Raw genomic sequence first — 230,686 nt, forward strand, 5'->3', positions numbered from 1 at the left:
TTTACAACCTTGAGAGCGCCAGTAGGCAAGGCCTACTGGCGTTGCTACCTTTGCTATTGTAATTGAGCGCGTTGCTTTCTGTTTTTAAACGGTTTTTGAACTTTGCTCAATGGGTAGCAGCGTTTTTTATTTATTTTAATATAGAGGGGTGTATGAGCGCTATTTCGAAAAAGTTTGTAGTGGATATTTGCTCTGATTTCGTCTGTCCTTGGTGTTGGGTCGCCAAGCGTCGTTTTGAGAATGCGCTTGAGGACTTTCCGTACAAAGACGATGTTCAGGTAAACGTGAGAGCGTATCGTCTTGCCCCTAACCATACTGCTGAGTCTATGGTGAGAGCCCTTAAAGTCAAATTAGGTAGTTCAACCGCTGCTTTGAATATGATGAGTGCGGTAAAGCAATATGGCCAATCTTTAGGGCTTGATTACCGTTTTGAAACCATGATGTTTGGTGACACCGCGGATGCGCATGTCCTCGTCAAAGCGATTGACGATGAAGTATTGAAGACGCACTTGGTGGAGGCGCTCTATGAGCAAAGTACTACCCAGGGTAAGTCACTATTTGACCGAGGTAGTTTAGAGTCGATTGCAAAATCTGTAGGTGTTTCTGATGAGTCGATTCGACTCGCGTGGTCATCTAATGAATTGTTTCACCGGATGCAGGAAGACGAGCGTGCTATGGGGCAATTTCACTCGGGCGTCCCGTTTTTTGTTTTCAATAGTTCATTTTCTATTTCGGGGGCTCAGCCTCAAGAGATCTTTTCTCAAGCACTCAATCAAATGTATTTCGAACCAAGTGACGAACATGAGTCGTCCAGCAGTCAAGTTTGCGGGCTTGATGGATGTAATTAATACCAGAGATGCTTCGGCACTGTTGGTGCCGCAATTTCTGGGTTTGGAATGATGTTGTGGGTGAAGTGCAGATGAGCCGTATTGTAGACGTGAAAGCCGGAGAGTTCGCCCGATTCGTTGCAAAAGGTAACTGCGCTGTGCTGTTTTCGGCGTCCTAGTGCAAGCCCTGTCAAGAAATGAAACCGGTTTTTAATGAGCTGGCAGAAAAGCTGCAGTCGCGCGCCGCATTCGGGAAGATTGATGTGGCTGTTTCGCCCACGATCTCCCAGATGCATGGTGTCCGGTCGGTTCCATCCTTGGCGATTTTCTACGAAGGGCGATTACGTTTGGTTTTGGCTGGCTCTCGATCGGCTGCCGCGTTGAAGAAAGCAGTCTTAGCTGACTTAAAGGATGTTCTGTAGGTCGGACTAAAATTTCGATGCGCTCTCAAATTGACTGTCCGAATGAGTGTAGGAAGCGCGTCAGGATGTTGCTGGGCTAAGTGTCCGACTGGCGTATAGGCAAGCTAAGCTCCGCTTTGCGACCGGCCAGGCCATGTTTAGCCCAGCGTAGCCTTTGCTTGAATACAGTTACGCTTCAGCCGGAGTATCAGCGATAACGAAGTTCGGATAATGTAAAGACTTTGATTTCATCGGCAGGCCATCAGCACAACGACGTGGTTGGCTAATGGCATGCAGAACAGCTTATAGGGCTTTAGCGACTTCTCAGATTTAACTGGCGACGGGGGTAGCTAAGCCTCTACTATTATTGATCCTTCCGCACTGCTGGGTATCAAGATTTATCGAATGCATCCAAAACGTGAGTGCTGTAAACCAATGCAGCGCCAGCGTTCATATTAATCGCAACGCCCAAAGCTTCTGAGACCTCTTCAGTCGTTACGCCGAGCTTTTTGGCCTCAGCTGCGTGGAAAGCGATGCAGCCGTCGCAACGGGTGGTGACGGCAACTGCGAGTGAGATCAGTTCACGAGTCTTAGCGTCGAGGTGGTTTGTTCTTTCGCCGGCGCTCCCTAAAGAAGCCAAACCTTTCATGGTCTCTGGGGATAGGCCATTCAGTTGCACTAGGCGGGCGCTGACGTCTTTTCGAGTTTGCTTCCAATCTTGCATGGGATATTCCACTTTGGGCGCGGTGCCCTGTAGGTGTAGGGGAGGTGTGAAACTGATCAAAACATACCATCCAGTTGGTAGGCATGCAAGTGTGTCTTACAAATGCTTGATCGTGCGGTCGACGTAGAAGGGGTGAGCTGGTGTGATGAGAGGGCATTGACGTTAATGCCTTATTTGTAGTGATGAGCTCTCCCGGCTCAGAACCAGGAGGTACTTGAGCGGAGTTCGCGTGATCAGGGAATGCTGCTGGTATCAGAATTTTGAGCGCATAAGGAGCCTTAGGGGTGTAATGCTGTTGTCAAGCTAATTTTCCCGCGCACTTACATAAGACTATTACTGGGAAGCAATAAAAAGCTCCACAGCCAAAACGAGAATCTATCGTCATAGCTGTGGAGCAAAAAACTGCCTGGGCATTTAACGCGTACGGGACTATCAGCTAGAATAACTCACGCGATCATGGCGGATATCATCTATCAGATGCTGGGCAACAATGTGTTCAATACCAAGTCGTTCAAGCAGCCGGAAGCCAATAATTCACTGGCCGCATTGATATCCGGCGCGAAGAAGCGATCCTTCTCGTAATAGGCCACTTTGCTTCGCAGACTCTTCCTGGCCAGTTCCAGCTTGGGCGACGTCTTCAAGCCGTCACGCAAGTCCAGACCTTGGCAGGCCGCTAGCCACTCCACAGCCAGGATTCCACGGGTGTTTTCAGCCATTTCCCACAACCGTTTGCCGGCGGCGGGTGCCATCGACACGTGATCTTCCTGATTGGCGGATGTGGGCAGGCTGTCTACGGAATGGGGGTGAGCTAGCGCCTTGTTCTCGCTGGCCAGCGCTGCTGCTGTCACCTGAGAAATCATGAAGCCCGAGTTCACGCCGCCATTGGCTACCAGGAACGGCGGCAGTTGTGACATGTGTTTGTCCATCATCAACGAAATGCGGCGCTCGCTCAGCGAGCCGATTTCAGCAATGGCCAATGCCATATTGTCTGCGGCCATGGCCACTGGCTCGGCGTGGAAGTTGCCGCCAGAGATCACGTCACCTTCAACGGCAAAGACCAGTGGGTTATCGGATACGGCATTCGCTTCGACGACTAATACTTCCGCGGCCTGACGGAGCTGGGTCAGGCATGCGCCCATGACTTGAGGTTGGCAGCGTAGAGAGTAGGGATCTTGGACCTTGCCGCAGTCTTTGTGCGAATCGGCGACCTCACTGCTTTGGCCCAGCAGGTCGCGATAAGCAGTAGCTGTATCAATCTGGGCCTTCTGGCCGCGAGCGGCATGGATACGTGCGTCAAACGGCGAGCGGGAGCCCAAGACAGCTTCGACCGTCAACGCACCGATGGCCAAGGCGCCTGCAAACAGGTCTTCGCCCTCGAACAAACCGCGCAGAGCATAAGCAGTGGACACCTGGGTACCGTTGAGCAACGCCAAACCCTCTTTGGCAGCCAGCGTCAACGGCGCCAAACCGGCCACCTTCAGTGCTTCGGTGGCTTCCAGCCATTCGCCCTTATGACGGGCTTTGCCTTCTCCCAGCAGCACGAGGGACATGTGCGCCAAAGGTGCCAAGTCACCAGATGCGCCGACCGAACCTTTTAACGGAATATGCGGATACACCTCGGCGTTGATCAATGCTATCAGAGCATCGATCACCACGCGGCGTATGCCGGAGAAACCACGGCTGAGGCTATTGACCTTGAGCACCATGATCAACCGCACCAGCGCATCGCTGATCGGCTCACCCACACCAGCGGCGTGGGACAGTACTAGCGAACGTTGCAGATTTTCCAGATCTTCACTGGCGATACGGGTCGAGGCCAGCAGGCCGAAACCGGTATTGATACCGTAGGCGGTGCGATTCTCGGCGAGGATCTGCTCCACGCAAGCGACACTGGCTTCAATTTGCGCAGAGGCACTGTGGTCGAGGGTGATTTTTACTGGGTGCTGGTAAACGGCACGCAGTTGGGCAAGGCTCAATTGGCCTGGGATAACGTTAAGTGTTTTCATGCTTTGGCTCCTTTAACAAGAGTGATCATTGGCAGGTTCAAGCCTTGCTCATTCGCGCAATCAATGGCGATCTGGTAACCGGCATCGGCATGGCGCATCACGCCGGTCGCCGGATCGTTGTGCAGCACGCGGGCAATCCGCTCGGCCGCTTCATCGGTACCATCGCAGACGATCACCATGCCCGAGTGCTGGGAGAAGCCCATGCCGACGCCGCCACCGTGGTGCAGCGATACCCAAGTCGCGCCACTGGCGGTGTTGAGCAAGGCATTGAGCAGCGGCCAGTCGGAAACGGCGTCGGAGCCGTCCTGCATGGATTCTGTTTCACGGTTCGGGCTGGCCACGGAACCGGAGTCGAGGTGGTCACGGCCGATGACGATCGGCGCCGACAGCTCACCGCTGCGCACCATCTCGTTGAACGCCAGGCCCAACTTGGCGCGCTGGCCCAGGCCAACCCAGCAGATCCGTGCCGGCAAGCCCTGGAAACTGATGCGCTCGCGGGCCATGTCCAGCCAGTTGTGCAGGTGGGCGTCGTCGGGGATCAGTTCCTTGACCTTGGCATCGGTCTTGTAGATGTCCTGCGGGTCACCCGACAGCGCCGCCCAGCGGAACGGGCCGATGCCGCGGCAAAACAGCGGACGGATGTAGGCCGGGACGAAACCCGGGAAGTCGAAGGCATTTTCGACGCCCTCTTCCTGGGCCATCTGGCGGATGTTGTTGCCGTAATCGAAGGTCGGCACGCCCATTTTCTGGAAGGCCAGCATGGCTTTGACGTGGACGGCCATCGATTGCTTGGCGGCCTTCACCACGGCGGCGGGCTCGGTCTTGGCGCGGGCACGGTATTCGTCCCAGGTCCAGCCGGCCGGCAGATAGCCGTTGAGGGGATCGTGGGCGCTGGTCTGGTCGGTGACCATGTCCGGACGCACACCACGACGGACCATTTCCGGCAGGATTTCCGCCGCGTTCCCACACAGTGCAATGGAAATCGCCTTGCCTTCGGCGATGTATTTCTCGATGCGCGCCAGGGCGTCGTCGAGGTCTTTGGCCTGCTCGTCGACGTAGCGGGTTTTCAGGCGGAAATCGATGCTCACCTGCTGGCACTCGATGTTAAGCGAGCATGCGCCGGCCAAGGTCGCGGCCAACGGTTGCGCACCGCCCATGCCGCCCAGGCCGGCGGTCAGCACCCAACGGCCCTTGAGGTTGGAATCGTAATGCTGGCGACCAGCCTCGACGAAGGTTTCATACGTGCCCTGCACGATGCCCTGGCTGCCGATGTAGATCCAGCTGCCGGCTGTCATCTGGCCGTACATGGCCAGGCCCTTGGCGTCGAGTTCGTTGAAGTGCTCCCAACTGGCCCAGTGCGGCACCAGGTTGGAGTTGGCGATCAGTACGCGAGGGGCGTTGCTGTGGGTCTTGAACACGCCCACCGGCTTGCCGGATTGCACCAGCAGGGTTTCGTCGTCGTTCAGGTTGGTGAGGCTTTCGACGATCTTGTCGTAGCACTCCCAGTTGCGCGCCGCGCGGCCGATGCCACCGTAGACCACCAACTCCTTGGGGTTCTCGGCCACTTCCGGATCGAGGTTGTTCATCAACATCCGCAGCGGCGCTTCGGTCAGCCAGCTCTTGGCGGTCAGCGTGTTACCGCGAGGGGCGCGGATTTCGATATTGCGGAAATGGAGTGGTTTGCTCACCGGTAATCCTCTCGAAATGACTTGCAGCTTATTGTTGGTTTTCGCTACATCGGGCGAGTAAATATAATCATGTATATACAAGCCTAATCAAGCAGATTTTTGACCGCTATTGTTGTCGGCATGATTATCTTCACGTGATTAGTTTTTTTCGTTCGAATGGCATTGATGCAGGTTTTGCCATCAAGCTTTGCGCACTGGGCGCGCCGTGACAGTTTCAGCCAGGGATCATGAGCTGAGCCATAGCAAGACGCTGGGATTGCTCTCGCACGGGGCTCTTCTAGTCAACAGAACGGCGAACCATTCCGGCCGCAATCGCGCGCCTGAAAACATTTTTCAGGCGCGGTAAGTGTCCAGTCGGCTTAAGGCACTTCGGTTATTTCAGATTGCCGCTGAGAAATTGCTGCAAACGCTCGCTCTTAGGGTTCCCCAGCACTTCCTCAGGCGGCCCTTGCTCTTCTACGAGCCCTTGGTGCAAGAACAACACCTGGTTCGATACCTTACGAGCGAAGCTCATTTCGTGCGTCACCATGATCATGGTTCTGCCTTCTTCGGCGAGGCCCTGAATGACTTTCAGCACTTCTCCCACGAGTTCAGGATCCAGGGCAGAAGTGGGTTCATCGAACAGCATGATTTCCGGTTCCATGGCCAGCGCCCGGGCTATCGCGACGCGCTGCTGCTGGCCGCCCGAGAGAAAGGCCGGGTATTGATCGGCAACTCGCGATGGTAAACCAACCTTGTCCAGGTAACGCCGAGCCAGCTCCTCTGCATCCTTCTTGCTGACCCCCAACACTCGGCGAGGGGCCATTGTGATGTTGTCGAGCACGGTCATGTGGCTCCACAGATTGAAATGCTGGAATACCATCGCCAGTCGCGTGCGCAGCCGCTGCAGTTCATCTGCATTTGCAACGCGCATGCCGTGGTGGTCATGGATCATGCGTATGGGCTGATTGTCGAGGCTCATGGCGCCGTTGCTAGGGATTTCCAGAAAGTTGATACAGCGCAAAAAGGTGCTTTTGCCCGACCCGCTGGCACCGATCAGGCTAATGACGTCGCCGGCCTTTGCGTTCAGTGAAACACCCTTGAGGACTTCGTGGTCGCCATAACTTTTATGCAGGTTTTCTACGGTCAGTTTGTACATATTCAAGCACCCTGAATTAATGAGCTGGGCCGAGGAATGACAGCCAACGGCGCTCAGCCAGACGGAACAGACCGACCAGAGAGAAAGTGATAACGAGGTAAATCGCTGCGGCGATGCCGAACGATTGGAAGGTCAGAAATGTTGCTGAATTGGCATCTCTGGCAACCTTGAGGATGTCCGGTACCGTGGCGGTGAAAGCGACCGTGGTGGAATGCAGCATCAGTATCACTTCGTTGCTGTAGTTCGGCAGTGAGCGACGCAATGCAGACGGCATGATGATATAGGTGTAAAGCTTCCATCCTCGAAGCCCAAAGGCCTTCGCTGCTTCGACTTCACCATGATTCATGTTGCGAATCGCCCCGGAGAAGATCTCCGTAGTGTAGGCGCAAGTGTTCAAGGCAAAGGCCAGAATGGTGCAGTTCAACGCATCGCGAAAGAATGCATCAAGAAGCGGTTGGGAGCGCACCGCAGCGAGGCTGTAGATGCCGGTGTAGCAGATCAGTAGCTGTATATACAGAGGTGTGCCACGGAACAAATAGGTATAGAACTGCACGGGCCAGCGCACGAAAAGGTTGCTTGATACCCTGGCAATCGACAGCGGGACCGCCATCAAGAAGCCGAAGAAGAGCGAGGCACTGAGCAGCCATAATGTCATCGCCAAGCCCGTGATGTGATAACCATCGTGGTACAGGAAGGGTTTCCAATATTCTTGCAATAGCTCGATCATCGCACGGCCTCCCGAGTGCCTGCGGCGTAAAAACTTTCCAGCCTGCGCAAGACATAGTTTGATGCGGTGGTGATAACCAAATAGATCAACGCTGCAAGGACCAGGAAGAAGAACAGTTGATAGGAACTCTTTCCTGCATCCTGGGCAACCTTGACCAGGTCAGCCAGACCAATGATCGAGACCAGTGCGGTCGCTTTCAGGATCACCATCCAGTTGTTGCCAATGCCCGGTAATGCAAAGCGCATCATTTGCGGGAAAAGCACCAGGCGGAATCGTTGGGCGCGGGTCAGGCCATAGGCCGTGGCTGCTTCTAATTGCCCCTTTGGAACGGCGAGAATCGCTCCGCGGAAGGTTTCGGTGAAATACGCACCGTAGATGAAGCCCAGGGTGATGACCCCTGCGCTGAACGGATTGATTTCGATATATTCCCAGCCAAAGGCATCGGTCAGATTCGTCAGCCACGTCTGAAGGCTATAGAAGATCAGCAGCATCAAGACCAGGTCGGGCACGCCGCGGATAAGCGTGGTGTAGGCTTGCGCAGGGATGCGTAGCAAGGCTGACTTCGAGAGTTTCGCGCTGGCACCGATCAAGCCCAGGCCCACGCTCAGCAACAAGCACAGTGCGGATAATTTGACAGTCATCCAGGAGCCTTGCAGCAACAGCGGGCCGAAACCCTTTAGGCTGAAGCCTAGAGTCTGCAATAGGTTTTCTAGCATTGGACAGCCCTTCGTCAATCAAGAAAAAACGCCCATCCGAAAATGGGCGCAGCGTGTTATTTACCGCTGTAGATATTCTGATCACCAAAGTGTTTTTTCTGGATGGCTACATAGCTGCCATCCTCATGCAGTGCCTTGATGCCTTTGTTTATCAGGGCCTTGAGATCGGCGTTGCCTTGGGCGAGACCTACCGCGGTTTTCGCGGGCAACAGTTCATGCTCGACTGCTTTACTTACCTCAAAATTCGCCCCTTGCGGCGACTTCAAGAAGCCCATTTCGGCTTGCAACATATTCTGGATCGAGGCATCGAGACGGCCAGTCACTAAGTCCGAATAGACCTGATCCTGGTTGGCATAGGCTTGGGTTTTGACCCCGGCCTTGTTCAGTACGGCTTTTGCATAAGCTTCCTCTGTGGTGCCTTGCTCATAACCAACCGTCTTGCCGACGAGCGTCTTGATATCTTCGGTCAGGCCGGAGCCTTTCTTGAAAACGAAGGAGGTAGGAACGGAGAACAGCTCATCGGAGAAGTCGATGACCTTTTCGCGCGAGGATGTCACGGTCATGGCGGAGATCACGCCGTCGAATTTGTTGGCTTTCAGGCCGGGAATCATGCCGTCAAAATCACTCTCGACCCATTTGCACTTCACTTTCAATTCAGCACAAATCGCATTGCCTAAGTCGATGTCAAAGCCCACCAGGCTACCGTCGGCAGCTTTGGACTCGAAAGGGGCATAAGAGGGGTCAACGCCGAACCGCAACTCCTTGTACTCCTTGGCCGAGGCAAAGCTGCCAGCCACACACAACGCCAGTACGGAGAGGGTCAAAATAGATTTTTTCATTGTTTTTATTCCTAAGGACCAAAGAGCGCTTGAGCGCACGGATGCGGTACGGAGCTCGTGTGTGTCGCTATGGGAGTGGTACACAGAGCCCATTTTTTGGTTTAAGCGTGTCGAGGTGACGGATCGACTTTACCGCGTAAATACATACTTGTACATACAGGCATAGCCAATCAAGCAGCCATTTATCTGCTCGGATGTGCATGGGTGGAAGAAGGGCTGGAAACGCTGAGGGGAGGGGGGTGATCAGTTTCGTTTTTCCGGTCACTACGGGCGTAGGGCCTGGGTCTATTGTGATGTATGAATCAGAAAGCGACCGACGCCCTTTGGAAGCGGCGCTGGTCAAGTTTTACGGCAGATGTGTCGAAGAGTCAGACGTCTCTGTGAGCTGCATTCATGGGTAAGCGACTACCCAGTCGATAGCGGGAGGAGGGGTGGACGAGCCGCACAAAGGTGACAATTTTGTTTTGGCTCCAAGTCCGGCGTATGAGGGCCAGGCAAGGTTCAGTTGCATCGATTTGCAGATGTTTGCTCTCCTCTGCGCTGGGGTGGCAGGCCTCTACGATATGTTCCATTTCGTCGGGCTTGATGACTTGCAAAAGGTATTTGGCCGGTTGCAGGTGTTCGCCGAATTTTTGTTTCAGGAACTCTGGCACCAGCTCGGGATTGACGTAACGATCCTCAAGCTGCACTGGCACGTCTTCTTCGCTGTGCGCACAAACCAGATGAAAAACCGAAGAGCCCGTGGGCAGGCCCAGGGCGGAAGCGACTGACATCGATGCGGATTCGCGTCCCAGGTGCAGGACGCGACAGCCGTAACTATGACCCCGAGCGAGAATCTCGTCAGCGATGTTGGTGATGCGCAACAGGTTCGATTGCGGCTTGCTTTCGGCTACGAATGTTCCAACACCTGAAATCCGCACCAATAGACCTTCTTCGGTCAGCTCGCGCAGGGCTCGATTGACGGTCATGCGCGAGATGCCCAGCTCTTGCACCAACTGGTTCTCTGAGTAGATCAGGTCGCCAGGTTTCCAAACGCCCGCTCGAAGTTGGTCCAGCACAAATTCCTTCGCGCGTCGGTAGAGCGCTTGTGGTGCATTTTTGATCATCAGTCGGTCCGTGTCTCTTGTGCGGCAAGGACTCTTGCCAAGGAATGGAGGAAAAGATCGTTATCCTCACAGCTTCCTATAGATACCCGCAAGTACTGAGTATATCCCGCTTCGCGCCAAGGCTTGATGATGACCCCTTCGCGCAGCAATGCCTGGTTGATGACTTCGGCAGGATAAGGGGTGCTGAAAAAAAGGAAGTTAGCCATGGAGGGGGCAGTTGTGATGCCTTGCTCTTGCAGTGCGATCTCCAGTCGTCGGCGTTCGCTGGCGACGTGGGAGAGGCCAGCATTCAGATGATTTTCATCGGCCAGCGCGGCGACCGCAGCGGCTTGGGCCACTCGGTTTACGTTGAAGGGGGTGCGCAGGCGATTGATCAAATCGGCCAGTAGCGGGTCGCTGACAATGCCATAGCCGATGCGTAAACCTGCCAATGAATAGGCCTTGGAGAAGGTTCGAAGCAGGATAAACGGCTTGCCGCTGGCCTGGATCAAGCCGAGGCAGTCTGGGTACTCAGGCTCCCATTGGGCGTATTCGTAATAGGCTTCGTCAAACACCAGCAAGCACTTCGGAGGTAATGCATCGAGCAATTGCTTCAATTCGATTGCGCTCAAGGTGCAGCCAACCGGATTGGAGGGGCAGGAAAACATCAGCACATGGGTATGCGGTGTAAGGGCGGAAATCATGGCCGCCACGTCAAAAGTGCCTTGGTCGGTCATGGGGACACCGATTACCCGAGCGCCGGCTGCCACTGGAAAAATAAAATGCAAGCCGAAGGAGGGCACTACGGTAACCACTTCATCATCATGGTCCAGAAACACTCGGCTGATGACACTCAGCAAATCCTCAGAACCGTTGCCGAACACGAAGCGATCTTCCGGAACATCAAGTTTTTCCGAGAGTGCGGAGCGTAGTGCCTGGCAGCCAGAGTCGGGGTACAGCGCAATCTCATGGCAGGCTTGGGTGGTCGCGGCGTTGACAGCGGGGGCGGTGCCCATTGGGTTTTCATTGCTGCCCAATTTAGCGACGCGTGTCAGACCGAAGCGTTTGCGCACTGCATCAGCGGCGAGGCCGGCGTTGTAACTGGCCAATTCGCGTACTTCAGCGCGAGCAAGCAGGGTCAGGTCGTTGGCGTTCATACAAGGCTAACCTCTCGGGAATTTTGCTGGAAGGTATTGCGATCTGGATGGTGCCGCAGGGGACGCTGCGGGCTCGGCTGTTCAGCGCTTTGAAGGATTTCGTGCGGGAGGCTGTAGTGGAAGAGTGTCGCCAATTCGGCGATCCGGTCTGCGAGGCTCATCCCTTCGGTAGTCGCGGCAGTCATCTGGTGCAGTTTTTTCATTGATTACCTCTTAGGTGCAGGGCCACAAGGAAGTGGTGCTGTATGATCCTGTATATATAGGTAACGCAATGTTCAGGCCAAGCCTTATCTTTTCTGTTGATCGCTGCTCGTAAACGCCTTCCAGGCCAGGGGGGGCTCACATGAATATTTTTTCAGGTGTAACTGAAGGTTGCATCGGAGTGTTTCCGGTATCTCATTGATGAGTCGAAAGGAAGCGCATGGTAAGGCTTTCTGCGGACAGTATTTTGGACAGAAGCAGTGCTCGATCCACTTCGGATCAGGGGTCTGAAGGGGGTCCTTGTCTAACAGGCACGTTAAATGCTTAGTCCTGTATATACTTATCCATCGATAAAGCTTGTAGACCGATTTCCGATCTGCTGTGACACGCTCGGTCGAGTCGATGGCTAAAAATGGCGCCTGTTATAGGCGCGTTCATAAGTCCGCTTAGAGAGAATCACCACAATGACGGTTAGCAATCTGCCCTTTTCAAAAGTCCGCCACAGCCAAGGTCTCGTGTTTTTGTCTGGAGAGTTGCCGTTCAATGAGGATGGCAGCTTCCCGGAGGGTATCGAGGCACAAACGCGCCTGACCTTGATGCGCATTGCTCAAACACTGGAAGCTGAGTCACTGTCGTTGGATGACGTTGTGAGCGTCACGGTGTACTTGACCGAGCGGAGTAACTTCGCCGAGTTCAACAGGATTTATGCTTCGTTTTTCACGGCCAATTTGCCTGTTCGCGCTACCGTCTGTGCCGGCCTCGTGGTGGATGCGTTGGTTGAAATCAGTGTCATCGCGCAGCAGCGTGCTTGAGTTGGAGGCAGCGTGAACGACAAACAAGTAGTAGTACTGGGTGCCGGCATCGTTGGTATAAGCACGGCCCTGCATCTGCAACGCCGGGGCTGTGCGGTGACCTTGGTAGACAAGGGGGCGCCCGGGCGCGAGACGTCATACGGTAATGCCGGGATCATCCAGCGCGAGGCCGTTGAACCGTACGGGTTCCCAAGGGACCTGGCGAGCCTGATGAGAGTGGTGACCAAGCGCGATATCGGCGTCAATTATCATCTGCGTGCGCTGCCGGAGTACATGCCTACGCTGACCAGGTATTGGGCCAACTCAGCGCCAAGGCATTACCAAGCTATTGCGGACGCCTTTCGGACCTTGGTCGAGCATTCAATCAGCGAGCACTCCGAGTTGATCGAGCAAAGCGAGGCCCAACACCTGATCGTGCGCAAAGGTTGGATTCAAGCTTTTCGAACCCCGGAAAAATATGAAAAGGCGATGGAGAGCGCCCAGCGTGTGAGTGCGCACGGTGTATTGTCGCAAGCGTTGGACGGCGCCGGGCTCAGGCTCGCAGAACCCGCTTTGGGTGAAGCTCTCGTTGGGGGGATTCACTGGCTTCAACCTTGGACCTGTGTTGATCCGGGAGAGCTGGTGCAACGCTATGCCGAGCTCTTCTTGCGTGAGGGCGGACAGTTTGAACGCGGCGATGCCCGTTCATTGCGCCAAGCGGGAGCTGGCTGGCGAGTCTCCACCGAGTCCGGGCCGGTCGAAGCATCACAGGTCGTCGTGGCGCTTGGTCCTTGGGCCCAAGAGTTGCTGAGGCCCATGGGTTACCGCATCCCGTTGTTTATCAAGCGTGGTTATCACGCCCATTTCGCCGACGGGGCAAACTTGAGTCGCCCCGTGCTTGATACCGAGCAAGGCTACATGTTGGCGCCGATGAAGCGTGGTGTGCGTCTATCAACGGGGGCCGAATTCGCCCGTCTCGATGCGCCTCTGACCCCAGTGCAGCTAGGGAAGGCCGAAAGCGCGGCCCGACAACTCTTGGCATTGGGATCTCAGGTTGAGCGGACGCCATGGAGCGGTGCGCGACCTTGTACCGTTGATATGAAACCGGTCATTGGTGCCGCGCCGTCGCATAAGGGGCTCTGGTTCAACTTCGGCCATGCTCATCAAGGTTTTACGCTAGGTCCGGTCAGTGGCCGGCTGCTTGCGGAATTAATGATGGGAGAAACACCAGTGGTAGAGCCGGCACCCTTCGCTCCTGGGCGTTTCTGAATTGACGATGCGTCGGCCTTCTCGTCCCTCCTCTTGAGAGGAGGGCAGGCATTATCTGAAAGAAAAATGACGACCGAGTTGTCTCGTTTCCACGTCGTGTGAGCAACGTTTACGGCACTCGCCGCGGGCGCTTTTACCCATGGGCGCCCACGTTCCATCTGCCTGCCCAGGAATACTCATGAACATCAAACAGAAACTCACGTGGGCGTTTGCCGCTATCGCCTGCGCGCCAGTCATATTGGTCGCAATGGTTGTCGTACTGAACTTGCGTAGCGCAGCGCAAGCCAGTTTCCTGGATAGCAGTGGCCGCGAAATCAGGCAGATTGACCGCGGGATGCGGCAGTTTTTCGACAGCATCCGCCAAAACGTCGAATACCTTGCCAAAGACCCTCGGATCGCCAACGTTCAGGGATTGAAGAACTATACGGCCGCTGACGCCCCGAAAACGCCTGTGACGAAGGTCGATCGACAGATCCAGGTGGTATTCGACAGTTTCGCAGAAACCCACCCAACCACGGCTTCCATTTCCCTTGGACTCAATGACGGAGGTTTTGCAGGTTGGCCCGATGACCAGACAATGGCCAGCTACGACCCACGGGTGCGACCTTGGTACAAGGCTGCCATGGAAGCCGCACGAGGCTCAACCGTAAGGACGGGCGCGTATTACTGGGCACCCGATGACATGGTGCTGGTCAGCACGGTCCGCACGATCAATGACGCGAGCGGTGCCGCGGTGGGCGTCGTTGGCGTGGACGTATCGCTCAAGCAACTGACTGAATTGGTCAAAGCCATCAAGTTGGGCAAGAGTGGTTACCTGATGTTGGTCGAGGCCAATGGCAATGTCTTGGTCGATCCCGCAAATGCCAAAAACAATTTCAAGCCGTTAGGTGAGCTAGGACCCGGCTATGCCGAATTGGCCAAAAGCGCTGATGGGGTGACTCAAGTCGAGATCGATGGTGTGCCATACATGGTCAACGTCCTGAGTTCCGATGGCCTGGGATGGCGTTTTATTGGCCTGATCAAGCGTGATGAAGTGATGGCCGACGCCATGAGCCTGACCTGGTTGATTGCAGCCATCGCTGTTGCATTGGCCGTGGTGTTCGCCATCGTTGGTGCTGGTTTTGCCAGCGTGATCGTGCGCCCGATTCGTGGCGTGGCTGATGGGTTGCAAGAGATTGCCGAAGGTGAAGGTGACCTTACACGTCAACTCCAAGTACGGGGCAAGGACGAAACTGCCAACCTGGCCGGTTGGTTCAATCAGTTTCTAAGCATGATCGCTCAGTTGGTGAAGCGTATTGGCAATGCGTCGTCCGATCTGCAAGTCGCTGCCGCTGACACCAACGAAGTCGCCAATAACATGAACCTGGCTGCCGGCCGCCAACGTGAGGCGGTGGAATTGGTAAGCACCGCTTTCAATGAAATGCTCGCCACTGCCAATGAGGTCGCACGTTCCTGCAGTGCCGCGGCGTCGAGTGCTGACGAAGGCTACCGCGACGTGCACGATGGCCAGAAGCAAATCAGCGAAGCCACCGGCAGCGTGCTCAAGCTCAGTGAGGAGCTGCAGGTATCGACCCAGACCATGCAGCTGCTCGAGCAAGACAGCAATAACATCAATGCGATTCTCGACACCATTCGCTCGATTGCCGAGCAGACCAACTTGCTGGCGCTCAACGCCGCCATCGAAGCCGCCCGTGCGGGTGATCAAGGGCGTGGCTTTGCAGTGGTCGCGGATGAAGTTCGCGCCCTGGCTCGTCGCACCTCCGACTCTACCGGCGAAATAGACAGCCTACTGGGTAACCTCGCTCGCCGCACCCAGGAAGTCACCCAGCAGATGCAAGGCAGCCTGCAAGCGTCCCAGGCTAGCGTGCAGCGGATCCAGCGGGCCCGCGACAGCTTCGACAAGATCCGCGCTTCAGTGGACTCGATTCGCGACCAGAACACCCAGATCGCCACGGCGGCAGAGGAGCAGCATCAAGTGGCGGAGGAGATCAATCGGCACATCGCACAGATCCACGCCGATGCGCAGATGGTAGAGGAGTTCGCGCATTCAGCCCATGCCGGATCGGGGCGAATGACGGCCATTTCTGGCCAACTTCAAGGATTGGTCGGGCGCTTCAAGTTTTAGTCCGTACGAACAATGGACGCTCAATTGCCGATTAGAGGGTAAGCCCCATGAGCGTTGAGCCCAGAGAAAAAACAGTGAAAGCCGCCGTCCCTGGCGGTCCCGTCCAGCGGGCCATTCAAACAGGCTGATCAACGCGGGAAGGACTGCGCTCCGAATCATGATTAGACCTGTCAGGTCGCCAGACCGTGTGCTGCATTCCGTTCGGGGGCGTCAGTACTTCCACTGCACAGCGATTTCCAGACTGCGCGGCTCGCCCACGTAATACTGGGTGTTGCTCTGGTGGATGAAACGGGCATAGACCTCGTCGGTCAGGTTGCGCAGGCGCGCGCTGACCTGTACGTGTTTGTCCAGATCGTGGGTCATGGACAAACCATAGACAGTGTACGAGGGCACCCAGGTCGTATTGGCGGTGTTGGCGTAGACCGACGACACATAGCGCACGTCAGCCCCGAGCTGCCAGTCAGGAGCCACGTCATAGGTCAGCCAGAGATTGGCTACGCGGTCGGGAATATTCACCGGATTCTTGCCTTTGCGCGAGAACACAACACCGGCGATGGTTTCATTGAACTCGTCGTACTCAGCCCTTACCCAACTGAAGTTACCGGCCGCCAATAGCTTGGGCGTGATCTTGAATGACGCGGCCAGCTCTATGCCGGTGGAGGTTTGTTGACCCGCTTGTTCGGTGGTGTTGGGCACCGTCGAGGAGGGGACGGAGATGTTCTTGCGCACGATGCGGTAGGCCGCGGCGGTGGCCGAGCCGCGACCGTCAAGAAAATCGAACTTGCTGCCCACCTCGAATTGGCGACCGGTGCTCAAGTCGAAGTCGCCCACCTGGGCAATGGAGGCGCTGGTAAGCGTCCCTCCCGGCGGCTCGGCCGACGTACTATATTGGGTATAAAGGCTGACATTCGACGTCAGGTCGTACACCAGGCCCAGGCGTCCCGTGATTGCATCCCAACGCTTGTCGAGCCTGGCCTGCGCCGCATGATCGACCACCTCGAAATCGATATGGTCATAGCGCAGCGCAGTGATCAGTGCCAGTTGCTCGGTCAGGCGCGTGCGGTTCTCGACGAACGCCGAAGAAGTATCAGTCCAAGTGCTGCGACCTTTACTGCGCGGTGCATCCATCCCCGGAATGTCCAGGAAGTGGCCCGGCTCGAAGCCATCTGGATCGATGGTGTCGAAGGCGCCTTTGGACAACGGGTAGTTGGTTTGCTGGTTGGTGTTGTAATCCACGCCCAGCGCCCAATCGCTGGCCAGGCCGAACAGTTGAGCCTGGTGAGTCAGCTCGATGCGGTCACCGTTGACCTCCTGGTCGTGCCGCTGGCGGTAACCGCCGGAGCGGGCGATGGCGCTGTTGTCGCTGTTGTAGCGGTAGACCTCAAGGTTGCGGTAATCGCGCTGGCCATCGTAGTGGTAGAAGGTATTGCGCAATTGGGTGTTGTCGTCCAGCTGGTAGTCGGTGATCGAGCGTATCCAGCGGGTGCTCTGCTCGTAGCGACCGTCCTCGACGTTGTAGTTGTTGAAGCGGTTGCGCTTGTCGATCTGCAGCTTGCCGGTCAGCGGTTGCAGCACCGGCGTGCCCCAGTAGGGACTGTCTTCCTTCTCCTCCAGGTACTCGATCGCCAGCGTATGGGAGAGTCGGTCGTTGATGTCGCTGAGCAGCGAGAAGGCCAGGTTGCCCGCACCGTTCTCCTGGCGGTCGATGTAGCCGTTGCTGTTGGTGCGGCTGTAGTCGAGGCGCGCGTAGTGGCGTGGGCCATCGCCACTGTTGAGCGCTTTATTGAAGCCGACCGCGGTTTCCCAGGTGTCGTAGCGACCGTAGCTCATCCGGCCTTCGAAGGTATCTTCGTCGCGGTTGGCAAGCTTGGTGATCACGTTCAGGCTGCCACCCACGGCACCGCTGCCGTTGAGGAACGAGGAGGGGCCGCCGAGCAATTCCACCCGGTCATAAATCCAGGCGGCGACCGGACGTGCTGCGCCGCCGTATTGCAGATTGATGCCGTTGAACAACTGGCTGATCTGGGCACCGTTGAAACCACGGTACGACACATAGCCACCCCAGCCGGGCGGCGCGGAAGCGTTCACCCCAGGCAGGGCGTTCGCCGCGTCCTGAAAGTTGCGTGCCCCGATGCGTTCCATTGTCTTGCGATCGGCCACGCTCACAGAGGCGGGATTTTCCCGAGCACTGAGGTTCAGGCGCGAGCCGCTTTCGATGGGGGTGTCCAGGTCCAGGCTGGTGGCCGGTTTCGGCTGGTCGGCCGAGGCGTTGATGTAGCTGGTGGGTAAGTTCAGTGTCGTGTCTTGCGCCCACGCGCAGGTGCTGCCCGCGAGCAGCGCTAAAGTAGTCAAGCGAAACATGAAAAGCTTCCTGGCTTAATTCGATGAGCACACACCGACCGCGCGTCATGCAGCGGCAAGTGGTGATGATGTCAAGGCGAGGGAAGCAGGGCGGGGGAGGCGCGAGGATTGATCAAGGGCCATCGCTGCCTGGGTAGGCAACGGGTCGGTTGTGCGGGCAAGGGCTTGGTTGGCTCGCCGGCAAGCAGGGCGAGCAGCCCGAAAAACGCCGCCAGCAGGATCGCACCGAACAGGCTCGCAATGACGCAATCAGCGACGACGGGCAGCGAAGGGGCGGGCACATCCTGCAGGCCCTCGAATATTGCCCCGCCGTCAGTAGAGCAAAACAGTCCGCCGTCCAAACCGCTCAATCGCAAGCCGGCCATTTGTCCATGGCCCATCGCGCACAGCAACGAACCGAACAGGATGCTGAAGTACAGCACCCAGGCAATCATCGATTTTTCGCGGCTGGCCAGCTTCATCAGCAAAGCTCGTTGAGAAGGAACGGTTTATCGGCGAGCGGATTTTACATTTTTTGATCCGTCAGTGAGCTTTTAAACAGTTCGACATACAGGCAACCGCCTTGCTGTCCGGTCTGTCGTCGGTATAAAAACCGTCTCGATTCGGCATCTTTACATCCGCCAAGGTCGATGCATCCACGGTCGCGTTGGCGTCCAGCAGCTTGTTCATGTGCAGGATGTAGCCGGTCACCGCATAGACTTGTTCGTTGGACAATGACTGTGGCGCCTGGAAGGGCATGGCTCTGCGGATGTAGTCGAAAAGCGTCGTTGCATAGGGCCAATAGCTGCCGACTGTCTTGAGCGGTTTGTCAGTCGTCAGCGTTCCAGCGCCCCCCGCCAACGCGGGGCCGATGCCACCTTCGAGCTTCACGCCATGGCAGCTGACGCAGCTGCTCATGTAGACCTTTTCCCCATCAGCCACCGTTGCGCGCCCTGGAGGCAAGGCCTTGCCGTCGGGCGCCACGTCGATGTTCCAACTGGCGATCTGCGCTTCGGTAGCCTTGGTGCCCAAACCGTATTGGGATTGTGCCGAGGCATGAGTCAGCGCACAGGCGCACAGCAAACCGATGAGAAACGATCCACCTTTAAGCCCGTCCATTGGTCACCTCCCCATTGCTGGAAACACGCCACGGTTGCACCGAATTGTTGTGGTAGAAAGAGACCTTGCCACGTTCATCAATCAACTGTTCCAGCATCGGCTGAACATAGCCGGTCTCGTCGATGGCGCGGCTCATGATCATCAATTCCTGGCCGTTCCATTCGAAAGGCGCCCTGAAGACAGTCAGCGCCTTGGTCAGAATGGGTTCTTGTAATTTGGCTTGCGTCCAGTTATTGCCGCCATCGACGGAAACGTCAACGCGGGTGATTTTGCCGTGGCCGCTCCAGGCGATGCCACGCATCTCATGCAGGCCCTTGCGTGTCAGTTTCTGGGTGCCGGAAGGGTAGGTCACCAGCGATTTGCACTCCATGACGAAGGAAAACTTCCGAGCTTTGCCGTCCGCCATCAAGTCGGTGTATTTGGCGGTTTCTTCCCGGCTGTAGGCGGGCGCATCGGTGACATGAAGTCGGCGTAGCCATTTGATGTGGGTATTGCCCTCGTAGCCGGGGACAAACAGGCGCAGCGGGTAGCCCTGTTCCGGCCTTAGACGCTCGCCGTTCTGGCTGTAGACAACCATCACATCGTCCAGGCATTTCTCGATGGGAATGCTGCGTGTCATTGCCGCGCCGTCCGCCCCTTCGGCGATGATCCACTTGGCTTGCGGCTTGAGCCCTGCTTCATCCAGCAGGGTCTTCAGGGGAACGCCCGTCCATTCAGCGCAACTCACCAGGCCACTGACTTCGGCGGCGGTTTTGCCCCAGGGAGGTAGAAACGATGGATTGCCCGAACACTCCATGAAGTGCACGCGTGACACGGCGGGGAACTGGCGTATCTCGTCCACGGTAAAGATCAAGGCGTTTTCGGTGAGGCCGTGGATCACCAGCCGGTGTTGCGCCGGATCGATTTGCGGGACGCCCGCGTGATGGCGCTCATAGAACAGGCCGTTCGGGGTAATGATGCCGTCCAACTCTTGAAGTGGCGAGGTGCTGTAGGCGGACATCGTGTCCTTCAGGCCGGGATATAAATTCCTGACCGCTTTGGTTTCGAACGTTGAAGGTTTGCCATAAGGGCTTGCAGTGGGAGCGCCAAGGCTACGGGTCCATTGCGGGACTTCAAGGGGCAGGTTCGGATCAAGAGGGGCGACGTTGGTCGTCTCTGCGCTGACCAGGTCGCTATCGCCCAGAGCAAAGGCAGCAGTACCGATAACGGCCCCGCTTTTAATCAAGAAATCCCTGCGAGCCAAAGATGTTTGAGGCATGTCTTGCTTGGCGGGGACCATGGATTTTTTTGTCATTGTTGTTCCCTCTGATTCCTTTGTCGGGCTGGACCCAACGGCGATTCTACAGACCGATCGGTCGGTCTGTAGGTAAGCCTAGAACGAAAAACGCGCGTGGTCCAGTCGCAAGGACGACCATCGGTGATGGCACGTGAATGAGGGGAGCGAGGAAAGCGGCGCACTTGAAGCGCCGCTGATAACAGTCAAGCCGGGCGCGGCTCAACCTTCAGTCCGGGCAGAAGGGTGTCGCAAAAGAACGTCGCGATGGATTCCGGAGAGCGCGGGCCACCGGGCTTGATCCACAAGTAGCTGTAGTGGTGGATACCAAGAATAGCCTTCACGGCTAACGAGTCAGATGTGCGGAAGGTCCCCTCGCTCACGCCAGCCTTGAGGATATTCGACCAGAGCTTTTCATACTGCCGGTGCAGGTCGAGCAATTCAGTCTGGCGCTCGCCAATGACCGAATACACTTCTCGAAAACACACCGTCATTTCGGCCAGGTGGGTGACAATCGTGCGCATCACGATGGCCGAGAATTGGCGAAATTTATCTTCTGCAGGCTGGTCGCTCTCGCACAGGGGCGTACCTTCTGCGATGAGCACTCGCAAATACCGGCTGGTGATTTCGAACAGCAACTCTTCCTTGCTGCCGATGTGGTAATACAGCGCGCCTCGAGCCAGGCCAGTGGCTTTTTCCAACTCAGCCATGCCGGTTGCGTGAAACCCGCGCGTCGAGAACAGCTGCGCAGCGATCTTCAGTATCCGCTCCTTAGTGCTTGTTTCAGCAGGTTCGGCAGCGACGACGGCGTTCTTTTTTCCCATGGGTCAATTCCAACCGGTTGAGCGCCAATCATACCCATGCGTGCGCGGTGAAGGATACAAACGGGCGAAGCTCATCCCATGGTTGCAGGAAGATAGTTGTATTGACCGATCGGTACAGAGGCGTTTAACGTGTTTTTAAGGGCGCGGTGGCGTCAAGAGTTCTGAGAGCCTGCCTAGGCATTGGGATCGACCATGACAATAAGCAACCCCGTAACGAAGGCGTCCAGCTCGTCAGCTTCGGCAAGATTGATCGCGATGATCTGTTTCGCCATGCTCGCCTTTGCCGCGAACTCGCTGCTGTGCCGCCTGGCGCTTAAGCACACCAACATCGATGCCGCGAGTTTCAGCGTGGTCCGGCTGGCCAGCGGGGCATCGGTTTTATGGCTGTTGTGTGCCTTGAGGCGGACCTCAACCATAGGCAAAGGCAGTTGGCAGGGCGCCGCAGCCTTGTTCGTTTACGTCTTTGCTTTTTCTTTCGCGTACCGTCATTTGGAGACCGGGACGGGGGCGCTGCTGTTGTTTGGCGCGGTTCAACTGAGCATGGTTCTGTACGGCGTGTTCAAAGGCGAGCGGATGCACACGTTGGCAGTCGTTGGGTTTGTGCTGGCGATTGTTGGCTTGGTTAGCCTGCTGCTTCCAGGTGCCGCAGCACCTGACCCCGTTAGCGCACTCACGATGCTGTTATCGGGGGTGGCATGGGGGATCTACTCACTGCTTGGCAAAACTGTCGCCGATCCGCTGGCCACCACAACCGACAACTTCTTGCGCTCGATTCCCCTGGTCTTGATGGCAAGCTTGCCGTTTCTCTCTGCGCTGCGTTGGGATCCGCAGGGGATACTTTATGCGGTTCTTTCCGGCGCGCTGGCGTCAGGCGTCGGCTACGCGGTCTGGTACGTCGCGGTGCGTCATTTGGCAGCGTTTCAAGCCGCGACGGTGCAGCTGAGCGTGCCCATCCTGGCTTCGCTGGCGGGCATCGTTTTTCTGGGGGAAAGCCTGAGCGTAAGGATGGTGTTGGCATCCATTGCTGTACTGGGCGGCGTTGCGTTGGTGCTGGGTGGCAAGCATGGCAGAGCCACAGGCAGCTAGAGGCTCCGCTCGCTCAATCATGTGCGCCTGGGCGTGCCTGAGTTTGTTCGCTCAACCACTCAAGGACTAGACTGGTGCCGCCCAGTCATAAGGCCCGTCAACCCATGCTCCTCGTCCCGTCAGATACCGCCGAACAGACGAAGCTCACCCTCGAGGTGGTGCTGCGCTATCACATGGCCTGGAAGCACCGCGACCTGGAGGCGATACTCGCGCTCTATCACCCGCATGTGCAGTACAACGATTTTTTCCAGAATCGCAGCATGGGCCTGACCGAGCTGCGCGCCTACATCACTGGCACATTGCCGCGCCATCCCGATGAATATCTTGAGCACAATGACCGCATCCGCGCTGACGGCTGCACGGCATTCATCCAGTACCAGACCGCTCTGAAGGGCAGTGGCGAGCGGGTGGTCTTTCGCACCAGCGAAGCGATCATCGTATGTGAGGGTCAGATCCTGCGTGTCAACGAATACGCGTCACTCGTGCGCGACGGCGAGCCGCACGCCGGGCGTCGCGCCCCCGCCATCAGTAAGCTAGGGCTATCGGCGCGCCAGTTGAGCTTCATGGCGCGAGACTTGGCTGATTACTTTACCCGCCAGCAGCCATTCCTGGACCCTGACCTGGATCTTGCACGGATCGCCAGCGCCACCGGGTACAGCCGTAATCAGTTGTCTTACTTATTGAATCAAGTGCTCGGGCAAAGCTTCTATCGCTACGTGACTCAGGCTCGCTTGGCCTACCTCCTTGAACGCCTCGCCAGTTACGACGAAAACGCACCCATCGATGCCCTCGCAGTGGCTGCCGGATTCAATTCCACCTCTGCGTTCTACAAGGCTTTCCGCTGCCATACCGGCTGCACACCAAAAGCCTGGTTGAAGGCCAATTGCGCGCGTACCCGCAGATAACACAGGCCCCTTCGCTGCGCATTAAGCTCTGTCGGCAATCAAACGATGGAGCAGGTAATGGCTGGTTGGGGTGGTGTGAGTTTGTGGATGGAGCAAGTCGACGAGGCGCTGACGCCGCGTCCGACGTTGCATCAGGATCTGCGAGCCGATGTGGTGATCATCGGTGCCGGCTACAGCGGCCTTTGGACGGCCTATTACCTCAAGCAGCAAGCACCGCACCTGGATATCGTCATAGTTGAAGCACAGATTGCCGGTTTCGGCGCCTCCGGCCGCAATGGCGGCTGGTTGATGGGGAATCTGCTCGGCGAAGACCGACTCCTGGGGCCCTTGCCCGCCGCCCAACGTCATGCAGGATATCAACTGCTGCACGGAATCCCCGATGAAGTGGCGCGGGTGTGCCACGTCGAAAGCATCGATTGCGAACTGCGTAAAGGTGGCGTGCTGTACTGCGCGGCGCGGTATCCCGAGCAAGAACGGCGCCTGCGCGAACAACTCGCTGCCGCCCGTGCCCAAGGCCTGGGTGAGGACGATTATCGCTGGTTGAGCGCTCAGGCCTTGTGCGAACAATTGAATGTGGCCCAGGCGTACGGCGCCCTGTATTCACCTCACTGCGCGACCCTTCAACCTGCCCGGTTGGTACGGGGGCTAGCCGATGTCGTGGAACGCATGGGTGTGCGGATTTTCGAGCAAAGCGCTGTGCTCGACTGGACGGCAGGCCAAGTTCGAACCGAGCACGGTCGGGTGAGCGCCGATTGGGTGGTGCCGGCAGTCGAGGGATATGCCAGTGCCTTGCCCCCGTTAAACAAATATCAACTGGCCGCCCAGAGCCTGATCGTTGCAACTGAGCCGCTCCCGGCCGATGTGTGGGCCGAAATTGGACTTAGCCGTGGCCAGGCTTTCAGCGAAAACAGCCGACAGGTCACCTACGGTCAGCGCAGCCGCGATGACCGCTTGGTATTTGGTGCCCGCGGTGGCTATCGCTTTGGAGGTCGCCTGCGCAGTGACTTCAACCTCAGTCAGGCCGAACGTGAGTTGCGTCAGTACTTGTTTAGCGAACTATTCCCGATTTTGCGCAATGTTCGTCTGACTCATGCCTGGGGCGGCAACTTGGGCGTCGCGCGGCGCTTTCACCCGCACATGCTGGCCGACCGCCGCCAGAAAATTGCACTCGCCGGTGGCTATGGCGGCGAAGGCGTAGGCGCCAGCAACCTGGGTGGTCGCACCGTGGCCGCGCTGATTCTTGGTCAGGACAACGAACTGACCCGCCAGCCTTGGGTGTGGTCCGACCGTCCGCTGGCCTCGTTGCCGCGCTGGGAGCCAGAGCCCCTGCGCTGGCTGGGTTACAACGCCATTATCCAGAGCTTTGTTCACGAGGATCGGATACTGGCCAACCTCCATGTACCGCGCTGGCGTCGCCGGATGGCCGAGGGCCTGGCGGGTTGCATGGAACGTCTGATGAAGTCCAAGGAGCCGTTCCCATGAAGATCGATCATTTTCGCGACACCCCACGCTTGTCTCTCGTGGAATCGGGCGCTGTCGGTATACCGCTGGGTGAGCCGGTTTCACAGGTTGCCACGACAAGCGTTGAGCGCGATGACGGCGTCGAAGCCGGGGTGTGGGAATGCACCCCCGGCCGCTGGCGGCGCCAGATCGTGCAACAGGAGTTCTGCCATTTCATCCAGGGGCGCTGCACCTTCACCCCGGATGGCGGTGAGATCCTTCATATCCAGGCCGGCGACGCATTGATGTTGCCTGCGAACACCACGGGAGTCTGGGATATACAAGAAACCGTTCGCAAAAGCTACGTGCTGATTTTCTGAACTGCCTTCACCCATAACGTAAAGAACAAAGGTTGAGGTCTCGTATGTTGAAGTCGATCGTTCCGCTACTGTTGATCGCGTCCACCGCTCAGGCGGCAGACACCGTCAGGATCTACAACTGGAGCAGTTACATTGCCCCAGATACCCTGCAAAACTTTACCAGCCATACCGGGCACCCGACTCAGTATGATGTGTACGACAGCAACGAGGTCCTCGACGCCAAACTGATGGCCGGCCGTTCCGGGTATGACGTGGTGTTTCCCTCCAACCACTTCATGGCCCGGCAGATCAAGGCCGGTGCGCTGAAACCGCTGGACCGCAGCAAACTGCCGAACTGGCAGAGCCTCAACCCGACGCTGATGAAGGTTCTGGAGGCCAACGATCCGGGCAACCGATACGGTTTTCCCTACCTATGGGGCAGCACCGGCATCGGCTACAACGTGGCCAAGGTCAAGGCAGTCCTGGGCGATGTACCGATAGACTCATGGGACATCGTGTTCAAGCCGGAGAACATGAAAAAACTCGCCCGATGCGGCGTAGCCATGCTCGACAACGGCCCCGAGATCCTTCCCATCGCCTTGAACTACCTGGGGCTTGCGCATCACAGCAAGGACAAGGCCGACTACGAGAAGGCCCAGGCCCTGCTACTCAAAGTGCGGCCCTATGTGAATTACTTCCACAACTCCAAGTACACAAGCGATCTTGCAACGGGTGACGTATGCCTGGTCGTGGGGTTTTCTGGCGACGTGATGCAGGCAGCCGCCAGAGCCAATGAGGCCGGCAATGGCCAGCAGATTGCTTACGCCATCCCCAAGGAAGGCTCACCGATGTGGTTCGACATGGTCGCCATGCCCGCCGATGCTCCGAATGAAGCGGCCGGTTACGCGTTTCTGAACTACCTGCTGGACCCCCACGTCATGGCTGACATCAGCAACCACGTGCACTATGCCAACGGCAACGCTGCCGCTGAGGGCATGGTCGACAAGGCCATTCTCAACGACCCAATGGTGTACCCGCCTGAAAGCGTGATGAAGAAACTCTTCGTGCTGGAAGCGATGCCGCTGGAGACCGACCGGCTGCGCACGCGTGTTTGGAGTCGGGTTAAAAACGGACAATAAAAGCCAATCGCCGGTGATGCGGACAACCCGGATCATCGGCGACATAGCCCGTGCCTCATGTCGATTTCAACTGTAAATAGGACTAGCGTTATGCGAACCTCAAAGCGCTTCGATTAAATGGGTTGCAGCGACCATCGCCTACCTCAATGCTTCTGCCAGTGGAGTTCGCCGCAAGGCCAAAATCGGGCTACGCGCGGCCATGGCAACGATCAAAGGTGTTTGTCATACAGCCTGGGCCTCCAACATCTTCAGAGCGAGCAAAGCCGGCGTCGAAGATATCTTCGCGCAAATCTCTTAATCGCTCAGGCAGCGAGACCTCAAATAGCCGTATTTACACCTCTGGCTCTTCCTCTCAGCAACGCGCTAAAACGGCGCTGAATCGTTGAGGGAGAAACTCCGTCAGACGTAAAGCAAAGACGAGTGACTTGAAGTGCTTTCTTTGTACCTTGCTGAGTTGTACTTCTAGGTTGTGCAGGAGCTTGCCTCGGCTTTCATGGACGAGCGCCTATCGATGCGCGCCACGGTGTAGGCGCACACGGCAAGCACCGCCGGACACAGAGCCAATACCGCGAAGCTCTTCACGACAGGCATGCCGCTGTTGAGCACATGAGCACCGAGCAGCGGCCCGCATACCGAGCCAAACTTGCCCATGGAGGCTGCCCATCCGGCGCCGTTGCCGCGAATGGCACTGGGGTAGAAAATCCCGGCGATGCTGGTGATGCCGTAGTGACTGCCCTTGACGAAAATGGCGCCGACCATGCTCAGCGCAATGAAGGCGTTACCCTGCAGGTCGCCAATGCCCAGCGCCAGCAGGAAGGGTAATGAGAGCAGGGGGTAGATCATCACCGCATAGGGCCCCCGGGTGTCGACCACTCGCATCAGCACCAGCCCGGCCATGGCGCCGCTGAAGGACGCGAAGGAGCTTACCCAGGACGCAGTAGCCCGGTCGAAGCCCGCATACTGATACACCAGAGGGCTCCATGACGCGAGGAAATACATGGCCATGGAGCTTGCGCCAAAGCCGATCCAGATCATGGGCGTGATCCATTTCAGTTTGCCGATGAACAGTTGCCCGACCCGAAATGGCTGGCGGCCAATGTCGATTTCATCGGCGAGAAAATAGCGGTCCCCGGCGCGCACATCGATGCCGGGATCCAGGAGCTTGAGGATGCCCACCACGGTTTGCGGTTGTTTCTGTTTGCTCACCAGGAACCGTACCGACTCCGGCAGGGTGAAAAACAACAGGACGCTGGAGAGCAGCGTGGCGATGCCGCCCAGCACGAACACACTGGCCCAGCCGTACTGCGGGGCGAGCCATACGGTCAGTGGACCGGCTGCCGCGCCCCCCAGGCTGAAGCCGACCATGATGATAGTGATCACGCTGGCACGGTAGCGCTTGGGCACGAATTCGATATTCAGTGCCCAGCACAGCGGCAGCATGGCACCCAAGGCAAAACCGTTGAGGAAACGCAGTACCAGCAGCGAGGCGTAGCTGTCGGCAAAGGTGAACAGCAGCGTCAGCACACCAAAGGCGCTGGTGGACAGAATGATGGTCGGACGGCGGCCGATCCGGTCGCCGAGATAACCGAAAAAGAACCCGCCCAGCATCATGCCGAACAATCCGATGGAAAAAATGTTGCCCAGTTGCAGTTTGTCCAGGCCGATTTCCTCGGCCATATAGGCGGCGGTATGGGACAGCATCAACAAGTCGAAACCATCGAGGAAGGTTATCAACACCGACACGCAGATGATCAGATAGTTGAAGCCCGACAGCTTGCGCCCCTCGATCAGGGCGGCGACATCAATGGCGCGTGACGACGTCATAAGTGTTCTCCCGGTAAGACGTATGCGAGCGGGTTCCGGTGGGCGGGGCTCACCACAGTTTCCAGGTGTAAGCCACGATCAGGCGGTTCTCATCGAGTCGCTGGGTCAGGCCATTCCCGGAGCGGAAGGTGAGGTTACGCCAACGCACGTTCAGGCCTTCCAAGGCACCGCTTTGGAAGACGTAAGCCAGGTCGGTGTCACGCTCCCACTCACTGCCGTCGCTGACCGTGCGCGTATGGATATCGCTGCCTTTCACGTAACGGGTCATGAACGTCAGGCCGGGCACGCCGAGCGCAGCGAAGTCATATTCGTAGCGCAACTGCCAGGACTTTTCGTTGGCTTTGGTGAACGAGTTGTAGGTGACCAGGTTCGCCACATAGGGCGTACCGGTATCGATGACTGGAAACACGCTCTCGCCCGACAGGCGCTGGAACGCCGCAGAGAAGCGCTGGGCCCCGACGGTCAGGGTGAACATGCCGTTGAAGTTGCGGTTATCGATCCTCCCGGCTTTTCCAACACCGACATCGTCGCTGTCGACGTAGCGCAGGTCGGAGCGCAGGCTCACGCCTTCCCCCAAGGGCAATACATGGATCAGGCCGGCGAACTGCTGACGGTAGATGTCTTGCAGCTCACCGTAGTGGTAACGCAGGGTCAACTGCTTGCCGACGGTGTAATCGCCGCCGAGCAGGTCCAAGTGATCGCTGCTTTGGCCGGCATAACTGACGTCGTCGTTGCTGGATGAGTCGCGGCCATTGGCTTTGGTCAGTCTGGCTGCGGTGACGGTCAAGTTGTCGAGCTCGCCGGACGTCAGGTAGGCACCGGTGAAGGTGGAGGGCAGCAGTCGGGTATCGCTGTAATACGCCAGCGGATGAATCGGCATCAGCGTGCCGACCTTGAGCTGGGTCTTGGACAGGCGCATTTTTGCGGTCAGCCCCAGTTCGCTGTAGTCGTCCACCGGTTGATGGCTGTCGGGGCCATAAGGCAATAGCCCACTGCCACGACGGCCCGCGCCGGAGTCGAGCTTGATACCCAGTTCACCCAGGGCATCGAGGCCGAAGCCCACCGTGCCGTCGGTGTAGCCGGATTGAAATTCGGCGATAAAGCCTTGGGTCCATTCCTCGGCCTTGGCCTGAGGCGCGTCGCTCTGGCGGAAGTCGCGATTCAAGTAAAAGTTGCGCGTCGTCAGGGTCGCGCTGCTGTCTTTGATGAAGTCCGCATGGGCGCAGGTGACTGGGCCACAGAGCGTCAGGGCGGTGGCAAGGAGAAGGTTCCTGTTCATTTTTATTGGTCTCAGGATCAGTAGGATTATTCAGGACGAGTTTTGCCTGACCGCGTCGATAGCGACGCGACACGGGGTGCCTGGGTCAGGCGCTGTAAGCCGGCAGGAAGGTGCTCAGGTTTGAGACGGGGCGGGCAACGGGTCTGCCGCAGGAGGGCGGCGAGTCAGGTGGCCGATGACGAAGGCGCAGGCCGCCAGCATGGCCGGGCAGATCGCCAGGACCAGGAAACTCTTGACCACCGGAAGGCCGCTGTTGAGTACATAGGCGCCGAGCAATGGGCCGAGGATCGAGCCGATCTTGGCGATGGAGGTGGCCCAGCCGGCGCCATTGGCGCGAATGGCACTGGGGTAGAACACCCCGGCGATGCTGAGGATTCCATAGTGAGAGCCTTTGACGAACACGCCGCCGACCAGGCTCAACATCAGGAACGCGGTGCCTTGCATGCCGGTGATGCCCAGTACCAGCAGGAAAGGCAAGGCCAGCAACGGATAGATCATCACCATGTACGGCCCACGGGTATCGACGAAACGCATCATCGCCAGGCCCGCCATCGCACCGCTGAACGATGCGAGCGAGCTGACCCACGACGCTGTCGCGCGATCAAATCCGGCGTATTGGTAGACCAGCGGGCTCCAGGAAGCGAGGAAATACATGGCCATGGAGCTGGCGGAGTAGCCCAGCCAGATCATGGGCGTGATCCATTTCAAGCGACCGATGAACAGCTGGCTGACCCGAAATGCCTGGCGACCGATGTCCGGCTCGTCCAACAGGACGAATTGGTCAGTGCTGCGTACGTCCAGGTTCGGGTCCATGCGCTTGAGAATCGCAGCGATTTTCTCCGGAGCCTTACGCTTGCTGGCCAGGAAACGCACCGATTCGGGCAGGGTGAACAACAACAGCACCCAGGCGAACAGCGTGACCACGCCGCCGAACACGAACACGCCCTGCCAACCGATATGCGGCGCCAGCCACACCGTCAGCGGGCCGGCCATCGCGCTGCCGAGGCTGAACCCGACCATGATGATGGTCACCACCGTGGAGCGGTAACGCTTGGGGACGAACTCGATGTTCAAGGCCCAGCACAACGGCAACATGGCGCCCAGGGCGAAGCCGTTGAAAAAACGCAGGACCATCAGCGATGCGTAGCTGTCGGCCATGACAAACAGCAACGTCAACAGGCCGAACGAGCAAGTAGAGAACAGAATGGTGGGACGCCGTCCGATGCGATCACCCAGGTAGCCGAAGAAGAACCCGCCCAGCATCATGCCCAGCAGGCCGATGGAGAAAATTTCGCCCAGTTGGATCTTGTCCAGACCGACCTCATCGGCGATGTAGGAGGCGGTATGGGAAAGCACCAGCAAGTCGAAGCCATCGAGGAAGGTGATCAATACCGAAACCAGAATCACCACGTAGTTGAACCGTGACAGTTTGCGCGCCTCTATAAGCGCCGCGACATCCAGGGTACGGGACTGTGACATGTGCGTTCTCCACTGTATTTCTTATTGTTGTCGGAGTGGCGCCCCCCGTTCACGCGGCGGGCGCATCGAACTGCTTGAAAACCTATTCCAGATTGAAGGCCAGCCGTTCGCGCAAGACTTGCGCGGGTATATCACTCAGGCGGCCGTCCGGGCCAGCCAGATCCAGCGCGTGGGCGGCGGCGGCCCCCATGGCGATACACGGTCCCATCACGCGCACACTCGACAGCGCGGCCGCGTCGGCGTCGATGCAGCGGCCCGCGACCACCAGATTATCGCTGCCTTCGGGGAGCATGCTGCGCAGCGGCACACTGTGGACATGATCGTCGCCAAAGGGCTCCCACTGATAACCGGTGCTGTTGCCGTGCAATTCCACCGGCCAGGACGTGCGCGCCACCGCATCCGGGAACATCGTCGCGGCTCGTACTTCATCGGCGGTCAGGTGATGTTGGCCGACGATCCAGCGGGTCTGGCGAATGCCTGGCAGTGCATACGCCCGTACCCTGGCCTTGCCGTAGGCCTGGGGGTACTCCGCTTTGAGAAAGTTGATCACCTGGTCCACCTGTTGGCGCCCGGCGATGGCGACGTGAGACGCGGCGATCGGATCCAGGGGCGTTTCGATGTGCGTCATGTTGAACGCCGCCGTGCCGCGTCCAGGGAACTGGAAGAACAAGCCGTCGTCGCGCTCGATGCCGTAGTGCCTGGCTTTTTCCTTGACCCGTTCGGTGAATTGCGCGCGAGTCGGCAGGTGCGCTTCATTGATATGCTCGAGGACGAACATCTGGGTGCCATAGATGGGCGTATCCGGCTCGCGACAGGCGAGCCCGGCGTTCCAGACCAGTGCCGCATCGCCACTGGCATCGATAAAGCCATTGGCCGCCACGCGGACGTCGCCATAACGGGTGGCCAACTCCACTTCCTGGACCCGCGTGCCTTCGCGCACCACGTCACGCAACACCGCACCGAGCACCACGGTGATGCCAGCGTCGAGCACCTTTTGCCCCATCCAGCGACCGAGGGCCACCTCGTCATAGTAAACCACGGTGGTCAAGGGGCCGATGGATTGGTGCAAATCGCCCGAGGCGCCCAGGTCGCGAAGGATGCCGTCGGCGATGCCATGGGTCAGCAACTGGCGGTTCGGACCGTTGGAGAACAATCCGCAAAAAGTCCCGATGATCGAACCGACCGCCTGGCCGCCGAGCATGGGCAGGGCATCGAACAGCACGACCCGCTTGCCGAGCGCGGCGGCCTCCAGGGCGGCGGAAATACCGGAAATACCCGCGCCGGCAATGCACACGTCAGCCTGCAGGTGTTGAGGGGTGGGGGCGCTGGTACGGCGTACCGTGCGAATGACATGAGCCATAAAACTTCCTTTGAGGTGTAAAAAAGGCAGCCGAGCCCGAACCCGTTGGCCGGTGGCCACGGGGAGCGGTTGTGTTCAGCAGGTATCTTCGGGTTATGACGGCGCCGGCGTTCGTTGCGGACCGTTGGGCTGTTGCGGTATGGGCGGGTCACTGCGCGATAGGCGCGGGGTCACTTCGACGATCCCGGCGTCGGCATCGACGCGCACCCAGTCCCCGGTACGGATCCGCTCCAGCGGGTCCTCGGTAAAACCGGTCATGGCGGGTGCGTGTACGACCACCGCGCCCAGGCCCATTTTTGCAGTCATTTCATTGAACAGCATGGCGCCAGGGGCCACGCCGGCGAGACGCGCGATATGGAACTGCGAGGACCAGCCGGAGGAGCCCTTGGCGCCCGGAAACACCAGGACCTTGCCAGCAAAACTGATGCCCTTGAGTTCGTGGCGGGTCTCAATGACCGTGCCGCTGCGTGGGTCGATGCCGCCCCAGCCAGAGATGCGGTCACGGGTCACCAAGGCTTCACCTTCGAAGCAGCCGCCAACGACCTTGCGGCCTCGCAGCGTAAAGGTCGCGCTCATTTCAGTACTCCTTTCCAACGACCGTCGATGGCCGCCTGGATGCATTCGGCGGTGGTGCCGAACCACGCCTGGATACCCATGATCGCCGGCAGGTAATGGGCCTGTTTGGCCGAGTCCACGGCCGCCACCCGCGTGCCCTTGGGCAGCACCTTGCCGATTGCCGAGCAGGTATCGGTCATCACATGACCACCGGCCTGCTCAATGATGCGGGTGTAGCCGGCCACGTCAGCCAGTTGCTTGATCGACGCCGCGGTAAATATCCAGAGCTCGGTGTTTGCATTCAGGCGCTGGCCTTCCAGCAGTTGGCAGATTTCCCAGATTTGTTCGAGGCTGTAATGCGGGCAGCCCAGCATGACGAAATCGACTTGCGCATCGTGCCCCGTGACGTTGACTTGCTCGTAGGCCCAGCGTCGTTCGGCTTCACCAAAGCGCAAGGTGGCTGAAGGCCGGGTAGCGCCGAACGCTTGCTCGCGGGTGGGTGCTTCAGGCGTGACCCCGACCAGGTGATACATCTCCACGCCACCGCTGGAAGCTGCCGCCGCGCCGAAGTGCTTGAGGCGAGCCAGGTTGGGCTGGTGGCTCACACCCTCGATGACCGGGATGCAATCCTGCACCTGTTCACCGACCCAGTAGCCGAGCAGTCCCCAGTCGGCGGTGGTGTTCACGTCTATATCCAACTGGATCAGGTGGGTGCCGCGACGGTTCTCGTCCAAGTGCAGGCCCCAATAGGGGATCTTGCCGGTCAGCATCGCCGCGCCAGTGCTTTCCCGGCCCTCGGCATTGGTTCGGGCGCCGAGGACCGAGTTGATATAGATCACCGCTGAGGATTCCATCCAGGCGCAGTGCTCGCCTTTCACCGGTACGTTGCCGACTTGATAAGGCGTGCAGGTATTCAACGGCTGTACGCCCAGGCCGCTGCTGTAGGCCTGGCCGGTTTCATAAATGCGCACCACGTCTTCGCCAATGCCTTGGCGGCTGGCGTGCCTGGGGTCGATGCCTTGCTGCAGGTGACTGCTGAATACCTTGACCTTGGGGATTTGGACCACCTCGGCGCTGTCGAGGTTGAACTCGCTGAACACCGCGTCCATGCCACCCTCACGCTCGGCGTACTGACGCAGGAAAGGGGTGGTGGCACCGATGGTTCCGGCCACATTCCGGGTATCCACCAAGCACTGTGCATCCAGGGCCTCACCATAACGCACCAGCAGATCCATGGCTTTCTGCACCGCCGGGCCTTGATCGCCGGCGAGCATGGCTTTCTCGTCGTCGCGCAATCTCATTGCGGTTGCTCTCCGGCGTGGGTGATGTCGCGCGGCTTGATCAGTACCGCACCGCGTTCCATGGAGGACACGTTATGGCGGTAGATATCCAGCCAGCCGCCGCCGAACTGCGGTGCCAGAGGCTGCCAACGGGCGCGCCGCGCCTGCATGTCGATTTCGCTGATATGGGCGTCGAGGCGGTTGTGGTCCAGATCGATGGTGATGATGTCGCCGTCCTCGACCAGCGCCAACGGACCACCGACGGCCGCTTCAGGGGCGACTTCGGCCACCACCAGGCCCTTGCACACCAACCCTGAAAGGTGGCCGTCTGTCAGCATGGCCACGTGGTCGCCGAGCCCGGCGCCGTCGATGGCGAACACCACTTTCGAAGCGCCGCCGCCCATGGCCGGGCCGCCGCGCACACCGGCACCGCGCATGACCACCACGTGGCCAGGCTGTATGCGCCCATCCTGCAAGGCTTCGATGGCATCGGCGGAGCGCTCGAAACAGATCGCAGGGCCTTCGAAGCGGCGCATCTTGTTCGGGTCGATGCCGTATTTGACGATGCCCGCCTGGGGCGCGATGTTACCGCTCAGCATCACGATGGCGGGCTGGGTGGCGAAGGGGTTGTCCAACGGGCGGATCACCGCGTCATCACTGACGGTCACCCCTTGCAGGTTTTGCTTGAGGGTTTTTCCGGTGACCGTCAGCACGTCTCCATGCAACAGCGGTTCCAGGCGCTTGAGCAGCCCACGCCCACCGCCCGCGGCCTCCATTTGCTCGATGCTGTGTTCTCCCACCGGCCGTACACCGACCAGCACCGGCACCTTGTTTCCCAGGTCCCTGAAGAGTTGGTAGACGTCGACCTCAACGCCGCCTTCGGCGGCCACCGCCTGCATATGTTTGATGGTGTTGACGGAGCCGCCCGCGGCGAGAATGGTCGCGACGGCGTTGGCGAAGGCATGGGGGGTCAGGATATCCCGGGGTTTGAGGTCTTCCTCGATCATTTCCACAATACGTTGGCCGGCCTGGCGCACGAAGTCGAACATCTGCGGGCTGTTGGCGGCAATTGGCGTGCTGCCAGGCAGGGCCATGCCCAGGGCTTCGCACACCAGGTGCATCGAGTTGGCGGTGCCCATCCCCGAGCAGACCCCGGGGCCCTTGATGGCATTGCGGGCCATGCCGGCCAGCTCCTCGACCGGCAATTTGCCAGTCACCACATGCATGGAACTGATGAACACGTCTTCGATATCGACATGCTTGCCGTTGTATTCGCCGCTTGGCTGGTACCCGCACACCACCACCAGGGTCGGGATATTCAGGCGGGCGGCCGCCATCAGTTGGCCGGGTACCGTTTTATCGCAAGAGGCCAGGCAGATCATGCCGTCGAGCTGCGCTCCTTCGACCGCGACTTCGATGTCGTTGGTGATGAGGTCGCGGGCGGCGAGCATGTAGGCGCCCCCGGCACCGGCGCCGGTGATGAAGTCGCTGGGCGCGGCGGTGCGAATTTCGAAGGGCAGGGCACCGGCCTCGCGTATTGACTGCTTGAGGACCTCCGCGATGCCATCCAGGTGACTGAAGCAGATCGCCAGGTTGGACGATGAGTTCACGATAGCGATCTTGGGTTTCTCCAACTCGCTTTCGTCAATGCCCAAGGCACGCCACTGGGCGGCGCGCACAGCCCATAAATAGGAGCCATAGGGGAAATTGCTGCGCAGTTTCTTGGGCATGGTGTGCTCCGTTATTGTTATGAGGATGCCAATTCGGTTAATCGAGTTAACGATCTTGTGCCGAGTCTAGGCTTCGACCTAGAATCCGAAAACCTTATTTCACTTATAGATAAAATCCAAAATATGGATATCAAGGACGTCGATCTCAACCTGCTGAAGGTCTTCGATGCGCTGCGCAAAAAGCAAAGCGTGACCCTGGCCGGTGATCTCATGGGCCTCAGCCAGCCTGCCATGAGTTTCGCCCTAGCCAAGCTACGCACGTTGTTCGACGATCCTTTGTTCATCCGGACCTCCCGCGGCATGCAGCCTACCGCCAGGGCCCTGCAGATCGCCGAGCCGGTGCAACGCATCCTGGAGATGGTCAGCAGCGAAGTGTTGCCGTCCACGGGGTTCGTCCCCGAACACTCCGACCGACAACTGGTGCTGTGCATGTCGGACATTGGTGAAATGGTGTTCCTGCCCCGACTGATGCGCATGCTCGACAAAACCGCGCCAAATTTGCGAATTCGCACCCAGGCCTTGTCGTCGGAGCAATTGGAGGAGGGGTTGGACGCCGGGGAGGTGGACGCGGCCATCGGCTATTTCCCGCGCTTGCTCAACACCTCGATCCGGCACCGGGCGCTGTACAGTCACTCATTCGTGTGCATCGTGCGTAACGATCATCCCACTATCGGCGACAGCATAAGCGCCGAACAGTACCAGGGGGCCGTGCACGTCGCGGTCCAGGCCGAAGAGCGTGGCATGAGTGTGCTGGACCGTGAACTGGCCGCCCATGGCGTCACGCGCCGGGTGCGTTTCAGCCTGCCACGGTTCATGGGCGTGCCGTTTCTGGTGGCCGAGTCCGACATGATCGCCACCGTGCCTCTGGCGGTCGGCCGCCGTTTCGCCGAAATCACCGATGTGCGCCTGGTCCGCCTGCCTTGGGACATTTGCGGTTACGACATCCACCTGTACTGGCATACGCGGTTCCACCATGACCCGGCGAATCGTTGGTTGCGTCAGTCCTTCATTGAGCTGCTTGGCGCCTTCTATCCCAGCGAGCAGGTGATAATTTAATTTCATTAACTATCCGTCGGCACAATCCTTTGGCGTCGTACAAATCTACGAGCCACTCAGCAAAACTCACGTGTAGCATTTAAAAGATGACTCCGAGTACGCGATGTAGGGCCGAATCAGCGCTAGCGTCCGCCCTTCAAGGTCGAGACGACGCGCAGGAACTAAAGTGTGCTGCGGCCATGAACATCGAGTGCCTGCTACGACCCATACATGCAAGCGCAGTAGGGATGGTCTGAGCGTGATGCCATACGGTTGGCCATGCATAGCCCATACGAAGCGGTCCTTCGGCGTTGATGTCATGCAATCTTTCAGTGGTGTAATGGAGTGTTAGCACGCGAGGTTCTGGTGCGCTGAGAGCACCAAGCAGATCGCGTAAGCCTCCTTCGCCTCGCCTGCTCAAGGAAGCAGCAATGCTGGTTCAAGCCCGCAAAGCGGTGTTGGAAAGCGGTGATTGGCTGACCGCCGCGGACATCGGCCAGGTGGCACAATTAAGTACCCGAAACCCGAGTGCCCAGCCCAACAAATGGAAAAAGCAGGGGCAGATCTTTGCCATAAGTCACGGTGGGGTCGACTATTTCCCTGGTTATGGCTTGGATCCGGATGCAGGCTATCGGCCATTCAAGGCACTAGCCAAAGTCATTGAGGCTTTCGCTGGCCACAAGGACGGCTGGGGTATGGCGTACTGGTTCCGCTCAGATAACAGTTTTCTGGGCGGCAAAAGGCCCCAGGACTTGCTGGCACCGGCGCCTGATCGGGTGATTGCTGCCGCACTGGATGAGATCCAGAGCATTGTCCATGGCTAAGCAGCGTATCGAGTTCAGTGAGGGTAGGGCGACGCCTGCCACGGATTTGGCGGCGTCCGTCACTCCGGTGCCTGCGGCTACGCTGCACGTGACTCTCACGGTGCTTGTCAAGGGCGACGTGCTCCATCGTGTGCATCAGGATAAATATCAGTCAGATCAATTCAATCCCGGTGTACGCGGCAACGCACGCTTCAGCCCGATCCAGGATGATCAGGGCAGAGCGATTCCCACCTTGTATGGCGGCACGACAGTCGATTGCGCCTTGATGGAGACCGTTTTCCACGACGTTCCCCACACGGCTGGCTTCAAGAGTTTCGACAAAGGCAAGCTGGCTGGGCAGGTGCATTCTGCTGTTCAAATCAGCCAGCCGCTGCACCTGGTTGATCTGTCCAGCGTGGCGCTGCGTAAGTTGGGCGTCACGCGCAAGCAATTGATCGACACTGAGAAAGATCAGTACCCCGCGACACGCAAATGGGCTGAGACAATCCACCGTCAATGGTCTGATGTGCAAGGACTGTCATAGTGTCACGACAAGATGATTCGGCACGTGCGGTGGTGCTCTTTGGGTGATCGGATTCCTGACGGTGCGCTCCATCCGCAGGGGGCGTCACGAAGCTTGACCGGCGACTCGACTGTGTTCGACACGGTGCTCAATCTGGCTGACCGTATTGGGGCCGCCGTCATTGCGGGAAAAAGCTGAATCAAATGGACCGAACAGCACATGGTCGAAGCGGCGGCCATACTGACGATAGTCGGGCGCGCTAAGAAAGAAGACTTGCTGCGTTTGATAACGGACGGACTGAGCCTAGTTAGGGAGCCCTGTTCTGATGAAGGACATACAAGCTCTAATTCGGAGCTGGATCAACGGCGGGCCATGTCCGCCTCAGATCCTCTGTCCATACTCTTTATCACTGTGCTAGCAATAGCGTTTCCCTGAGCCAAATTGCGTACATCTTCGTTGGGGCGACAACCCTCAAGTGTTCGAATCCTCGAAGCTGAAGGTCCATTACCCAACGAGTTGCAGCCATGAGTATATTGCTCAACCCATCACGCGAGCATGTCCGGTAAATGTGTTGGGTTGTCACCTAATGTGCGCTCAATGGTTTGACCCCAGGCAACGATGGCCATGGCTTTGCTGCCGGTTAGTAAGGCTGCTTGGGTATTGGTTGCTTGTTCATACCGTCCTGCATTGGCGTCATCGTTTATGGACGTGGGCAAGGCGATGATTGCTGTCCGCTGCTGATGAAATAGCTGTTGAGTTGGATTTGATCCTTAAGAATCGTCGAGACATGGCTGAGGCTTAAAACCGGTAGGCAATTCATACCCATCTCCAGCATTTTTGGCATAAGCGTGTTCTATGGCGATCCCTGGATGGTCCAGAGAAAACTGACGCACCTTCTCGCCTGAACGCTCTGCGCGGTCTAGGCGCGCGGCGGCTTGCTGAATAAGCTGTTGATCGAGTATGACAAGGATCTCTTAGTGAGGGTTGACGATGGCTGCCTGGGTGCGCAGCACCAGCACGCCACCGAGTGCAATGAGCAGCGCCAGGGCGTAGAGGGCCAGGCTGGCGCTGTGGGTGGTGTCGCGCATCCAGCCGATCAGGTAGGGCGCGAAGAACGAAGCGATGCTGCCGAAAGAGCTGATCAAGGCAATGCCGGCGGCCTGGGTGTGGTTGGACAGGAACGCCGGCGGCAGTTGCCAGAACATCGGCAACGCCGCACTGGCGCCCATGCCGGCGATGATCAGGCCGCCCAGCACCAGGGTTGGATTGGCAGGGGCGAGCCCGGCGAGGGCAATGCCGCCCGCCGCCATCAGCAACGGCATGCACAGGTGCCAGCGGCGTTCGCGGTGCCGATCAGACGAGCGCCCGCAGCCGATCATGAAAAAGCACCCGGCCAGGTACGGCACCGCACTGAGCAGGCCGACCTTGCCGTCGCTGCCGACCCCGGCACCGTGGATCAGCGTCGGCATCCAGAACGCCAGGGTGTTGACCGCCAGCATCACCGCGAAATACACCGCCACCAGCAACCACACCTGCCGGTTGTGCAGAATCGCGGAAAACGAGGTGATGGATTTGCGTTGTTCTTCGCTGTGCAGTTGTTCGCGCAGTTGGAGTTTTTGCGCAGGTGTCAGCCAAGTGACGCTCTCGAAACTGTCCGGTAGGCATTTGAGCACCACCAGCCCGAGCAGGATGACCGGTGCGCCCTCGATCACGAACATCCACTGCCAGCCGCGCAGGCCGCCCAGGTCATGAAAGTGTTCGAGGATGCCGCCCGAGAGCGGCCCGCCGATCACCCCGGCCATCGGCACCGCTATCGCAAACAAGGCAGTGATTTGTGCGCGCCGACCGGCCGGGTACCAGCGGTTCAGGAATACCAGGATGCCCGGAAAGAAACCCGCCTCGGCCACGCCGAGCAAAAAGCGCAGTACATAAAAGCCGCTCGCGCTGTCGACCAGGAACATGCAGGTCGACAGCGCGCCCCACACCACCATCAGCGTGGCGATCCAGCGCCGTGGGCCGACGCGGTCCAGGGCCATGTTGCTTGGCACGCCGAACAGCGCGTAGGCGATGAAGAACAGGCCGGCTCCGAACCCGTAGACGGTGTCGCTGAAGTTGAGGTCGGCGCTCATCTGCATCTTGGCGAAGCCGATGTTGATGCGGTCTAGGTGGGCGAACAGGTAGCAGATCAGCAACAGCGGCATCAGCCGCCAGGTGATGGCGCTGTGGGTGCGGTCGCGGGCGATGGTCGCAAGAGTGTCGGCGGTGTTGGCTGTGCTCATGGTTTTATACTTTTTGTTTGAGAGGCCGATGGGACGAACGGGCTGGGGCGGGTTAACTCACCTGTGCCTTGAGGAAGGCGCCACATTGTTTTGCTTGAAGTTGAGCTGCTCGTGCAATTCGACCATTTCAAACGACAAGGCCAGCAGGCGTTGGGCTCGCAGGTCGGCGAAGTGCGCGGTGATGACATCGAACGGGCGTTGGGCGACGGCCTGTCGTGTCGCCAAGTCGCGGCCATGGCCGACTTTGAGGGTCATGTGTACGAAGGCGTAGTCGTGTTTGCCGTCGGCCATGCGCCAGGTGTCCAGCCGCACGCCACGGCTGCGGATGTCGCCCAGCGGGAACACGCCGCTATCGCCCAGGGTGGCGTGGACTTGTTCGAACAGGCCGGGCAGGTCCACGTGTTGCTCGATGTTGTCGGTGTACTCAGCAATGAAGTGGGGCATGGTGGCTCCTTCAGGCCGCGCGGGATGCCGGGCGGCCATGCGCTCAAACAGGGAAAATGGCGTTGATCTGCCCGGTGCCCGAGCTGCCAAAGGGTTCGGTGATGATCTCGGCGGGCTTGGTGTAATCCGGCCCGCCGAGCAACCCCAGCAGCATCGCGGTGTCATGCATCTTGCCTTCGCCAAAGCAGTGTTCGGCATAGTCCGGGAGCATCGCGCAGAACTCTTTCCAGCGGCCCTGGCGCCACATTTCGACGACGTGCAGGTCGACCTGTTTGTCGAATTCCCGCGTCCAGTTGTGGATGTTGGTTTCGGCGTTGCGATCATCGGAGAAACGGTGGGACAGCGAGCCGGACGCCAGCACCAGCACCTTGCGATCGCTTTTTTCGATGGCCCGGCGCACGGCGGCGCCGAAGGCGAAGCTGTCTTGCAGGCGATGCCAGGCGCACCAGGCGGCAATCGACACAACGTTGAGTTTCTGGTCTTGCGGGACATCCATGTGCATGTAGCGCATGGGCACCAGCGTGCCGTATTCCAGTTCCAGGCTTGGTATGTTGTGCGTCAGGGTGCGCACGTCGACGGCATTGGCTTCGGCGGCGATCAGTTCGCCCAGTTCCGGGGCGCCTGAGTATTCGTACTCCATGTTCTTGATGAAGTGCGGCAGCTCGTTGCTGGTGTAGACACCCTTGAAGTGCTCGCCGCTGTTGACGTGATAGGCGCTGTTGACCAGCCAGTGCACGTCGAACACCACGGCGGTGTCGGCGCCCAGTTCACGGGCACGCCGGCCGATTTCCTTGTGGCCGGCAATCGCCGCCTCACGGCAGCCATGGTGTTTGCCGGGCAGCTCCGACAAATACATCGAGGGGACGTGGCAGATTTTCGCGGCCAGGACGACTTCGCCCATGATAATTCTCCTGAAATCGTTGTTGTTTTAGGGGGATTCCGGTATTGCTCAATCCCCCAGCGTGGAAGGTGATGACCGCCCATCGAAATACATGCGTTTTTGATCTCGGCGAACACCTCGAAGCTGTACTGGCCGCCTCTATGACTGGTGCCGGAACCTTGATTATTTGTTCGAGGAGTTGAGTGAGAGTAGAGATGGTGAGTTATCGTCCCGGGCGTAGCGCGGCGCTGGATAGTTTGACGCGACTGACCATGGTGAATTTGTTGTGCCTGTTTTCCAACTCGTTGGAAGCAAGGCCGGCTTGGCACGAGGATATGAAAATTTTCCACCGGTTCAATGAATCGATTGAAGCTCATTCCCTGCAACATTGACCCTTGTCGCGTTACGCTGACGGTATCGGAGTGGTGGAAGCACGGCTCAATGACGTGTGTCGGAGGATGGCCGCCCTGCCGCCCAAACGGTCTATGATGGAACGTCTGATGCAGGAAGCTAAGCGTCTGCTGCTGTTCACAGACAGTTCCGCCAATGAAACCTGCTATCAGCTTTGGTTCAAGGATCCGGCTTACTTCTGTCGGTTCTTCCAGCGCTACGCGCAGATCATTCCAGGGGAGTATCGCCAGCGGTAGCCGGGGTTGCGTTGAGCAGAGCATAGGTGAATTGGCTGTTGTCTTATTGATCTTGTGCTGATGATCATGGCCGCCGATTGGGTACGTAAAAATGGCTTTTACGGTGAATTAATTGCACTTTTCAGAGCGCTTCGGCAGCAGATGCATTGATCTTGACCGAGGGAGGGATGGGCAAGCGGGCGCTGGGCCGGTAGGCTGGCGATACTAAGCTACCGAATCGCCCATTCAAGTATTTCGATATGGCTCCCCCAGACTTTCCCTGACACTGGCGTTATTGCAAGCCCGCGAAGCCGCAATGGCTTTTTTTCGACCGGCACTTAACAAGCACAATCGGACGGAACAGCAATGGCGGATCATTCGGATATCGCGTCAGCAGGGGGCGCCTGAGAGCCATCAGCTTGCTCACCATGCTTGCATTCTCGTGCCAAGCATGACCGGGGTTCTCAGTCGGCTGGAGCGCGATGGTCTCGTGCGTCGGCAGAAATCCGGTCATGGTGTGCATCATTGTGCTGTTTATGCGCAAGCCTTTAAAAAAAATAACCGGGTTTAAGTTGACGCGCGCGGTTAGTGACCGGACTGAATCAGTGCTTTTACCCAGGGGCGAGTTGATGTTCAGTTTGCCCATGCATTGCGGCAGTTCGTCCATGATTGGATTGAGCTGGAAGCGATGGACAGAGGAAAGCTTGCTGGTAGCGCAGATTTTCTAGGATGCAGGAATTCGGCTTCGATAATGCCGCTTATAGCCCTGACCAGCGCGACATCACGCAGGAAGCGTGCGGAGTTTTCGCCCAGTTCAAGCGTGGTACGGGTCAGTCTGGCCCCATGGCACTCTCGCCGATAGCGATACCGGTCGGTATCGAGCCGGTGAACGAAAAACCTTGTCTGTGCCCGTGGGGTCGACCAAACCTCTGCCTACTAGAGCCGCCACCGATCAAAATGTTCAGCGCACCCGCGGGAATATTGGCTTCAATTGCCAATTTTGGGGTTCTGCGGAATGGCAAGATTTCCTTAAGCAAGGCCTGGGGCCAGATGCTCCATGTGCTGATGGGCCAGCTTCGCTGGGACGGTCTGGACAGCCAAGACTCCATTGACGAGGGCAAGGCTGTGCAGTAGGCCTTTGTCTGGTTGTTGGCGTTAGCGTTCGACGTCAGTGGCTCAGCGGGAGATGGTCAGGCAATCTATTGATCATGGCTATGTTGCGTCGTCGTTAAGTGAAGTCGCAGTGCCAAGAACGTTACTTATCGAAGCTACATATCGTTTGGGGAGAATATTCGACTCACCTAAAAAGGGAGAAAACTGTGTCAATCAGCAGTGCTATAGGAACCATTTTCTAACCGGCTGAAAATCGCAGCGAGATAAGTGCAAGAGCCCTACGCTAGTGAAATCACGACCGATATCACGATTTTTTGAGGCTCTTGGCATTACCAGACAACGCAATCAGGCCCAGAAATTGCTCGGACGTCCGGGTTAATTACAGAGGCATGCCATGCAAATCAACCAAATGACTATGACGAGTTATGAGCTTGACTTATTCGCTCAAGTCGTCTGGCGACTCCGCACAGGTGGCGCGGGTGACGACGTGCGTCAGCAGGTGCTTGGTGATGTTACGCTGTTACTGCGGTCAGACTTTGGAGCTTCGTACCTTTGGGATAGCGGACTGAGTCGATCGACCCGTTGCGCGGCGGTCAATATTGATGCGCAAATGCTTAGGGAGTATGACAAGCGAATTCACGTGAACGATATCTTAACACCGGCGTTGAGATCCAGGCGCCAAGCTATCTGTGTCGACGACGTGATCAGCCGGCGAAGCTTAGAGCAAAGTGAGCTCTACGCCGAATTCCTCAAGCCGTGCTGGATGCACCATGGAGTGAACATTTTCTTCTTCAACCAAGGTCGGGATGTGGGTGATTTGCGCATATGGCGTAGCGTCGATCAACCTGCGTTTGGAATTAGAGAGCTTTCACTGCTTAACGCGCTAACACCCTATTTTCAGAAAGCACTTGCAGCTGAAATGCCTCCTAAGGGTGCTTTGAGTCCACGAGAACGGGCTGTTGTAGAGCACGTTGCGGCAGGTAGGAGCGATAAAGAGATCGCCCGTATAATGTCCATAGGTTTCACCACGGTTCGAACTCATTTGAAGAACGCGATGATCAAGACAAACTCTGGTAATCGAACCGAGCTTGCCATGCGTATGGGCGCGCACTGACACCTCCTCATTAATGAGGATGTTTGACGGATATTTCCATGTGCGTAAATGAATAATCGAGACCTGCAGTGGGGATCGAATGATTCGCAAGGAATATCCGTGAAGACCAGACTCTCTTGCTTAGCGATCGGCCTTATGGCAGCAAGCGCTGGCGTATCGGCGTCGGACATACCGAAAGACTTCTACTTGATGAGCGCTGAGCAGACGGCACAAGCCATCTGCGCGAAGAAGGTTTCCAGTCAATCGGTTGTCAGCTACTGGCTGGGCCGCATTGGCGCGCATCCCGAGCTCAACGCTTTCATTTCTTTAAACCCAAAGAGAGCCTTGAGCGAGGCCCGTGCTGCTGATGCGCGACTCGCTAAGGGTGAGCAGTGCCTTCCCTTGGGTGGCGTCCCTATAGCGATAAAGGACAACATTCAGGTCATTGGTTTTACGAACACAGCCGGTACTCCAGCTCTCGTTAATTTCTTTCCGAAGGTAAATGCGCCGATTATCGATAAGCTTCAGGCCGCAGGCGCCATTGTGATCGGCAAGACCAATATGCATGAGCTCTCGTTTGGCGCTACCGGTTACAACACTGCCTTTCATCTTCCACGGCTGATCGGTGTACGCAATGCGTTTGATAACTCTCGCATTGCCGGTGGTTCGTCATCGGGGAGTGCCGCCGCCCTGGGGGCTCGGTTGATTCCGATCGCAATGGGAACGGACACAGGTGGCTCAAGCCGTGCGCCCTGCGCGTTGAATGGCTGTGTTGGATTTCGCCCAACGGTTGGGCGATACAGCAGTGTAGGCATCACACCTATTTCGACCAGTCGCGATACGGCAGGTCCAATGGCCAACAGCGTCGGAGATATCATACTGCTGGATTCGATTCTCAGCGGTGCCTCTCTTCTGAAGCCAATACCTGCCCATCATATTCGACTGGGCATTCCAGATTTTTTCTGGGCTGATCTAGAACCGGAAGTCTCGGCACAAGCTAACGCCGCTGTAGAGAAGCTCCGCAGTTCGGGAGTAGAGATCGTCTCAGTCAGCATGCCGGGTATGGGGCAATTGGCATCAGCTGTGGCAACGCCAGTTGCGATAATGGAAGCGCGTAAGGCCCTGACTGACTACCTGAAATCACAATCCACCGGAGTGTCATTCGAAACCCTGGCCACCAAAATTTCGAGTCCCGACGTCCAAGGTATTTTCTCGGCTATGGTGGTGCCTGGTAATGTCGTTGGGTCTGATGGAAAGATGATTCCTGGCGGCCCGGCTTATGCGCAAGCGATCAAGACGGGTATCCCAGCCTTGCTAGCTCTCTATAAAAAGACATTCGAGGAGAACAAGCTCGATGCTCTTCTGTTCCCCACGGTTCCAGAGGTGGCAATCAAGGCCGGCCCTGACGCCGGAACGCCTCAAAAATTTGGTCGGATTATTCGAAATACCGACCCGAGCAGCAACGTGAAGATGCCTGGTCTTAGTATTCCCGTAGGTGTTGGGAAAGAGTCCGGACTTCCAGTAGGAATGGAGATTGACGGATTGCCTGGAACGGATGCCCAACTTCTGGCAATCGGTCGCACGCTTGAGTCGATCTGGGGGCCTGGCCCACTTTCGCCCATCGCACACTGATCGGCTGGTCTTACCTTAAGCGCAACTGCACTGGCTGCGCGACCAAAAACCTTTCTCGGATTAAATGAATGAACGCGATCTCACTCGTCGCAGGTACTTCTGCGCGCCGATTTTGTGTAACCGCTGGTTTGGCTTTGGGTAGTATGGCGAACTCGGCATGGGCCGATTCGTCGACCACAGACAGTAGTCCAGTCAAGGCACACCTGATCGTTATCGATCTGATGCTGGAGAACCTTAACACTGGACCTCGTCCCCATACATTCGCCAACGCTGGTGCAGTTTTCGCTGGCGCCGATTTTGACATGTCAAAAATCATGGGGTTGACAGGCGGCACGTTCCAGTTTGAATACACATTCTTTCCGTGGATGCGCAATGAAGGTCAGCCGACTGCTAACGCTTGGCAAGGAGCCACAGGTAGTGCACTAGGTGGCGCAGCTATGCGTAACGACATCGACAAGGGATATCTGTCGAAGTTTGAATACCAACAAATGCTGTTGGATAACCATCTTGAGATCGACGTTGGTCGTAGCAATCCTAAGCGGCATTTTTACATCATAAATTGCGAAAACTGGGTTACTTGTAATGACCCAATCATTGAAAACACCACCGGAATATTACCTTACCCATACGGTAGCTGGGGCGGTTACTCGCGTTACTCATTCGACAATGGTCAGTACATACATGCTGGCGCTTTCGAGTCCAACCCTACTCATTACATCAAACGCACCAAGGGGTGGAACTGGGACCCGGGCGACGCGAGTGGTATCACTTGGTTGGCAGGCATCGGTGCTCAAAAAAACTTCGCGCAGACTCCCTTGGCCTATCACTACGAGCTTAATAGTTTTTACAATACCTCCGAACAGACCGACATATTGGATGGCTCGACCCGTCGTGGAAGCAGCGGCTTAATTTACCGCTTTATGCAAACGCTATCTCGCGAAGGCGGTTCTTCTGCCGGAAACCCAGACAAAGCGTGGCAAGTATTCGGCGCATGGACTTGGAGTGCTGACGATCTACAGCCTTTCGAACACTTCGTGGAGGCAGGTGTAACCCGTGTTGGCCCATTCGGGCGCCCTCAAGATTCAGTCAGCTTGAAAGCGAGCTATCTACGTTTGGGAGACAAGCAAGTTCAATATCAGCATGACCAGCGACTTCTGGCCACCGGTGTTGACCAAGGAGTGTCGAAAGGAGAGTCGCGAGTAGAGCTCAACATGGTGTGGCAGGCGACACCTTATCTAGCACTCCAGCCAAGCGTGCAGTACGTGTTCAACCCCAGCAACTTCTACAATCCACAGGCCGAGGCTAGCAGCAATGGAGCCGTCGTCGGATTGCAGATAGTTTATAATTTGGGATCTCAAATTGGCCTTTAAATCCCAGTTCTGATCACTGATCAGGCCTCAGCCGCTCTGCGTAGGATATCAACATAATCTTTCTCCTGGTTTGTGTTAGGTGGCAGGGATGCCGAAAAGATTACCGGGGCCGCAAGAAAATTATGCCCCAGGCAGTAAAGTTCGTGTACATGGTGGTGACATCGCCAGAACAGTTACGGGTATAGCGTAGGTTGGCGTAGCGGACAACTAATTTGGTGGTGTGGATGCTCTCATCAATAACGCAGGTATCTTCAATTACAAGTTTCCGTGCTGCTAGTTTTTCCGTAATTCTTTGTCTTAAAATAAAATTTTCTTATTTTCAGGCTTCGAGAAATAAATCGCAGTGTCGCACCTTGTTCACGCCCAGCAGGCTAACGGAATAATTGAGAGAGGAGAGTTTGGCAATAACGGTGTTAGTCTTCTGGTCAGCGAGCAGATATTGACTATCCGGAGCGGGCTTACAGTTCATCAGCGAACAAATGCTATTAAGGACATTTGTAGAGTGATAGTCAGAAATTTGCTTTTTGAATGCTGATAACAAAGGCTTGCGTATCCGATACGGATACGCAAGCCTTTGATGGCTAGGAGTAAATTAGACGGATAATGTCCTTTGTGGTCTCGATGTAGCCGTCGACGTCCTCGTCAGTCATCGGAAGTGTGAGTCCTACCTGGCCACGGTGGACAGGATAGTAGCCGCGAGTCGCCATTTCCAATGCGTAGATGCCCATGCTGTTTTCGTCGATTTTATGCCAGTAGTCACGATGCGTGTTGATGGTCTGACCTAGCTCTCTAGTGAATGCATAGGCGAATACCGAAAAGGAGCCGAAAACGGTAAACGGATATTTGGATTCTTTCGCCCAAGTATTCAGCTCGAATTTGATCTTAGCCGCCATTTCGTTGAGTCGTGCATAAGCCTTCTCATCCATGGCCTTAAGGCAGGCAATGCCCGCTGCGCATGCCAATGGGTGGCCATGGTGGGTGCCCGAGATCATGACCTGGTTTTCCTCGATGACTCGAAAAACCTCTTTGCTACCGCCCACCGCCCCGATAGGTAGGCCCCCACCGATCATTTTGCCGAGGACTGTCAAATCTGGCTTGATTTGATACTCGCTTTGCAGACCCTTTATATTCGCTCGAAGTGTGATGGTCTCATCAGCGATTAAAAGGATTCCCAGTTCCTTTGTAAGAGTTCGAAGCTTTTGCACGAAATCTTTATCGAGCTCTACGATACCTCCCGCGCAGGTCTGTAACTCCATGATCAGACACGCGATTTCTTCCGCATTGCCCCGGAGAATTTTTTCGCAAGACTCGAAGTCGTTTTGAGTTAAAACGATGACGTTGTCGCTTTTATACGCAGGGATCCCATCGGAATCTGGAAGTGCCTTAGGATTAGTATCCGGGCCGGGGAAATTGTTCGGGTTAGGGTGAGCCGAGATCGCTAGGTCGTCGGAAAAACCGTGGTAACCACCTTCAAATTTCGCAATTTTTTTACGCGCAGTATAGCCTCGTGCGATCCGCACGGCACTCAAGCATGCCTCACTGGCAGAGCAAAAGAATTTAACCTGCTCAACGGAGTCAATGCGCTCGCAAATCAGCTTGGCAAGATCGAGCTCGTGATTCGTAGGGTTTCCAAATGAGAATCCATTTGGCAGCGTTTCGTGAATTGCCGTTATGATCGCTGGATGATTGTGGCCCAATACATTAGTAGCGAAATTATTATTGAGGTCGAGTAGCTTTTTTCCTTCGATAGTATGAAGATATTGAGCCTCGCCCTTATCGATGAAAATCGCATGTGGGCCATAGCCAAATGTTCGTCTGCTAAAACCTCCTGGAATGTATTCCTTTCCTTTCGAGGTTTCTTTCTTTGAAAGGTGAAAGGCTTCAGAGAAATTATTTAGCGACTGCTGGTAATTAAGCTTCATGGCTATTTCCAAAGTTACTTAAATTATGGTTGTTTTGAAAGTCTCAGACTTGCCAATGGTTTATGCATATTTCTATCTTGGGATTCGACGCCGAAATTAAAATTCATGAGCTGCCGGATTGTTCCGGATTATAATCACTAGTACAGCTTCTGTTCCTGTGCACTTGACTAAAGCTTAGGCCATAGTATTTTTCCTGTTAGTATCAGAGCAATGGTCATTTGTAGATCGTTTGATCAGGTTTCGTGATCGCTGGTATTTTCAAGAAGCCTCCATAGACTGAAAGCTATATCGTTAAAAATAATGCGTAGCCTCTTCAATTTCCTGAATCGAAAGGACTCAAACTGAAGGGCTTGAATTGGGAAGTAATGCTGCTTCGGCGCAGCCGAGGCTGGGGCGCCGGTGTGTTACCGTGGGAAAAGGCTTTGTTACCGACTGCTTCCTACCTGCCCATGATGCGTACTGGCTAGTAACGTTTCTGAGGGGGCGCGAAGGTACTACGGGTTCTTGATCGGCATTTTGAACCTAGAGCTCATTGCGCAAGAGTGTCAAACGTCATAGATATGCTACGCGAGTGCGTTTTTTTTGCGATTTGCTCGATTGGGGAGCGGTGTCGGCCTAGGTAAAGGCCCCCGGCTAACCCACAGATCGATAGCCATCGCTATTCACCAGTGAAGTCAAAAATTAGCATGAATCTTGCTAGATGTTAGGTTCATACACGCTCCGTGAATAGAGGGTACCCCTCAATGGACACTAGACAGCTTCTCTTGGCAACCAGGCTTGCTGAGACCCTTCATTTCGGCAAGGCAGCCGAAATCGAGAACATTGCTCAATCTGGCCTGAGCGCTCAAATTGCCAAACTTGAAAGCGAGCTAGGCTTCAAATTGTTTGAACGCACCAGTCATCGTGTTTCTTTGACGGAGGCAGGCCAGCGATTCGTAGAGCAAGCTCGAACGCTTTTGGGAAACATGAACAATACGATCCTGGAATGCCGTGCCCTTGCTGAAAACAGCCGGGGTGTATTGAAGTTAGGCTTCTTTGGCGATGCAGCGGGCGAACTTACTCACCTTATTTTTACGTTATTCCAGCAGAGTAATCCTGACATTCGGCTAGTGTTTACTGAGCTGTCCATGACAAACCAAGTGCAGGCGCTGATCTCGGGCAAAGTGGATGCCGCCCTCGTCAGGCTACCGATCAGCGACCCGCGTCTTGAACTCGATGTGATGTTTGACGAGCCGCGAGTGGCTGCCGTACCGGCCAGCCACGAAATGGCGCAGGCCTCGATCCTTACAATCTCAGATCTGATCGAGCAACCGTTTGCAGTAGCGGGAGAGGGAGCCCCGACTGAATGGGCCGCTTACTGGAGTTTGGGCTCAGAGCGGCAGGAGGCTAGCCGGATTGGCGCGTATGTCCAATCGATTCCAGAGAGTTTGGCTGCGGTCGCCTATGGTGGCGCGTTTGATACCTTCCCACTTACCGCCACACGCTTGTTCAGTCACCCGGGCGTGCGGTATGTGCCATTGGCTGACGCGCCAAGGAGCTCGTTGGCTTTGGCGACACTTGCTGGCAACAGGTCGCCAGCTGTTAGATCGCTGCGACGCTGTGTGACAGAAACCCTTGAAAACTCTCTTTCATGTATTCCTGAGGCTCGTCGCTTCGAAGTTGCTTAGCCGCTCGCGCCCCCCAGGAGTGTGTTGTTCTGGCCCTCCAGTCAATCAACTGGAGGGGATTCTCAGAAGGGGTAATGGCGTGGTTTCCGCTGGACAGACACCCATTGAGTGGTGGTGAACTCATCGATTGCCCAGTCGCCATTGAATCTTCCGAGGCCTGAGTTCTTTTCCCCACCAAATGGGACGTTAGGGGCATCTGCCACAGGCATGTCGTTCACATGGGCCATGCCAGAATGGATTTGCCTCGCGAAATGGACGCCGCGGTCAATGTCACCTGAGAAGACCGCAGCGGAAAGTCCAAAACGAGTAGCGTTAGCCAGTTCTAATGCGTGATCGGCATCCCTCGCGCGCATTATTCCTGCAATAGGCCCGAAAATTTCTTCGTAGGCCAGCTCCATATCGGATGTCACCTCAGTGAAAACGTGCGGCGCAAATACCAGTCCTGCAGATTCGCCAGCGTAAGCCAACGTTGCGCCTTCTGACTTCGCTTGTTCGATCTTGCGTACCAATCCGTCAAACTGTTTCCGGTTGATGACGGGCCCAACCGAGGTTGCCGAATTTTTAGGATCACCGATTACCAAATGGCTCACGCGCTGGATAAACAGGGAAACGAATGAGTCGTAAATCGGCTCCTCCACGATAATCCTATTGATGGCCATGCAGATTTGACCCTGATGCAGAAATTTGCCAACAACAGCCGCATGAACTGCTTGCTGGAGATCCGCATCAGCGAGCACCACAAAGGGGTTGTTACCGCCTAGTTCCAACGCGACATGTTTCAAGTAGTCGCCGCTGCTTGCCTGGCGGGCTATATTCTGGCCAATCGGCGTGGACCCAGTGAAGGATATAAAGCTCGGTATTGGATGTAGCACGAAGTCGTCTCCAATCTCCGAGCCCGCCCCTACCACTACACTGAGCACACCCTCTGGCAACCCGGCCTCTTCAAAGATGCGTGCAAGCAGCAAGCCTCCGGTTACTGGAGTATCGCTGGCAGGTTTCACAACTACGGCGTTACCGAGTGCCAATGCCGGGGCGAGCGATCGCTGGGTGAGATGGAATGGAAAGTTCCATGGACTAATCACGCCAACTACGCCGAGCGGGCGTCGATATACTCGGCTTTCCTTGTTCGGCACATCGGACTCCACGATGCGACCATGAACCCGGCTTGGAAAGGAAGCAGCTTCCAAAGTGATAGCTTTCGCTGACGCCCATTCAATCTCGGCTTTTATGCGCGTACTTCCTGATTCCGAAATGATCCAATTAACCAACTCGTCGTGGCGCTTATCAAAAATCTGAGCTGCTCTTAGCAGCACTCCGGCTCGCGCGGACGGCCCCATGGCCGCCCAAGCAGGCTGGGCTGTTTTAGCTCTTGCATAAGCTTCGTTCAAGTCTTCCTTGTTGGCCAAAGGGATTTCGAGCAGAGTCTGCTGGGTGAAAGGATCGCTAACAGTCATAGATCGTCCTGTCCGACCTTCCCGCCAAACGCCTCCTATTAGCTGCAGATTGAAGTCGCTATAAGGTTGATGATTGTTCAAGTTATTCTCCGAATTTATTGGCGACGTGGAATTAATTTTGCGTCGCAGCCTTCACGAGATGACTCCGCGAGTAAGGAATCATCTGTAACTGTTGTTCAATTTAAATAGTTGGAAGGTTGCCGTTCTACGAAACTACTGGTGTGACAGGAAATTTCTCTTTGGCCCTAAGTCCGTTAATAACTCCTGCCAATGCCGCTATCACAACGAGCCAAGGCAGCAGAGTTGCGATACCTTCCTTAGCGCCAGTCAGCTCGTCAAAATTCGCCACGGCGAGAAAAACAGCAGTTGCCAATCCGCATCCACCTAGCGTTGGGGCGATTATCCCTTGCCACCTGCTGCACTTTTGAGTCTTGAGAGTGAATCCGACGACTGCGGCAGCACCTAGGGTTTGTAGGGCGAGAACGGCGAGGGTGCCAAGCCCAACCATCCACAGATAGAGATGCTGGATTGGGTCGGCATTGGTGACCATAAATAATCCCACTGCAACAAGGGTTGTGATTGAAAGCACAACGCTAGCGACGTGCGGACTTGCGTGTTTGGGATGTACTCGGCTGAGCTGTCGAGGTACGAAATGGTTGCGAGCCAGTGCGAAAAGGTAGCGACTGAGAGCGTTGTGGAAGGAGAGCAAGACCGCAAACACGCTCGTGACTACCAGAATTTTCATGACTTCTGTGGAAAGGGGGCCTACGTACTGTGTGTTGGCATTAAACACAAAATTGATCATGTCTGCGCCGGCAACACTTTGGACGTCACTATTTGCATAAGCCAGGCCGAGGCACCAAGTTGTAAGCGTGTAAAAGATACCGATAATGGCGATAGCTACATACGTAGCAAGGGGAACGGTGCGACTTGGGTTCTTAGCTTCTTCTCCGTAAATGGTTGTGGACTCGAACCCTACAAAGCAACAAAACGCGAACATCAATGCCACCCCGAGACCAGGAGTGAATATCTGAGAGGGCATGAAGCCATTCCAAGTGAAGCTCTCTGCATTCGTTTGGGCTATGACCGCGACGTCAAAGACAAGCAAGATCAGGATCTCGAAGATCATCAGCACGCCTAACACCTTGGCTGACACCTTAACGTCCATGTAGCCGAAGATTCCTACCAGTCCGATGATAAGGAGAGCTACGACGCGCCAGTCCACCTGCAATCCCGCAATCGACATAGCAAGGTCTGCCCCAAAGGCAGCGAATTGTCCGTAAATGCCAGTCAACATGGTGATATACGCAAGCAGCGCAATTCCACCAGCTGCGTTGCCAGCCGCTCGCCCTAATCCGTGAGTCACTAGCTCGGCGAAGCCTCCTGCACTGATCACATGGCGACTCATCGCTGCAAATCCAATTGCAAACAGCAGCAATACGAGCGAGGCGATCAGATAGATGCCGGGAGCGCCTGTGCCTCCCATGGCGAAAACCACAGGGCCAGCACCAAGCGTAGCGCCGAGCGGCGCCGCAGCTGCAATTACAAAAAAGACGATGTCGGAGACACCTAAAGACTTGGGCTTGAGCCCAGGCTGTGTTGGCTCACTTTGCATACAGGCCTCCCCTGAACACGGGATTTGAATTGTTATTGGTAACCCCGATTTTTCTCCCAGCGGTTCAGGCTGGCAATCCTCAAACGCTGATCGTTCGATCATAGCCGGTGATTGAACCGACGTTTGCTCGATGGCACGTAGTCACGCGCGAATTAGGCACAGCTCATGAGATACGTATGCTTAATCTGCATCTGCGCGTGTGCGCGACTTAATCTTAACTGGCGATCATTCGATCAGCAAAACGCCATTGCCAAGAAGACCGCTACGCCCAAAAAATCAGTCTGCCCGAAGGTGAATTTATGGCTGACTGTGTGGGAAAAAGTATCGAGTCGTACTGTGGGAATATTTGTTTTTGAATGTTGCAGTAATTCTCTAGCGTAAAATCCAATAATAAATATAAGATAAGGGGTTCGTTATGTCGTTTAAATATGAAGCTAAGAAATGTGGATATGCCTCGGTCGCTTTAGCCGTAGGTGCATTGGCTCTTCCGCTAGAGTCCCGGGCTTACGAACTCTACAATCAGGGCGGCCAGGTACTTAATGCTAAGGTCGAGGCCGTATTTGCCGCGATGCACAGTGACGAAAATTACGCCACGACTGGGACGCGGGATTCTGACTCTTCGAACTGGCGAGAAGGCTTTGTCAAGTATGGGCTAAATGGAAGCAGCGAACTTGAGGGCAAAGCAAGTGTGTATGGCGCTTTTAGCCTTCTGAGTTCAGGGACGTGGGGTGACGGCGATGCAGCAGGCTTCACGGAAGGCACTGAGCGGCGGACCGCGGTTGAAGATGCCTATCTTGGTTGGCGCTCAGGAAGCATTTTTCCTAGCCTTGGCGAAAATGGTATTGAGATTTCCACCGGTCGCCAGGAAGTGATTGTTGGGGACGGATTCTTAATTAAAGGTGATGCACTTAGCCTGGGCGATGTCGATCTCGGTGATAACTATGATCGGGGCGGCGCTTATTATTTAGCTGCTCGTAAGGCGTTTGATAAGACAGCTGTGCTTCGTGTGGGTGGGGAAAAGGGGTGGAGGGGAGACCTCATGTGGCTGGGCTCAAATAATCGAGCCCAAGCAGAAACCAAGTTAGCTGTGGCTACTTTAGAGCATGTGGCCGATGAGGGAGCTTTGGGTCTCACGTACATCAAAGGTCTCGATGTCAATGAGCGTTTTGCAACCCCGTTCCAATCAGAGCGTGACGGTATGCAAACCGTCAGTCTACGGGGAGCAGGCTCTCTAGGAGTCCAGAATTTAAATCTTGCGGTCGAATATGCCACTCAATCCCGAGACAGTGGTCGAGAGAACGCCTGGTATCTTGAGGGCAGTTGGACTTTTGCAGCTATCCCATGGTCGCCCATATCCACTTATCGTTATAGTCGCTTCTCTGAATCATTCGACCCATTGTTCTATGGCAATAGCCGTGGGTATGGCACATGGTTTCAGGGTGAAGTGGCCTCTAACTATGCAGGCCCTTTCAACAGTAATACGCGCGTCCATCATGTCGGTTTGAAGGTCACTCCACGTGAAAACCTTACGTTAGGAGCGCTTTACTTCGATTTTGATCCGGTTGATCGTAGCCTAGCGAACCTCGGCGGAAGGGAGTTCGACATATATGCCGAGGTAGCGATAACTGATCATATTTTCGTCAGTCCGGTGTTGGGATTGTATAAGCCGGAGAAAGCTGCCAGCCAAGGAGGTTCGCAGTTAGGTGGTGATGACATCAATACGTACGTACAGCTCATCGTAGGAACTTCCTTCTAGATCCCTTCGCCAATAATCGCATGCGTGGGTTAGTAGTTTGGCTTTGTGTCAGTTGCGGCATAAAGCATTCGACTTAGCTGAAAATTACAAAGAATCGCCATGGTGGCATTCACCCGTTTAGGACGAAAACGATGAGAACAAAAGTTGCAATTATCGGCGCTGGCCCTTCTGGTCTACTGCTTGGTCAACTGCTCCTAAAGGCTGGTATTGATAATGTCATCATCGAACGGCAGAGCCCTAATTATGTACTGGGGCGTATCCGTGCCGGCGTGCTTGAGCAAGGGACTGTAGATTTGCTGCGACAGGCGGGTGTTGCTGAGCGAATGGATCGCGAAGGTCTTGTTCATGACGGATTTGACTTGGCGTTCGATGGGCGTTGTGAGCATATAGACTTGAGAGGTTTGACCAACGGTAAAACGGTAATGGTTTACGGTCAGACCGAAGTCACTCGCGATCTAATGGAGGCTAGAAGCTCCAGCGGAGGTATTACTTACTACAGCGCCACGAACGTACAACCGCAAGATATGAAATCACTGGCGCCTTACATTACCTTTGATCATGATGGATCGACTGTTCGCTTGGACTGTGACTACATCGCAGGCTGTGATGGGTTTCATGGCGTGTCGCGCAAGACAATCCCGGAAGGGGTTCTCAAGGAGTTTGAACGTGTCTACCCATTCGGTTGGTTGGGGGTGTTAGCGGATACACCTCCTGTGAGTGAGGAACTCATCTATGCCAGCCATGAGCGCGGTTTCGCTTTATGCAGCATGCGGTCGCCTACGCGTACCCGCTATTACATTCAGGTATCTACCGATGAGAAAGTCGAAGCATGGTCTGATGATCGTTTCTGGCAGGAACTGAAAAAACGGCTCCCTACAGAAATAGCTCACCGGCTCACGACTGGCCCATCCATTGAAAAGAGTATTGCTCCACTTCGGAGTTTCGTTGTCGAGCCTATGCAGTACGGGAGCCTTTTTCTACTGGGTGATGCGGCGCATATTGTGCCTCCAACCGGTGCAAAAGGCCTTAACCTTGCGGCCAGCGATGTGAGCACACTCAGTCGCATTCTTGTTAAGGTTTACCAAGAGGGGCGTACGGATCTTCTCGAACGCTATTCTGAAGTTTGTCTGCGCCGAATCTGGAAGGCCGTGCGCTTCTCGTGGTGGATGACTTCAATACTGCATCGTTTCCCTGGTAATGATGATTTTGGGCAGCGAATAAAGCAGGCCGAGCTCGACTACTTTGTCCGTTCTGAGGCTGGACGCCGGACGATTGCAGAAAATTACGTGGGGCTTCCTTACGAGCCTATTGAGTAGGTACCGCAGGCCTTGAGGGTTTTCAAGTCACTCAGGGCCTATCCATGTAGCTTGCTAATGTTCTTGACTGAATAAAGTTTAGGAAGATTTAGAGCGTTGAGGACTTCATGATTCGTTGGGAGCAAACTCTTGTTCTCTTGGCCATGAGGTCTTTTCGTATTGCTCACTGAAAAATAATGGAAGCGATCAGCGCGGATCGACTTTGCATCTCTTGATGTGGTCTCCGTACTAATTTCGAGGATATGCGATGATCTTGCTCAGGGATTCAATTAAGTTTCGCATGCTTGTAATGGTGGGTGCATGTCTCGGCTTGATAGTGCTTTTATTAGTTTCTATATCTATATACAGAACCAACAAAAATACGGATTTGGCCAGTGCTGAGGCTCAGGAACTTCTCAAAAGTTCTGCTAATAAATTGCTCCTGGCCGAAGGCGCGCTGCAAAGTGGCTTAGTGCAAAAATACTTTCAAGCAGGCTACCAGAGTGGGGTTGATCTAGCAGGAAGTGCAGTTCAATTTCGAAGAATGGTACTTGGCGGTGATTTGCCGGTAGGTAGATATTCGTTTTGTAGGTCAACCACTACAAGACCTCGTTTCATGAACGGTCTCCCGTCGATTGTCCAATAATTTGGAGATTAAGCTGGGATCGGGAGTAAAGAACTATTACCCCGCCCCTGGAAGGTTTAAGTCAAAATTCCAGCGAAGCACCGTCTTCTGGAATGTCGACGCGACTTTCGATACCTTGCTTCTTGACGTAAATGCGCAGCGCTTCACGTGTTAGCGAGGTGTGGTTAATAGCATTCATATGCACGGCGACTATCTTCGCGTTTTTTGCCGCTTGGGATGCGTGTAGGACGTCGTCCTCACCCATGATGATTGCGCTATCGAACCCATTCACCTTCGCCTTCCCGGTATTAAGTACGATAACTTCGGGCTGATATTTTTGAATGGTCTGATCTACTTCCTTTCGCCAGATGGTGTCGCCGGCAAGGTAAAGAGTTTTGTAGCCTGGGGCTTGAAACACAACGCCCATTGCCTCGCCCAGAAGTTTCGCGAGGGGAGGCACGGCATACATCTCATCGGTGCCGTGCTGACCACCTGCCTTAGTGATTTTGACTCCGCCAAACTCAGCTTCGCCAGTCAGTACGTGCACATTTTTAAAGCCTTGGGAACGAACCAGTTTCGCATCGTCCTCATCTTGAGTGAATAGAGGGATTTCCTTAGGCAGCGCTTTCTGTGCGGCATCGTCCCAATGGTCAAGATGCGTGTGTGTGAGGATGACAGCATCCACGCCAGTGATTACTTCGGTAGGTGATTCGGTGAGATCGACCATTGGGTTGCGGAGATCGCTTCGGTACGTATTTTCAAAACCAGGATAGGTTCCCTTTTTCGCGAGCATCGGATCGATCAGAAACGTTGTGTCGCCGTAGGTGATTTTCACTGTTGCGTTACGAATTTGCTGAAAATCCACTTTTTGGGTCGTGATCGGTGCGGGCGAGATATCTGTATTGGCGAATGCCCATGTGCTGGCAGTAGCGCAAGCGAAGCTGAGTGCCAGGGGCAGTTTTCTGAAAATCATTGGATTTGATCCTATTAATCTGTAGAGAACCGCATTCTTGCCTACTGCGTCGTATCACAATAGTGGCCTGAAGGACATATTTCGATATAATCGGGCCAGTCGATCGGCGCAACTGTCAGACAGCACGAGAGAAGCATTCAATCACCGAAAACGCTCTTGTTTAAGCGGTCGACTGTCAACGTGAAGGTTGGAGGGTGTGGGGCCGCACTTTTTTCGGCGGTATGTAGCTCCGAGCCAATCCAGCGAAATAGAGGTCATTGGTTGAATGACTGCTCCCCCCGATTGGCTGTCGATAGATCTCGACAGCTTGGCTTGGAATTGCGACTACTTTTGCTCTTGATACAGTTTAAAAACAAGTCCAGAATCAAGTCTTCTCCTGCCCAGCAAAGAAAAGAAACCCCTTATATTTCAACGAGTCGGACACCAGATACGAGTCTCGTTTCCCGCTCCAATTATTTTTCTATAGACTTCCATTGAAGTATTTAGAAGTCAAAGAAAGAGGCCTCGGCCTCTTTCTTCGTTCCAGTAAAGTCTACTCTGATACATTAGTATCCACGATTTTTTAGTACATTTTTTAGTACATCAACTCGACGCTTGGTAAATCAGTTTTTTGAGCAGCTTGGTACTCTGAAAACTGTACAACACACCTTCATTTCATATGAGGGAGTTAGTACGATGGTCCTTACCAATACGGCGATCCGGCACGCCAAACCTCGCGCCAAAAACTATACCCTTCCTGACTTTGATGGCCTCGCACTTTTCGTGAATACGAAAGGCACCAAGAGCTGGCACTTCCGCTTTTCCTGGGCGGGCAAGCAGCCTCGTATTTCGCTCGGTACTTATCCTGAAATAGGTCTGCGCAATGCTCGCGCTCTGCGTGATATCGCCAGGGCGCAGGTCGCGAAGGGTATCGATCCCCGCGACCAGCGACGGCTTGAGCGCAATGCCAAACTGTTGGCGGAGAGAACACCTTCTTAGATCGATGTGGTACAAATTTTCGGCCCTTAGGGGAGCGGGACCGCCCGGGAATTCAAGCGGTGCTGAATTGGGTTATGCCGACTCTTTCGATCCACCATTGCTGGTCTTTAGCTCGCTCGCCACACCTGAAAGCCAAGATCGTATCCTTAGACTTTTCGTCCCAGAGTCACCGTGCTGATCGACGGCATGGCGTGCTCCCCTCAATCCTACCTATGTATCCGGATGAATGGAGGCTAGGCCAGGGCTGGGGTTATCAAAGATATGCTAGTATTTGATAGCGCAGATAACTGGTGAGGAGATTTCCATGAGCGTTACAGAGCAGTCGGGCGTCTCCACTTTGGTCGGTACGCCTAAGGAGGCTCGGGCCAGCTTGAGCCGCTCGCATGCGGACCGAGTGCTGGTCGTGTCTTTTGATCAGGTCAACCTCAGCGTATTTGAGGCGTTGGCGGAAAACTTCGCCAATGTGGCTTCTTCGATGTACGAGGTGCTGCAGGAGCGTCAGGACCCGAAGTCGCTGGAGCGACTGGCCGAGGTGTTTGTGACGCGTAAGCCGCCTTCGCCTCGCTTGCTCAAGGAAGCGGCAATGCTGGTACAGGCCCGCAAAGCGGTGTTGGAAAGCGGTGACTGGCTGACCGCCGCAGACATCGCCCAGGTGGCCCAGTTGAGTACTCGAAACCCCAGTGCTCAGCCTAATAAGTGGAAGAAGCAAGGGCAGATCTTTGCGATCAGCCACGGTGGGGTCGATTATTTCCCTGGTTACGGCTTGGACCCGGACGCGGGCTATCGGCCGTTCAAGGCACTGGCCAAAATCATTGAGGCTTTCGCTGGTCACAAGGACGGCTGGGGGATGGCTTACTGGTTTCGGTCCGATAATAGTTTTCTGGGAGGCAAAAGACCTCAGGACCTGTTGGCATCGGCGCCTGATCGGGTGATTGCTGCCGCACAGGATGAGATCCAGGGCATTGTCCATGGCTAAGCAGCGTACCGAGTCCAGTGAGGGTAGGGCGACGCCTCCCACGGATTTGGCGGCGTCCGTTACCCCAGTGCCTGCGGCTACGTTGCACGTCACTTTCACCGTGATCGCCAAAGGCGATGTGCTTCATCGTGTGCATCAAGATAAGTATCAGCCAGGTCAATTCAATCCCGGTGTGCACGGCAATGCACGCTTCAGCCCGATCCAGGATGATCAGGGGCGGGCGATTCCCACCTTGTATGGCGGCACGACAGTCGATTGCGCCTTGATGGAGACCGTCTTCCACGACGTTCCCCATACGGCTGGGTTTAAGAGCTTCGACAAAGGCAAGCTGACTGGACAGGTGCATTCTGCCGTCCAGGTTAGCCAACCGCTGCACCTGGTTGATCTGTCCAGCGTGCCACTGCGGAAACTAGGCATCACGCGCAAACAATTGATCGACACTGAGAAAGATCAATATCCTGCGACGCGCAAATGGGCCGAGGCAATCCACCGTCAGTGTCCAGATGCCCAAGGGCTGTCTTGGGTGTCGCGACAAGATGATTCGGCACGTGCGGTGGTGCTCTTCGGTGACCGGATTCCTGACGGCGCACTCCATCCGCAGGGGGCGTCACGCAGCTTGACCGGCGACCCGACTGTGTTCGACACGGTGCTCAATCTGGCAGAGCGGATTGGGGTCGTTATCATCGCGGGAAAAAGCTGAGTCAAAATGACCGAACAGTGGCCCCTGGAATCCGCTCTCTGAGGCTGGAATTGCCATTCCTCAGTCATTAGATCTTGCTGAAGACGGCGGGCTTTGATGGGGGCATTGATGGATTCTTCCGTACAGGCTTGCGTAGCATCGACGGTCAACAAATAGGTCTTCTGTGCGTTCTAGGAACGGACGGTGCTTGTCCCGGAACACGCAGCAATAACATGATGGCTGGCTCCGTGCTGGCCTAAAATGCGGAGCTCGGTATGGACGTCAACCAGATGTTAAATGATGAACTGGTGAGCCGGCTGGAAGAGAAAATTCCAGCCATGGCGAAAGGCGCGATTAATGCGGCCTATATCAATACGCTGGCGGCCGGACTCAGTGTGATGGAAATCAGGAATGGCATGCTCGTTGAAACAATGGCCGATGGTCAGCACAAGGTTATTCGAGCGGCCAAGCCCAAGCATAAGGTAGCTTCGGACATGATTATCAAGGTGCGCCGCTTTTCATAACGAAAGGTTGAGGGCGCCTGTATCTTCACGCTGTCGCCGCGCAGCGCGCGGGAGTTCTGACACTTCGGCGAGTCCAGCCTTTATGCTGTGCAGGATAACCGCCAAGCTCGCCATCGCATGGGCCGTTAAATCAGTGACCCTGGGTTCTCAGCTTAGCCAAGCCCTGCTTGATGTGTCCGGCATTTTCTCCGATGGTGTGAAGTGCACCTCGGACGTTGGCACCTATCTCCGCTGCACCTTGGTCTTCTACCTTCAAGGTCAGCTCCATCACCGCGGCCTCCAAGGCGAGCTGATTTTGGTACAGCCGCTCGAGAACATCAGAAAGTGAATATTCGGTGGGCATTGTTTCGACTCCAATCGAGGACTCAAGAGCGTAGCAGCGGAAGGGACGGAAACCAAAGGGCGGTAGGCCGAGAGAGTACTTGCCGAGACTCAGTGGCAGCAATCGGCCAAAAGCGGCCTGTCGTTAAGGGCTGCCATCGACCCAAAGCTGCCTTTCGCGAGGTGTAGCTAACGGCCAATAGCGGAGGTCACATCAGTCTGCTTTCGACCAGAGCGCCTCTCGGGAACGGCAGCAATCTTCCTGTGGCTTTCAAAAAATGGATCACCATTTCTAGGATTGCTGGCGCGCAGCCTGATTTAAACACTGGCTCTTGTGGGCCTAGATTTAGCCTGTCACTTTTGGCGCCAGGGCCATGCTATTCTCGATTCGGTAGACAGGGTAATGGCAAATTGGTAGTTTTCTGGTGCGATCGTTCCACCAGTCAGGTCTAGCATTGCGTCGCGAGAAAGGAATCTGTGTTATGAGCTTAATGTTTTTAGAGAGCCACTTCGACAAGATTAGCTATTTGCAAAATCTTCTGGCCGCACGTGCTACTGGAAATGCAGCGGACTCAACAGAATATCTTCAACTAAGACATCAACTCCTAAACGACTCAGAAATTGGGCATCGACTTCCGCCGCTTGTTAAACAACATGGAAGCTTGGATTCGTTCTGGACTTGGATTAAGCAAAGATTTCCAACCTATGCTGAGCGCAGAACCTATCTATCTGAACAGTTTACTCCCCTGCTAGATTCTCTGGAGCTACCAACTTACGAAGCAGTTCCTCAAATGAAAACCGCGACGCCCGTGCCCCCCACTGCGAAAATTTCATGGCCATCGTCAACCTCTGTCGTTGCAAGGAACAAACGCAAAGTTTTCATCGTGCATGGAAGAGATGATCTTGCTAAATACGAAGTAAGTCGGTTTATCGAACATCTCGGCTTAGAGGCAATAATCCTGCATGAGCAGGCCAACGCCGGCCTGACAATCATAGAAAAAATTGAGCGCTATACCAACGATGCGGACTTTGCTCTTGTGCTGTACACGCCCTGCGATCAGGGGCGAGGATACCACGAGCAGCAGGATAAGCCGAAAGACCGAGCTCGGCAAAATGTCGTCTTTGAGCATGGCTATCTAATGGCTAAGCTCGGCAGGAAAAACGTATGCGCTTTGGTCAAAGGCACAGTCGAGACACCGAACGACATTAGTGGTGTGGTTTATATACATCTGGACCAGGCGGGGGCGTGGCAAAAAGAGATAGTCAAAGAGCTTAGGGCTTGTGGTTATACGATCCAGAATTGGTAGCTACGAGCTCTTATGGTTTAGTGATAGCTTGATCAGTTGCTCAGCAATTGTGAACTATGCTGAAGAAACGCCTGATGCAGACCTGCCGAAGCTATCGATGGATTTTCTAGAATTAGAAATGCAATAACCCTTAACTTTTGCATTTAAAATGTTGGTAAAGCTCTCATGCACAATACTCACATCATGATTCCGTCAAACCTAGATGACAAGTCGCTTCTAAATTTTTTTCAGGGTTGGAAGTGGATTGACAAGCCTGTCGGCCCGGTAAAACTTGATTTTACTCAAGTAAATTTTATCGCCCCTTACGCAGTTACATTATTCGCCGCTTATTATTTTTACCTGAAGGAAGTCAAGAGAAAGCATGCTCAGATATTGTTCTCTCCATCATCCGTCGCAGGCTCTTATCTTGTTAACTCCGGATTTCTGGAGTTAACGAAGCAAGGTAATGAAACTCCTAACTTCATCAGCGGTGACCGCATTGTCAAACTGAGTCGAATTAAAAAAAGCTCCGAAATACCGGCGTTTGCAAATAACGTTATGCAAGTATTGAGTATTGAGGATGAGGAAGTCTCAGGCGCGGTTAAATACTCGCTGATCGAGCTACTTCGAAATGTAGTTCAGCATTCATTCAGTGACATTGGGGCGGTAGCAATGGCCCAGTACTACCCTAACACCGGGCTTGTTGAAATATGTGTTGCGGATTGTGGGTTAGGCATCGCCAAAACCCTAAGTGAAGCTTACCCGGAGATTGACAGCGACATGAAGGCTGTTAAGTTTGCAACTCAGCCTCATGTTTCAAGAACCTTCGTTCCCGCCATGTACAACTCAATGCAAGACAACGCTGGGCTCGGGTTGTTTTTTATTAAGCAAATTGCCGCACGGGCGAGTGGCAGTCTATTCTTGGGAAGCGGCTCGGCGCTGGTTGATATCTGGGGTGACAAAAAAGGTGAAGAGCAAAAGATATATAAAATTGCTAAAAAAGATGGATGGCCAGGCACGTTTGCCTATCTTCAGCTGAGAAAAGACTCAATTGCTGAGTTTGACCAGATTTTACAGGGCTGCCGACATCTTGCCGCTGAGGCCAGGAAATACCCTAACGAACTAGCGTTGGATTTTATTACTGAGATCCCAGAAATAGATGGCCTTTATGTAGTCAAAGTTACGGAATTTGAAGAAGATGTTGAGCGGGCAAGTCACATACGTGAGGTTGAAATAATTCCCAGAATTAATGGCGGCGTAATGGTAGTTATAGATTTTCAAGGTGTCAGCTTTGCTACACAATCGTTTGTGCACGCCTTGATGTATAAGGTTGTGCGCGATGGCCAAACCTTAGGTTCATCGCTATCTATTGCAAATTGTTCTAATTCAACTCGAGAGGCTGTCCTGGCTGTAGCTGCATACGCCAAATTAACGCCAAGCTGATCATTTCGTACAGACTGTGTCTTTCTATTATCTAGAAACAGTTGAATATGGTTGAGAGATGCATGAGGCAATCTTCGTTTTGAGTCAATAGCGGTCAGCCGCGAGCGGCCGCATTCGACCGACTCTGTTGAAAACAGTCGGCGAGAGTTCCCACGGCAGAAAAGTAAGCGCCTGAGATTGAAATCTGTCCTTTTTGCAGAGCGCTCACATACAGATTTTACGTAGCCGTGCGTAAGAATGACGTTCTCACCGCTCAATGCACGGGCGAGGTGGTTAGGTCGACTTTTCAACACAACCGATCCAAAGCGGCCGGTGAGCGTCAACAAAAATTTGAATCCGCTCACTTTCATAGGCGGCTACTAAACCAAAGACTGTGTCACCCCTCCCCCTTACTTCAATGCTCTTCCAGCTTGGAGATGCATTCAGATTTTAGTGTGTCGGCTGCTTATGGCTTGCAACTGCTTACTCTGTTGAATGTTCGTTACTAGCTTTCCAGAGTGATAAGCGCCTTTGCCGAAGGTTTTCTCTAGCAAGTTCGAATATTTTTCTACGAACAGCAGCAACTAATAATTGATTCGAAGGATCAAACTTTTGGAAATAATCTGTAAGGCCAAAGTTCATAATGCATACTCTGTCCGCCGAACCAGATAGTGCTGAAGGGATGGATTTACAATAAGGGTCGTAGATATTGATCGATACGTTAGGCGCCTCCAGCCATTGCTGAAGAACCTCATTGACATGGTGATCTCCAAAGCCGTAACCGATAACATCAAGCTCAGTAATTGCTTCCATCCTATTCTTAAATTCTTCGAAGAAAGCAATTGGAGCTATTTGGTCAAAATCTCCTTTAAACTTATGCGCCCCGGACAGCAATGATCGCCTTAGGAATTGAATCTCGCCATCCTTATCAGTAACGTCTAGCTCCCCAACGGTCCTGATTTTCAACCGCTGACTTAATTCAAGACTGTGGTCCTCTATCCGTCGAATTTCTTGCACGTGGCCGCCAATAGGCGCTTCCACAGGTGGCACACATTTGAGATAAAGATTTTTGTCCTCAACCGCAAACATGTCAAGAGATCCGTGAAGCTTTATTAGATTTACACCTACACCTGCTGAGTCAAAAAAATTTAGAACCCCGTTGTTAAGCTGCTCTTTCGTCAGTGATTTGAATTTTGCGATGTTGGAGTAGCGCTCAACTGCTTGATCAAAAAAGCCATCTCTACACTGAATCTCGTGAAACTTACAGATCTCCTCGAAATTAATATCGTGATTCAATGAGAAAACATGAAGGCAAGGATGCTTGGCAAGCAGCCCCTTTATGCCTGAATAGTCCTTTGCTTTTTCAGCAAGCAACTTGGTTGTGAGCACCTGATCTTCGAGTAGGAGAATTTGCACGCAATCAATAAGTTGGAGTGCCGTAGTGCGTGCAATCTCCGAACTAGGGCCCCGATCAAGCTGGAGAGCTTCCAGCTTACCAATCATTTGTTCGTAATGAAGGTCTGGATCAGAAAGAATGGCCTCAAAACTAGTGCGAAAATGCGGATCTTTTTGAAAGTCGAAGAGCTTTGAATTCAGCCTTTTTAGGACGTTCGCTCTGAGCCCATTTGTAAACTCCCATACAAGCGGCATACCGCATTCATAGGAGGCGCCTGCACCCAAAAAAAGAGCTTTCATGTAGTCCCTCTACCCAATCATGTTTCGACTGTGCCTATTGTAGGTCTTGAAGGGTGAATGGCCCGCTTTTCTGTAGATAGTTTTGAGTGCCTGCTTCTGGCCGGTAGCCGTCTTCCGCTCCGACAATGGCGCGTCCTGTTCTACTCTCCGATCAGACCTCATGCCCTCCAGCTCAAGGGCATTTCGAACACTTTGGCAAGCCGAGCCAGCTTCTCGGCAGATCTGGCAGAGATAGCGAGAGGAGGCTCTTTGATCATGTAGAACAGATGATCGAGTGCGACACCCGCTTCGCCATGCGCGATGTAGTCCAGAACGATCTCTGCCCCATTCTCAAGACCTGACTGTGCCAGTGGATGATCATCAGGTAAGGGGCCAAGCTGCGCATATTCAGCGGACATCAGTGTAGAGACCTCATCCAGCACTTCGAGGAGGTCTTCACGCAGATCGGGACTCAGCTGATTCATTTCGCCTCTATCCATGTCGTCATATGCTCAGTTTGTACCACCATTTGCCGAAGAGTTGCAGCGCTGACTCCACGACGGACAGCTTTCGACCCAAAGCGGACATTGCCTGTAGCTGAAGTTGACCGACCATGAATCCGTATTGCAGCATGGAACTGACGTGTGGCAGCGCTGTGCGGCTACTCTGTAAGCGCTATCTTCGCACCTAACCGGAAGAAGCTCATGATCATGGTGTTACCGAAGATCGAACTCAAGGAACTGTCGGTGAAAGCGGAAGCAGACGGTTTAACGCTGAGTGATCTTGTCCCCATTTGCGAAAGGTTCGCCGTTACACCGTATGATGTGCTGAACGAGCTGTCCGTCGCGGTTGCGGAAGGCTATCTACAAGGATCTTTGCTCTATGAATTTTGCAACGGCGTTATGAACGGGATCATAAATGCTGTGGTTGAAGGAGGTATGACTAACGACATGCCTCAGCCTGCTTTCTCGCTTTACCAAGCATTCGATCAAGGTGAATGGTTCCGCAGTAACGACCCACCGGAAACTGACCCCAGTGAGAAATACACGAAGCCGGTGGTCGAGGAAATAATGCGTAACCTTAGAGACTAGCTTTCACTGATCGAGAGGTTTTCGCTCTTCGGCTGGAAGGTCGTGGATCGAACGCCGCTTTTGGCCGATTGCTGTCTATTGGGGCGGGCAAAAACCCAAAGCGGATATTGGCAAGTGGTGAGTGTTGGCCGGCACTGGCTCGGTTCCTAGTGGAGACACATTCAGCGCATCCAAGCACGAAGAGCTTCGAACTCGGTTGGGTTCGGATGGCGTAGTCGGACGGCTAACGATTCCTCTTCTTCTTGAGAGATGAAGGCTTTGACAATTCTCGAGATGCCTCGAGGGCCAGCCTGGTAATTCATGGCGACACACTGTCGACTAAACAGGGCCTCAAGAAGCGCATAATCTGCGGGTAGTAAAGCCGTTTCGATCAATGCCACTTCACTTTTCAGTGCGATACTGAAGTCCGTTTGAGGCGGTATCCAAGATAAGTCCGTAGCGACACGCACGTATTCCCTTGTCACGAACGACGAGATATCGGCATGGGCAAGTGGAGATGGCTGAGCAAAATGAAGTACCTGAGCGATCCCCGAAGTCCCGTTTTCCAATCGAACCAGGCAGTAGGGCTCACCGCCGCCTGTAGCCGCAAAGGGAAGAAAGGTTCGACCTTGCTGGTCATCAGGGTTAAGCCACTCATTGATTTCTCGTTCTGCTTCTTCGGCATCGAGCCAGTGAAAATCTACAAGGCTACTCAGTGCAGCCTTTGAAGGGGGTGTATGCGCTATTCCCATGAGTGCTGCGAGGCGTTCTGGAAATTCAATGTCAATTCTGTGTGCAAGATCTTGAAAGGCTTCGACGACTGCAACAGCTTGTCCATAATTCAAAGTAGGAGAATCTCCATATCTGATAGCAGCGCAATCGAAGTCTGGATTTTAAAGCAACGCCCTCGATTTCCAGCCTTGACCTGCTGTTCATGTGAACCGCTATTGTCGGGCGCTCGCAGGATCCTACAAAGCTACAGCTAGAGGCGCAAGCCCCCTAAATTCACTGGCCGCTTTTGGCCGTTTTGTAGTGGTCAACTAATCCCGGACACGACGTTAAGTTTTTCCTCGGCCCGCGCTGGTGCCAACCCATCGTTGAATTGATGAGGCCGAATCCAGTTGTAGCGATGCATCAAAAAATGGCTGATATCGCGCTGTGCTTCCTGCGCAGTTCGATAACCCACGGTCGGTATCCATTCTGTTTTCAAGCTGCGAAATACGCGCTCCATCGGTGCGTTATCCCAGCAGTTTCCTCGTCGACTCATGCTCTGGCGCATGCGGTATCGCCGTAAGCGTCCCGCAATCACACCTTGCGGCATCGCGCTTAGCGCACCCTACTCACCGGTCAGTAGGCGTTCAGCGAGCATTGATACGGCTTGAGCTGGTAAAGTCACAGCCGTGTCTATCGTAAACGGTGCTTCAGCCCACGCTTCATATTCGTGATTTAACACAGATTGCCAGGTTGGTGGAGTCAGCCCAGGAATATCGCCCAGCCTCGTTTCTACACGTCGCTGATGTTCATTTTTATCCGAGCAAATCACTTCAATATTCATCAACCTAACGCCAGCCCTTGAGGCGATTTCGCTCCAGGCCAGTCGGCTATCGATCACTGGATTTACACAGTCAACGACGACGGTGCGCCCTAGATCAAGATTACTCAGTGCAAGCTCATTAGCGACCATGTAACCGCTGCGCCCTACGCCTTGGGCAAGTACACCAGAGTTTCGTATCGCTTGCTCAATAGTATCGATCCGCAGGTAGAACGCGCCCATCGTATCTACCAGCCCTTTGGCAATAGTAGTTTTTCCGGTTCCTGGAAGGCCGCTGAATACGATAAGCATTATCTGTCCTTCGTCGTGAGTTAACTCAATACTGGCCTTGGCCAGTTATGCGGTAGTAGTTGCCCAATTTCACTCGCCCGCTGTGTCGGTAACCGCGTCAGCACGTCCTTGAGATAGGCATACGGATCATGCCCATTGATGCGTGCAGACTGGATCAGACTCATGATTGCCGCAGCCCGTTTCCCGCTGCGCAAAGATCCGGCGAACAACCAGTTGGAACGACCAAGCGCCCATGGCCTAATTGTGTTTTCGACCGGGTTGTTGTCGATAGGCACGGCACCATCATCCAAGTAGCGCATCAGTGCTACCCAGCGTTTCAAGCTGTAGTCCAAAGCTTTGGCCGTAGCCGATCCTTCGGGCACAAGCTCGCGCTGAGCCAACATCCACTCATGCAGTTTATTTGCGATTGGCACAGCCATTTTCTGGCGCAACTGCCTGCGGTCTTCATCGCTCATTTCCTTGGCTTGTCGCTCGACCTCGTACAAGCCACCGATTGAGTGCAGTGCCTGCTCTGCCAGCTGACTTTTGTTCGCCACATGCAGGTCGAAAAACTTGCGGCGCGCGTGGGCCATGCAGCCGATTTCGGTGATGCCCAGCTCGAAGCTGGCCTTGTAACCCGCGAAGTCATCGCAGACCAGTTTGCCACTCCAAGTGCCAAGGAAGGTACGCGCATGTTCGCCTGCACGACTAGGGCTGAAGTCGTAGACCACTGCTTTCAGTGCTGAGAACGGCGCTGTGCAGTAAGCCCAGACATAGGCGCGGTGCGTTTTCTTCTCGCCCGGCGCCAACATCTGTACGGGCGTTTCATCGGCATGCACGACTCGCTGGGCTAGCACCGCTTCGCGCAGTGCATCTACCAACGGCTGGAGCTGCACGCCAGTTTGTCCGACCCACTGAGCCAGCGTTGAGCGCGGGATGGCCAAGCCTGCTCGGCCAAAGATCTTTTCTTGGCGGTACAGCGGCAGATGATCGGAGAACTTGGCCACCATCACATGGGCCAGCAGACCGGCAGTGGGGATGCCCTTGTCGATGACTTGCGCGGGCACCGGCGCCTGGATCAGTGTTTCGCACTGACGGCAGGCCCACTTTCCACGCACGTGCTGCTCGACAGTGAACACGCCTGGTGTGTAATCCAGTTTCTCGCTGATATCTTCGCCGATACGCTGAAGCTGGCAGCCGCAAGCGCACTGGGTGTTCTCTGGCTCGTGACGAATGACGGTACGTGGGAATTGCGGCGGCAACGGCACACGCTTGGGCTTTTGACGGGTTTCGTCCGGCGTTGGGGCAGGACGAAGTGCGTTTAGCTCAGCCTCAATGGCTTCAAGGTCAGTGTTGAGCAGGTCATCCAGCAAGTTGCCTTGCGCTGGGCTGATTTGCTCACTGCGCTTGGCGAACTTGTGGCGCTTGAGGATGGCAATCTCGTGAGAGAGCTGCTCGATGGTCGTCTCGTCACGGTTGATCTTTCTGCCCATGGTGTCGACCTTCGACAGCAACTGCGCAGCGAGAGCGCGCAGTTGATCGGGCGTCATTTGGTCGAGATTAGGCGAAGAAGTCATGCCGTGGATTTTACCAAAGCGACTCATCCGCCACAGCTGAAAGAAAGGGCTAAATCATTGTAATCGCGCCGTTAGCGCCGACCCGTTGCCACGGCAGGCCGAGCACCAGCGCTTGCAGTTGTTCGGCATCAAGTTCGACTTCCAGACCACGATGAATACCAGGCCAGTGGAACTTCCCTTGGTTTAGCCGTCGTGCAGCAAGCCAGATGCCGACGCCATCGTGCACGAGCACCTTCATTCGATTGGCGCGGCGATTGGCGAATAGATAAGCGGAGTGCGGCTTCGCCGCACCGAATACGGCGACCACGCGGGCCAACGCTGTATCTGTGCCCGCGCGCATGTCCATGGGTTCGGTGGCGAGCCAAATGGCATCGATGCGAATCACCGCAATAGCTCTCGAATAAAGCTTGCGCAGGCGACGGTACTGTCCACCGGCCAAGTCATTTTGACGGGTATGCGTGGATGCTGAATTTCAAGGCAGATGCTGGAAGGCTGATCAAGTGATCCACCACTCAGCGCCTGCGTATGCAGCGGGATGAACGCGGGCTGGATCGATTTGGCTTCTTGATTATGCAACCGAATCCACTTGTGAAGGAGGTTGGCGTTGAGGCTGTAGCCCAAGGCGATATTTGCGATGGAGGCGCCAGGTTCGGCGCACTCCTGAATGATCTGGGCTTTGAAGGACTTACTGTAGGTACGGCGCTGAGGGGGCATGAGAAATCCGCTTGATGGGCCAGAACTGGTGTCCACTTAAATTAGGTGGACACCATGGCCTTCGGCGATAGCTTCAGGAAGATGTGTTTGCCGGACGGTTACGTATCGCCACAACCGCTGGCGAAAGAGTCGGCTTGCATATTGCGATCCCTGGTCCGAGTGGAATAGCAGATCCGAAGGCCTGCCACGCTGCTCGTAAGCCATATCCAGCGCTTTGATCACCAGCTCAGCGTCTGGCTTTTCCGACAGCGCCCAGCCCACGATCCGACGCGTACAAAGATCCAGGACGACAGCCAGGTAATGCCACTTTCCTTGCGCCCAAATGTAGGTGATATCGCCGCACCAGACTTGATTGGGCGCTGGCACGTCGAACTCGCGGTTCAATGTGTTCGGGATATCGAGTCTTTCTACTGTTGCTCGTTTGTAGGCATGGGAGCCGGGTTGTTTGCTGACTAAATCAAGCTCGCGCATCAAGCTACGCACTTTGAATCGACCGAGTTGCTCACCGTCTTCACGCATCAGCGACAGGATGCTGCGACTGCCCGCAGAGCTGCGACTTTGCGAGAACAGCTCACTGACGCGACTACGCAATCGAAGCCGTTCAACATCGGGCGTGCGGCGCCGCAGGCGCTGGGCGTAGTAACACGAGCGAGTGACGTCAAACACCTTGCACAGCCAATCAACCGGCTCATGGGCGCTCAACTGGTCAATCAGCGCGAACGCTCGTGATCTTCCGACATCAAGAGCGCGGTAGCCTTTTTTAGTATTGATTTCTCTCGCTCAAGCCGAGCAATCCGGGCTTCCAGCTCCTGAATTTTTTGCTGTTCCGGAGTCAGTGCCTTGCTCTGCGGGGTGACGCCTTTATGTTCTTTCTGAATCTGGTCAACCCAGCGGCGCAATGCCGACTCACCAATGCCGAGTGAACGGCTGGCTTCGATGTAGCTGTAGTTTTGTTTGAGCACAAGGTCGGCAGCCTCGCGCTTGAATTCAGGAGTAAAGGAGCGGCGTTGTTTGGTCATCTGACACCTCGATCTGGCGAGCATTCTCGCCTAAATGGGTGTCCGGTTTCATTAGACCACTACAATGCTTGCTTGCTGGGAAAATGGTTATACAGTGAACCAGGAGCGAGGCCCACATGGCGAGCCAGTTCCCGCATGCTAACTTGACCGAATCTCTTGTTGCCGAAAAGCTCTAAAGCTTGAGCACGTATAGTGTCATAACCCCTATAAGCTTCAGCCGTAGACATAAAAGCCTCGTCCCGACTTTTTGCCTAAGAAGCCCGCAGCGACAAACTCCCTAAGTAAAGATGCGGCACGGTATTTCGGGTCACCAAAACCAGTTTGCAAGCTTTCCAGAATGGCTAGCACGGTATCCAATCCAATCAGATCGGCCAGCGCCAAAGGCCCGATCGGCTGATTGCACCCCAAGCGCATGCTGGCGTCGATTGCTTGAGCATCGCCATTTTCCTGAAGGACGAAGATGGCTTCGTTGATCATCGGAATTAGGATTCGATTGACAATGAATCCCGGGCGATTTTGAGAATGTATCGCGGTTTTTCCCAGCTGTTCGACCAATGCCTGGGCGATGAAGCAGGTAGTGTCGCTGGTCTGCAAACCGCGGATCAACTCCACCAGGCCCATGATCGGCACCGGGTTGAAGAAGTGAATCCCCATGAAGCGTTCCGGGTGCTTGATGCTCGCCGCCAGTTCTGTAATCGATAGCGATGACGTGTTGCTGGCGATCAGGCAATCCAGGCGAGCGTGGGCGTCAATCTGCTGAAGAATCTTGCGTTTGAGTGCCAAGTCCTCAGTGGCCGCTTCGATCACCATGTCCATTCCATTCAAGTTGGTGTAGTGAGTCGAGGTATGGATACGTTGCAGGGTCTCAGAGGCCTGCGCGTGGGTGAATGTTCCTTTTTCAACCTGCCGGTCGAGATTTTTTTGCACGGTTTGCAGGCCCCGGCTGAGCACCTGTTCATTGATATCGATGAGCAATAACGTGTGGCCGGCTGTCGCACAGGTTTGGGCAATTCCACTGCCCATCGTGCCGGCGCCAATCACAGCAATGCGATGCAGCGTCATATTGACCACCTGAGTTCAGGGTTGGGGAGTGTTGGCTAGTCGCGCTTCGTGCCGATCATCACGAACAATGCGCGGGCGATTTGATCGCTCTTGTTACGCCAGGCATGGCGGGTCCCATGCTGGATGACGACCTCGCCGGGCCGGATCAGTTTTTGTTCGCCATTATCCAGCTCCAGCCAGAGTTCGCCCTGGAGCAGGATGCCGTAGTCGATGGTCGGAGTCGTGTGCATACCTGGGTGGTCCGGCTCGAAGCACTCGAACAAGCCGGGCAGGGCACGACCCAGTTCCTCGATCATCTGTCCGACATCCGTCGGGTTCTGCATCACGGTGTCTGGCGGAAAATCATAGATTGCCAGACTGGTTTCGCCCGGCCCGGGCACCAGGAAAGGGTGCCCCAGGGTGGGGTCCTGCTGTGCGACGGACGTTCCGGCCGTTGATCCGGTGGACCACAGGTGCGCCATGGCATGACCGGGAATGGATTCAAAGGAGCACGCGCGTGGAGCAGCGTCATCGCTGATGAATACGGATTGGCCTGCGGCATCCAGGCCCGTGACGACTCTTCGGATTTTCATAGCATTCCCCTGGGGTGTGGGCGGGCATTACAGTGCCCGCCGTTGTGGTGAACGGGTTTCGTTAATGTCAGGGGCAGATGACGTAATTGCTGAAGCCGCCATGTCGATTTTCGATACCGGTAATCGCGTCGTTCACTTTTTCCAGGCTGAAAGCGGTGTTTTCAAAGAATGAAAGATCCAGCGTGCCAGATTCCACCATGTCCGCCATGGCTTGTCCTTGACCTGTGGTAAACCAGGCCGAACCGCTGATCTGGATGTCGTTGTCCATGATCCAGTGCAGATCGATCGGGACGTCACCGGCGATGGCGCCGATGTTGACCAGATGCCCGCCGCGGTGGATGGACTTTAGGGCTTGGATCAGGGTCTCGTGTGGCGCACCTGGACCCAGGGCATCGATCACCACATCGACTCCTTCGCCATGGGTGATTTCACTGACCCACTCGTTGGTCGGCAGCGTGCCCAGGGTGTGGATTTCAATCCGACCTGGCGCGGCGAGGTCTTTCACCCGCTGGAAGAGCTCCTGGTTGCGGGCCGTGCCGAGAATCTTACGCACGCCCATCGCCAGCGCCAGTGCCACGGCGCCCAAGCCGAGCGTGCCACTGATGCCATTGATCAGCAGGGTGGTGCCAGGCCCGACATTGGCCTTGAGCATTGCTTTGTAGGCGGTACCCAGGTAACCCAGTCGCGCGGCCGTCTCGAAGCTGAGGTTATCGGGCAGTTTCACCAGACTGTATTGCGGCGCAGGGATGTACTCGCAAAGACCACCGTAGGGATAGTCTTCGAACATGCGCGGGCTTTTGGGCGTGAAACCGAAATAGCCATTGAAGGTGTACGCCGTGCAGGCGATGGTATTGCCCGCACGACAAGACCGGCAGGAACCGCAGTGGCGGCCTGGATTGACGTAGACCCGGTCACCAACCTTGAAGTCGTAGACCTGTTCGCCTACTGCCTCGATGACTCCCGTTGGGTCAAGGCCGAAGGTCGCCGGCAGTTTCGGCAGAGGATTTTGGGGGAACCATTTAACCCAGTTGGTCAGGATGTTATGGAGGTTGGGGACGATTCCGCAGGCCTTGATCTTGACGAGCACTTCAGTTGGACGAATGCCCGGTACGGGCAACTGCTCGATGACCATGGGTTTGCCGCCTTCATACAGGCGTGCGGCGCGCATCGTTTTTGCAGTCATGATGTTCTCCGATACTCATATTATTTTTGTCGTAGTACGTAATCCGTGGAGCGACACTTCAAAACCCTGGCATCAACGTAACCCGTCTTCGCCCTTTACTTCGGCAGCACTCAGGCCGCCCAGCCGCGCATGAATCCTGCCGCCGGTGGCCATGGCCAGGCCAAAAGCGATTTCGCCACGGCGAGGACCATCCCACACGGTCATTTCCGCCACACCGAAATGACTGCGGACATAAGCTGCCTGGATATGCCCCAGCGGAATCATCACCCGGCAACCAAGGCCACCGATAGTCTTGCCCGCTGGAACGATTGCCTTGGGATTGCCCAATGCTTCACGCATCGCCCAGCCGCCGGCTTCGTGCCAGACCGCACCGTGCTCCAGTTCGCCGTCTTCACCAACAATTGCACCCTTGCCATAAGCCTGAACCTGCGAAGCACCGCCCAACGCCTGGATCAACTGCTCCGACAGTTGTGCGCCTAACCTCCTGAGCTCCTGCATGAAGGGCAGCAGATCATCTTCATACCTGCCGGCGTAGGGATTGGCGACCACGGCGGTGGCAACCGCAATGCGCAACGGAGCTGACGCACGCGGGCCTCCCTCGTGAAAGATTTCTTCAACGTCCAGTTTGATCTTACGAACCATCACCAGCGACATGCTTGCCTCCAGAACCAAGAGCCTTATCGGACTCATTATTTTTTTTTCGCTACCTTTCGCATTATGCATTTAATGATGTATGGTGCAAGAAATTAGTTTTTGTGCATAAAAATAGGAGAGTAACATGAAGCTGATTTCGTACCGCAAAGAAGGGAAGGCCCATTTTGGCGCCGTGTCAGGTGACGGGGTGATCGAGCTGACCCGTCGTTTTGCGCAGGTTCCGGACCTCGCCTCCTTTCTGGCCAATCGATTGCTGGTACAGGAGGCACACAAGATCGTCGAGACCGCCCAGGCCGATTATTCGTTTTCCAGCATTCAACTGGAGGCCGTCGTCCCTAATCCCGGCAAGGTGATCTGCGTGGGCATCAACTATGTGGCTCACGCCGAAGAGGCCGGCAGGAAGGTCGGGGAGTTTCCGGTGATATTCCAACGATTTGCCGAAACGCTACTGCCTCACGGCGAACCTCTGGTCAGGCCAAAAGTGTCGGAGCAGTTCGACTTCGAAGCGGAACTGGCCGTCGTCATTGGAAAGGGTGGCGCGCACATCGATCCGGCCGATGCCATGGACCATGTGGCGGGCTATACGTGTTTCAACGATGCCAGCGTGCGGGATTGGCAGTTCCATACGCACCAGTACGGCATGGGCAAGACATTCAGAAAAACTGGCGCACTGGGCCCCTGGATCATTCCAGCGTCGGAAATTTCCGATTACCGTAAGCTGGTGGTGCGGGGGGTTCTCAACGGCGAACAACTGCAGGAAGGCAGCCTTTCGGAGTTGGCTTTCGACATTCCTCATTTGATTTCCTACGTGTCCAAGGCACTGCCGTGGAACCCGGGCGACATCTTGGCAACCGGTACCCCGAGCGGGATTGGCTTCAAGCGTAAACCGCCGATTTTCCTGAAACCCGGCGATGTCTTCGAAGTGGTCATCACTGAAATCGGGACCCTTTCGAACGGCGTTATTGACGAAGCCTGAGCGTTGTCCTCTACACAATCATAAAAACTGGAGGTTCCACATGCCCGCATTACCTACCATCAATTTCACCCATTCCGGCGTGTTCTGCTCAGACCTGGATCGGATGGTCGATTTCTACTGCCGCATCCTGGGTTTCATCGTCAGCGACAAAGGCGTGGCCTCGACCGGGCATCGTCTGTTCTTCATGACACAGAATCCCGAACTGCACCATCAGGTCGTGCTCTTTGACGGCAAGCCCGTTGATTTGCCCTTCAACCCGATCAATCAATTGTCGTTCCTGCTCAATTCGTTGGATGACCTGAAGGCGTACTATCAATTCGCCAAAAAAAGCGGCATTGAGGGCATCGCCCAAGTGGACCACGGGAATGCCTGGTCGATTTATTTCAAGGACCCTGAAGGCAACCCCGTCGAGATGTATGTCGATACACCGTTCTATACCGCTCAGCCGTGCAAGGAACCTCTGGATCTCGAGCTACCGACCGAGGTCATTCTGGCCCAGACCGAGGCAATGTGCAGGCGCCGTCCAGAGTTCCAGACGCGCGCGCAATGGATGGACTCCATTCGCACAAAGATTGTGGAGCAGCGGGTCCGAATCGCCTGATCGTTCTGTTCGGTAAAGACGATATCTGGTTGATGAACAGGCGTCGTGATTGCATCAACCAGCACTCGCAATCGACAACTACAAGAAGCGGAGTAGACGATGGACTACGATGTCATCATTGTTGGAATGGGACCGGTGGGCGCCTTGTGCGCCAATCTGGCCGGTCTGTGGGGGCTCAATGCCCTGGTGGTGGAGAAGTCCGAGACGGTCTATGCCAACCCTCGAGCCATGGGCTTTGACCATGAAGTGATGCGCGTCTTCGGAAATATCGGCTTGGCAGACAGCATTGCCGAACACGTCATGCCTTACCGCCCCTCGGAATACCGAACAACCGGTTCACAATTGATCAAGCGCATTGACGCTGCCCAGCCGCCTTTTCCACTGGGTTGGGCGCCGAACTATGTGTTTTCCCAGCCGCCGGTGGAGCGCGCACTTCGTGAAAAAATCACCGGTTTTAAGTCGGTAACCGTTGAGCTTGGCGCTGAGGTGTTGTCGGTCGACTCTGCTGAGTCCCAGGCGAATGTCCGTATCCAGGCGAAGGATGGGACCGAGCGCACGGTCACTGCCGCCCATGTGCTGGCGTGTGATGGCGGCACCAGCCCGATCCGCACCCGCCTGGGGTTGAAGATGGACGACCTGGCGTTCGACGAGCCGTGGCTGGTGGTCGATGTGATCCTTAACGAAGGGGCGGGGGAAGATCTGCCGAAGACCAACGTTCAGTTCTGCGAGTCGGCGAGGCCGTGCACCTTTGTCGTCGGCCCCGGGCGACATCGTCGCTGGGAGTTCATGATCAATCCGGATGAGCAACCTTCGGAAATCTCACAGCCTGAAATGATCAAGAAGCTGATTGCCCGTTGGCTGCCGGAGCAGGACTATCAGTTATGGCGGGCTTCGGCATACCGATTCCATGCATTGATCCTCGAGCAGTGGAAAGCCGACCGGGTCTTCTTCCTTGGAGACGCGGCCCATATGACGCCGCCATTCCTGGCACAAGGCATGTGCCAGGGGATTCGCGATGCCTTGAATCTGGTCTGGAAAATCGCTCTGGTGAAAGAGGGACTGGCCGCTCCGGATTTTCTGGAGACGTATCAGACCGAGCGGATCCCTCATGTGCGCCAGACTACCCTGGCGGCCAAGGAGTTCGGTGGTGTGATCTGCGAGCGCGACAGTGAAAGGGCCGCGAAGCGGGACGCACGGCTGATCGAACATATGAAGGAGAACCCGGGCGGGACCATCCGGCAATCGCTGATCCCCGGTCTGTCCCAAGGGTTTATCGCGCAGGTGTCTCCAGCCGGAGAGCTGTTTCCCCAGCCAATGGTGATCAACCATGCCGGCAAGCAAGCCTTGCTCGATGAATTTACCGGTCAGGCGTTTCGCGTGGTCGTTGCCCCCGGTTTCGATGCCAGCGCATTGTTGAGGTGCCTGCGTAGCAGCCAGTCGCTTAAAGGCTTGCCTATCCACGTCGTACGGTTGGTTAACCCTGAGCAATCAGGGGCTCGTGCTGTCGATGAGTACCAGGAAGTCGATGGGTTGCTAGCACAATGGCTGGAACAGCGAGGCTGTAATGTGGTGATCGTGCGGCCCGATCACTACGTGTATGGCGGGGCGGTCACGGTGGCCTGGGCGATGGAATTGCTCGAGGGCATGGAGCTTGCGCTGTGGTGCAAGCCGCCGCAGAAGCCCGCGCCGGCCCAAGGCGGTATTTGCGATAAGACGATCAGGTTCGCACAGGCTTAGCGCCTGAAAGGCAACACGCCCTTCGCCTGGCACTGTCCACAAAACAGTGCCAGGCGAAGGGTTTTTTACATGAGGCTTATTGAAACGTGGCTTGTCGGCGCTCTATGGCTTCTACGATCCGGCCCAGGGTTTCCTGGATGTGATTGCGCAGTAAGGTGACGGCTTTCTCGGAGTCGCGAGCCAGGGCCGCTTCCATCAACTTCTGATGCTCGTTGCCCTTGTGCCGCTGGGTAATGCGCTGCTGGGCGGAAAAGCGTCGGTAGCGTTCGGCCCGATCAAACAGCGAGTCGATCATCTTCAACAGCAGGGGCGATGGACACGCCGCAAACAAGGCGAAGTGAAAGGCCTTGTGTCGGGTCGACCATTCATCATCGAGTACCAGCACACCGCTGCCGAGTTTTTTCTCGACCAGATTCAGGCGATGAAATGCCCCGAGCACATCGGCTTCCCAGGCGTCGTCGCCCTGTTGGATGGCATCGGCCAACGCCTCGCATTCCAACAGGCAGCGCATGCGCGTGATGTCGCGAAAATCAGTGACGGAAATCGGGGCAACTCTGAAGCCTTTGTTATCGCTGGCCTCAACCACACCGTCCTGGGTCAGTCGATTGAGGGCTTCACGAATCGGCGAGCTGCTGAGTCCGTAGGTCTTGGACAACTCTGCGACCTTGAGCTTTTCACCGGGGGCCAGCTCACAACAGACGATCGCTTTTTTCATCTTCGTCAACGCGACATCGATCAGCGGAACGCTGGGAGAGGGAATCATGGTCGGAGTTGTCCTTAAATTTGCACTAAACGCATTTTATGCGCAAAACAGAGTTTAGTGCAAAGACTGATTAGGCGCCTGCTGTCGATGGGGTTTTCTGCCAGGTCTTTCGGGCCACTGCCTGCTCTCCCTCCTTCTATCAACCCTCAACGCGCGGTGCCCGCTTGAATCCGCTTGACTTTGATTTTGCGCAGGGATAGTTTTTGTGCACAAAGTGATGATAAGTGCAATAAAAGCGTTTTTACGCATTGTGGCGACGCCAGCGGTATTCGCGGCCAATGCTGCGAGTGGATGACCTTTTACAAAAACAAAAAAACAGGAACATCTTCATGAAAACAGCCAACCAGCGGTTCTGCCCGTTGCCGGTCTCCAGCCTTGCTTGCGCAGTCAGCGCAACGGTACTGCTGGGCCTTTCAACCCAGGCGCAAGCGTTCCAGATCAATACCGGTAATCCCGACCTTTCGGCGACCTGGGACAACACCATCAAGTACAGCAACGCCTGGCGCGTGAACAAACTCGATCACAAGGTGGCGGTGGGCCCTGGGACCTCCAACAGCAATCCCAACCTGGACGACGGCGATCGAAATTTCGATCGCGGGCTGATTTCCAATCGTCTGGACATCCTTTCCGAATTCGACATCAAGTACAAAGACGTCGGTGCACGCCTCAGCGCGGCGTCCTGGTACGACAACGTCTACAGCCAGGACAATGACAACGATTCACCGGGCACCGCCAACTCGGTGAGTGTCGACCACGATGAATTCACCAGCGACACCCGCCGTATCCATGGCCAACGGACTGAAATCCTCGACGCGTTTATCTATGGTTCGACGGAAATCGGCACGACCTCGTTGTCCGGGCGGCTCGGGCAGTTCACCCAGATTTACGGTGAAAGCCTGTTCTTCGGCGCCAACGGCATTGCCAACGCCCAGTCCACCGTGGACCTGGTGAAGCTTCAATCAGTCCCCGGTTCCCAATTCAAAGAAATCCTGATGCCCACCAAGCAGGTGTCTGGTAACTGGCAACTGAACGACACGGTGAGTGTGGGGGCCTACTACCAATTTGAATGGAACAAGACCCGTCTGCCCGCCGCAGGTAGCTACTTCAGCGGGGCGGACTTTGTGGGTGAAGGCGGGGAGCGGGTGTTCTTCCCCACGGGTGAGTTGCGTCATGGCAAAGACAAGGAGGCGAGGGACTCCGGGCAGTTCGGCGCACAATTGAAATTCGCGGTGGAGGACTGGGAGTTCGGGCTCTACGCCGCGAAGTATCACGAAAAAACACCGGTGTTCTACTTCCGCCCGGCCGCGCTGGTGCCGGGGGCCGACGACTCGTTTATCAACGTCTATCCCGAGGACGTGAAGGTCTTCGGTGCCAGCTTCAGTACGCTGGTGGGCGAGGCCAATATTGCCGGTGAAACGTCGATCAGGCTCGATACGCCCCTGGCGGGTGTCGGCGGCACCATCATCACTGGCATGGACGCCGACAACGATTCCGACCCCGCGTATCCCATTGGTCGGTCGTGGCATGCCCAGGTATCGATGATCAATGTCTACGGCGGATCCGCGTTGTGGGACGGCGCTTCCCTGGTGGGTGAACTGGCGTTCAACCGACGGCTGAGCGTGACCAAGAACGCCGATCAACTGGACCCCAACACCACGCGCGATGCGTTCGCCATGCGCTTCACGTTTGAACCGCAATATTTCCAGGTTTTTCCTGGCATCGACGTCCAAGCGCCGATCACCCTTGGCTATAACCCGTCCGGGCGTTCTTCCGTCACGCCCCAGGCATTTGGCCCGGAACATGGCGGCGACCTGACCCTGGGTCTCAAGGCCGATTACAAGAAGCAGTGGTACGCCTCGCTGAGCTACACCAACTTCTTTGGTGAGGCCGGGCCCGTCATCAATTCAGCCAATTCGTTCACCTATCAGCAAAACATGAAAGACCGGGATTTCGTGGCGTTTTCGATCCAGCGAACCTTTTAAGCAAAGAACAGGCGGGCCCTGATAATGATAAAAATTAAACTGCTGTTGCTGTCCACTCTGTCGATCTCACTGTCTGTCGGTACCGCGCTGGCAGCGGTCAGCCCTGACGAGGCGGCGAAGCTCAAGACCACGCTGACACCCATGGGGGCCGAAAAAGCCGGCAACGCCGATGGCTCCATTCCGGCCTGGACCGGTGGCTTGACCAAGGATGTCGCCGGGGCCAAGTTCGGCGATGTACCCGCCGATCCGTTCCCCGGCGAAAAACCGCTGTTGCAGATCAACGCCAAGAACGCTGCGCAGTACGCCGACAAGTTGAGTGAAGGAACCAAAGCCCTGTTGGCCAAATTCCCCGACACCTTCCACCTTGATGTCTACCCGACTCACCGCAGCGCTGCGGCGCCGGACAGCGTCTATCAAAACACCTTCGCCAATGCCACCCATTGCAAGACCGCCAGCAATGGTTTGTCAGTAGAAGGGTGCTACGGCGGAATCCCGTTCCCGATTCCGAAAAACGGCAATGAGGTCATCTGGAATTTCCTGCTGCGGGTTGAAGCCGAATCCATACAGATGGGCTATTCCAACATCATCGGCAACGCCGACGGGACTCGGACGCTGGCCAGCCGGGGCGTGGAGAACTGGCAGTACCCGTACTACTACAAGGACGGTGCCGCAGATAAATGGTCCGGGCAGTATGCGCTGCTGCGGTTCTTGACCAGCGAGCCGCCGTTCAAGGCTGGGGAATCACTGGTGACCCATGACAGTATCAATGCACAGGAACCCCGGGAGGCCTGGCAGTACCTCGTCGGCCAACGTCGTGTGCGGCGTGCGCCAACCGTGGGTTATGACACCCCGGACTTCGTTGCTTCAGGCGCCAACTATTTTGATGAGGTGCACGGCTTCATCGGCCATCCGGATCGCTACGACTGGAAACTGGTGGGCAAGAAAGAGCTGTACATCCCTTACAACGATAACAAGTTCCACGCCGAGAAACGCGACGATGCCTTCACCGCCAACCACCTGAATGCGGACAAAGTGCGGTGGGAACTCCACCGTGTCTGGGAGCTGGAGGCCACGGTTGCGCCGGGCAAACGCCACGCCGTGCCCAAGCGTCGATTCTTCATCGACGAAGACAGCTGGACCATCTCACTGGTGGATGGCTACGACGCCGAGGGCAAGTTGTGGCGTGTTTCCCAGGTGCTTCCATTCGTGGTGCCGTCCATCCCGGCGGTAGTGGTCAAGCCTGTGGTGATCTACAACCTGCAGGCCAAGACCTACAGCGTTGTCCAGAGCCTGAACGGGGAAACCTATAGCGTGATACCGCGCAAACCCGAAAACTTCTTCACCGGAACGTCGGTGGCATCCGGATCGGTTCGCTGAGCCTCGCGACAGTTGGCTAAAACATTTGCTCTCTGGAGGCGGTGCATGGCCATCGCTTTTAGAGAGCGGCATCATCGGGGTTCAGACATGCCTATTTTATATTCAGGTCCCATGAAGGCCTTTATCGTCACTCTGTGGATGACGTTGATGTTTTATGGTTCAGGTGCTGTAGCGCAAACGACTGTATTGCCGCAGCAACCGGCCATCCATAGCACGATAGCAACGCAGTCGGTCATGCTCAGTGTGGCCCGGGCAGGGCGGCGGTTGGTGGCCGTGGGCGAGCGAGGTTTCATCATCGTCTCGGATGACAACGGGGCGACCTGGCGGCAAGTTGGTTCGCCGGTCAGCGTGACGCTAGTCAAGGTGCGTTTCATTGATGCCAACCACGGCTGGGCGGTCGGGCATGCTGGGATCGTCCTGCACAGCGCGGATGGTGGAATGACCTGGGTGAAACAGCTCGACGGCATCCAGGCTGCCGAAATCGAACTGGAACAAGCCAGGCGCGACACCGACGGGCAGGCCCCGGAGCGTCTGTCCCTGGCTCAACAGTTAATGGATGAAGGGCCGGATAAGCCGTTGCTCGACCTGCTTTTCCTTGATGCACGAAACGGTTGGGTAGTGGGGGCCTATGGCCTTGCCTTCGTCACTCATGACGGCGGGCTCAGTTGGCAATCCATTCGCTCCCGCGTCGAGAATCCAAACGGTTTGCATCTCTACGGTATCGCGCAGATAGGGACCGATGTCTTCATGACGGGCGAGCAGGGGACGTTGCTGCGTTCCAGCGACACGGGCCAGTCCTTCGAGGCGCTGACGCCCCCTTATGGGGGAACGATCTTCGGTCTTGCAGCCACCGACAACCATTCGATCCTGGCGTTCGGACTGCGTGGGAAGGCATTCGAGTCTTGGGATCGCGGCGAGACCTGGAAACGCCTCGACACCTTGCAGCCGGTGACGTTGACCAGCGGTCTGCGTCTTGATGACGGTTCGGTCGTGCTGGCAGACGAATCGGGCCGGGTGCTGCGTTTTGCCGATGGCGATACACAAGCCACCGCCCTTCAGATACCTCAACCTCGTTACTTCACAGGCATGACGCAAGCGGCGAACGGTGACCTGATCATCAGCAGCACGCGGGGCATGCTGTCGTCCGCCCTGAAAGTGGAATCGTCGGAGCCGTCACGATGAACAGTTTTACCCACTCTGCCGAACACTCGCCTGCACTTGCATCATCTACGTTTGATCCTGCTTCCGGGACCTTGGTCGAGCGATTGCTGTTCAATCATCGCAGCATTGTCCTGGGCATCTGTGTGCTGCTCAGCCTGGTGCTCGGCTATCAGGCGCTGAGCCTGAAGCTCAATGCCGCCTTTGAAAAAATGATCCCCACGGATCACCCCTATGTGCAGAACTATCTGCAAAACCGCAGCCAGCTGGGAGAGGGCGGCAATACCTTGCGGATTGCGATCGAGGCCAGGCAGGGCAGTATTTTCAGCGCCGCATACCTGGAAACGGTCAAGAAGATCAATGACGAAGTGTTCTTGCTCCCCGGTGTTGATCGGTCCTACATGAAGTCCCTCTGGACGCCGGCCACGCGCTGGATTGGCGTGACCGAGGAAGGCTTCGACGGCGGGCCGGTCATCCCGGACGATTACGACGGCTCGGCCAAAAGGCTGGAACAGGTTCAGCAGAACATCGAACGTTCGGGCGAGGTGGGGCGGCTCGTGGCCTCCAATTTCAAGTCCAGCATCGTGCTCCTGCCGCTTCAGGAAAGCACCTCGGATAACGGTACTCCGCTGGACTACAACGCACTGTCAAACCGACTCGAACAGATTCGGGCTAAGTATGAAAATGAGGACATCCAGATTCACATTACCGGTTTCGCCAAGGTGGTGGGGGACCTGATGGACGGCATGCGGCAGATGCAGCTGTTCTTCGCCGCGACCCTGGTGATCTGCGGGCTCGTGTTGTTCTGGTACACCCGTTGTGTGCGCAGCACAGTGCTGGTGCTGCTGTGCTCGATCATCGCGGTGGTCTGGTTGCTGGGCTTGCTGCCGACCCTGGGGTTCGACCTGGATCCGTATTCCATCCTGGTGCCGTTCCTGGTGTTTGCCATTGGATTGAGCCATGGCGCCCAGAAAATGAACGGCATCATGCAAGACATCGGCCGCGGTGCCGACAAGCTGGTGGCGGCGCGCTTCACCTTTCGCCGACTGTTCTTGACCGGGCTGATGGCGCTGGTGGCGGACGCCGTGGGATTTGCAGTGTTGATGATCATCAAGATCCCGGTGATCCAGGACCTGGCGGTTACCGCGACCCTTGGTGTGCTGACACTGATCTTTACCAACCTGATCCTGCTGCCGATCTTGCTGTCATACACCGGCGTGAGCAAAGTGGCGGCGCAACGGGAAGCCGCCAACGACCGTTTTTCCCAGCTGGACGCCCATCACGCACGGCATCCGCTCTGGGCTTTCCTGGATCGCTTCACCAAACGAAAATGGGCCACCGGCGCGATCCTCATCGGAGTGGTGCTGGGTGCGGTGGGCTTTGCCATCAGTCTTCACGTCAAGATTGGCGACTTGAATCCCGGCGCACCGGAGCTGCGTCCCGAGTCGCGCTACAACACCGACAACCGCTTCATGGTCAGCAACTTCTCCGCTAGCAGCGACAAGTACGTGGTGATGGTCAAGACCCCGCAGTATTTCTGCGCCAATTATCAGACGTTGGTAACAGTGGACGCCCTGGAGGCGCAACTGCAGCAGCTGCCGGGCGTGGTGTCCACCACCTCGCTGGCGGCGCTGAGCAAGCAGGCCGCCGCCGGCATGAACGAGGGCAGCATGACCTGGTATGAAATTCCCCGTAACCAGGGGCTCCTGAATGCAATCATCACCCGCGCGCCCCGTGAGTTGTTCAACCAGAACTGCGACCTGTTGACCGTGTACGTGTACCTCACCGACCACAAGGCTGACACGCTCACCCGCGTGGTGCAGACGGTCGAGCAGTTCGCAGCCAGCCATGACAGCGATAAGATTCAGTTCTTGAGCGCGGCGGGCAACGCGGGTATCGAGGCCGCTACCAATATCGTCGTGAGGCGTTCCAACGTCCAGATGCTGTTCATGGTGTACGCGGCGGTCATCGCCCTGTGCTTTATCACCTTCCGCTCCTGGCGCGCGGTGGTCTGCACGGTGTTGCCGCTGATGCTGACCTCTGTGCTGTGTGAAGCCTTGATGGTGGGGCTCAACATCGGTGTCAAAGTGGCGACCCTTCCAGTGATTGCACTGGGGGTGGGAATCGGCGTGGATTACGCGCTCTACATTCTCAGCGTGACACTTGCCAACCTGCGCAATGGTTCAAGCCTGTCGGATGCCTATTACCTGGCGCTGTTGTCCACCGGCAAGGTGGTGGTGATGACCGGGATAACCTTGGGAGTGGCTGTGACCACCTGGGTGCTGTCGCCGATCAAGTTCCAGGCCGACATGGGCATTTTGCTGGGCTTCATGTTCGTCTGGAACATGGTGGGGGCATTGATCCTGGTGCCCGCGCTCGCGCATTTTCTCCTCAAGCCCAAGCCACAGACCGTGAGTATCTAAATGACTGCAACGATAAACATCCTGGGCTTGTCCGGCAGCCTGCGTCGGCAGTCGGCGCATACAGCGATCCTGCGCACGGTGGCCGAACGATTGCCTGGGCATGTCCGGTTGACGCTCCATGGCTTGGACAGTATCCCGCCGTATAACGAGGATGACGATGGCGCTCATGCACCCCAGGCTGTGATCGCCTTGCGCGCCGCCGTGGCGGCGGCCGATGGGGTATTGATCGGCTCGCCGGAGTACAACCACGGTATGTCCGGCGTGTTGAAAAATGCACTGGACTGGTTGTCTCGTCCTCATGGTAAATCGGCGCTGCTGGGCTGTCCGGTATTGAGTTTCACTGCCTCGCCGGCGTTCACGGGTGGGGTGCGCGCGCATCAACAGCTCAATGAAACGCTCAGGGCGATCCAGGCGGTGCAGGTTGTCTATCCGCAGATCGTGATCGGCAACGTGACCAGCAAAATAGATCAGGGGCAGCTACGGGACGAATCAGCTCGGGCTTTTTTATTGGATGGCGTTGGCGCGTTGATCACGCAGATCGCTAACGCGCCTATGAGGGGACGTTCACGTTGCTCTTGATGCCTGCTGGAAACGAGTCCAGAATTAAGTCCATTCCTGCTTCAGGAATAACGGAAACCCTTTAAATTTCAATGGGTCGGACACCAGATACGAGTCTCGTTTCCCGCTCCAAGATTTAAAAAAAGCCACTCAGATGAGTGGCTTTTTTTTGTCTGAAATTTATGTGCCGAGGCGTCAGCCTGCGTCTGGGAGAGCCTGAGGATGCCGACAATGTCGGTGCGCGCAGCGTTGGAAATCCGACACTGCGGCATGCTCAGTGTGTCTCCCTCGCCGGGATGGTTGCCACCTGGCTCAATCCCTCAAGGAAATGCTCCAGATCCCCTTCGTTCAACTGAGTGAAGCGCCCGTGCTCAAGGTCCATGATGCCTATCGAGGTCGCCTGACGCAGGGCCTCGATTTTGGCGGCGTCTTCGGCGATGCGCTGTTCCAATAGACGCAAACCTTCCCGCATCACTTCGCTGGCATTCTGATAACGGCCGGACTGTACCAGGTCCTGGATAACCTGTTTCTGGTGAGGGGTGAGCACAACGTTTCGCGTCGCCATAGTTAGCTCCAGCTCTGAGCAAACAGGTTCTTTCTATCCTTGGCATATTATGCCATTTTGCCCGCGAGCATATAGTTTGGGATGTGTATCTGATGAGCTGTGTCGTACGGGGGGGCATCCTTCGCGCCGAACAGCGCGCTGGCTCCAGACCGCATGTGCACAGGGTCCAGTTGCAGGGGGGGCGTCGGGGGACAGCCTGATTGGTGGGCTTTGGACCTCAACTCCATCAAGGCCACCTCTAAGGCGAAGGCGAGCTGGTTTTGGTACCGGCGCTTAAGGACATCCGGTAGCGAGTATTGGGGGAGGGCATAGCTGCGACTCCATTCGAGAGAGTGGGGAGCTTAGCAGCGGGAATGGCTGACAACAAAAAGCCCGCGCATGGCGGGCTCTCTGTATGGGGTCAAATCCTTTTATCCGTTCAATCTGCGCCCCGTTCTGTGAGCATTTCGTGAAAAGCATGTTGCTGGAACGAAAAAACCTGGCACTTAGCCGGGCTTTCTGTCGATGGGGCCAAATCCCTTTGGCTGACCGCATTGTGCTTGGTGGGTGTGACGAAGGCATGACAGGGCGGATACGAAAACGCTGGCAAAAACCCACGTAAGGCGGTAAGGCGGGCCTCTCCATAAGGATTGATCGGTTATCGGTTAAACCGCTCCGCTATTTATACTGTCAGTAGCGTGCAGCAGTATTACTCTCAATCGCCTCCGCAGCTGCCAGGGTGTTTTTCATCAAACAAGCAACGGTCATAGGACCAACGCCGCCAGGAACTGGAGTCATGGCCGCCGCGATGTCCTTGGCAGAGTCGAAATCGACATCACCGACTAAAACCGAAACTCCGTTTTTCTCGACTCTGTTGATACCAACGTCAATGACCACTGCACCCGGCTTGATCGCCCTTGCATCAATAAATTCCGCCCGTCCAATCGCTACCACCAGGATGTCGGCCTGACGACATTCAGCGATGAGATCTCGTGTTCGGGAATGCACAATCGTGACCGTGCAATTTTCCTGTAAGAGCAAATTCGCCATTGGCTTTCCGACGATGTTGGACCTGCCGACAATTACCGCTTTTTTACCGCTAAGGTCACCGATCTGATCCTTCAACATCATCAGGCATCCCAGAGGAGTGCACGGAATCAGTTTGGCTTTACCCTGACCCAGCAGACCCACGTTGATCGGATGGAAACCGTCGACATCTTTGACCGGGTTGATTGCCGCAATAACCTTCGACTCATCGATGTGGGCGGGCAACGGGAGCTGCACCAAAATCCCATGCACATAGCGGTCATTGTTCAGCTTATCGATCAGGTTCAGCAGGTCCGCTTCGGACGTTTCGCTTTCGAGTAGGTGAGGGAAGGAGTCAATCCCGGACTCAAGCGCCTTTTTCATTTTGGTTTTCACGTAAACCTGGCTGGCAGGATCGCTCCCGACTAGGACGACAGCCAGCCCCGGTGCCCTGCCGCGCTTCTCCCTGAAGGCCCTTGCACCGACGGCAACATCCTTGCGCAAGATTTCGGCAAACGCCTTCCCATCGATTATGGAGGCCTCTGCATTGGGCGCTTTATCCAAAGGTTGTGTAGTGGTCATTTCGTCCTACCCATTAGCGGTCAGAAAGCTGCCTCCACGTTCTTGAAGGCAGTTGCATAATCAAGATTTCAGGCGTTCGCCTTTCGGGTCGTAAAGGCATCCACGAATGACTTTCGCGGAGCATTCTTCACCCAGAATTCTGATGGTGAGTTCAGTATCCAGGGACGCGAGTTCGTGCTTGATGAAACCCATGGCCAAACTCTTATTAACGCGATAACCATAGGCTCCGGATGTGGTAAGCCCTACCAGTTTCCCTTGATGGAAAATGGGCTCGCTACCCAATGCATCAGCAGGGCCCGCTTGAACTTCCATCAGCACGAGACGGTGGGTGCTCGGCCTCTCTTTTTCTGCCAGCACTGCCGCACGCCCTTCAAAATCACCTTTATCGGTCTTGATGAAGTAGCTCATGTTGGCAGCCAGCGCCGAGTACTCGGTTGTCAGCTCGCGGCCCCAGATTTGATAGCCCTTTTCGATACGCATCGAGTCCATGGCCCGCAGCCCGAAGTCGACGATTCCATGTGCTTCTCCCGCCCAGACGAGGGCTTCGTAGAGAGCTTGCTGATGTTGGAGTGGGTGGTGAAGTTCCCATCCCAGTTCGCCGACAAAGTTCATCCGCAATGCTCGAACGGGAGCGCCGACAACCTGGATCTCCTGGCCGGTAAACCATGGGAACGCCTCATTGCTCAGATCGGCGTCGGTTAGTTTTGCCAGTACTTCTCGTGCTCTAGGGCCTGCCAGGATGAGCGTGCCCCAATCCCTGGTGATGTTCGCGATGGAGATATCTGCGTACTTCGTTGCCCGTTGCCGCAGCCAATCTTCAATCAGCAGCTCACAAGCCGCCGGGCACATCAGGTAAAACGCGCCGCTCTCCAGCAGCGTCATGGAGAACTCCCACGCCACGCTACCTGATGGGGTGAGCACATGGGCGAGAGCCACATCCCCGCATTTGGCAGGAACCTGGTTGGGGCTGATCCGATCCAGAAATGAACGAGCATCCTTTCCAGAGATCTCGAATTTTGTGAAGGCGCTCAGATCGAGGATACCCACACGATTCTGCACGGCTTCGCATTCCGACCGGACTGCCGCATCCCAATTGCCCCGGCTGTAGCTGAAGTTTTCGACAGGGGCATTGGCAGGTTGCGCAAACCAGCTGGCACGCTCCCAGCCGTAATAAGCGCCGAACACCGCATTCTTGTGTTTGAGGATTTCGTAAATCGGCGTGGTCTTCACTTCGCGACACGCCGGGCGCATCGCGTATTCGTTCGGGCAGCTTAGTTGGTATTCGTTGGCGTACAGTTCAAGCGATTTGGTGACGGTGTAGGAAAGATTGGCGTAGCTACCAAAGCGTCGGGAATCCAGCTCCCAAAGTTCAACCTCAGGGTGGCCGTCGATGATCCACTGAGCAAGGTATCGGCCGGCGCCACCGCCCTGAGTGATCCCGAAACTGAAACCTGCGCAAGCAAAGTAGTTGTCGTAACCGTGCACCGGGCCGAGTAGGGGAAGGCCATCCGGGGTGTACACGATAGGGCCGTTGACCACGGTCTTGATGCCGCCGTCACCGATTATCCCCACCTGTTCCATCGCTGCACCGATGATTTCTTCGAGACGGTTCAGTTCCGGTTGCAGCAGTTCCTGACCGAATGTTGCTGGAACACCATCGACTGCCCAGGCCACAGGCTCGCGCTCGTACGGCCCGAGGATCAGCCCCTTGCCCTCTTGGCGAAGGTAGTAGGAAATATCGGGATCGCGAAGCAGGGGCAGATGGTTGGATCTGTCCACCAGGGCTGGAATATTGTCAGTGACCAGATACTGATGTTCCAGGGAACAGATGGGGAACTGATGGCCGATCATCGCGGCCACTTCATTGGCTCTGAAACCTGCGGCGTTCACGATAATGTCTGCGTGAATGACACCTTGTTCGGTAGTGACTTGCCATTTTTTGTCGGCGAGTTGAGTAATCGCGGTAACCGGATTGTGCCGAACAATCGTAGCGCCGTAACCACGGGCCAATTGTGCCATGGCATTGGTCACACTGGTGGGATCGATATGACCGTCATACGGGTCCCAAAGCCCACCCAGCAATCCGGTGGTGTCCAGGAAGGGATGCAGTTCCTTCAGACGTTCATTGTCGACCACTTCGACGCCAGGCAAACCTGCGAGCGTGGCCAAGCCTGCTACCCGTTTGAACTCATCCAGACGTTCCTTGGTATGCGCAAGCCGGATAGAACCTGTTTGATGGTGGCCGACCGATTGACCAGTCTGTTCCGCGAGTTGTTGATACAACTCGATGCTGTTTTTCTGAAGCTTCATGATGTTCAGGCTGGTGCTGAACGAAGGAAGGTTGCCCGCGGCGTGCCAGGTGGATCCAGATGTCAGTTCAAGCTTCTCCACCAGCATGACATCCGTCCAGCCGGATTTGGCCAGATGGTAAAGCGTGCTCACACCAGTAATGCCACCACCAATCACTAAAACTTTGGCTTCCGATTTCATCTCGGGGGATCCTTTGACGGGTCTATTGGAGACGTGATTCGCCGGGGCTCCGGGCGTCTGGATTCGATGCTAAGGCGCTTGAGATGGCACTACAAACGATGTATACCAGTGTCATTTATAAGTAGGGCTTATGCCGGGGTGCCGCGATGTCGTTGACCAATCTTCAGCTCAACTGGCTTCGGACGTTTGAATCCGTCGGGCGACATTTGAGCTTTTCGGCCGCGGCCATTGAACTGAACATGAGCCAATCGGCGGTCAGCCAGCAGATAAAATTGCTCGAACACAAACTGGGCAAGGCGCTATTCCTAAGGCAAACACGTTCGATCCAACTGACCGTATCGGGGCGGGCGTATTTGGCAGTGGTCCGGGAAGGCCTTTGGCATATGCACCAAGGGATGAACAACATCTTCAGCTCGGTCGCCCAAGGCGTACTTGAATTGAGCGTAAACAACTCCTTTGCGCAGTTGTGGCTCGCCCCGCGCATGGAGCGGTTTGCTGAGCTGTATCCGCAAATTTCTCTTCGCATGTACGGTGTTAACTGGGAGGCGGATGCGCCACCTTCCAGCGCAGAGCTGGAGATTCGTTATGGTGCCGGTAACTGGCAGCAGTACGATATCCAACAGCTGCTCTCGACTGAGCTGAAACCTTACTGCTCGTTGGACGTTGCCGCCAAACTTCGCAACGCCGGGGGATTGCTCAGCCTGCCCTTGATCGATGTGTTGGGCACACCCAATGGCTGGAGTGACTGGCTGGCTACTTACCCGCAAGGCGAGGCGGAAAACTATCAGCGGTTTTACGTCGATAGTTACGCAATCGCGGCGAGCATGGCGATTGAAAACGCAGGCGTGTGTCTGCTTAACGAGGAACTTGTGGAGAAATCCAGGCTGCGTGGACAGCTTGTGTCGCCGCTCGATCAGAGCATTGAATGCCTTGCCGGTTTCTACCTGCTGAAGCCGCATAACAAGCCGCTGTCAGGGGCTGCACAGGCGTTTTGTACCTGGCTGGAGTCGGAGCTTCGTTAATCTCTGCGAAATGGGTGAGGAATCGGGAGCCCGCCATAAGCGGGCTCCTTTCCCTTAACTGTTACTCGGAAACGCGAACTGCGCAGCCTCATGGCTGGCACGTTGCGGCCAGCGCTGTGTAATCGCTTTACGACGAGTGTAGAAACGAACACCATCCGGACCATACGCATGAAGATCGCCAAACAGCGAGCGTTTCCAGCCGCCAAAGCTGTGGTACGCCACCGGAACCGGTAGCGGAACGTTCACACCCACCATGCCCACCTCGATCTCGTCACAGAACAGGCGCGCAGCTTCACCGTCGCGAGTGAAGATGCAAGTTCCGTTGCCGTACTCGTGATCGTTGATGAGTTGCATGGCCTGTTCAAGGCTCGCTACGCGCACGATGCACAGCACGGGGCCGAAAATCTCCTCCTTGTAGATGCGCATTTCAGGCGTTACGCGGTCGAAGAGGCATCCACCTAAGAAGAAGCCATTTTCGTTGTTGTTTACCTGAAGCCCACGACCATCAACGACCAGATCGGCCCCCGACTCAACACCTTCGTCCACGTAGCCCTTCACTTTGTCCCGGTGGGCGCGAGTGATCAGTGGCCCCATGTCGAGGCCACAGGATGTGCCTGCGCCAATTTTCAACGCCTGGATCTGCGGTACCAACTTATCGATCAGCGCATCGGCGATTTGGTCACCCACACAAACGGCGACGGAAATCGCCATACAGCGTTCGCCGCAGGAACCGTAAGCCGCCCCCATCAGGGCGCTAACGGCATTGTTCAGGTCAGCGTCCGGCATGAGCACAGCATGGTTTTTAGCGCCGCCCAAGGCCTGGACACGCTTGCCGCGTTTTGTGCCTTCGGCGTAGATGTATTCAGCAATAGGCGTCGACCCTACAAAGCTCAATGCTTTCACTTCCGGCGCTTCGATCAACGCATCGACCGCTTCTTTGTCGCCGTGAACTACGCTCATCACCCCTTTAGGCAAACCCGCTTCTATCAGCAACTCTGCAATGTAAAGGGTAGAGCTTGGGTCGCGCTCAGAAGGCTTGAGAATGAAGCAGTTGCCACACACGATGGCTAACGGATACATCCAGAGTGGAACCATCGCCGGAAAGTTGAACGGCGTAATACCGGCCACCACGCCAACAGGTTGGAAGTCGCTCCAGGCGTCAATGTTCGGGCCAGCGTTGCGGCTGAACTCACCCTTCAGGATTTCAGGGGCCGCGCACGCAAACTCAACGTTCTCGATCCCGCGTTTGAGTTCTCCGGTGGCATCTTCAATGGTTTTGCCATGCTCTTCGCTGATCATCCGGGCGATTTTGGCTTCGTTCTGTTCCAACAATTGCTTGAAGCGAAACATGACCTGAGCACGCTTGGCGGCCGGCGTCTTGCGCCATGCGGGAAAGGCGGCTGTCGCGGAGTCAATGGCGTGTTGAACGGTGGCGCGATCCGCGAGTGAAACCTGATGGATGACCTCGCCCGTGGAAGGGTTGAACACGTCCGCGGTGCGGCCGGCGGTGGCGATATGCTCGCCGTTGATCAGGTGTTGAATGATGCTCATGGATGAAGACCTGCAAGATTGAAAATTGAAGTGATGCTGGCGGAGTTGCCCCGCCAGCACAGGTGGTTTGCCTGCACGTTGTTGCGTTAATCGATGTGGTTCAAGGCTTCCCCGACGGCGTCAAACATCCGGTCAAGATCTTCAGGTTTAGCGTTGAAGGTCGGTCCGAACTGAAGGGTGTCGCCACCGAAGCGCACGTAGAAACCCGCTTTCCAAAGCGCCATGCCCGCCTCGAACGGCCGAACAATCGCATCACCTTCACGGGGTGCAATTTGAATAGCGCCTGCGAGGCCGCAGTTCCTGATGTCCACAATGTGTTTCGCGCCCTTGACGCCGTGCAATGTGCGTTCGAAATGCGGTGCCAGATCAGCTGATTGCTGGATGAGGTTTTCCTTCTCCAGCAGATCCAGTGTTGCGAGGGCCGCAGCGCAGGCAACCGGGTGCGCCGAGTAGGTGTAGCCATGGCCAAATTCGACCGCGTATTCCGGACTCGTCTGATTCATGAAGGTTTGGTAGATCTCACTGGAAGCGATCACGGCGCCCATTGGAATGGCGCCGTTGGTGATCTGTTTGGCCACGTTCATGATGTCCGGCTTCACGCCGAAGTACTCCGCGCCGCTCCAGGTACCCATCCGCCCGAACCCGGTGATCACTTCGTCAAAGATCAACAGGATGTTGTGTTGAGTGCAGATCTCGCGAAGGCGCTGCAAGTAACCTTTGGGAGGCACGATGGCACCTGCGGAGCCCGACATCGGCTCGACAATAACGGCTGCGATGTTCGTCGCATCGTGCAGTTCAATGAGTTTGAGCAGCTCATTTGCCAGTTCCACGCCACCGGTTTCCGCCATGCCTTTGGTGAAGGCCATTCCCGGCTGCAACGTGTGGGGCAGGTGGTCGACATCCATCAGTTGACCGAACATCTTGCGGTTGCCCCCGATGCCACCCAGGCTCGTGCCCGCGATGTTCACGCCGTGGTAGCCGCGTGCTCGGCCGATCATTTTGGTCTTGGTCGACTGACCCTTGAGGCGCCAGTACGCCCGGGCCATTTTGACCGCGGTGTCCGCGCACTCGGAGCCCGAGTTGGTATAGAACACATGGTTCAGGTCGCCGGGCATGAGGTCAGCGACGCGCTCGGACAACATGAACGATAACGGGTGGCCGTATTGAAACGCAGGCGAGTAATCCAGCGTACCTAACTGAAGGGCTACGGCTTCCTGGATTTCTTTGCGCGAATGGCCTGCACCGCAGGTCCACAGGCCGGAGAGGCTGTCGTAGACCTTTCTGCCGTCGGAATCGGTCAGCCAACTGCCTTGAGCCGAAACGATGAAACGTGGATCGCGCTGGAAGTTGCGATTTGACGAGAACGGCATCCAGTGCGAGTCCAGTTTCAGCTGGCTGGCCAGGGAAGGTGTGTGAGCCTGTTGTGTGTTCATGAGCAGTGGTCCTCGTGGAGAGATACTCATCGTGGTCAATCGGAGAGTTGTCCTGTTGAGCGTCCTGAATGCGAATTCAAGGCTTGCTTAGAAACTGACACGCGATTAGATTCGATAAAACATACCTTTCGATACCTTTAGTTTCAGGTTGTCTAAACTATGAAAGCGCGCCGTCCCAATCCCGTTGCTCAAGTCACTGATTTTGATATTCGAATGCTCAAAATTTTTCGGAGTGTCGTGGAATGCGGTGGGTTCTCCGTTGCCGAGAGTGTTCTCGGTGTTGGCAGGTCAGCGATCAGCCAGCAAATGACAGAGCTTGAACAGCGATTAGGCTTACGGTTATGCCAGAGAGGGCGCGCCGGGTTCTCCCTGACGGAGGATGGGCAGCAGGTGTACGAGGCGTGTTTACGCTTGTTGTCCGCAATGGAGGGATTTCGAAGCGAAGTCAACGGGATGCACAGTCACCTTCGGGGCGAGTTGATCATTGGCCTGACGGACAACCTGGTAACGATGCCGCACATGCGTGTCACGGACGCACTGGCTTCACTCAAGAAGAAAGGACCTGACGTTCAGATTCAAATTCGAATGAGTACACCTGGTGAGGTTGAGCAAGGCGTGCTGGATGGTCGCCTGCACGTTGGCGTCATCCCGCAAGTCGGTGCGCTTTCAGGTCTTGAATATCAGCCGCTGTATAGCGAGCGTTCCCAGCTCTATTGCGGTGTTGGCCATCCTTTGTTTTTCCTCAAGGATCTGGATTTGAGTGAGCAGCGTATCCAGGAGCAGGACGCCATAGCCCCGACATTCCGCCTACCTGCAACCATCCAGGAGCACTATCAAGCGCTGAAGTGCACTGCCAGCGCATCGGATCGGGAAGGGATGGCTTTCCTGATTCTCACCGGGCAGTACATCGGTTACCTGCCCGACCATTACGCGCGGAGTTGGGTTGCAGAAGGAAGGCTCAGAGCACTGAAACCCTATTCCTGTTTTTACGATCTGACGCTGGCTTCTGTCACTCGAAAAGGTCGCCGTCCCCATTTGGTTTTGGAGACCTTTCTGGAATCGCTTGCGGTGAACGGGTGACGGGTTGTCGAGCCTCCGAGTGGTCACTCATGGATTAGCTCAACTTATTAATAAGCAACTGATACATCGTTTGTTGTAGCTGTTAAGCCGCTCGTACGATGGGCTCCAGAGGCTATGTTCGATGCCTGTGGAGGTTTTGATGCAACGCGAGGCTATGGAATTCGATGTCGTCGTAGTGGGTGGAGGGCCTGCCGGGCTATCTGCTGCCATTCGCCTGCGTCAGCTGGCGATTGCAGAAGGACGGGACCTGACGGTATGTCTCGTTGAAAAAGGCGCAGAGGTCGGCGCGCACATCATGTCCGGTGCTGTATTCGAACCCACCGCGCTCAATGAATTATTTCCTGACTGGCGAAACATGGGGGCACCACTGAACACCCCGGTGCAGTCAGACGAAATTTTCTATCTGTCATCCTCGAGCCTTTCAATTCGGGTTCCCGGGGTGTTCGCGCCCAGCACGATGCACAACGAAGGTAACTACATCGTCAGCCTGGGCAACGTTTGTCGTTGGTTAGGCCAGCAAGCGGAGGCTCTGGGCGTCGATGTGTTTCCAGGCTTTCCTGCTTCCGACGTTCTGTACGATGAGGCAGGCAGGGTCAGAGGCGTTGTAACCGCAGACATGGGTGTGGGACGGGCCGGAGAACACAAAGGCGGCTTCACCCCGGGTATCGAGCTGATCGGTAAGCAGACTGTCTTCGCGGAAGGCTGTCGCGGGCACTTGGGCAAGCAACTGATCAGCAAGTATCAGCTCGATGCCGATTCCGATCCTCAACACTACGGTTTGGGTATCAAGGAAGTCTGGGAAATCCCCGCTGCGCAACATGTTCCCGGGCTTGTGATTCATAGCACTGGATGGCCATTGACCCAGAGTGGCACGCAGGGTGGCGCCTTCATGTATCACTTGGAGGACGGCACGGTGGTGATCGGGCAGGTCGTGGATCTCAACTATCGCAATCCTTACCTCTCGCCGTTTGATGAGCTTCAACAGCTCAAACATCACCCTCTTTACGAGCAGTATCTTCGGGGCGGCTCTCGCATAAGCTACGGCGCGCGAGCCATTGCGAAAGGCGGGCTTCAGTCCTTGCCGAAAATGCACTTTCCGGGTGGTCTACTGATTGGGTGTGATGCCGGCACCTTGAATTTCGCCAAGATCAAAGGCTCCCACACGGCGATGAAGTCCGGAATGCTGGCGGCTGAAACGATCTTTGAGGCTTTTGCTGCCAATGAGTCGGCTGGCCAGGATCTGGCAGCGTATGACGGGAAATTCAGGGCATCGTCCATCCACGACGAACTTTACCAGCAGCGTAATTTCGGACCCGCCATGCACAGGTTCGGCAATCTGATCGGGGCCGCATACGCCTGGGTTGATCTGAACCTGTTGAAAGGGAAATTGCCTTGGACTTTCCACGACAAACGCCCCGACTACTCGACCATGGATCCTGCCGATAGCGCTTCGGTCCTTCACTACCCGAAGCCCGATAACGTCCTGAGTTTCGATAAAACTTCCTCAGTCTATCTGTCGAACACGAACCATGAAGAAGACCAGCCCTGTCATCTGACGCTCAGGGACTCCTCAATACCCATTGCTTTTAACCTGCCCACCTTTGCCGAGCCTGCGCAACGGTACTGTCCTGCCGGTGTGTACGAGATTGTGCAGGAAGGGGCGGCGAGCCGATTTCAAATCAATGCGCAGAACTGTCTGCACTGCAAAACCTGTGACATCAAGGACCCGAGTCAGAACATCGTTTGGCGTGCACCCGAGGGAGGCGGGGGGCCCAACTACACCAGCATGTAGAGGAGAAAGAGTCGCTACGCGATTGAGCGACCGGAGCGTTACTAGTGCGATGCGTGGAACAGAACAATAACTAATTCGATGAACACACTGCCTTCCTTACTAGAAATCTATCGGGAGCGTCATGAAAAAATTAGCGTTAGTCCTCGTCTCTGGTTTGACCTCCTTCGCCGTAATGGCGCAAGAAAACCTGACGGTTGTCACATATGGCGGGAGTGTCGCGGCGGCTCAGCAGCAGGCTGCGATCAAACCCTATGCAGATAAAACAGGCGTCAAGATTCGTACTGAAGATTATTCGGGAGGTATCGCCCAACTCAAGGCCCAGGTTGAGTCTAAAAAAGTTGCCTGGGATGTGATCGACATGGAACTGCCAGATGCTGTGCGGGCATGCAATGCCGGTTTGCTGGTCCGCATCAACCCGGCGAAAGATCTCGAGGCCGCGCCTGATGGCTCCACAGCGAAGGATTTTCTTCCAGGTTCACTTAATGATTGCGGGGTCGGTGCCTACATCTGGAGTACGACGGTGGCCTACAACACCAATGCCTTTAAAGGGCAGCCACCAACCACGCTGGCTGATTTCTTTGACCTCAAGAAATATCCTGGCAAGCGTGGCCTGCGTAAAGCCCCCCAGGCGAACCTTGAATGGGCTTTGTTAGCCGATGGTGTTCCTCGTGATCAGGTATACGCAACACTTGAGACTGATAAGGGGCTTGAGAGGGCTTTTCACAAACTCGACTCTATCAAGAGCCAAGTGATCTGGTGGGAGGCTGGCGCTCAACCTCCACAGTTGCTGGCTGACGGTCAGGTCACGATGACCTCCGCCTGGAATGGCCGGATCTGGGCCGCACAAACGAAAGAAAAACAGCCATTCAAAATCATCTGGGATGGTCAGATGTATGACATCGATGTGTGGGCTGTTCCGGTTGGTGCTCCCAACATGGCCAAGGCCATGGACTTCCTGCGTTTCGCAACCTCCACTCAGATTCTGGCGGACCAAAGCCAGTACATCGCTTATGGGCCTACACGCAAGTCGTCCCAGCCACTGGTCCACGCTGATATGAAGTCGAGTATGCCGACTGATCCAGATAACTTTGCGACAGCATTGCAGGTGGATTCGCAGTGGTGGGGTGATCATGCTGACGAGCTGAATGAACGTTTCAATGCCTGGCTTGCAAAATGATCCCCTGAATCTAGCCGTCAAGCCGTGTGGGTCGGCTTGCCATCGAAGTACCAGATTCGATGAGGGGTAACGGCTAGTAGCCTGGCTGAACCAAAAGGAATTGTTCTCTGTTTGGTGCACATTTGCCCGACGCTAGCGTCGGGCTTTTTTTGTGCGTTATTTAAAACAAAGAAAATGCGTAACTGGCGATCAACCGATTTTCATCAATGTCGCGACCATCATCGCTGCGGTAGGTTGCGTTACGCCAGCGGACGGAGAGGCCTTTCAGGACGTCTTGAAAAGCGTAGGTCACATCGATGTCGCGCTCCCATTCCTTTTCGGCGCCTGTTTTGTCCAAGCCTGTCCCGCGGATGTAAGCGGTGAAAAAGGTCAGGCCAGGAATACCCATTGCCGCGAAGTTGTAGCCGTAGCGCATTTGCCAACTGCGCTCACCGGCACTACCGAAGTCGTGGTATTGCACGTAGTTGGGCAAGTAGGGGTTGTTGATGTAAGGGAAACCGGTCGCGCCCTTCATGACTTGGTAGGTGGCCATTACGCTGTGGCCGCTGTCGAGGTTGTAGCCCAACGCTGCGGAGTAGGCCCGGTTATCGACCTCACCCGCTTTTGCGGCGCCGATATCTCTGCTAGAGAACGCACGTACATCGGTGGTCACTTTGCCTTTTCCAATACGCGTGGTGTGAACCAGTCCGAGGAATTGCTGGCGATACACGTCGTCCAACTCACCGTAGTAATAACTTCCCGTGAGTGTCGGCGTGAGTTCATAGCTGCCACCCCCATAACGGAAGCGGTCTCCGACACCTGTTGCCTTGTAACGCCCATCTTTGGCCGCAATACCGATATCACGTTTATCGGTAGAGTCCGGCGTGACGGTTTTATCGAACTGCGCGAAATTGACGGTCAGGTGTTCGATCTCGCTGGAGCTGAGTTGGGTGCCTTGGAACGTCTGGGGAAACAGGCGACTGCCATTGAATTGCAGCACCGGAACTTTGGGCAATGCAATGCCGTAGTTCATGGTTGTTTTCGAGAACCTGACCTTGGCCGCCACTCCACCCTTTGAGTACTCGTCAGCGGCTTCACCGGAGGCGCGTCGTGGTAACAGGCCGCTACCGGTACGGTCTGGGCTGGAATCCAATTGAAAACCAGCGTATCCCAAGGCATCGATGCCGAATCCTACAGTGCCCTGTGTAAAGCCGGACGCGTAGTTAAGCAAAAAACCTTGTGCCCATTCATCCCGCTTGGACACGCCGACGCCATCCCGGAAGTCGCCGTTGTAGTAGAAGTTGCGTGCTTCCAGGGTTGCCTTGCTGTCTTCAATAAAGCCTTGGGCAAGCGTGGAAATGCTCCAGCAGACACCGGGTACGAACAATGCAATAGAGAGGTTACGGTTCATTTTTATTATATTCCTGACACGACGGGTCGCTGTTCGGTACTGGACCGAACAGAAACGCGACGGAAAGTTGTGAGGGGAGAGGTGTTAAGCCTTGCAGCCCAGCTCTTGAGCCAGCTTTTTGCGGTCCAGCTCTTTTTCCCAGGCGGAAACCACCAAGGTCGCTACACCGTTGCCCACGAGGTTGGTCATGGCCAGCCCTGTGCCCATGAAGCGATGGATGCCCAGAATCAGCACCATACCGGCGACGGGCACGACCGGTATCACCATCAAGGTGCTGGTCAGCATGACGAATGCGGCGCCTGACACGCCACTGGCGCCCTTGGATGTCAGCATCGCCACGATCACCAGGGTCAACTGTTGTGACAGGCTCAAGTCAATGTTCAACGCCTGGGCAATGAACAGCACGGCCATCGTCAGGTAGATGTTGGTACCATCCAGGTTGAAGGAATATCCGGTCGGAATCACCAGGCCCACGACGGGCTTGGAGCAGCCCAGGCGTTCCATTTTGTCCATGATTTGCGGCATCACCACCTCTGAAGAGCTGGTACCCAGCACCACCAACAGTTCCTCTTTGATGTAGCCAAGGAAACGCAGAATGCTGAAACCACACAACCGGGCGACGCTGCCAAGGACAACGATGATGAAAAATATGCAGAGCAAATAGAAGCTGCCAATCAGTTTGAGCAGTGGCAGCAGCGACTGGACACCGTAGGTGCCGACAGTGAACGCGATGGCACCAAATGCACCCACGGCGGACAGTTTGGCGATGATGTGGACAATGCGGAAAAATACCCCCGACAAACCCTCGACGATGTCGTACACCGGCTTGCCTTTCTCTCCCATGGCTGACAACGCGCAACCGAACAACACCGAAACCAGCAAGATGCAGAGCACGTTGCCCTCGGTGAAGGCCTGGGAGAAGGTAGTAGGGATGATGCCCATGAGGAAATCGACCATGTGCAAATGCTGGGCTTTTTCCGCGAAGCCGGTGACGGCCTTGGCATCGAGCGTGTTGACGTCAACGTTGAAGCCGCCGCCGGGGTTGAACAAGTGGCCACCGATCAACCCGATCAGCAGTGAGACCGTTGAAATGACTTCGAAGTACAACAATGCCTTGCCGCCGACACGGCCGACCTTTTTCAGATCACGCATGCCAGCGATACCGGTCACCACCGTACAGAAAACGACGGGGCCGATGATCATTTTGATCAGTTTGATGAACGCATCGCCCAACGGTTTGAGGTCGGCGGCGAAATCAGGCCAGAAGTGACCGACCAGCACACCGGCGATGATTCCCAGCAGGACCTGGAAATACATCGCACGGTAAAAGGGTTGTTTGGTTTTTACGTGAGTGCTGGTCGGTGTTTCGACCTGCGCGGGCACAGGGATAGGGCTCATAAGGTTTACTCGCTGCCATCTTATTGTTGGAGGTGTGGCAAAGGGTCCTGCTGTCAGCGTCCGTACAATTTCAGCGGGTTGTCTACCAATAGCTTTTGGCGCAATACCGGGTCGGTGCAGAAGCGGAACATCAAATCCACCAGGCCGCCGTCGTTAGGCATGTCCTTGCTGATGTTCGGGTGCGGCCAATCGGTTCCCCAGAGCACTCGATCCGGGGCTGCCTGGATCAGTCGCTCGGCGAACGGGATTGCGTCATCGAAGGGCCGGCGACCGATCGACACCCGTTCAGCGCCACAGACTTTGACCCAGGCCAATGGATTTTCCATGAGATCGAGCAAGGCCAGAAAAGACGATTGTTCGATCCCGTCTTGAGCCTTGACGCGGCCCATGTGATCGATGATGAACGGCACGGGAATGCGTTCCAGGCGCTCGGCGTAAGTCAGAATGTCCTGAGCGTCCAGGTGCAACACCACATGCCAGCCAAGCGGGGCGAGTCGTTCCACCGTGCGATCAAACACCTCCAGGTCGGGTGCGCCGCCCAGGTGCGCGACAAAATTGAAACGCACCCCACGTACGCCGCCAGCGTCCATTTCGGCAAGTTGGGCGTCGGTTTCGCTGCCGTCGACAATGGCCACCCCACGATAACGTCCTTCACTGCGGGCAATGGCATCGAGCATCGCGCGGTTGTCATTGCCGTGACAGCTGGCCTGGACGATCACGGCGCGACTGAACCCCAGGTGGTCATGCAGGGCTCGCAACTGTTCATAGGGCGCGTCAGGCGGGGTGTAACTGCGGTCGGCGGCATAAGGGAACTGCGCGGCGGGGCCGAACACATGGCAGTGCGCGTCCCAGGCACCGACTGGCAGTGTTTGAATAGGTTTGCTGGGGTTGGAGTCCGGAGCCAGGCAACTTTTCATCGTGAGTCCTTATTGTTCTACGTTTGAAAGCGATGACTGATGGTCGTCGTTGCAAACGCGTCGAACAACAGAGTCTGAGTTCTAGCAGCTATGCAGTTTTTGCATGCATATCTTCACGGTATGCAGATTTCACGGACCATAGCCAATGTCTTCTCAGCCAGACGCGTCAACGGCCGCTGCTCCGAGGTCGCAATAAACAGGTGGGTAGGAATGGAGGGTTCGATAATCTGCGCCGCTCCCAAGCCATCCGGCAGACTGTTGCTTGTGGCGAGGGCAGAACGGAATAACACGCCATAGCCCATGCCCAGCTTGATCAGCTCCAGGAGTGAGGGAATGCTATCGATTTCCAGGCAGACGTCTAGGGTGATGTCATGGCGGGATGCCTGGGTTTCGACGAGCCGACGCAGCGAATGGGGCTCGCTGGGAATGATCAGTGGATAGCGCCCCAGGTCTTTCATGGCGACCGTGTCTGGCAGCTCCGAACGGGAGGCACCGATCAACATCAATGGCTCGGAATGGATGTGTTCGTAGTGCAGCTGCGCACTGTGGGCGGGGTTGAACAGGAGAGCGAAATCCAGCCGACCTAGCAATAGCCACTCCCGCATCGAATGACTCAAACCCTCTTTGATACCTAACGAACACGCGGGAAATCGCTCACGAAAAGCCGACACCAGGGCCACGGTATGGCGTCGGGAAATGCTCGGCGGAAGTCCGATCACCACTTTGCCGGACAAGGTGTCGCGTTGCTCGCGCAACTCTTCGCGAGCGACTTGCACCTGTCGCAAGATGCCTTTGCCGTGATCGAACAGGCGCTGGCCAGAAGCAGTCAGCAACACGCCACGGCCGTGGCGCAGCAGCAGATGCTCCTGTAATTCGACTTCCAGTTGTCGAACCTGGCGGCTGACCACCGACTGGGAAATGTTCAATACCGCGGCCGCTTTGGTAAAGCTTCCGAATTCGGCGACTCGTACGAAACATTCGAGTTGTTTTAAGTCCATGAGCCGTTCTCGGGGGAAAAGCTCATGTTAACGCTTTTCCTCCAATACGCTTTCCCGGGAGACGGGGCTGCCGTAGAGCGTATCGATCAAGCGTAGCCAGTCGAACGGTTCAAGACTTGAGTAATCAAGGTCGGCATCCAGCATGGCGTCCACAAGGCCCCGCTGGGCCTTGACGATGGCCTGGCTCATGTTGGGTACAACACCCATGTCGCTTGAGGTTTTTGCCACCTCTTTCATTTCTTCGGACCGGCGCAGACCATGTTCTGCCACGCGGCTGATCAAGTAGTCAGGTAGCGCGCCGTCCCAGCCCATCTGCGGGAAACTCTGATGTAATGAGGCCAGCACCTCGCGCTCAGCCTGATACTGTCGTGCGGTGCTCAAACACTCGGTCGTCAGCGCTTCCAGCCCCTTGATCATGATGCTGCGGCACATTTTGATTGCCGATGCGACACCCACTTCTTCGGACACCGGGCGAACGTTCATGCCCAGCTCACCGAGCCGCTCAGCAACCAGCCCGGCGGCTGAACCGCCTACCAAAATGGGTGTTTTCAAGCGTTGAGGCGGGACCGGGGCCATAACGGCGGCATCGATGTAACCGACGCCGCGCGGCTGCATGGCGGCGAATGCAGCCCGTTTGGTGGACGGAGCAACGGAATTGATATCGATGAACAGCTGATCGGATCTCATCAGCGCCGCTGCCGTCCGAGCAACATCCAGCGCCGCATCGGCGGTGACCGCTGAGATGACCCAGTTTGCGAGTGCAATGGCTTCGGCGAAACTGTCGCACAGACGGACGCCGCTGCGTCGAGCCTTGTCGTGGAGAGCGGCGCGAGTGCGAGGATCTTCGTGCAGGCGGTCATAGGTGAATACAGTCACGCCGGCAGCTACAAGATCCTGGCCAAAAATACGACCCGCCTCGCCGAAGCCAATCAGCGTGATGGTAGTCGGCTTCATGGTTTCACCTCATTCGGCCAGACGCCCTGCGCGACACATACCTCGCCGTCGAACAGCAACCGGGCCGTACGCAGCAGTCCACAGCCCGCCAGTTGGCCATTTTGCAGGCGCAATTCCACCGTGAACTCTCCCGTCGGATGTTCTACCGATACTTGTACGCGGTCACCGGTATGCGCTGCCTGGGCCAGTCCGCTGGCGACCGAGCCCGGAACCTGGCAGGCGGAAGCCACGCTCACCGCACCGAACACCCCGATCGAGGCGTGGCAACGATGGGGGATGAAAGTGCGACTGCAAATTGCGCCACCCTCTCGAGGGGCGGCAATCAAGGATACTTTCGGTACGCTGCGCTGACTGACATCCCCCAGATTCATCAATGGACCCGCCTGCAGGCGGATGGATTCGAGCCTGGCTTTGAGCTCGCTGTCAGCGTCCAATTGTTCGGCACTTTCGTAACCGCTACGACCGACATCGATGGCTCGAATCAAAATAACCGGCATGCCGTTATCGATGCAGGTCACATCAATACCGTCGAAACGATCTGCTGGGTTGCCGGTCGGCAGCAGTGCACCGCAGCTGGAGCCGGCAATGTCCTGGAATTCGATGATCAGTGGGGCGCCGGTGCCGGGAACGCCGTCGATGCGAGCTTCTCCTGCGTAACTGACCGAACCGTCCGGGGTGGGGACATGGGCGATGGCGATCTGACCGGTGTTCTCCATGAAAATCCGTACCGACGTAACGGGGCCCTGGACGTTCACCAGGCCACGTTCGATGGTGAACGGTCCAACCCCTGCCAGGATATTTCCGCAATTCTGGCCGTAATCGACCTGGGCCTGTTCCACCAGCACCTGGGCAAACAGGTAATCGACATCGGCGTCAGGACGCTCTGAGCGGCGAATGATCGCGACCTTGCTGGTCAACGAGTTCGCGCCGCCGATACCGTCTATTTGTCGGGTATCGGGTGATCCCATCACGGCCAACAATATCTGGTCACGCAGCGGCCCTTCCGCGGGGAGGTCGTGGGCAAGAAAGTACGCGCCCTTGGATGTGCCGCCACGCATCATCAAGCAGGGAATACGAGTCTGGCTCATACGGGTCATCCTTGCAGATCGCTGAGGCTGTCGTAATAGGTCAGCCCACGATCGGCGAGTTTCTGCCGCATGTTGTAGATATCCAGGCCTAATTCACCGGCTGCCATGCGCAGGCGTTTTTCCTCTTCGAGCCTGGCGCGCTTGCGACTGGTTTCAAGGACCGTGGGCAGCTCTTCCCGACGGACAATCACCACGCCATCGTCGTCCGCGACCACGACGTCACCGGGCTCCACCCACTGGCCGGCGCAGATGATCGGTACGTTCACCGAACCTAGCGTTTCCTTGACGGTGCCTTGGGCATGAATCGCTCGTGACCATACCTTGAAACCCATCTCTCTGAGGGTTCGAGTATCCCGCACTCCGGCATCGATGATCAGGCCACGTACCCCTCGGGCCATCAACGACGTGGCGAGCAAGTCGCCAAAGTAGCCGTCGGTGCAGGGCGATGTCGTCGCAACTACCAGGATGTCGTCGGGTTGGCATTGTTCGACCGCGACGTGGAACATCCAGTTATCGCCGGGTGCGACCAACACGGTCACCGCCGTTCCCGTGGTGCTCTGGTTTTGCTGGATCGGGCGAATGGCAGAGTCCAACAAGCCTTTACGGCCCTGGGCCTCATGCACGGTGGCGACGCCGAAGCGATCCAGTTCATCAATTAACGTGCTGTCGGCACGGGGAATGTTTCGTACGACGATGCCGGTTTTTCCGATCAGCGCGCTCATGCCAGATTCTCCGTTACACGTGGGAAGATGCTCTGGTAGCCCTCGGCGTACTCGATGTTTCGGGTGGAGGTGATGCCGACATTGCGTTTGGCTTGTACGCCCCGCTGCAGGGCGACACGGGTGTAGTACTCCCAGAGATGCTCTTGACCGGCCATACACTGGATGGCGGCATATTTCTTGTCCCAGACCTCAGTGATATCCAGCAGCACATCCGGGCGCCATTCGCACTGTTCCGGTTGGTGGGGTTCGAAACTGTAGACCGGTGGGGCTCCGACAATTTTTTCACCGGGCTTGTAACCTTCTGCCTGGGCGATGATGCGCGCCTCCTGGGTCAGGTTCATGGCCAGCGGGTGGTCGTAGTTGTAAGGGTCTTTGATCGAATGGCTGAGGACAAACGTTGGCTGCACTCGGCGGAACACGTCAGCCAGACGGAATAGCGTCTCTTTATCGGCCCGCATCGGGTAATCGCCTATGTCGAAGAATTCCACCGTGGCGCCCAGGATCTGTGCCGCTGCTTCGGCCTCGCTGCGACGGGCGGATTTGACCTTGTCTTCGGACATCTCGCCTTTGCGCCAAAGCTTGGCCGATTCACCTCGTTCTCCGTAGGACAGGCATACGATGTGAACGGCATAACCCTGGCTTGCATGTAATGCGATGGCACCGCCGGCACGCCAGACGAAATCGGCGGAATGGGCGCTGACGACCAGTGCGGTTTTTGTTGTAGGAGTCATTGAAGGGCTCTTCTTACGGCTATTGGGTAGGGCCACATTCGCACTTGGTTGCGGCGATGAATAATGCGTTCGGTTGCAAGAGGTATGCTTTTTACTTATCGATGCAAGTTCTGCATGCTGTGCAACCGCTTCCCTGAAAACCCGATAGGTGCCTATGAACAGTCTTGAACTGCCCAATCTCATGCAGGTTCGGGCGTTCCTTCATGTCGTCGACTACGGCAGTGTATCCAAGGCGTCTACCGTGCTTTTTCGCGCACAACCTGTCGTGACGCGCGCCATCCTGGCGTTGGAGAAACGCCTCGGAGTCTTGCTGTTCGAGCGTAACATCAACGGTATGCGTCTGACCGACTATGGCGAGGGGATGCTTCCCCGTGCTCGTCGTACCCTGGAGGAGTTGCAGGCTGTTGTGCCGTTGCTGGGACAGATGCCGGGGCATACCGCCGAACCGCTTTACCTGTTTCAGACGCGCCGTCTGGAAGTCTTCGTGACGCTTTGCAAGACGCACCATATGCAAACTACCGCGAGCATCCACGGGGTATCGCAGCCAGCAATCAGTGCCGCCATCAAAGTTCTCGAGCAAGGTAGCGGTTGCAGCCTATTTGAACGCACCCCCCATGGCTTGCTGCCGACCCGTCCATGCCAGGCGATGTTGTTGCGGGTGCGTCGAGCACTGAACGAACTTCGTCATATCGACGCCGACATCGCCGCGCTGCGTGGTTCCCTTCAAGGCGCCGTGCACGTGGGGGCATTGCCGCTTGGACGCGCGGGAATATTGCCCGAAGCCATAGTGCGCCTGACTTCGGAGCACTCCCATATACGGATCGTGACCAACGAAAGCCCGTTCGATCTGTTGGCGGGGGAGCTGCGCGCGGGGGATGTGGATTTCATCCTGGGTGCTCTACGCCCGTCGGCCTACGCCAGTGACTTGCATAGCGATGCCTTGCTGCAAGAAGAAATGATAATTCTGGTACGCCGTGACCATCCCTGGCTAACGCGTTCTCTAGGCTATGACGACTTGAGCGCCGCCCGCTGGATCCTGCCTCGTGCAGGCTCTCCGGCACGACAGCTGCTGGACGCATTTTTCATCCACATCGGTATCGCCGCACCCAGCCCTGTGATCGAAACAGCCGACCTGGCAATCCTGCGAGGGGTGTTGTTGCGCTCAGACATGCTCGCCGCCGTTTCGGCTCATCAGTTGGAACACGAAATGGCCTGCGGTGATTTGGTGCGGCTGCCGCTTGCCCTTGACCACACGACGCGACCGATCGGTCTTATCTCCAGGTCCGGGGCACTTCAATCGCCAGCGGCGCAGGCGCTGATGGACAAGATTAGGCAAGTCGTGAATGAGAGAGCGGGGAGCGTCAACAATTCGATTTGAAGCAACGGTGGTGACGGCTTTAGCGTTTTGAACGATCGTTTTTAAGTCTCATTTTTGGTTGCCAGCGCCGTTCCACGACGTGCAACTACGAATAAGCAAGGCTTATCTATAAGCGCCATATAGATCGTTTGTAAGCATCCATAGGGGCTTATAGCATCGGATTCCAGAGGTTTGGACTTATTCGGAGATTGCTATGAAGGTGCTGGTGGCGGTGAAGCGTGTCGTAGACGCCAACGTCAAAGTCCGCGTCAAGGCGGATGAATCTGACGTTGAGTTAAACAACGTAAAAATGTCGATAAACCCCTTTTGCGAGATCGCTGTGGAGGCCGCACTTCAGTTGAAGGAAAGCGGGCAGGCCAGCGAAATCATCGCTGTATCGGTGGGGCCTGATGCTTGCCAGGAGCAGTTGCGCACCGCACTGGCAATGGGCGCAGACAGAGCCGTGCTGGTCAAGGCAGGTAGCGATCTGGAACCCCTTGCCGTTGCCAAGCTTCTCTACACGGTCACCCAGCGTGAAGAGCCCGGCATTGTTCTCCTGGGTAAGCAATCCATTGATGGTGATAACAACCAGACCGGTCAAATGCTTTCCGCCTTGATGGGCAGCGCTCAAGGCACCTTCGCTTCGCAAATCAACGTCGTCGGTGAGTGGGTCAATGTCATTCGCGAGGTCGACGGTGGACTGGAAACCAGAAGCTTGCGGTTGCCCGCAGTGATCACCGCGGACCTACGCCTGAACGAGCCACGCTACGCCTCTCTTCCGAACATCATGAAAGCGAAGAAAAAACCACTGGAGGTCATTGATGCCGGCGACCTCGGTGTCGATATCACTCCTCGTTTGAAAGTCATCAAGGTCTCGGCGCCGCCTGAGCGCAAGGCAGGCATTCGTGTGAGTAGCGTTCAAGAACTGGTCGAGAAGCTGAAGAACGAAGCGGGGGTGATCTGATGGCTGTTTTATTGATTGCTGAGCACCACGAAGGCGCTCTTAAATCGGGCACCTTGAACGCGCTTTCAGCGGCGGCGAGCCTTGGGGCAGACGTCGACGTTTTGGTGGCGGGTCAGCAGGCGGGCAGTGTCGCTGAGGAGTTGGCCGGATTCGCGGGTGTGAGTTGCGTACTGATTACAGATGCGCCCGAGTATGCAGATCAAGGTGTGGAGAATGTGGCCGCTCTGGTGACCGAGCTGGTGAAGACCTCGACCTATGGCCATGTCATTGCCGCCTCTACGGCGTATGGCAAAAATCTGCTTCCTCGTGTGGCTGCATTGCTGGATGTCGCCCAGGTCAGTGACGTTGTGGAAATCGTTTCCTCGAACACATTCGTTCGGCCGTACTACGCCGGTAATGCCCTGGCGACCATTGAAAGCGCTGACTCAGTCAAGGTGCTGACCGTCCGCACCACGGCGTTTGCAGCTGCCGAACGGACCGGGGCATTGGCGTCCATCAAGTCCATTTCCGTCTCTCACGATACCGGTCTTTCCAAATTCCTGAGTGCCGATTTCAGCGTCTCTGAGCGGATCGAACTGACCTCGGCCAAGATCGTTATTTCCGGCGGTCGTGGCATGGGCAGTGGCGAAAATTTCGCCCTGCTGGAAAAGGTCGCCGACAAGTTGGGTGCCGCCGTGGGTGCCTCTCGCGCAGCCGTCGATGCAGGTTTCGTCTCCAACGATATGCAGGTTGGCCAGACAGGCAAGATCGTGGCGCCTGACTTGTACATCGCTGTTGGCATATCGGGTGCCATTCAACATTTGGCCGGCATGAAAGATTCCAAAATCATCGTCGCGATCAACAAGGACGAGGAGGCGCCGATTTTCCGCGTCGCCGACTACGGCCTGGTTGCCGACTTGTTCGAAGCCGTTCCAGCTCTTGAAGCTGCCCTGTCTTAAGGAGTCTGAAATGAGCGCCAAGCGTACCTATACATTCGCTTTCGATTGTCCAGACCGGGTGGGAATCATCACCCGCACGGCGGGCCTTTTCGCCAGTCATGGTGGTTGGGTGGAAGAGGCCTCGCAGTTCTCTGACGAAGAGAGCAATCGCTTTTTCAGTCGCATGGTTGTTCGCGCGGAGACCCTGCCGTTTGACATCGAAGTGTTAAAACGCAAAGTCGAACCGCTCGCACAAGAAATGTCGATGAACTGGCGTCTGGTCGACAGTGACCAGCGCAAGCGTGTGGTGCTGATGTGCAGCAAAGGCTCGCACTGCATGACCGATCTGCTCGATCGCTGGAAGACCGGTGACTTGGTCTGTGACATTGCCTGTGTGATTTCCAACCACGAGGATTTGCGCAGCCTGGTCGAGTGGTACGGCATTCCATTCGAATACGTACCGGTCGACAAAGACAACAAGGCTGCGGGGTTTGCCAAAACCGAACAACTGATCGATGAGTACCGCGCGGACTGTATCGTTCTCGCTCGTTACATGCAGATTCTTCCGCAGAACCTGTGTGAAAAATACCGCCATAAAGTGATCAACATTCATCACAGCTTCCTGCCCTCGTTCATCGGCGCAAAGCCTTATCACCAGGCGTCCCGTCGTGGGGTAAAGCTGATTGGCGCAACCTGTCACTACGTCACCGAAGACCTCGACGAGGGGCCGATCATCGAGCAGGACGTCGCGCGCGTCAGCCACGAACAGTCTGTTGATGATCTTGTGCGGTTAGGCAAAGACGTCGAAAAAACCGTATTGGCCCGTGGGCTTCGAAACCATCTCGAAGATCGCGTGCTTGTGTACGGCAATAAAACCATCGTGTTTTAAGCACCCCCCAATCGTCGAGCCAGTTGCCCTGCCTGGGGTGCTGGCCCTGGAGTTTTAAAATGAGCAATACCGTTCCGAGTTCGGCTCGTGTCGTCATCGTCGGTGGTGGGGTTATCGGGTGCAGCGTTGCATACCACCTGACCAAACTGGGCATCAAGGATGTCGTGCTGCTGGAGCGCAAGACGCTGACCTGCGGCACGACCTGGCATGCCGCCGGCCTGGTGCCGACCCTGCGCGCGACCTACAACATGAGCATGCTGGCGAAGTACAGCGCTGGTCTCTACGAGGGCCTTGAAGCTGAAACCGGTCAGGCCACTGGCTTCGTGCGTAACGGCTCCTTGAGCGTCGCGACTCACCAGGAACGTTTCACCGAGCTCAAGCGCGGCGCTTCGATGGCCAAGCTTTGTGGCTTTCCCTGTGAAGTGGTCAACCCTGAGCAAGCGCTTGACCTGTGGCCACTGCTGAACATCGAAGACATCGTCGGCGGCGTGTATTTGCCTCTGGACGGTGTGGTCAACCCGGTTGACGTCACCCAGGCACTCGCCAAGGGCGCTCGAATGGGTGGCGCTAAAATCATTGAAAACACCCAGGTCTTGGACATCAAGATCAAGGATGGCAAGGCCGCTGGCGTCGTCACGGCTCAAGGCGATATCGACGCTGAGTTCGTGGTGAACTGCGCCGGTATGTGGGCGCGTAATTTCGGCAAGAAAGCCGGGGTCAACATTCCCCTCCACGCCGCAGAACACTACTACGTGGTCACGGAGCCGATGCCGGAAATCAACGGCATCATGCTGCCGACACTGCGTGACCTGGACTACTGCAACTACTTCAAGACCGACGCCGGCAAACTGCTGATCGGCACCTTTGAGCCCAATGCCAAACCGTGGGGCCATGAAGGCATTCCCGACAGCTTCAGTTTTGATGAGTTGCCGCCTGATTTCGATCACTTGGAGCCCTACCTGGAAGCCGCCATTCGCCGTATCCCGGCGCTGGAGAAAACCGGCCTGCAAGTGTTCTTCAACGGCCCGGAAAGTTTTACCCCCGATGACCGCTACCACTTGGGCGAAGCACCTGAGTTGCGTAACTATTTTGTCGCTGCGGGCTTCAACTCGGTGGGCATCCAGTCAGCGGGCGGCGCCGGCAAGGTGCTGGCCGAGTGGATCGCCAAAGGTCACGCGCCGATGGATCTGTGGGACGTCGACATCAAGCGTAATTTGCCTTTCCAGGGCAACTCTCAGTACCTGTATGACCGCACCACGGAAGGTTTGGGCCTGTTGTATGCCATGCACTGGCCATTCCGTCAGTTCGAGTCCGCCCGTAACGCGCGCAAAAGTATCCTCCATGACCGCCTAGTGGCCGCCAATGCCTGCTACGGCGAAGTGGTGGGTTGGGAACGCGCTAACTTCTTCGCACCGGTGGGTGAGAAGCCGGAATACGGCTATAGCTGGGGCAAGCAAAACTGGTTCGAGTGGTCGGCAGCCGAACACAACGCGGTGCGCAAAACCGTCGGCCTGTTTGATCAAAGCTCCTTCGCCAAGATACTGGTCCAGGGCCGCGATGCGATGTCGGTGCTCAACCGCATTTGCAGCAACAACATCGATGTCGAGCCGGGCAAGATCGTCTACACCCAGTGGCTCAATGAGCGCGGAGGTATCGAGGCCGACCTAACCGTGACACGACTTGAGAAGGAGTCGTTCCTCATCGTCACCGGTCCATGGACGCAGACGCGCGAACTGAACTGGCTGCGCCGCAACACGCCGGACGAGGCGAATGTGGTCTACACCGATGTCACCTCGTCGATGGCCGTGATCAGCGTGATGGGCCCTAACGCCCGCAATTTGCTGCAACCGCTGACCACCGACGACCTCTCCAACGAAGGTTTCCCGTTTGCCACGTCCAGGGAGATCGAACTCGGCTATGCCCGCGTACGAGCGTCACGGATTACCTACGTGGGCGAGTTGGGCTGGGAGCTGTACATCCCGACTGAATTCGCCCCGGATGTATTCGACCGAATCGTCGCGGCGGGTGAGCCTTACGGCTTGAAGTTGTGTGGTTATCACGCCCTGAACTCCCTGCGTATCGAGAAGGGCTATCGCCACTTCGGCCACGACGTGATGGAGGAGGACACGCCGCTGGAAGCCGGGCTGTCATTTGCCTCGGACTTCAACAAGGCTGGCGGTTTCATCGGGAAGGAGGCCTTGCTCAAGCAGAAAGCCGAAGGCGTGAAAAAGCGCATGGTCCTGTTCAAGTTCCTCGACCCGGAGGCCACCAACTACCACGAAGAACCGATCTATCGGAACGGAGAAATCGTCGGCCGCACCACCTCTGGCATGTACGGCCACTTCATCGGCGGCAACGTCGCCATGGGCTATGTCTGTAACGCCGAAGGTGCAACGACCGACTGGGTGAAAGAAGGCAAGTACGAGATCGAGGTGGCCACCAAGCGCTATGAGGTGGAGGCAAGCCTTCGAGCGTTCTACGACCCTGAGATGAACAAAATCAAGTGCTGACCCCCTGGCAACCGTATTAGCGGCGGTCAGGCACGGTATAGAAACGTCATAACAACAAGTCGATTGAATCGCGCAGTGCCCGGAGGTCCGACTCCGGGCCAGGCGCAAAAATCGCCGGAGACAACCATGAATGCAAAATGCATCGCCAGGTCCAAGTCGTCGCCAACCCCGTCGGGGGCGCAGCTTTGTGCCGCTCCATCACACCTTATCGATTCTGGGCTCGCCCTGAGCCTTTTCTGCCGAAAGATTCCTCTTGAGTTTGCCGCGTCGACCATCAGACACGGGCGTCCGTACGCCTGATTGATGGCTGTCCTGTGTCTACGCGAACAAGAGAAACCGTGTGAGTGCCGTTTAAGACGGCTTCGCACTTAGCTGATCAAAGAATTGCAGAAGGGTGTTCACATGCAAACAGAATCCTTTGTGAGTTTTCGCAATGTGCAGAAGAGCTACGACGGCGAAAACCTCGTGGTCAAAAACTTCAATCTGGATATTCAGCGAGGCGAATTCATCACCATGCTTGGGCCGTCCGGCTCTGGAAAGACAACGTGCCTGATGATGTTGGCGGGTTTTGAAACCGTCACTCACGGGGAAATCTCCATCGACAAACAGCCGGTTAACGATATCTCGCCACAGAAGCGCGGTATCGGCATGGTCTTTCAAAACTATGCCTTGTTCCCGCACATGACCATTGCTGAGAACCTGGCTTTTCCGCTCAAGGTTCGCGGCCTGTCTTCAAGCGACATCCAGGGCAAAGTTAAGAAGTCACTAGACATGGTCGCCATGGGCCCGCTGGGCAATCGCATGCCAGCGCAACTGTCCGGTGGGCAGAAACAACGAGTGGCCCTGGCTCGGGCGCTGATTTTTGAACCTCGCCTGGTGCTCATGGACGAGCCGCTCGGCGCGCTCGACAAGCAACTGCGTGAACAAATGCAGTACGAGATCAAGCGCCTTTCCAAGCAGCTGGGTATTACCGTTGTTTACGTCACCCACGATCAGACTGAAGCACTGACCATGTCCGATCGCATTGCGGTGTTCAACGATGGTGTGGTTCAGCAACTGGCCAATCCGTCCGACCTGTACGAGAAACCCGAGACCGCTTTCGTTGCCAGCTTCATCGGTGAAAACAACCGGCTGACGGGTGAGGTCATCGAGCGCGATGGTGATTACTGCCAGGTGCAAGTCGGCAACCTCCGAGTGAAGGCCGTTGCGGCGAAATCCGCGAGTACCGCCCGTGGCACGAAAACCACCTTGTCGATTCGCCCAGAGCGCGTCTACCTCGATCCGGCCGACGGTCAATGTGACAACCGGCTACCGGCAAAAATTCAAGAGCTGATCTATCACGGGGACCACCTGCGTCTGCGGTTAAGCGTCGCGGACCAGGATGACTTCATCGTCAAAGTGGTGAATGGCGTCAACCAGTCGACGCCGACCCCCGGCGCCCTGGTGACCGTAGGGTGGCGTGCTGACGACTGTCGAGCGCTCAACACCGTTATCTAACTTTCTTCACCGCTCACACGGAGATCACTCCATGAATCGCCCTGTAATGTCTGAAGGGCCTGCGGATCGGCTGTTTGTGCAGCCGAAGGTTGGCCAGTCAATAAAGGAAAGCCTGGACAAGGCCGAGCGTCGGAACAAGTTCAAGTCCGTGCTACTGGTGTTGCCACTGCTTGCATTTATCGCCGTGTTCTTTCTCATGCCGATCGGCGACATGCTGATGCGCAGCGTGCAAAACGGCACGCTCGCGGACTATATGCCCAACAGTGCAGTCGAGTTGAAGCACTGGGAGCGGCAGGCACTGCCTGAGGAGAAGATGTTTGCAGTCCTCGGCAACGATATTCTCGCCCTACTGAAATCGCAGAACCTGGACCGGGTCGGGACTGACTTGAACCGCGTGCAAAGCGGCATGAAGCTGCTGTTGAACAAGACGGCGAGAGGCCTGGAAAAACAGAGTCAGGCAGGGATCACCGAATTCAAGCCGCTAATGATCAGCATCGACAAACGCTGGGGTGAAACCGCAACGTGGTCGCAGCTCAAGGTGATGGCACCCTCGATTTCTGCAGTTCATTACCTGGCGGCGCTGGATCGTCAATACGACGATAACGGCGACATCGTCCTGCAGCCTGAAAGCCGGCAGATCTATGTCGACAACCTGCTGAAGACGCTTGCGGTCAGTGTCGCGATCACTTTCATCTGCTTTCTGCTGGGCTATCCGCTGGCGTACTTCCTGGCCAGCTTGCCGGACCGCTTCAGCAACTTGCTGATGATCCTCGTGCTACTGCCGTTCTGGACATCGTTGCTGGTCCGGACCAGCGCCTGGATCGTGATTCTCCAGTCAAACGGGGTTTTCAACGATGTCCTTCGCAGTCTCGGCATCATCAATCAGCCGCTCGATCTGATGTACAACCTGTACGGCACCATCATCGCCATGACGCATATTCTGCTGCCGTTCATGGTGCTGCCGCTTTACAGCGTCATGCGCGGTGTCGACCAGACCTACATCCGTGCCGCGCACTCCATGGGCGCCAGCTCCATGCGGACTTTTTTCAAAATCTACTTTCCGCTGTCCCTGCCGGGCGTCAGTGCCGGGGGGATTCTGGTCTTCATTCTCGCGGTTGGTTACTACATTACGCCTGCACTTGTCGGTGGCCGAACCGGCCAAATGATCAGCAACTTCATCGCCTATCACATGCAGACGTCCTTGAACTGGGGTCTTGCCTCGGCAATTGCCAGCCTGCTTCTGGTGGTAGTGCTGCTGATGTACTGGGTCTACGACCGATTCGTAGGCATTACCAATATGAAGTTGGGGTGAGCCATGAGCCTTCCAAATTACATCGGACCTTTCGAACGCTGCTGGTTTTTCACCGTGCGCGGATTTGCCCTGCTCGTGCTGCTGTTTCTGGTGGTACCGATTCTAGTAATCATCCCGTTGTCCTTTAACGTCGAGCCGTATTTCAGCTTCACGTCGGACATGCTTCACCTGAAACCGGAAGCATTTTCCCTACGCTGGTATCACCAGCTGATCAACGACCCGCTTTGGGTGCTGTCGATCAAGAACAGTTTCCTGGTGGCGTGTGGTGCAACAGTGATCGCTACCGCGCTCGGTACGCTCGCATCCATTGGGCTGAGCCGCGCTGACCTGCCGTACAAACGCCTGCTCACCGGCATTCTGATTTCGCCGATGATCGTCCCGGTGATTATTTCCGCCGCTGGCATGTACTTCTTTTACAGCAAATTGGGGATTGGCCAGAGCCTGCTCGCGCTGATCCTGTCGCACGCTGTGCTGGGTACGCCTTTCGTGATTCTGACCGTCACCGCAACGCTCGTGGGGTTCGATCATTCACTGACCCGCGCCGCCGCCAGCATGGGCGCATCGGCGACTTACACGTTTTTCAACGTGACGTTTCCGCTCATTCGCCCCGGCATCATTTCAGGCGGGCTGTTCGCATTTATCACTTCGTTCGACGAGGCGGTGATCGTTCAGTTTTTGGGTGGAGTCGAGCAGCGCACCATCCCTCGTCAGATGTGGTCCGGAATGCGTGAGCAGATCAGTCCCACGATTCTCGCTGCTGCCACGTTGCTGATCATTTTGTCTGTCCTGCTGTTGCTGTCTATCGAAGTCCTGCGCCGTCGTTCGCTCCGCGTTCGTGGAATCACTAATTGATCTGAGATCTAGGGAAGCAGTTATGAAAAAGATGTTGATATGCGCGGTAACAAGCCTCGTGTGTGTGTCTGCGATGGCGCAAGAGAATCTGACGATTGTCACGTACGGTGGCTCATTGGCGGCTGCCCAGACCAAGGCAGCGATCAAGCCATTCAGCGAGAAAACTGGGGTGAAAACCACGCTGGAGGATTACTCCGGTGGCATCGCTCAGCTCAAAGCTCAAGTCGATACCAAAAACGTCACTTGGGACGTCGTCGACATGGAATTACCGGATGCCGTTCGGGCGTGCAATGCGGGGCTGTTCGAACGTATCAACCCGAGCAAGGACCTGGAAGCAGGGACGGGCGGCGCCCCGGTTGACGTGGACTTCATCTCCGGCGCTGTCACCGACTGTGCGGTGGCCAACATCATTTGGTCGACGGCGGTCGCTTACAACGTCAACGCGTTCAAAGGTGAGCAGCCCGCAACGCTGAAGGATTTCTTCGACCTGAACAAATTCCCTGGCAAGCGTGGCTTGCGCAAGGCGCCTCAAGGCACGTTGGAGTGGGCACTGCTGGCCGATGGGGTGCCTCGTAATGAAGTGTATTCCACCCTGGAAACTGAGGCGGGTATCGAGCGGGCTTTCGCCAAACTCGACTCGATCAAGAGTCAGGTGATCTGGTGGGAAGCGGGTGCTCAGCCGCCGCAATTGCTTGCGGACGGCCAGGTCGTAATGACCTCGGCATGGAATGGACGTATCTGGACGGCCCAGACCCAAGAGAAGCAACCGTTCAAGATTATCTGGGACGGTCAGCTGTACGACATGGATGTATGGGCTGTGCCGGCCGGCAGCAAGAACAAAGCGCGGGCCATGGAGTTCCTCAAGTTCGCCACGAGCACCCCGGTGCTGGCTGAGCAAAGCAAATACATCGCCTATGGCCCGACGCGTAAATCGTCGCAAGCCCTGGTCAGCGAGGAAATGAAACCGCATCTGCCGACCTCCCCGGAAAACTTCAAGACAGCGTTACAAATGAATGCCGAGTGGTGGGGTGACCATGCCGACGAACTCAATGAACGCTTCAATGCCTGGCTGACAAAGTAAACCTTTGCCTTCACAGCCTTCTCAGGAGTCCAGCGCCATGTCGACTTTGGTTTACCTCGGGCTAGGGAGTAACCAGGACCGAGATCATCATTTGGGGTTGGCGTTGGAGTTCCTGGCCGCATTGCTAGTGGATGTTCAGTACTCCCCGGTTTATTCCTCCGCGGCTGCCGGCTGCGTGGGCGACGATTTTTTTAACGTTGTTCTGTCCGGGCGCACTGATCTATCGCTGGGCCAGTTGAGTGATGTCCTAAAGCGTTTTGAGGCTAGGTACGCCCGCGTGCTGGTTCCTCGAATCGTCTTGCCAGTGGATATCGATATTTTGCTGTATGGAGATTTCGTGGGGACTTACGCGCATGGGGTGCTGCCGAGGTCGGATCTTATCGATAGACCTTACGTGATAATGCCGCTTGCTGTGCTCGCCCCGGAAGCAGTGCATCCCGTCACTGGTAAAACCTATAAAACAACCTGGCTTGAGTTCGAGCGGCACATACCTGCCGAGGAAGCACCGGTCCTTGTAGCCCGTGACGGGCTGTCCCTGCCCAAGGGTGCAAAAACAGCTGGGGCGGATGATTTTGTGATGGCGCAAACGCTTAAATCACTACGTATTCGACAAGGTCTTACTCAGCGCAAGCTCGCTGAAAAAGCACGGGTTACCCATAGTTCCATATCTGTCATAGAAAAGAATCAAGCAAGCCCTGGGGTTAATACGCTGGGCAAGATCCTGTCCGCGCTATCGACTTCACTGCCTGAGTTCTTTGCAGAGATTGAGCGAGGAGGAGCAGAAGTAAAACCCAAGAAGAGAGTTCTAGAGTTTTAAACACGGATTGGAGTGGTTTTAATTCATCAAATCTGAGGTCGAAGACAATGAAAATGGTACCCAGACTGACAATGGCTGATGCTCAACACATCATGCAAGCTTGTCTTGCGAAAGCCAGGGAACTGGCGGTTGATATGGACATCGCCATTACCGATGACGCCGGTCATCTGATCATGTTTCAGCGTATGGACAATGCGCGGATCACCAGTATCGACATTGCCATCAGCAAATCCTTCACGGCTGCCGCCGCACGTAAATCGACGCGCGCCTATGGCGAAATCAGCGTGCCAGGCAAACCGGCCTTCGGCATCAATACCAGCAACCAGGGACGTTTTTCCATCGTCGCCGGTGGACTGCCGCTCTTCATGCAAGAGTTCATCGTGGGTGGGGTAGGGTGCAGTTCAGGTACTCCCGATCAAGATGAAGTTGTGGCGCAAGCAGGTGTCAATGCCTTTACCGCCTATATCAGCTGACCAACTCAAAAATTCAAAAGTCATTCATCCGGCGCGTTCACGTTTGCTGTTGGAACCGTTTCTGCGCGCCTGATTTCCTGATCCGAACAAAAATAAAAGTTGATGGAGATTTAAACGATGTTCAGCCAGCAAGACCAAATCCAGGGCTACGATGATGAACTGCTGAGTGCGATTGACGCCGAAGAGCGCCGTCAGGAACAGCATATCGAGCTGATTGCTTCAGAAAACTACACCAGTCAGCGGGTGATGGAAGCCCAGGGCAGTGGGCTGACCAACAAATATGCTGAAGGTTACCCGGGCAAGCGTTACTACGGCGGCTGCGAGCACGTCGACAAGGTCGAGCAGTTGGCGATCAACAGAGCCAAGGAGTTGTTTGGTGCAGATTACGCCAACGTTCAGCCGCACTCTGGTAGTCAGGCGAATGCCGCTGTTTACCTGGCACTCCTTCAACCGGGTGACACCGTATTGGGGATGAGTCTGGCCCACGGTGGGCATTTGACTCATGGTGCCAAGGTCAGTTTCTCCGGCAAGCTCTACAACTCGGTGCAGTACGGTATCGATACCGTCACGGGGTTGATTGATTACGACGAAGTCGAACGACTGGCGGTCGAGCATCAACCCGAAATGATCATCGCCGGGTTTTCCGCTTACTCGAAAACCCTTGATTTCCCGCGCTTTCGCGCCATCGCCGATAAGGTCGGCGCCTACCTGTTCGTCGATATGGCCCATGTGGCTGGATTGGTAGCGGCAGGTCTGTATCCAAATCCACTTCCTTACGCCCACGTAGTCACGACCACCACGCACAAGACGCTACGCGGTCCCCGTGGTGGTTTGATTCTCGCCAAAGGTAATGAAGACCTTGAGCGCAAACTCAATGCCGCGGTCTTCCCAGGCGGGCAGGGCGGCCCATTAATGCATGTGATCGCCGCAAAGGCTGTGTGCTTCAAGGAGGCGCTGGAGCCTGGATTCAAAACGTATCAACAGCAGGTGATCAAAAACGCCAAGGCTATGGCGAGCGTGTTTATCCAGCGCGGTTATGACGTGGTCTCGGGTGGGACCGACAACCATCTGTTCCTTGTCAGCCTGATTCGCCAACGTCTGACGGGCAAGGATGCCGACGCCGCTTTGGGCCGCGCGAGCATCACGGTCAACAAAAATGCCGTGCCGAATGACCCACAGTCGCCGTTCGTAACTTCTGGCTTGCGCATTGGAACACCTGCGGTGACTACACGTGGCTTCCAGGAGCCCGAATGCAGCGTTCTTGCCAGCTGGATCTGCGACATTCTCGACAAACTCGGTGATGCCGAGGTAGAGGCCCGTATCGCCCGCCGCGTTTCAGAGTTGTGCGAGCGTTTCCCGGTCTACAAAGCCTGATCATCCACCAGCATTCGATGCGGAGTTGAGTATGTCGCTGAGTGTTTTTGATCTGTTCAAGGTGGGCATCGGTCCTTCCAGTTCGCACACCGTCGGTCCCATGCGCGCAGCCGTGCGCTTTTCCGAGGGACTGAGGGACCAAGGTTTGCTGGAGCAAGTGGAGAGTGTTCGGGCAGAACTGTACGGTTCTCTCGGCGCCACAGGAAAAGGGCACGGAAGCGACAAAGCCATACTGCTGGGGCTGGAAGGGGAGTACCCGGATACAGTCGATACCACGGCAGTAGAGGCAAGGTTGTCGATAATTCGCGGTTCCGGAACCCTGAAGCTTTTGGGGGGAAGTCCATTCGCTTTGTTGAGAAAGAGCACCTGGCGATGATCCGTAAGCCTTTGCCCTATCACCCAAACGGCATGATCCTGCGTGCATTCGACAGGGCTGGCTTACAGATTTGTAGCCGTGAGTACTACTCGGTGGGCGGCGGGTTTGTGGTGGATGAAGAAGCGATAGGGCTTGATCGTATCGTCGAAGATCAAACGCCACTTCGTTATCCTTTCTTGACTGGACGGGAGCTGCTTGAGCAGTGCTCACGTAACGGTCTCTCGGTCAGCCAGTTGATGGCCGAGAACGAGAAGGCGTGGCGTAGTCCGGAGCAAACCCGTGAAGGTCTGCTGCATATCTGGCAAGTGATGCAGGATTGCGTGCTTGCTGGCTGCCGCAACGAAGGCATCATGCCTGGCGGGCTGAAGGTCAAGCGTCGTGCTGCGGCGTTGCACCGTCAGCTCAGTGGTAGTCCTGAGGCCAATCTAAGGGACAGCCTTTCAGTGCTCGACTGGGTCAACCTTTATGCCCTGGCGGTTAATGAGGAAAACGCCAGTGGGGGCCGTGTAGTGACAGCACCCACTAACGGCGCCGCTGGTATCGTCCCGGCGGTTCTTCACTATTACCGCCGGTTTGTACCCGGGGCGGATGAAGAAGGGGTGCAACGGTTCCTGCTCACTGCCGCTGCAATCGGGATTCTCTACAAGGAAAACGCGTCGATTTCTGGCGCAGAAGTCGGTTGCCAAGGTGAAGTGGGGGTGGCTTGTTCGATGGCGGCTGGAGCGCTGTGCGAAGTCCTCGGTGGAACGGTGCAACAGGTAGAAAACGCGGCGGAAATTGGCATGGAGCACAATCTCGGCCTGACCTGCGATCCCATCGGTGGTCTCGTCCAGGTTCCTTGCATTGAGCGAAATGCCATGGGTTCGGTGAAGGCCATCAACGCCGCGCGCCTTGCTTTGCGTGGTGATGGGCAACATTTCGTCTCGCTCGACAAGGTGATCCGCACCATGCGTCAAACGGGAGCGGACATGAAAAGCAAGTACAAGGAAACCGCGCGAGGCGGTCTTGCGGTGAACATAATCGAATGCTGAGTCAGACGTCAGAGTGATCTGCCCTTAATCGCAGAACAACGCGAACATGAGCTGTCGCAACCACCGATTGGCCGGATCTTTGTTGTATTGGGCCCTGGTAGATGCGCACGAGGTGCGAACCTGGGCGAAGGGCAGCGACAATTTAGCATCCGAAAAATTTTCGGAAAGCACCACTGAGAGTCTCCCTTGAGGGTCTTGAGTTCCTAAAAAAAATGCAGGGCGAAGGGGGAGAGGAAGACATGGTGGTCTTGTTTCTTGCCGCGGGTGCCTTTGATGTTTTCACTGGGGAGGAATCAGGTCTGCCGGTCCAGATCGACATTTTTCCATTCGGCCTGCAACAACTCGCCAATCCGGCACAGCGTGCCCAGGCTGATCCAGAACGCGAGTTGGGTTTCCTTCTCTAGCGGCCGAATGCTGTCATATTTTTGGCCTGCGGGGAGGGCGTTGTAATCGGCGGTCATTTGCTGGAAGCGGTTTGTGCAGTTCCAACAGCTCAGCCGGGGGAGGATGCGGCTTCTTTTTGGCGAATTACCCCTTTTTCGCTCTTGAAACACCCCAGAAACAAGTCCAGAATCAAGTCTTTTCCTGCCCCGGCAAGAAAAGAAACCCCTTACATTTCAACGAGTCAGACGCCAGATAAGAGTCTCGTTTCCTGCTCCAAGATTCACAAAAAAGCCACTCATCGAGTGGCTTTTTTGTGCCTGAGAAATGTCACAGCGTTTAGATGTACTGCGCTAGGTGAGTACGCCCGCCGAGCACTTCAGCCACCCAGTCGGCAATGTATTGACCAGCATTGATACTGTTATCGAAACTCGAATGCTGCACGCCGCCCTCACGTTCGGTGAAGACTTTCAGCTCGCGCTTTGGACTGTTGACCAACTGCTCGAAGGTGCGGTGTGCCCACTTCAGCGGAATCTGCGAATCCTTTTCTCCGTGGGTGACCAGGAAAGGCACCTTGATGCGATCCAGGATGCCGTCCAGATGAACATTCTCGGCGATGGTCATGAACTCATCGGTGTCTTTGGCGCCCCATACCCAGGCCACATGCGACCAGTAATGCGGCACCGGAAAGCTGCCTTCCTTTTCCAGGCGACGTTTCTGCACATCACGCCAATCATGGTTGGCACCCCACACGACGCCGCAAGCGAAGCGCGGCTCGAAGGCTACCGCGCGCGGGCAGTAGTAGCCGCCGAGCGATACTCCTTCCAGGCCAATGCGTTTGGCGTCGACATCGTCGCGGGTTTCCAACCAATCCACCACGGGGCTGGCCCAATGTTCGCTGTCGAAACGCGCAGTCAGATTATGTAGCCGGAGCGCTTCGCCCGTCCCGGGTTGGTCGATGATCAACGATGACACGCCACGTTTGGCCAACCAGGCGGGCAGGCCGACGCGGTATTTCATTTCTTTGGTGGAATCCAGACCATTGACCTGGACCAGGATCGGCGCTGGGCCGCTGACGCCTTCGGCACGGACCAGCAGACCGGAAATGTGTTTGCCTTCGTAAGGGATTTCAACGCGCACGCAGTTTTCTCGTGCCAGTTCGATACCGCGTTGGAAGGTGTGCAGAAAGCGCTGGTACAGCTCCGTGCGGCCAGGGGCACCATGGGCCTGCAGGCGTTCGCAGCTCAGGTAATAGGTCGCGGCGCGGTTGTATTTTTCACCGGCAGACAACATCCGCCCCTTACTTTCGTCTTCTTCAGCCAGGCCGCACAGCTTGTCGGCCATGTTCGCCCAGGTCTCACGGAAGGCCTTGCTACCGGCGGCGTCTGGTTGTTTGGCGGCCTCTTGCAACGGCGCGCACATCTCTTCGATTTCGCCGATGCGGGCGCCCATTTCAATGGCCAGGTCGACGGAAAGATTCCACACGTAGTTGGTCGGGAAGTAGCGAAACATGATTGTTATTGTCCTTGTGCGAGCAATGGCAGGCGGCCAGGTCTGGCGCGGGGATGGCCAGGCGACGGTTCGAAGCAGGCTAAGGGGAGGCCAATGGTTTGGCCAATCGCGAGTCGGGATGGGAGGTATTGCGAACGCTGATAGAGCGTATGTGCGCCGTGGCCTAAGGGTTTTCTACTCACTGTTCAAGCCGCAAATCCGGATACCTATCATCGTACTTTGCGATTGCTCATAACGCGGGATGCGATTGGTGTCGTCGAGGTACGACTCATTAGAGTTGCTGCTACACCGCGCTATTGGTCGGAGTCCCGGGCGCGCACAACAACAAGAATAAGGTATCGGCAGATGAGTGAGTCCAAACCCGGCACAGCGATCAGCCTGGTCGCCAAGGGCAGGCTGTTTTTCCACGACCGTGCGAGGAGTTGGACATGCCCGTACTGAGCCGTGTGTTTGGCAACCTATCGGTGGGGGCCAAGCTGTCGCTGGGTTTTGGCCTGGTGCTGCTGGTGACATTGGCGGTGGCAGTCACTGCTTTTCGTTCCCTGGGTGTGTTGCAGCAGCGCGGTGAACAATCGCGTCAGGAGTCGTCGATCCAAGCACTGATCCTGCGCGCGCGTATCGCCGAGAAAGCATTCGCCCTGGACCTTGCTCCACAGCGCCTGGAGCAGGTCCGCGAGGCGATCGGCACACTGAACCGGCAACTCGATGCTGAGCCCGCCAATAGCGCAGTACGCACGGCCGCTGGCACGTATCTGGAGCAGTTTCTCGGCTATGCCGATTCGTTGCGTCGGGCTCGGGAGGCGCGCCTGCGCATGCAGGCACTGGCGCAGACGGCTGGCGACAGTTTTACCCTGCTGTTTCTCGATCAACTGGATGCGCTTAACACTCGGTTAGGGCAGGGGACGCCACCGAGCAGCGATCAGATGGTGTTGCTTGAGCAGACGGCCGCATTGCGGGACAAGCTCGCCAAACTGCGTGACAGCGAGCTGTACTACTCGCTCGATGGCGAGGAGCGTTACCGCAGCGATTGGGAAATGAGCATGAGTGACCTGCTGGCCGCCATGCAGGCGCTCGCCTTGGATGAGCAGCAAGGCGAGTCGCTGCAGGAGGCGAGCGGGGCTTTGGGCGACTATCGCAAGGCCTTCCTCGAGTTCGTCGACAGCCGTCAGCAAAGCGCGCAAAGCAGCACGGCCATGAACGCGCAAACCGAGCAGGTAAGTCAACTGCTGACCCAGGCCGATGAACAGCAAAGGCAGGCGGTACTGGACGATAACCGTGATGCCAATCGCCAATTGGGTTTGATCACTGTCCTGGCGCTCGCCTTGGGCATTGGCGCCAGCCTGCTGATCCGCCAGTTGATTGTGCAACCGTTGCGCCAGGCTGTGCAGTTGGTCCAGCGCGTGGCGGCGGGGGACCTGAGTGATCCGCCGTCAGACAGTGGTCGTCGTGATGAGTTGGGCCAACTGTTAGGCACCGTGGGCAGCATGCTAGGCAGTCTGCGGGGATTGGTCGGGCGCATCGACCGTGGTGTCGGCTCGCTTAACGGCATGGCCGGCAGCTTGGCCGAAGTGACCTTGAGCAACAGCCGTGGTGTCGAACATCAACGCCAGGAAACCGAACTGGCCGCCACCGCCATGCAACAGATGGCCGCCACGGCGCAGGAGGTCGCGCGCAACGCGGGTGAGGCCAGCGAAGCGGTGGCGCATGCCGACCAACAGGCGCGTGAAGGCGATGAGTTGGTGCGTCAGGCGAGTGACAAGATTGACCATTTGGCTGTGGAAATGGGCGGTTGCGCTGAAGCCATGCGGTCGCTATTGGTGGAGAGCGCGGCGATTGGAGGCGTGCTCGATGTGATCAAGGCGGTGGCCGAGCAGACCAACCTGTTGGCGCTCAACGCCGCCATTGAGGCCGCACGCGCGGGCGAGCAGGGGCGTGGCTTTGCCGTGGTCGCCGATGAGGTTCGCGGTCTGGCACGGCGCACCCAACGTTCGACCACGGAAATCGAAGGGTTGATCGTCCGCCTGAGCAATGTTGCCCAACAAGCCGCCGAGCGTTTGCAAGGCAGCCATGTGTTGAGTGATGAAACGGTGGTGCTGGCTGCGCAAGCCTCCCAGGCGCTGGCGCGGATCACCCGGGCGGTGTCCAGTATCGAGCAGATGAACCAGCAGATCGCTGCGGCCGCCGAACAGCAGAGCGTGGTGGCCGAGCAAGTCAGCCAGAGCATGACACGGGTGCGCGAAGTGGCCGAGGGCAGTGCCAGGGAAAGCCTGCAACTGCAAGTCTCAACGGCCGACTTGCAACAGGTTGGCGGCGAGCTCAAGGCGGCTGTCGGGCACTTTCGTACCTGACCTCGCCTGCGAGTAATGGTCGCTACTACTGCTCCAGCTCGTTGATGATCTGACTGATTTTCGCCCGCAGCCAACGGTGCATAGGATCCCCCTCCATGGTCCGATGCCAGAGCATGAACTCACGCATCACCGGGATTTTCACCGGTGGTTGCACGATGCGTAGCGGCAGGTAGTTGGCGTAGAGCCTGGCCATGCGCTGGAGCATCGTGGCTACACGTTGGGTGCCGACGATCAACTGCGGCAAGGTGTTGAAGTCATGGGTCACCACTTCCATGCGACGGGTGAAACCGTACTGGCTCATCAGCCATTCTTCGACGCTCAGTTGCCGGTTGCGGCCAAAAATCACTGAGACATGGCCCATCTCGATGTACTGATCGAGGCTGATGCTGTCGCCCACTAGTGTGTTGCCATCCCACACGACGCAAACGTGCTCTTCTTCGAACAGAAGCTGCGATGGGTGGCCTTCGATGAGGTAGCGCTCAGGCACGATCATCATGTCGGCCTCACCGCGCATCAGCATCTCGGTGGACGTGTCGCCGGGGCCCAGCAGTTCGAAGGTGATGTGCGGGGCTTCCAGGGAGATCTTCTGGATCACCCGGGCAAACAGGACGCTGATCAGATAGTCCGAAGTGATCAAGCGAAAATGGCGTTTGCTGGTGGCTGGGTCGAACACCGGTTTGGCGGTAATCGAGGACTGGATCGTCAGCAGCACCTGGCGCACCGGTGCCGCCAGTTCACGGGCATAAGGCGTGGGCTGCATCTTGCGTCCTACCTGCGCCAGCAGCTCATCTTCGAAGTAGAGGCGCAGCCTGCCCAGTACGCCGCTGGTGGCGGATTGGGTCATGTGCAGGCGTTCAGCGGCGCGGGTGATGTTCTGCTCTTCCAGCAATACATCCAGCGCCACCAGGAGGTTGAGATCCAAGTGGTTAAAACGCATGGCGGTCTCGATTCTTGTATTTATTTTGTAAATACCTTCCGGCCTTCCTATCGCGGCGTCAAGTCCCGCGAGTGGGTGAATCGAACGATGACTGTTCGATTTTTCAGGCCATTTGCGCTGTGCAGCCAGGTATCGCGTTTGCCGATAGGTCGCATCCCGACAAGCGATTAGTCAGTGAGTTTGTCCCCCTTCAGTATCAGCCCACAGTCGGTTGGCGTGACGCTTGATCGACTCCAAGACCAGCCTCGGCAGCGCTCCGCCTGGCACGGCTCCCGTAAGCGGGGTGCTGGCCTGCGCTGAATAATTACAATGGAGTGGTAACTCAATGAACATCATTGGCCTTGATGCCTTGATTTTTGGCGTCGACGACATTCAAGCCTGTACCCATTGCCTGCGTGACTACGGCCTGCTGCCTGTCGATGTCGACAGCGAGGGCGGACGTTTTGAAGCACTCGACGGCACGGCGGTGATCATCCGTCGTGCGGACGATGCCCGTCTGCCGGCGGCCATCGGGCCCGCCCCCTCGATTCGTGAAACCGTTTATGGCGTGGCCAGCGCAACTGATCTTGAGGCCATCGCCGATGAACTGGGGCGCGATCGCCCGGTGACCCGCGGTTCCGATGGCTCCGTGCACAGTGTGGACGACATGGGCTTTGCCATTGGTTTCCAGATCAGTGTGCGGCGTGCGTACAGCGCGCCAGCCGACCTGACCAATGCACCGGGCCATGCCCCCCAGCGCCCGGTCAACCAGCCGGGCATCAACCCCGATATGCAGGCCTTGCCTCGAACTTTGTCCCATGTGGTGTATTTCGTACCGGATGCGGCCAAGGCCGAGGCCTTTTACAAACGCCTGGGCTTCGTGACCACCGACACCTTTGTTGGCGCGGGCCCGTTCATGCGTCCCGCCGGTTCCGATGACCATCACTGCCTGTTCATGATCCAGACGCCACCGCACATGAAGGGTTGCGAGCACTTTACCTTTCACATGGGCAGCGGTACGGAAGTGCTGTTGGCCGGGCGCCGCTTCGAACAGCAAGGCTGGACCAGCTTCTGGGGGCCGGGCCGTCACCTCTTCGGTTCCAACTGGTTCTGGTACTTCAACAGCCCGCTGGGCTGCCACATCGAATACGACGCCGACATGGACAAGCACGATGACGCCTGGCAGGCGCGCCAGGCGCCATTGTCGGCGGATAACTCGCAATTGTTCCTGTTCACTTCCCGGGAAAAATGGTTCCCCAGCGGCCCGCCGCCCAAGCAGGCCTGAGTGCGGAGGTCGTCCGTGAGTCACGACGCCATTGTTCTGTGTCGCCTGGATGACGTGGTCGAAGGGCAGGCCCGCGGGTTCGATCCCCTGGGCACGGGGAAGGACAGCGTGTTCGCCCTGCGCCATGGCGGCGAGGTGCGGGTCTATCGCAACAGTTGCCCGCACCTGGAGGTGCGGCTGGAGTACCGCAAGGACCGTTTTCTCAGTGTCGATGGCAGCCAGATCGTCTGTTACGCCCATGGTGCCCGGTTCCTTCCGGACAGTGGCCTGTGCGTCTACGGGCCGTGCCTGGGGGAACGCCTGAGTGCGCTGCAGTGGCATGCAGAGGCCGATTGGCTGGTGCTCGGAGCGGGTCAGTTGGAAGCGTGTGGACCTTAGTTAACGTATCGCAGTTGCTGATACATCGTATCCCTACATGCGATTAGTCAAACGCCTGCTTTGCCGAGAAAGTGAACACAACGCGGTAGCGAATGCGTGCAGAAACAGCCGGTCGTGAAGCCTGGGATCGCTCTGGCAGAACGCTTGCGTGAATAACAAGAATAAGAGTGAGACGAGCATGAACGCAGTGAAAAAGGTGCTTATCGTCGGTGGTGGTATCGGTGGTCTGTGTGCCGCAATCGCTTTGCGTCGCAAAGGTATCGAAGTCGATCTTGTCGAGCTCAAGACGCAGTGGACCGTCTACGGCGTTGGCATCATCCAGCAGAGTAACGTCGTGCGTGAGATGGCCAAGTTGGGTGTGTTGGACGGCTACTTGGATGCCGCCTACGCGTTCGAGGATTTGACCATCAATACCACGGCTGGTGAGCAGCTGGTACGAATCCCCGGTCAGCGCCTGGCCGGCCCCGAGTATCCGGCCAACGTCGGCATCTCGCGCCTGGCCCTGCATCAAGTCCTCAGCGAAACCACCATTGCCTTGGGCGCCTCGATTCGCTTGGGCCTGAGCGTCGAGACTCTGGAACAGGTGGATGCGGGCGTTGATGTGCTGTTCACCGATGGCAGTCGCGGCCGTTACGACCTGGTCGTGGGCGCCGATGGCCTGTACTCAAAAATGCGCGGCTTGCTGTTCGGCGACCAGTACCCGCCGCGCTTCACCGGCCAAGCGGTGTGGCGCTACAACTTCCCACGCGCCGCCGGGATCGATCATCTGGCCACCTTCCAGGGACCTGCCGGTAATGCCGGGCTGGTGCCACTGGGTCGCGACCAGATGTACCTGTTCATGACCTCCCACGAGCCCGCCAACCCCAGGATGGATGCCGCCACGCTGGCGACCCAGATGCGCCAACGCCTGAGCGGTTTTACCGGGCCGATCGGCGAATTGCGCGAGCAAATAATCGACAGCGAACAGGTGATCTACAAGCCGCTGGAGGTGGTGTTTGTCAGTGAGCCTTGGTACTGCGGCCGTGTCGTGTTGATTGGCGACGCGGTGCACGCCACGACGCCGCACCTGGGCCAAGGCGCCGGCATGGCCATTGAAGATGCCGTCGTGCTTGGCGAAGAGTTGGTCGCCGGCGGCAGCGTTGAACAGCAGCTCGAACGCTTCATGGCGCGCCGTTATGAGCGCTGCAAATTCATCAGCGAAAGCTCGGTGCTGGCCGGTGAAAAGGAAATGGCCCACGACAGCAGCTTCGACCGGATCGGCCTGGTCAGGCGGATGCTCGAGGTCACGGCACAGCCCATCTGAGGCGCCGACAAAACCGAATTCGCTCTCCCATGGATGCTTCATGCCTGTGCAGGCTTGGCCCGGTTCGACTGTGGGCGCCGTTTCACCAGAAGAGCTGACATACAACAACAATAAAGAGGGTTACTTCGATGGCTACTCGCAAGATCGCTGCGTCGCGGCGCGTCCCGTTCACCCTGACCCTTGCGGCCAGCCTGGGGCTTGGCGCTTCGGCTGCCCAAGCCTTTCAGATCGACACCGGCAATCCCGATCTCAGCTTGCGCTGGGACAACACGCTGAAGTACAGCGCGGCCTGGCGTCTCAAGGACCCCAGCAGCAAGCTCAGCCAGGGCCAGACGGCGTTGAACCAGAATGACGGCGATAACAACTTCGGCAAGGGGCTGATCTCCAATCGCCTGGATATTCTTTCCGAACTGGACATCGGCTTTCACAACTTCGGTGCCCGTGTGAGCGGTGCCGCTTGGTACGACACCGTCTACCAGGACCGCAACGACAATAACGACGCGGCCAGTGCCAACCAACGTTCGGTGGGCTTCGACGAGTTCACCAGCGATACCCGTCAACTGCACGGGGGTGACGGTGAACTGCTGGACGCCTTCGTCTACTGGAATGGTGAGCTGGCCGACCGTACGTTGTCGGTTCGCGCCGGGCGCCACGGCCTGATCTGGGGCGAGAGTCTGTTCTTCGGCGGCAACGGCATTGCCGGGGCCATGGCGCCGGTGGACGTGGTCAAGGCGCAATCAGTGCCCAACACTCAGTTCAAGGAAATCACCCGACCGGTCAACCAGCTCTCGACCGCCTACCAACTGACCGACGATGTGTCGTTGGGCGCCTTCTATCAATTGGAATGGGAGGCCACCCGCTTGCCGGGCGCCGGTAGCTATTTCTCCACCAGCGATACCATCGGCGACGGCAATGAACGGCTGATCACCGGCGGGCCGTTCCCGGATTTCCTGGGCGGCAATGCCAACAGCCCGGCCGCGTTTTTCCATGGCAAGGACAAGAAAGCCAGGAGTTCCGGCCAAGGCGGCCTGCAGCTCAAGTACAACACCGGGACGACGGATTACGGGCTGTACGCGCTGCAGTATCACGAGAAGACGCCCTCGTTGTATTTGAAACCGAATGCCACCGGGCCGAACTTCAGTACCGGGCAAGTCGGCGAATATTCCTGGGTTTACCCGGAAGACATCCGCGTCCTGGGCGCCAGTTTCGCGACTTCCGTGGACGAGTACAGCTTTGCCGGTGAGGCATCCATGCGCTGGAACATGCCGCTGGTGTCCAACGCCCAGACCGTCCTGGCGGGTGTCGACGCGGACAACAACGATGACGCCTTGTACGCCGTTGGCCGGACGGCCCACGTCAACCTCAACGTCCTGGCGTCGCTGGGCCCTTCCTTCGTCGCCAATGAAGCGAGCCTGACAGGGGAAGTGGCTTGGAACCGCCTGTTGGCCGTGACCAGGAACCGCGCAGCCCTCGACCCTAACGCCACCGATGACGGCCTGGGCCTGAAGCTGGTGTACACGCCCACCTATCGCCAGTTTTTCCCTGGCGTCGATATCAGCGTGCCGCTGGGCATCAGCTACTTCCCCATGGGCAAGTCGGCGGTGATCAGCGGGTTTGGCCCCGATAGAGGAGGGGACATGAACATCGGCGTCTCCGCCACCTACCTGGACCAAGTGACCGTAGGGCTGACCTACACCCACTTCTACGGTCCCGAGGACACCAGCCTCAACGCCGCCAACCAGTTCAATTACAAGCAGTCGTTGAAGGACCGGGACTACCTGGCTTTCTCCGTCAAGACCACGTTCTAAGAGGATTTGCGCATGACCATTCAGTTCACTCTAAAGGCCTTGTGCTTAACCCTGCTGGCCGCCGCCGCGCCGATGACCTTGGCCGCCAGCGCTGAACAAGCGGCCGCGCTGGGCAAGACCCTGACACCCTTCGGTGCCGAGAAGGCGGGCAATGCCGACGGCAGCATCCCGGCCTGGGACGGTGGCTACACCAAGGTCGATCCAGGCTATGTCCCGGGCGGCAAGCGGGGCGATCCGTTTGCCGCGGACAAACCCTTGTACAGCATCACCGCCCAGAACCTGGCCAAGTACGCCGACAAGCTCAGCGACGGCACCAAGGAGCTGTTCAAGCGTTTCCCGGACACCTACCGCATCGATGTCTATCCGACCCGGCGCACAGCCGCCGCGCCGCAGTGGGTCTATGACAACACGTTCAAGAATGCGACCCGCGCCAAACTGGTCGACAGCAGCGCCGGCCTGATCCCCGACGGCGCCTATGGTGGGATCCCGTTTCCGATTCCACAAAACGGTACCGAAGCCATCTGGAACCACCTGCTGAACTGGCGCGGCACTTCGGTGGCGGCGCATTTTCGCCACTATCTGATGACGGCCGACGGCAACCAGGTGATGACCAGCGACGGCCTGTTGACCCAGGAGATGCCCTACTACTTCGAGGAGGGTGGTCCTGAAAACTACTCGGGTGACTACTGGCAGGTGCACTTTGTCAATTCCGGCCCGGCGATTCGTGCCGGCGAACAGATTTTGGGGCGTGAGAACATCAACGGCGAAAAATCCCAGGCTCATGTCTATCTGGCCGGTCAGCGCCGGGTGCGCACGCTGCCCAACGCCTGCTGCGATACACCGACGCCGTCCACTGCCGGTGTCATGTCCTTCGACGAACTGTTCGTGTGGCAGGGCCGTACGGACCGGTTCGACTGGAAACTGGTGGGCAAGCAGGAAATGTATGTTCCCTACAACACCAACAAGGTGCAGACCGCTGCCCAGCCGCAAGACCTGTTCGCCAAACACCATCTGAATCCTGACTACGTGCGTTGGGAGTTGCACCGCGTCTGGGTAGTCGAGTCGACGTTGGCCGCCGGTAAGCGTCACCAGTTGCCCAAAGGCCGCTACTACCTCGACGAAGACACCTGGCAAGCCCTGCTCGGCGACCGTTGGGACGCCAGCGGTCAACTGGCCAAGACCCTCTGGTCCCTGCCTTCCGTACTGCCCGACCTGCCAGGCCTGGTGCAACTGTCTGCCGGTTTTTATGACCTGACTTCGGGGGCGTGGTTTATCCAGAACGTCTACGCCGGATTGCCGGATCAGTATCACGCGGTCGATCGCTACAAGGCCTCGGAGTTCTCGCCAGCGGCGATGGCCGGTCGCGGCGTGCGTTGAGTCTGAGCTGAGCGTGAAGGGCAGGCCTGTCGGCCTGCCCTTGGGGTGCGAGTGTTTTTCCGAGGTTAGGTTATGAACAGAATCAGTCAGGCGAGCGCTGTGCTCTTGGCCCTGTATTTGCCCTTCGCCGCCACCGAGTGCCTGGCAGGGCCGACTGCCGTGGGCGCACCGTTGAGCACCCCGGCCATGCCGGTGCCGGCGGCGCAGAAGAGCGTATTGATCGACCTGGCGCGGGCCGGCACACGTCTGGTGGCCGTGGGCGAGCGCGGCCTGGTATTGCTCTCCGACGACAACGGGCAAAGCTGGCGTCAGGCCCCGGTACCGGTTTCGGTCAGCCTGACGGCGGTGCAGTTTGTCGATGCGCGCAATGGCTGGGCAGTGGGTCACGCTGGCGTGGTATTGGTCACCCGCGATGGTGGCGAGCACTGGACGCTGCAACTCGACGGTGCGCGTGCGGCTCAGCTCGAACTGGACGCAGCCAAGGCTGACCAAGCCACGGCAGCCAACCCGGATGACGCATTGGTACGCGTACAAAATGCCGAGCGTCTCGTCGCCGATGGCGCCGACAAACCCTTCCTGGCGCTCGAGTTCATCGACGCACAACACGGGCTGATCGTCGGTGCCTACGGCCTGGCGCTGTGGACCGCGGACGGCGGCGCCACGTGGCAGTCGCTGATGGGGCACATCGCCAACCCGAACGGGATGCACTTGTACGCCATCAGTCATCAAGGACCGCGCTGGTTCCTGGCTGGCGAGCAGGGTTACCTGGCGCGCTCGGATGACGACGCGGTGTCGTTCAGTCAGTTGGAAAGTCCCTATGAAGGCAGTTTTTTCACCTTGCAGAGCCGCGCCGATGGCGCCCTGTTGGTGGGTGGCCTGAGAGGCAATGCCTTTATCTCCAATGACGGTGGCGCAAGCTTCCAGCACCTGTCTGTCCCTATGCCGATTTCTTTCAACGACGCCACCCGCCTGGCCGGCGGCCAAGTGCTGCTGGTCAACCAGGGTGGCGCACTGTTTCTCAATGGTGAGCAGAACGGGGCGACGTTGCAGCCACTGGGCGAGCCCTTGGGAAAACCTGTTTCAAGTGTGATCGAGGCCGCCGATGGCAGCTTGATCGTTGCCGGTTTCACCGGGCTGCAGCGTCTTGCGCAGCCATCCACTGCCGCTTCGGAGTGAGGTTATGACGTCCCCTGGTAATTTTTCCCAGTCCCCCGCGAATGCGTTCGAAGACTTTGATCCGCGTTCCGGTTCGGTGCTCGAGCGAGCCCTGTTCAACCATCGCCTGTGGGTGTTGCTGCTGTGCCTGGCGACCACGCTGGTGCTGGGTTGGCAGTCCAGTCGTGTCGAGCTCAACGCCAGTTTCGAAAAGATGATTCCCACTCATCATCCCTACATCGCCAACTACCTTGAGCACCAGAAGGAACTGAGCGGGCTGGGTAACGCGGTGCGCATCGCTGTGGTCAACAAGCGGGGCGACATCTACGACAGCGCCTATCTCAAGACGCTGCAGGCGTTGAGCGACAAGATTTATCTGCTGCCCGGTGTCGACCGCGCGTACATGAAGTCGCTCTGGACACCGGCCACGCGCTGGGTGGCGGTGACCGAAGCGGGCCTGGACGGCGGGCCGGTCATTCCAGACAACTACGATGGCGGCGCCGCCAGCCTCGCGGCATTGCGGCGCAATGTGCAACTGTCCAACGAAATCGGCCAGTTGGTGGCGTTCGACCAGGCTTCGAGCATCATCCAGGTACCGCTGCTGCAGCGCACCCCCGATGGCCAGCCGTTGGACTACACCCGGCTGTCGCAACAACTCGAATCGCTGCGCAGCCAATACCAGAGCGACAGCATCGACATTCGTATCACCGGTTTCGCCAAGAAAGTCGGTGACCTGATCGCCGGCCTGCGGCAGATCCTGGTGTTCTTTGCCGTGGCGATCCTGATCACCACGGTGGTGCTCTATTGGTACACCCGCTGCATTCGCAGCACCTTGCTGGTGGTGTTCTGCTCATTGGTGGCGGTGGTCTGGCAGCTCGGCCTGTTGCCGCTACTGAATTATCAACTGGACCCCTATTCGGTGCTGGTGCCGTTCCTGGTGTTTGCCATTGGCATGAGCCATGGGGCGCAGAAGATGAACGGCATCATGCAGGACATCGGGCGGGGCATGCACCGGGTCGTCGCTGCGCGCTTTACCTTCCGCCGCCTGTTCCTTGCCGGTCTCACCGCGCTGCTCTGTGATGCGGTCGGTTTCGCGGTGCTGATGATCATCAAGATCCAGGTGATCCAGGACCTGGCGATGATCGCCAGTATCGGTGTGGCGGTGCTGATCTTCACTAATCTGATCTTGCTGCCGATATTGCTTTCCTATGTCGGGGTCAGCGGTCGCGCCGCGCGACTGAGCCTGAAAAGCGAGCACGCTGAACAGGCCGGTCAGAATCGCCACGGGTTCTGGCGCTTCCTCGACCTGTTCACCCAGCGCCGGTGGGCGGCGTTGTGCATTGCCCTGAGCCTGGCGTTGGCGACGCTCGGCTTCATCGTCAGCTTGCAATTGAAGGTTGGGGATCTGGACGCAGGCGCGCCCGAGCTGCGGGCAGACTCGCGCTACAACCAGGATGACGCGTTCCTGACCCGTCATTATGGCGCCAGCAGCGATCTGTTCGCGGTCATGATCAAGACGCCAGCCAGCGCCTGTTCGCGCTACGACATCCTGCGCAAGGTCGATGCCCTCGACTGGCAGTTGCGCACCTTGCCAGGGGTGGATTCGACCAATTCCCTGGCGCTGCTCAACCGCCGGATGCTGGTGGGCCTCAGCGAAGGTAGCCCGAAATGGTATGAGCTGCAGAACAACCAGGCGATGCTCAACATGGTCACCGCCGGAGCACCGCGCGGGTTGTACAACGAAGACTGCAGCTTGCTGACACTGTACGTCTACCTCTCCGACCACAAGGCGCAAACCCTGACCCGCCTGGTAGATCACGTCGAACAGTTCGCCGGGGCGAACAATACCGACGAGGTCCAGTTCCTCCTGGCCGCTGGCAATGCCGGGATCGAGGCGGCGACCAACATCGTCGTCAAGCAGGCCAACCGCGAAATGCTGTTCTGGGTCTACGGTGCCGTGATCCTGCTCTGCCTGATCACCTTCCGTTCCTGGCGCGCCACGATTTGCGCGGTGATTCCGCTGATGCTCACCTCGATCCTCTGTGAGGCGCTGATGGTCTGGCTGAACATCGGCGTCAAGGTCGCGACCTTGCCGGTGATCGCCCTCGGCGTGGGCATCGGCGTCGACTACGCGCTGTACGTGATGAGCATCCTGCTCGGTCATATGCGCCAGGGCACAAGCTTGTCTGAGTCGTATTACCGGGCACTGCTGTCCACCGGCAAGGTGGTGATGCTGACCGGGGTGACCCTGGCGATCGGCGTGGCCACCTGGATGTTTTCGCCGATCAAGTTCCAGGCTGACATGGGCGTGCTGCTGGCCTTCATGTTCGTCTGGAACATGGTCGGTGCACTGGTTCTGTTGCCGGCCCTGGCTCACTTCCTGTTACCGAGCAAACGTGTCAGCACGGGGCAGGCTGAGGCCAGACCCAGCCACCTGACGAGCCTGCCGCTGATGCCGGCCGTAGCCGAGGAGGGGGCCTGCGTGAAGCACTCGCTGCGCCTGACTTCGGGACACGATCAAACGACAACAGCCGCCAATCCCGTCGCGTCATAACAACAAGAAAGGACTTTCCCATGCCTCGTGTATCGCTGTTCCAGCAGTCTCTATGGCTTGACCTTATCGCCGGCCTGAGTGCCTTCGGCATGGCGTTCTGCGCGACCCAACCACCGGAGGTGCGCGATGAACGTTGAACGCCAGGCGCGGCTGCCGCAATCCTTGTTGCTCTTGCTCGGCAGTTGCCTGCCGGTGCTCGGTGCGGTGCTGCTGGCCCCCATCCTGCCGCGTATGCAGGAGCACTTCGCCGACACGCCGGGTGTAGCCGTGCTGGTGCCCATTGCCCTGACGCTACCGGCATTGATGATTGCGCTGTTGGCACCCGTGGCCGGGATTATCGCCGACCGGCTCGGGCGCAAGCCGTTGCTGATCGGTGCGATGTTTCTCTACACCGTCTGTGGGGTGCTGCCGCTATGGCTGGAGTCGCTAGAGGTCATCGTGATCAGCCGCGCCGGCATCGGTGTGGCCGAGGCGGCGATCATGACCTGCTGCACCACGATGATGGGCGACTACTACAGCGGTGCGCGGCGTGAACGCATGTTCGCCCTGCAAATGGTTGCGACCTCGTTGTCGGCGGCGATTTTCATTGCCGTCGGTGGCGTGCTCGGCGAGCACGGCTGGCGCACGCCGTTTGCCCTGTATGGGCTGGGGCTGGTGTTTCTGCCGCTGATGGTCTGGTTGCTGTGGGAGCCGCGGGCGCAGGTCGTCACCGCGACAACAGCGGCGGGCAGGGCATTCCCCTGGCGCCCCCTGGCACCGTTGTATGCCCTGGCATTCCTGGCGGGCTTGAGCCTGTTCATCGTACCGGTACAAGTCGGTTACCTGCTCAACCTGCTGCATGTCGAAGGCTCGCAGCAGATCGGCATGACCATGGGCGCCAGTCAGTTTGGCGTCCTGGTCGGCGCCCTGAGTTTCCGTCTGTTGCGTGGTGTCCCTGCGCACCGGCAGATGCTCCTGGCTTTCGTCGCGGCCGGTATCGGTGGCGGGCTGCTGGCGGTGGTCGACAGTCATGGGCTGGTGGTGATCGCCGTCCTGATCAATGGCCTGGGCATCGGCCTGATGATGCCGACCCTGCTCACCTGGATCATGAGCCAGGTCGACTTCCAACAGCGCGGCCGCGCCGCCGGCGGCTTCACGGCGATGTTCTTTGCCGGTGAGTTCGCCAGCCCGCTGGTGGTGTTGGCGATTACCGGGGGAATGATCAGCGCTTTGCCAGCCGCACTGGGAATCGTCGCGGGCGTTCAACTGCTGGTGGCCCTGGCCTGCATTCGGTTGCGTGGCCGCAGGTCAGTTTTTCCCGCTGCGGTTGCCGCAGACACTGATCGCTGATCTGCCCATCCGACGTGTCATCAAAATAAGAAAAACGAGGAGAACATCATGAGTTATTTGCTCAACACCTGGTACATCGCTGGATGGGCGGACGAGCTGGCGCAAGGTGGGATGCTTGGCAGAACCATCGTCGAGCAACCCATCGTGTTCTTTCGCAATAGCCAGGGTGCGATCCAGGCGCTCGCCGATCGTTGCCCGCACCGTTTTGCCCCGCTGCACATGGGCAAGATTGTCGGCGACAGCGTTCAGTGTCCGTACCACGGCTTGCGTTTCGATGGCAGTGGCCAATGTACGCACAATCCCCACGGCGATGGGAGTATCCCCAAGGCTGCGTGTGTCCGCGCGTTCGCGGTCGCTGAGCGCCATGGCGCGATCTGGGTCTGGCCTGGCGATCCGAATTTGGCCAACGATGCGCTGATCCCTGATTTTTCCTTCTTCGAGCAGGCGCCTACCGATGCCAAAGGGCACGGCTATTTGCCTACGCGTGCACACTATGAGCTGCTGGCCGACAACATCATGGACTTGAGCCACGTTGATTTCCTGCACCCCGATACGCTCGGTGGCGGAGCGTTGTCCCGCACGCGCGCCACCATCGAGGAGTTGCCCAATGATCGCGTGCGCATCAGTTGGTGGGCGCCTGATGATGTACCTCCACCGGCCTTCGGCGCTCATCTTGAGGATCCGACTCGGGCGGACGTCTGGGCCGAGGTCATCTGGCACGCCCCCGGCCTGATGCTGCTGGGCAGTGGCGCCACGCCTCCAGGGTGCCCCAGGGAAGAGGGGCCCGTGACATGGAACCTGCACCTCATGACACCGCAGGACGCGACCAATACCCATTACTTCTTTGCCAACACGCGCAGTTTCGAGCAGGACAACGCGCAGTTGAATGCCTTCGTCCAGGAAATGTTGATTGGTATTTTCGCCGGTGAGGACAAACCCATGGTCGAGGCTCAACAGCGCCAGATTGGCGAGGTTGAGCTGCTTGGCCTTAACCCGGTGTTGCTGCCGGTCGATGCAGGGGCTGTGCGTTGTCGACGTGTTCTGCGTCGGTTGATCGCCGCTGAACAGCCGATGGGTAGCCAGTGATGATCGATGTCGTTGTGACCCGCAAACGCCTCGAAGCCGAAGGCATCTACAGCTTTGAACTGGCCCCGGTCGAGCATTCCATCTTGCCGGCTTTCAGCGCCGGCTCGCATATCGACGTGCACCTGCCCAATGGCCTGGTGCGCCAGTACTCGCTGTGCAATCACCCTGAAGAGCGCCATCGCTACCTGCTGGGCGTGTTGCTCGACCCGGCGTCTCGCGGCGGTTCGCAGGCCATGCACGAACACGTGCACGAAGGTAGCCGGCTGCGCATCAGCGAGCCACGCAACCTGTTCCCGCTGGAGCATGCGGCCGGGTACAGCGTGCTGTTCGCAGGCGGCATCGGCATTACGCCGATCCTCTGCATGGCCGAGCGCCTGGCTCGGATTGGCGCGCCTTTCGAGCTGCACTACTGCGGTCGCTCGGCTGAACGCATGGCCTTTATCGACTACATCCGCCATTCGCCATTTGCCGACCGTGTGCATATCCATGTGGACGACGGTGAGGATTCCCAGCGTCTCGACACGGCCCGGGTTTTATCCATGCCCGCCGCCGATCGCCACCTGTACGTTTGTGGCCCTACTGGTTTCATGGAGCACGTGCTCGGCACTGCGCGCGAGCAGGGCTGGGCCGAGGCGCAACTGCACCGTGAGTACTTTACCGCCGCTGTCCCGACGGGTGAGGCGGGCGGCTTTGAGGTGCAGCTGGCCAGTTCGGGGCGGTGTCTGCAGGTGCCTGCCGATCGCAGTGTGGCGCAGGTGCTGCTGGAGTCCGGTATCGACATCCCTTTGTCTTGCGAGCAGGGCATCTGTGGCACCTGCCTCACGCGCGTACTGGAAGGCGAGCCGGACCATCGCGACATGTTCTTGACCGATGCCGAGCGAGCCCGCAACGACCAGTTCACGCCGTGTTGCTCGCGTGCCAGGAGCGCCCGACTGGTGCTCGATCTCTAAGGTTTTTCCATGAATCCATCTTTATCCGCTGCCGTGCTTCGCCAACTGATTGAGGACTCGAACATGCAACAACTTCCTGGTTTCAAACGCGTGGTCACCAGGCACGATGCCCAAGGCCAGGCGGTAGTCGCACTCAGCGGCCCGACGCCCAACAGCTTCGCGCTCAAGGCCGTACCCGGCACGGTCTTCCATGAGATCTGGAACAGTGACGCCAGCCCGGCCGTGCTGGACAACGGCGACGACCCCACCCGCAAGCCGCTTCAATTGAGTCCGGCCCCGCTGGGCAGTGTGATTCGCGTGGTGGATATTCCGCCTGACAGCGTGCAGAACCAGGTCAGTGCCGAGGACGCGGCGGCGGCCTTCGCCGAAATTGGCCAGGCCCATGCCGGCACGGGGCAGGCTGATTCCAAGCACAAGCTGATGCACCGCACCGAAACCCTCGATTACGGCGTGGTCACCGAGGGTGAGGTCTGGCTGGTGCTCGATGGCGAGGAGGTGCATCTCAAACGCGGTGACATCGTCGTGCAGCGCGGCACCAACCACGCCTGGAGCAATCGCACCGAGCAGATGGCCCGCATGCTGTTCGTGCTGCTCGATGGCCGCTTCGCGCCCGAGTTGCAAGGAGAACAGGCATGAAGCTCAGTACTCTCAAGAATCACAACCGCGACGGTTGCCTGCTGGTGGTGTCCCGCGACCTCGCCTGGGCGGTGGATGCCAGTGATATTGCCGCGACGCTGCAGGATGCCATCGATCATTGGTCCAGCGTCGAGGCCGCTTTGCGCGTGCGGTATGAGGCCTTGAATGAGGGCACCCAGGCCGGTGCCTTTGCCTTCGATCCAGCGCAGGCCGCCGCACCCTTGCCGCGCGCCTGGCAGTGGTTGGATGCCTCGTCGTTCCTCAGTCACGGGGAGCGGATGCAGAAGGCGTTTGCGCTTGATCCGATCGAAGGCGTTGAACACACCCCGCTGATGTACCAGGGTTGCGGCGATGATTTCCTGGGCCCCCACGACGACATCGTTCTACCGAGTGAGGCCCACGGCATCGACTTTGAAGGCGAGTACGCGGTGTTGGTCGATGACGTGCCCATGGGCTGCTCGGCAGAACAGGCCGCCAGTCATATTCGACTCATTCTGCAAGTCAACGATATCAGCCTGCGTGCGCTCGCCCCCCGTGAAATGAAGACTGGCTTCGGTTTTATCCAAGCCAAATCCTCATCCAGCTTTGCCCCGGTGGCGGTCACCCCCGACGAGTTGGGCGAGGCCTGGCGCGATGGACGTGTGCACTTGCCGCTGAAGGTTGAATGGAATGGCAAGTGGTTTGGCCATGCCCATGGCGGCGCCATGCATTTCGGTTTTCATCAGTTGATTGCCCATGCGGCGCTGACCCGGCGCCTCAGGGCGGGCTGCCTGATCGGCTCCGGCACCGTCTCCAATGCCGACCCCACGGTTGGCGCTGCCTGCATCGCCGAACGTCGTGCCGTCGAGATGATCGAGCGAGGCGCGCCACAGACACCTTTCATGCGCTTCGGTGATCGCGTGCACATGGAAGTCTTCGACCAGCAAGGGCAATCGGTGTTCGGGGCGATAGACCAGTGTGTCGTGTGTGGAGGCCTCCCATGCGCGTGATGATTACCGGGGCCAATGGTTTTGTAGGCCGGGCGCTGGTGAAACGATTGCTCGAAACCAATGAGTTACTAGGCCGGACGATCAGTACGTTGATCCTGCTGGATAAAGAGCTGGTGGGCTTTGCTGACGATAAGCGCTTGCGCCGGCAATGCGGCAGTGTGACCGACGCCGCGTTATTGCGCCGAGCGTTGGCCGATGGCATTGATGTGGTTTTTCACTTGGTCAGCGTCCCGGGTGGCGCGGCCGAGCAGCACTATTCGCTGGGCTATCAGGTCAACCTGTTGGCAAGCCTGGAATTGCTTGACCAGTTGCGCGAACAGCCGGGCCGGCCGGTGCTGGTGTATGCCAGCAGCGTGGCGGTGTACGGCGGCGACCTGCCGGCCCGCATGGATGAGCGTGCGGTGCCGAGCCCGCAGTTGAGTTACGGCGCGCACAAGGTGATGGTGGAAATGGCGCTCAACGACCTTGCCCGACGAGGCGAGGTGGACGGTCGTGCCGTGCGCCTGCCCGGCATTGTCGCGCGTCCACGTGAACCCAATGGACTGCGCTCGGCGTTCATGAGCGACCTGCTGCACGCCTTCGCCGAAGGCCAGCCATATTGCTGTCCGGTCTCGCCGCAGGCGCAGGCATGGTGGATGTCCGTGCGGTGTTGCGTGGATAACCTGCTACGGGCCGCCGAACTGCCGGCTGCTAAGCTCGGTGAGTCACGCGTTTGGCAACTGCCGCTGTTGCACCTGTCCGTTGCCCAGGTCATCGATGCCTTGGCCGCGGCCTATGGCCAGGAACGCCGCGCATTGATCAGCTTCGCACCGGATGACGGGCTGCAAGCGTTGTTCGGCAATTTTCCGGCGATGAAAACCCCTCTGGCCCGCGCCCTTGGCTTTCGCCATGACGGCTCGGCAGCCGCCTTGATACGTAACAGTTTGAACACGGCTACCCCGATGCGTCGTGCGCGTGGGCGGGTGGCGCTTGGAGTGAGCGAAAATGCAACCAACTAAACGCCGCCTGGTGGACCTGTCCGTTACCCTGGACAACAACCCTTACACCGATCCACCGCCGTTGCTGCCGAAAATCGACTACATGGACCATCAGCAAGGCTGGCCGGAGATGGCTGCGATGTTTCCCGGCCTGTCCAAGGCGCAACTGCCCGGCGACGAGTCCTGGGCGGCTGAGCGCCTGCAGATCACGACGCACAGCGGTACGCATATGGACGCCCCTTGGCACTACGCCTCGACCACGGACGGTGGCAAGCCGGCTTTCGGCATCGACGAACTGCCGCTGGACTGGTGCCTGCAACCGGGCGTGAAACTGGACTTTCGTCATTTGCCGGATGGCCATGTGGTCAGCGCCGCCGAAGTGCAGGCTGAGCTGGCGCGCATCGAACACGTCCTCCAGCCGTTGGACATTGTCCTGATCAACACCCGCGCCGGGGCGCTGTTTGGCCAGCCTGGGTATCTGGATGCCGGGGTTGGCATCGGCCGCGAGGCCACGTTGTATCTGCTCGAGCGTGGCGTGCGGGTGGTCGGCACCGATGCCTGGAGCTGGGATGCGCCGTTCAAGTACACGCGCGAACGTTTCGCGGCCACGGGCGATGCTTCGATCATCTGGGAAGGGCACAAGGCCGGACGTGACATCGGCTACGGCCAGATGGAGAAACTGGCCAACCTGGAATGCCTGCCAGCCCATGGTTTCCAGGTGTCCTGTTTCCCCTACAAGATCAGGCACGCTTCGGCTGGTTTCGTCCGTGCCGTAGCGATTTTCGAGGAATGAGCGTGACTGCGGACGCTGCTTTGACGATTGTCGATCCTCGATGGACATTGTTTGTGCGGGTCGCGGCGGCTGGAAGTCTCAGTAAAGCGGCTGTTTTACTGGATATGCCGCAGTCCATGGTCAGTCGAAACATTGCTCAGCTCGAATCGCAATGTGGCGAGCGGCTGTTTCATCGTACTGGCCGTGGAGTGCTCCTGACTGAGTTTGGGGAGCAGTTGCTGCCTTGCGTATCGAGTCTTATCGCGGACGCCGAAGGCCTGGCCGATGACATTCGTACCCGGCGTGGGAAACCCGTGGGGGAGGTGGTCGTAGGGATGCTGCCTTCGGCGGTCCGGCGGTTTGCCGGTACGCTTTTCGCGGCGGTACAAGCACAGATGCCGGGTGTGAGATTGCACCTGATCGAGGGCGCGAGTGCGCAACTCGAAGAGCAGTTGCAGGATGGTCGTCTGGATATGGCGCTGGTCCTGCGCGAGAACGAAGCCAGCATCGGCGAGGCGTATCTACTGGCCAGGCTGGCGCTGCATTTGATAGGGCCAGCCAGCGATCCGCTCTTTGCCGAGCGAGACATTGCGTTAGAGCGGCTATCTGGATTACCACTGGTAGTCCCGGGGCGTCCCCATCTGTTAAGGGCCAGGCTCGATCATCTGGCCGCCGAACAGTGCGTGGAGTTGTGCGTTGCCGTGGAAGCCGACTCCGTCCAGCTCCAGTACGAAGTTGTCGCGGCTGGCGGAGGTTATGCGATTGCCTCTGTGCTGCCGGGCTCGCTGGATCAACGACTGATTTCATCGCGCATTATCGAGCCCGTGCTGGAGCGCTTTGTGGTGCTGGTCGAGTCGCCCCGTCGCCCCTTGACCCGTGCTTCCCGTGAAGTGCGACGGCTGATTTGCAATCTGTCCATGCCATCGATTTGAGCGATAGCTGCTTTCGATCCCAAGCAGTATCCGGTGGGGTGCGCGCCTCGTAGGGTGTCAGTCAATCAATGATTGATACCCGATTGCGAGGTTAGCGATATGCATCATGCCCAAGAGTCCCAAGTCATTACCCCGACGCTTTTTCTCAGCGACGCCGATGTTGCCTCGCTCGCCGACTGGAGCACAGCCGTTGCCGCGCTCGCGCAGGCGTATGCCTGCCCTACGACGGATGCCATGGTGCCGCCTCGTTCCATGGCCCGCGGCGACGGTATCTGGTTGCGCAGTTTGACTGCTGTACCTCCCGCTGGCGGCCAAATGGGCTGCAAGTTGATCGCGGCCTCCATGCGGGCACGCTGCGCCAGCTACCTGATCGCATTGTTCGACCAGCAAACCATGGCGCTTAGCGCTTTGATCGACGGCAATCGGGTGACGGGTTTGCGCACGGCGGCAACCGCTGCGTTGGCGGTCGATTTGCTGGCGCCCAAGCGCGCGCTGCGGGTGGGCGTGATTGGCTCGGGATTTGAGGCCCGTGGCGCGTTGGACTGCCTTAAGTCCGTGCGCGATGTGGCCCATGTCCGGGTGTTCAGTCCAACGCCCGCGAGCCGCGAGCGCTTTGCCGAAAGCTTCAGGCCGGGGCTGGACATCCAGGCGGTGAACAGCGCGCAAGAGGCCGTGCAGGATTGTGATGTGGTGATCTGTGCCGCTCGCAGCCGTGATGAGTCTCCTGTATTGCAAGGCGCCTGGCTTTGCCCGGGCGTCACGGTCGTGTCATTGGGCTCCACCTTGCCAGAGCAACGGGAGGTTGACCCGGCCACGATGGAGCGAGCCGTCTGCATCGTCGCCGATATGCCACAAGAGGTACTTCACGATACCGGCGACGCCATTGCCGCGATCAGTGCCGGCGTTTATGTCGTCGACAAATTGGTCGCGCTGTCGGATCTGGTCGCGGGTCGCGTCAATCCGCGCCAGAAAGAAAGCGACATCGTTCTCTACAAATCGGTTGGCTCGGCGCTGCAGGATGTCGTCATCGCACAAGCGTTGTACGAGCGCGCCAGGCAACAAGGCCTCGGCATCGAGCTGCCTGCCAGCATTGTCCCTGTCTCGAAATAACCCCTCCACTGTTCGAAGGAAAATCATCATGGCCACTTACAAGAAAGCTGATGCCCGCGCCTGGGCCCGTGAATACCTGGTGGGCTGCTCGGCTGTCACCATCCCCAGCTTCAGTGCTGACCTGAAGCGTCTCAATGAGCGTGGCATCCGCCACGACATCGAGCACACGGTTGGCCTGGGCTACAGCAGCACGTTGCTGTGCAGCGAACTGGCGATCTCTGCCCAGGAAAACGCTCAATTCACCGCCTGGGCCCGTGAGTCGGGGAAAAACCTGATCCTGTTCTTCCACGCGGCCTTTGGCACGCTTGCCGAGAATATCGAGGCGGTGAAGCTCGCCGAGAATGCCGGTGCAGACATCGTCCTGCTTTCCTATCCACCACAGTTCTGGCCGACCAGCGAGCAGGAAATCTACGACTACACCAAGGCATTCTGCGACGCGACGGACCTGGCCGTCATGCTCTTCCCGATTCCGCTCTGGGGCTTTGAGCGCGTGCATCCGGCGGGTATGTCGCTGGAATTGGTCCGTCGGCTGCTGGCCGATTGTCCGAACATCGCGGCCATCAAATCGGAGCAAGGGTTTCCGCTGCCGGCGGGCATTTGCGAGATGTATTACCACTTCCGTGATCAGGTGGTGATCAGTTGCCCGATCGAAGGTGACGCCATTCCCTTGATGAGCCTGATGAAGCTGCAGTTTTCCGGCACCAGCAACACCGCCTGGATGAGCGACTACTACCCGAAAGCGTTCGAACTGGCCCGCACGGGCCGCTTCGAAGAAGCGATGGAGCTGTATTGGAAGGTCAACCCGGCACGCAGTGCCAATGGCGCCGCGGCGCAAAGCTATGCCGGCGGTACCGGGGTGCTCAATCGCACGATGTGGAAATACCAGGACTGGCTCGCCGGCTTCAACGGCGGCCCACTGCGTGCCCCGGCGATGCGCGTGCCGGATCGCCTCATGAAATCTTTGCGCCAAGGGTTGGTTGCGGCGGGTCTGCCGGTGACTTCGGATCCGGATAGCGCGTTCATGATCGGGCGTCACCCTTGCTGATTAAGAGGATTGCAAAGTGAAGCATTTACTTAAGGATCCAACGCTGTGGCGCACCGGTGCCTACATCGCCGGCGAGTGGTTGAACGAGACGCCGCACGGTCGGTACACGCTGCGTAATCCGGTGGATCAAGCAGTGCTCATCGAGCTGCCGCGCTGCCGCGAAACTGAAGTTCGGCACGCCATCGATGCGGCGCATGCGGCCTTTGGTCCATGGCGACGCTTGACGGCTAAACGCCGGGGTGAGGTGTTGCGCCGTTGGTATGAGTTGATGGTTGAACATCGGGAGGACATTGCCACGCTGATTACCCTGGAGGAGGGCAAGCCCCTGGAGGAGGCGCGGGGTGAGGTCGATTACGCTGCGTCGTTTGTACGATGGTTTTCCGAAGAAGCCACACGGGTGCGCGGTGATTTGATTCCGGGCGTAAAGGACACTCAGCGTATTGTGGTACTGCGTGAACCCATCGGGGTTTGCGCCGCGATCACGCCCTGGAATTTCCCCGCTGCGATGATCACGCGCAAGGCAGCTCCGGCACTTGCGGCGGGCTGCACGATGGTCGTGAAGCCGGCCAGCCAGACACCCATGACCGCCCTGGCCCTCGCTGAACTTGCGCAGCGGGCGGGTGTGCCGGCTGGTGTGTTCAGTGTGATCACGGGGAATGACACCCGCGACATTGCCGGTGAACTCACGGCCAACCCGTTGGTGCGCAAACTCACCTTCACCGGGTCTACGGAGGTGGGCCGATTGCTGTTGGCGCAAGCGGCGCAGACGGTCAAGAAATGCTCCATGGAGCTGGGCGGCAACGCGCCGTTCATTGTCTTCGACGATGCCGATCTTGATGCGGCAGCCGACGGGGTGATGTTGGCCAAGTTTCGCAATGGCGGGCAGTCCTGCATCGGCGCGAACCGGGTGCTGGTCCAGTCAGGGATCTATGACGCACTGGCCGAGCGCATCCTCGAGCGCATGGCACGCTTGACGGTGGGCAATGGCCTGGAGCCGGGAGTACAGGTCGGGCCGTTGATCGATGACGCGGCGGTACGAAAATCCCAGGCTCTTGTTGATGATGCACTGGCGCAAGGTGCTCGACTGCTGTCCGGCGGCAAGCCTCATGCGCTGGGTGGGTGTTTCTTCCAGCCCACCTTGTTGGCTGATGTGACTCATGAAATGCGGGTCGCTCGCGAAGAGATCTTCGGCCCGGTCATGCCACTGGTGCGTTTCGACAGCGACGACGAAGCCATTGCGATGGCCAATGACAGCGAGTTTGGCTTGGCGGCGTATCTGTACAGCCGTGATGCGGCACGCATCTGGCGTAACGCCGCGCGCATCGAGTCGGGCATGGTGGGCATCAACTGTGGCTTGATTTCAAATGAAGTCGCACCCTTCGGCGGCGTGAAGCAGAGTGGTCTGGGGCGAGAGGGATCTCACCTTGGGATCGACGAATTCCTTGAAGTTAAATACCTCTGCTGGGATGGCTTGGAAAGCGTTTGAACTAACGTCGTGAAAGGCCGATGGATAGCGGTTCGCATGAGCCGCAGTTCGCCGGCCCTTTTTATTTGTTCTGCCGCAAAGGCAGGCATCCCGGTCAAGGCGCCCGGCTCATCTGCGAGACCCATCGCCGCCAGCGATACCTCGGATTGTGCAAAGCGATTTCAGCGCTGATATCCGATTCGATAGTCTCGTGGCTGATCCGGCATTTGCGTCGGCATTTCATGTTTCTGCGGCATTGACGCGATGACGCCGCAGCGCTTGTCGGTGCGCCATGCAATGTCTGCCCGAGTGAATAAGAATAATTAGGAGAGCGTGATGATTGCAGCAGTCAGTAAGGTCCTGGTGATCGGAGGAGGGTTCTCCGGTATGACCGCGGCTATCCAGCTCGCCCGTCAGGGCATCGAAGTGGACCTCGTCGAAATCGACCCTTTGTGGTGTCCTTTGGGAGCGGGAATTACGCTCAGTGGGCCCACGCTGCGAGCACTTGATACGGTTGGGATTCTGGAAAGGGTCGCTGGGGAAGGGTACCTGTCGACCAATTTCGACGTGTTTTCACCGGTGGGCGACCTGATCGTGCAATTGGCGCTTCGACCGCCGGTCAGCGATAAACCGATTCCCTGTGGTGGCGGTATCCTGCGCCCGGTGCTGGCTCGAATCTTTGCCGACAGGACGCGGGAAGTGGGTACCCGAGTACGCCTCGGCATCACCTATGACAGCGTCATCGAGCGTGACGATGGCGTTGAAGTGTCTTTCACCGACGGGACCACTGAACGCTATGATCTGGTCGTCGCCGCTGACGGTGTGCATTCGCGCACGCGAAAGGACTTTTTCCCGGAAGCACCCTCGCCAAAACCCATTCATCAGAGCGTCTGGCGCGCGGTGCTGAAACGTCCGCCGGAAATCGTGCGTCCCAGTCACTGGCTGGGACGCACCAAGGTTGGCGTCAATCCGATTTCCGAAACGCACATGTATATGTTCCTCATGGAAAACCGCGAGTTTTCCGAGTGGATCGATCCGGCCAGCTGGCCGGGTGAAATGGCGCGCCTGTTGAGTGAGTTTCCAGCCCCGATCCTGCAAACGCTGGTGCCGCAACTGTACGAGGCGGGCGCCAATATCGACTATCGTCCGCTGGCCAATCTGTTGGTGCCGTTGCCCTGGCACAAGGGCCGTATCGTGCTGATCGGCGACACGGTGCATGCCACCACGCCGCATCTGGCTTCTGGGGCTGGCATTGGTATTGAGAGCGCCATCGTGCTTGCCGAAGAATTGCTCGCCAGTAGCAATCTACAGACGGCCCTGAGCCGGTTCGAAATGCGGCGCTGGGAGCGTTGCCAACTCGTGGTCGAGAATTCCGCGCGCCTGTGCGAGATAGAGAAAAGTGGTGGGGACAAGGAAGAGCATGCCCAGATCATGCGTGAGTCCACTGCGACGTTGGCTGAGCCTATCTGAGTGATCGCGACCCTTCTGAATGGGAAGGGTCGCGCTGCTTGTCTTCAGGAGCAGTGATCGAAAATAACGACCTCTTTGACGTAGGCAAAAAAAGACGCCGATGTCAGCGCCACGCCGTCCTCGGCAAGTTTTTGAAACAGCGCACGCTGATACTGCCGAAAGGTAGAAAAGTCCGCTTCATTTTCAAACCACAGGCTGGAGGCACCTTCGTATACGTTGATGTTTGGACCGAAATAGGCCGTCACCTTGTCACCCTCGGGTAAGTACCGGGAGCGAACATACCGGCGTAAGGCGTTCTGGAAGTCAGGTTGTTCCCGGGTAATGCTCTCGTGAGCTGCGTCCCAAGCGTCGAAAAAACGATCGAGCGCCATGGCTGGATTCTTCTTCAGCAGGATCATCACCTTCCATGGGAGAGGCGCTGTAGCGGTGCTAGCCGTCTCCACTTCATCCATCAATTGAGCAAGCTGCTCGGAAAGGTCAGCGAAGTTCTTTGCATCAGGGCCGACGGTTTGCTGGGTATAGGGATCGCTGAAGGTGCGAATCAAACCTGGCACGTCTTCAAAAAACAGCTCCGTAATGGAGTCTTTGTGAAAGGACTGTGCGTAGGCACTGTCGGCGTCAACCCCGAAAGCCGCGTCGATGACATGGTTCTGCACGTACCGTTTGACACCTAGCGGTTTGGCTTTAGCGATTGCTCCGTGGGTGTGCTCCACATAGTTTAAAAACTCGGCATGCGTCATTCCGGGTTTTCTGCGTACAGCGGCTAGGATTTTTATCATGAGGCGTTCTCGCTTTTGGCAGGGTTGACGGGGTTTGAACCTTAAATGCACTTCGTGCGGTTGGTATTCAGCTGATTGTTTTTCAACACCAAAATATAAGGCCAGGTTTGTCCCGCAAACCAATCGGTATTCATGCTGGTAGGTATCGCGCAATAACATGCTTGGTAAGCGCTGAGCTCGTTCCGCCATCGCTCATTGCCACATGCGATTTGTCGTAGGAACTGCACACGAATCAATCGAGACGATTCTCAGAGAGCATTTGGATAACCATGGCTTCGGTGGCGTTGGGATTCATATGGCGGATTCCTCGGCCGCCACTCGACTAAATCCCAATGATCCCTGGGTAGACTTTGCGGTGGCTTCAATTTCTCGCTCGGTTGGACGTGCGCCGGTAGTTCTGCCCAATATCGGTGGGTCTATTCCTAACGATATGTTTGCCCATTCCCTTGGGTTACCGACGCTGTGGATACCTCATGCCTATGCAGCCTGTGCTCAGCATGCGCCGGATGAGCACCTGTTGACCGGTATTGTTCAAGAGGGGCTGAGGATAATGGCAGGGCTGTGGTGGGACTTGGGAACGCTTGAATTCACATCGCGGACTCACGGAATAACCACGTAGTGTTTCGCAGCTTCCTGTAGTGCCGCGACCCGTGATCATGCCAGCGTTGGTCTTTTGAGCGTTCACTCTGCGGCAACGATAAACAAAATTCTTGGTATTGGTTGGACATTATACGGGCGACATACTCGAGGCAGGCTAGTGAGTCTGGTGTTAAAAAATAAGTGATTCCTGATCTCGCCGCAGTACAGCGAGCTAGCGAGTCTCGCATAGACCTCGCGCTGCAACACAAAGCCGGTTTTACGTTTAATCATCGACTAGATCGATTTGCATCTGCCCTGGGTGTCGTCGACACCCCCTGAAAACACAATAACTCTTGATTCGGCCGCCACGGCCATCAGCAGGCGAGGGGAATAACATGCAACATACCCAAACCGTGACGCTCGGTGATAACCGAGCCGTGTCCGCTACAACAAAACTTTATATCTGGGCTGCCGCTATTCTCCTATGTGCAGAACTGATCGGTTCGGTCAGCATTCCCTTGGGCCCCGGGAAGGTCGTGCTTCTTCCTATGGTATGGGCCTTGCTGCTCGGCGCTGCCGTAGGGATTGCCAGCAAGCGCATGCCCGGAACGATTGGTATCGATACCCGCGCTCAGGTGCGTTCCGCCTCAATCCTGCAGCCGGCTCTGTTGATTTTCATCGCCAAGCTCGGCTTGGTGGTGGGCGGGTCTCTGCCGGTGGTGTTTGCGTCCGGTTGGGCCCTGGTCTTTCAGGAGTTCGGCCACTTCGTCGGCACGGTGCTCTTGGGTTTGCCGGTGGCCCTGCTGCTTGGGATCAAGCGAGAGGCGGTAGGTGCGACGTTCTCCGTAGGGCGTGAGCCAAGCCTCGCAATCATTGGCGAACGCTACGGCATGGACTCGCCCGAAGGGCGTGGCGTGCTCGCTGAGTACCTGACCGGTACGCTGTTCGGGGCGTTGTTCATCGCCATCGTTGCCGGCTTCGTCACCAGTCTGGGCATCTTCCACCCGAACTCCCTGGCCATGGGCTCGGGTATCGGCTCAGGCAGCATGATGGCAGCGGCAGCAGGTGCCATCGCTGCCCAACAAACCCCCGATGTGGCCAAGGAAGTCATGACGCTGGCAGCAGCGTCTAACTTGATCACCACGACGATCGGCACCTATTTCACGCTATTCATTTCGCTGCCTTTGGCCGTGTGGGGTTACCGCGTCCTTGAGCCGATGATTGGGCGGACCACCAAGGCGTCTACTGCTCAGCATGGGCCGATGCATGATGAAGTCTCACTTGAGACTGTCGAGCTGGGTTGGCTTGGCAAGGTCAGCGCGTGGTTGGCTGCCTGCGCGCTGGCACTGATCGCCAACTACGTGGGCTACAAGACGCTGTCGGGGGACGCGTTCGTGGGCGTGGCACTCATGTTGTTTGCAGCATTTGTCGGTGAGGGGGTATGTAGCCTGCTGCGCCGCAAGATTCCTGCTGTATGCATCGTCTCGCTGGTGGCGATGTTCATGACCTCTCCGCTCTGCCCCTGGGCTACGGAGATTGCTCGCCTTACCAGCTCGATCAACATCCTGGCCGTCATCACTCCGATGCTGACCTTCGCAGGGCTCTCGATTGCGAAAGATATCCCGGCTTTCCGCCGTTTGGGTTGGAGGATCGTGCTGGTGTCGTTCCTGGCCAACCTCGGTACTTTCATGGGAGCGGTGATGATCGCAGAATTGTTCCATTAGCAGCATCCGCTAGGCATGGCGTGGCGCTGCCTAGCGCCGCGCGCAGCCCTGGCGCTTTTCTAACGCAGCAACGCCGGCCGCTATTGGACCTCAACAACATTTCTTCGCCAAATCAGCGATCGCGTAGCCTAACGCCGCGTGATTCTGCCGCATGAATGCTGCGTAGTATTTGACCGATGGTGCTGGAGGATCTGTTATGAGTACCTCCAGTTTTCCTGAATCGATTTCTGACTGGAAAAGCTCCTTGGGCATGCAGCTCGTCCCTAAGCCGGCACAGACAAGTCCCTTCAGCGCAACCGCTGGTGATTGCCAAGTGGGAAGAGAAAAAGGCTGAACCGCGACATTCAAGCACTCGCTCCGCTGCATACCAGCAGAACGAGTCAGCTTGATTGCATGGACACGCCGGCTTCTCCCGCCATGCCCGGCAGAGAATTAACTACCGGGCAAGTCAAGGTCAGCGTACAGGCGGAGCGTATTGGAGACCGCCTTGGCTCCACAATGCGTTCAGCCCGCGTTTAATCTTCATGTCACTGCCCGTCCCCAGATTGCGTTCAAAGGATTCGCCGTAGTTGCCGACCTGGGCAATAATTTTCGCCGCCCAGTCATTGGGCAGGTTCAGGTCTTTGCCGAGTGCACCTTCCGTTCCGAGTAACCGCGCGATGTCGGGATTCTTGGAAGATTTGACCATGTCGGCGACGTTCTTCGAGGTAATGCCCAGTTCCTCGGCATTGAGCATCGCGGCGAGCGACCAGCGCACTACGGTGAACCAGTCTTCATCGCCTCTGCGTACCGCAGGGGTCAATGGCTCTTTTGAAATCACGTCGGGAAGAACCGCGAAGTCATCAGGGGTTGCGAGTTTAAGGCGCTGGCCGTAAAGCTGCGATTGGTCCGTGGTCAGAACATCACAACGTCCTGACTCCAGTGCCTTGAAACTCTCATCAGACGTATCAAATGTGATGGGGGTGTACTTCATGCCGTTGCTACGGAAGTAGTCCGACAGATTCAGCTCGGTAACCGTACCGGCCTGGATGCAGAAGGTGGCGCCATCCAGTTCCCTCGCGCTTTTGACGCCGAGCTTTTTATTTACCAGAAAACCCTGGCCGTCATAATAAGCGACGTTGGTGAACTGGATGCCCATGGCTCCATCTCGGGACGACGTCCAGGTCGTGCTTCGAGAGAGCATGTCGACTTCTCCCGATTGCAGTGCGGTAAAGCGCTCCTTGGCGGTCAACTGAGTGTACTTGACCTTCTTTGCGTCGCCGAAAACGGCTGCTGCCACGGCACGACAGACATCGACGTCGAACCCATGGAATTCACCTTTGGCATCCGCATATGAAAACCCCGGAAGGCCGTCGCTGATGCCGCATTGTACGAACCCTTTCTTTTTAACGTTATCAAGCGTTGCCCCCGCGTGGGCATTGATTGCAAACACGGTGCCGAGGGTTAGGCACGCTACGGTTGAGGCCAATTTCAACAGCTTTTTTTCTTGTTTCATTATGATGCTCTCGTGTTTGGGGCGGGTAAGTTGCTAAATCCGCACGCAGCCAGGCCGTCGGCCTGGTGTTCTGGCGTAGCGTTCAACATCAAAATCTGGAGGGCAGAAACAAGAGCAGGGCGTCAGGGAACCCAGCAAGGACTGTATTTCTTTTTATTATTTGGCATGGTTGTCTTCTTATTGTTGTTTCGGCTTTGAGTGCCGGTTTACGGTGGGACGGCAACGTTCCATCAGGTTAACGGTAGTGATTGCTCTACCAATTGGCTCCAAACAGCTACACCAGGCTCAATGACCTGGTCGTTAAAGTCGTAGTAAGGGTTATGCAGCGCGGCTGACGGTTTCTCTCCATCGACCCCCATCCACAAGTAAGCACCGGGGCAGGCCTGGAGCATGAAAGAGAAGTCTTCCGAGGCCATTGAAGGATTACATCCCCACTGGACTTTTGACTCGCCCACAGCCGCAACCGCCGCCCGGCGAACCATTGAGGCTGCTTGCGGATGGTTTTCCGTGACGGGATAACCAACGAGGTACGTCAACTGTCCCTTGACGTCGAAGGTCACCGGTAACTGTTCTACGAACTGACCTATCAGCGCTTGGACCTTGTCGCGAACCGGAGACTGCAAGCAGCGTACTGTTCCCTTGATCACCGCCGTTTCAGGAATGACATTGATCGCTTCGCCTGCGTTGATTTGGGTGACACTGATCACCGCACTGTCGAGCGGGGATAGCCGCCGAGAGGGGATCGTCTGCAAGGCGAGGATCAGCTGCGCCGCAGCAATGATGGGGTCCGCCCCTTTGTCCGGCATAGCGGCGTGACAGCCTTTGCCTGTCAGGGTGATTTCAAAGGTATCCAGAGACGCCATCATGGGACCGGGATTGATCACCACGTGCCCAGCCGGGGCGCCCGGCCAGTTGTGCAGACCGTAGATGGCATCCATGGGAAATTGCTTGAACAGTCCGTCGTCGATCATTTTTTTTGCCCCCGCGAGACCTTCCTCGGCGGGTTGAAAAACAAAGTGGACGGTTCCGCTGAAATGCCGGGTTTCACTTAGATGGCGAGCGGTGGCCAGCAGAATTGCCGTATGCCCATCATGCCCACAGGCATGCATGCAGCCTTGATGAGTCGATTTGTGGCTACAGTGTCCCAGCTCCTGGATGGGCAGGGCGTCCATGTCGGCTCGAATGCCGATGGTAGGGCCCTGGCCATTGCTCAAGGTGCCGATCACGCCGGTACCGCCCAACCCGCGATGGACTTCGACTCCAAAGCTTTCAAGAAGCTGTGCAACACGGTCAGAGGTCTGCAGTTCGTTGTAGCCGAGCTCGGGGGTCGCGTGAAAACCACGGCGCCAGGTAATGGCGTCTTCTATCAAGGCTTTGGAGATCGACATGGTGCTTACTCCAGGCTCGCGCCGTAGCCGAAGCTGGCGGCAGGTTTAGCAGCGGTTTCGACCCAAACACTTTTCACTTCGCTGTATTCGCGAAGAGCGTCCAGCCCGGAGGAACGACCATAGCCGCTCTCGCCGTAGCCGCCGAACGGTGAGCTGACGTGAATAGTCTTGTAGCCGTTGATCCAGAAGGTCCCCGCGCGGACTTGCTTGGCCACTCGGTGTGCACGACCGACATCTCTCGTCCATACACCGCCGGCCAACCCGAAGCGACTGTCGTTGGCGATGCGGATTGCATCGGCTTCGTCTTTGAACGGGATGGCGACCACCACCGGCCCGAAGATCTCCTCCTGTGCGCAGTACAGGTCGTTCGTTCCGGCCAATACGGTTGGGTTGATGTAGTACCCAGGCTTGTCCGGAATGGGATCTGCATCTTGGCCGACCAGTTTCGCGCCATCTTTCAACGCGCCTTCGACCATGGTTTTTACATGGTTGTACTGTTTGGCGTTGTTGATCGGGCCTATCTGCGTTTCAGGATCGCTCGGATCGCCGACCTTGAAGTTCGTGGCTGCCCGGGCAAGGGCTTGGGTGAATTTTTCAAAAATCGACTCCTGGACCAGCAAGCGAGAGCCTGATACACAACTCTGGCCAGCACCGGAGAAAATTGCTGCTTGAGCGCCGCGCAATGCGACGTCAAGATCGGCATCCTCGAACACGATGTTTGCCGATTTTCCACCCAATTCCAGCACCGCAGGGATGCAACGCTGCGCGGCTGCGACGGCGATGTGTCGGCCTGTTGCTGGCGAGCCCACAAAGACAACTTTGCGGATGTCAGCCTTGGCGATAAAGCCTTGGCCGATGGTGTGACCAAAGCCTGCGATGATATTGACCAGACCCTTGGGGACACCTGCACGCTCGATCAATACGCCGACCACGAGCGACGACAAGGCGGTCAGCTCAGAGGGTTTGAGGATGACCGCATTGCCCGCGGCGATGGCCGGTGCGATCTGCCAGCCGCATGTAAAGATCGGAGCGTTCCAGGGCGTAATTTGCAGGACAGTGCCCAGTGGCTCGTAAGTCACGTAGTTTAGATGCGAGGTCGGAACAGGAATGACTTCGCCGTGCAGTTTGTCTGCCCAACCTGCGTAGTATTCGAACATTTCCGCGACCTTGGACACCTCGACCTTGGCGTCACGAATGGGCTTGTTGCCCGTCAACGATTCGATCTGTGCGAGGCTGTCAGTGTTTTCGCGAATAAGCGTGCCGACCTGATACATCGCACGGCCACGCGCTTGGGCAGTGAGCGCCCACCATTGGGCCTGTGCTGCCTTTGCCACTTTGTCGGTCTGTGCAATCAACGTCTCATCAGCATCGGGGAAGGTAAGCAACACGCTGTCATCGTGAGCATTTCGTACTTCTACCGTGGAGCCGTGACCATCGATGAACTCGCCACCGACGAAGCTGCCGACCACACTGCGATCACCCCAGAATGGGCGCATCAGTTCAAGGATTTTTTGAGCGCTCATTGATTATTCTCACGGCCATAAAGTTTGGCATCGGTGCGCTGGACAATCGCGCAGAAGTCTTCGTTATCTGGCAGCGATTCGCTGCTGGCTTCCCAAAGCAGGGCGACGATCCTGGACAGGGGAAGGTCGAGATCCAGGCTGTCGGCCAGGTCACTGGCGAGCCCAACGTCTTTGCGCATCAAACCCATGGTGAAACCCGAGTCATACGCCTTGTTCAGGACCCAGTTAGGGAACATGACCTGGGTAGCGCCACTGCGGCCCGAACCTGCGTTCAACCCCTGCAACAGCTTTTCAGGTTCCACACCTGCTTTAGCGGCCATCGAGACGGCTTCCGCGGTGCTGATCAAGTGACACGCGGCGAGCATGTTGTTGGCTATTTTTGCCACGTTGCCGGCGCCACATTTACCTACATGAACGCGCGTACCGCTCATGCCTTCCAGTACCGGCATGGCGCGAGCCAGATCCGCATCCTCTGCGCCGATGACCATCGACATGGTCCCGGTAGCGGCACCCTTGGGCCCGCCGGAGACTGGTGCATCGATGAAGGCGATACCCATTCTTGCCAGTGCAGTGGCGACCTTGCGGCTGGCTTCAGGGGTGGAGGTGGTGGTGTCCACCACGATCAGGCCTTCACGGCCGAATTCGATAATTCCACCCTGACCCAGGCACACCGCTTCCACATGTTCGGCTTTAGGCAGGGACAGGATCAAAACATCCGATTCCTTGATCAGCTGTTTACGGTCAGTGATCGGTTTGACGCCTTTCTCTTTAGCCTGGGCGAGCGCCGCTTCAGAAAGATCGAAGCCACTCACATCAAAGCCTTTGCCAGCGAGCGTTGCGGCCATGCCACCGCCCATGTTACCCAAACCAATGACGCCAACTTTCATAGTCATTTGAACAGTCTCAGTTAATAGTTCTGTACGAATTCGAGGATGACGTTGCCGGCCGCTTGCGGCTCAACGAAGACCCTACCGGGAAGGTCACGATGGGGAACTTCGTTGTGTTCGAGGATCGATCGCAATGTCATGAGGCTTTTTGTGTGCAGGCGAATGGAAATAGCGTGAGGGGATTGCTGAGCCCTCTTGGGCAGGTCCATGCCTGGAAACTCCTGGGCCGCTGTCGTAGCGTCGATGGCACGCAACACACCGCATTGGGTATCTGCTTCCAGGACGGCGCCTTTATATTTCACCGCATCGCCATAGATGGCGCGCCAGCGAGGTTCAAGCAGCTTGGGGTCTGCCAGATAGGTGATGGCGAGAATCCCGTCCGCGCCATTTGGATGGTTCTGCCAGCCTGGAACCCAGATCAGCTCAGGACGGTGTTGATGGCAGATAAAGTTGGAGGCGTCGGGCAGTGCTGGGTCGATAAAGAGCGCCAGCGACACCACCGCTTCATCGTGGCGACCATCGGGGAGGGTCATTCTGCGGCGGAAATCAATACGCCCCTGGCTGTCGAGTCCAGCCTCGACCATCCGCCCATGATCGGCATCGGCGTCCTTGCTGTGCAGCGCCACCAACGAGACACCTTCCTCGCCGCGGTCAAGGAATTGACCCAACTGGCGTCCGAAGCAGAAGCCGTTCACCGAGTTGGTACCGAACTTGGACGGGTCATCGACACCAATCAGCTCGATGAAGTTGCTGGGGAACATCATCAAGGACGTCACGCTTCCCCACGGGTGATAGCTGACTGGAGAAGGCGCGAATCCCATCCTGCGATAAAGCTCCAAAGCCTCGGCGTGATTTCGCACGGTGACCAGGGGGTGATCGATACCCTGCGGAAATTGAGCAACGGCTGTCATGGTGGTGGCTCCTGGTTAGCCTTGGGATTTTGTTGTGAAGGTGGCGAGAGACGTTGGGGTATTGCCGACAACCTTGGCCGGAGTCCCGGCGACAACCGTTCCAGCGGCCACGGATTTGAGCACTACCGAGTTGGCCGCCACGATCGCGTTGGTGCCAACTTCGATGTTTCCGAGCACGGTCGCTCCCGCGCAAATCAGTGCGCCTCTACGGACTTTCGGGTGTCGGTCGCCGGCTTCGTTGAGCGTGCTGCCCAGCGTCACCCCGTGCCACAGGCTGACCTCATCCTCGACTACGGCGGTTTCGCCAATAACGAGGCCAATGCCGTGATCGACAAAAAGGGATCTGCCCAGGCGCGCCGCCGGATGGATATCGATAGCCCAGGTGTTTGCTGCCCAGTTCTGCACGAGCACGGCGCTTTGCACGTCACCCTCAGTCCACAGCACATGGGCAATGCGATAAGCCTGAACCGCCTGGATGCCACGGAACGTGAGGAAAGCCGTGAGGTGGTCCAGGCAGGCAGGATTGACGACTTCCAAATGGTTGATATCGGCGGCGGCGGCCTGCGCGATGGAGGGGGTGGCGGCGATGATCGACTTGAACCAGCTTTCCAATGCCACGTTGCTGGCTTGCGCTTGCAGCTGACGTGCAAGGTTCGCGGCGAGCGCAGCCTCGAAGGTGGAATAGGCCAGCAGGTGGCTTGTCGCATAGTCGCGTAGTGCCGGGTTGCGCTCGGCCAGTTGGTGGGCTTGATCGCGAAGGCGCTGCCAAAGGGGGCTCATATCCATCTCCTGTTGCTGATGGATCGAGTATGGACACGCCGCGGAAGCTCCAGCAATATTCACAAATTCGAAACTTTGTTGCCTTTAGCGCAACACAGGAGATGTATGAGCTTGGTGCAGGATCGTCGAATCCTCTATTTCTTCGAGGCCGTAAGACTTGGCAGCGTACGAGCTGCGGCTGATTTCCTGAACGTCGCGCCGTCCGCCGTAAGCCGGCAGATAAGCCAGCTCGAGCAGGAACTCGGTGCGCCACTGCTGGAGCGGCATCGGCGGGGTGTAAAACCTACCGAGGCCGGTGACCGCGTACTGGGCTATTACCGCCAGCGTCTGACGCATCAAGAACTGTTGCTTGATTCCCTGCAGGCGTTGCGAGGGCTTCAGAGCGGATCCGTGGTGCTGGCGGTGGGAGAAGGATTCATCGATGGATTGGCAGGTCCGCTGAGCAACTTCTCAGCGCTCTACCCAAAGGTCGAAATTCAGGTGAATGTATGCGGTAGTAACGAAGTCATACGGCAGGTCGTAGAGGATGAAGCGCATTTAGGCTTGGTATTCAACCCGGCGGCTGATCCGAAAATACGCACCCACGCCTCCCAACCGCAGCCGGTCCGCGTGATCGTTAATCCACAGCACCCTTTGGCCCAAACCAAAAGCCCGATTCCGCTTGAAGGATTGGACTCGTACCGACTGGCGTTGCCAGGTGTCTCCTTTGGCATCAGACAGATTCTCACGCTCGCTGAGCATCAGTTGGGTGTCATGCTAAATCCGACCTTGACCTGCAACACCATCGCCATGCTCAAGCGTTACTCCATGCAAGGCGGAGTGACGCTCCTGCCCACGTTCGTGGTGGACGAAGAGGTGGAGGCCGGTCGCCTTTGTACTCTGGCTCTGCACAACGAAATTTTTGCCAGCCCGCGAGTGCATTTGATCAGCCGCTTGGGAAGGCAACTGAGTGTCGGCTCGAGTCGCTTACTCACCATGTTGCTTCAGGACATGTCTGCGTTTAAATCGCGCTGATCCATCCGATTCTTGATCGACGTTCGTCGCGGGTAGCTGCCTGTCACCAAGGGCCGCTATCGACCCTGATTCGCAGCCCTGAACTAACCCATCATGCTCAGCGACTGGGTGCGTTCTGCCGCTATAGCACTCGGCTGCGAACTCGCAATCCTGTTCACGGCTTCATGGTGGGCAACCACAGGCCGAGTGGCAGATTCATGAACCGATCGCGCGTTCGGCGGGTGTATCTGATCAGGTCATCGAAGCGCTGCGTCAGCAGACATCGCCGCGATTCACCCGAGATGATGAACTGCTGGTTTATCGAGTGGGCAAGACGCTGTACGAGACTCGCCGTATCGACGACGGTCTTTATGCGCAAGCTGTGCAAGCGTTTGGAGAGCCCGCTGTCGTCGAGTTGACGGGGGTATTCGGATATTACGCACTGGTTGCGATGACTCTGAATGTCTTCTCTGTTGCGTTCAAGGTCCAGGATCGAGTCCAGGATGCTGACGTGCACTGAATCGGCTTGTTGCTGGAGCAGTTTGCACCGCGAGATGAGCATCTAGGCCTAACTCTGTTCAGGAACTCGCGATTGCACTCTCAGAAATGACAGTTCGGCATACCAGAATAAGTCCCGTACAGGCGGGGCAGGGACAAGGTGCGCCCATTCCTTCAGGGCATGATCGGTAGTTCAATGAGATTCGGGCAGCCTGAGCGAATACCTTCTTCGACAGCTCCCGCAATATCGCCGGCGCGCTCGATCCTGCGGGAAGGGACCCCCAGGGAGGAGGCGAGGGCCAGGAAATCGATCGCCGGGTCGCAAAGTTCCATGCCGATGAACTGGTCAGTGCTTGCACTTAGATAGTGCGCCTGGCTACGAGCGTAGTTCTTCAAAATGTTGTATTCGCCGTTGTTCATGACAACGAACGTGACCGGCAGCCGTTCATGCGCCGCCGTCCAGAGTGCTTGCGGTGAGTACATTGCCGAGCCATCACCGACCAGACAGACTACCGGGCTGCGGTCCAGGCCAAGCGATGTACCGACGGCCGCCGGCATGCCCCAGCCCAGGATGGCGCTGCGGGTAAAAAGATACTGGCGGGCCGAATGGGAATCCAGGCAGGCACGGACATGAGGAATCGTGGCGGGTGCTTCGTCGACGATCCAGACGTCCGGCCCGATTGCCCGGATAGCCTCGTGGGCAGCCACGAAAGGCGTTGTCACCGGAGTGTTGAATTCGCGACTGACGCGAGCGGCGACGTCGGCACGACGTGTATCGCGTTCTTGGCCCGCGACGTTTCGCAGCGTCGCGATTGCCTCGCTGTGTGGGGCCAATTTCTTGTCCAGTATCGGCAACAGCGTTTGCAAGGAGAGTCTTATATCCCCGATCAGCCCTAGTGCTGTCTCGTGGACTCTGCCTAGTTGGTGTCCATCGCCGGTCAATTGGATAAGGCGACAGTGAGATGGAATAGCGGGGCCCTGGGAATATTGATAGCTGATCAACGAATGGCCGCCGAGCAGGAAGACCGCGTCGAAGTCAGAGAACGTCTCCCTGATATCGCAAGCCTTCGCAGACAGCGTTCCCCGCCACTGCGGATGAGCTGTCGGGAACGGAATATGCCCGGGCCAGGATGGCCCGTAGACCGGCGCGCCGAGTGCTTCGGCGAGCATCACGGCTTCAACTTCCGCGCTCGACTGGATCACTTCTTCGCCAACGATAATCGCCAGACGACCGGGGGTAGTTGTCGCTAAGGCCGCGGCCAATTCCTCAATCGCCCCGGTCACGGCACCGCGCTCGATTCGCGATGGCGGGCCAGCCTTTACATCCGTGTGTTGCTCCATCACGTTAATCGGCAGGGAAAGGAAAACCGGACCGGCCGGCCCCGTGCGACAGTCCTGAAACGCACGACGCAGCAGCATCGGGATGTGTTCGGGATGATGAATTTCCTCCGCCCATTTGACGCTCGGTCTGGCGAGAGCGACGAGGTCTCCGTGGAGCAGCGGGTCGGTCACGCCATGTCGCGTGTCTTGTTGACCCGCCGTGACGACAAGCGGCGTATTCGCCATCTTCGCGTTGAGAATGGCGCCCGTTGCATTGCCGAGTCCACCGGCGGTATGGAGGTTGACGAAGCCAGGGCGACCGGATGCCTGCGCATAACCGTCGGCCATCGCTACGACTGAGGCCTCTTGGAGGCCGAGGATGTATTGGATGTCTGAGGCGCCTGAGAGGGCGTCGAGCAAAGCCAGTTCGGTTGTTCCCGGATTGCCGAAGACGTAGCGTACACCTTCGCTGCGAAGCACTTCTACGAACAGGTCCGCGCCGCGTTGCCCGCGGCTGTTGAAAGAAACATTGGATCTTAAAGGCATGGCGCAGAACCTCATCTGATCTGGAAGCTTTGATTTAGCTGGCTTGCTGTGGCGACTGTCGTGCGGCAATCGCATTGCACAAGGCCCGGGCGACAGGTGCGTAACTGGTCTGGCTGGGCTGGCCGGCTTCGGGAGCCCCGGTGGGATTGATCAGGTGCACGGCGATCTGTCCTGGCAGCCATGAGACGAGTGGCCAACGGGTGCGATAGGCAGGTTTGGGCCGGGTATCTCCGATAGTCGGATCAAAATCGCAGGATGTCACAAACGCTATCCCTATCAGGCAAGCGCCTTGGAGCTGCGAGCGCACACGACCAGGATTTTTCAAGAAGCCCAAGTCCGCGACAACGACCGCGTCATGAATGATCAAGCGGCCTTCGTCGCTCACTTCGATATCGAGAACGACCGCCATGCAGGTCTGCGCGTCATAGTGGGCAGCGATGCCTTGCGCCCGACCATGTCTTGGGGGCTTGCCCCAATGAGCTTTCTTTGCCGCTTCGGTGATGACGCTCCGCATTCGATGGCCATCGACGCTTGATGAGTGCTGAGTGCCGTCGTTCACCGCCAATACCGGATCAATCAGCGAAAGCAGATAGTCCCTGTGATCCAGCTTGCAGGCCCGCACCTGCGCGGCCATGAGTCGCTGTTCGGCGAACAGGCGGAGCAACAGGCCGTTTCTGTCCAGATTGCTGTCGAGCGTCGATTGCCAAGTGAATGGGTCAAGGGCACTGACGTGCGCATCAGGATGGCTCATTGCATTTCTCCTTCCGGTTGATGGCAAGAGGTCCAGCTAAAGCGATGTGTCCTTGGTGCCTGTAACGCTGGCACCGTAGGGGCAGTCATTGAGGGTACTTTAGGGGGAAGGATCTGACGTCAGAGTGACCGGAGGCTGACAGGAACATGTCAGGCGTTGGGCGAGTCGGCTTTCCAACCAGTGGGCCTATGGAGCAGTCACCGGAACGGCTCGGTACACGGCGACCTGGTCTGAACGTATGGTTTCTTTCAACACGTAAGTAGACCCCTCCTTGCTGTCGATCTCCCAGTGTTTTTCCGCCTTTGATGCTTTTGCGTTAAAGCCCGACTCAGGCACGTTGTCGAAGCTGTCGTATCGGTACAGGTTGTAAGGCACGCCTGGCTTGAGTCCCGATACAGTGACAGTCAAGTTCACCTTCGCGGAAGCAGGACGAGTACTGGAGCCTTCGCCCATTGCCGGTTTTTCTTCATTCGCGTCGGTTGTCAGACGAACCGGCAGCGTCTTGCCGTCTCGGTCGATAACCCATTTGAGCAGCGGTGGCCCCATCGTTCCTCCCCAATAGTAACTGACTGCCCCGCTTGGATTGTTTAACGTTCGGGCTGGCGATTGCGCGGGCATCGAATTGTGAAACGTATTGGCCATAGTAAAGTCCGGCACTGATGAGCGCGGTCTCACCGCAATAGCCATAGTTCGCTTCCCATTGAAGGCGTGGAGGAATGTCGTTCATTGCGGTGCGGTTTTTTGTTGCGCCTATTTCTGCCGAGTTCGGCTGAGTGTCTGCTGCATAGGCTATTGAGAAAGGCGCACACAGGGTCAAAGCCATTAACAGACACAGAGGTCTTGGGGGCGTGAACTGGCTTTTCATGAGCCTGCTGAAGTCAAACATTCTTATCACCGTTACTGACTGCCATGGGATGTATCAGCAAGTGGAACAGAATAATGTCGTGGTAGTCTTAAAATTTGCCCTTGGCAACGGACTGTTCTTACATGGGGGCGGTCCGCAACGTTGGAGTATTTTTTCCATAGGAGGTCTCGCGTGCCCTGGAAGTCAAATCTGGTAGTGCTCGTCCTGTCTGCCGTTGCCTTTTCGGCGCAGGCCCAATCCGATCGTCAAGTGGTCGAGGACATGGTTACTCGCTCGGCCAATGTCTGCCCGGGCCACAGCACAGAACGCACCACGCCCACGGTGAAGGCGGTGCCTGTCGGCGCGTTGCGGGTTATGCTCGACCGCGGCTTGGTCATGTGTCCTGACCGACGCCTCGATGTCGACGCACCGGCTGTGTTCTACGGTAGAGTTGGCGTGTTTGAATGGAACCCCGAAGTGCCTGCAAGCTCGGAGGTGATCGCCAAGCAGATCGACGCCATGACCCGCAAGGACGAGTACCCATCGGACACCTTGGTTTGGGATGCCAAGGGTATGCCACTTGAGCAGCGCACTGTGCCGGCCTTCGAACCCAAGCCAGGGGCTGCTGTGCTGTACCAGGTACGGTGAGCCCTGTCGGGGAGGCGCTTGGAAGTAAGCCGCTCGGCTTCAGGAAACAGCGGACTGCCTCGACTGACGGCTTAATCCAGGCGTCTTGCCTGTAATACGCTTGAATGCGCGGCTGAAAGCCGCCTGGGATGTATAGCCCAGGCGTTGCGCCACCTCTTCAATCGGCAGCCTTTCAAGCGTCAACCACTGGCTCGCAAGCCGCATCCGCACCTCAGTGACGTAGCGCAGTGGGGCCATGCCAATAGTCGCTTGGAAACGGTCCGCGAAGGCCGAGCGAGAGGTATTGCATTGCTCCGCCAGCTGCGCAACGGTCCAGTCGCGCCCCGGTTGTTGATGGAGCGCGAGAAGCGCACTTGCCAAGCGTGGATCGCGTAATGCAGCGACCAGGCCAGAGGCATTACCGCAGGCGCACTCCACCCAGCCGCGAACGACCATGGCGGCCACCACGTCGGCCAAACGCGCGAGGATGCCGGCGAAGCCGACACGTGCGGCGCTGACCTCGCGCTCCATGGTGGCCAGGATAGGCACCAGTCCGGGGTAACGCTGGCCACCGGCATCAATCAGCATCAGGCCCGGCATCAGCCTGCCAAGGCCATGGATACTGCCCAGTTCAAACTCCATGCAGCCACTGAACAAAAGGGTGGTTGGCGTGGGGCTGGCATCGGTCCCGGCATCCACCGCGCTGACCGTATCACCGAGGGGGGCACCGTCTAAACGGTCGATGTCCTGAACAGGCACCTCCGCATGGGAAAGCAGTTGATGGGCCGCGCCATGGGAGATGAATACGGCGTTGCCGGCAGATAGCGCATACGTTGTCCCGTCTTCCATCCGCAGCACTGCATTGCCGACCGCCAGGAAGTGGAACCAGGCATGTCCAGGTTTGGCAGCGAAGCCCAGGCCGAAGGTTGGACCGGCTTGGATACGTCGGTACTCGACGCCACGCAGGCGCATGCCGCGCAACAGTTCGTTGATGAGATCCGAGGAGAGGGCAAACTGATCGGTAGGCATCGTTCAGGTGTTTCAGTCAAAAAATCGAGGTTTTTGATCATAGATCATCCAGTACCCCACGCCTAGACTGCGGGTCGCCATTCAAATTGGGAGATCCGTGCAATGACTGATTGTGTGTGTAATGCCGTATCCGACAGCCGTCCCGGCGCCGGGCTGTATGTAGAACCTGCAACCCCTGCGTGGATGGCAGTCTTCTCGTTGGCAATGGGCGTGTTCGGATTACTCACCGCCGAGTACCTTCCGGCCAGCCTGCTAACGCCGATGGCTACCGATCTGGGCGTGTCCGAAGCGCTGGCTGGCCAGGCGGTAACGGTGACAGCAGTGGTGGCGCTGTTCGCTGGTCTGTTGGTGCCAGGCCTGACTCGCGATATCGACCGCCGCTGGGTGCTGCTGGGTTTTTCCACCTTGATGATCGCATCCAATCTTTTGGTCGCCGTTTCCTCCAGTTTCGCGGTGCTATTGGTGATGCGTATCTTGCTGGGCATCGCCCTTGGTGGGTTCTGGAGCATGGCGGCAGCGGTGGCGATGCGCTTGGTACCGGGAGCTTTGTTGCCTCGAGCGCTCTCGATCATTTTCAGCGGCATTGCCGTCGGGACGGTGGTTGCGGTCCCGCTGGGCAGCTACCTGGGCGGGCTATATGGCTGGCGCAGCGCGTTCTTTGCAGCGGCGGCGGTAGGTCTTGTGACCCTGGCTTTCCAGTCGTTCACGCTGCCGCGCCTTGCGCCGCGCACGCCGGCACGCCTGCGCACCGTACTCGAGGTTTTGCGGCGCCCGGGCATCGCCATGGGGATGTTCGGTTGTGTGCTGGTGCACAGCGGCCACTTTGCGATGTTCACCTATGTTCGGCCATTCCTCGAGGGCACCACCGGCATCGGTCCGCAAGGGTTGTCGCTGATGCTGCTGGGTTTCGGTGTGGCGAACTTCGGCGGCACGCTGTTGGCCGGGTGGCTGCTTGAGCGTCATCCACTGGCCACCCTGGTGTTGATGCCCGCGCTGGTGGGCGTTGCGGCACTGGCGTTGGTTCTGTTGCCGGCCTCGGTGCCAGGGCAGGCGGTGCTGCTGGCGATCTGGGGCCTGGCCTTTGGCGGTGTGCCGGTGGCGTGGTCGAACTGGGTCGCCAGCGCGATACCTGATCAGGCGGAAAGCGCCGGAGGCATGGTGGTGGCTTCTGTGCAGTCGGCCATCGCAACGGGCGCCGCTGCTGGCGGTGCGATGTTCAGCCTCGGTGGCAGCGCAGGCGTATTCGTAGCGGCGGCGGTGCTGATGCTGCTGGCCGCGCTGCTGATTGCGTTGCGTGTTCGAGTCCCTTCGGCCCATGGCAGTGCCCAGGCGAGGCCGGCGCTGCACCTTTGATCCGGCTCCCCCGGTAGCCGCTTGCGGATCACCAGCCGCTTACTGTTCTCGGAACGCTTACGCTGGAAGGCTTGTCACGGCCCACTGACGCACCGGCCCCCTGCGAGCTTGCGCGCACGATCCTCTTCCTCGTTTGGGGGAGCTGGTTTTCATTTTTATTACATCCTTTGGAACGCTTCTCTCTGCACGGTCACTCAGGTGTAAGGATGTCGCCGCTCATACCGGAGTCATTTGCATTCTTCTATCTGCCGATCACTACGAGGACATGCCATGGATACGCCTAATGTACGTGCAAGCCGCGAGCTGACTCGTGTACCTGATGAGATACAGCAGGAAGCAACGCAACAGACCTCTCACTCTCCTGACCTCGGCGCTATCGGGTTAGCGATGAGCACGCGGCTTCAAAACCATTTCGAGGCTCACCTTGAAACAGAAGCCGGCTCCGATCAACCCGCTGCCCCTGCTTCAAGCGCCCGCAACGCGGAGCTGAACGCCATTCGCGATGACCGTGCTCTACGGTTGGAGGCAGGAGGCTATAATGTCCATGACATGGAGAAGGCGGAAAAAAACGCCGCCAGAGCCGACAGATTGTTTGCGTCTATAAAGTCCGGGATGGGGGGGACGCCCTTTGCGGCGCTCACCGAGGCAGGCAATTTCAAGCCGTCCATCCTCCAGGTAGCGGGCCAGCATGCCAATACCGTACGCGAAGCGGCTATAGAGAACGCTATGGCATGCTTGTATGCCGGTATGGCGGATGCTGGTGGTAACAAGCTGATTGCAGGCTTCAAGCCTGGTTATTACCTTAAACCCGAGAGCAATACGCTGCACCCGGCGCTTCAAGCATCAGTGGCGGAAAAGCTGCTGGCGTTGGACAAAGGTCCATTGCGCAATGCTTTTGACGAAGCCAACAAGTGGCTTACCGGGTTTGCCGTACGTAATACTGCAATGTACGCGTCAACGCTTGCCATGACGGCTGCTGGCAAAGAGCACCTGGATGCAGTCCTGCAGCCTGCCCTACGGCCGGTCACGGCTATCATCGTGGGTATGGCAATCGAGCATTACAATGTGAGCCGCGATCGCACTAACCATTTAGCTGACCCGGCAATGCTCTATGGTCGTCGCGATGCTGTACCGCAAGGGCAGGCTCATAAGCCTATTGATCAAGATACCGAATGGCTGGATGACTTCCAGACGTTAAAGGATCTCGATGCCACTGCCCTGGTCAAGATGGTCTCCGCGCGGCTGGGTGAAGGCGCGGCTACGGCTCTGAATGCGGTCATCAGCGGCGATGCCTTGAAAGAGATAGCAGACCCGGTCAGTGTCTTAGGAAATGGTCTCCTGATTGGCGGTTTTTCTGCCATGGGCGCGGGTACAGCCGCCACAGCCAACTTGGCCAAGTCGAAGGAGCTGGGAAAAATGGCGGCTACCGCAGCCTCGGAGGGTGTAAAAAACGTATTGGGTACCCTGGCTTTCGGGCTGTGGGCAGCTGGCGCCTCGCTAGGTGGATCATTGCCGAAAAAAGCCGTCGCTGCTGTCGATGCCCATGTACCAAAAGCTGTAGAAGGGAGCGCAGATGCAGCTGGCCGGGTGGCGGTCAAGGGAGGTGAGCTTGCAGTCAAGACATCGCTCACTGGCGCCAGGTTTGCCAAGGAGACAGCTGTTTCAGCGAGCAACCACGCAAAAAGTGCAGCCCAAGCGGCAGGGGATGGAGTCATTAGCGTTGCTAGCGCCATTGGCACCACCTCCCAATCGGCCTGGGACAAAAGCGTGGGCGCCCTGAGGCAACGCCCCACGGCCACCTCTCAAAGCCAAGTCGTTCATGGTCAGAGCGTGCCCATGCAGCCGCTCGCAGCTACGCAGGTCCAAACGTCGTCCTCAGTACCCGCGCGTCCGCCTGCTCAGGATGATGGCGATATCGTGTAGCAGCCTTCCTCGTCGCGCATTGTCGTCTTTCCCTAATGTCCAGGGATCGGACACCAGATACGAGTCTCGTTCCCCGCTCCAGGATTCAGAAAAAAGCCACTCGATGAGTGGCTTTTTTGTGCCTGTCGAAAAAAACGAGTTGAGTTATAAAGAAGCTCAAGAGCGCTACGGCACTCAGGGCTAACGCCCGCCCATTAACCAAACGTCAGGCGTTCAAAGATGGGAGGCGTAGTTCAATGTTGACGAGAAGAAAGTTCATCACTGCTGCTGCAGCAACGGGGGTGGGTGCCGCAGGGGCCCTTGCGTTCCACACCTTGAGCAAGGGCAGTGTGGAATATGAGCATGCCGTGAAGCAGATATGGCGTCACAGCGAACTCGATTCGAGTAACGTTCCTGCAGTACTGCGCGAACTTGTGCGCTACGCAACCCTGGCGCCATCCAGTCACAACACCCAGTGCTGGAAGTTCGGGCTGGACGATCAGTCGATTTCAATCCTGCCTGACTATCAACGCAGATGTCCGATTGTCGATCCAGACGATCACCACCTTTTTGTCAGCCTCGGCTGCGCCGCCGAGAACCTTGTGCAGGCAGCGGCAGCGATGGGCTTTAGGGGTGATGCCGTTTTCAATACCGGGAAAAACGAATCATGGAACATCTCCTTGGAGCGCGCAGCGCAGGTCCGAACTCCGCTTTTCGAGGCAATCCCGCGTCGGCAGTCGACCAGGGCCGAATTTGATGCCAAGCCTCTTTCAAACGACGAACTGCGGCTTCTGGAAATAGCCGGCTCGGGAAATGGCGTTCGGGTTCAGTTGCTCACGGATAAACAGGACATGGAGAATGTCCTTGACTTCGTGGTTCAGGGAAACACCGCACAGATGCGTGATCCGGCATTTGTGCGCGAACTCAAAGAATGGTTGCGTTTCAACGGAGGGCAGGCTGCGAGGCAGGGCGACGGACTGTTTACAGGTTCTTCCGGCAACCCAACTGTCCCCAGTTGGCTTGGTGGCCTGATGTTTGATTTCTTTTTTTCCGAAGAGTCCGAAAATGACAAGTACGCGCGACATGTTCGGAGCTCCTCCGGCATTGCGGTATTTGTTTCAGCGCTTGAGGACAAGCATCACTGGATCGAGGTGGGTCGTGCCTTTCAACGGTTTGCTTTGCAGGCAACGGCGATGGATGTTCGAACCGCTCACCTTAATCAGCCGGTGGAAGTCGCGTCACTCAGGCCGCAGTTCGCCAAATCAATCGGTATCTTGGGTGAAAGGCCTGATCTTGTCATTCGGTTCGGTCGTGGACCCGAGATGCCCAGATCCTTGAGGCGCCCAATTGAAGCCGTACTGTTGTAGACGCCTGACAATTCGTTCCAGCGGACGTTGGGGTGAAACAGGTGTAAACCTATTTCAGGACCACCTTGCTCTAGGGTATCGGCATGGTGGCGATCCGGCTTTCCACCTGATTACCTCCCCAGAGCCGGTTGACTACGCCTGAAGTCTTAGCGCGCTGATGATAAAAGCATGAAGGCTATTGACTGCTTTAGACCCGCGAGAGGTTCGGCTACGTAGAATCGACACTTCCATAGGTTCAATGTTTCCTAAGCCGTGTTCGTTGCTTAAGACGTGAAGCGATGGCTGCACGCTGCACTGAGTGATCGCGGCGATAGCGAGTCCTCCCTCGACTGCGGCCACCTGGCCAGCAAGGCTGGAGCTGTTGTATACCACCTTGAATTCACGTCCCTGCTGGGTCAGTGAGTTCACTGCATAGCGTCGAGCCAGGCTCTCCCTTTCGTAGACTGCAATGGGCACCGGGTCTCGCCTCCATAGTTCGAACTGGGGTGAACCCACCCAAACCATGGGTTCCTTGAAGAGGAATGTGCCGCTTTGAGGCGTGTCCCTGGACACCAGCGCAAGATCAAGATCGCCGCTTCGCACACGTGGTATCAGCGTGGTCGACTGTTCACAGGTCAACTCTATTTCCACGCCTGCGTAGCGCGGCGAAAAGCGCTTCAGAACGGGCGTGAGATACTTTGCCGCGTAGTCCTCCGCGACGCCAAGGCGGATTCGTCCGGTTAACTCTTCACCGTGAAATGCCGCTTGGGCTTCTGCGTGGAGCGCAAGTATGCGGCGGGCGTAGCCCAGCAGCGTCTGGCCGTCAGCGGTCAGGTGTAGGTGCCTCGGGCCACGACTCAATAGCGGCCGTCCAAGGGCTGCCTCCAGCTTCTTCATCTGCATGCTGACAGCTGATTGCGATCTGTTGACCTCGTGGGCTGCACCCGATAGAGAACCTGCATCCACCACTGCCACGAAACACTTGAGCCAATCGGTCTGCAAATCGCTGGCAGGCATCGCTGTCACCTCTATTCGTTAATCGAATGGCTACGACGTGAATTATGCGCTTTTCATGGCGGCTGTTCACTCGCAGGATGCTGATCAGGATCGACACACTGGGATCGGATCATGCCATTTGAGACTTGGTTGCTCTATCTGTTTACCTGCTGCGGCATAGCGGTAGTGCCAGGACCCAATGCGCTATTAGTGCTTACCCATGGAGCCATTCATGGGAGCCGAAAAACGTTGTTCACTATCACGGGTGGCGTTCTCGGCTTTGCCGTCGTGCTTTCACTTTGCGCATTGGGATTGGGGGCGCTGATCCAGGCGTCGGCCACCTGGTTCACAGCGTTGAAGATAATCGGCGGGCTTTATCTGATCTGGTTGGGATTCGGGCTGTGGCGCTCCCCACCCGTGAGTCTTGATGCAACGGGTACCAGGAACTTCCGAGGCTGGTCGCTGTTCCGCCAGGGGTTGGTATCGGCCATTTCAAATCCCAAGGCGCTGCTGCTATTCACCGCATTTATCCCGCCATTCCTGGATCCCCACAGAAGCATCATCGCGCAGACGGTCGTCATCGCATTGACTTACGCCGTGGTGGAGTTCGTCGTTGAGTATCTAGTGGCCAGCGCTGCGCACCAAGTCAGGCCGTGGTTAGCCCGAACCGGGTGGCGATTCAATAAAGTCTGTGGTGGTTTTTTTGTTCTTTTCGGGTTGGTTCTGCCCGTCCATGCTTGAAGCCATGCTTCGTTTTGGAGCCGACGGCAGCAGCGCTCCACGTTGTGCAAAATACTGTGCGGGCGTGCTCCCCAGGGCCTTTTTGAACATAGTGATAAAGGCGTTGACCGAGTTATAGCCCAGCTCGGTTGCAACGTTCTGCACCTTCGAACCACTGGCCAACTCTCGCAGTGCAACGACAAGGTGCAACTGTTGCCGCCAGCGTCCAAACGTAAGGCCCGTCTCACGAATCATCAATCGAGACAGCGACCTGTCGCTCATCGCCACGCGTTTGGCCCATTCGGCTGACGTACTGCGGTCGGAAGGGGTGAGCGTCAGTGCATGGGCTATCGCACGAATTTTTGGATGACTGGAGATGGGGAGGTTGAAGCGCTCACGCGGCATTTCGACCAGTTCGTCGAGGATCACTCTCGCAAGCCTGGCGGCATGGCCAACCGGAGGATAATCGGCAGGCTCCTGTGCCAGCCGATCAACCATTTCCCGGATCATCGGGGAGATGGACAGCGTGCAGCAATCCTCGGGCAGCTTCGCCGCTCCGGGGTTCACGAACAGATAATTGAGCCGGGCATTCGCTGTCGCCCGTGCGCTATGGGGCACGCCGCCCGGAATCCAGACACCGCAGTTGGGCGGTACGATCCAGATCTCGTTGTCCGCAGTACAAGTGACCGCCCCGTGCAGCGCGAGGATCAGTTGACCCTTGCGATGCACATGCGTCGGCACTTCCGCTTGGTGATCTGCAAAGTCGAGCTGCCGGGCCACCGCCGTCCGATCCGTGAGGTCGGGGTCGAAGACAGAGACGGCTGATGGTGTGAGTGGCATCGGTTGGCAGCTTTTAGGGATATTTTGGAAGAATACTGAATTTATTTGCGTTGGCAACGCAGCAATAATGGTTCGCATGAACATCCTATCTGCTGTGAACAAACCACCTGGGCGCGCCGACGTCGGCATAGCGCACGCGGTAGTGTCTCTCCTGCAAACTCCTGCCATGAGGGCAGATGTGGACGCGTTGCTGTTTTCGGCGAAGAGCTTTGCCGCGGCGATGTTGGCCTACTATGTTTCGCTGCGTATAGGACTTGCCAATCCCTACTGGGCAATAGTGACTGTCTACATCGTCTCGCAGACGTCTGCGGGTGCGTCGCTCAGTCGCGGTGTCTGTCGCTTCGTGGGAACCCTCGCCGGGGCGGCGGCAACGGTGGCAATCATTCCGAATTTCGTGAACGACCCTATCGTATGCAGCGTGGTGCTCGCCTGCTGGATCGGCCTGTGTCTTTATTTCTCGCTGCTTGATCGCACGCCAAGAGCCTATGCTTTCGTTCTTGCGGGTTATACCGCGAGCCTGATCGGATTTCCCTGCGTCCTTGATCCAGGCACGGTGTTTGATACAGCCTCTGTGCGGGTCCAGGAAATCTCCATCGGGATACTGTGTGCGGTTCTAGTGCATCGCTACATCCTGCCCAAGCGTATGACGGGTCAGTTCATTGGCAAGCTGTTGGCAGCGCTGCGGGACGCCCGTCAGTTGGCAGCTGACGCCTTGAAGGGAGCGCCGAGCGAGAATCGTCGCGACCGCACCCAGCTCGCAGTAGATCTTCTTGCCCTTCAGGGGCTTGCAACGCACCTACCCTATGATCCTGCCCCTGGGCTGCGGCACGAGTCGGTACAGTTGATCCATGACCGGCTCGCGCGATTGCTTGCGCTCGCTGCGGAGATCGAGGACCGGATCCATTCCCTGGGTATGGACGGCTACAACGCGCCCGATGAACTGGTCGCTTTGCTCGATGACATTGCGACGTGGATCCCGGCTGTCGAGGCGGTCGACCGGGAGGGCGTGGCAATGTGTTTAATCGCCCATGCACGCGAGATCAACAAACGTTTCGACGTAGACGCCGCAGCGCCTGGCGTCAGGCTCGCCGCTAATCTCGCCGGTTATCTTGGCGAAATGATTGGCCTGCTCCAGGACTGCGACAACCTGGGGCGCCACATCGTGACTGCCGACCTATCACACGAGGCGACAGTGCTTCATTGGCCCAAGCCCGCGAAGGGCTACATCTATCACCGCGATCGCTGGATGGCGGGCCGGGCCGCGTTGGGTGCCATCGTCGGCATCCTGATCAGCTGCGCTTTCTGGATCTGGTCGGCCTGGCCTGAGGGCGGGACAGCCGTATCGATTTTCGGCGTATGTTGCACGCTGTTCGGGAATGTCGATGCGCCAGCCCCTAACGTCATCAAATATATGCTCGGCTCGATCTATGGGGTGGTCATCAGCTTTGCCTACAGCTTCGTCATTCTTCCTCAGGTCACGGACTTCGCTCTCCTTGTTGCAGTGCTAGCACCGGCGTTCCTGTTCGCGGGTTCCCTGCAAGCGCGTCCGCCGACAACGTTCATGGCACTCGGTATCACCCTGACCATTCCGATTCTATCGGGGCTGCGCGCCACCTACGCCGGCGACTTCGCTGCATCCCTCAATACTGTTGTTGCGCTCTTCGCGGCGGTCGGATTCGGGGCGGTCAGCATGACCTTGTTCCAGACCGTCCCGGTCGACGCGGCGATCAGCCGGTTGCTTCGATTGAGTCGCAGGGGCGTCAGCCGTCGAGCGCTGGGTAATGTAGCCGATGACCGGCATTGGACGAACCTTATGATCGATCGCACGGCGCTGCTGCTACCAAGGCTACGGGTGTCCAACAAAGGCTATTCAGATGTTCTCGACGATACCTTGCACCATCTGCGCGTCGGGCACGCTGTTGGGTCGCTTCGCAAGATCATCCCGCAGGTTGACGGCAACATTGCCGAAAAGCTGGGTGAGCTGCTTTGCGCGATCGCCGCACGCTTCAGCGCCAGAGACCTTAAGGATCATGTTGATCCGATCGGTTTTGACCAGCGTATCGAGACCTTGCAGGTGATGATCGCTGACAGCTCGATCAACGACCGCTCCCGGATCGCCGAGCTGCTCATGGACCTTGGATTTGCACTAGGTCCCAGTCATACGGCGAGTGCGCCTCATGATCGTTGATCTCGACGTCGGTGGCGTCCTCATCCCCGGTTTACTGGCGCTGGTATTCGTCGCCATTTTTGCCACCGTCGCGATAATCCGCGTCCTCCGCGTCCTCCGCGTCCTCCGCGTCGTGGGCATCTACCGCCTGTTCGCTCACTGGCCGCTCGTCGAACTCGCCATTTTCGCGCTCATCTACGGTTTGCTCGTGCAGCATCTGCCCTCAATCGGACACTTATCTTGAAGCCTGTTCTATCCTTGCTCAGCCGCTATGCCCTGACTCTTTGCCTCGTTGCTGGCGCCACGCTCATTGCGCTAGGGGCTTGGAACCATCACGAGCGAACGCCCTGGACTCGCGACGGGCGAGTGAGCGCGGATGTCGTGCAAATCGCACCGGAAGTCTCCGGTACTGTCAGTGCCGTCCCGATCGTTGATAACCAGTATGTCCATCGGGGTGACATTCTTTATGTGATCGACCCGCAGCGGTATCGACTCGCATTGGCGGCGGCCGAAGCCGACGTCGAAGCCAAGCGTCAGGATAGGCTCGTTCGCCAGGCGGCGGCGCGGCGGCGCGGCCAACTCCGCGATATCGTGTCCCAAGAAGATGTTCAGCAAACAGGAGGTGCGGCTGCGGTGGCGGGCGCCACCTATCAAGCAGCGCTGGCGGCTCTGGACCTCGCCAAACTCAATCTCGCCCGCTCTACTATCCGCTCGCCGGTCGATGGCTATGTCACTAACCTGAGGTTGCGTCCCGGCGACTATGCGACGGCCGGTTCGGCAACGGTTGCTGTCCTCGACGCGGCGAGCTTCTGGGTCACTGGTTATTTTGAAGAGACGAAGATCCGGCAGGTCCACGTCGGCAAACCGGCGCGGATCATGCTGATGGGCTTTGATCAGCCTGTGTCGGGGCATGTCGAAAGCATCGGTCGCGGGATCGAGAACAGTAACGATTCGCCAGGTCATCTCGGCCTGCCAAATGTGGCGGCGACATTTACCTGGGTGCGTCTTGCGCAGCGGATCCCGGTTCGTATCCATATCGATAGGGTGCCAGCAGGCGTTGAATTGGCCGCAGGCATGACCGCGAGTGTTGAGATCATCCCGCTTTGAGGCGTTGTGCTTTTCAGCCAGCCAACCAATCAGGGGAGGGCATGTCCCTCTAAAATCTCGAATCCGTCGTCAATGGGTGCGTAACCAACCACTTCACGGGTCTTATCAATGGAAAGGCGCTTGTATCTATTGTCTGATACGCCATGAACCACATGGAACCCGTTCAGCTCCGCATCCACGCAACTTCTAAGTAACGCTACGACATCCCTCTCGCTGATAAACGCAGCTACATCTCTGTGGCTGTGGGTCTCTCCAGGCTGAAACTCGGCTACGTTTGCAATGCGGACTGCAATGGTCGTCATTTGACCATCGTTTGCATACATCGATGCGAGAGCCTCCCCAAATGCTTTGCTGACCCCATAAAGATTTCCTGGCCTGGGCGACATGTGTTCATGTACCTGGACGTCCTTTGGGTAACCCTCAATGGCTTGGGCACTGCTCGCAAATATGAACCGCCTGCAACCTTGTGCCTTCGCGGCGAACAGCATGTTGTAGGTGCCAACAATATTTACAGGCAGGAGGGAAGTCATGAAGTTAGCGTCTGGACTCGGGTCAGCAGCCAGATGAATCACGGTGTCGATGCCTTCGCAGGCCTCAAGGCAGCTTGACTGATCCCTGACATCAAGAGAGAAACTTTGCGCTGGTTTCGGAAATTTCCGTACATCGATATCAGCGAGGCGCAAATCCAATCTGTCGGCTTGCGCGGTCCAAAAAGCAGTGCCAATCCGACCCGCCGCACCTGTGACTAAAATTTTTCGCGCGCTCATGTGTATGTGTCCTTACCGTTAAGCTGCATTGAGCATTTGAGATCAGCAGTGCCTGATACATGTCGCACCGATCAAGGTGAGCGGTGGGGGGGCCGGCCGATAGTGTTTCAGAAACTTCGGCCCGCGCCGACTCAGGTGGTGTCGGCTACAGTTCCTTGTAACCGCAGGAATGTATCACGACCGCCACGGAATATTGATCATGACGAAACACCCTCCGTTCCAATCGCTTGGCTGCGCCGAATGCCGCAACCACGAGGCATTGGGGTTTGATTTCACCATGGCCTTCCAGCCTATTTTCAACGTCCGGACACGCGCTGCGTATGCTTATGAGGCGTTGGTCAGAGGCGTCAATGGCGAGTCGGCTGGCTACATCCTGGGGCTCGTGAACGACAGCAACCGCTACCGATTCGACCAGGCCTGCCGGGTGAAAGCCATCGAGGAGGCCGCAAGGCTGGGCCTGCTGGAGATTCCCGATTGCCTGCTGAGCATTAATTTCCTGCCCAACGCCGTATATCGACCAGAGACGTGTATCCGGGCCACCCTGGAAGCGGCGCGCCTGACCCATTTTCCGCCGGAAAGGCTCATGTTCGAAGTGACCGAAGGCGAGAAGGTGGTGGACCCCGAGCACCTCAAATCGATTTTCGTGGAGTACGAGCGCCAAGGTTTCATTACCGCCGTCGACGATTTTGGCGCGGGCTATTCGGGCCTTAATCTGCTGGCCATGTTCCAGCCGCAGGTGCTGAAGATTGACATGGCACTGACCCGAGGCATCGATCAAGACTCGGTCAAACAAGCGATTGTCGAAGGCATCATCCTGGTTGCCAGGCGCTTGGATATCCTGGTCATCGCCGAAGGTGTCGAGACTCGTGAAGAAAGCTCGACGCTTCTGGGCATGGGAATCGAGCTGATGCAGGGATATTTGTATGCAAGGCCCGAGGTCGGTCATCTCCCGGCTGGATGCTTTGACTTGGGTTGATGTGCCTCGATTTTCCTGCCAACACCCCAGCAGATCGTCATTGGCTACGCAGCCTGGCTGACACTGCGAAAGTCCCTCACCGTGTTCACTACATCGAAGTTGAAGATGACACCTGCCGTCGCAGGCTGCACCACAGGAATGCGCGTGCCGAGCATGACTTCGCAGCCACTGATGCTGAATTCGATCTGATCACGAGCTACTTTCGTGCACCAGACCAGGCGGAAGGGCTGGATGTGGTCATACACCGGACTTGATCCGTTGAAAATGTCGGCGCATTGAAAGTGGGTTTGTAGCTCGCGAAATACGGGGCATCGAATCCATAGGCTCGATACGGCAGGAGTCCTTCACGATCCCATCCAGTTATCCAAGAAATCCGTGAGTATGTCTGTGGATAACTGCGCTGAGGCCAGGTAGGCAGAGCGTTTTAACGGGTGCTCAAAAAATGTACAGGCAGATTGGTATCATCCCGCCGTAGGCCATTGAATTTAAACAGGGCGCTGAAAACCGGGATCACCTTGCATGCATGTTCATCGACTCCATTCGAGAAGTGGCGAGCTTGGCAGCTGGAATGTCTGACAACAAAAAGCCCGCGCATGACGGGCTCTCTGTATGGGGTCAAATCCTTTTGTCTGTTCAATCTGTGCTTCGTACTGTAAATATTTCGTGAAAAGCACGTTGCGGGAGCGAAATAACCGGCCCTCAAAAGCCCGCGTAAGGCGTGCTTCTCCATGAAGAAGATCGGTTAACGGTTGAACCGCTCGACCAATGAGTACTGCGTGGACGCGGTCCTGGTCAGTTCCTTATTCAGATCTGCCGATTGGTGCGCCTGTTCCGAGGTTTTATCGGCCAAGTGGGCAATGGTCGTAATGTTTCGGCTGATTTCCTCGGCGACGGCAGTTTGCTCTTCAGTGGCCGCGGCAATCTGGGTGGTCATCTCGGTGATGTGGGAGACCGCTTCGCTGATGCCCACCAATGCCTTGTCTGCCTCCAGTACCCAGGTCACGCCTTCCTGGGCCTGACGATGACCGCTCTCCATGGTCTGCACGGCGTTGTTGGACGACGCCTGGAGCTTGGTGATCAGATCATGGATCTGGGTGGTGGATTGCGAGGTGCGTTGGGCCAGTTGGCGAACCTCATCGGCCACGACGGCGAAACCCCTGCCCATGTCACCGGCGCGCGCTGCTTCGATGGCGGCATTTAATGCCAGCAGATTGGTCTGGTCGGCGATTCCTTTGATCACGTCAACGACTGTTCCTATTTCATTGCTGTCTTTGGCCAGCTGTGCAACGGTCAGGCCTGTCTCGCCGACCGCGGCGGAGAGGCGCTCGATCGCCTCTCGGGTGTCTCGGGCCACATCGCGGCCGCGATTGGTCAGCAGGTTAGCTTGTTGAGTAGCGTCAGCCGTGCGCTGGACGTGGCTGGCGACTTCCTGCGTGGTCGCGGCCATCTGGTTAACCGCGGCAGACACCTGTTCGGTTTCGACGCGCTGACGATCCAGCCCTTTCGAGCTGTCCGTGGCAAGTACATCGGATTGTTCCGCCAGTTTGCTGAGTTGCTCGGCGGTGTCTTGCAGGCGCGTCAGGCAAGTCTTCAGGCGCGAAGTCTGGCTGACGAAGGCGGTTTCCAGGCGCGCTTGTGGTCCGCGCGCATCGCTGTACATCTGAGCGATCAGTAAGTCGGAGGTAGAGGGCTCTGCCATCTGCAGCAGGCGCAAAGTTCCTCGCATCTGCCAGCGTGAAGAGAGCAGGCCGATCGGCACGGCGATGCCTACGGCTACGGCAATCGCAATGGGCGTGCTGAAGAACAAGCCGCCCATGGTGCCTGCCAGCCCCATGGCTAAGAACGGCAAGCAATCCAGCAGGGACGCTTGCCAAGCATCTTGGCGGGGGACGGCTGGTTTTCCCTGGCTGATGCGCTTATACAGGGACTCAGCTCGACGAATCTGATCAGTCGTCGGTTTGATTCTCACCGATTCAAAGCCCACCACCTGACTGCCTTCAAATATTGGTGTGACGTAGGCGTTGACCCAGTAGTGATCGCCGTTCCTGGAACGGTTCTTGACGATACCCATCCATGGGCGGCCTTGCTTGAGCGCACCCCACATATGGGCAAATACGGCAGGGGGGACGTCAGGATGGCGGACGATATTTTGCGGGGCGCCAATTAGATCGGCTCTATCAAACCCACTGATCTCCACGAAGGCGTCGTTGCAGTACGTGATAACGCCTCGCTCATTGGTTGTCGAGATGAGTTTCTGTTGAGGCGCGAGTGAAATTTCACGCTGCGTAACTGGCTGATTATTTCTCATTCCGACTGTTCCTTGATTCCTTGAGGAGGCCATCGGCCGGTATTTGAAAAAAATGAGCGCAGCTCTATAAAAAATTCTTTTATAACAATGAGTTGCATTTATTTTTCAAGCTGTTTTGGTTCGAATCGCTCTTTTGGATATAGGCTTGTTCTTGATTGAAAAAAACCGTTGTTACCATCGAAGAGACTAGCTCTTCTATTAACAATCAGTCAGTTGTCTATCGAGGTTTTTCCCGTGCTATTTCTGTCGCGGAGATCATTGCCAGTGTTCCTCAGTTTTGGGACTTGGAGTATGAGCGGATCAAAGGGGCCCTCTGAAGCCGCATGACGCGATGCGCAAATGCCGTAGGGCACTTCCAATGTCCTGACGTAACGTAAAGGGGATGGCGACAAGGCGCTGAACTTGGAAGGGCACAGGGCGGACCGATCCGGAGTACTTGATGATGCTGATAAAAAACAATTCATCCCAAACTGACGAACCGGGTGTACAGGTTCATCCTCCACGCCGCACAGCGCCTGCCGGCTCCGGGTGTTAACGAGGTGCTTGTATTGCTGCTGCTATTGCCAATGGTGTGGCAGGTGGGAACGGCCATGGAAATGAAACGGTACGCGCCGAACCTGCTTTCAGCTCAGTCTGGTCAGATACGCCGGCACTTGTTGCTCAGGGAGCACTGACAGAACCTTCAACCGCTGCAACATGCGTTGGCGGGCGCGGTGGAGGTGTTCCTTGAGGTTCAGCGCAGCGGCGTCGAATGCGCCATGCAATAGCAGCTCTAGAATCAGGCGGTGCTCGGCCAGCATGGCTTCGTCGGGACCGAGGCCCAACTGACTGTAAAAAATCCGACTGATGATCCTCGGGCTCTGGGCCTGTCGGATCAGTGTTGCGATCTTGCGATTGTTTATTCCGGCGAGGCAGTGGTAATGCAGGTCTTCTTCAAGTTGCTCGATGCATGCGAGGCTGCAATGTGGGTTGCTCTGTGCCTCTTTAACCCGAGCCAGCATCGCTTCAAGGGTCTCCCGGCTAAGTCCTGGTGCGCTCTGGCGTAACGCCTCAGGTTCAAGGCAGGCGCGCAACTCGTAGTCTTCGGTGACCTCCCTGGCGGTGAGCGGGCCGGCCAGCCACTGGGAGTAGGGTTCCTTTTCCACCAGGCCGCGGTCACGCAGACGCATCAATGCCTCGCGTATCACCGCCCGACTGACGCCGTAATGCTCGGCGGCCTTTTGCTCGTCGAGCCGATAGTGCCCGAAAGCAATACAGGTCGATAAAGCCGAGCCAATCTCGTCGAACATCCGCTCGCCCAGCGGCCGGGTATCGACCAGTTCTTCGCTGCTATCAAGGCCGAGTTGCTTGTGGGTAACGGCCAGCCGCAGTGGCTCCACTTCAACCCCCTTCGGGTTGACCAGATAACCGCGGCCGTCGAATCGACTGATCAAGCCTTCCTTGTGCAGCAGGTCCAATGCTTTGCGTACCGGTACGCGGCTGGTTCCGAACAGTTCGGCCAGAGGTGCTTCGAGCAGGACGAGTCCTTGAGCCACCTCTCCATTCACGATGGCGTCACGCAGGACCTGGCGGATCATGGCGTAGCGCGATGCAGTGCGGTAATCCTCGGCGGTCATCGATCTCATACGCTTCTCGAAAGGCGGGGGCAGATTCTCGCACAAGTCTGTTGTCACCGTGGACCACGTCATTTGTGCGCGTTCGTTGGGCCGTTGTTACTGATCTGCACCAAAACGGATATTTTTTAATTAGTACATTATTGGTGTTGTTGGCTGATCATGCATGAAAGGCTTCGCAAAATTGAAATATCCACCCGCTTGGAAAGGTGTCTAGCCCGTGTGCTAGCTGCAGGCTGCTTGCTCAGGTGAGCGCCCTGACATTCCTTCATCGCTCATTCTGGCACGCTATCTGCTCTTTAAAACGTACATTTTAATAATGAATACGTTTTTGGTGGATCAGATGTCCTACACCATTCCTCAATTACCGTTTGAAGCCGATGCATTGGCGATGGCGGACGCATTCGCCTCGGGCAGCAGCGACCCGGTCAAGGCGTTGGAAGAAACGCTGGCCAGGGTGGCGGCAGTCGATGACGTGTTCATCTCTCTCTGTTCGGCGCGTGCCTTTCGCGAAGCCCACTCATCGGCCGCACGCTGGAAGGCCGGACAGCCGGCAAGCGCACTGGACGGCGTCCCCGTTGCTTGGAAAGACATGTTCGACGTCGCAGGCAGTCCAACGACCGCAGGCGCTGCCGTGCGCCGCGACATTACGCCAGCGCTGCTTGACGCTAATGTCGTAGGCCTACTGGCGAAAGCCGGAATGGTCAGCGTCGGGAAAACAAACCTAAGCGAGTTCGCTTACTCAGGCCTTGGACTCAATCCCCATTTTGGAACGCCGCACAATCCAGTCGGGCTGGACCAGCCACGCATTCCGGGCGGCTCGTCCTCAGGCTCAGCGGTCGCGGTCGCGGCGGGAATCGTACCGATTGCCATGGGCACGGATACCGCTGGGTCAATCCGAATTCCAGCGGCCTTCAATGGGCTGGTGGGGTTTCGCAGCAGTTGCAGGCGCTACAGCCGCGAAGGCGTCTTCCCGCTCGCGCATACCCTCGACAGTGTCGGGCCTCTGACACGTAGCGTGCGTGATGCCTTGGCTATCGATGACATCCTGTGCGGGCGCACCAAGTCGACATCACTCATCCCTCACAGTTTGGCAGGGCGGCGTTTTTGGGTCGACCAGGCGGTCCTTGATGATGCACGTGTAGAACCTGCGGTACGTGACAACCTGCTGAACTGCTTGAGCGTATTGAAAGATCACGGTGCGCTGATTGACCTGCGGCCTTCGCCAGCCTTTCAAGCGACGCTTCAGCTTATCGAGCAGCAAGGCTGGCTCGGCGCCCCTGAGGCTTTCGCCCTGCATCAGCCTCTGCTCGACAGCGATGCCGCCACCCGACTCGACCCCCGCGTGCGACGCCGTCTGGAAGCCGCACGTGCATTTCCCGCCAGCCAGTTGATCAACCTCCACAGCGCGCGCAACCGGCTGCAGCAACAAATGACCGATGAGCTGGATGGGGCGTTTTTGATCACACCAAGCGTAGCCCATGTAGCGCCACCTCTGTCGCCACTGGAAGCCGATGACGAGCTTTTCGTGCATACCAATCTCGCTACGTTGCGCCTGACCATGCCCGGCAGTTTGCTGGATCTGCCGGGTGTGTCACTGCCGAGCGGCCGCGATGCGCTCGGTTTGCCCACCGGCATGTTGATTAGCGCGCCTGCGGGCGAAGACTTTCGATTGTTGCGCGCGGCGCTGGCAGTGGAAGCCGCGTTGCGCCAGCCCTGAAACATCCCACGACTGATTTGATAAAACTGCAGGAGAACAACGATGGCTAAAGAAATTCTGTGCGCCTTCGGCGTCGACGTAGACGCCGTGGCAGGCTGGCTGGGCTCATATGGTGGTGAGGATTCGCCCGACGATATTTCCCGCGGTCTGTTCGCCGGCGAAATTGGCGCCCCGCGCTTGCTCAAGTTGTTCGAGCGTTACGGCCTGCGCACCACCTGGTTTATCCCCGGGCATTCGATGGAAACCTTCCCCGAACAGATGAAGGCCGTGGCCGACGCCGGCCACGAAATCGGCGTGCACGGCTACAGCCATGAAAACCCGATTGCCATGACCGCCGAGCAAGAAGAAATCGTGCTCGATAAATCCATCGAGCTGATCACCCAAGTCACCGGCAAACGCCCCACTGGCTACGTCGCGCCGTGGTGGGAGTTCAGCAAAGTCACCAACGAGCTGCTGCTGAAAAAAGGCATCAAATACGACCATAGCCTGATGCACAACGACTTCCATCCCTACTACGTGCGCAAGGGCGACAGCTGGACCAAGATCGACTACAGCCAGCACCCCGACACCTGGATGAAACCCCTGGTGCGCGGCGAAGAAACCGATCTGGTGGAGATTCCGGCCAACTGGTACCTCGACGATTTGCCGCCGATGATGTTCATCAAAAAGGCCCCCAACAGTCACGGTTTCGTCAACCCGCGCCACCTCGAGGAAATGTGGCGCGACCAATTCGACTGGGTCTACCGCGAACACGAATACGCGGTGTTCACCATGACCATCCACCCCGATGTATCCGGTCGCCCGCAAGTGCTGCTGATGCTTGAGCGTCTGATCGAACATATCCAGAGCCATGCCGGCGTGCGCTTCGTCACTTTCGACGAAATCGCCGACGACTTTATCCGCCGCCAACCGCGTACCTGACACCCACCCATTCTCCGAGGCGCGATTCATGTCTATCTACAACAAGCTTGACCTGACTGGTTGGAAACCCCGGCAGTTGACGTCCCAGGAAGTACGCTTCGCCACCTGGATCGCCTTCTTCGCCTGGGTGTTTGCGGTGTATGACTTCATCCTGTTCGGCACCTTGCTGCCCGAGATCGGCCGGCACTTTGGTTGGGGCGAAGTGGAGCAAGCTGAAATCGCGACCTGGGTGGCAGTCGGTACCGCGGTTGTCGCGTTGGCCATCGGGCCGATCGTCGACAAACTGGGGAGACGCAAAGGGATTATCTTCACGGTGGCCGGTTCCGCACTGTGCTCGGCGCTGACCGCGATTGGCGGGGCGTGGGGCAAGTCGCCGCTGATTCTGATCCGTTCGTTGGGCGGCCTGGGCTATGCCGAAGAAACCGTCAATGCCACCTATTTGACCGAGTTGTATGGCGCCTCGGAAGACCCGCGGCTGACCAAACGCCGCGGCTTTATCTACAGCCTGGTGCAGGGTGGCTGGCCGGTCGGTGCGTTGATCGCGGCGGGCTTGACCGCGTTGTTGCTGCCGATTATCGGTTGGCAGGGCTGCTTCATCTTCGCCGCGATTCCGGCGGTGGTGATTGCGATCATGGCGCGCAAGCTCAAGGAGAGCCCGCAGTTTCAGATCCACCAGCGCATCACTGAGCTGCGTAAAAACGGCGCGGTGACCGAGGCGCAGAACGTCGCCGTGACCTACGGCGTCGACTACGACGAACACAGCAAGGCAGGCCTCAAAGCCGCGTTCCGTGGCCCGGCCCGTCGCGCCACCTTGGTGATCGGCGCTGCGCTGTTGCTCAACTGGGCGGCGATCCAGGTGTTCAGCGTGTTGGGCACCTCGGTGATCGTCAGCGTGCACCACATCTCGTTCGAGAACTCGTTGATCATCCTCGTGCTGTCGAACCTGGTGGGTTACTGCGGCTACCTCAGCCACGGCTGGATGGGCGACAAGATTGGCCGCCGCAATGTGATCGGCCTGGGCTGGATGCTCGGTGGCCTGTCGTTTGCCGGGATGCTGTTCGGCCCGAGCAACATGCCGATGGTGGTCGGGCTGTACAGCCTGGGCCTGTTCTTTCTGATCGGGCCGTACTCGGCGGCGCTGTTCTTTATCAGTGAAAGTTTCCCTACCAGCATCCGTGCCACTGGTGGCGCGATCATTCATGCCATGGGTCCGATTGGCGCGGTGGTCGCAGGGTTTGGCGCCACCCAGGTGTTGTCTGCCGGCAGTGACTGGCAGACCGCCGCACTGTGGTTCGGCGCGGTGCCATGCTTCTTGTCCGGTGCCCTGATGTTTGCCGCACGCCATGTGCGTCCGGAAACCGTTCAGTAAGGAGTTTTTGATGAGCCGTAAAGTTGCCTTGATTACCGGTGCCGCCAGCGGCATCGGTCAAGCCCTCGCCGTGGTCTATGCGCGCACTGGTGTGGCGGTCGTCGGCGGGTATTACCCGGCCGATCCCCATGACCCGCAGACCACGGTGGCGTTGGTGGAAGAAGCCGGTGGCGAGTGCCTGATGCTGCCGCTGGACGTGGGCGATACCGCTTCTGTGGACGCCTTGGCCGCACAGGCCGTGGAGCATTTCGGCCGGCTGGATTACGCCGTCGCCAACGCCGGTTTGCTGCGCCGTGCGCCGTTGCTGGAAATGACCGATGCGCTGTGGGACGAGATGCTCAACGTCGACCTGACGGGGGTGATGCGCACCTTTCGCGCGGCGACTCGGCATATGGGCGAAGGCGGCGCGCTGGTGGCGATTTCGTCGATTGCCGGTGGCGTGTATGGCTGGCAAGAGCACAGCCATTACGCAGCGGCCAAGGCAGGTGTGCCAGGGTTGTGTCGTTCGCTGGCGGTGGAGCTGGCGGCCAAGGGCATTCGTTGCAATGCGGTCATCCCGGGGTTGATCGAGACGCCGCAGTCACTGGATGCGAAGAACTCCCTCGGACCGGAAGGCTTGGCGAAAGCGGCGAGGGCGATTCCGTTGGGGCGGGTAGGGCGCGCGGATGAAGTGGCTTCATTGGTGCAGTTCTTGACCAGTGATGCATCGAGTTACCTGACCGGGCAGAGCATCGTGATTGATGGCGGCCTGACCGTACGCTGGCCTGACTGACTGTACTGGATCAAAAGTGTGGGAGCGGACTTGCTCGCTCCCACATTGGAACTGTGTTTTTTTCGGGAGATTGTTTACATGCCCCAACTGACTAATCGCCGCGCCGTGATCACCGGCGCCGGTAGCGGTATCGGTGCCGCCATCGCCCGTGCCTATGCGGCAGAAGGCGCGCGCCTGTTGCTGGCCGACCGCAACGCCGTCAGCCTCGCCGAAACCGCTATCACCTGCCGCAACCTCGGCGCCGAAGTGGTGGAGTGCCTCGCCGATGTGGGCACCGTCGAAGGTGCCCAGGCCAGTGTCGACCGCTGCGTCGAACATTTCGGCGGCATCGACATTCTGGTCAATAACGCTGGCATGCTCACCCAGGCACGCTGCGTCGACCTTTCCATCGAGATGTGGAACGACATGCTGCGCGTCGACCTCACTAGCGTATTCGTGGCCAGCCAGCGTGCCTTGCCGCATATGCTCGCTCAGCGTTGGGGGCGGATCATCAACGTGGCCTCGCAACTGGGCATCAAGGGCGGCGCCGAACTCACCCATTATGCCGCGGCCAAGGCCGGGGTGATCGGCTTCACCAAGTCCCTGGCGCTGGAAGTCGCCAAGGACAACGTGCTGGTCAATGCCATCGCTCCGGGGCCAATTGAAACGCCATTGGTCGTCGGGATCAGCGACGACTGGAAGCGCGCCAAGGCCGCCGAGTTGCCCCTCGGCCGTTTCGGCCTGGCGGATGAAGTGGCGCCCACCGCCGTGCTGCTGGCCAGCGAGCCGGGTGGCAACCTGTTTGTTGGCCAGACCCTAGGCCCGAATTCCGGCGATGTCATGCCATGAGTGAGGTGTAGCCATGTGCGGACTCTGCGGTTTGCTCGGCGAAGACCTGCACTGGAGCGACCCCCTGGGCGATGAGCTGCCCAGGCGCCGCGAACGCCTGCGCCGCATCGCGGCAATCAATCAGGTACTGTCGGTGTTCCGGCTCAAGGTCGAAGACTTTCAGGGTGCCTCTTATCTGCTGCTCGGCGCGACCGGCAAGCAAGAACTGGCGAGTGGCCTGGATCAACTCTGGCGAGCGGCCGAAACCATGCTCGGTCGCCCGTTGGACCCCCTGGACCCGCGCCTGTTGGATCACTTGGAGTCAGCCGTATGAGCATCGCTCTCAACGTCATCACCGGTTTCCTCGGCAGCGGCAAGACCACCTTGCTCAAGCGCCTGCTGCAAGGCGAGAGCCTCGGCGATACCGCTTTGCTGATCAATGAATTCGGTGACGTCGGCATCGACCATCTGCTGGTGGAAGAAGTCGCCCCGGATACTGTGCTGCTGCCCAGTGGCTGCATCTGTTGCTCGATTCGTGGCGAACTCAAAGACGCCTTGCTCGGCCTGTTGCAACGCCGTGAGCGTGGCGAAATCCCGGCGTTCAAACGGGTGATCCTGGAGACCACCGGCCTGGCCGACCCGGCGCCAATCCTCGCCACGTTGAACAACGATGTGCAATTGCGCGGACGCTTCCACATCGGCTTGGTGGTCACCTTGGTTGACGCCAGCCATGCCGCGCTGCAAGAGCGTCTGCATCCGGAATGGCTGGCCCAGGTCGCCGCCGCGGACCGCTTGCTGTTGAGCAAGACCGATTTGGTGGAGGACTGCGCCCCACTGCGAGCGCACCTGCAAGCGCTCAATGCCGGTACGCTGATCCTCAATACCTGCGACGTGCGCTGCGGCGATCAACTGTTGCTCGGTGAAGGTCTGCGCAGCGCCGAGCCGACAGTGGAAGTCGGTCGCTGGCAACTGCATCGCAGTACCAGTGCCACCCACGGCGCTGCGCAAGTGTGCAGCCTGACCTTCGACCAGCCGCTGGATTGGGTCGGCTTCGGGGTTTGGTTGTCGATGCTGTTAAGATGCCACGGCGAACGAATTCTTCGTGTCAAAGGACTGCTCAACGTGAACACCAGTAACGCCCCCATCGTCATTCATGGTGTGCAGCATTGTTTGCATGCCCCGGTGCATTTGCCCGCCTGGCCGGGCACTGACCGACAATCGCGGCTGGTGTTTATCCTGCGTGGCCTCGATCCCGCGCTGCTGCGGCGCTCCTTTGACGTGTTCTCCCAGCGGTTCGCCGCATGATCACACTCCGCGTCCTTGGCACCTCTGTGACCTTGCTCGAATGCCTGCGTGTTCGTGCGGAACAGGAGTTGGGCATTCGCCTGGTGTACCAGGTGCACGACGTCGAACAGGCCCAGCGCATCGCGGTGATGCAGCCCGACAGCTACGACCTGTACGACCAGTGGTTCCACAACGTCGACTTCGTATGGCCGGCCCGGGCGATCCAGCCCATCGATACGCGGCGCATTGCGTTGTGGCATGAGATCAACGACCTGCCCAAGCGCGGCCGCCTGTCCGCCAACGATCGGTTGGGCAGCGGCAGCGTGCCTAGCGAGCGCTTATTCGTGCAGCACGATGGCAGCCTCGGCAGCACCGTCACTGAGCGAATCAGCATGCTGCCCTTGACCCATAACGCCGACAGTTTCGCCTACCGGCCCGAGCGCTTGCCCGAGGGTTTTCGCCACGACAATGAAAGTTGGGGGTGGTTGCTCGACCCCGCGTGGCGTGCGCGCACTGCGCTGCAAAGCGATGCGGCCATCGGTGCCCTGGATGCTGCGCTGGCGGCGCAGGGCGCGGGGCTGGCGCGCTTCAAGGACATCGGCAACATGAGCATCGAAGAGATCGATGTGCTGGCCGATATTCTGGTGCGCAAACAGAGGGAAGGTCACTTTGCGGCGTTCTGGTCCGATGACGAGGAGGCCGCGCAATTGATGCTCAGCCCGAGCATCGATATCCAGAGCCTGTGGTCGCCGACGTTGATGCGCCTGCATCGCGCCGGGGTGAAATACCGTCTGGCGGTACCTCGCGAGGGCTACCGCGCCTGGTTCGGCGGTTTGTCATTGTCGCGCCACGCCCAGGGCCCGGTGCTGGATGCGGCCTACGCATACCTCAATTGGTGGTTGTCCGGCTGGCCCGGCGCGGTGATGGCGCGTCAGGGTTACTACATCAGCAACCCGGCGCGCAGCCGCGACCATCTGAGCAGTGCCGAGTGGGATTACTGGTACGCCGGTCAACCTGCGCGAGAGGAGTTGCTGGGCAGTGATGGTTTGCCGCTGATTGACATCGGTGATGTGCGCGATGGCGGTTCCTATGAGCAGCGCATGGGGCACATCGCTGTGTGGAACTCGGTGATGGATGAGCACAACTATCTGGTGCGTCGCTGGGGCGATATTTTACGGGCGGGGGCGAAAGGCTCCCGCAGGCCGGGGAATGGCGGGCCGTGCTGACATCTATGGTGATACCCACAGGTCCTGCTGACGCCGGTCTCATGACCAGCGTCAGCAGCGAAAATAAATGTACCCCTCTAGCGCCCCAAGCAGGTTTTCAGGCGCGAAGAAAAACTGTCGTAAGACGACTTGCTGCCCGTACCTGGCTTACGTCTCGTAAGCAATGGTGTAGCTGTTACCGGAACGCTTGATATGAGCAAAGCCGAGCGCGGCCAAGTGCATGCCAGCGACCATCAAGTTGTCTGAACTGGCAACATCCAGCAGCCTCGTTCGCGTGGCCGCCGATAGCAATGGGTCCTGGTCGAAGGCAATCGTGACATCGGGGCGCGCGATCTGAATCTGAGGAAAATGAACGATATCGCCCCACACCAGCAGGCTGCTCGCCGCAGACTCGAAGCGGTAGCCGCAATGCCCGACGGTATGCCCAGGCAACGGCATCGCGCTGATTCCAGGCAGTACGTCATTGGCGGTGAACGGGCGCAGATTTTGCCGGTACCGCTCGAACACCCTTCGTGCAAACAGAAAGTTTCCACGCGCGCGTTCACTGGCTTGACCAAGGTGGCCATCGTCCTCCCAGAACGCTAGCTCTCGCTGGTGCACAACCAATTCAGCATTGGTGAAGGCCATTTCTCCCACTGCATTCAACAAGCCACCGATGTGGTCGGGGTGCGCGTGCGTCAGCAGAATCGTATCTATTTCGCCGGGTTGCACGCCAGCCAATGCAAGATTGGCCAGCAACTCGCCGCCCCATTGATTGAAACCGCCGGCGCCGGCGTCGATCAGAATCGTGCGGCCACGCCCACGTACCAGATAACAATTGATATGGATCGACGCTGGCTCGCTGATCCCGGCGGCCAACTGAAGTCGGGCCGCCTCCGTTGGCGCGATATTGGCGAGAAAATCCAGGCTCGCACCCAAGTAGCCATCGCTGATGGCTGTGATTGAAAACTCGCCGATTTGCTGGCTGGGGAGTCTCCGGTGATTTATGTCCACGTTACTCATGACTGTAACTGCACGGTCATTGCGCAATAGACATCCAGCCCCTGCAGATCGCTGGCTTTTGCCTGAGTGCAATCCAGTTTGGCCAGCCAGCGGTGTGCAGGTCTCTTGTCCAAAGCAACTGCGTGTAGCGCTAAAGGTGTAAGGCCTAATTCAATCAGTATTTGAGGGCCTTGATCACTGAGCAACAGGAATTCGTCCGCGCCCACGGCAACGGCTCGGTCCAGCCCGGCATAGAGGTTGCGCCTCCAATCAGTGATGTGCGACTGCCAACGGGAAAAATTGCCACCCCCTTTTTGGCGGTACTCGTCGCTCTGCAACACGGCTGGCGTGTCGACTGAATGCAGGGCCAGGTAGGCCGGGCAATTGTCGCTCAAGGCTTTGAAACGCTGTGAGGAGCTAAATCCGCTCACCGAGATCAGCGCTGGCAGTTTTTCCAGGCTGTAAAACGCATTCCACTCGGCTTCGCTGGCGGGTTCAGCGTAGTTGCATTCGACTGTGTAAATCATAAATTTCACTTCATGGGTTGATGTTTCATCATGCTAGTGACACGGTAATCGCTTATAAAACGACTTTATTGCACCATTCAGTGACTAAACATCAAGATGGATGCCTGGACTTGCCTCAGGAAAACCCATGCGTCGAAAACTCCCTAGTAACGCCGCCTTGATAGCCTTTGAAACAGCAGCCCGTCATGGCAGTTTCGCCCGTGCCGCAAACGAATTGGCCTTGACCGAAGGCGCCATCAGTCGGCAGATGGGGCGCCTGGAAGCCTTTCTGGGCGTTACGCTATTCGAGCGCGTTGGCAACCGCGTGCGGCTTTTGCCTAACGGTGAGCGCTACGCTGCCCAAGTGCGCGAACTACTCGACCGGCTCGACAGGGAAAGCCAGTATTTGATGGGCCAGCCCAACGACGGCGCAAGCCTGGATATCGCCGTCAGCCCAACCTTTGCCCTGCGTTGGCTAATTCCTCGGTTGTCCGGCTTTGGCGAGCAACACCCGAATATCTGCGTGCACCTCTCGGAACGTATGGAACCGTTCGTGCTTGCCGGCAGCGGCTTCGATGCCGCTATCCATTTTGAGCACCCAGCTTGGACAGGCATGCATACGCATCGGCTGTTGAGCGAAGTGTTGATTCCGGTCTGTCATCCTGACCTCCTGGACCCGGGCAAGCAGGCAACGGCTCTGGATTCACTGCCGCGATTGCACCGCCGGCAGAACCCGGATGCCTGGCAGCGCTATGCCCAGGAAACCGGGATTGTCCTGAGCAACGCAGCGATGGGCGCGCGCTACGATTTGCATGCGATGTTGATCGAAGCCGCACTGGCTGGTCTCGGCGTGGCCCTTGTACCGCGCTTGTACGTGGAAGCAGAGCTGGCGCAAGGCCGGCTGGTTGCGCCATGGCCGCAGGAGACGAATGTCGCCAAGACTTTTTGCCTCGTGTTACCCGAGCCCCTTGAGCTGAGCCGCGTGCCCATCCAGGCATTTGCGCATTGGCTTTTGAAGGAAGCGCAGGTGAAGTAGGGGCGTGCAGTGGTGTCAGTACCGGGTCGATTCCGTAGGCCACGCTAGTATTGATCACCCCCGGGTGACAGTGTCGGTGCGCGACAGGGGCACTCAGTTGGCTGAAATCCTCCATGGCCGCGCGAAGCGGGCACGTTGAGACTATGCTCATTGCCACTGCAGGCAATGTGCTGGTTTCACGTGTCGCCCACCAAGGAAAGGAGTCTGTATGTGTCTGATTCTTCATGCCCGGTTCTATTATCTGAATGGTCGAATGCGCAGTCTGGTAACACGTGTCCATCGGCGTATTTCGAACGCCCACAAAGTCTTCTGGCGCTTCGCCGGCTGCGTGACCGGGCTGGCGCTGGTTGCTGTCAATCCGGCCCAAGCTGCCGACGGCGGCATCGTCGGCGGCTCTACCGCAAGCTATAGCATTGCCTTCAGCAACTCCTACGCGGGCAGCGATTTTCGCAAGGTGATGGTGCGCAATTGGCAGGAGATTGCGGCCCAGGCGCAAAAGGATGGCTTGATCCGCGAGGCTCCGGTGGTCAGCGCCAATAACTCGGCATCGGAACAAGCGGCCCATATCCAGGACATGATCGTCAAGGGCGCCAACGCCATCGTCATCCTGGCCGCGTCCGACACGGCCCTCAACGGGGTGATCCGCGATGCCTGCAACGCCGGCATCGTGGTGGTCGTCATGGCCAGCCTGGTCACCGAACCCTGTGTCTATACCGTCGACTACAACTGGTCCGCCATGGGCCGCGTGGAAATGGACTATATCGCCGGGCGTCTCAAGGGGAACGGAACGCTGCTGGAGATTCGCGGCATTGCCGGCGATGCCACCGATAAAAACATCAGCGACGGCATTCGCAAGGCCGCTGGCGACTATCCGGGCCTGAAGTTCGCCAAGACGGTATACGGGAACTGGACGGCTTCTGTCGCACGCAAGGAGGTGGCGCTGGCGCTGCCGTCGCTGCCCAGTATTGATGCCGTTGCGACTCAGGGCGGTGACGGTTATGGCGCAGCCATGGCGTTCAAGGCGGCGGGACGCCCTTTGCCAATCATCGTGATGGGGAACCGTCAGGACGAACTCGCCCTGTGGAAACAGGAGCGCGATGCCAATGGCTACGAGACCGTCTCTGTCTCCGCTTCCCCGAGCGTCTCCCAGGTGGGTTTCTGGGTGGCCCAGCAGATTCTGGCGGGCAAGCAGGTGCCGAAGTTCGTCGAGGTGCCGCTGGTACGCATCGATGCGAAAGACCTGGACACCTGGCTCGCCACGATGCCGGTGGGCGGCGCTGCCAATCCTCCCTACAGCCAGGCTTCCGTTGCGGCGATGATCGACGCGGCCATCAGCAACACGGCGCCGCCGACGCCTTTGCCGGAGGTGACGAAGCAGTAGTGGCAGGCGTGGAGCGAGGAGGCGAGGCGCCATGTTGACATTCAAATCCTCCACGGACAGGCCCATTGCCGTCAGGATTGGCCTGGCGGTCGCCGCGCTGGTGTTCCTGATGCTGGTGGTATCGCTCGTGAACCTCTATGGCCTGCGAGGCATGGTTCGTGCGGTGGATTCCGCCAGCCATTCCGCGGAAATTCTGGCCTCGGTCAACGGGGCCACCGGGCGGGTGGAAAACTTCATCGCCACCCGCGACCAGGAAAGCCTGTCCCAGGCCGAAGGCATGGTGGCGACGGCTATCGCCGGCCTCTCCGCCATTCCGGTGGCAGAGGCGCAATCGCTCAAGGGCAGCCTGGAAAGGCTCGCCGCGGCAATCGCCGCCTTGCGGGCGGCGACCCTGACCATGGATGGCGAAACGGAGAACATGACAGCCCACTACGGGCGGATGCGAGAGGCGACGATCCTCGTCGAACAGGGCATCGCCGATGGGCTGAAGGGGATTGATGCCCGCGCCGCTGAGCACGAGGCGCGGGTGAGCAACATCGAAAGTGCTCACCGCATTCTGGATATCCTGCGCGACGGCGAACGGATCATCATCGTCAATGTGGCCAAGATGCTGGTGTCCGGTGATGGGGCGGCCGTCACTGCGGCGCGCAACGCCTGCGCAGCGCTCCCGCCGGTGGTCGAGCAATTGCGCGAGTTGATGGAGGCGCCGCAGGAGCGAGAGACGTTGGACCAGTTGGCGACGGCGGTCGCTGCTGTCAGCAAGGCGGTCGAGCACCTTGGCGAGACGCCCAAGCTCCGGGGAGACGAGGCTTTGCGGCATCTGGCCGCCGTCGAGGATCTGGTCGAGCGCCTCGATGTCATGCTGGGTGAAGTGGACGAGCATGTTTCCCGTGACGAAAATGACATTCAGGCGGCAACCGGCTTGTTGCACAACGCAGCCGCGTTGTCCAAGCGTTTCGCCGAGCGTGTTGCCACCCTGGAGGCGCAGACCTTGTCGTTTCGCCTGTCACCGTCGGCCGAGGTCGCCGGCTCGGTCGGCGAGATTCTGGACGAGCTCTCCCGTCTCGCGCGGGTTCTCCCTTCGTCCGTGGGGCTGCAAGCCAAGGCTACCCCCCTGACTGTCAGCGATCAGATTGCCGGCTACCGGGCGGCATTCGCCCGGTTTAATCAGGCGAGCAACGCCTTGAGCGGCGCGCGCGACCAGGTACGCAACGAGGCACGAAGCGCCGGCCTGTTGGTTGCGCGCTTCGCAGGCCAGGCGCGCTCCGATGCCTTGATCCACAATGACCGCGGCATGCTTGCGACGATCGTTGCGGGTACCGTCGCCATCCTGCTGGCCGGCGCCATCGCCTGGAGCACGTCGCGATTCATCGCCCAGCCCATCGTGGCCCTGGCCTCGGTCATGCGCCGGCTTGCGGCCGGCGACTTGAACGCAAAGATCGCCAGCGCCGAACGCGGCGACGAGATTGGAATCATGACCCGCGCCGTACGGGTGTTCCAGGAGAATGCCCTGCGCATCCGGGTGCTGGAGGCCGAGGCCGAAGCCGAGCGACAGCAAGTCCAGGCCTCTCTGGAGAGAATGGTCGCCGAGCGGACCGACGCGCTGCACCACCAGACCGAGGTGCTGGAGGCACAGGCCATCGAACTCATCCAGGCGCGCAACCAGGCCGAGACGGCTAACCAGGCAAAGAGCGATTTCGTGGCCACCGTCAGCCACGAACTGCGCACCCCCCTGACCCTCATTCTCGCCCCTCTGGAGCAGCTCTCGGCGGCGACCACCCCACCGGCGGACTGGCATGTGCAAGTCGACCGCGCTCAACGCAACGCGTTGCGCTTGATGAACCGGGTGAACGACATCCTCGATTTCTCCAAGGCCGAAGCGGGCAAGTTTGAGTTGTGTCCGATGCCAGTCGATTTGAACAAGACGGTGGGTGTGCTGGCCGAGGATGCCGCCATGGTGGCCGAGGGTAAAGGCTGCACCTTGACCTGCAGCATCGATCCCGCGCTCGGCACGGTGTTCCTGGATCCCCGGCACTTCGAGAAGATTCTCCTCAACCTGGTGAGCAATGCCATCAAGTTCACGCCCGCTGGCGGCACCGTGCACCTGACGGTGACTGCGCTTGATGGCGAGCGATTCGAATTTGCAGTGCAAGACTCGGGGATTGGCATTGCGCCTGACAAACTGCCGTTGCTGTTCCAGCGTTTTTCCCAGATCGACAATTCCGCCACACGCCACTACAGCGGCACCGGCATCGGTCTCGCCCTGGTCAAGGATCTGGTCGAACTAATGGGGGGCGAAGTCGGCGTCAACAGCGAGCCCGGACAGGGCTCGTGCTTCTTTGTTCGACTTCCGCTGGGGGCCGAGCAAAACACTGTACCGACCGAAGTCAGCAACATGTTCGAGCGATCATCACCGAGCACGGCAAGCACAACCGAGCAGCGCCACCTGCGTTTCGACGACGGTCGCCTTGGCATTCGCAATGACCGGGCGCCGATGGAAGAAGCGGACGAGCAGCACCCGGAACACGCCCTGCGATCCAAAGTGCTGGTAGTCGACGACAGCCCGGAAATGCTTGGCTATCTCAGCGAGCTGTTGCGCGACGACTACAGCGTCGCCACCGCAACTGATGGCGAGCAGGCCTGGGCACTCCTGCAGCGTCGGCCCATCGATGTCGTCGTCTCGGATGTAATGATGCCGAAGCTCGACGGCTTCGGCCTGACTGCCAGAATCAAAGGCAGCCCCGGTTTTGCCCATTTGCCCGTGATCCTGGTGACCGCCCGCGGCGGTAGCGAGGCCTGCGTCTCCGGGCTGGAGAGTGGCGCCGATGACTATATCGCCAAACCCTTCTCGCCGCTGGAGCTCAAGGCTCGCGTACGGGCGGTGCTACGCATGAGCCAGGTGCAAACCGAACTGAATGCAAAGTCCCGTCAGGCGGGCATGGCCGAAATCGCTACGACTGTACTGCACAACGTCGGCAACGTCCTCAACAGCGTGAACGTATCGGCAGAACTGGTCAGCAGCCAGATGCGCACCTCCAAGGCCCAGGGGTTGGGCAAGGTGGCGCAAATGATGAACGAACACGTCCATGACCTGAGCGACTTTCTCACCAAAGACCACAAGGGGAAGATGCTGCCTGATTACCTGCTCAAGCTGGCGAAAGTGGTGGCGCAAGAGCAACAGGGCATCATCGAAGAACTCGGGCAACTCACCAAGGGCATTGACCACATCAAGACCATTGTCGCTGCCCAGCAGTCCTATGCCGTCGCCGTCAGTATCGTCGAGACAGTGCCGGTCGCAGAGTTAATCGACGATGCCTTGCGCATGAGTGCTGGGTTACTGGCGCGCCAGGAAGTGACGGTGGTCAAGGACATTGCCGACTTGCCCCTGCTGCCCCTGGACCGGCACCGGATGCTGCTGATTCTGGTGAACCTGATCAACAATGCCAAGCAGGCGTTGGACGGCGTGATCGATCGTAGCCGATGCGTCACGTTCAGCGCGTCTCTCGCTGACGGGGCAGTATTGCGTATCACTGTGGCCGACAACGGCAATGGGATTGCGCCTGAGCACCTGGCGCGCATCTTTTCCCATGGTTTCACGACGCGCAAAGACGGTCACGGTTTTGGCCTGCACAGTTGCGCGCTCGCTGCGCAGGAAATGGGTGGCAGCTTGACCGTGCGCAGCGACGGGGCCGGGCAGGGCGCTACCTTTATCCTCGATATTCCCCTTGATGCGCCGCTGAGTAAGCGATGAATGCCGAACCGGCACATTCTACGGGTCGATGATATGGCGGGCTGACCGGAGCCTCAAAGAGGGATGTGGGTTGTCGACAAGACCTGGCGCAAGCCCATGAACGAGCGAATCTGGCGAACCCCGGGCAGGTAAAGCAATTGCTCCGCGTGGAGCCGGTTGAAACTGTTGCTGTCCTTGGTGCGCAGCAACATGAAGTAGTCGAACTCCCCGGTCACCACATGGCACTCCATGCAGCCGGACACCTTTTGTGCGGCCGCCTCGAATGCGGCGAAGGATTCCGGTGTGGAGCGATCCAGCACTACGCCGATCAAGACCACCATCCCCGCATCCAGCGCTTCATTGTCCAGCAGCGCGACAATGTCCTTGATCAGGCCGACCTGCTTGAGCCGTTCGACGCGCCTGAGGCAAGCAGGGGCACTCAATTTCACCTTCTCTGCCAGCGCCACGTTGGAGATGGAGGCATCTCGTTGCAGGGTCTTGAGAATGGCGCGGTCGGTTCGATCCAGTGGATGCGGCACTGGGTCTGAGGTGGCTGGCTTCTTGTGAGTATTTGTTGCTTTCATATCGATTTCTACGCAATGAAAGTATGTTTTGTGCGGTGTTTGAAAAGTTATGTTTCTTTATGTGGTGGAAACTTGCAACACATATTTTTCGGATTCTTCTTAATATTGAACTCATCGAAGCGCCTCCGGAAAGAGCCTGGAATGCGGCCTTTTCCCTTTCGGTCTGGCGCTTGGATATCCCATATCAAGGAGCAGAGTCATGAATCTGAATCGTTTTGAACGTTATCCATTGACCTTCGGTCCTTCTCCCATCACGCCCTTGAAGCGCCTCAGTCAACATCTGGGGGGCAAGGTCGAGCTGTATGCCAAACGTGAAGACTGCAACAGTGGCCTGGCCTTTGGTGGGAACAAGACGCGCAAGCTCGAATACCTCATTCCCGAAGCGATCGAGCAAGGCTGCGATACGCTGGTCTCCATCGGCGGCATCCAGTCGAACCAGACCCGCCAGGTCGCTGCCGTCGCTGCCCACTTGGGCATGAAGTGCGTGTTGGTGCAGGAAAACTGGGTGAACTATTCCGACGCGGTGTATGACCGCGTAGGCAACATCGAGATGTCGCGGATCATGGGCGCTGATGTGCGGCTTGACGCCGCTGGCTTCGATATTGGCATTCGGCCAAGTTGGGAAAAAGCCATGAGCGACGTCGTGGAGCAGGGTGGCAAACCGTTTCCGATTCCAGCGGGTTGCTCCGAGCATCCCTATGGCGGCCTCGGTTTCGTCGGCTTTGCCGAAGAGGTGCGGCAGCAGGAAAAGGAACTGGGCTTCAAGTTTGACTACATCGTGGTCTGCTCGGTGACCGGCAGTACGCAGGCAGGCATGGTTGTTGGTTTCGCGGCTGACGGTCGTTCGAAGAATGTGATTGGTATCGATGCTTCGGCCAAGCCGGAACAGACCAAGGCACAGATCCTGCGCATCGCCCGACACACCGCTGAGTTGGTGGAGCTGGGGCGCGAGATTACGGAAGAGGACGTGGTGCTCGATACGCGTTTTGCCTACCCGGAATATGGCTTGCCCAACGAAGGCACATTGGAAGCCATCCGACTGTGCGGCAGCCTTGAAGGCGTGCTGACAGACCCGGTATATGAAGGTAAATCGATGCACGGCATGATTGAAATGGTCCGTCGTGGTGAATTCCCCGAAGGTTCCAAAGTGCTTTACGCACACTTGGGTGGGGCGCCGGCGCTGAACGCCTACAGCTTCCTGTTTCGTAACGGCTAAGCGTAGAACTGCTTTTGGAGTCATCTGTGGGAGCTCGCTCCCACAGGGAATTGCGTCAGCCTTTAGGCTCAGGAATCACGCCGGGAGTACCACCATGCATGCGATATCGCAGTCTGCAATCTGGGTGAAAGAACCGCTGGCGGATACCGGGGTCGTCATCGTGACCAGCGCCGCGTTGCCCAAGTACCTGATTGACAAGTTGCATATGGAGATCGACGACTGGGACCAGGTTGCTTATCTGGTGGTCCAGCAATCCAGGGCGTTCATGCTCGACTGGTTGCAGTTTGGGGCCAACCCGATAGATACGGCACCGGCGACCACTTGCCGGGCCAGCCAACTGCTGCGCGGTGTATCCAAAGGCTGCTTTTTACTGGATGTCGAAGTCAGCCCGATACCCCGTCTCACCTGGCTGGGATCAGTCTGCGGTCACCCACTGCGTGTCCTCAAACTGGAAGACGCAGCCTCCCATGCAGCGATCGATAAACAGGTGGAAGAGATTTTATCGGTGACCCGGACACTGGTGAAAAGCGGGTTGCAAGAGCGTTGTTTCATTTAGCGAAAGTCATCGCCACATACGCCTGAATTTATGACCCCAATGGAAAGGCCGCACTCATGAGCCGACCTGCCGACTGTCGTTCTAAAACCATGAAGTGGATGCGTGAACCTTCGAGCTGTACCCGCATCGTTGTCATCGTGTCCGCAATTGACAGTGATCATATTGACCTGATGCATCATGGGTTCAGCTGTTTTGACAATATCGCGCTTGTACAGGTTGAAGCTTCGGATACAGGGGCTGACAGGTGCGTTGAAGTACACGTGGCGGGGTGTGATTACAGCTTTCTCGTTTGCGGTGAACTTGAAGAGCATTTGTTGAACAATCTTTCCATTGGCAACCCGTGCATCTACCAGATAGGGCAAGACAGCTGGGCCGAGCGCTCCGTCATTGACGCGGTAGAGCAAGTCAAAAAACTCGCCCGATTGAGCTATTCGCGCCACCTGGAAGCGTTGCCCGACATTTGCAGGAGATGCCCATGAACCTGTTCGATATTCGTGCCCAATGGCCGGACCAGACCACCGAAGATGCTCAAGAAGTTGCTGAATGGCGGGACGCCTTGCTGTCGGTTATCGCCCATAGCGGCACGGCACAGGCCAAACAGATCCTCGACATGCTGGTGGCTGTGGCAAGCACCTCGGACATCGGTTGGCGGCCCAGCCATGGCACGCCTTACATCAATACCATCAGCGTTGAGTGCCAGCCGGTATTTCCAGGGGATCTGGCCATCGAAGAACGGCTGGCCTCGATCATGCGCTGGAATGCGTTGGCCATGGTTGCCAGGGCCAACTATGCCTATGGCGAATTGGGCGGCCATATTGCCAGTTATGCCAGCGCGGCGGATTTGTTCGAAGTGGGCTTCAACCATTTTTTCAAAGCGCGAACCGAAAGCAGCGGTGGCGATCTGGTGTTCTATCAACCGCACTCGGCGCCAGGGGTCTATGCCCGGGCGTTCCTCGAGGGACGCCTGGAAGAAAAGGATCTGCTGCATTATCGGCAAGAGATCAGCGCGCGCGCCAAGGGTGCCCGAGGTCTGTCGAGTTACCCGCATCCTTGGTTGATGCCGGACTTCTGGCAGTTTCCAACGGGCTCCATGGGCATCGGTCCGATCAGCTCGATCTACCAGGCGCGCTTCATGCGTTATCTGGAGCATCGAGGCCTGCAAGACAACGTCGGGCGAACCGTCTGGGGCGTGTTTGGCGACGGGGAAATGGATGAGCCGGAAAGCATGTCGGCACTGACGCTGGCCGCGCGGGAAGGGCTGGATAATCTGGTCTGGGTGGTCAATTGCAACCTGCAACGGCTGGACGGGCCGGTTCGTGGCAATGGCCGCATCATCGACGAGTTGGAGGCGCTGTTTGGTGGTGCAGGCTGGAACGTCATCAAACTGGTTTGGGGCGCCGACTGGGACGGTTTGTTTGCGCGCGATGCGGATGGCGCGCTGGTCAAGGCGCTATCGAGCACCGTCGATGGCCAGTTCCAGACGTTCGCGGCAAAAGACGGGCGCTTTAACCGTGATCATTTCTTTGGCCAGAACGAGGCATTGGCGCAGTTGGCACAAGGCCTGACCGATGAACAGATCGACCGCCTGAAACGTGGCGGTCACGACATGGTGAAAATCTTCGCCGCCTATCAAAGCGCGCTGCTCGAAGGCAAGAAACCCACCGTGATTCTGGCGCAGACCAAGAAGGGCTTCGGCATGGGCGATGCCGGGCAGGGCAAGATGACCGTGCACCAGCAGAAGAAGCTCGACAGGGAGGCGCTGATCGCGTTCCGCAATCGTTTCAACCTGCCGTTGACCGATGAACAGGCTGCCTCGTTGAGCTTCTTCAAACCCGACGAAGACAGTGCAGAAATGCGCTATCTGCATGAGCGCCGCCGTGCATTGGGCGGCTACATGCCATCGCGTCCTTCAAGTGCCGAATCATTGGCGGTGCCTGACGCCAGCAGCTATGGCGCGTTTGCCATTGCCGCCGAAGGCAAGGAAATGTCCACCACCATGGCGTTCGTTCGAATGCTCAGTGGTCTGCTGCGGGACAAACAACTGGGCCCGCGCATCGTGCCGATCGTGGCGGATGAAGCGCGTACGTTCGGCATGGCCAGCCTGTTCAAGCAGATCGGCATTTACTCCAGCGTGGGGCAGCGATATGAGCCGGAAGACATCGGTTCGATCCTGAGCTATCGAGAAGCGCTGGACGGCCAGATTCTCGAAGAGGGCATCAGCGAGGCCGGGGCGATCAGTTCCTGGGTTGCAGCGGCGACCAGCTATTCGGTGCATGGCTTGCCGATGCTGCCGTTCTACATCTACTACTCGATGTTCGGCTTCCAGCGCATCGGCGACCTGATCTGGGCGGCGGCGGATCAACGGGCCCGCGGCTTTCTGCTCGGGGCCACCGCAGGCCGCACGACATTGGGCGGCGAAGGTCTGCAGCACCAGGATGGCAACAGTCATCTGATGGCGGCGATGGTCCCCAATTGCCGTGCTTACGATCCGGCATTTGCCGGCGAGTTCGCGGTGATCCTGGATCACGGCATGCGCCAGATGCTGGAGCGTCAGGTGGACGAGTTTTATTACGTCACCTTGATGAACGAGAACTACCCGCAGCCCAACCTTCCTGCAGGTGTCGAACAGGCGATCATCAAGGGTATGTATCTGTTTGCCCGGCATGAAGTCGAGGGTGCGCGTGGAAGTGTCCAGTTGTTGGGTTCCGGCGCCATCCTGCGCGAAGTGATTGCCGCTGCCGAGTTGCTGGCCAGCGATTGGGACATCGACAGTCAGGTCTGGAGCGTTACCAGCTTTACCGAGCTGGCACGTGATGCCCGTGAAGTGGAACGCTGGAATCGACTGCATCCTGGACAGCCTTCGCGCTGCAGTCATGTCCAGGCGTCGCTCAACGACTCGGCGCCGATCATTGCCTGCACCGATTACGTTCGCGCCTTGCCGCAGTTGATCGCCAGCTATCTCGACGCCCGTTACACCGTACTTGGCACCGATGGATTTGGTCGCAGCGATACTCGCGACCTGTTGCGCAGGTTCTTCGAAGTGGACCGCCACCAGATTGTCTTGAGTGCGCTGACTGCACTGATGCACATGGGGCGCCTCGATGCCAGTGTGTGTGCCGAGGCCATTGAGCTGTACGCCATTGATGTCGATGCGGTGGCCCCCTGGGAAGCTTGATTTCAAGAGGGGGGTATATCCGTTGTTGCGGTAACGGCCGCTTATGGTTCCGCTTTTACAGCGGCTCACTTTTGAAAAGCCCGGGAGCCGGCCCAGTCAAAAGTAAGCAAAACGCTTTTGCCCCACCACTCGGCACCTCGCTTAGGCTCGGTGTGCCTGAACGAAGGCATTGCTCCGTGGGCCGCCGCGAAGGGCCATCCATGGCCCAGCGCGGCTAACCCGGCATCCATGCCGGGTTGCCCACTGCGCAATACCTTCGTTCAGCCAGCGTGGTTAACGGGGCGCCCGAGATCAACGTCCACCGCGAGGCGGCCTGGTAGCCGACCTGGTTCTTGATAGGACCGCGTTTCTTCTGTGGGAGCGGGCTTGCCCGCGAAGGCGGTGTGTCAGTTTGCGGTGATGTTGGATGTGCTGGCCTCATCGCGAGCAAGCTCGCTCCCACAGGTTTTGCGGTGCACATGGATTTTGTGTCTGCCAAAGATCCAATGTGGGAGCGAGCTTGCTCGCGATAGCGGAGGTTCAGCCACATCGGTGCCGAAATGTACCCCGCTCTTGCTCTTGCTCTTGCTTTAGATCTTGATCTGGGTGCCCCGTTAAACCACGCTGGCCGAACGCAGGCATTGCGCAGTGGGCATCCCGGCATGGATGCCGGGATAGCCGCGCTGGGCCATGGATGGCCCTTCGCGGCGGGCCCACGGAGCAATGCCGGAGTGAGGGCACACCGAGCCAAAGCGAGGTGCCAAGTGGTGGGGCATGAGCGCTTTGGTTACTTTCGCGCTTTTCGAAAGTGACCCGCTGTAAGAGCGGAACCCTAAGCCGCCGTTACCAAAAAAACGGATATACACACCCCCCGTCCAGAAAAACGCGAATAGATTCCCCCCCAAAAAAAGCCTCAACTACCCTAGCCAACAGCCAGAATAGTCGCCACCAACGCCAGAGCCCGAGGCACCAGCGTATCCAGTTCCAGATATTCCCGGTCGGTATGAACCTTGCCACCCACCGGCCCGAGGCCACACAGCGTCGGAATGCCCAGGCTGGCAGTGAATCCGGAGTCAGCACAACCACCGGTGAACTCGCCCTCCACACTGAAACCCAGCGCCAGGGCCTTTTGTTGGTAGATCTGCAGCAGCCGTTCGCTGTGACAGGCTTCCATCGGCAGAAAGGTCGTCGCTTCCTTGAGGATGGCGCGGGTGCCGATCAGCTCTTCTTCCGCGACGATGCCCAGGATCGCGGTAAAGATCTGATCCCAGTGCTCGAGTTCGATGAAGCGCACGTCCAGCCTGGCGGAGGCGCTAGGCGCGACGGTGTTGCTGGACGTGCCACCGGATATCAGGCCAACATTGGTCGTGATGCCTGCTGAGTAATCGGTCAAGGCATGCAGCTTGACGATCTTGCGTGCGAGGGCTTCGATGGCACTGGCTCCGTCGGCATGGTTGACCCCGGCATGCGCCGCGCGGCCGCTGACTTCGATGATCAGCGTGGCGCCGCCTTTGCGTGCGCTGACCACGTTGCCGCTGGCCCGGCCGGGTTCGGTATTGAGCACGGCACGCGCGCCACGGGCGGTTTTTTCGATATGGGTTCTGGCGCTGCCGGAGCCGATTTCTTCGTCCCCGGTGTACAGGACCTGCACCGGATAGGGCAACTCACCGGCGCGTTTGAGAGCCTTGAGCGCGAAGCAATTGAGCACCAGGCCGCCTTTCATGTCGGCGACGCCGGGACCATAGGCGAGGTTGGCGTCGCGGCTGTAGCCGCGAGTCGAGGTGGTGCCTTTGGGGAACACCGTGTCGCGATGGCCCAGCAGCAGCACCGGCTTTCCAGAGGCACCTGGCACTTCGGCGAGCATCACGTCGCCAAAACCATCGACTGGCATGCGCTTGAGCAGGATGCCGTCGGCTTCCAGTTCCGCCGCGAGCAGCGCGCCTACCGCGTCGACGCCCGCCTTGTCATAGCTGTTGGAGTCGGTGTCGACGATACGCTGCAGCAGCGCTTCCATGGCGTGGCGCTGGTCGGCAAGCCAGTCCAGCGCCTGTTGTGGCGTGGCACTCATTGCGCCTGCTCCCGCAACTGATGTTCCTGAGTCAGGCGTGCCGCGTCATTGCCCAGGTCCCAGAACAGACCGGCCATGATTTGCAGGCTTTCCTTGACCACCGGTGCCAGCAAATGCTCGTTCGGCGCATGTTGCGAGCAGGCCGGGTACGAGTGCGGCACCCACAATGTTGGCAGGCCGAGCACGTCGGCGAACACGTCGTTGGGCAGCGAGCCCCCAAGGTTTGGCAGCAGCGCAGGTTTTTTGCCGGTGGTCTGTGTCAAGGAGCTGAGGGCCCAATTGACCCATGGGCTTTGCGGGTCCAGCCGAGTGGCATGCATCACATCGATGCGGCTTTGCTTGACCTCGACATTGCTGAAGCCATGAGCATCCAGGTGGGCACGAACGGCCGGGATGAAGGTCGTGTAGTCGCTGTTCACCACGAAGCGGATATGGCAGTGGGCATTGGCTTTACCTGGGATCGCATGCACCGGGGCGTCCGGGTTGCCGGTCTTGAAGGCAATGACGTCGAGGGTGTTCCAGCCGAATACTTTTTCGCTCAGGGAGAGCTGCGGATTACCCCAGTTGGCGTCGATGTCCGGATCGCCCGGCCCGCCACCCACGTCAATGTCGGCCAGTGCCTGGCGAACCGGCTCCGGCAGTGTCTCGGGCTGCAGGCCTGCCACCTTCACCCGGCCCTGTTCATCGATCATGCTTGCGATGGCATTGGCCAGAATGATGCCAGGGTTGGCCAGCAAGCCGCCCCAGTTGCCAGAGTGATGAGCGCCTTCGCGCAAGTTGACCACCAGCTCGAAGTTGAACACCCCACGCGAGCCGAGAAAAATCGTCGGTCGTGATGCCGCCAGGCGCGGGCCGTCCGAGGCGATGAAAACATCCGCCGCGAGCTCTTCGCTGTGGGCGGCACAGAACGCATTCAAGCCCGGCGAGCCTTCTTCTTCACCCATTTCCAGCAGCAGTTTGACGTTAAAACCCAGCTTGCCGTCGCGAGCCTTGAGCGTTTGCTCCAGCGCGGTCAGGTTGATCAGGTGCTGGCCTTTGTTGTCCGCCGTGCCGCGGCCGTACCAGCGATCGCCTTCGACCGTGACTTGCCACGGTGACAGGCCTTCACGCCATTGCGCTTCATAGCCGCGCACCACATCACCGTGGCCGTAGCTCAGTACAGTCGGCAGTTCTGGATGCTCAATGCGTGTGGCGATCATGAAGGGCCCACGCTCTGCCACCGGGTTGTCATAGATATTGACGCTGAAGCCCATGGCCTTGACATGCGGGGTGATGAAGTCATTGAGATAGCGATACAACTCGGGCTGGCTGTCCGTTGCCTGGCTTTCGGTGGGCAAGGCGACGCTACGTTCGAGCAGATTGAAAAAGGCGCCGTTGTCGAATTGCTCTGTGGTGTTGCTGATGGCCAATGAACGACTCATGAGTGGACAAGCTCCAGTGTTTGGGCAGGATTGTCGTGAAGGTGGCAACGCACGTTGCCCCCGATAATGGAATCATTGGCCGGGTAGGCCGTTTTGCACGGTGCGAAGCAGCTCGGGCAGCGCGGGTGGAAAGCGCAACCGGACGGCGGTGACATCGGATTGGGAAAGGTGCCGTGCAGGCCGATGTCGGGAATGCCCAGGTGCGGATCGGGCGTGAGCACCGAATCCAGCAAGGCGCGGGTATAAGGGTGGCCGGGTTCAGCAAACAACGATTCGCGCGTACGCTCTTCGACGATGCGTCCCAGGTACATCACCGCTACCCGGTCGGCGAGGTGTTCGATGACCGCGAGGTTGTGGCTGATCAGCAGATAGGTCAGGCCGAATTCGCGCTTGAGGTCTTGCAGCAGGTTGAGAATCTGCGCCTGCACCGACACATCCAGTGCTGAGGTGGGCTCGTCGCAGATCAGCACATCGGGGCGCATGATCAGCGCCCGTGCGATCGCGACTCGCTGGCGTTGTCCGCCGGACAGCTGGCTCGGGTAGCTGTCGATCACTCGCTTGGGCAGGCCGACCACATCAAGCATCGCTTCGGTCTTCTTGCGCCGCTCGGCGGGACTGCCGATGTCATGCACGATCAGCGGCAGGGTAATGATTTCGCGCAGTGTCTTGCGTGGGTTCAGCGAGGAATACGGGTCCTGGAATATCGGCTGAATATGCCGGGACATTGCCTTGCGATCAGTCGCCGCCAGGTGTCTGCCGTTGACCAGCACATCGCCGCTGGTAGGCGGCAGCAGACCGAGCAGCAGCTTTGCCAGGGTACTTTTTCCGCAACCGGACTCACCTACCAGACCGAGAGTCTCGCCCCGCATCAGACGCAGGGAAACGCCATCGACGGCTTTCAGGATGGCGGCGGGTTTGAAAAAGCCCTGGTTGATCCGAAACTCGCGGCGGATGTCACACAGTTCCAACGTGATGTCTTTTTTCATGACCTTGCACGCTCCTGAAGGCGAATCGGTGCCTGGGCCGGTGCGGCGAACAGGCAGCGCGCCATGTGTCCGTCCTGTTCGACTTCGGGGATGTTCTGCGCGCAGGTCGGTATCGCCTGAGCGCAACGATTGCGAAACGCACACCCTTGCTGTTCGCCTACCAGGCTCGGCACCAGGCCTGGAATCGAACCCAGCGCCTCACCCGGCCTGGTCTGGCCAGGGATTGGAATACTGGCCAGCAGACCACGGGTGTACGGATGCTGCGGGTTCTCGAACAGTTGCAGGGCAGGGGCGGTTTCGACGATCTCCCCTGCATACATCACGGCGACCCGATCGGCGATCCGTGCCACCAGCCCAAGATCGTGGGTGATGAAGATCACCGCCAGGCCGAGTTCTTTCTGAATGTCGCGAATCAGGCGCAGGATCTGCGCTTGAATGGTCACGTCCAGTGCAGTGGTGGGCTCATCGGCGATGATCAGGTCCGGTTCGCACATCAACGCCATGGCGATGATCACCCGTTGGCGCAAACCGCCAGACAGTTGATGCGGATACTGCCGCAAGCGCTCGGTGGCATTGCTGATACCGACTTTCTCCAGCATCTGCCCGGCGCGAACCAGAGCATCCTTGCGCGACACCTTGCGATGCCGGGTCAGCACTTCGCTGAGTTGATCGCCAATGCTGTAGGCCGGGTTCAGCGAAGTCATCGGTTCCTGGAAGATCATCGCCAGGCGATTGCCGCGCAGGTCGCACATGTGCCGTTCGCTCTGGCCGATCATGTCGATACCGTCCAGTGTCAGCCGGGACGCGGTACGTTTGGCCTTGCGTGGCAACAGGTCCATCAGCGCCAGCGACGTCAAGGATTTACCGCAGCCTGATTCGCCGACGATGCACAGCATTTCACCGCGCTCGACTTCAAAGCTCAGACCGCGCACTGCATGCAGCGTGTCATCCGGCGTCGGGCTGTTGCCCATGGGGATATCCACGCGCAGGTTTTCTACATGGAGTAGTGCCATGTTCGGTACCCTCTATCAGTTACGGCGTCTATCAGTTACGGCGTCTATCAGCTACGGCTGTCTATCAGTTACGGCCGTCGGGCAGGATCAGATCGCGCAGGCCATCGCCGACCAGGTTGATGCCCAGCACCAGAATCATCAGGGCGACGCCGGGAATGGCGATGACCCACGGGGAAAAGAACATGTAGGGTTTGCCTTCGGCGATCATCAAGCCCCAGGACGGCGTCGGCGGCTGCACACCCACCCCGAGGAATGACAGTGCCGACTCCAGCAGGATTGCGTGGGCCATTTCCAGCGTCGCGACGACGATCAGCGCGCCGACCAGATTGGGCAGGATTTCACTGGCCAGAATGCGCAGGGTCGAGCAGCCCAGCGCCTGGGCCGAGGCCACGTATTCCGCATCGCGAATCTGTTGCACCGAAGCCCTGACCACCACCGCGAAGCGATCCCAGAGCAGGCAGCCGAGCAGCACAATCACCACTTTCAGCGAGCCGCCCATCAGCGAGGCCGAGGCCAGCGCGACCATCACCACCGGCATCGCCAGCCGGGTGGTGATCAGGTAGCTGATGAACGCATCGACCTTGCCGCCGTAGTAACCCGCCAACAGCCCCATGACGGTACCGATAAAGCCGGAGATAAGCGCCGCCGCAATGCCGATGAACAATGAAATACGTGCGCCGTAGAGCAGTCGAGACAGGTAATCACGGCCCAGCTTGTCGGTTCCCAGGACGTATTCCCAGGTGCCGTTGGCCATCCATACCGGCGGTTTCATACGCAGCATCACGTCTTGCGCATAAGGGTCATAAGGTGCCAGCCACGGCGCGAAGAGCGCCCCCGTGAAGATCATCAGCAACAACACCGTGCCGATGGCGAAACCACGATGACGAAAGCTCTTGCCAAGTACGCGGCTCAGGCTGCTGGGGGGTGGCAGGTAGTCATTGATCGCGAGGGTAGTGGGGGTGCTCATGTAAGCCTCCTAGCGCACGCGAATGCGCGGGTCGAGCAGTGCGTTGAGCACATCGGCCAGCAAGGTGAGGATGATGTAGATCACTGCGATGAGCAGGACCACGGCCTGTACCACCGGAAAGTCATCACGGGCGATGGCGTCCCAGGCGAGCTGTCCGATACCTTGCAGGGAGAACACGGTTTCGATCACTACCGAACCGCCGAGCATGAAGCCAAACTCCACCGCCGCCAGGGCGACGACCGGAATCAAGGCGTTGCGCAGCGCATGCTTGAACAACACGCGGGCAGGGCGCAGGCCCTTGGCGCGGGCGGTGCGGATGTAATCGGAACTGAGCACATCGAGCATGCCAGCACGGGTCAGACGCATGATTGCCGGCGTCGCGTAATAGCCCAGGGCAATGGCCGGCATGACGAAGTGCAGCATCGTCGAGTTGCCGGACACCGGCAGCCACTTGAGCGTCACCGCGAACACCACGATCAGCATCAGTGCAAACCAGAAACTGGGCATTGCCTGACCCAGCACCGCGATGCTCAAGGCCAGTCGGTCAACCCAGGTGTCGCGTTTGACCGCGGCCAGCACACCCAGTGGAATCGCCACCAGCAAGGCGATAGCCAGCGCCATGGCGCCTAACCCGAGAGTGATCGGCAAGCGGCTGGCGACGAGGTTGTAGACCGACTCCTGAAAGAAAAACGAGTTGCCCAGGTCCAGCCGCAACAAATCGCCCAGCCAGTTGAAGTACTGGGTCGGTAGCGGTTTGTCCAAACCGTACTGCATGCGGATCTGTTCGATCTGCTCGCTGGTGGCTTCCGGTCCGCCGATGGCCGTGGCCAGGTCGCCGGACAGGTGCAAAAGGGAAAAGCTGATCACCGACACGGTAATGGCAACGCAAACAGCGATGCCCAGACGGCGCAGAAGGAATCCAAGCATGGCAAGTTTCCTCATATCCAATGGATGACAGGTATGGGGACGTGTCCGTGGCGCGGGTCAGTCCGCAAGCCACGGCACCTCTCGATCAATCCGCTCGGTTGCGGATTACTTCCAACTGGACTGAACGAAACGCGGCAGCTCATCCGGGTACGACGTGAACGCCAGCTCGGAGGTGTAGGCGTAGTTCATCGAGTAGTTGAACAGCGGCGCCCAGTACGCCTGTTCGCTGATGCGCTGCAACGCCTTGCGGTAGTTGTCCTTGCGCAATTGCGGGTCGAGGGCGTTGTCAGCGGTCTGCAACCAGCTCTGGACTTGCGGATCCTTGATGTTGTCGTCCGGATTGCCCTTGAACCAGGTGCCGGCCGACGCCGAGGTATCGAGGATCGAGAACGAGCCCCAGGCCTGAAACGACATGGGTACCTTGCCGCCACGTTGCTGATCGCGCAGGGCGGCGTACTTCAAGTAGCGCAGCTTGGCGTTGATGCCCACGGCCCGCAGGTTGCCGATGATGGCTTCGACGTAATCCCGGTCGCGATAAGCGAAGATTTCTGTCTCGAAGCCATTGGGGTAACCGGCTTCGGCGAGCAACGCCTTGGCCTTGGCCGGGTCGTAGTTGTAGACCGTGGCCGCGGTGGTATCGCAGCCGAACTGGCCTGGATAACAGGCCACCTGCAAGGGCTTGGCTTCGCCCCCCACCAGTTGCGTGGCCAGCGCGTTGCGGTTGATCGCATGGTTGATGGCCTGACGCACCTTGAGCTGCTTCATCGGCGAGTTTTCCGTGGAGGTGCCTCGAGCATCGAGAATCAGGAAGCCGATGCGCATGGTTTCGCCGCTGGTCACGGTCAGGTTCTGCATACCTTTAAGGTCGACTGCCTGATCCGGGGTCACACGCCACGTCCAGTCGACACCATCGGTCATCAACTCGGCCAGACGGGTTTCTGCATCCGGAATCACCCGGAACTTCAGGTGGCCGATATGCGGCTTGCCTTGTGGGCTGTCCGGAAAGTAGTCCTTGTTGATCTCCATGGTCACGCCTTCGCCAGCCACCACCGACACGGCTTTATACGGCCCGGTACCCACTGGCTTGCGGCTGAATTCAGCCAGGCCGACCTTCTCGAAGTACTGCTTTGGAAACATGGGAACGGCGTTGGACAGGTATTCCAGTGCCGGAGGGAAAGGTTTTTTCAAATGCAGGCGGACGCTGTAGTCACCGGTTTTTTCGGCGCTCTTGATCCAGTCGACGTTTTGCACGGTAACGACTTTCGCTTCGGGCGACACCACGTAGTTGAGGGTGAACACCACGTCGTCGGCGGTGAAGGCGTCGCCGTTGTGAAATTTGACGCCTTTGCGCAGCTCAAAGTCGATGGTGGTGTCGTCGACCTGTGTCCAGCGGGTGGCCAACATGGGTTTGTATTCGCCGCTCTTGGGATCGCGGTAGATCAGGTTGTCCCAGATCAGCCGGCCGAGAATCACACCTTCGCGTAGATCGTTGTGATAGGGGCTGATGTTTTCAGGCTCGCTGTCGGAAGCGTAAACCAGGGTGTCGTTGGCTTTACCGGCATGCGCCGGAAAACTGCTGATGAGGCCCATCAGCGCAATACTGCAGGCGAAACCTTTGATGCCCATGCCGTCGTCTCCGTTGGCGAGAGTGGTTGAATCAAAGGGCAGCGAATCGCAAATGCGGTAAACGAGGAGGAGAAGCTCAGGCGTAGTTTTTTTTGGTCTGGACACGAATGTAGGGAAAGGCTATCAATGCCACAAGAATAATATTTCGATACTTGCGTTGCCGAAAAGGCAATCCATGGGGGCGCCGATGCAACTGTATGGTGTGCAGTCCACGGCACTGCGTTATTTTCTGGAAGTCGCGCGATGCGGATCGATCAGCGATGCTTCCGTGCGCTTGAATGTCGCCGCGTCAGCAGTGAGCCGACAGATTGCCAAGCTCGAGTTGGCCCTGGATGCCAGCCTGTTTGAGCGTCGTGCCCGAGGGATGGTGCTCAGCGAGGCGGGGGCGCGACTGGCGGCCTATGCGCGCAAGTCGCAGCTTGAGGCTGAGCAGGTGGTGCTGGAGATTACCGAACTGCATGGCTTGCAGCGGGGCCATGTGCATGTTGCCTGCTCGGAAGGCTTTGCACTGGAATACATGCCCAGGAGCATCAGCGCGTTCAGGCGTGAGTATCAGGGCATTCATTTCACCTTGGAGGTCTGTGCGCCTGCCGAAGCGACCGAGAAGGTGCGTTCCGGCGAAGCCGATCTGGCGATGACTTTCAGCCTGACGCCGCAGAAGGAAATCAAGGTCGAACATGTCCTGAGCGGGGCGATTTTTGCCGTGGTCGCCAATTCCCATCCCTTGGCCGGACGTGAAGCGGTCAGCCTCGCCGAGTTACAACCCTGGCCCGTTGCGTTACCCAAGGCCGACACCACGATACGGCAACTGTTCGACATCTGTTGCGGTGTACAGGGGTTGTTGTTCGACCCGGTGTTGACCACCAACTACGTTGCCGCGCTCTATAGCTTCGTTCGCGAAGAAGGCGTTATCAGCCTGGCCAGCGAAATGACCTTGCAAAAGCAGGTGGCGGACGGGGTCCTGCAATGCGTGCCGATCCTTGACGAAGGCATGCAGGCACGCCGCATCGAACTGCAAAGCATGGCCGGCCGCAATCTACCGGCAGCGGTTTGTGCCTTCAGGGATTTTCTGATTGCGGATCTGGCGAAAGCGAAGCGCTGAGTCGGGTGAATTTTTGAACATCAGCCGCCGCGCTGTATCTGCTCCAGTATCAGGTTGTCGGTGATGTTCATGTCGTCCAGCAGCAGAAACATCTTGCTCAACACCTCGGCCATTTTCCTGTCGGTGTCGGCGAACGGCAGGTAGAACTCCGTGGAGCTGCTGCCTGCGGGCACGATGCACAGGTAGTTGCCAGGTTCGATATGGATGGCCGCGCTGCCCAGATGAATGCGGTAGTTCGCACGCTGGCCGGTAATGTGCAGAAAATGCCCTTCACATTTAACGTTTCGCAGCCCTAGCCCTCGAACCAACTCACCGACCAGTTCGGCGCGGCGTTGCAGGGTTTCTTGGCTGGTGCTGTAGTCGTCTGCGGTGTGGGCCACGGAGACCAGCAGGTCGGCGTCGCGCATGATTTCCGAGAACAGCAGCGGTGGTACTTGCTCAAGGGGTAGGGCTTTTTGGTCGCGGTGGAACGCAATCGTGTCGAAGGTAAAGTGTTCTGTTTCCGAGAGATAATGGCCGGTATCCAGAAAGTTGAACATGGCGTATATGCCGTGCTCTTTGCTCTCGTAGTAGATGTCCTCGACGCTTGAGGTCGACCAGTTGCGGACCTGCAGCAACCGGGCGGCGACTTTGCCTTTGAGGCGGTGGCCGGCAAATCGGTTGGACCACAGGCCGGTGTCTCGCTCAGCAGGTGTTAACAGGTACAGCTCGCGAAAGGCCTGTTTGAACGGCTGCACGCGGCGCTGGGTCACCACTTCTTTCTGCCAGGCCGACAGTTGTCCGGCCGTGAACAGATGAAAAGGGTGAGCGATACGCAGAGTCTTTTCAGCGACGTGCTGGCGGCCTTCCAGGTCAGTCACCGTCAGCGTTGCGGCATCGAGCCAGCCCAGCGTAGCGTCGTCGGCTTGCACAATCAGCTGTTCGAGCAGCAGGCGAACCGCGGGCATTTTCAACAGCGGCTTCAGGTCGTCCAGAGCCAGGGTTTCGCCGCTGCTCATCATCGTTTCCAGGGTGCGGCAGAAGCGGGCGATCTGTTCCTTGAGCTGGGTCTGCTGCGTTTTGAGGGCGATGAAGTCTGGGTTTTTGCGCACCGCAGGCGGCGCGGTCTTGAGTGTTTTTCCGGCTTTGCAGATGTGCAAGGTGGGCGACAAGCCGTCGATGACGAGCGTGACGTCATAGCCATCGATGGTGGCGGCCGTCAGCGCGGATTCGGCGATCTGCGATTCCATGGCCCATTCCAGGCGAATCGCCGAGGGGTAACCGGCGACACGCGCCAGGTTTTCCAGGCCTGCCTGCACCGCCGCGTGGGAGTTGGCCTGGCGTTGAGCGCCGTATTTGCGCACCTCTTTGTGCAGTTTCTTGAGGGTCAGATAGCGTTGGCGTACGTCGTCCGCATCCTTGACGGGCAGCAGGCCATAGATACGCATGGCCGGCTGTGCGTGGCGGGCCAACTTCTTTTCCAGTGCCGGTCGACCGATGCCCTGGTAGGCGTCGAGCAGCACACGCGTCTCGGGAAATGCCCAGTGCGAGGGTTCAAGTGCCGCGAGGTATTCGCGCAGGTGGTCGGGGTCGGCTTCGGCCAGTGCCTTGTCCAGCAGGTAGCGGTCCACCACACCCACGGTTTCATCCAGCGTATTGGGCAGGTCGGTGCCCCAGCCGGACTGAGGTGCCAGGGCAATGTTCAGGTATTCACGCTGGAAGGCTTGCAGATCACTCCAACCGAGCGCGTCGAGCACCACACGGCTGGCTTGTCCGGCGTAGGGCAGGGCAGTCAGCAGGCTGTTTCTGGACAAACCGGTCAGCGCCGGGAGCAGCTCTGCCGACGGGTGCTTGGGCAACGCCTGAAGCGACAGGAAGCGTTCGAGCACCGCGGCCGTGTAGCCAAATCCGTCGAGAAAGTTATCCGGCGTCATGCCCAGTCGTTCGACGACCGCCAGGGCCTGCAGCAACCAGCGGGTCTGATACACCTCGACCGAACGGAAGGTGTCAGCCAGCTTCTCGGCGTTAGCGGGCAATCCAGCCAGGGCGTCCTCGACATAACGAACGGTGAAGTTCGCCAGTTCAGGGGGCGCCGCAGCAGCTTCTTCAGTGGGGGGCTCATCGCTCTGGGACGACTCATCATCAAGGCCTTCGTCTTCCGCGGCCTCGTCGTTTGAATCGTCCTCGTCGAACGCTTCCTCGGCGTACCGATCCAGGTCCACATCATCGCTGTCCAGCCCGGCGTCGTCGGCGTAGAACATCATGGCGCGGCCCCAGGTATTGGCTGCCCGGACGAAGCGAGGGTAGTCGAGGCGGCCCGCTTCCAGCAGGCCCAGCGCGATGCGCTGGATTTCCTTGTGCACGTAGATATACGCGTCGGCGATTTTCCTTTGTTCGTCACCGGGCGCTGAAGGGGGCTGCTCGCGGTTCCAGCTGCCGTCCAGCAACCATTGGGCGAAGGTCTGCCAGGCCGGGGTGGGCGGGTAATTGCTCAGGCGACTGATGCACGTAGGGACGTCAGGCAAGGCCCAGGCCTGGTCCGGGCTTCTTCGGTAATAGGCCGGGCCATCTTCGTCAGTGGGCAATGGATAGTCACTGTCCTCGAAGGCAAATTGCAGCATGTGCTGCAGCCGCGCGCAGATCTGCTCCAGTGAATAGGCATCCGGGTGAGCCGTGATCCACGCATCGCAGAGTCGATACTGCAGGCCATAGCGCTGTTGATCGCGGCGGTCCTCCAGATCGTCCCAAACGGTCGGGAACACAAAACCATCAGCCAGTGCTTTGGGCCCCTCCTGGGGATGCTGCCTGACCCAGTCATCGGCTATGCGCAGGCAGTCGATGCCGTCCCAGAAATCGGGCTCGAATTGGTCATATGGGCTGAGCTCGGGATAGTCATCCAGCGCTCTATCACAGAATGCTCGCAGCGCAGCGAGGCGTGTGGCTTGTTCGGGCACAGGACGGCGTGATTGCATGAGGGTATCCGAGGAAGAGAGTGACGAGAATCAACCGCCAATCAGCGGCACCAGGCGGATAAACGCGAGGGTGGAAGGGGGGCTCAATTCGATTGTCTCATCGAGACTTTGCAGCATGACGCCGTTGTGCAGGACGCGGAACGCACGGGCCTCAAAACCCTTCAGGGCTCGCTCGACCTCAACGCCGACATCCAGGTCTGGAGGTGCGCTGGCTTGGGGCATGACCACCGCACCTTCACTGGCTTGCTGAAGAACGTCCCGCTCGCTCAGGTATTGGCGGTCGAGCACTTCACGCAGCGATACGTGTTCCAGCCAGTGCTGGACCGACAGCGCGGCGATCTGCTCGGCAACGGTCAGGTGAATGAGCTCGGCGACCGTCAAGGTCAACGAGCTCGGTGTCAGGGTGACAGGGGGCAGCAAAGGCTCCTGGCGTGCGCCTTTCAGGCAATAGCTATGAACCACGAACTCCATGACGCATTCCTTGCAAGCCAGGCCAGCCGGGGGGATGGCGCCTTAGCATATCCGGCTCTGCAATAAATTTCATCGCGCCGCGCGCTCAGGCGTCGTAATAGAAGCCTGACAGGTGCTGGTTTACGACATTACTTTTTCACAATAGCCATCCGGCGACCACTCATGAAGCACAGCAGGCCTCCCATCGCGGTCAGCGCGCTCAACGCATAGAACATCGTCGGTGCCGGGGTGTGCATCAGCAGGTATCCGCAGATCACCGGGCTCAGGGCGCCGCCGAGCGCTGCCAGGTTTTGAGCACCGTAGTAGCTGCCGCGCAGTTTTTCCGGGGCCAGGGTATCGACGAAAAGGAATTCGGCCGGGTAAATGATCATTTCACCGAGGGTGAAAATGAACATCGCCACGCACCAGCTCACCATGTCGTCCGCCAGGCTGAAGCCGATCAGGCCAAGCATGAACAGGCTGGTGCCCGCGGCAATCCAGTAGCGCAACTTCTCGCGATCGAGGAACCGGCCGATCTGGTATTGCAGCACAATTACGGTGATGGCGTTGCAGGCGAGCAGGGCGGCCATGATGTCCAGCGCGCGTTTGGATTCGTGGGTCACCAGCAGGTATTGCGACAAGTAGAGGGTGAAGCGTCCGTGCACCACGGTGCTGAGCAGGCAGCCGCACGTGAACATGATCAGGGTACGGTCGTTTTTCAGGGTCTTGAGCGTCTTGAGAAAACTGGGTGGTTGACCAATGACCGCTGGCGGCGCGGCATCCCTGGGGATGCCGGTCATCAGGAAGATGCTGAAAAACGCGATGCCAGCGGCGATCAGGAACGGCGCTATCGGATAGACACCGGCAATCACCACGCCGAGCATGGGGCCGGTGGCATAGCCGATGTTGGTCAGGGTGTAGCGCAGGGAAAATGCCTTGGCGCGCTGGCCCATGGGCAGGTTTTCGCTGAGGATCGCTTTCGAACCGATAAGGAACAGCGCTGACGCGGTCTCGGTGATCACCACGGTCATGGTGGTCAGGTAGAGGTTTTCGGCAAAGGTCAGCAGGATGAAACCGATGGCACTGGAGAGCATCGCCAGGATCAGCAGGCGGCGCTTTTCCAGGCGATCGATGACATATCCGCCATACAGCGCCAACAGGGTGGCGATGAACACTGCGATACCGAGCAGCAAGCCGACATCCTGTTGGTTGAGGCCCAACTTGTTGCTCAAAAATAGCGTGAGCAATGGACTGGTAATGGCGCGGCTGACGACGATGGTCAGTGAAACGATCATCAAGCGTCGGATAACGAGCGAGTAAGTGGCCACGGTGGTGCAAATGTCCTTATTCAGATGTTTGGCGTTCGCCGCAATACCGCGTCGCGGCTATCGCGGACAAGCCACCGATCCAGTGTGCGTACCGATTGCAGTTCTTCAATGCGCCACAGTTGCCCCAGCAATCCTTCAGCCTGTTCCCGCGACATCACCCGCATCGCCAGGCTGAAAAACTTCTGTTCCAGAGCCACATCGGTCAGCGGATTGCCTGGTGCGCCCAATGGCACTTCTACGCACAAGCTCGCCTGCCGGCCATCCACGGTCCGCAGCGTCACCATGGGCTCGCCATCCTCGGACAGACGCGGGTCGACTTCAAGGTGAATGCGCGACAGCCATTGGGTCATGGGCGGATCGTTACGTTGTGAATCGTCATACGCCTGCAATCGACAATGCCCTTGCACCAGTCGTGCGGCCAAGGCATATGACAGGCTCATTTGCGCCGCTGCAAGGGTGCTGACGTCCCGGCCGCCACACATGTTGTGAAGAAACCCGCTCAGCCGCACCTGCACGTCTTCAACCTGGTCGACCTGTGCATTCAATTGATCCAGCAGCAGCCCCAGGGCGTCGATGGCCGAATGGGTCCCGCGGCAGGAGGCATGGTTTGATCGAGCAGCGGGCGAGCTTCCAGACCACACCTAGGTCCGCATCCAGCGCTTCGGGCATGGAGGTCTTCGGGGCGAGGGTTTTCAGAAAACCACCCCAGACCTCATCGAACAACTGCGTCGGCCCGCTGATGCCTTGTTGGGCAAACCGCGCCGCCAAGTCGGGCTCTTCCAGATTGACGAATCAGCTCATGGACGTTCTATACGCGGACAGCCCGAAAGCTTGAAGAAGAAACCGTCGAACACTTGACTAAGTGCTCGACGAACAGTGTGCCTACAACGAGCGATGCAAAGGCGCTAGCATGAGCGCTTACTCATAGTAGGGAACATCATGAGAAACCTCCCTCCTTCTTCGAGCCTGCGGGCCTTTGAAGCCGCTACCCGGCACGCCACGTTCACTGCGGCAGCAGAGGAGCTGCATGTCACACAGAGCGCAGTGAGCCACCAGCTCAAGCATTTGGAACAGCTCTGGGGATTGCAGCTGTTTCATCGCAGCAGCTCGTTGCACCTGACCTCGGCGGGAGCCGCGCTTGCGCCCATCGTGCGGGAGTTCTTCATGAAGCTCGAGGCCACCCTGGCCGATTTGCGAGAGCAAAACGGCAGGCAGCGGCTGAGCGTCAGCACGACCTATTCCTTTGCCTTGAAGTGGTTGCTACCCAGGCTGCCGGACCTGGCGCAAGCGCATCCGGAAATCCTGCTGACGCTGGACAGTACCGATAGCGCCATTAACTTCTCGACGACAGACCCGGACGTTGCGATCCGCCTGGGCAGCGGTCATTTCCCGTCGCTGTTTTCAGAGTTTCTGTTTCGCGAGCAGATTTTTCCTGTCGCCAGCCCGGCTTTGCTTGCGCGCTTTGGTACGCCTCAAACGGCCGCCGAATTGCTGCGCTATCCGCTGCTGACGCGCGATGGTGCAGCGCTGGTGCCGAAATGGGAGCAGTGGTTTGCCCAGATGGGCGTCGAGGTCACGACCTTGAAGGAAAGCATTCGCTACGCGGACACCAATATGACCATCGAGGCGGCGCTGTTGGGACAAGGTATCGCGCTGGCACGCAGCGGGCATGTTGAGGCCGAGCTCAATGACGGCCGTCTTGAAAGACTTTTCGAACTGCCGTTCGCCTCGCCTCTGGCGTATTACTTTGTCTGCCCCAAAGGGATCGAGACTCAACCTCATATCGCCAGCTTTCGTCGTTGGCTGGTCACGCAGGCCGTAGGTGCGCAACACGCTTATGCATGAGGTTCTATTCATGCCTGGATGAAGAGACTTTGCTTTTATAGCCTGACTTGAGCGGTCTAGGATGATGCATGCCTCTATACATCATCTGCCTCGTCTTGTTCGCCGCGCTGCTGCACGCCAGTTGGAATGCCATGCTGCGCGGAGGTGCCGACCGTTTGTGGTCGATGACCATCATGTGCATGGCGATAGCCCTGGCGAGCCTCATCGTGGCGACGCTACTGCCTCCGCCCGCCCGTGCAAGCTGGTTCTGCGTCGGACTCTCCGCGGTATTGCACGTGGGTTACAACCTGTTTCTGGTGCGCAGTTACAAGTCTGGAGACCTGGGCCAGACCTATCCCATTGCCCGCGGTGTCTCTCCAATCCTGATTGTCCTGGCCGCTTCGGTGTTCGCCGGTGAGCGGGTGTCGCCGAGTGGGCTGCTAGGCGTTGCGTTGGTGTCGACTGGAATCATCTCGCTGGCCTATACCGGGCGCCGGCGGGCGTTGCCTGACTTGCCCTACGCATTGGGAACCGGTTGTTTCATTGCCGCTTACAGCGTGGTCGATGGCATCGGCGTTCGCCTCTCCGGGGCGCCATTGGCCTACACCGCCTGGATGTGCCTGTTGTGGGGCGTGATGATGCCCGTGGTTTATATCGGACTGCGAGACGCCAAAAGCCTCTTTGCCTTGCGGCCAGGTATCGCCGTGGCCTCCGCTGGCGGGCTGGTTTCATTGCTGGCCTATGGGGTCGTGATTTACGCCATGGCCCATGCACCGATGGGGGCGGTGTCCGCCCTGCGGGAAACCAGCGTCATGTTCGCCGCTTTGATCGGATATGCATTTCTTGGCGAAGCATTGACCTTGCGCAAGCTGCTGGCCTGCGCAGTCATTGCCCTCGGTACGCTGGTTATCGGTTGACGTTGCTTGTTTTCATTTAGCCGTGAGGATTGATCATGAATGACGATTCGCAAAAGCCGGTGATCCTGATCACCGGAGGCGGGCGCGGGATCGGGGCGGCGACTGCCATGCTGGCCGCTGAGCAAGGTTACGACGTCGTACTGACCTACATCGCCGATCAAGCGTCGGCGTTGGCGGTGGCAGAACAGGTCGAGGCCAGGGGCGCCCGTGCCTTGGCGGTACGTGCCGATAACGCGGATCCGGCACAGATCGCCGAACTGTTCGCCACCGTTGACCTGCGCTTCGGACGAATCGATGTGCTGGTCAACAACGCTTCGATCCTGGCACAGCAGTCTCGCTTGGAGGATCTTGGCTTCGAGCGCATGCAGCGAATATTTGCGGTCAACACATTGGGCCCGATGCTCTGCGCGCAGCAGGCTACCCGGCGCATGGCCTATCGTTATGGCGGGCGTGGCGGTGCCGTCATCAACATCTCCTCGGCGTCGGCCCGCCTCGGTAGTCCGAATGAATACGTGGACTATGCGGCGTCCAAGGGAGCGGTAGAAACGTTCACGACGGGCTATGCCAAGGAAGTGGCTCGGGAGGGTATTCGGGTCAACTGCGTTCGCCCCGGGCATATCTATACGCAGATGCATGCCAGTGGCGGAGAGCCGGGCAGAGTCGACCGGGTGAAGGAAACGATCCCGATGGGGCGTGGTGGCCAGCCGGAGGAGGTGGCGCGGGCCATTCTCTGGTTGGCGGGGCCGGATGCTTCGTTTGTGACGGGTACCTTCCTGGATGTGACCGGAGGGAAATAGACCGGCTAGCAAGGTCGTTTTTCAAATGAAAGCGCCCGATCATTGCCGCTGCATCACGGCCGGTCAGGTGACGTGTCCGTCGCATGGCTGCCTGGCGACACGTCAACGGACCCAGAAGGTCAAGGCAGTGAGGTTGGGTTGTACCGACTGACCTCGAACTCCTCCAGAGCATCCAGCAGCGCGTCGTTGAAGTATTGCTTCGAGGCGCGATCCCACAGGATATGAAAGGCCGGTGCCTCCACACTTCCCGTATGGATCACGATCACATTGATCCGCGCCGCCGATGTCTGCGCCACCGCCCCTGGCTTGAAGGCCGGGAAGCTGAGGTCGACCCCGCAGAGCTTGGCCATCACCTGGGCAATCGCACCTCCGCTGAGCACCAGGCAGGCGTGGCTGTCCTGGCGGGGCAGCAGGTAGTTGGCCTGGTGGTCGAGTTCCCAGCGCGCCTCTTCATCGGCAATCCGCTGACCCTGATCCTGGGGGCTGCCCAGCAACACATATTCGGTCTGTGACAGGCGCGCCACCCAGCTGCCGTCGGCCTGGGCGGTGGCGCGGTTGGGGGCGTCCGGCAGGGTGAAGCCGCGCGCTGTGAGGTACTCGGCACTGTGGCTGCCACGAAAGCCGACTCGGGGCAGGTCGGTCTGGTCGACCAGGTGGTACGGTTGCGTGAGTGTCTCGTGGTCTTTCAGACTGGTCATGGCTTAACCCTCCTGGCGTTGGTTGGTGGGGTCGAAGAAGGGCAGTTGCACCACTTCGGCCTGGACGATGATGCCGCCCTCGACGCGAATCGGAATGTGCTGTCCCGGGGCACTCTGCTCGATACCGGCGTAGGCCAGGCCGATGATTCGGCCCAGCGTCGTGGAGTATTCGCAGGAGGTGACGTTGCCGCTGATGTCCGGGCCGTTGAGTACCAGGTGGCCTTCCAGCGGTTGTACGCTGCCCTTGGGCAAGGAGAAACCCACCAGTTTGCGTTTCAGCGGTTGGGCTTCGAGGATGTCCACCGAGCGCCGGCCGACGAAGAATGGTTTGTTGCGGCTGACCGCCCAGCCCATGTCGATTTCCGCCGGATGGGTCATGCCGTCGGTGTCCTGACTGATGATCACGTGGCCTTTTTCCAGGCGCAGCAAACGTTGGGTTTCGACGCCGAAGGGGCGGATGTCATGGGCCTTGCCGGCCTCCATCAGCGCGTCCCAGAGCATGAGCCCGTGACGCGCCGGCACGTGGATTTCATAGCCCAGTTCGCCGACAAAACCCACGCGCAGCAAACGGGCCTTGATGCCCGCCACGGTGCCCTGGCGCACGCCCAGATAAGGAAACGCTTCGGCGCTCAGATCCAGGTCGGTGCAGACCTGCTCCAGCACTTTGCGCGAATCGGGCCCGGCGACGTTGACCGCGCAAATAGCCGCGGTGACGTTGGCGACGTCCACGTCGAGGCGCCATTGCGCGTTCCACTTGAGCATCTGCTGGTAGATCCGGTCGACACCACTGGTGGTGGCGGTGACGTAGAAGTGATTTTCGGCCAACCGCGCGCAGACACCGTCGTCGATCACCACCCCGTGCTCGTTGGTCATCAGCGCATAGCGGGAGCGGCCGACCGGTTGCTTGAGGAAGGCAAAGGTGTACATGCGGTTGAGCAGCTCGGCGGCGTCCGGGCCGCGCACATCCAGGCCACCGAGGGTCGAGACATCAATGATGCCGACCTTGTTGCGCACGTGCAGGGCTTCGGCCTGCATGCAGGCTTCGCGATCCTTAGCGTTGCCATAGTAGGCCGGGCGTTGCCAGATGCCCGCAGGCATCATCTTCGCGCCAGCTTGCAGGTGACGAGCGTGCATCGGCGTTTGCCGGTACGGATCGAACGCGCGACCGGCGACATGCGCCAGTTTTTCGGCCACAAACGGCGGCCGTGCCGTGGTCACTCCGGTTTCGCTGATGTTGCGTTGGGTGGCCCACGCCACCAGCCGGGCGGTCGGCAGCGCCGAGTGACGACCCTGAGACGGGCCCATGCCGACGGTGGAGTAGCGCTTGACCAGTTGCACGTCGCGATAGCCGATCTTGGTCGCGTTGACGATGTCGGCCACTTGCAGATCCTCGTCGAAGTCGACGAAGTCCTTGCCTTTGGGATGCGGGAAGATCGGCCAATTGAAGTTGACCCGGGCTTCACCGCTGAACGATGCGCGTTGCGTGCCGACTGTCAGGCCCAGCGCGAGGGCGGCTTCGGCACCGGCATTCACGCCATCGGCAATCACGTTATCCAGCTGATGACGACCGTTGACCGAGCCGGCGATATTCAGATTCCGTGGCAGGCTGCTGAGCGTGAACTCGGCACGTTGATCGTCGTAGGCCAGTTTGCCGCCGGCCTGGCACAGCAGTTGATAGACCGGCATGTAACCGGCGGACATGCACAGTAAGTCGCACGCCAGATATTGCCCGCTTTCGGCGACCTGGCCCTGTGCGGTGATCTGGCGCACATCGACGCCGTTGATGTGGCGCATGCCTTTCTCGTGCAGGGCCTCATAGACGGTGCTGTTGCCCTGGTGGTAGATCTTGCGTTGCGCCAGTGCGCGTAGCAGGGATTCGTCCGAAGGCCCTTGGCGCAGGTCCACCACCGCGACGACATCGACGCCCTGGTCATGCAGGTCCAGCGCGGCGAGGTAACCGTCATCGTTGCCCGTCAGCACCACGGCGCTGTTACCCGGTTTGACCGCATACAGCTTCATCAGCCGTTGCGCGGCGCTGGTCAGCATCACGCCCGGCAGGTCGTTGTTGCGAAAGATCACCGGCTGATCGAACGCGCCGCTGCAAACCAGGCATTGGCGAGCGCGCACTTTGTACAGGCGTTTGCCCTGGATCACCGGCAGGTAGTTATCGGTGAACCAGGCGTTGCACGTGGCTTCGGTCAGGATCTGGATATTGGTGTGTTGCTCGACCGCCGCGAGCAGTTCGCGGCGCAGGTTTTCAGCCTTGTTGCCGTCGATATCGAAGCGGGCGTAGGTGAGCGACCCGCCGAGAATCGGCTGTTGTTCGATGAGCAACACCCTGGCCCCCGCGTTGGCGGCGGTCAGGGCTGCGTGCAGCCCGGCGGGACCGGCACCGATCACCGCCACGTCGGTAAACAGGTAGGCCTTGTCGTAGTACTCAGGCTGGAACTTCAGGTCGAGCACACCGAGACCGGCCTTCTTGCGAATGATCGGCTCCCAGACCTTCCACATGCCCTTGGGCTTATAGAACGAGCGGTAGTAGAAGCCCACCGGCATGAATCTGGAGAACTTGCCCAGGTAGGCGTCGCGGTCGTTATCCAGCGAGCCGTTGACGTTCTGCGCCGTCACCTGCAACCCCGCGGACAAGGCGTGAGCATCGGCCAGCACATTGGGTTCCTGGGGCAGTTGCACCAGGCTGTTGGCATCCTGGCCGGCCATGGTCAGCGGGCCGCGCGGGCGGTGGTATTTGAACGAGCGGGAGATCAGGAAACGCCCGTTGGACAACAGGGCGCTGGCGATACTGTCGCCTTGCAAGCCTTGGTAGTGCTGCCCGTCGAAACTGAAATCCAGCGGCTGATCGCGGTTGATCAGCAGGCCCATGGGGGCGGGTAGGCGATTCATCCTGCGATCTCCTTGGGGGCGGCGTTGAATTCGACACGGCTGCTGAAGAGCTCCTTGGGATCGAAGGTCCGCAGGATTTCGTCAGTGACGGTGTGCCGCTCCGCGAGAAACCAGTAGCTGGAGGGGTTGTGCATCCACCACTCGCGCACCACGCCGGCGAGGTTGTCGGTGTTGAACACGTAATCAGCCCATTCGCCGTCGCTGCACGTAACCGGGTCGGGCATGGGTTTGAGTTCACCGCCATAGGTAAACTCGCTGATATTGCGCGGCCCGTTGAGCGGGCAAGTCATGATTTTCATAGTCCGCTCTCCGTCAGTGACTGGCCGCCGTAGCGCCCATTTCGTTGACTTGCTGGAAGGTCGAGAAACGTTCGAGGCCGAACGGCTTGATCAGGTCTGGCACCTTGCCGCCGCTGGCGACCAACTCGGCCATGGTCTTGCCGCAGATCGGCGTGGCCTTGAACCCCCAGGTGCCCCAGCCCGCGTCGAGGTAGTAATTCTTCACCGGCGACAGGCCCATGATCGGACTGTAGTCCGGGGTCATGTCGGTGATCCCGGCCCATTGGCGCATCAGCTTGGCGTTGGCCAGGAACGGGAACATCTCGATGGCATGGGCCAGCAGGCTCTCCTTCAGATCGAGCGTGGAGCGGGTATTGAACAGCGGATAGGGGTCGGAGCCGCCGCCAAACACCACCTCGCCACGACTCGTTTGCTGCACATAGCAGTGCAGGGCAGAGGAGCTCACCAGCGGATCGAGGAACGGCTTGAACGGCTGGGTGACCATCGCTTGCAGCGGGAAGGTCTGGATCGGCGACCGGATTCCGGCCTTGGCCATCAGCAATGAACTGTGCCCGGCAATCGCCTGCACCGCGCAACCACACTTGATGGTGCCGCGGTTGGTCTTGACGGCGGTGATGGCGCCATTCTCGATGATCAGGTCCTGGACTTCGGTGAGCTGATGGATTTCCACACCGCGCTTGGCGGCTTGTTTGGCGTAGCCCCAGGCCACGGCGTCGTGGCGCGCGGTGGCGCCGTCGATGTGCCACAGGCCGGCGAGCACCGGCAAGTGGCCGGGATCGAGGTTGAGGCTGGGCACCAGTTCGCGGATCTGCTGGCGGTCGATCATCTCGGTGCGACCGCCGAAGTGCTTGTTGACCTCGGCCCGCTGGCGGAACGAGCGCACCGTGGCATCGGTGTGGGCCAGGGTCAGTTGGCCGCGCTCGGAATACATGATGTTGAAATCGAATTCGTTGGACAGCGACTGGAACATCCGCACCGACTCGGCATAAAAGCGCACGCCTTCGCTGGTCAGGTAGTTGGAGCGGATTACCGCCGTGTTGCGTGCGGTATTGCCGCCGCCCAGGTAGGACTTCTCCAATACCGCGACATTGGTGATGCCGTGGTACTTGGCCAGGTAATAAGCGGTGGCCAGGCCGTGGCCGCCGGCACCGATGATCACCACGTCATAGCTCGATTTGAGTTCCCGTGGTGGTGGCAGATCCACTTCCACCGGGTACTCCGAACTCAGCCCGTATTTCAATAGATTGAATGGCATAAGGCCTCCGATTGGCTGCGTAGGGCCCGGTGTTGTGCAAGGGCTGCGGTGACGGTGTTTTTCATCAGGAAGGCAATGGTCATCGGGCCGACACCACCGGGTACCGGGGTGATCGCCGCGACGTGCGCCAGGGCGCTGTCGAAGTTGACGTCGCCCACCAGACGGCTGCGGCCATCGTCGTCGATACGGTTGATGCCAACGTCGATCACCACGGCGCCAGGCTTGAGCCAACTGGCGTCGATCAACCGCGGGCGACCCACCGCAGCGATGACGATGTCGGCCTGCCGGCACAGCGCCTGGGGATCCGGGCTGCGCGAATGCAGGACGGTCACCGAGCAGTCGGCTTGCAGCAACAACGCGGCCATGGGTTTGCCGACGATGTTCGAGCGGCCGATCACCACTGCGTGCTTGCCGCGCAGATCGCCGCAGGTTTGTTCCAGCAAATACAAACAACCACTGGGGGTGCAAGGCGCGAGTACCGTGCGACCCTGGCTGAGGCCGCCGACGTTCTGACTGTGGAACCCATCGACGTCCTTGTCCGGCGCGATAGCCTCCAGTGCCCGTAATTCATCGATATGGGCAGGCAGCGGCAGCTGCAGGAGAATACCGTGGATCGAGCGATCGGCATTCAGTCGAGCGATCAGGATGAGTAGCTGTTCAGTGCTGGTGTCCGCAGGCAGCCGATGTTCCAGCGAGCGGATACCCACCTCTTCGGCGCGCAGGATCTTGTTGCGCACGTAGACCTGGCTGGCCGGGTCGCTGCCCACCAGGATCACCGCCAGTGCCGGTTCAATGGCCTGCTCGCGCAGGCGTACCACGTCCTCGCGGACCTGTATCAGCACGCGGGCGGCGCTGGCTTTGCCGTCGATCAGTTTGTGCGTGTTCACCGGAAGATCACCGTTCTGTCCTGGTTGAGGAAAACCCGGTGCTCCAGGTGGTACTTGACCGCCTTGGACAGGGCCACGGTTTCGGTGTCACGGCCGGTGGCCACGAGATCGTCGGGCAGATAGACGTGATCGACGCGCTGCACTTCCTGCTCGATGATCGGTCCTTCATCGAGGTCGCTGGTGACGTAGTGAGCGGTGGCGCCAATGAGCTTCACGCCACGCTGGTAGGCCTGGT

193 protein-coding genes and 13 pseudogenes (1 of these 206 running past the window's edge) are annotated in these 230,686 nt (G+C 57.8%); 105 read left to right on the forward strand and 101 right to left on the reverse strand.

The annotated features are described in order from the left end of the window. The first annotated feature begins 152 nt into the window (after positions 1–152). Entirely contained in the window at positions 153–848 is a 696-nt protein-coding gene (locus KI235_RS11155; protein ID WP_212795716.1) for a DsbA family oxidoreductase, read from the forward strand. 170 nt (positions 849–1,018) lie between these two features. Continuing rightward, positions 1,019–1,249, forward strand: a pseudogene (locus tag KI235_RS11160) (thioredoxin family protein); the annotation flags it as partial. A gap of 370 nt (positions 1,250–1,619) precedes the next feature. Here the strand turns inward: KI235_RS11160 and KI235_RS11165 are convergent. From KI235_RS11165 to KI235_RS11210, 10 genes are all read right to left on the reverse strand, one after another. Then, on the reverse strand, positions 1,620–1,952 hold the full coding sequence (locus tag KI235_RS11165; protein ID WP_025214435.1) for a carboxymuconolactone decarboxylase family protein: 333 nt from the start codon (positions 1,950–1,952) through the stop codon (positions 1,620–1,622). Between the two features lie 473 nt (positions 1,953–2,425). Further along, positions 2,426–3,958, reverse strand: a complete 1,533-nt coding sequence (gene hutH, locus KI235_RS11170) for a histidine ammonia-lyase (RefSeq protein WP_025214434.1) — start codon at positions 3,956–3,958, stop codon at positions 2,426–2,428. Continuing rightward, entirely contained in the window at positions 3,955–5,646 is a 1,692-nt protein-coding gene (gene hutU, locus KI235_RS11175; RefSeq protein ID WP_025214433.1) for a urocanate hydratase, read from the reverse strand. Before hutU ends, hutH begins: the two co-directional genes overlap by 4 nt. A gap of 373 nt (positions 5,647–6,019) precedes the next feature. Continuing rightward, complete coding sequence (locus KI235_RS11180; RefSeq protein WP_025214432.1) at positions 6,020–6,784, reverse strand: ATP-binding cassette domain-containing protein; 765 nt, start codon at positions 6,782–6,784, stop codon at positions 6,020–6,022. Positions 6,785–6,800: 16 nt separating this feature from the next. Beyond that, a complete protein-coding gene (locus KI235_RS11185; protein WP_025214431.1) occupies positions 6,801–7,511 on the reverse strand; it encodes an ABC transporter permease in 711 nt (236 codons plus the stop codon). Beyond that, positions 7,508–8,227, reverse strand: coding sequence for an ABC transporter permease (locus KI235_RS11190; protein ID WP_025214430.1), 720 nt, complete (start codon positions 8,225–8,227; stop codon positions 7,508–7,510). The genes KI235_RS11185 and KI235_RS11190 overlap by 4 nt, the downstream gene beginning before the upstream one ends. Positions 8,228–8,283: 56 nt before the next feature. Further along, positions 8,284–9,066 carry a transporter substrate-binding domain-containing protein gene (locus KI235_RS11195; RefSeq protein WP_025214429.1) on the reverse strand — a complete coding sequence of 261 codons (783 nt, stop codon included), beginning with the start codon at positions 9,064–9,066 and terminating at the stop codon, positions 8,284–8,286. 368 nt (positions 9,067–9,434) lie between these two features. Beyond that, positions 9,435–10,172 (reverse strand): histidine utilization repressor, encoded by a 738-nt coding sequence (gene hutC / locus KI235_RS11200; RefSeq protein ID WP_025214428.1) that lies wholly within the window; start codon positions 10,170–10,172, stop codon positions 9,435–9,437. After that, positions 10,172–11,308, reverse strand: a complete 1,137-nt coding sequence (locus KI235_RS11205) for an aminotransferase class I/II-fold pyridoxal phosphate-dependent enzyme (protein WP_025214427.1) — start codon at positions 11,306–11,308, stop codon at positions 10,172–10,174. Before KI235_RS11205 ends, hutC begins: the two co-directional genes overlap by 1 nt. Continuing rightward, a complete protein-coding gene (locus KI235_RS11210) occupies positions 11,305–11,511 on the reverse strand; it encodes a hypothetical protein (protein WP_025214426.1) in 207 nt (68 codons plus the stop codon). Before KI235_RS11210 ends, KI235_RS11205 begins: the two co-directional genes overlap by 4 nt. A gap of 462 nt (positions 11,512–11,973) precedes the next feature. Here KI235_RS11210 and KI235_RS11215 point away from each other — a divergent pair, with 462 nt between their 5' ends. The 3 genes from KI235_RS11215 to KI235_RS11225 all read left to right on the forward strand — a co-directional run bounded on the left by KI235_RS11215 (position 11,974) and on the right by KI235_RS11225 (position 15,694). Next, a complete protein-coding gene (locus KI235_RS11215; protein ID WP_025214425.1) occupies positions 11,974–12,321 on the forward strand; it encodes a RidA family protein in 348 nt (115 codons plus the stop codon). A gap of 12 nt (positions 12,322–12,333) precedes the next feature. Further along, on the forward strand, positions 12,334–13,569 hold the full coding sequence (locus tag KI235_RS11220; RefSeq protein WP_025214424.1) for an FAD-binding oxidoreductase: 1,236 nt from the start codon (positions 12,334–12,336) through the stop codon (positions 13,567–13,569). A 178-nt stretch (positions 13,570–13,747) separates the two neighbouring features. Then, entirely contained in the window at positions 13,748–15,694 is a 1,947-nt protein-coding gene (locus tag KI235_RS11225; RefSeq protein ID WP_025214423.1) for a methyl-accepting chemotaxis protein, read from the forward strand. 210 nt (positions 15,695–15,904) lie between these two features. On the opposite strand, the gene KI235_RS11230 is transcribed toward KI235_RS11225, so the two are convergent. The 5 genes from KI235_RS11230 to KI235_RS11250 all read right to left on the reverse strand — a co-directional run bounded on the left by KI235_RS11230 (position 15,905) and on the right by KI235_RS11250 (position 21,250). Then, the gene (locus KI235_RS11230) at positions 15,905–18,055 is read right to left on the reverse strand and encodes a TonB-dependent receptor (RefSeq protein WP_025214422.1); all 2,151 of its coding nucleotides are present in this window, start codon (positions 18,053–18,055) and stop codon (positions 15,905–15,907) included. Between the two features lie 71 nt (positions 18,056–18,126). After that, positions 18,127–18,516 carry a DUF2946 family protein gene (locus tag KI235_RS11235; protein WP_025214421.1) on the reverse strand — a complete coding sequence of 130 codons (390 nt, stop codon included), beginning with the start codon at positions 18,514–18,516 and terminating at the stop codon, positions 18,127–18,129. 61 nt (positions 18,517–18,577) lie between these two features. Next, a complete protein-coding gene (locus KI235_RS11240; RefSeq protein WP_052239506.1) occupies positions 18,578–19,153 on the reverse strand; it encodes a cytochrome c in 576 nt (191 codons plus the stop codon). Then, complete coding sequence (soxC, locus tag KI235_RS11245) at positions 19,140–20,447, reverse strand: sulfite dehydrogenase (protein ID WP_223528798.1); 1,308 nt, start codon at positions 20,445–20,447, stop codon at positions 19,140–19,142. Before soxC ends, KI235_RS11240 begins: the two co-directional genes overlap by 14 nt. A 185-nt stretch (positions 20,448–20,632) precedes the next feature. Then, complete coding sequence (locus KI235_RS11250; protein ID WP_025214418.1) at positions 20,633–21,250, reverse strand: TetR/AcrR family transcriptional regulator; 618 nt, start codon at positions 21,248–21,250, stop codon at positions 20,633–20,635. Positions 21,251–21,505: 255 nt separating this feature from the next. Between KI235_RS11250 and KI235_RS11255 the strand changes: the two genes are divergently transcribed. The 5 genes from KI235_RS11255 (at position 21,506) to KI235_RS11275 (ending at position 26,179) form a co-directional block, all read left to right on the forward strand. Further along, positions 21,506–22,336: a DMT family transporter gene (locus tag KI235_RS11255; RefSeq protein ID WP_038436689.1), complete on the forward strand. Its 831-nt coding sequence runs from the start codon at positions 21,506–21,508 to the stop codon at positions 22,334–22,336. Between the two features lie 104 nt (positions 22,337–22,440). Beyond that, complete coding sequence (locus tag KI235_RS11260) at positions 22,441–23,241, forward strand: helix-turn-helix domain-containing protein (protein ID WP_025214416.1); 801 nt, start codon at positions 22,441–22,443, stop codon at positions 23,239–23,241. Positions 23,242–23,298: 57 nt separating this feature from the next. After that, positions 23,299–24,723, forward strand: coding sequence for an FAD-binding oxidoreductase (locus tag KI235_RS11265; RefSeq protein ID WP_025214415.1), 1,425 nt, complete (start codon positions 23,299–23,301; stop codon positions 24,721–24,723). Further along, the gene (locus KI235_RS11270; RefSeq protein ID WP_025214414.1) at positions 24,720–25,061 is read left to right on the forward strand and encodes a cupin domain-containing protein; all 342 of its coding nucleotides are present in this window, start codon (positions 24,720–24,722) and stop codon (positions 25,059–25,061) included. The genes KI235_RS11265 and KI235_RS11270 overlap by 4 nt, the downstream gene beginning before the upstream one ends. 32 nt (positions 25,062–25,093) lie before the next feature. After that, positions 25,094–26,179, forward strand: a complete 1,086-nt coding sequence (locus tag KI235_RS11275; protein ID WP_025214413.1) for a polyamine ABC transporter substrate-binding protein — start codon at positions 25,094–25,096, stop codon at positions 26,177–26,179. A gap of 462 nt (positions 26,180–26,641) precedes the next feature. Here the strand turns inward: KI235_RS11275 and KI235_RS11280 are convergent, their stop codons facing one another. From KI235_RS11280 to ilvD, 7 genes are all read right to left on the reverse strand, one after another. Continuing rightward, on the reverse strand, positions 26,642–28,003 hold the full coding sequence (locus KI235_RS11280; RefSeq protein ID WP_025214412.1) for an MFS transporter: 1,362 nt from the start codon (positions 28,001–28,003) through the stop codon (positions 26,642–26,644). A gap of 49 nt (positions 28,004–28,052) precedes the next feature. Then, the gene (locus KI235_RS11285; RefSeq protein ID WP_025214411.1) at positions 28,053–29,282 is read right to left on the reverse strand and encodes an OprD family porin; all 1,230 of its coding nucleotides are present in this window, start codon (positions 29,280–29,282) and stop codon (positions 28,053–28,055) included. Between the two features lie 114 nt (positions 29,283–29,396). Then, entirely contained in the window at positions 29,397–30,761 is a 1,365-nt protein-coding gene (locus KI235_RS11290; RefSeq protein WP_025214410.1) for an MFS transporter, read from the reverse strand. Positions 30,762–30,843: 82 nt separating this feature from the next. Then, entirely contained in the window at positions 30,844–32,181 is a 1,338-nt protein-coding gene (locus KI235_RS11295; RefSeq protein ID WP_327205550.1) for an FAD-dependent oxidoreductase, read from the reverse strand. A 33-nt stretch (positions 32,182–32,214) separates the two neighbouring features. Then, positions 32,215–32,697, reverse strand: coding sequence for a DUF126 domain-containing protein (locus tag KI235_RS11300; protein WP_212795717.1), 483 nt, complete (start codon positions 32,695–32,697; stop codon positions 32,215–32,217). Continuing rightward, the gene (locus KI235_RS11305; protein WP_025214408.1) at positions 32,694–33,977 is read right to left on the reverse strand and encodes an aconitase X catalytic domain-containing protein; all 1,284 of its coding nucleotides are present in this window, start codon (positions 33,975–33,977) and stop codon (positions 32,694–32,696) included. Before KI235_RS11305 ends, KI235_RS11300 begins: the two co-directional genes overlap by 4 nt. After that, on the reverse strand, positions 33,974–35,686 hold the full coding sequence (ilvD, locus tag KI235_RS11310) for a dihydroxy-acid dehydratase (protein ID WP_212795718.1): 1,713 nt from the start codon (positions 35,684–35,686) through the stop codon (positions 33,974–33,976). The genes KI235_RS11305 and ilvD overlap by 4 nt, the downstream gene beginning before the upstream one ends. Before the next feature lie 123 nt (positions 35,687–35,809). Between ilvD and KI235_RS11315 the strand changes: the two genes are divergently transcribed. The 3 genes from KI235_RS11315 to KI235_RS11325 all read left to right on the forward strand — a co-directional run bounded on the left by KI235_RS11315 (position 35,810) and on the right by KI235_RS11325 (position 38,068). Beyond that, positions 35,810–36,742 (forward strand): LysR family transcriptional regulator, encoded by a 933-nt coding sequence (locus KI235_RS11315; protein WP_025214406.1) that lies wholly within the window; start codon positions 35,810–35,812, stop codon positions 36,740–36,742. 410 nt (positions 36,743–37,152) lie between these two features. After that, positions 37,153–37,545: a hypothetical protein gene (locus tag KI235_RS11320; RefSeq protein WP_025214405.1), complete on the forward strand. Its 393-nt coding sequence runs from the start codon at positions 37,153–37,155 to the stop codon at positions 37,543–37,545. Beyond that, the gene (locus tag KI235_RS11325; protein ID WP_223528795.1) at positions 37,538–38,068 is read left to right on the forward strand and encodes an RES family NAD+ phosphorylase; all 531 of its coding nucleotides are present in this window, start codon (positions 37,538–37,540) and stop codon (positions 38,066–38,068) included. The genes KI235_RS11320 and KI235_RS11325 overlap by 8 nt, the downstream gene beginning before the upstream one ends. 821 nt (positions 38,069–38,889) lie before the next feature. Here KI235_RS11325 and KI235_RS11330 read toward each other — a convergent pair. The 4 genes and pseudogenes from KI235_RS11330 to hpaD form a co-directional block, all read right to left on the reverse strand. Next, positions 38,890–39,009 (reverse strand): annotated as a pseudogene (locus KI235_RS11330) (2-oxo-hepta-3-ene-1,7-dioic acid hydratase); the annotation flags it as partial. Between the two features lie 12 nt (positions 39,010–39,021). Continuing rightward, positions 39,022–40,326, reverse strand: coding sequence for an MFS transporter (locus KI235_RS11335; protein WP_025214403.1), 1,305 nt, complete (start codon positions 40,324–40,326; stop codon positions 39,022–39,024). Between the two features lie 57 nt (positions 40,327–40,383). Continuing rightward, on the reverse strand, positions 40,384–40,770 hold the full coding sequence (locus tag KI235_RS11340) for a 5-carboxymethyl-2-hydroxymuconate Delta-isomerase (RefSeq protein ID WP_038436686.1): 387 nt from the start codon (positions 40,768–40,770) through the stop codon (positions 40,384–40,386). A gap of 43 nt (positions 40,771–40,813) precedes the next feature. Further along, entirely contained in the window at positions 40,814–41,671 is an 858-nt protein-coding gene (gene hpaD / locus KI235_RS11345) for a 3,4-dihydroxyphenylacetate 2,3-dioxygenase (protein ID WP_025214402.1), read from the reverse strand. 151 nt (positions 41,672–41,822) lie between these two features. On the opposite strand from hpaD, the pseudogene KI235_RS11350 reads away from it, so the two are divergent. The 6 genes and pseudogenes from KI235_RS11350 to KI235_RS11375 all read left to right on the forward strand — a co-directional run. Continuing rightward, a pseudogene (locus tag KI235_RS11350) lies at positions 41,823–42,297 on the forward strand (helix-turn-helix domain-containing protein); the annotation flags it as partial. 295 nt (positions 42,298–42,592) lie between these two features. Beyond that, positions 42,593–42,784 (forward strand): annotated as a pseudogene (locus KI235_RS11355) (MarR family transcriptional regulator); the annotation flags it as partial. A 221-nt stretch (positions 42,785–43,005) separates the two neighbouring features. Beyond that, on the forward strand, positions 43,006–43,410 hold the full coding sequence (locus KI235_RS11360; protein ID WP_025214399.1) for a hypothetical protein: 405 nt from the start codon (positions 43,006–43,008) through the stop codon (positions 43,408–43,410). A gap of 373 nt (positions 43,411–43,783) precedes the next feature. Then, the gene (locus KI235_RS11365; protein ID WP_025214398.1) at positions 43,784–44,503 is read left to right on the forward strand and encodes a helix-turn-helix transcriptional regulator; all 720 of its coding nucleotides are present in this window, start codon (positions 43,784–43,786) and stop codon (positions 44,501–44,503) included. 99 nt (positions 44,504–44,602) lie between these two features. Then, positions 44,603–46,114, forward strand: coding sequence for an indoleacetamide hydrolase (iaaH, locus tag KI235_RS11370; RefSeq protein WP_025214397.1), 1,512 nt, complete (start codon positions 44,603–44,605; stop codon positions 46,112–46,114). Between the two features lie 68 nt (positions 46,115–46,182). Then, complete coding sequence (locus tag KI235_RS11375) at positions 46,183–47,484, forward strand: carbohydrate porin (RefSeq protein ID WP_025214396.1); 1,302 nt, start codon at positions 46,183–46,185, stop codon at positions 47,482–47,484. 581 nt (positions 47,485–48,065) lie between these two features. On the opposite strand, the gene KI235_RS11380 is transcribed toward KI235_RS11375, so the two are convergent. Beyond that, positions 48,066–49,406: an aminotransferase class III-fold pyridoxal phosphate-dependent enzyme gene (locus KI235_RS11380; protein ID WP_025214395.1), complete on the reverse strand. Its 1,341-nt coding sequence runs from the start codon at positions 49,404–49,406 to the stop codon at positions 48,066–48,068. A 743-nt stretch (positions 49,407–50,149) separates the two neighbouring features. Between KI235_RS11380 and KI235_RS11385 the strand changes: the two genes are divergently transcribed. Continuing rightward, positions 50,150–51,073 (forward strand): LysR family transcriptional regulator, encoded by a 924-nt coding sequence (locus KI235_RS11385; RefSeq protein ID WP_025214394.1) that lies wholly within the window; start codon positions 50,150–50,152, stop codon positions 51,071–51,073. Positions 51,074–51,135: 62 nt separating this feature from the next. On the opposite strand, the gene KI235_RS11390 is transcribed toward KI235_RS11385, so the two are convergent. Next, positions 51,136–52,608, reverse strand: a complete 1,473-nt coding sequence (locus KI235_RS11390) for an aldehyde dehydrogenase family protein (RefSeq protein ID WP_025214393.1) — start codon at positions 52,606–52,608, stop codon at positions 51,136–51,138. Positions 52,609–52,732: 124 nt separating this feature from the next. After that, a complete protein-coding gene (locus KI235_RS11395) occupies positions 52,733–54,142 on the reverse strand; it encodes an APC family permease (RefSeq protein ID WP_025214392.1) in 1,410 nt (469 codons plus the stop codon). A gap of 415 nt (positions 54,143–54,557) precedes the next feature. Between KI235_RS11395 and KI235_RS11400 the strand changes: the two genes are divergently transcribed. After that, entirely contained in the window at positions 54,558–55,898 is a 1,341-nt protein-coding gene (locus tag KI235_RS11400; protein WP_244864293.1) for an alginate export family protein, read from the forward strand. A gap of 131 nt (positions 55,899–56,029) precedes the next feature. Further along, a complete protein-coding gene (pobA, locus tag KI235_RS11405) occupies positions 56,030–57,214 on the forward strand; it encodes a 4-hydroxybenzoate 3-monooxygenase (protein WP_212795719.1) in 1,185 nt (394 codons plus the stop codon). Between the two features lie 522 nt (positions 57,215–57,736). Here pobA and KI235_RS11410 read toward each other — a convergent pair. Together KI235_RS11410 and KI235_RS11415 are read right to left on the reverse strand one after the other, a co-directional pair. Beyond that, positions 57,737–57,811, reverse strand: a pseudogene (locus KI235_RS11410) (cysteine hydrolase); the annotation flags it as partial. Between the two features lie 89 nt (positions 57,812–57,900). Further along, positions 57,901–58,791 carry an MBL fold metallo-hydrolase gene (locus tag KI235_RS11415; protein ID WP_025214389.1) on the reverse strand — a complete coding sequence of 297 codons (891 nt, stop codon included), beginning with the start codon at positions 58,789–58,791 and terminating at the stop codon, positions 57,901–57,903. A 675-nt stretch (positions 58,792–59,466) separates the two neighbouring features. On the opposite strand from KI235_RS11415, the pseudogene KI235_RS11420 reads away from it, so the two are divergent. The 4 genes and pseudogenes from KI235_RS11420 to KI235_RS11435 form a co-directional block, all read left to right on the forward strand. Beyond that, positions 59,467–59,733: pseudogene (locus KI235_RS11420) on the forward strand (Arm DNA-binding domain-containing protein); the annotation flags it as partial. A 340-nt stretch (positions 59,734–60,073) separates the two neighbouring features. Then, positions 60,074–60,745 carry a hypothetical protein gene (locus KI235_RS11425; RefSeq protein ID WP_212795720.1) on the forward strand — a complete coding sequence of 224 codons (672 nt, stop codon included), beginning with the start codon at positions 60,074–60,076 and terminating at the stop codon, positions 60,743–60,745. Then, on the forward strand, positions 60,738–61,445 hold the full coding sequence (locus KI235_RS11430) for an RES family NAD+ phosphorylase (RefSeq protein WP_212795721.1): 708 nt from the start codon (positions 60,738–60,740) through the stop codon (positions 61,443–61,445). Before KI235_RS11425 ends, KI235_RS11430 begins: the two co-directional genes overlap by 8 nt. 254 nt (positions 61,446–61,699) lie before the next feature. After that, positions 61,700–61,948, forward strand: a complete 249-nt coding sequence (locus KI235_RS11435; protein WP_039011488.1) for a hypothetical protein — start codon at positions 61,700–61,702, stop codon at positions 61,946–61,948. A 130-nt stretch (positions 61,949–62,078) separates the two neighbouring features. Here the strand turns inward: KI235_RS11435 and KI235_RS11440 are convergent, their stop codons facing one another. Continuing rightward, on the reverse strand, positions 62,079–62,291 hold the full coding sequence (locus KI235_RS11440) for a hypothetical protein (RefSeq protein WP_039011490.1): 213 nt from the start codon (positions 62,289–62,291) through the stop codon (positions 62,079–62,081). 460 nt (positions 62,292–62,751) lie between these two features. Between KI235_RS11440 and KI235_RS11445 the strand changes: the two genes are divergently transcribed. Both KI235_RS11445 and KI235_RS11450 read left to right on the forward strand, forming a co-directional pair. Further along, a complete protein-coding gene (locus tag KI235_RS11445; RefSeq protein ID WP_039011492.1) occupies positions 62,752–63,576 on the forward strand; it encodes a nucleotide-binding protein in 825 nt (274 codons plus the stop codon). A gap of 165 nt (positions 63,577–63,741) precedes the next feature. Then, positions 63,742–64,998 carry an ATP-binding protein gene (locus tag KI235_RS11450; RefSeq protein WP_039011494.1) on the forward strand — a complete coding sequence of 419 codons (1,257 nt, stop codon included), beginning with the start codon at positions 63,742–63,744 and terminating at the stop codon, positions 64,996–64,998. A gap of 462 nt (positions 64,999–65,460) precedes the next feature. On the opposite strand, the gene KI235_RS11455 is transcribed toward KI235_RS11450, so the two are convergent. Both KI235_RS11455 and KI235_RS11460 read right to left on the reverse strand, forming a co-directional pair. Then, positions 65,461–66,672 (reverse strand): hypothetical protein, encoded by a 1,212-nt coding sequence (locus KI235_RS11455; protein WP_212795722.1) that lies wholly within the window; start codon positions 66,670–66,672, stop codon positions 65,461–65,463. A 158-nt stretch (positions 66,673–66,830) separates the two neighbouring features. Then, entirely contained in the window at positions 66,831–67,136 is a 306-nt protein-coding gene (locus KI235_RS11460; protein ID WP_039011496.1) for a hypothetical protein, read from the reverse strand. Positions 67,137–67,355: 219 nt separating this feature from the next. Here KI235_RS11460 and KI235_RS11465 point away from each other — a divergent pair, with 219 nt between their 5' ends. Further along, positions 67,356–67,742 (forward strand): hypothetical protein, encoded by a 387-nt coding sequence (locus KI235_RS11465; RefSeq protein WP_039012799.1) that lies wholly within the window; start codon positions 67,356–67,358, stop codon positions 67,740–67,742. A 161-nt stretch (positions 67,743–67,903) separates the two neighbouring features. Here KI235_RS11465 and KI235_RS11470 read toward each other — a convergent pair whose 3' ends face one another. The 12 genes and pseudogenes from KI235_RS11470 to KI235_RS11525 form a co-directional block, all read right to left on the reverse strand. Further along, positions 67,904–68,566, reverse strand: a complete 663-nt coding sequence (locus KI235_RS11470; RefSeq protein WP_212795723.1) for a hypothetical protein — start codon at positions 68,564–68,566, stop codon at positions 67,904–67,906. A gap of 191 nt (positions 68,567–68,757) precedes the next feature. Next, positions 68,758–69,018: pseudogene (locus tag KI235_RS11475) on the reverse strand (integrase core domain-containing protein); the annotation flags it as partial. Between the two features lie 39 nt (positions 69,019–69,057). Further along, entirely contained in the window at positions 69,058–69,564 is a 507-nt protein-coding gene (locus KI235_RS11480; protein WP_212795724.1) for an AAA family ATPase, read from the reverse strand. A gap of 20 nt (positions 69,565–69,584) precedes the next feature. Continuing rightward, positions 69,585–71,120 carry an IS66 family transposase gene (locus tag KI235_RS11485; RefSeq protein ID WP_212795864.1) on the reverse strand — a complete coding sequence of 512 codons (1,536 nt, stop codon included), beginning with the start codon at positions 71,118–71,120 and terminating at the stop codon, positions 69,585–69,587. A 49-nt stretch (positions 71,121–71,169) separates the two neighbouring features. After that, a complete protein-coding gene (tnpB, locus tag KI235_RS11490) occupies positions 71,170–71,505 on the reverse strand; it encodes an IS66 family insertion sequence element accessory protein TnpB (protein WP_244864294.1) in 336 nt (111 codons plus the stop codon). Beyond that, positions 71,502–71,834: a transposase gene (locus KI235_RS11495; RefSeq protein WP_212795725.1), complete on the reverse strand. Its 333-nt coding sequence runs from the start codon at positions 71,832–71,834 to the stop codon at positions 71,502–71,504. Before KI235_RS11495 ends, tnpB begins: the two co-directional genes overlap by 4 nt. Before the next feature lie 102 nt (positions 71,835–71,936). Next, a pseudogene (locus tag KI235_RS11500) lies at positions 71,937–72,853 on the reverse strand (IS3 family transposase); the annotation flags it as partial. Between the two features lie 62 nt (positions 72,854–72,915). Further along, positions 72,916–73,080, reverse strand: a pseudogene (locus tag KI235_RS11505) (helix-turn-helix domain-containing protein); the annotation flags it as partial. Then, the gene (locus KI235_RS11510; protein WP_212795727.1) at positions 73,067–73,915 is read right to left on the reverse strand and encodes a 3-hydroxyacyl-CoA dehydrogenase NAD-binding domain-containing protein; all 849 of its coding nucleotides are present in this window, start codon (positions 73,913–73,915) and stop codon (positions 73,067–73,069) included. The gene KI235_RS11510 and the pseudogene KI235_RS11505, both read right to left, overlap by 14 nt. Positions 73,916–73,950: 35 nt before the next feature. Then, entirely contained in the window at positions 73,951–74,487 is a 537-nt protein-coding gene (locus KI235_RS11515) for a cupin domain-containing protein (protein WP_212795728.1), read from the reverse strand. A gap of 67 nt (positions 74,488–74,554) precedes the next feature. Continuing rightward, positions 74,555–75,670, reverse strand: coding sequence for an alcohol dehydrogenase catalytic domain-containing protein (locus KI235_RS11520; RefSeq protein WP_212795729.1), 1,116 nt, complete (start codon positions 75,668–75,670; stop codon positions 74,555–74,557). 72 nt (positions 75,671–75,742) lie between these two features. Next, positions 75,743–76,324 (reverse strand): amino acid synthesis family protein, encoded by a 582-nt coding sequence (locus tag KI235_RS11525; protein WP_212795730.1) that lies wholly within the window; start codon positions 76,322–76,324, stop codon positions 75,743–75,745. A 124-nt stretch (positions 76,325–76,448) separates the two neighbouring features. Between KI235_RS11525 and KI235_RS11530 the strand changes: the two genes are divergently transcribed. The 3 genes from KI235_RS11530 (at position 76,449) to KI235_RS11540 (ending at position 79,638) form a co-directional block, all read left to right on the forward strand. Further along, positions 76,449–77,300: a fumarylacetoacetate hydrolase family protein gene (locus tag KI235_RS11530; RefSeq protein WP_212795731.1), complete on the forward strand. Its 852-nt coding sequence runs from the start codon at positions 76,449–76,451 to the stop codon at positions 77,298–77,300. 40 nt (positions 77,301–77,340) lie between these two features. Further along, on the forward strand, positions 77,341–77,901 hold the full coding sequence (locus tag KI235_RS11535) for a VOC family protein (protein ID WP_095962594.1): 561 nt from the start codon (positions 77,341–77,343) through the stop codon (positions 77,899–77,901). A 99-nt stretch (positions 77,902–78,000) separates the two neighbouring features. Further along, a complete protein-coding gene (locus tag KI235_RS11540) occupies positions 78,001–79,638 on the forward strand; it encodes a bifunctional 3-(3-hydroxy-phenyl)propionate/3-hydroxycinnamic acid hydroxylase (protein WP_095962595.1) in 1,638 nt (545 codons plus the stop codon). A gap of 76 nt (positions 79,639–79,714) precedes the next feature. Here KI235_RS11540 and KI235_RS11545 read toward each other — a convergent pair whose 3' ends face one another. Next, a complete protein-coding gene (locus tag KI235_RS11545) occupies positions 79,715–80,401 on the reverse strand; it encodes an FCD domain-containing protein (protein ID WP_095962596.1) in 687 nt (228 codons plus the stop codon). 329 nt (positions 80,402–80,730) lie between these two features. On the opposite strand from KI235_RS11545, the gene KI235_RS11550 reads away from it, so the two are divergent. The 5 genes from KI235_RS11550 to KI235_RS11570 are packed head-to-tail and all read left to right on the forward strand — an operon-like array spanning position 80,731 to position 87,920. Further along, positions 80,731–82,383, forward strand: coding sequence for a DUF1302 domain-containing protein (locus tag KI235_RS11550; protein WP_212795732.1), 1,653 nt, complete (start codon positions 80,731–80,733; stop codon positions 82,381–82,383). A gap of 24 nt (positions 82,384–82,407) precedes the next feature. Then, complete coding sequence (locus tag KI235_RS11555) at positions 82,408–83,760, forward strand: DUF1329 domain-containing protein (protein ID WP_212795733.1); 1,353 nt, start codon at positions 82,408–82,410, stop codon at positions 83,758–83,760. Between the two features lie 45 nt (positions 83,761–83,805). Beyond that, positions 83,806–84,942, forward strand: coding sequence for a YCF48-related protein (locus KI235_RS11560; protein WP_244864295.1), 1,137 nt, complete (start codon positions 83,806–83,808; stop codon positions 84,940–84,942). After that, positions 84,939–87,341 (forward strand): MMPL family transporter, encoded by a 2,403-nt coding sequence (locus KI235_RS11565; protein WP_212795734.1) that lies wholly within the window; start codon positions 84,939–84,941, stop codon positions 87,339–87,341. The genes KI235_RS11560 and KI235_RS11565 overlap by 4 nt, the downstream gene beginning before the upstream one ends. After that, positions 87,342–87,920 (forward strand): NADPH-dependent FMN reductase, encoded by a 579-nt coding sequence (locus KI235_RS11570; protein ID WP_212795735.1) that lies wholly within the window; start codon positions 87,342–87,344, stop codon positions 87,918–87,920. A gap of 253 nt (positions 87,921–88,173) precedes the next feature. Here KI235_RS11570 and KI235_RS11575 read toward each other — a convergent pair whose 3' ends face one another. The 3 genes from KI235_RS11575 to KI235_RS11585 form a co-directional block, all read right to left on the reverse strand. After that, positions 88,174–88,464, reverse strand: coding sequence for a type II toxin-antitoxin system ParD family antitoxin (locus KI235_RS11575; protein ID WP_198795726.1), 291 nt, complete (start codon positions 88,462–88,464; stop codon positions 88,174–88,176). 669 nt (positions 88,465–89,133) lie between these two features. Continuing rightward, on the reverse strand, positions 89,134–90,051 hold the full coding sequence (gene folD / locus KI235_RS11580; protein ID WP_244864296.1) for a bifunctional methylenetetrahydrofolate dehydrogenase/methenyltetrahydrofolate cyclohydrolase FolD: 918 nt from the start codon (positions 90,049–90,051) through the stop codon (positions 89,134–89,136). Positions 90,052–90,111: 60 nt separating this feature from the next. Beyond that, entirely contained in the window at positions 90,112–92,541 is a 2,430-nt protein-coding gene (locus tag KI235_RS11585) for an FAD-dependent oxidoreductase (RefSeq protein WP_212795736.1), read from the reverse strand. A gap of 146 nt (positions 92,542–92,687) precedes the next feature. Between KI235_RS11585 and KI235_RS11590 the strand changes: the two genes are divergently transcribed. After that, positions 92,688–93,563, forward strand: coding sequence for a LysR family transcriptional regulator (locus KI235_RS11590; protein WP_212795737.1), 876 nt, complete (start codon positions 92,688–92,690; stop codon positions 93,561–93,563). A 54-nt stretch (positions 93,564–93,617) separates the two neighbouring features. On the opposite strand, the gene KI235_RS11595 is transcribed toward KI235_RS11590, so the two are convergent. After that, positions 93,618–95,114, reverse strand: a complete 1,497-nt coding sequence (locus KI235_RS11595; RefSeq protein WP_212795738.1) for a CoA-acylating methylmalonate-semialdehyde dehydrogenase — start codon at positions 95,112–95,114, stop codon at positions 93,618–93,620. Between the two features lie 86 nt (positions 95,115–95,200). Beyond that, complete coding sequence (locus tag KI235_RS11600; RefSeq protein WP_212795739.1) at positions 95,201–96,547, reverse strand: aspartate aminotransferase family protein; 1,347 nt, start codon at positions 96,545–96,547, stop codon at positions 95,201–95,203. Positions 96,548–96,706: 159 nt separating this feature from the next. On the opposite strand from KI235_RS11600, the gene KI235_RS11605 reads away from it, so the two are divergent. The 3 genes from KI235_RS11605 (at position 96,707) to KI235_RS11615 (ending at position 100,596) form a co-directional block, all read left to right on the forward strand. After that, positions 96,707–97,627, forward strand: coding sequence for a LysR family transcriptional regulator (locus KI235_RS11605; RefSeq protein WP_198795728.1), 921 nt, complete (start codon positions 96,707–96,709; stop codon positions 97,625–97,627). Positions 97,628–97,766: 139 nt separating this feature from the next. Beyond that, a complete protein-coding gene (locus tag KI235_RS11610) occupies positions 97,767–99,419 on the forward strand; it encodes an electron transfer flavoprotein-ubiquinone oxidoreductase (RefSeq protein ID WP_198795729.1) in 1,653 nt (550 codons plus the stop codon). A gap of 121 nt (positions 99,420–99,540) precedes the next feature. Beyond that, the gene (locus KI235_RS11615; RefSeq protein WP_060614016.1) at positions 99,541–100,596 is read left to right on the forward strand and encodes an ABC transporter substrate-binding protein; all 1,056 of its coding nucleotides are present in this window, start codon (positions 99,541–99,543) and stop codon (positions 100,594–100,596) included. Between the two features lie 160 nt (positions 100,597–100,756). On the opposite strand, the gene KI235_RS11620 is transcribed toward KI235_RS11615, so the two are convergent. The 8 genes from KI235_RS11620 to galB form a co-directional block, all read right to left on the reverse strand. Continuing rightward, entirely contained in the window at positions 100,757–101,986 is a 1,230-nt protein-coding gene (locus KI235_RS11620) for an OprD family porin (RefSeq protein ID WP_212795740.1), read from the reverse strand. Positions 101,987–102,070: 84 nt separating this feature from the next. Continuing rightward, positions 102,071–103,384 carry a dicarboxylate/amino acid:cation symporter gene (locus KI235_RS11625; protein ID WP_044059285.1) on the reverse strand — a complete coding sequence of 438 codons (1,314 nt, stop codon included), beginning with the start codon at positions 103,382–103,384 and terminating at the stop codon, positions 102,071–102,073. A 53-nt stretch (positions 103,385–103,437) separates the two neighbouring features. After that, a complete protein-coding gene (locus tag KI235_RS11630) occupies positions 103,438–104,301 on the reverse strand; it encodes an amidohydrolase family protein (protein WP_060614014.1) in 864 nt (287 codons plus the stop codon). A gap of 113 nt (positions 104,302–104,414) precedes the next feature. Next, a complete protein-coding gene (locus tag KI235_RS11635) occupies positions 104,415–105,299 on the reverse strand; it encodes a LysR substrate-binding domain-containing protein (protein WP_212795741.1) in 885 nt (294 codons plus the stop codon). 27 nt (positions 105,300–105,326) lie between these two features. Further along, complete coding sequence (locus tag KI235_RS11640; RefSeq protein WP_212795742.1) at positions 105,327–106,253, reverse strand: NAD(P)-dependent oxidoreductase; 927 nt, start codon at positions 106,251–106,253, stop codon at positions 105,327–105,329. Continuing rightward, complete coding sequence (locus tag KI235_RS11645; RefSeq protein WP_212795743.1) at positions 106,250–107,341, reverse strand: 4-oxalomesaconate tautomerase; 1,092 nt, start codon at positions 107,339–107,341, stop codon at positions 106,250–106,252. Before KI235_RS11645 ends, KI235_RS11640 begins: the two co-directional genes overlap by 4 nt. Before the next feature lie 5 nt (positions 107,342–107,346). Beyond that, complete coding sequence (locus KI235_RS11650; RefSeq protein WP_060614010.1) at positions 107,347–108,063, reverse strand: 4-carboxy-4-hydroxy-2-oxoadipate aldolase/oxaloacetate decarboxylase; 717 nt, start codon at positions 108,061–108,063, stop codon at positions 107,347–107,349. Continuing rightward, positions 108,060–108,794, reverse strand: a complete 735-nt coding sequence (gene galB / locus KI235_RS11655; protein ID WP_060614009.1) for a 4-oxalmesaconate hydratase — start codon at positions 108,792–108,794, stop codon at positions 108,060–108,062. Before galB ends, KI235_RS11650 begins: the two co-directional genes overlap by 4 nt. 154 nt (positions 108,795–108,948) lie before the next feature. Here galB and KI235_RS11660 point away from each other — a divergent pair, with 154 nt between their 5' ends. The 13 genes and pseudogenes from KI235_RS11660 (at position 108,949) to KI235_RS11720 (ending at position 124,244) form a co-directional block, all read left to right on the forward strand. Continuing rightward, on the forward strand, positions 108,949–110,172 hold the full coding sequence (locus KI235_RS11660) for a LysR family transcriptional regulator (RefSeq protein ID WP_060614008.1): 1,224 nt from the start codon (positions 108,949–108,951) through the stop codon (positions 110,170–110,172). A 193-nt stretch (positions 110,173–110,365) separates the two neighbouring features. Then, the gene (locus KI235_RS11665) at positions 110,366–111,115 is read left to right on the forward strand and encodes an electron transfer flavoprotein subunit beta/FixA family protein (protein ID WP_060614007.1); all 750 of its coding nucleotides are present in this window, start codon (positions 110,366–110,368) and stop codon (positions 111,113–111,115) included. Next, positions 111,115–112,053 (forward strand): FAD-binding protein, encoded by a 939-nt coding sequence (locus tag KI235_RS11670; protein ID WP_060614006.1) that lies wholly within the window; start codon positions 111,115–111,117, stop codon positions 112,051–112,053. Before KI235_RS11665 ends, KI235_RS11670 begins: the two co-directional genes overlap by 1 nt. A gap of 10 nt (positions 112,054–112,063) precedes the next feature. Continuing rightward, a complete protein-coding gene (gene purU / locus KI235_RS11675) occupies positions 112,064–112,921 on the forward strand; it encodes a formyltetrahydrofolate deformylase (protein WP_046035443.1) in 858 nt (285 codons plus the stop codon). A 59-nt stretch (positions 112,922–112,980) separates the two neighbouring features. Then, entirely contained in the window at positions 112,981–115,431 is a 2,451-nt protein-coding gene (locus KI235_RS11680) for an FAD-dependent oxidoreductase (RefSeq protein ID WP_060614005.1), read from the forward strand. Between the two features lie 402 nt (positions 115,432–115,833). Next, on the forward strand, positions 115,834–116,928 hold the full coding sequence (locus KI235_RS11685) for an ABC transporter ATP-binding protein (RefSeq protein ID WP_060614004.1): 1,095 nt from the start codon (positions 115,834–115,836) through the stop codon (positions 116,926–116,928). Between the two features lie 31 nt (positions 116,929–116,959). Next, positions 116,960–118,240 (forward strand): ABC transporter permease, encoded by a 1,281-nt coding sequence (locus KI235_RS11690; RefSeq protein WP_212795744.1) that lies wholly within the window; start codon positions 116,960–116,962, stop codon positions 118,238–118,240. Positions 118,241–118,243: 3 nt separating this feature from the next. Further along, a complete protein-coding gene (locus tag KI235_RS11695; protein WP_058420301.1) occupies positions 118,244–119,092 on the forward strand; it encodes an ABC transporter permease in 849 nt (282 codons plus the stop codon). Positions 119,093–119,114: 22 nt separating this feature from the next. Then, the gene (locus KI235_RS11700) at positions 119,115–120,173 is read left to right on the forward strand and encodes an ABC transporter substrate-binding protein (protein WP_212795745.1); all 1,059 of its coding nucleotides are present in this window, start codon (positions 119,115–119,117) and stop codon (positions 120,171–120,173) included. 37 nt (positions 120,174–120,210) lie between these two features. Continuing rightward, positions 120,211–120,990, forward strand: coding sequence for a 2-amino-4-hydroxy-6-hydroxymethyldihydropteridine diphosphokinase (gene folK, locus KI235_RS11705; protein WP_198795746.1), 780 nt, complete (start codon positions 120,211–120,213; stop codon positions 120,988–120,990). Positions 120,991–121,037: 47 nt separating this feature from the next. Beyond that, positions 121,038–121,463: a heme-binding protein gene (locus KI235_RS11710; protein WP_212795746.1), complete on the forward strand. Its 426-nt coding sequence runs from the start codon at positions 121,038–121,040 to the stop codon at positions 121,461–121,463. A 117-nt stretch (positions 121,464–121,580) separates the two neighbouring features. Continuing rightward, on the forward strand, positions 121,581–122,837 hold the full coding sequence (gene glyA / locus KI235_RS11715) for a serine hydroxymethyltransferase (RefSeq protein WP_212795747.1): 1,257 nt from the start codon (positions 121,581–121,583) through the stop codon (positions 122,835–122,837). 31 nt (positions 122,838–122,868) lie between these two features. Next, positions 122,869–124,244, forward strand: a pseudogene (locus tag KI235_RS11720) (L-serine ammonia-lyase). 206 nt (positions 124,245–124,450) lie between these two features. Here KI235_RS11720 and KI235_RS11725 read toward each other — a convergent pair. Together KI235_RS11725 and KI235_RS11730 are read right to left on the reverse strand one after the other, a co-directional pair. After that, a pseudogene (locus KI235_RS11725) lies at positions 124,451–124,720 on the reverse strand (site-specific integrase); the annotation flags it as partial. A 244-nt stretch (positions 124,721–124,964) separates the two neighbouring features. Beyond that, positions 124,965–126,137: a prolyl oligopeptidase family serine peptidase gene (locus KI235_RS11730; RefSeq protein ID WP_212795748.1), complete on the reverse strand. Its 1,173-nt coding sequence runs from the start codon at positions 126,135–126,137 to the stop codon at positions 124,965–124,967. A 428-nt stretch (positions 126,138–126,565) separates the two neighbouring features. On the opposite strand from KI235_RS11730, the gene KI235_RS11735 reads away from it, so the two are divergent. Beyond that, the gene (locus KI235_RS11735; RefSeq protein WP_212795749.1) at positions 126,566–128,485 is read left to right on the forward strand and encodes a methyl-accepting chemotaxis protein; all 1,920 of its coding nucleotides are present in this window, start codon (positions 126,566–126,568) and stop codon (positions 128,483–128,485) included. Between the two features lie 25 nt (positions 128,486–128,510). Here KI235_RS11735 and KI235_RS11740 read toward each other — a convergent pair whose 3' ends face one another. Beyond that, complete coding sequence (locus KI235_RS11740) at positions 128,511–129,422, reverse strand: LysR family transcriptional regulator (protein WP_003200355.1); 912 nt, start codon at positions 129,420–129,422, stop codon at positions 128,511–128,513. Between the two features lie 325 nt (positions 129,423–129,747). Here KI235_RS11740 and KI235_RS11745 point away from each other — a divergent pair, with 325 nt between their 5' ends. The 19 genes from KI235_RS11745 to KI235_RS11835 all read left to right on the forward strand — a co-directional run bounded on the left by KI235_RS11745 (position 129,748) and on the right by KI235_RS11835 (position 152,022). Continuing rightward, positions 129,748–130,686, forward strand: coding sequence for a VOC family protein (locus KI235_RS11745; protein WP_003200357.1), 939 nt, complete (start codon positions 129,748–129,750; stop codon positions 130,684–130,686). Between the two features lie 15 nt (positions 130,687–130,701). Next, a complete protein-coding gene (locus tag KI235_RS11750) occupies positions 130,702–131,064 on the forward strand; it encodes a Rieske 2Fe-2S domain-containing protein (RefSeq protein WP_013692904.1) in 363 nt (120 codons plus the stop codon). Between the two features lie 178 nt (positions 131,065–131,242). Continuing rightward, complete coding sequence (locus tag KI235_RS11755; RefSeq protein ID WP_013692905.1) at positions 131,243–132,367, forward strand: FAD-dependent oxidoreductase; 1,125 nt, start codon at positions 131,243–131,245, stop codon at positions 132,365–132,367. Between the two features lie 128 nt (positions 132,368–132,495). After that, a complete protein-coding gene (locus KI235_RS11760) occupies positions 132,496–134,175 on the forward strand; it encodes a DUF1302 domain-containing protein (RefSeq protein ID WP_043042112.1) in 1,680 nt (559 codons plus the stop codon). A gap of 12 nt (positions 134,176–134,187) precedes the next feature. Continuing rightward, a complete protein-coding gene (locus KI235_RS11765) occupies positions 134,188–135,552 on the forward strand; it encodes a DUF1329 domain-containing protein (RefSeq protein WP_212795750.1) in 1,365 nt (454 codons plus the stop codon). Between the two features lie 72 nt (positions 135,553–135,624). Next, positions 135,625–136,728, forward strand: a complete 1,104-nt coding sequence (locus KI235_RS11770) for a YCF48-related protein (RefSeq protein WP_041931151.1) — start codon at positions 135,625–135,627, stop codon at positions 136,726–136,728. A 4-nt stretch (positions 136,729–136,732) separates the two neighbouring features. Then, the gene (locus KI235_RS11775; protein ID WP_043042114.1) at positions 136,733–139,261 is read left to right on the forward strand and encodes an MMPL family transporter; all 2,529 of its coding nucleotides are present in this window, start codon (positions 136,733–136,735) and stop codon (positions 139,259–139,261) included. A 126-nt stretch (positions 139,262–139,387) separates the two neighbouring features. Then, the gene (locus KI235_RS11780) at positions 139,388–140,590 is read left to right on the forward strand and encodes an MFS transporter (RefSeq protein WP_043042115.1); all 1,203 of its coding nucleotides are present in this window, start codon (positions 139,388–139,390) and stop codon (positions 140,588–140,590) included. A gap of 48 nt (positions 140,591–140,638) precedes the next feature. Next, positions 140,639–141,676, forward strand: coding sequence for an aromatic ring-hydroxylating dioxygenase subunit alpha (locus tag KI235_RS11785; protein ID WP_123351377.1), 1,038 nt, complete (start codon positions 140,639–140,641; stop codon positions 141,674–141,676). Next, positions 141,676–142,626 carry a PDR/VanB family oxidoreductase gene (locus KI235_RS11790; RefSeq protein ID WP_060613732.1) on the forward strand — a complete coding sequence of 317 codons (951 nt, stop codon included), beginning with the start codon at positions 141,676–141,678 and terminating at the stop codon, positions 142,624–142,626. The genes KI235_RS11785 and KI235_RS11790 overlap by 1 nt, the downstream gene beginning before the upstream one ends. Before the next feature lie 63 nt (positions 142,627–142,689). Further along, positions 142,690–143,262: a cupin domain-containing protein gene (locus tag KI235_RS11795; protein WP_212795751.1), complete on the forward strand. Its 573-nt coding sequence runs from the start codon at positions 142,690–142,692 to the stop codon at positions 143,260–143,262. Continuing rightward, positions 143,259–144,251 (forward strand): fumarylacetoacetate hydrolase family protein, encoded by a 993-nt coding sequence (locus KI235_RS11800; protein ID WP_013692914.1) that lies wholly within the window; start codon positions 143,259–143,261, stop codon positions 144,249–144,251. Before KI235_RS11795 ends, KI235_RS11800 begins: the two co-directional genes overlap by 4 nt. Beyond that, positions 144,242–145,249, forward strand: a complete 1,008-nt coding sequence (locus KI235_RS11805; protein ID WP_212795752.1) for an NAD-dependent epimerase/dehydratase family protein — start codon at positions 144,242–144,244, stop codon at positions 145,247–145,249. The genes KI235_RS11800 and KI235_RS11805 overlap by 10 nt, the downstream gene beginning before the upstream one ends. Continuing rightward, positions 145,236–146,021, forward strand: a complete 786-nt coding sequence (locus KI235_RS11810; RefSeq protein ID WP_003200387.1) for a cyclase family protein — start codon at positions 145,236–145,238, stop codon at positions 146,019–146,021. The genes KI235_RS11805 and KI235_RS11810 overlap by 14 nt, the downstream gene beginning before the upstream one ends. After that, positions 146,018–146,932 (forward strand): LysR family transcriptional regulator, encoded by a 915-nt coding sequence (locus tag KI235_RS11815; RefSeq protein ID WP_032833224.1) that lies wholly within the window; start codon positions 146,018–146,020, stop codon positions 146,930–146,932. The genes KI235_RS11810 and KI235_RS11815 overlap by 4 nt, the downstream gene beginning before the upstream one ends. 99 nt (positions 146,933–147,031) lie before the next feature. Next, positions 147,032–148,042, forward strand: coding sequence for an NAD(P)-binding domain-containing protein (locus KI235_RS11820; RefSeq protein WP_003200391.1), 1,011 nt, complete (start codon positions 147,032–147,034; stop codon positions 148,040–148,042). Between the two features lie 28 nt (positions 148,043–148,070). After that, positions 148,071–149,087, forward strand: a complete 1,017-nt coding sequence (locus KI235_RS11825) for a dihydrodipicolinate synthase family protein (RefSeq protein ID WP_028236595.1) — start codon at positions 148,071–148,073, stop codon at positions 149,085–149,087. Positions 149,088–149,103: 16 nt separating this feature from the next. Then, positions 149,104–150,573: an NAD-dependent succinate-semialdehyde dehydrogenase gene (locus KI235_RS11830; protein WP_060613733.1), complete on the forward strand. Its 1,470-nt coding sequence runs from the start codon at positions 149,104–149,106 to the stop codon at positions 150,571–150,573. A gap of 315 nt (positions 150,574–150,888) precedes the next feature. After that, positions 150,889–152,022, forward strand: a complete 1,134-nt coding sequence (locus tag KI235_RS11835; RefSeq protein ID WP_013692917.1) for an FAD-dependent oxidoreductase — start codon at positions 150,889–150,891, stop codon at positions 152,020–152,022. Between the two features lie 44 nt (positions 152,023–152,066). On the opposite strand, the gene KI235_RS11840 is transcribed toward KI235_RS11835, so the two are convergent. Next, on the reverse strand, positions 152,067–152,960 hold the full coding sequence (locus tag KI235_RS11840) for an EthD domain-containing protein (RefSeq protein ID WP_235582573.1): 894 nt from the start codon (positions 152,958–152,960) through the stop codon (positions 152,067–152,069). 815 nt (positions 152,961–153,775) lie between these two features. Between KI235_RS11840 and KI235_RS11845 the strand changes: the two genes are divergently transcribed. Then, positions 153,776–155,104, forward strand: coding sequence for a DUF3100 domain-containing protein (locus KI235_RS11845; protein ID WP_003200397.1), 1,329 nt, complete (start codon positions 153,776–153,778; stop codon positions 155,102–155,104). Between the two features lie 454 nt (positions 155,105–155,558). Here the strand turns inward: KI235_RS11845 and KI235_RS11850 are convergent, their stop codons facing one another. The 6 genes from KI235_RS11850 to epsC all read right to left on the reverse strand — a co-directional run bounded on the left by KI235_RS11850 (position 155,559) and on the right by epsC (position 162,088). After that, positions 155,559–156,599, reverse strand: a complete 1,041-nt coding sequence (locus KI235_RS11850) for an amino acid ABC transporter substrate-binding protein (protein WP_092142613.1) — start codon at positions 156,597–156,599, stop codon at positions 155,559–155,561. 230 nt (positions 156,600–156,829) lie between these two features. Next, positions 156,830–157,987, reverse strand: a complete 1,158-nt coding sequence (locus KI235_RS11855; protein WP_212795753.1) for a M20 aminoacylase family protein — start codon at positions 157,985–157,987, stop codon at positions 156,830–156,832. Between the two features lie 5 nt (positions 157,988–157,992). Beyond that, positions 157,993–159,510: an aldehyde dehydrogenase family protein gene (locus KI235_RS11860; RefSeq protein ID WP_038858421.1), complete on the reverse strand. Its 1,518-nt coding sequence runs from the start codon at positions 159,508–159,510 to the stop codon at positions 157,993–157,995. Further along, complete coding sequence (locus KI235_RS11865; protein ID WP_003200410.1) at positions 159,507–160,403, reverse strand: NAD(P)-dependent oxidoreductase; 897 nt, start codon at positions 160,401–160,403, stop codon at positions 159,507–159,509. Before KI235_RS11865 ends, KI235_RS11860 begins: the two co-directional genes overlap by 4 nt. 14 nt (positions 160,404–160,417) lie before the next feature. Further along, complete coding sequence (locus tag KI235_RS11870) at positions 160,418–161,308, reverse strand: VOC family protein (RefSeq protein ID WP_003200413.1); 891 nt, start codon at positions 161,306–161,308, stop codon at positions 160,418–160,420. Positions 161,309–161,323: 15 nt separating this feature from the next. After that, a complete protein-coding gene (gene epsC, locus KI235_RS11875; protein WP_003200415.1) occupies positions 161,324–162,088 on the reverse strand; it encodes a serine O-acetyltransferase EpsC in 765 nt (254 codons plus the stop codon). Between the two features lie 105 nt (positions 162,089–162,193). On the opposite strand from epsC, the gene KI235_RS11880 reads away from it, so the two are divergent. Then, complete coding sequence (locus tag KI235_RS11880) at positions 162,194–163,102, forward strand: LysR family transcriptional regulator (RefSeq protein ID WP_003200418.1); 909 nt, start codon at positions 162,194–162,196, stop codon at positions 163,100–163,102. Positions 163,103–163,256: 154 nt separating this feature from the next. Here KI235_RS11880 and KI235_RS30680 read toward each other — a convergent pair whose 3' ends face one another. The 4 genes from KI235_RS30680 to KI235_RS11900 all read right to left on the reverse strand — a co-directional run bounded on the left by KI235_RS30680 (position 163,257) and on the right by KI235_RS11900 (position 166,838). Further along, complete coding sequence (locus tag KI235_RS30680) at positions 163,257–163,643, reverse strand: hypothetical protein (protein ID WP_013692923.1); 387 nt, start codon at positions 163,641–163,643, stop codon at positions 163,257–163,259. Between the two features lie 110 nt (positions 163,644–163,753). Then, on the reverse strand, positions 163,754–165,445 hold the full coding sequence (locus KI235_RS11890; RefSeq protein ID WP_003200421.1) for a thiamine pyrophosphate-binding protein: 1,692 nt from the start codon (positions 165,443–165,445) through the stop codon (positions 163,754–163,756). A gap of 34 nt (positions 165,446–165,479) precedes the next feature. Continuing rightward, positions 165,480–166,196: a hypothetical protein gene (locus KI235_RS11895; RefSeq protein WP_027912437.1), complete on the reverse strand. Its 717-nt coding sequence runs from the start codon at positions 166,194–166,196 to the stop codon at positions 165,480–165,482. Positions 166,197–166,382: 186 nt separating this feature from the next. Beyond that, positions 166,383–166,838, reverse strand: a complete 456-nt coding sequence (locus KI235_RS11900; protein WP_223523759.1) for a hypothetical protein — start codon at positions 166,836–166,838, stop codon at positions 166,383–166,385. Positions 166,839–167,232: 394 nt separating this feature from the next. On the opposite strand from KI235_RS11900, the gene KI235_RS11905 reads away from it, so the two are divergent. After that, positions 167,233–167,688, forward strand: a complete 456-nt coding sequence (locus tag KI235_RS11905) for a hypothetical protein (protein WP_060613736.1) — start codon at positions 167,233–167,235, stop codon at positions 167,686–167,688. A gap of 39 nt (positions 167,689–167,727) precedes the next feature. Here KI235_RS11905 and KI235_RS11910 read toward each other — a convergent pair whose 3' ends face one another. Continuing rightward, positions 167,728–168,696 (reverse strand): AraC family transcriptional regulator, encoded by a 969-nt coding sequence (locus tag KI235_RS11910; protein ID WP_212795754.1) that lies wholly within the window; start codon positions 168,694–168,696, stop codon positions 167,728–167,730. A gap of 102 nt (positions 168,697–168,798) precedes the next feature. Here KI235_RS11910 and KI235_RS11915 point away from each other — a divergent pair, with 102 nt between their 5' ends. The 3 genes from KI235_RS11915 (at position 168,799) to KI235_RS11925 (ending at position 173,318) form a co-directional block, all read left to right on the forward strand. Further along, positions 168,799–170,049: an MFS transporter gene (locus tag KI235_RS11915; protein WP_212795755.1), complete on the forward strand. Its 1,251-nt coding sequence runs from the start codon at positions 168,799–168,801 to the stop codon at positions 170,047–170,049. A gap of 270 nt (positions 170,050–170,319) precedes the next feature. After that, complete coding sequence (locus tag KI235_RS11920; RefSeq protein ID WP_043042123.1) at positions 170,320–171,972, forward strand: hypothetical protein; 1,653 nt, start codon at positions 170,320–170,322, stop codon at positions 171,970–171,972. Positions 171,973–172,208: 236 nt separating this feature from the next. Beyond that, the gene (locus KI235_RS11925) at positions 172,209–173,318 is read left to right on the forward strand and encodes a twin-arginine translocation signal domain-containing protein (protein ID WP_003200442.1); all 1,110 of its coding nucleotides are present in this window, start codon (positions 172,209–172,211) and stop codon (positions 173,316–173,318) included. Between the two features lie 132 nt (positions 173,319–173,450). On the opposite strand, the gene KI235_RS11930 is transcribed toward KI235_RS11925, so the two are convergent. Next, positions 173,451–174,314 carry a LysR family transcriptional regulator gene (locus KI235_RS11930; RefSeq protein WP_027912433.1) on the reverse strand — a complete coding sequence of 288 codons (864 nt, stop codon included), beginning with the start codon at positions 174,312–174,314 and terminating at the stop codon, positions 173,451–173,453. Between the two features lie 111 nt (positions 174,315–174,425). Between KI235_RS11930 and KI235_RS11935 the strand changes: the two genes are divergently transcribed. Continuing rightward, positions 174,426–175,034, forward strand: a complete 609-nt coding sequence (locus KI235_RS11935; protein ID WP_212795756.1) for a LysE family translocator — start codon at positions 174,426–174,428, stop codon at positions 175,032–175,034. Here KI235_RS11935 and KI235_RS11940 read toward each other — a convergent pair. Continuing rightward, entirely contained in the window at positions 174,951–175,853 is a 903-nt protein-coding gene (locus KI235_RS11940; RefSeq protein ID WP_081745371.1) for a helix-turn-helix transcriptional regulator, read from the reverse strand. The two genes, KI235_RS11935 and KI235_RS11940, sit on opposite strands and share 84 nt — an antisense overlap. 178 nt (positions 175,854–176,031) lie before the next feature. Here KI235_RS11940 and KI235_RS11945 point away from each other — a divergent pair, with 178 nt between their 5' ends. The 3 genes from KI235_RS11945 (at position 176,032) to KI235_RS11955 (ending at position 179,127) form a co-directional block, all read left to right on the forward strand. Further along, positions 176,032–178,041, forward strand: a complete 2,010-nt coding sequence (locus KI235_RS11945) for an FUSC family protein (RefSeq protein ID WP_244864297.1) — start codon at positions 176,032–176,034, stop codon at positions 178,039–178,041. Beyond that, positions 178,031–178,264: a DUF1656 domain-containing protein gene (locus KI235_RS11950; protein ID WP_212795758.1), complete on the forward strand. Its 234-nt coding sequence runs from the start codon at positions 178,031–178,033 to the stop codon at positions 178,262–178,264. Before KI235_RS11945 ends, KI235_RS11950 begins: the two co-directional genes overlap by 11 nt. A gap of 137 nt (positions 178,265–178,401) precedes the next feature. Further along, the gene (locus KI235_RS11955) at positions 178,402–179,127 is read left to right on the forward strand and encodes an HlyD family secretion protein (RefSeq protein ID WP_244864298.1); all 726 of its coding nucleotides are present in this window, start codon (positions 178,402–178,404) and stop codon (positions 179,125–179,127) included. A 29-nt stretch (positions 179,128–179,156) separates the two neighbouring features. On the opposite strand, the gene KI235_RS11960 is transcribed toward KI235_RS11955, so the two are convergent. After that, positions 179,157–179,894, reverse strand: coding sequence for an NAD(P)-dependent oxidoreductase (locus KI235_RS11960; protein WP_003200451.1), 738 nt, complete (start codon positions 179,892–179,894; stop codon positions 179,157–179,159). Positions 179,895–180,093: 199 nt separating this feature from the next. Between KI235_RS11960 and KI235_RS11965 the strand changes: the two genes are divergently transcribed. Beyond that, a complete protein-coding gene (locus KI235_RS11965) occupies positions 180,094–180,870 on the forward strand; it encodes an EAL domain-containing protein (protein WP_013692936.1) in 777 nt (258 codons plus the stop codon). Beyond that, positions 180,870–181,124 (forward strand): annotated as a pseudogene (locus KI235_RS11970) (AAA family ATPase); the annotation flags it as partial. The gene KI235_RS11965 and the pseudogene KI235_RS11970, both read left to right, overlap by 1 nt. Before the next feature lie 488 nt (positions 181,125–181,612). Here the strand turns inward: KI235_RS11970 and KI235_RS11975 are convergent. Both KI235_RS11975 and KI235_RS11980 read right to left on the reverse strand, forming a co-directional pair. After that, the gene (locus KI235_RS11975; RefSeq protein WP_028236584.1) at positions 181,613–183,178 is read right to left on the reverse strand and encodes a PAS domain-containing methyl-accepting chemotaxis protein; all 1,566 of its coding nucleotides are present in this window, start codon (positions 183,176–183,178) and stop codon (positions 181,613–181,615) included. Positions 183,179–183,801: 623 nt separating this feature from the next. Beyond that, complete coding sequence (locus KI235_RS11980; protein WP_027912428.1) at positions 183,802–184,803, reverse strand: GntR family transcriptional regulator; 1,002 nt, start codon at positions 184,801–184,803, stop codon at positions 183,802–183,804. Positions 184,804–185,134: 331 nt separating this feature from the next. Between KI235_RS11980 and KI235_RS11985 the strand changes: the two genes are divergently transcribed. The 8 genes from KI235_RS11985 to KI235_RS12020 all read left to right on the forward strand — a co-directional run bounded on the left by KI235_RS11985 (position 185,135) and on the right by KI235_RS12020 (position 192,890). Beyond that, the gene (locus tag KI235_RS11985; RefSeq protein WP_212795759.1) at positions 185,135–186,511 is read left to right on the forward strand and encodes an amidase; all 1,377 of its coding nucleotides are present in this window, start codon (positions 185,135–185,137) and stop codon (positions 186,509–186,511) included. Between the two features lie 42 nt (positions 186,512–186,553). Beyond that, positions 186,554–187,432 carry a polysaccharide deacetylase gene (locus KI235_RS11990; RefSeq protein ID WP_003200462.1) on the forward strand — a complete coding sequence of 293 codons (879 nt, stop codon included), beginning with the start codon at positions 186,554–186,556 and terminating at the stop codon, positions 187,430–187,432. A gap of 28 nt (positions 187,433–187,460) precedes the next feature. Then, entirely contained in the window at positions 187,461–188,801 is a 1,341-nt protein-coding gene (locus KI235_RS11995; protein WP_003200464.1) for an MFS transporter, read from the forward strand. Positions 188,802–188,811: 10 nt separating this feature from the next. Further along, the gene (locus tag KI235_RS12000) at positions 188,812–189,573 is read left to right on the forward strand and encodes an SDR family NAD(P)-dependent oxidoreductase (protein WP_003200466.1); all 762 of its coding nucleotides are present in this window, start codon (positions 188,812–188,814) and stop codon (positions 189,571–189,573) included. Between the two features lie 78 nt (positions 189,574–189,651). Beyond that, positions 189,652–190,401 (forward strand): SDR family NAD(P)-dependent oxidoreductase, encoded by a 750-nt coding sequence (locus KI235_RS12005; protein WP_003200468.1) that lies wholly within the window; start codon positions 189,652–189,654, stop codon positions 190,399–190,401. 13 nt (positions 190,402–190,414) lie between these two features. Continuing rightward, positions 190,415–190,714 carry a hypothetical protein gene (locus KI235_RS12010; RefSeq protein ID WP_003200470.1) on the forward strand — a complete coding sequence of 100 codons (300 nt, stop codon included), beginning with the start codon at positions 190,415–190,417 and terminating at the stop codon, positions 190,712–190,714. Next, complete coding sequence (locus KI235_RS12015) at positions 190,711–191,685, forward strand: GTP-binding protein (RefSeq protein WP_043042125.1); 975 nt, start codon at positions 190,711–190,713, stop codon at positions 191,683–191,685. The genes KI235_RS12010 and KI235_RS12015 overlap by 4 nt, the downstream gene beginning before the upstream one ends. Next, positions 191,682–192,890 carry an extracellular solute-binding protein gene (locus tag KI235_RS12020; protein ID WP_039011521.1) on the forward strand — a complete coding sequence of 403 codons (1,209 nt, stop codon included), beginning with the start codon at positions 191,682–191,684 and terminating at the stop codon, positions 192,888–192,890. The genes KI235_RS12015 and KI235_RS12020 overlap by 4 nt, the downstream gene beginning before the upstream one ends. Positions 192,891–193,037: 147 nt before the next feature. Here the strand turns inward: KI235_RS12020 and KI235_RS12025 are convergent, their stop codons facing one another. Next, positions 193,038–193,892 (reverse strand): MBL fold metallo-hydrolase, encoded by an 855-nt coding sequence (locus KI235_RS12025; RefSeq protein WP_032833223.1) that lies wholly within the window; start codon positions 193,890–193,892, stop codon positions 193,038–193,040. Beyond that, on the reverse strand, positions 193,889–194,398 hold the full coding sequence (locus KI235_RS12030) for a hypothetical protein (RefSeq protein WP_013692941.1): 510 nt from the start codon (positions 194,396–194,398) through the stop codon (positions 193,889–193,891). Before KI235_RS12030 ends, KI235_RS12025 begins: the two co-directional genes overlap by 4 nt. A 127-nt stretch (positions 194,399–194,525) precedes the next feature. On the opposite strand from KI235_RS12030, the gene KI235_RS12035 reads away from it, so the two are divergent. From KI235_RS12035 to KI235_RS12045, 3 genes are all read left to right on the forward strand, one after another. Beyond that, a complete protein-coding gene (locus KI235_RS12035; protein WP_003200479.1) occupies positions 194,526–195,413 on the forward strand; it encodes a LysR substrate-binding domain-containing protein in 888 nt (295 codons plus the stop codon). A gap of 208 nt (positions 195,414–195,621) precedes the next feature. Next, positions 195,622–196,794 carry an ABC transporter substrate-binding protein gene (locus tag KI235_RS12040; protein WP_013692942.1) on the forward strand — a complete coding sequence of 391 codons (1,173 nt, stop codon included), beginning with the start codon at positions 195,622–195,624 and terminating at the stop codon, positions 196,792–196,794. Positions 196,795–196,825: 31 nt separating this feature from the next. Then, positions 196,826–200,545, forward strand: coding sequence for an ATP-binding protein (locus KI235_RS12045; protein ID WP_013692943.1), 3,720 nt, complete (start codon positions 196,826–196,828; stop codon positions 200,543–200,545). Positions 200,546–200,598: 53 nt separating this feature from the next. Here the strand turns inward: KI235_RS12045 and KI235_RS12050 are convergent, their stop codons facing one another. After that, positions 200,599–201,108, reverse strand: coding sequence for an Lrp/AsnC family transcriptional regulator (locus tag KI235_RS12050; RefSeq protein WP_003200485.1), 510 nt, complete (start codon positions 201,106–201,108; stop codon positions 200,599–200,601). A 199-nt stretch (positions 201,109–201,307) separates the two neighbouring features. On the opposite strand from KI235_RS12050, the gene KI235_RS12055 reads away from it, so the two are divergent. From KI235_RS12055 to mdeB, 4 genes are all read left to right on the forward strand, one after another. Next, entirely contained in the window at positions 201,308–202,324 is a 1,017-nt protein-coding gene (locus tag KI235_RS12055; protein WP_003200489.1) for a 1-aminocyclopropane-1-carboxylate deaminase, read from the forward strand. 94 nt (positions 202,325–202,418) lie between these two features. Beyond that, positions 202,419–202,880 carry a hypothetical protein gene (locus KI235_RS12060; protein ID WP_003200491.1) on the forward strand — a complete coding sequence of 154 codons (462 nt, stop codon included), beginning with the start codon at positions 202,419–202,421 and terminating at the stop codon, positions 202,878–202,880. 56 nt (positions 202,881–202,936) lie between these two features. Next, positions 202,937–203,359, forward strand: coding sequence for a hypothetical protein (locus KI235_RS12065; RefSeq protein WP_027912422.1), 423 nt, complete (start codon positions 202,937–202,939; stop codon positions 203,357–203,359). After that, positions 203,356–206,055: an alpha-ketoglutarate dehydrogenase gene (mdeB, locus tag KI235_RS12070; protein ID WP_123351385.1), complete on the forward strand. Its 2,700-nt coding sequence runs from the start codon at positions 203,356–203,358 to the stop codon at positions 206,053–206,055. The genes KI235_RS12065 and mdeB overlap by 4 nt, the downstream gene beginning before the upstream one ends. A 593-nt stretch (positions 206,056–206,648) precedes the next feature. Here mdeB and KI235_RS12075 read toward each other — a convergent pair. From KI235_RS12075 to KI235_RS12110, 8 genes are all read right to left on the reverse strand, one after another. Beyond that, entirely contained in the window at positions 206,649–206,810 is a 162-nt protein-coding gene (locus tag KI235_RS12075; protein WP_157803399.1) for a nucleoid-structuring protein H-NS, read from the reverse strand. Positions 206,811–206,956: 146 nt separating this feature from the next. Then, positions 206,957–208,102: a M20 family metallopeptidase gene (locus tag KI235_RS12080; RefSeq protein WP_013692946.1), complete on the reverse strand. Its 1,146-nt coding sequence runs from the start codon at positions 208,100–208,102 to the stop codon at positions 206,957–206,959. After that, positions 208,099–209,523, reverse strand: coding sequence for a M20 family metallopeptidase (locus tag KI235_RS12085; RefSeq protein ID WP_013692947.1), 1,425 nt, complete (start codon positions 209,521–209,523; stop codon positions 208,099–208,101). Before KI235_RS12085 ends, KI235_RS12080 begins: the two co-directional genes overlap by 4 nt. Continuing rightward, positions 209,520–210,509, reverse strand: a complete 990-nt coding sequence (locus tag KI235_RS12090; protein WP_013692948.1) for an oligopeptide/dipeptide ABC transporter ATP-binding protein — start codon at positions 210,507–210,509, stop codon at positions 209,520–209,522. The genes KI235_RS12085 and KI235_RS12090 overlap by 4 nt, the downstream gene beginning before the upstream one ends. Next, entirely contained in the window at positions 210,506–211,522 is a 1,017-nt protein-coding gene (locus KI235_RS12095) for an ABC transporter ATP-binding protein (RefSeq protein WP_013692949.1), read from the reverse strand. Before KI235_RS12095 ends, KI235_RS12090 begins: the two co-directional genes overlap by 4 nt. Positions 211,523–211,586: 64 nt before the next feature. Continuing rightward, a complete protein-coding gene (locus tag KI235_RS12100; protein WP_013692950.1) occupies positions 211,587–212,489 on the reverse strand; it encodes an ABC transporter permease in 903 nt (300 codons plus the stop codon). Between the two features lie 9 nt (positions 212,490–212,498). Continuing rightward, positions 212,499–213,416, reverse strand: coding sequence for an ABC transporter permease (locus KI235_RS12105; RefSeq protein WP_003200505.1), 918 nt, complete (start codon positions 213,414–213,416; stop codon positions 212,499–212,501). A gap of 105 nt (positions 213,417–213,521) precedes the next feature. Beyond that, positions 213,522–215,042: an ABC transporter substrate-binding protein gene (locus KI235_RS12110; RefSeq protein ID WP_003200507.1), complete on the reverse strand. Its 1,521-nt coding sequence runs from the start codon at positions 215,040–215,042 to the stop codon at positions 213,522–213,524. 187 nt (positions 215,043–215,229) lie between these two features. On the opposite strand from KI235_RS12110, the gene KI235_RS12115 reads away from it, so the two are divergent. Further along, positions 215,230–216,144 (forward strand): LysR substrate-binding domain-containing protein, encoded by a 915-nt coding sequence (locus tag KI235_RS12115; RefSeq protein ID WP_212795760.1) that lies wholly within the window; start codon positions 215,230–215,232, stop codon positions 216,142–216,144. Between the two features lie 20 nt (positions 216,145–216,164). Here KI235_RS12115 and KI235_RS12120 read toward each other — a convergent pair whose 3' ends face one another. The 4 genes and pseudogenes from KI235_RS12120 to KI235_RS12135 form a co-directional block, all read right to left on the reverse strand. After that, entirely contained in the window at positions 216,165–219,095 is a 2,931-nt protein-coding gene (locus KI235_RS12120) for a DUF4132 domain-containing protein (protein WP_003200511.1), read from the reverse strand. A 30-nt stretch (positions 219,096–219,125) separates the two neighbouring features. Next, positions 219,126–219,566, reverse strand: coding sequence for a hypothetical protein (locus tag KI235_RS12125; RefSeq protein ID WP_003200514.1), 441 nt, complete (start codon positions 219,564–219,566; stop codon positions 219,126–219,128). Between the two features lie 128 nt (positions 219,567–219,694). Beyond that, positions 219,695–220,873: an MFS transporter gene (locus KI235_RS12130; protein WP_003200516.1), complete on the reverse strand. Its 1,179-nt coding sequence runs from the start codon at positions 220,871–220,873 to the stop codon at positions 219,695–219,697. A 20-nt stretch (positions 220,874–220,893) separates the two neighbouring features. Next, positions 220,894–221,641: pseudogene (locus tag KI235_RS12135) on the reverse strand (MmgE/PrpD family protein); the annotation flags it as partial. A 171-nt stretch (positions 221,642–221,812) separates the two neighbouring features. On the opposite strand from KI235_RS12135, the gene gcvA reads away from it, so the two are divergent. The 3 genes from gcvA to KI235_RS12150 all read left to right on the forward strand — a co-directional run bounded on the left by gcvA (position 221,813) and on the right by KI235_RS12150 (position 224,411). Beyond that, the gene (gene gcvA, locus KI235_RS12140) at positions 221,813–222,718 is read left to right on the forward strand and encodes a transcriptional regulator GcvA (RefSeq protein WP_013692953.1); all 906 of its coding nucleotides are present in this window, start codon (positions 221,813–221,815) and stop codon (positions 222,716–222,718) included. A gap of 68 nt (positions 222,719–222,786) precedes the next feature. Continuing rightward, a complete protein-coding gene (locus tag KI235_RS12145; RefSeq protein ID WP_027912407.1) occupies positions 222,787–223,614 on the forward strand; it encodes a DMT family transporter in 828 nt (275 codons plus the stop codon). A gap of 35 nt (positions 223,615–223,649) precedes the next feature. Continuing rightward, on the forward strand, positions 223,650–224,411 hold the full coding sequence (locus KI235_RS12150) for an SDR family oxidoreductase (RefSeq protein WP_013692955.1): 762 nt from the start codon (positions 223,650–223,652) through the stop codon (positions 224,409–224,411). A gap of 119 nt (positions 224,412–224,530) precedes the next feature. Here the strand turns inward: KI235_RS12150 and KI235_RS12155 are convergent, their stop codons facing one another. The 6 genes in view from KI235_RS12155 to purU (KI235_RS12180) are tightly spaced (at most 13 nt apart) and all read right to left on the reverse strand, a layout consistent with a single transcriptional unit that may run on beyond the window. Further along, positions 224,531–225,109: a sarcosine oxidase gene (locus tag KI235_RS12155; RefSeq protein ID WP_003200557.1), complete on the reverse strand. Its 579-nt coding sequence runs from the start codon at positions 225,107–225,109 to the stop codon at positions 224,531–224,533. A 3-nt stretch (positions 225,110–225,112) separates the two neighbouring features. Beyond that, the gene (locus KI235_RS12160) at positions 225,113–228,010 is read right to left on the reverse strand and encodes a 2Fe-2S iron-sulfur cluster-binding protein (protein WP_043042648.1); all 2,898 of its coding nucleotides are present in this window, start codon (positions 228,008–228,010) and stop codon (positions 225,113–225,115) included. Next, positions 228,007–228,309 (reverse strand): sarcosine oxidase subunit delta, encoded by a 303-nt coding sequence (locus KI235_RS12165; RefSeq protein WP_003200561.1) that lies wholly within the window; start codon positions 228,307–228,309, stop codon positions 228,007–228,009. The genes KI235_RS12160 and KI235_RS12165 overlap by 4 nt, the downstream gene beginning before the upstream one ends. 13 nt (positions 228,310–228,322) lie before the next feature. After that, positions 228,323–229,564: an FAD-dependent oxidoreductase gene (locus KI235_RS12170; RefSeq protein WP_003200563.1), complete on the reverse strand. Its 1,242-nt coding sequence runs from the start codon at positions 229,562–229,564 to the stop codon at positions 228,323–228,325. After that, the gene (gene folD, locus KI235_RS12175) at positions 229,546–230,451 is read right to left on the reverse strand and encodes a bifunctional methylenetetrahydrofolate dehydrogenase/methenyltetrahydrofolate cyclohydrolase FolD (RefSeq protein WP_013692958.1); all 906 of its coding nucleotides are present in this window, start codon (positions 230,449–230,451) and stop codon (positions 229,546–229,548) included. The genes KI235_RS12170 and folD (KI235_RS12175) overlap by 19 nt, the downstream gene beginning before the upstream one ends. Continuing rightward, a protein-coding gene (gene purU, locus KI235_RS12180) for a formyltetrahydrofolate deformylase (RefSeq protein ID WP_003200567.1) crosses the window boundary here: on the reverse strand, positions 230,448–230,686 show its final stretch. The gene runs 628 nt beyond the window's last position; only the last 239 of its 867 coding nucleotides appear in the window; its start codon lies off the right edge, out of view — the gene reads right to left on this strand; it ends in the stop codon at positions 230,448–230,450. Before purU (KI235_RS12180) ends, folD (KI235_RS12175) begins: the two co-directional genes overlap by 4 nt.

The sequence above is a fragment of the Pseudomonas sp. St386 genome, from assembly GCF_018325865.1.
In the GTDB taxonomy this organism is placed as follows: domain Bacteria; phylum Pseudomonadota; class Gammaproteobacteria; order Pseudomonadales; family Pseudomonadaceae; genus Aquipseudomonas; species Aquipseudomonas brassicacearum.

Coding starts and splice junctions, on each gene's coding strand:
- KI235_RS11155 (WP_212795716.1), top strand. CDS start 153: ATGAGCGCTATTTCGAAAAAGTTTGTAGTGGATATTTGCTCTGATTTC.
- KI235_RS11165 (WP_025214435.1), bottom strand. CDS start 1,952: ATGCAAGATTGGAAGCAAACTCGAAAAGACGTCAGCGCCCGCCTAGTG.
- hutH (WP_025214434.1), bottom strand. CDS start 3,958: ATGAAAACACTTAACGTTATCCCAGGCCAATTGAGCCTTGCCCAACTG.
- KI235_RS11180 (WP_025214432.1), bottom strand. CDS start 6,784: ATGTACAAACTGACCGTAGAAAACCTGCATAAAAGTTATGGCGACCAC.
- KI235_RS11185 (WP_025214431.1), bottom strand. CDS start 7,511: ATGATCGAGCTATTGCAAGAATATTGGAAACCCTTCCTGTACCACGAT.
- KI235_RS11190 (WP_025214430.1), bottom strand. CDS start 8,227: ATGCTAGAAAACCTATTGCAGACTCTAGGCTTCAGCCTAAAGGGTTTC.
- KI235_RS11195 (WP_025214429.1), bottom strand. CDS start 9,066: ATGAAAAAATCTATTTTGACCCTCTCCGTACTGGCGTTGTGTGTGGCT.
- hutC (WP_025214428.1), bottom strand. CDS start 10,172: ATGATCAAAAATGCACCACAAGCGCTCTACCGACGCGCGAAGGAATTT.
- KI235_RS11205 (WP_025214427.1), bottom strand. CDS start 11,308: ATGAACGCCAACGACCTGACCCTGCTTGCTCGCGCTGAAGTACGCGAA.
- KI235_RS11210 (WP_025214426.1), bottom strand. CDS start 11,511: ATGAAAAAACTGCACCAGATGACTGCCGCGACTACCGAAGGGATGAGC.
- KI235_RS11215 (WP_025214425.1), top strand. CDS start 11,974: ATGACGGTTAGCAATCTGCCCTTTTCAAAAGTCCGCCACAGCCAAGGT.
- KI235_RS11225 (WP_025214423.1), top strand. CDS start 13,748: ATGAACATCAAACAGAAACTCACGTGGGCGTTTGCCGCTATCGCCTGC.
- KI235_RS11230 (WP_025214422.1), bottom strand. CDS start 18,055: ATGTTTCGCTTGACTACTTTAGCGCTGCTCGCGGGCAGCACCTGCGCG.
- KI235_RS11235 (WP_025214421.1), bottom strand. CDS start 18,516: ATGAAGCTGGCCAGCCGCGAAAAATCGATGATTGCCTGGGTGCTGTAC.
- KI235_RS11240 (WP_052239506.1), bottom strand. CDS start 19,153: ATGGACGGGCTTAAAGGTGGATCGTTTCTCATCGGTTTGCTGTGCGCC.
- soxC (WP_223528798.1), bottom strand. CDS start 20,447: ATGACAAAAAAATCCATGGTCCCCGCCAAGCAAGACATGCCTCAAACA.
- KI235_RS11250 (WP_025214418.1), bottom strand. CDS start 21,250: ATGGGAAAAAAGAACGCCGTCGTCGCTGCCGAACCTGCTGAAACAAGC.
- KI235_RS11255 (WP_038436689.1), top strand. CDS start 21,506: ATGATCTGTTTCGCCATGCTCGCCTTTGCCGCGAACTCGCTGCTGTGC.
- KI235_RS11260 (WP_025214416.1), top strand. CDS start 22,441: ATGCTCCTCGTCCCGTCAGATACCGCCGAACAGACGAAGCTCACCCTC.
- KI235_RS11265 (WP_025214415.1), top strand. CDS start 23,299: ATGGCTGGTTGGGGTGGTGTGAGTTTGTGGATGGAGCAAGTCGACGAG.
- KI235_RS11270 (WP_025214414.1), top strand. CDS start 24,720: ATGAAGATCGATCATTTTCGCGACACCCCACGCTTGTCTCTCGTGGAA.
- KI235_RS11280 (WP_025214412.1), bottom strand. CDS start 28,003: ATGACGTCGTCACGCGCCATTGATGTCGCCGCCCTGATCGAGGGGCGC.
- KI235_RS11285 (WP_025214411.1), bottom strand. CDS start 29,282: ATGAACAGGAACCTTCTCCTTGCCACCGCCCTGACGCTCTGTGGCCCA.
- KI235_RS11290 (WP_025214410.1), bottom strand. CDS start 30,761: ATGTCACAGTCCCGTACCCTGGATGTCGCGGCGCTTATAGAGGCGCGC.
- KI235_RS11300 (WP_212795717.1), bottom strand. CDS start 32,697: ATGAGCGCGACCTTTACGCTGCGAGGCCGCAAGGTCGTTGGCGGCTGC.
- KI235_RS11305 (WP_025214408.1), bottom strand. CDS start 33,977: ATGAGATTGCGCGACGACGAGAAAGCCATGCTCGCCGGCGATCAAGGC.
- ilvD (WP_212795718.1), bottom strand. CDS start 35,686: ATGCCCAAGAAACTGCGCAGCAATTTCCCCTATGGCTCCTATTTATGG.
- KI235_RS11315 (WP_025214406.1), top strand. CDS start 35,810: ATGGATATCAAGGACGTCGATCTCAACCTGCTGAAGGTCTTCGATGCG.
- KI235_RS11320 (WP_025214405.1), top strand. CDS start 37,153: ATGCTGGTTCAAGCCCGCAAAGCGGTGTTGGAAAGCGGTGATTGGCTG.
- KI235_RS11325 (WP_223528795.1), top strand. CDS start 37,538: ATGGCTAAGCAGCGTATCGAGTTCAGTGAGGGTAGGGCGACGCCTGCC.
- KI235_RS11335 (WP_025214403.1), bottom strand. CDS start 40,326: ATGAGCACAGCCAACACCGCCGACACTCTTGCGACCATCGCCCGCGAC.
- KI235_RS11340 (WP_038436686.1), bottom strand. CDS start 40,770: ATGCCCCACTTCATTGCTGAGTACACCGACAACATCGAGCAACACGTG.
- hpaD (WP_025214402.1), bottom strand. CDS start 41,671: ATGGGCGAAGTCGTCCTGGCCGCGAAAATCTGCCACGTCCCCTCGATG.
- KI235_RS11360 (WP_025214399.1), top strand. CDS start 43,006: ATGCAGGAATTCGGCTTCGATAATGCCGCTTATAGCCCTGACCAGCGC.
- KI235_RS11365 (WP_025214398.1), top strand. CDS start 43,784: ATGCAAATCAACCAAATGACTATGACGAGTTATGAGCTTGACTTATTC.
- KI235_RS11375 (WP_025214396.1), top strand. CDS start 46,183: ATGAACGCGATCTCACTCGTCGCAGGTACTTCTGCGCGCCGATTTTGT.
- KI235_RS11380 (WP_025214395.1), bottom strand. CDS start 49,406: ATGAAGCTTAATTACCAGCAGTCGCTAAATAATTTCTCTGAAGCCTTT.
- KI235_RS11385 (WP_025214394.1), top strand. CDS start 50,150: ATGGACACTAGACAGCTTCTCTTGGCAACCAGGCTTGCTGAGACCCTT.
- KI235_RS11395 (WP_025214392.1), bottom strand. CDS start 54,142: ATGCAAAGTGAGCCAACACAGCCTGGGCTCAAGCCCAAGTCTTTAGGT.
- KI235_RS11400 (WP_244864293.1), top strand. CDS start 54,558: ATGTCGTTTAAATATGAAGCTAAGAAATGTGGATATGCCTCGGTCGCT.
- pobA (WP_212795719.1), top strand. CDS start 56,030: ATGAGAACAAAAGTTGCAATTATCGGCGCTGGCCCTTCTGGTCTACTG.
- KI235_RS11415 (WP_025214389.1), bottom strand. CDS start 58,791: ATGATTTTCAGAAAACTGCCCCTGGCACTCAGCTTCGCTTGCGCTACT.
- KI235_RS11425 (WP_212795720.1), top strand. CDS start 60,074: ATGAGCGTTACAGAGCAGTCGGGCGTCTCCACTTTGGTCGGTACGCCT.
- KI235_RS11430 (WP_212795721.1), top strand. CDS start 60,738: ATGGCTAAGCAGCGTACCGAGTCCAGTGAGGGTAGGGCGACGCCTCCC.
- KI235_RS11435 (WP_039011488.1), top strand. CDS start 61,700: ATGGACGTCAACCAGATGTTAAATGATGAACTGGTGAGCCGGCTGGAA.
- KI235_RS11440 (WP_039011490.1), bottom strand. CDS start 62,291: ATGCCCACCGAATATTCACTTTCTGATGTTCTCGAGCGGCTGTACCAA.
- KI235_RS11445 (WP_039011492.1), top strand. CDS start 62,752: ATGAGCTTAATGTTTTTAGAGAGCCACTTCGACAAGATTAGCTATTTG.
- KI235_RS11450 (WP_039011494.1), top strand. CDS start 63,742: ATGCACAATACTCACATCATGATTCCGTCAAACCTAGATGACAAGTCG.
- KI235_RS11455 (WP_212795722.1), bottom strand. CDS start 66,672: ATGAAAGCTCTTTTTTTGGGTGCAGGCGCCTCCTATGAATGCGGTATG.
- KI235_RS11460 (WP_039011496.1), bottom strand. CDS start 67,136: ATGAATCAGCTGAGTCCCGATCTGCGTGAAGACCTCCTCGAAGTGCTG.
- KI235_RS11465 (WP_039012799.1), top strand. CDS start 67,356: ATGATCATGGTGTTACCGAAGATCGAACTCAAGGAACTGTCGGTGAAA.
- KI235_RS11480 (WP_212795724.1), bottom strand. CDS start 69,564: ATGCTTATCGTATTCAGCGGCCTTCCAGGAACCGGAAAAACTACTATT.
- KI235_RS11485 (WP_212795864.1), bottom strand. CDS start 71,120: ATGACTTCTTCGCCTAATCTCGACCAAATGACGCCCGATCAACTGCGC.
- KI235_RS11495 (WP_212795725.1), bottom strand. CDS start 71,834: ATGCCCCCTCAGCGCCGTACCTACAGTAAGTCCTTCAAAGCCCAGATC.
- KI235_RS11510 (WP_212795727.1), bottom strand. CDS start 73,915: ATGACGCTGCATCGCATTGCTGTGATTGGCGCCGGCACGATGGGCAGT.
- KI235_RS11515 (WP_212795728.1), bottom strand. CDS start 74,487: ATGAAAATCCGAAGAGTCGTCACGGGCCTGGATGCCGCAGGCCAATCC.
- KI235_RS11520 (WP_212795729.1), bottom strand. CDS start 75,670: ATGACTGCAAAAACGATGCGCGCCGCACGCCTGTATGAAGGCGGCAAA.
- KI235_RS11525 (WP_212795730.1), bottom strand. CDS start 76,324: ATGTCGCTGGTGATGGTTCGTAAGATCAAACTGGACGTTGAAGAAATC.
- KI235_RS11530 (WP_212795731.1), top strand. CDS start 76,449: ATGAAGCTGATTTCGTACCGCAAAGAAGGGAAGGCCCATTTTGGCGCC.
- KI235_RS11535 (WP_095962594.1), top strand. CDS start 77,341: ATGCCCGCATTACCTACCATCAATTTCACCCATTCCGGCGTGTTCTGC.
- KI235_RS11540 (WP_095962595.1), top strand. CDS start 78,001: ATGGACTACGATGTCATCATTGTTGGAATGGGACCGGTGGGCGCCTTG.
- KI235_RS11545 (WP_095962596.1), bottom strand. CDS start 80,401: ATGATTCCCTCTCCCAGCGTTCCGCTGATCGATGTCGCGTTGACGAAG.
- KI235_RS11550 (WP_212795732.1), top strand. CDS start 80,731: ATGAAAACAGCCAACCAGCGGTTCTGCCCGTTGCCGGTCTCCAGCCTT.
- KI235_RS11555 (WP_212795733.1), top strand. CDS start 82,408: ATGATAAAAATTAAACTGCTGTTGCTGTCCACTCTGTCGATCTCACTG.
- KI235_RS11560 (WP_244864295.1), top strand. CDS start 83,806: ATGGCCATCGCTTTTAGAGAGCGGCATCATCGGGGTTCAGACATGCCT.
- KI235_RS11565 (WP_212795734.1), top strand. CDS start 84,939: ATGAACAGTTTTACCCACTCTGCCGAACACTCGCCTGCACTTGCATCA.
- KI235_RS11570 (WP_212795735.1), top strand. CDS start 87,342: ATGACTGCAACGATAAACATCCTGGGCTTGTCCGGCAGCCTGCGTCGG.
- KI235_RS11575 (WP_198795726.1), bottom strand. CDS start 88,464: ATGGCGACGCGAAACGTTGTGCTCACCCCTCACCAGAAACAGGTTATC.
- folD (WP_244864296.1), bottom strand. CDS start 90,051: ATGACCACTACACAACCTTTGGATAAAGCGCCCAATGCAGAGGCCTCC.
- KI235_RS11585 (WP_212795736.1), bottom strand. CDS start 92,541: ATGAAATCGGAAGCCAAAGTTTTAGTGATTGGTGGTGGCATTACTGGT.
- KI235_RS11590 (WP_212795737.1), top strand. CDS start 92,688: ATGTCGTTGACCAATCTTCAGCTCAACTGGCTTCGGACGTTTGAATCC.
- KI235_RS11595 (WP_212795738.1), bottom strand. CDS start 95,114: ATGAGCATCATTCAACACCTGATCAACGGCGAGCATATCGCCACCGCC.
- KI235_RS11600 (WP_212795739.1), bottom strand. CDS start 96,547: ATGAACACACAACAGGCTCACACACCTTCCCTGGCCAGCCAGCTGAAA.
- KI235_RS11605 (WP_198795728.1), top strand. CDS start 96,707: ATGAAAGCGCGCCGTCCCAATCCCGTTGCTCAAGTCACTGATTTTGAT.
- KI235_RS11610 (WP_198795729.1), top strand. CDS start 97,767: ATGCAACGCGAGGCTATGGAATTCGATGTCGTCGTAGTGGGTGGAGGG.
- KI235_RS11615 (WP_060614016.1), top strand. CDS start 99,541: ATGAAAAAATTAGCGTTAGTCCTCGTCTCTGGTTTGACCTCCTTCGCC.
- KI235_RS11620 (WP_212795740.1), bottom strand. CDS start 101,986: ATGAACCGTAACCTCTCTATTGCATTGTTCGTACCCGGTGTCTGCTGG.
- KI235_RS11625 (WP_044059285.1), bottom strand. CDS start 103,384: ATGAGCCCTATCCCTGTGCCCGCGCAGGTCGAAACACCGACCAGCACT.
- KI235_RS11630 (WP_060614014.1), bottom strand. CDS start 104,301: ATGAAAAGTTGCCTGGCTCCGGACTCCAACCCCAGCAAACCTATTCAA.
- KI235_RS11635 (WP_212795741.1), bottom strand. CDS start 105,299: ATGGACTTAAAACAACTCGAATGTTTCGTACGAGTCGCCGAATTCGGA.
- KI235_RS11640 (WP_212795742.1), bottom strand. CDS start 106,253: ATGAAGCCGACTACCATCACGCTGATTGGCTTCGGCGAGGCGGGTCGT.
- KI235_RS11645 (WP_212795743.1), bottom strand. CDS start 107,341: ATGAGCCAGACTCGTATTCCCTGCTTGATGATGCGTGGCGGCACATCC.
- KI235_RS11650 (WP_060614010.1), bottom strand. CDS start 108,063: ATGAGCGCGCTGATCGGAAAAACCGGCATCGTCGTACGAAACATTCCC.
- galB (WP_060614009.1), bottom strand. CDS start 108,794: ATGACTCCTACAACAAAAACCGCACTGGTCGTCAGCGCCCATTCCGCC.
- KI235_RS11660 (WP_060614008.1), top strand. CDS start 108,949: ATGAACAGTCTTGAACTGCCCAATCTCATGCAGGTTCGGGCGTTCCTT.
- KI235_RS11665 (WP_060614007.1), top strand. CDS start 110,366: ATGAAGGTGCTGGTGGCGGTGAAGCGTGTCGTAGACGCCAACGTCAAA.
- KI235_RS11670 (WP_060614006.1), top strand. CDS start 111,115: ATGGCTGTTTTATTGATTGCTGAGCACCACGAAGGCGCTCTTAAATCG.
- purU (WP_046035443.1), top strand. CDS start 112,064: ATGAGCGCCAAGCGTACCTATACATTCGCTTTCGATTGTCCAGACCGG.
- KI235_RS11680 (WP_060614005.1), top strand. CDS start 112,981: ATGAGCAATACCGTTCCGAGTTCGGCTCGTGTCGTCATCGTCGGTGGT.
- KI235_RS11685 (WP_060614004.1), top strand. CDS start 115,834: ATGCAAACAGAATCCTTTGTGAGTTTTCGCAATGTGCAGAAGAGCTAC.
- KI235_RS11690 (WP_212795744.1), top strand. CDS start 116,960: ATGAATCGCCCTGTAATGTCTGAAGGGCCTGCGGATCGGCTGTTTGTG.
- KI235_RS11695 (WP_058420301.1), top strand. CDS start 118,244: ATGAGCCTTCCAAATTACATCGGACCTTTCGAACGCTGCTGGTTTTTC.
- KI235_RS11700 (WP_212795745.1), top strand. CDS start 119,115: ATGAAAAAGATGTTGATATGCGCGGTAACAAGCCTCGTGTGTGTGTCT.
- folK (WP_198795746.1), top strand. CDS start 120,211: ATGTCGACTTTGGTTTACCTCGGGCTAGGGAGTAACCAGGACCGAGAT.
- KI235_RS11710 (WP_212795746.1), top strand. CDS start 121,038: ATGAAAATGGTACCCAGACTGACAATGGCTGATGCTCAACACATCATG.
- glyA (WP_212795747.1), top strand. CDS start 121,581: ATGTTCAGCCAGCAAGACCAAATCCAGGGCTACGATGATGAACTGCTG.
- KI235_RS11730 (WP_212795748.1), bottom strand. CDS start 126,137: ATGTTTCGCTACTTCCCGACCAACTACGTGTGGAATCTTTCCGTCGAC.
- KI235_RS11735 (WP_212795749.1), top strand. CDS start 126,566: ATGCCCGTACTGAGCCGTGTGTTTGGCAACCTATCGGTGGGGGCCAAG.
- KI235_RS11740 (WP_003200355.1), bottom strand. CDS start 129,422: ATGCGTTTTAACCACTTGGATCTCAACCTCCTGGTGGCGCTGGATGTA.
- KI235_RS11745 (WP_003200357.1), top strand. CDS start 129,748: ATGAACATCATTGGCCTTGATGCCTTGATTTTTGGCGTCGACGACATT.
- KI235_RS11755 (WP_013692905.1), top strand. CDS start 131,243: ATGAACGCAGTGAAAAAGGTGCTTATCGTCGGTGGTGGTATCGGTGGT.
- KI235_RS11760 (WP_043042112.1), top strand. CDS start 132,496: ATGGCTACTCGCAAGATCGCTGCGTCGCGGCGCGTCCCGTTCACCCTG.
- KI235_RS11765 (WP_212795750.1), top strand. CDS start 134,188: ATGACCATTCAGTTCACTCTAAAGGCCTTGTGCTTAACCCTGCTGGCC.
- KI235_RS11770 (WP_041931151.1), top strand. CDS start 135,625: ATGAACAGAATCAGTCAGGCGAGCGCTGTGCTCTTGGCCCTGTATTTG.
- KI235_RS11775 (WP_043042114.1), top strand. CDS start 136,733: ATGACGTCCCCTGGTAATTTTTCCCAGTCCCCCGCGAATGCGTTCGAA.
- KI235_RS11780 (WP_043042115.1), top strand. CDS start 139,388: ATGAACGTTGAACGCCAGGCGCGGCTGCCGCAATCCTTGTTGCTCTTG.
- KI235_RS11785 (WP_123351377.1), top strand. CDS start 140,639: ATGAGTTATTTGCTCAACACCTGGTACATCGCTGGATGGGCGGACGAG.
- KI235_RS11790 (WP_060613732.1), top strand. CDS start 141,676: ATGATCGATGTCGTTGTGACCCGCAAACGCCTCGAAGCCGAAGGCATC.
- KI235_RS11795 (WP_212795751.1), top strand. CDS start 142,690: ATGCAACAACTTCCTGGTTTCAAACGCGTGGTCACCAGGCACGATGCC.
- KI235_RS11800 (WP_013692914.1), top strand. CDS start 143,259: ATGAAGCTCAGTACTCTCAAGAATCACAACCGCGACGGTTGCCTGCTG.
- KI235_RS11805 (WP_212795752.1), top strand. CDS start 144,242: ATGCGCGTGATGATTACCGGGGCCAATGGTTTTGTAGGCCGGGCGCTG.
- KI235_RS11810 (WP_003200387.1), top strand. CDS start 145,236: ATGCAACCAACTAAACGCCGCCTGGTGGACCTGTCCGTTACCCTGGAC.
- KI235_RS11815 (WP_032833224.1), top strand. CDS start 146,018: ATGAGCGTGACTGCGGACGCTGCTTTGACGATTGTCGATCCTCGATGG.
- KI235_RS11820 (WP_003200391.1), top strand. CDS start 147,032: ATGCATCATGCCCAAGAGTCCCAAGTCATTACCCCGACGCTTTTTCTC.
- KI235_RS11825 (WP_028236595.1), top strand. CDS start 148,071: ATGGCCACTTACAAGAAAGCTGATGCCCGCGCCTGGGCCCGTGAATAC.
- KI235_RS11835 (WP_013692917.1), top strand. CDS start 150,889: ATGATTGCAGCAGTCAGTAAGGTCCTGGTGATCGGAGGAGGGTTCTCC.
- KI235_RS11840 (WP_235582573.1), bottom strand. CDS start 152,960: ATGTTATTGCGCGATACCTACCAGCATGAATACCGATTGGTTTGCGGG.
- KI235_RS11845 (WP_003200397.1), top strand. CDS start 153,776: ATGCAACATACCCAAACCGTGACGCTCGGTGATAACCGAGCCGTGTCC.
- KI235_RS11850 (WP_092142613.1), bottom strand. CDS start 156,599: ATGAAACAAGAAAAAAAGCTGTTGAAATTGGCCTCAACCGTAGCGTGC.
- KI235_RS11855 (WP_212795753.1), bottom strand. CDS start 157,987: ATGTCGATCTCCAAAGCCTTGATAGAAGACGCCATTACCTGGCGCCGT.
- KI235_RS11860 (WP_038858421.1), bottom strand. CDS start 159,510: ATGAGCGCTCAAAAAATCCTTGAACTGATGCGCCCATTCTGGGGTGAT.
- KI235_RS11865 (WP_003200410.1), bottom strand. CDS start 160,403: ATGACTATGAAAGTTGGCGTCATTGGTTTGGGTAACATGGGCGGTGGC.
- KI235_RS11870 (WP_003200413.1), bottom strand. CDS start 161,308: ATGACAGCCGTTGCTCAATTTCCGCAGGGTATCGATCACCCCCTGGTC.
- epsC (WP_003200415.1), bottom strand. CDS start 162,088: ATGAGCCCCCTTTGGCAGCGCCTTCGCGATCAAGCCCACCAACTGGCC.
- KI235_RS11880 (WP_003200418.1), top strand. CDS start 162,194: ATGAGCTTGGTGCAGGATCGTCGAATCCTCTATTTCTTCGAGGCCGTA.
- KI235_RS30680 (WP_013692923.1), bottom strand. CDS start 163,643: ATGCTCATCTCGCGGTGCAAACTGCTCCAGCAACAAGCCGATTCAGTG.
- KI235_RS11890 (WP_003200421.1), bottom strand. CDS start 165,445: ATGCCTTTAAGATCCAATGTTTCTTTCAACAGCCGCGGGCAACGCGGC.
- KI235_RS11895 (WP_027912437.1), bottom strand. CDS start 166,196: ATGAGCCATCCTGATGCGCACGTCAGTGCCCTTGACCCATTCACTTGG.
- KI235_RS11900 (WP_223523759.1), bottom strand. CDS start 166,838: ATGGCCAATACGTTTCACAATTCGATGCCCGCGCAATCGCCAGCCCGA.
- KI235_RS11910 (WP_212795754.1), bottom strand. CDS start 168,696: ATGCCTACCGATCAGTTTGCCCTCTCCTCGGATCTCATCAACGAACTG.
- KI235_RS11915 (WP_212795755.1), top strand. CDS start 168,799: ATGACTGATTGTGTGTGTAATGCCGTATCCGACAGCCGTCCCGGCGCC.
- KI235_RS11920 (WP_043042123.1), top strand. CDS start 170,320: ATGGATACGCCTAATGTACGTGCAAGCCGCGAGCTGACTCGTGTACCT.
- KI235_RS11925 (WP_003200442.1), top strand. CDS start 172,209: ATGTTGACGAGAAGAAAGTTCATCACTGCTGCTGCAGCAACGGGGGTG.
- KI235_RS11930 (WP_027912433.1), bottom strand. CDS start 174,314: ATGCCTGCCAGCGATTTGCAGACCGATTGGCTCAAGTGTTTCGTGGCA.
- KI235_RS11935 (WP_212795756.1), top strand. CDS start 174,426: ATGCCATTTGAGACTTGGTTGCTCTATCTGTTTACCTGCTGCGGCATA.
- KI235_RS11940 (WP_081745371.1), bottom strand. CDS start 175,853: ATGCCACTCACACCATCAGCCGTCTCTGTCTTCGACCCCGACCTCACG.
- KI235_RS11950 (WP_212795758.1), top strand. CDS start 178,031: ATGATCGTTGATCTCGACGTCGGTGGCGTCCTCATCCCCGGTTTACTG.
- KI235_RS11960 (WP_003200451.1), bottom strand. CDS start 179,894: ATGAGCGCGCGAAAAATTTTAGTCACAGGTGCGGCGGGTCGGATTGGC.
- KI235_RS11965 (WP_013692936.1), top strand. CDS start 180,094: ATGACGAAACACCCTCCGTTCCAATCGCTTGGCTGCGCCGAATGCCGC.
- KI235_RS11975 (WP_028236584.1), bottom strand. CDS start 183,178: ATGAGAAATAATCAGCCAGTTACGCAGCGTGAAATTTCACTCGCGCCT.
- KI235_RS11980 (WP_027912428.1), bottom strand. CDS start 184,803: ATGAGATCGATGACCGCCGAGGATTACCGCACTGCATCGCGCTACGCC.
- KI235_RS11985 (WP_212795759.1), top strand. CDS start 185,135: ATGTCCTACACCATTCCTCAATTACCGTTTGAAGCCGATGCATTGGCG.
- KI235_RS11990 (WP_003200462.1), top strand. CDS start 186,554: ATGGCTAAAGAAATTCTGTGCGCCTTCGGCGTCGACGTAGACGCCGTG.
- KI235_RS11995 (WP_003200464.1), top strand. CDS start 187,461: ATGTCTATCTACAACAAGCTTGACCTGACTGGTTGGAAACCCCGGCAG.
- KI235_RS12000 (WP_003200466.1), top strand. CDS start 188,812: ATGAGCCGTAAAGTTGCCTTGATTACCGGTGCCGCCAGCGGCATCGGT.
- KI235_RS12005 (WP_003200468.1), top strand. CDS start 189,652: ATGCCCCAACTGACTAATCGCCGCGCCGTGATCACCGGCGCCGGTAGC.
- KI235_RS12010 (WP_003200470.1), top strand. CDS start 190,415: ATGTGCGGACTCTGCGGTTTGCTCGGCGAAGACCTGCACTGGAGCGAC.
- KI235_RS12015 (WP_043042125.1), top strand. CDS start 190,711: ATGAGCATCGCTCTCAACGTCATCACCGGTTTCCTCGGCAGCGGCAAG.
- KI235_RS12020 (WP_039011521.1), top strand. CDS start 191,682: ATGATCACACTCCGCGTCCTTGGCACCTCTGTGACCTTGCTCGAATGC.
- KI235_RS12025 (WP_032833223.1), bottom strand. CDS start 193,892: ATGAGTAACGTGGACATAAATCACCGGAGACTCCCCAGCCAGCAAATC.
- KI235_RS12030 (WP_013692941.1), bottom strand. CDS start 194,398: ATGATTTACACAGTCGAATGCAACTACGCTGAACCCGCCAGCGAAGCC.
- KI235_RS12035 (WP_003200479.1), top strand. CDS start 194,526: ATGCGTCGAAAACTCCCTAGTAACGCCGCCTTGATAGCCTTTGAAACA.
- KI235_RS12040 (WP_013692942.1), top strand. CDS start 195,622: ATGTGTCTGATTCTTCATGCCCGGTTCTATTATCTGAATGGTCGAATG.
- KI235_RS12045 (WP_013692943.1), top strand. CDS start 196,826: ATGTTGACATTCAAATCCTCCACGGACAGGCCCATTGCCGTCAGGATT.
- KI235_RS12050 (WP_003200485.1), bottom strand. CDS start 201,108: ATGAAAGCAACAAATACTCACAAGAAGCCAGCCACCTCAGACCCAGTG.
- KI235_RS12055 (WP_003200489.1), top strand. CDS start 201,308: ATGAATCTGAATCGTTTTGAACGTTATCCATTGACCTTCGGTCCTTCT.
- KI235_RS12060 (WP_003200491.1), top strand. CDS start 202,419: ATGCATGCGATATCGCAGTCTGCAATCTGGGTGAAAGAACCGCTGGCG.
- KI235_RS12065 (WP_027912422.1), top strand. CDS start 202,937: ATGAGCCGACCTGCCGACTGTCGTTCTAAAACCATGAAGTGGATGCGT.
- mdeB (WP_123351385.1), top strand. CDS start 203,356: ATGAACCTGTTCGATATTCGTGCCCAATGGCCGGACCAGACCACCGAA.
- KI235_RS12075 (WP_157803399.1), bottom strand. CDS start 206,810: ATGCCCCACCACTTGGCACCTCGCTTTGGCTCGGTGTGCCCTCACTCC.
- KI235_RS12080 (WP_013692946.1), bottom strand. CDS start 208,102: ATGAGTGCCACGCCACAACAGGCGCTGGACTGGCTTGCCGACCAGCGC.
- KI235_RS12085 (WP_013692947.1), bottom strand. CDS start 209,523: ATGAGTCGTTCATTGGCCATCAGCAACACCACAGAGCAATTCGACAAC.
- KI235_RS12090 (WP_013692948.1), bottom strand. CDS start 210,509: ATGAAAAAAGACATCACGTTGGAACTGTGTGACATCCGCCGCGAGTTT.
- KI235_RS12095 (WP_013692949.1), bottom strand. CDS start 211,522: ATGGCACTACTCCATGTAGAAAACCTGCGCGTGGATATCCCCATGGGC.
- KI235_RS12100 (WP_013692950.1), bottom strand. CDS start 212,489: ATGAGCACCCCCACTACCCTCGCGATCAATGACTACCTGCCACCCCCC.
- KI235_RS12105 (WP_003200505.1), bottom strand. CDS start 213,416: ATGCTTGGATTCCTTCTGCGCCGTCTGGGCATCGCTGTTTGCGTTGCC.
- KI235_RS12110 (WP_003200507.1), bottom strand. CDS start 215,042: ATGGGCATCAAAGGTTTCGCCTGCAGTATTGCGCTGATGGGCCTCATC.
- KI235_RS12115 (WP_212795760.1), top strand. CDS start 215,230: ATGCAACTGTATGGTGTGCAGTCCACGGCACTGCGTTATTTTCTGGAA.
- KI235_RS12120 (WP_003200511.1), bottom strand. CDS start 219,095: ATGCAATCACGCCGTCCTGTGCCCGAACAAGCCACACGCCTCGCTGCG.
- KI235_RS12125 (WP_003200514.1), bottom strand. CDS start 219,566: ATGGAGTTCGTGGTTCATAGCTATTGCCTGAAAGGCGCACGCCAGGAG.
- gcvA (WP_013692953.1), top strand. CDS start 221,813: ATGAGAAACCTCCCTCCTTCTTCGAGCCTGCGGGCCTTTGAAGCCGCT.
- KI235_RS12145 (WP_027912407.1), top strand. CDS start 222,787: ATGCCTCTATACATCATCTGCCTCGTCTTGTTCGCCGCGCTGCTGCAC.
- KI235_RS12150 (WP_013692955.1), top strand. CDS start 223,650: ATGAATGACGATTCGCAAAAGCCGGTGATCCTGATCACCGGAGGCGGG.
- KI235_RS12155 (WP_003200557.1), bottom strand. CDS start 225,109: ATGACCAGTCTGAAAGACCACGAGACACTCACGCAACCGTACCACCTG.
- KI235_RS12160 (WP_043042648.1), bottom strand. CDS start 228,010: ATGAATCGCCTACCCGCCCCCATGGGCCTGCTGATCAACCGCGATCAG.
- KI235_RS12165 (WP_003200561.1), bottom strand. CDS start 228,309: ATGAAAATCATGACTTGCCCGCTCAACGGGCCGCGCAATATCAGCGAG.
- KI235_RS12170 (WP_003200563.1), bottom strand. CDS start 229,564: ATGCCATTCAATCTATTGAAATACGGGCTGAGTTCGGAGTACCCGGTG.